Below are 230,686 nucleotides of genomic sequence, written 5' to 3'. Positions count from 1 at the left end.
GGCCTGATCGACCTGCCGGCCGTGCCCGACGACGCCGTGCGCCGCCGCCTCGCCGCGGTGCTCGCCGGTGGCAGTGACGAGGACCAGGTCGCGGTCCGCGCCGGCGGCGTCTGGGGTCGCCGGCTCGTCCCCGCCCCCGCGCCGGAGCGGCCGGCCGGCGACCGGTGGGCCGACGCCACCGTCCTGGTCACCGGCGGCACCGGTGCGCTCGGCGGACACGTCACCCGCTGGCTGCTGGACCGGGGCGCCCGGCGGGTCGTCCTGGCCGGCCGGCGCGGCGCCGACACCCCCGGCCTGGCCCCCCTGCTCGCCGAGCACGGCGCCGACGGGCGGGTCACCGCCGCCGCCTGCGACATGACCGACCGTACGGCGGTCGCCGCGCTGCTCGACTCGCTGCCGGACCTGACCGCGGTGGTGCACGCCGCCGGCACCGACCAGCTCACCCCGCTGACCGGCACCACACTCGACGAGTTCGCGCACGTCGTCGCCGGCAAGGTGCTCGGCGCGCTGCACCTCGACGAGTGCCTCGCCGACCGGCCGTTGGCCGCGTTCCTGCTCTTCTCCTCCGTCTCCGGCACCTGGGGCAGCGCCGGACAGTGCGCGTACGGCGCGGGCAACTCGCTGCTCGACGCGCTCGCCGTGCACCGCCGCGACCGGGGGCTCACCGCCACCGCCGTGGCCTGGACCGCGTGGGGCGGCGCCGACGGCATGGCCGCGAAGAACGCCGCCACCGAGCAGCTGCACCGGATGGGTCTGCCCACCATCGACCCGGCGCGGGCCCTGGTGGCCTTGGACCGGGCGCTGGACCGCCCCACCGCCGGCGTCACGGTCGCCGACGTCGACTGGAGCCGCTTCCACCCGGCGTTCACGCTCACCCGGCCCAGCCCGCTGCTGTCCGAACTGCCGCAGGTCCGCGCGCTGGCCGATGCCGAGGCGGCGCGGGACGCCGCCGCGCCGGCCGGCGTCACCGAGGCGCTGCGCCACCTGGCCGGCCGGCCCGAGGCCGACCAGGAGCGGGAGCTGCTGCGGCTGGTCGACGAGCAGACCGCCCGGGTCCTCGGCCACGCCACCGCCGACGACCTGCGCGGCCGGCCGTTCAAGGATCTCGGCTTCGACTCGCTGACCGCGGTGGACCTGCGGACCCGGCTGAACGAGGCCACCGGCCTGCGGCTGCCGTCCACCCTGGTCTTCGACCACCCCACCCCGGCCGAGCTGGCCCGGCACCTGCGGGTCACCGCGTTCGGCGCGGACGCCGCCGCGCCGGCCGCGCCGGCCGTCACCGCCGGCGCGGACGAGCCGATCGCGGTGGTCGGCATGGCGTGCCGGTACCCGGGCGGCGTGGACGGCCCGGAGACGCTGTGGCGCCTCGTCGCCGACGGCGTCGACGCGATCGGCGGCTTCCCCACCGACCGGGGCTGGGCCGTGCCGGCGCCGGACAGCGGCTACACGCCGGCCGGCGGGTTCCTGCCCGAGGCAACCGGCTTCGACCCGGCGTTCTTCGGCATCTCGCCCCGCGAGGCGCTCGCCATGGACCCGCAGCAGCGGCTCACCCTGGAGGCCGCCTGGGAGGTGCTGGAACGGGCCGGCGTGGACCCGACCGGCCTGGCCGGCAGCCGTACCGGGGTGTTCGTCGGCGCGTCCACCTCCGGCTACGGCACCGGGCTGACCGAGGTCCCCGAGGGCACCGAGGGCTACCTGATGACCGGTGGGGCGCACAGCGTCATCTCCGGGCGGGTCGCGTACACGCTCGGGCTCGAAGGGCCGGCCGTCACCGTGGACACCGCCTGCTCGTCGTCGCTGGTCGCGCTGCACCTGGCCGGGGAGTCACTGCGCCGGGGCGAGTGCGACCTGGCGCTGGCCGGCGGCGTCGCCGTGATGGCCACCCCGGACACGTTCGCCGAGTTCTCCCGGCAGGGTGGGCTGGCCGCCGACGGCCGGTGCAAGTCGTTCGCCGCCGCCGCCGACGGCACCGGCTGGTCCGAGGGCGTCGGCATGCTGCTGGTGGAACGGCTCTCCGACGCCCGCCGGCACGGCCACCGGGTGCTCGCGCTGGTCCGCGGCTCGGCCGTCAACTCCGACGGCGCGTCGAACGGCCTGACCGCGCCGAACGGGCCGTCGCAGCAGCGGGTGATCCGGGCCGCCCTGGCGGACGCCGGGTTGTCCACGTCGGACGTGGACGTGGTGGAGGCGCACGGCACCGGCACCACGTTGGGTGACCCGATCGAGGCGCAGGCGCTGCTCGCCACGTACGGGCAGGACCGCGAGACGCCGCTGCTGCTGGGGTCCGTCAAGTCGAACATGGGTCACGCGCAGGCCGCTGCCGGCGTGGCCGGCGTGATCAAGATGATCCTCGCGATGCGGCACGCGACCGTGCCGGCCACGCTGCACGTGGACGCGCCGTCGCCGCACATCGACTGGTCGGCCGGCGCGGTGGAGCTGGTGACCGAGGCGTGTGCGTGGCCGGCGGTGGACCGGCCGCGTCGGGCGGCGGTGTCGTCGTTCGGCATCTCCGGCACCAACGCCCACGTGGTCATCGAGCAGGCCGACACGCACGTGGGCACCGAGCAGCCCGACGCGCCCGCGTCGGAGTTGCCGGCACCGGCCGGGCTGGTCCGGACCGACGCGGTGCTCTGGCCGCTGTCCGCCCGCTCGACCGCGGCACTGACCAGCCAGGCGGAACGGCTCGCCCGGCACGTCCGCACGCACCCGGACCAGCCGCCCGCGGCGGTGGCCTGGTCCCTCGCCTCCACCCGCGCCGCGCTCGACCAGCGCGCCGCGATCGTGGGCACCGACCGCGACGAGCTGCTGGCCGGGTTGGACGCGCTGGCGTCCGGGGCACCGGCGGCGAGTGTCGTGACCGGTACGAGCATCGAGCACGGTGCGGGTCCGGTGTTCGTGTTTCCGGGTCAGGGTGGTCAGTCGGTGCGGATGGCGGCCGGTCTGGTGGGTCGGTGCGCGCCGTTCGACGGTCGGCTTGCCGAGTGTCAGCGGGCGTTCGCGCCGTTCCTGGACGTGGATCTCGTGTCGGTGTTGACCGGTGCCGATGACGCCTGGTTGGACCGGGTGGAGGTGTTGCAGCCGGTCCTGTTCGCGGTCGGGGTGTCTCTGGCGGAGGTGTGGCGGGCTGCCGGGATCAGTCCGGCGTTGGTGATCGGGCATTCGCAGGGGGAGATGGCCGCCGCGTGTGTGGCGGGGGTGCTGTCCCTCGATGACGCGGCGAAGGCGGTGATTCTGCGGGCCCGAGCGCTGTCCACTCTTGCGGGTTCCGGCGGAATGCTCGCGGTGGATCTGCCCGAGCACGAGGTCGCCGCGCGGATTGAGGGGCTGGCGGGCACGGTGGTGGCGGTGCTCAACGGTCCCGGTCATGTGGTGGTGTCGGGGCCGCCTGGGACGCTGGCCGACCTGCGTCAGCGGTGGGTGGGTGAGGGGGTGCGGGCCAGGCCGGTGCCGTTCGACTACGCCTCGCACAATCCGGCGGTGGAGCGGATCCGGGATCGGATGCTCGCCGATCTGGTCGGGCTGGCCCCGCAGGCGGGGCAGGTCCGGATGGTGTCGACGGTGACCGGGGACTGGGCCGATCCGGAGAGCATGGACGGGGAGTACTGGTACACGAACCTGCGGCAGCCGGTGCGGTTCGAGCAGGCGGTGCGCACCGCCATCGAGGCGGGGCATACGACGTTCGTGGAGGTGTCCGCGCATCCGGTGTTGACCATGCCGGTCACCGCGATCCTCGACGACACCGACACGGCGGGGCACACGTTGTCGACGCTGCGCCGGGGTGACGACGACCCGACCCGACTGCTGACCAGCCTGGCCACCGCGCACACCATCGGCCTGCCCGTCGACCTGAGCGTCGTGCTCACCCCGACCGACACGATCGACCTGCCCACGTACCCGTTCGCGCGGGACCGGTACTGGCTGGCGCGCGGCGGCACCGGCCCGGCCGGGCTGCCCGCCGCCGGCCTCGACGCGGTCGACCACCCCTTGCTGCACGCCGTGGCCGACCTGCCCGGCGACGAGGGCCTGCTCTTCACCGGCCGGCTCACCCTGGCCACCCACCCCTGGCTGGCCGACCACGCCGTGCTCGGCACCGTCCTGCTCCCCGGCACCGCCCTGGTCGAGCTGGCGTCCTGGAGCGGACGCGCCGTCGACACCGCCCACGTCACCGAACTGGTCCTGGAAGCGCCGCTCGTCGTCCCGCCCACCGGCGGCGTCGACCTGCGGGTCCGCGTCGGGGCCGCCGACGGCGACGGCTGCCGGCCGGTCACCATCCACTCCCACCTCGACGACGGCGGCGACACGCCGGGCGCCGGGCGCACCTGGCAGCGGCACGCCACCGGGGTGCTCGCCCCCACCCGCCCGGTCACCGTGGCCGCCGGCGGGGCCTGGCCGCCCGCCGACGCCGAACCGATCCCGCTGGACGCGCTCTACCCGCACCTCACTGAGCAGGGATACGGCTACGGCCCGACGTTCCGGGCGCTGCGTGCCGCCTGGCGCAGCGGCGACGATCTCCTCGCCGAGGTGTCGCTCGACACCGACGCCCCCGCCGACCCGTTCACGTTGCATCCGGCGCTGCTCGACGCCGCGCTGCACACCATCGGCGCCGACGCGCTGCATCGCGCCACCACGGCCCCGACCGCCGCCGACGGACCGGCGAGCGGTGCAGCGGCGACGGGCGCGCACCCGGCCGCCGGGCCCGGGTTGCCGTTCTCCTGGACCGGGCTCGCGATCCAACCCACCCGGGCCCGGGAACTGCGGGTCCGGCTCACCGCCACCGAGGGCGCGGTCGCCGCCACCGTCACCGACACCGGCGGGGTGCCGGTCGCCTCCCTCGACGCGCTCGTCCTGCGCCCGATCAGCGCCGACCAGCTCGACACCGCCCGCCGGACGGCCGCCCGGTCGCTGCACCGACTCGACTGGATCACCCCCGAGCCGGGCGACCGCCGCCCGTCCCGCCTCGCCGTGCTCGGCGACGCCGACGAGTGGCCCGGCGTCGAGGCGTACCGGGATCTCGACGACCTGGTGACGGCCGTGACCGGCGGCGCGGCCCGGCCCGACGCGGTCATCGCCACCGTCATCGGGCAGCGCGCCGACGAACCCGACCCGGCCCGCGCCGCGCACCTGCTCACCCACGAGACGCTGGCGCTGGCACAGGACTGGCTCACCCGCGAGACACTCGCCGGGACGCCGCTGGTCGTGATCACCCGGGGCGCGGTCCGCGCCGAACCCGGCGACCGGCCGGCCGACCTGCCGGCCGCCGCCGCGTGGGGGCTGATCCGATCCGCCCAGTCCGAGAACCCGGGCCGCTTCGTGCTGCTCGACCTCGACGACGACCCCCGCTCGTCGGTGGCGCTGCCGGCCGCGCTCGGCACCGGCGAACCGCAGCTCGCGCTGCGCGCCGGCCAGATCCGCGTACCCCGGCTGGTCCGCCTCGGCCCGCCGCCGGAGCGGCCCGAACCGGACCTGTCCGCCGGCACCGTGCTGGTCACCGGCGCCACCGGCGCGCTCGGCCGCCTCGTCGCCCGGCACCTGGTCACCCGGCACGGCGTGCCGCGCCTGCTGCTGGCCAGCCGCAGCGGCCCGGACGCGCCCGGCGCGGCCGACCTGGTCGCCGAGCTGACCGCGCTCGGCGCCGCCGCGCAGGTCGTCGCCGTCGACGTCAGCGACCGGGACGCGCTCGCCGTGCTGCTCGACGAGATCCCCGCCGACCGGCCGCTGGTCGGCGTGGTGCACGCCGCTGGCATCCTCGACGACGGCGTGCTGCCGGCGCTCACCCCGGCCCGGTTCGACACCGTCCTCGCGCCCAAGGTGGACGCCGCCTGGCACCTGCACGAGCTGACCGAGAAGCTGGACCTCGCCGCGTTCGTGCTGTTCTCCTCCGCCGCCGGCTTGTTCGGCGGGCCCGGCCAGGCCAACCACGCCGCCGCGAACGCGTTCCTCGACGGGCTCGCCCACCACCGCCGGGCGCGCGGCCTCGCCGTCACGTCCATGGCGTGGGGGCCGTGGGCCAACCCGGACGAGCCCGGCGGGCCGCAGGGCCACGTCGACGAGCGGCGGATGAGCCGGGCCGGCTTCCGGCCGCTCGGCCCGGACGAGGGCATGGCGCTGTTCACCGAGGGACTGCGCCACGACGAGCCGGCGATCGCGCCGGTCAGCCTGGACCACGCGGTGCTCGGCCGGCTCGGCCCGGCGCTGCCCCGGCTGCTGCACGGCCTGGTCCGTACCGCCGACGCCGGACCGGCCGCGAACCCGGCCGGCGACGCGGCGGCGGCGCTGCGCGACACGCTCGCCGCCACCGCCGAGGCGGACCGCGACCGGGTGCTCTCCGACCTGGTCCGCACGCACGCGGCGGCGGTGCTCGGCTACGCCTCGATCCGCGACGTGGACGAGGAGAAGGGCTTCGTCGAGCTGGGCTTCGACTCGCTGACCGCGGTGGAGTTCCGCAACCGGCTCAGCGCCGCCACCGGGCTGCGCCTGCCGTCCACGCTGATCTACGACCGGCCCACCACCGCCGCGATGGTCACCCACCTGCGCGGCGCGCTGCTCGCCGAGCGGAGCACGTCCGCGCTGTCCGTGCTCGGCGAGCTGAACAAGCTGGAGAGCGCGATGCGCGCCATCGCCGACGACGACACCGACCGCGCCGCCGTCGCCGTCCGGCTGCGCGAGCTGCTCTCGCTCTGGACGTACGCCGACGGCGGCGCCGACGACCCCGCCGCGGGTGACGGCAACCTCAGCTCCGCCAGCGCCGAGGAACTGTTCCACCTCCTCGACGACGAACTCGGAACCGCCTGAGATGCCCCGGACCTCTGATCCCGATACGGAGCGCCCCGATGCCCACTGAGGCAGAGTTCCTCGACTACCTCCGCCGCGCCACGACCGACCTGCGCGAGGCGCGGCGGCGCGTCCGCGAGGTGGAGGCCAAGGACCGCGAGCCGATGGCCATCGTGGGCATGGCCTGCCGCTACCCGGGCGGCGTGCACGGCCCGGACGAGCTGTGGCAGCTCGTCGCCGACGGCCGCGACGGGGTGGGTGACTTCCCGACCGACCGGGGCTGGGACCTGGAGCGGCTGTTCTCCGTCGACCCGGACAACCCGGGCACGTCCTACACCGACAAGGGCGGCTTCCTCTACGAGGCCACCGAGTTCGACCCGGCCTTCTTCGGCATCTCGCCGCGCGAGGCGCTCGCCATGGACCCGCAGCAGCGGCTGCTGCTGGAGAGCACCTGGGAGGCGTTCGAATCCGCCGGGCTGGACGCGCAGCGGCTGCGCGGCAGCCGGACCGGCGTGTTCGCCGGCGTGATGTACCACGACTACGCCTCCCGGGTGCTGGACCTGCCGGAGGGGGTGGAGGGCTACCTCGGCACCGGCAACTCCGGCAGCGTGGTGTCCGGACGCGTCGCGTACACGTTCGGGCTGGAGGGCCCGGCCGTCACCATCGACACCGCGTGCTCGTCGTCGCTGGTCGCGGTGCACCTCGCCGTGCAGGCGCTGCGTCAGCGCGACTGCGACCTGGCGCTCGCCGGCGGCGTCACCGTGCTCTCCACGCCCGGCGTCTTCGCCGAGTTCTCCCGCCAGCGCGGCCTGGCCGCCGACGGGCGGTGCAAGTCGTTCGCCGCGTCCGCCGACGGCACCGGCTGGGCCGAGGGCGTCGGCATGCTGCTGCTGCAACGTCTCTCCGACGCGCAACGCGACGGCCGCCGCATCCACGGGATCATCCGGGGCAGCGCGGTCAACCAGGACGGCGCCAGCAGCGGCCTGACCACCCCGAACGGCCCCAGCCAGGAACGCGTCATCCGGCAGGCCCTCGCGAACGCGCGGCTGTCCCCGGCCGACGTGGACGTGGTCGAGGCGCACGGCACCGGCACCACGCTGGGTGACCCGATCGAGGCGCAGGCGCTGCTTGCCACGTACGGGCAGGACCGCGACGGGCGCGACCCGCTGTGGCTCGGCTCGGTCAAGTCGAACCTGGGCCACACCCAGGCGGCGGCCGGCGCCGCCGGCATCATCAAGATGGTCCAGGCGATGCGGCACGGCGTGCTGCCCCGCACGCTGCACGTGGACGAGCCGTCCCCGCACATCGACTGGTCGGCCGGCGCGGTCACCCTGCTCACCGAGGCGCGGCCCTGGCCGGAGTCGGACCGGCCCCGCCGGGCGGCGGTGTCGTCGTTCGGCATCAGCGGCACCAACGCGCACGTCATCGTCGAGCAGCCGCCGGCCGTCGACGAGCCCGAGCCCACGCCCGGCACGCCGCCGCCGCTGGCGCCGGTGCTGCTCTCCGCCCGCGACCCCGAGGCGCTCGCCGCGCAGGCCCGCCGCTGGGCCGACCACGTGACCGCCGACACCCGGCCGGTCGACTGGGCCGCCGCCGCCCGCCGCCGCACCAACCTGGACGCGCGGGCCGTGGTGCTCGCCGCCGACCGCGACGAACTGCTCGCCGGGTTGCGCGCGCTCGCCGATGGTGAACCCACCCCGACCGTGGTCACCGGCGCGGCCGCGCCGCGCGGCCGGGTCGCGTTCCTCTTCTCCGGGCAGGGCGCGCAGCGCGCCGGCATGGGCCGCGACCTGTACGCCGCGTTCCCCGTCTTCGCCGCCGCGCTGGACGAGGTCTGCGCGCACCTGGATCCGCTGCTGCCGCAGCCGCTGAAGCCGGTGCTGTTCGGCGACGGCGACCTGCTGGACCAGACGCAGTTCACCCAGGCCGGCCTGTTCGCCGTCGAGGTGGCGCTGCACCGCCTGGCCCGCTCGTTCGGACTGACCCCGGACTACCTCGTCGGCCACTCGATCGGCGAGCTGGCCGCCGCGCACGTCGCCGGCGTGCTGTCGCTGGCGCACGCCGCGCGGCTGGTCGCCGCGCGCGGCCGGCTCATGCAGGCGCTGCCCGCCGGCGGCGGCATGCTCGCCGTGGCCGCCGCCGAGGCGGACGTGACCGCGTCGCTGGCCGGTGTCGCCGGGCAGGCCGGCATCGCCGCCGTCAACGGGCCCGCCGCCGTGGTGGTCTCCGGCGAGGCCGAGGCGATCGACGCGCTCGCCGCGTACTGGGCCGACCGGGGCACGCCCACCCACCGGCTGCGGGTCAGCCACGCGTTCCACAGCGCGCTGATGGAACCGATGCTCGCCGAGTTCGCCGCGGTCGCCGCCGGACTCGACTACGCCCCGCCCACCGTGCCGATCGTGTCGAACCTGACCGGCCGGATCGCCGGGCCCGACGAGATCACCACCGCCGACTACTGGGTGCGGCACGTCCGCGAGGCGGTGCGCTTCGCCGACGCGGTGGACCGGCTCGCCGAGGCCGGCGTCGGCACGTACGTCGAACTCGGGCCCAGCGGCGTGCTCACCGCGATGGCCGAGGGCGCGCTCGCCGACCCGGCGGCCGTGCTGGTGCCGCTGGTGCGCAAGGACCGCCCCGAACCCCGCGCCGTGCTGGAGGCGCTGGCCCGGTTGCACACCGCCGGCCTGACCGTCGACTGGGACGCGCTGCTCGCCGACGCCGGCGCCCGCCCGGTCGACCTGCCCACGTACGCGTTCCAGCACGAGCGGTACTGGCTGGAGCCGGTCGGCCGGCTCGCCGACGTCTCCGGCGCCGGCCTCGGCGCGGCCGGGCATCCGCTGCTCGGCGCCGCCGTCTCCGTGGCCGGCGAGGACATGGTGCTGCTCACCGGCCGGCTGTCCACCGGCACCCACCCCTGGCTGGCCGACCACACGGTCGGCGACGTGGTGGTGCTGCCCGGCGCGGCGCTCGTCGAGCTGGTGGTCCGGGCCGGCGACGAGGTCGGCGTGTCCCGGCTGCGGGAGCTGGCTATCGCCGCACCGCTGGTGCTGCCCGCCGCCGGTGGCGTCCGGGTGCAGGTGCGGGTCGGCCCGGCCGACGAGGCGGGCACCCGGGTGGTGACCGTGCACGCCCAGGCCGAGGACGACCCGGAGGCCGGCTGGGTGCGGCACGCCGAGGGCGTGCTGGAACCGGCCGTCGCCGACGAGCCCGGCCTGCCGGCCTGGCCGCCGACCACCGCCACCGAGGTCGACCTGGACGGCTGGTACGACACGTTGGCCGAGCACGGCCTGGCGTACGGGCCGGCGTTCCGGGGCCTGCGTCGCGCCTGGACCGGTGCCGGCGAGGTGTACGCCGAGATCGCGCTCCCCGAGGAGGTCGCCGGCGGCGGGACCGGCTTCGCGGTGCACCCGGCGTTGCTGGACGCCGCCCTGCACCCGATCGGGCTGCTGCTCGCCGCCGAGGGCGGCGGCCCCCGGGTGCCGTTCGCGTTCGAGGGCGTGCAGGTGCACGCCGTCGGCGCCACCGCGCTGCGGGTCCGGCTGTCCCGTGACGGCGGCGCGGTGCGCCTGGTCGCCGCCGACGACGCCGGAGCGCCGGTCGTGTCGGTGGACACGGTGGTCCTGCGGGAGATGACCGGCCTGACCGCGCCGGGTGCGGCGGCCCGGTCCCTGTTCGAGGTGTCGTGGCAGCCGGAGCCGGTGCCACCCGTGGACGACCTCGCCGGCTGGGCGGTGCTCGGCGCGTCGATCGACGGGCTGCCCGGGTACCCGGACGTGCCGGCCGCCGCCGACGCGGGGGAGGACGTGCCGCACACGCTGGTGCTGCCGGTGACCGGGGCGTCCGGGGCGGACGTGCCCGACGCGGTGCGGGTGACCGCGTCGGACGTGCTGGCCGCCGTGCAGGCGTGGCTGGCGGCCGAGCCCCTCGCCGACTCGCGGTTGGTGGTGACCACCTGCGGTGCGGTGGCCGCCGCAGACGGGGACCGGGTCACCGATCTGGCGGGCGCGGCGGTGTGGGGTCTGCTGCGGTCGGCGCAGTCGGAGCATCCGGAGCGGATCGTGCTGGCCGACCTGGACCGGGACGCGGACGCCGGGGTCGTGTCGGTGCTGGCCGGGGTGCTCGGTGACCTGCCGGGCACCGGCGGGCAGGTGGCGCTGCGCGGTGACGCGGTGCTGACGCCGCGCCTGGTCCGCGCCGCGCTCGTGCCGGCGACCGGCGGCAGCGCCGGCGGTGACGCGGCGGCGCGGGACGGTGTCGGTGCCGGCACGGTGCTGGTCACCGGCGGTACCGGTTCGCTCGGTGCGCTGGTCGCGGAGCACCTGGTCACCGGGCACGGGGTGCGGTCGCTGGTGTTGGTGTCGCGGCAGGGGCCGGCCGCGCCGGGTGCGGACGCGCTGGTCGGGCGGTTGACCGGGTTGGGTGTGTCGGTGTCGGTGGTGGCGTGTGACGTGACCGACCGGGACCAGGTGGTCCGGCTGGTGGCGGGCGTCGAAGGTCGGCTCGCCGGGGTGGTGCACACCGCCGGTGTGCTGGACGACGGGGTGGTGTCGTCGATCAGCGCGGAGCGGTTGGCGAACGTGCTCGCGCCGAAGGCGACGGCCGCGTGGTGGCTGCACGAGGCCACCCGGCATCTCGACCTGGACCTGTTCGTGTTGTTCTCGTCGGTCGCCGGGGTGCTCGGCTCACCCGGCCAGGCCGCGTACGCCGCCGCGAACGGCGTGCTCGACGCGCTCGCCGCGTACCGGCGGCAGGGCGGACTGCCGGCGGTCAGCCTGGCCTGGGGCATGTGGGACACCGAAGGCATGGCCGCGTCCCAGTCCGACGTCGACCGGGCCCGCTCCACGCGCGCCGGCCTCGGCGCCATGAGCCCTGCAGTCGGCCTGGAACTGTTCGACACCGCGCTGACCGCCGGACGGGCCACGCTCGTGCCGGCCGTCATCGACGTACCCGCCATGCGGGCCCAGATCGTCGGCGGCCGGGTGCCGTCCCTGCTGCGGGCGCTGCTCGGCCCGGTCACCACCCGGCGCCAGGCCGGCCGGGGCAACTGGGCCGACCGACTCGCCGGCCTCGACCCGCAGGAGGCCCGCGACCAGCTCGACGCGCTGGTCCGCGGCCTGGTGGCCCAGGTGCTCGGACACGGTGGCGCGGACGCCGTGCCGGCCGACCGGGCGTTCCGGGAACTCGGCTTCGACTCGTTGACGGCGGTGGACCTGCGCAACCGGGTCAACGCGGCCACCGGGCTGCGACTGCCGTCCACACTGGTCTTCGACTACCCGACGCCGCAGATCCTCGCCGGCCAGGTGTACGCCGAACTGGCCGGCGCCCGCACCGACACCACCGGCACCCCGGAGGCGGCCACCACGACCGGCCTGGACGAGCCGGTCGCGATCGTCGGCATGGCGTGCCGCTACCCCGGCGGGGTGGAGAACCCGGAGCAGCTCTGGGAGTTGCTGGCCAGCGGCGGCGACGGCATCTCCGAGTTCCCGGCCGACCGCGGCTGGGACCTGGAGTCGCTGTTCGACCCCGACCCGGACCGCAGCGGCACCTCCTACACCCGACACGGCGGCTTCCTCTACGGCGCACCCGAGTTCGACCCCGGCTTCTTCGGCATCTCGCCGCGTGAGGCCCTGGCCATGGACCCGCAGCAGCGGCTGCTGCTGGAGACGTCGTGGGAGGCGTTCGAATCCGCCGGCCTCGACCCGGCCACGCTGCGCGGCTCCCGCACCGGCGTGTTCGCCGGCGTCATGTACCACGACTACGCGTCCCGCCTGATGGAGATGCCCGCCGAGGTCGAGGGCTACATCGGCACCGGCACCTCGGCCAGCGTGCTCTCCGGCCGCGTCGCCTACTCGTTCGGCCTGGAAGGCCCCGCCGTCACGGTCGACACCGCCTGCTCTTCGTCGCTCGTCGCGTTGCACCTGGCGGTGCAGGCGCTGCGCTCCGGGGAGTGCGACCTGGCGCTCGCCGGCGGCGTGACGGTGATGGCGACGCCGGGCACGTTCATCGAGTTCTCCCGCCAGCGGGGTCTGTCCCCGGACGGCCGCTGCAAGTCGTTCGCCGCCGCCGCCGACGGCACCGGCTGGGGCGAGGGCACCGGCGTGCTGCTGGTGCAGCGACTCGCCGACGCGCAACGCGAGGGCCGCCGCGTCCTGGCCGTCGTGCGGGGCAGCGCGGTCAACCAGGACGGCGCGTCCAACGGCCTGACCGCCCCGAACGGCCCGTCGCAGCAGCGCGTCATCCGGCAGGCCCTCGCGAACGCGCGGTTGACCACGTCGGACGTGGACGCCGTCGAGGCACACGGCACCGGCACCACGCTCGGCGACCCGATCGAGGCGCAGGCGCTGCTCGCCACGTACGGGCAGGACCGCGAGACGCCGCTGCTGCTCGGCTCGGTGAAGTCGAACATCGGCCACACCCAGGCCGCCGCCGGGGTCGCCGGGATCATCAAGATGGTCCTCGCCATGCGGCACGGCATCGTCCCGCCGACGCTGCACGTGGACGAACCCTCCCCGCACGTCGACTGGACCGCCGGCGCGATCACCCTCGCGACCGCCCCGACGCCCTGGCCCGACCGGGACCGCCCCCGCCGCGCGGCCGTGTCGTCGTTCGGCATCTCCGGCACCAACGCCCACGTCATCCTGGAACACGCCCCCGCGCCGGCCGCCCCGGCCGAGTTCCGGCCCGGCGCCGCCGTCGACGCCGGCGTGATCCCGTTCGCGCTCTCCGCCGCCGACCGGGCCGCGCTGCCCGACCAGGCGGTCCGGCTGCGCGCCCACCTCGCCGCGTACCCCGAGTTCGCCCCCGCGGAGGTGGCCCACGCGCTGACCAGCAGCCGGGCGGCCTTCCCACACCGCGCCGTCGTGCTCGGCCGGGACGCCGACGAACTGACCCGCGGCCTCACCGCGCTGGTCGACGGCGAGACCGTGCCCACCGTGGTCACCGGCACCGCGCTGCGCAACCCGGCGCCCGTCTTCGTCTTCTCCGGCCACGGCGGCCACTGGCCCGGCATGGCCGTCGACCTGCTGGACTCCTCACCCGTCTTCGCCGCGTCCATCGCCGAGTGCGAGGCCGTCCTCACGCCCTGGGTCGACTGGTCGCTGACCGACGTGCTGCGCGGCGCCGACGGCGCGCCCCCGCTGATCGCCTCCGGTGTCGTGCAGCCCGCGCTCTGGGCCGTCATGGTCTCCCTGGCCCGGCTCTGGCGCTCCCTCGGCGTCCGGCCCGGGGCCGTGGTCGGGCACTCCCAGGGCGAGATCGCCGCCGCCTGCGTGGCCGGCGCGCTCTCCCTCGAGGACGCCGCCCGGATCGTCGCGCTCCGCAGCCAGGTGCTCGCCGACATCGCCGGCCGGGGCGGCATGGCCTCTGTCGGCCTGCCCGCCGAGCGGGTCGAACGGATGCTCGACCGCTGGCCCGGCCGGCTCTGCCTGGCGGTGGTCAACGGACCCGGGTCGGTGGTGGTCGCCGGCGACCCGGACGCGCTCGCCGAACTGGTCGCCGCCTGCGCCGCCGACGACGTGCGGGTCCGCCCGCTCGACGTCGACTACGCCTCCCACTCGCCTCACGTCGAGCCGGTCGCCGACCGTCTGCTGGCCAGCCTGGCCGGGATCACCGCCCGCCCGGCCGAGGTGCCGTTCTACTCCGCGCTCACCGGCCGGCCCACCGACACCACCACGCTCGACGCCGACTACTGGTACCGCAACCTGCGCCAGACGGTGAACTTCGAGCAGGCCGTGCGGACCCTGCTCGCCGACGGCCACCAGGTGTTCCTGGAGGTCGGCCCGCACCCGGTGCTCAGCTTCGGCATGCAGGAGACCATCGACGACGCCGAACACGACGCCGCCGTGGTGAACACGCTGCGCCGTGACGCCGGCGGGTGGCCACGCGTCCTGACCGCGCTCGCCGAGCTGCACACCCGCGGCGTCGCCGTGGACTGGGCCGCGGTCTGCGGCGTCAGCGCCGGCGCGCCCGTGCCGCTGCCCACGTACGCGTTCCACCGGCAGCGTTACTGGCCCGAGTCGCCGGTCCGCACCGGCCCGGTCGCGGCCGTCGAGGACCAGGCCGACCGGCAGTTCTGGGACGCCGTCGAGCGCGCCGACGCCGACGCGCTCGCCGCCACCCTCGACGTCGACGGCAGCGACGCCCGGACGCTCGGCGAGGCGCTGCCGCTGCTCACCGAGTGGCGGCAACGCCGCCGCGACGAGTCCACCGTGGACGCCTGGCGGTACCGGGTGCGCTGGACGCCGCTCACCACCGCGACCGCCGCCCGGCTGACCGGCACCTGGCTGCTCGTCGCCCCCGCCGCGTACGCCGGTGACCCGCTGGTCGGGCAGGTCGTGGCCGCCCTCGGCGAGGCCGGCGCCGGCGTGGTGCCGGTCACCGTCGGCGACCCGGACCGGGCGGCCCTCGCCGGGCAGCTCGCCGACCTCGACACCGACGCGCTCACCGGCGTGCTCTCCCTGCTCGCGCTGGACGAGACCGGCCACCCGGACCGTCCGGTCGTGCCCGCCGGGCTCGCCGGCACCCTCGCGCTCGTGCAGGCGCTCGGCGACGTCGGCTGCGCCGCGCCGCTGTGGTGCGCCACCCGGGGCGCGGTCACCACCGGCCGGGCCGACCCGCTCGACCACCCCGGGCAGGCCCTGGTCTGGGGCCTCGGTCGGGTCGCCGCGCTGGAACACCCGGACCGCTGGGGCGGCCTGGTCGACCTGCCCGCCGTGCTGGACCGCCGCGCCCGGGGCCGGCTCGCCGTCGTGCTGGCCGGTGTGGGACACGAGGACCAGCTCGCGGTCCGCCCCTCCGGGCTGTTCGGCCGGCGGCTCGCCCGCGCCGGCGGCGACACCCCGCCCGACGGCACCGGCTGGCGGCCCGCCGGCACGGTCCTGGTCACCGGCGGCCTCGGCTCGCTCGGTGCCCACGTGGCCCGCTGGCTGGCCACCGACGGCGCGGACCATCTCGTGCTCACCGGACGGCAGGGCCCCGCCACGCCCGGCGCGGCCGAACTGGAGGCGGAGCTGACCGCGCTCGGCGCCCGCGTCACGGTGGCCGCCTGCGACGTCGCCGACCCCGACTCGCTGCGCGGCCTGGTCGACCGGCTCGCCGGGCAGGACGTCCGCGTCGACGCGGTCTTCCACGCCGCCGGCGTCGCGCACGCCGGCCCGCTCGACGGCACCGACCTGGCCGCGCTCGCCGACGGCCTGCACGCCAAGGTGGCCGGCGCGGTCAACCTCGACCGGACGTTCGGCGACGACGTCGCCGCGTTCGTGCTGCTCTCCTCCGGCGCGGGCGTCTGGGGCGGCGGCCTCCAGGGCGGCTACGCCGCCGGCAACGCGTTCCTCGACGCGCTCGCCGAGGACCGCCGCCGACGCGGCCGGCCCGCCACGGCGGTGGCCTGGGGCGCCTGGGACGGCGGCGGCATGATGGACACCGAGGGCGCCGCCGACCAGATGTTCCGCTCCGGCGTCCGGCCGATGCGCCCCGACCTGGCCGTCGCCGTGCTCGCCCGGGCGCTCGCCACCGACGAGGTCACGCTCGCCGTCGCGGACATCGCCTGGGACCGGTTCCACCAGACGTACGCGCTGGCCCGCCCGCGCCCGCTGATCGAGGACCTGCCCGAGGTGGCCCGCCTGCTCGCCGCCACCCGCGGCGACGACGAGCCGGCCGAGGCGTCCCCGCTGCGCGGCCGGCTCGCCGGACTGGCCGAACCGGACCGCCGCCGCGCCCTGCTGGAACTGGTCCGGAGCAACGCCGCAGCGGTGCTCGGCCACGCCTCCGCCGAGGCGGTCGGCGCGGACCGGCCGTTCCGCGACATCGGCTTCGACTCGCTGAGCGCGGTGGAGATGCGCAACCGGATCGCCGAGGCGGTCGGGCTGCGGCTGCCCGCGACGCTGGTCTTCGACCGGCCCACCCCGGCGCTGCTGGCCGGCTGGCTCGCCGACCGGATCCTCGGCGTCACCGACGCCGCGCCCGCGCCCACCCGGGCCGTCGCCGCACTCGACGAACCGATCGCCGTGGTGGCGATGAGCTGCCGCTACCCGGGCGGCGTGGACAGCCCGGAGGAGTTCTGGCGGCTGGTCGCCGAGGGCCGCGACGCGATCGGGCCGTTCCCCGCCGACCGGGGCTGGGACCTCGACGCCATCTACGACCCCGACCCGGACACGCCCGGCACCTCGTACGCCCGGGAGGGCGGCTTCGTCACCGACGTCGGCGGCTTCGACGCCGGCCTGTTCGGCATCTCGCCCCGCGAGGCGCTGGTGATGGACCCGCAGCAGCGGCTGCTGCTGGAGACCGGATGGGAGCTGTTCGAACGCGCCGGCCTGGCCCCGGCCGACATGCGGGAGAGCAGCACCGGCGTGTTCGTCGGCACCAACGGGCAGGACTACGCCACGCTGCTGATGGCTGCCCGCGCCGACACCGAGGGCTACCAGGCCACCGGCAACGCCGCCGCCGTGGTCTCCGGTCGGCTGTCCTACACGTTCGGCTTGCAGGGCCCCGCCGTCACCGTGGACACCGCCTGCTCGTCGTCACTGGTGGCGCTGCACCTCGCGGTGCAGGCGCTGCGGGCCGGCGAGTGCGACCTCGCGATGGCCGGCGGCGTCACCGTGATGGCCACCCCCGGGCCGTTCCTGGAGTTCGCCCGGCAGCGCGGCCTCGCCGCCGACGGCCGGTGCAAGTCGTTCGCCGGCTCGGCCGACGGCACCGGCTGGGGCGAGGGGGCCGGCCTGGTGCTGCTGCAACGGCTCTCCGACGCCCGCCGCGACGGCCGCCGGGTGCTGGCCGTGGTGCGCGGCTCCGCCGTCAACCAGGACGGCGCGAGCAACGGCCTGACCGCCCCGAACGGCCCCGCCCAGCAGCGGGTCATCCGGCAGGCCCTGGCCAACGCCGGGCTCACCCCGGCCGACGTGGACGCGGTCGACGGGCACGGCACCGGCACCCGCCTCGGCGACCCGATCGAGGCGCAGGCGCTGCTCGCCACGTACGGGCAGGACCGCCCCGCCGACCGTCCGCTGCTGCTCGGCTCCGTCAAGTCGAACATCGGCCACACCCAGGCCGCGGCCGGCGTCTCCGGCGTGATCAAGATGGTGCTGGCGCTCCAGCACGGCCAGCTCCCGCCCACGCTGCACGTGGACGAGCCCACCCCGCACGTCGACTGGTCCGACGGCGGCGTGGCCCTGCTCACCGAGGCCCGGCCCTGGCCGGAGACGGACCGGCCGCGCCGCGCGGCGGTGTCCGCGTTCGGGGTCAGCGGCACCAACGCCCACGTCGTCCTGGAAGCGGCCCCACCCGCCGACGACGCCCCGGCGGAGCCGGACCACGCCGAGCCCCGGCCGCTGCTGCCGCTGCTGCCGTGGCCGCTCTCCGCCGCCGACGACGAGAGCCTGCGCGCGCAGGCCGCCCGGCTAACCGCGACGGACCTCGACGACGAGGCCGCCGCGGTGGCGCGGACGCTCGCCACCGCCCGTTCCCACCTGCGGCACCGCGCGGTGGTGCTGGCCGCCGACCCGGACACCCGGCGGGCCGCGCTGCGCGCCCTGGCGGCGGGCGAGAGCCACCCCGCCGTGCAGCGGGACGTCGCCGCACCCGGCGGCACCCTGGCGATGGTCTTCTCCGGTCAGGGCGCCCAGCACGCCGGCATGGGCCGCGAGCTGTACCAGGCGTTGCCCGCGTTCGCCGAGACGCTCGACGAGGTCTGCCAACACCTCGACGCGCACCTGCCCCACCCGCTGAAGAGCGTGCTCTTCGCGCCCGACGGCAGCGCCGAGGCCGCGCTGCTCGACCAGACCGTGTTCACCCAGGCCGGACTGTTCGCCGTCGAGGTCGCGCTGCACCGGCAGCTCGCCGACTGGGGCGTCCGCCCCGATTTGGTGGCCGGGCACTCCGTCGGCGAGATCACCGCCGCGCACGTCGCCGGCGTGCTGTCGCTGCCGGACGCCTGCACGCTGGTCGGCCAGCGGGGCCGGCTCATGCAGGCGCTGCCGGCCGGCGGCGGGATGCTCGCCGTCGCCGCGGGGGAGACCGAGGTGACCGAGGCGCTCGCCGGGCACACCGACCGGGCCGCGGTCGCCGCCGTGAACGGGCCGACCGCCGTCGTGGTCGCCGGCGCCGACGACGCGCTGTCCGCGCTCGCCGACCACTTCACCACCCTCGGCGTACGCACCAAGCGGCTCACCGTCAGCCACGCGTTCCACAGCCCGCTGATGGAGCCGATGCTGGCCGAGTTCGCCACCGTCGCCGCCGGTCTGGACTACGCCGCGCCGGTCGTGCCGCTGGTGTCCAACCTGACCGGCCGCGTCGCCGACGCCGACCTGATCCGCACCCCCGACTACTGGGTGCGGCACGTCCGGGAGGCGGTGCGCTTCGGCGACACCGTCACCCACCTGCGCGACCTCGGCGTCGGCACGCTGCTGGAGGTGGGCCCGGACACGGTGCTCACCGCGCTCGCCGGCGACCTGCTGCCGGACGGCGGACCGCTGGTCACCGGCGTGCAACGCCCCGGCCGGGACGAGGTCGCCACGCTGCTCGGCGCGCTGGCCCGGCTGCACTGCCACGGCACGCCGGTGGACTGGGCGGCGCTGCTGCCCGACGCCGACCCCGCCGCGCTGCCCACGTACCCGTTCCGCCACCAGCGCTTCTGGCCGGTCGCCGACGGCGAGCTGGTCGGCGTCGCCGCGCCGGCCGCCGCCGACCCGGTCGACGACGCGTTCTGGCAGGTCGTCACCGCCGGTGACGGCGACGCCCTGGCGACCCGGTTCGGCGTCGACCCGGACCGGCCGCTGCGCGACCAGCTCCCCACGCTCGCCGACTGGCACCAGCGGCGTCGCGCCGACGCGGTCGCCGACGGCTGGCGCTACCGGATCACCTGGCCCCGCCGGCAGCTCACCGCCGGCCCCGCCACCGGGGACTGGCTGCTCGTCGTGCCCGCCGACGCGGCGGCCGACCCGGCGGAGCGGATCGCCGCGCTGATCGGCGCGCACGGCGGGACGGCGCGCACGCTCACCGTCGACCCGGCCACCGTGACCCGCGCCGACCTGGCCGGTGACCTGCCGGACGGGCCCGGCCGGATCGTCTCCCTGCTGGCGCTGGACGAGCGACCCCATCCGGCGTACCCGGGCGTGCCGGCCGGTCTCACCGGCAACCTCGCGCTGGTCCAGGCCGTCACCGACGTCGCGCCGACCGGGCCGCTGTGGCTGCTCACCCGGCAGGCCGTCAGCACCGGCCCCGGCGACCCGCTCACCCGACCGGACGCGGCCACCACCTGGGGGCTCGGCCTGGTCACCGCGCTGGAACACCCGGCGCACGCCGGTGGCCTGCTCGACCTGCCGGCCGACCTGGACGCCGCGACCGGGGAGCACCTGCTGCGGGCGCTGACGAACACCGACGGCGAGGACCAGCTCGCGGTCCGCCCGGCCGGCGTGCACCTGCGCCGGCTGGCCCGGGCGCCCCGCCCGGCCCGCCCGGACGCCCCGACCTGGACCTGCCCGGACACCGTGCTCATCACCGGCGGCACCGGCGCGATCGGCCGGTACGCCGCCGGCTGGTTCGCCCGGCACGGCGCCCGCAAGGTGATCCTGGTCAGCCGGCGCGGCCCGGACGCGCCCGGCGTCGCCGAGACGGTGGCCGAGCTGGCCGACCTCGGCGCGCAGGCCCGGGTGCTCGCCTGCGACCTGGCCGACCGCGCCGCCGTCGCCGCGCTCCTCGACCGGCTGCGCGCCGACGGCGAGACGGTCCGCGCGGTGGTGCACGCCGCCGGCGTCGGCCGCCTCAACCCGCTGCGCGCGGTCACCACCGACGAACTGGCCGACGTGGTCTCCGGCAAGACCGCCGGCGCCCGCCACCTCGACGAGCTGCTCGACCCGGCGGCGCTGGAACTGGTCGTCTACTTCTCCTCCATCGCCGCCGCGTGGGGCGTCGGCGACCACGGCGCGTACGCCGCCGCCAACGCGTTCCTGGACGCCTGGGCGCAGTCCCGTCCGGCCGGACCGGCGCGGGTGGTGTCGGTGAACTGGGGGCCGTGGGCCGGCGGTGGCATGGTCGACGCCGACCACGCCGCCGCGATGAGCCGCCGCGGCGTCACGCTGCTCGACCGGGAACCGGCGATGGCCGCGCTGCGCGCCGCGATCTCCGGCGACGACCCGGTGCTCACCGTCGCCGACGTGGACTGGGCGCGCTTCGCCCCGGTCTTCGCCGCCGCCCGGCCCCGGCCGCTGATCGGCGACCTGCCCGAGGTGGCGGCCCCGCCCGCCGGCACCGACCCGGCCGACACCGGCGGCACGGAGACGCTCGCGGAACTGCGCAAGCGCCTCGCCGACCTGACCGTCGCCGAGCAGAACCGGCTGCTTGTCGACCTGATCCGCGCCGCCGCCGCCGAGGTGATCGGCCACGACAGCCCGTACGCGCTGGAGGCCGACCGGCCGTTCCGGGACCTCGGGTTCGACTCGCTGACCGCGGTGGAGCTGCGCGGCCGGCTGGCCCGGCTCACCGGCCTCGCGCCGGCCAGCTCGGTGGTGTTCGACTACCCCACCCCGCAGGCCCTCGCCGAGCACCTGCGCGCCCAGCTCGTCGACGAGTCCTCGGAGCGGGAACTGCCCACCGTGGAGGAGCTGGACCGGCTGGAGGAGGCGCTCACGCTGCGGGAGCGCGACGACCTCGGCCGGGTGCGGATCACCATGCGGCTGCACCGGCTGCTGGAACGGCTCGGCGCCGACGAGCCGGCGGAACCGGGCGGTGAGGTGGCCGACCGGCTGCGGACGGCCAGCAACCAGGAGCTCTTCGACCTTCTCGACCGCGATCTCGGGTTGTCCTGAGGCACGCGTGGCACACCAGGGAGCGGAATCGACCATGGCGGACACGGCAGTGGGCACCACCGGACCGGCCGGGGACGAGGCACGGCTCCGGGAGTATCTGACCCGGGTCGTCACCGAGCTGCACCAGACCCGCCAGCGGCTGCGCGAGGTCACCGCCGAGGAGTCCGAGCCGGTGGCGGTGGTGGCGATGAGCTGCCGGTACCCCGGCGGGATCAGCTCGCCGGAGGAGCTGTGGCGGTTCGTCGCGGACGGCGGCGACGCCATCGGCGACTTCCCCGCCGACCGGGGCTGGAACCTCGACCTGCTGCACCACCCCGACCCGGAGAACGCCGGCACGTCCTACACCGCGGCCGGCGGGTTCCTGGCCGACGCCGGGCAGTTCGACGCCGCGCTGTTCGGCGTCTCGCCCCGCGAGGCGGTCGCCATGGACCCGCAGCAGCGGCTGCTGCTGGAGGTCACCTGGGAGCTGTTCGAACGCGCCGGCCTGGCCCCGCTGTCGCTGCGCGGCAGCCGCACCGGTGTCTTCGTCGGCACGTCCGGCCAGGACTACGCCGCCGTGCTGCACCGCGCGCCGAACGCCGAGGGGTACGTGCTCACCGGCACCGCCGCCAGCGTGGTCTCCGGCCGGCTCGCTTACACGTTCGGGCTGGAGGGCCCGGCGATCACCGTGGACACCGCCTGCTCGTCCTCGTCGGTCGCGGTCCACCTCGCCTGCCAGGCACTGCGGGAACGCGAGTGCGGGCTGGCGGTGGCCGGCGGCGCCACCGTGATGGCCACGCCCGGACCGTTCGTGGAGTTCTCCCGGCAGCGCGGGCTCGCCGCCGACGGGCGGTGCAAGTCGTTCGCCGCCGCCGCCGACGGCACCGGCTGGTCCGAGGGGGTCGGCGTGCTGCTGCTGGAGCGGCTCAGCGACGCCCGCCGCAACGGCCACCCGGTGCTGGCCGTCATCCGCAGCTCGGCGGTCAACCAGGACGGCGCGTCGAACGGCCTCACCGCCCCGAACGGCCCGTCCCAGCAGCGCGTCATCCGGGCCGCGCTGGCCGGCGCGAAGCTCACCCCCGACCTGGTCGACGTGGTGGAGGCGCACGGCACCGGCACCACGCTGGGCGACCCGATCGAGGCACAGGCGCTGCTGGCCACCTACGGGCAGGACCGGCCCGCCGACCGGCCGCTGCTGCTCGGCTCCGTCAAGTCGAACCTCGGGCACGCCCAGGCCGCCGCCGGCATCGCCGGGATCATCAAGATGATCTACGCCATGCGGCACGGGACCGTCCCGGCCACGCTGCACGTCGACGAGCCCACCCCGCACGTCGACTGGACCGCCGGCGCGGTCCGGCTGGTCACCGAGCCGACGCCGTGGCCGGCGGTGGACCGGCCCCGCCGGGCCGCCGTCTCCTCGTTCGGCATGAGCGGCACCAACACCCACATCGTCCTCGAACAACCCGCCGAGGAACCGGCGGCCCCGGCCATGCCGGCCGACCGGACCGGACCGGTGCTGCTCACCGGCCGCACCCGTACCGCGCTGCGCCAGCAGGCCGAACGCTGGTCCCGACGCCTCGCCACCGATCCCGACCTCGCGCCCGCCGACGTGGCCTGGACGTCGGTGGTCTCCCGCTCGCCGCTGGAGCACCGCGCCGTGGTGCTCGCCGCCGACCGGGACGAGCTGACCGCCGCGCTGGACGCGCTCGCCGACGACCGGTCCGCCCCGCCGCTGGTCACCGGCGCCGCCGGACAGCCCGGCGAGGTCGCGTTCGTCTTTCCCGGCCAGGGCTCGCAGTGGGTCGGCATGGCCGCCGGGCTGCTCGACACCGCCCCGGTGTTCGCGGCGAAACTGACCGCCTGCGCCGAGGCGCTGCGCCCGTACGTCGACTGGTCACTGCTCGACGTGCTGCGCGGCGCGCCGGACGCGCCGTCGCTGGACCGGGTGGACGTGGTGCAGCCGGCGCTGTTCGCGGTCGGCGTGTCCCTCGCCGCGCTGTGGCAGTCCTACGGCGTGCAGCCGTCCGCGGTGCTCGGCCACTCGCAGGGCGAGATCGCCGCCGCCCACGTCGCGGGCGGGTTGACCCTGGAGGACGCTGCCGCCGTGGTGGCGCTGCGCAGCCGGGTCATCGCGGAGCTGGCCGGCGACGGCGGCATGGTGTCCGTGGCGACCACCGCCGAGGAGGCGGGCGAGACGATCGCCCGCTGGGACGGGCGGATCTCCCTCGCCGCGGTCAACGGCCCGACCGCGGTGGTGGTCTCCGGCGACGTCGCCGCGCTGGACGAGCTGGTCGCCCACTACGAGTCCCGGGACGTCCGGGTGCGCCGGGTGCCGGTGGACTACGCCTCCCACTCGGCGCACGTCGAGCCGCTGCGCGAGCAGCTCCTGGCCCGGCTCGCCGACGTGACGCCCCGCAGCGGCACGGTCCGGTTCCGCTCCACCGTGACCGGCGACTGGCTCGACACCGCGGAACTCGACGCCGACTACTGGTACCGCAACCTGCGCCGGACGGTTCACTTCGACGACGCGGTCCGCCGTCTCGTCGAGGCCGGCTACCGCACGTTCGTCGAGGTCAGCGCGCACCCGGTGCTCACCATGGCGGTGCAGGACAGCGCCGAGGCCGCCGCCGGACCGGGCGCGGCCACCGTGACCGGCAGCCTGCGCCGGGACGAGGGCGGCCTGGACCGGTTCCACCGGTCCGTCGCGGCGCTGCACATCGCCGGCACGCCGGTGGACTGGCGGCCCGCGTTCGCCGGCCGGCCGGGCCGCCTGGTCGACCTGCCCACCTACCCGTTCCAGCGGCAGCACTACTGGGTGCCCGCCGGCGAGCCGGCCGCCCCGGCCACCGGCGTCGGCCTGCTCGACCACCGGTTCTGGGACGCCGTCGACCGCGCCGACCTGGACGCGCTGCGCGACACCCTGGCCGTCGACGACGCCGAGGCGGCCGGGTCGCTGCGGACGCTGCTGCCCGTGCTCGCCGGCTGGCGACGCCGGCAGCAGCAGCACGACCAACTCGACGGCTGGCGCTACCGGGTCGAGTGGCAGGCCGCCCCCGAACCTGCCACCGCCGCGCTCGGCGGCACCTGGCTGCTGGCGGTGCCGACCGGCCTCGACGACGACCCGGCGGTGGCCGCCGTCCGCGCCGCGCTCACCGCCGCCGGCGCCGACGTGCGCCCGTTGGCCGTGGCACCCGACGCCGACCGGGCCGCGCTCGCCGCCGCCCTCACCGACGCCACGGATGCCGACCTCACCGAGGCCGGCACCGGCCGCGTCGACGTCGGCGGGGTGGTCTCGCTGCTCTCCTGGGCGCCCGCCACCGACCCGGACCCGCTCCTGCCCGGCCTGGCCGCCACGCTCGCGCTCACCCAGGCGCTCGGCGACACCGGCCTGGCCGCGCCGCTGTGGCTGGTGACCCGCAACGCGGTGGCCGCCGCCGCGTACGACCGGGGGACCGACCCGGCCCAGGGCGCGGTCTGGGGGCTGGGCCGGGTGGTCGGCGTGGAGGCCCCGCACCGCTGGGGCGGCCTCGTCGACCTGCCCGCCGAACCCGACGCGCGGGCCGCCGGCCGGCTCGCCGCGCTGCTCGCCGCGCCGGACGGCGAGGACCAGCTCGCCGTGCGCGGCCCCGGCGTCCTGCGCCGCCGCCTGGTCCGCGCGCCGATCGGCGACCGCCCCCCGGCACGCCGCTTCACGCCCACCGGAACCGTGCTGGTCACCGGCGGCACCGGCGGGCTCGGCGCGCGCGCCGCCCGCTGGCTCGCCGACGCCGGCGCCGCACACGTGGCGCTGGTCAGCCGGCGCGGCCCGGACGCCCCCGGGGCCACCGAGCTGGCCGCCGAGCTGCGTGAGCGGGGCGCCCGCGTCACGGTCGCCGCCTGCGACCTCGCCGACCGGGCCGCCGTCGCCGCGCTGCTCGACCGGCTCCGCGCGGACGGCCCGCCGATCCGCGCCGTCCTGCACACCGCCGGCCTGCCGCAGACCACCCCGCTGGACGCCGTCACCGCCGCCGAACTGGCCGAGGTGACCGCCGGCAAGGTGGCCGGCGCGGCCCACCTGCACGACCTGCTCGCCGGCGACGACCTGGACGCGTTCGTCGTCTACTCGTCCATCGCCGCGACCTGGGGCAGCGCCGGGCAGGCCGGGTACGCGGCCGGCAACGCCTACCTGGACACGCTGGCGCAGCGGCGACGCGCCGACGGGCTGGCCGGCACCGCCATCGCCTGGGGCTCATGGGGCGAGGGCGGCATGCACGTGGCCGACTCCGACCGGGCGCTGCGCCGCCGAGGCGTGCCGCCGATGGACGCCGACGTCGCGATGAGCGCGCTGCGGCAGGCCCTCGACCACGACGACGTGACGCTCACGGTCGCCGACGTGGACTGGTCCCGGTTCGCCCCCGCGTACGCCTCGGCCCGACGTCGGCCGCTGCTGGAGGGCGTACCGGAGGCGAAGGCCGCGCTCGACGGCGGCGCGCCGGCCGACGGCGACGCCGACGACGGACCGGCGGCGACGCTGCGGGCCCGGCTCGCCGGCCTGGACCCGGCCCGCCGCGAGGAGACGCTCGCCGACCTGGTCCGGGAACTCGCCGCCGACGTGCTCGGCCACGCCGACGCCGCCGCGATCCCGGCCACCACCGCGTTCCGGGACCTCGGCTTCGACTCGCTGACCGCGGTGGAACTGCGCAACCGGCTGGTCGCCGCCACCGGCCAGCCGCTGCCCACCACGCTGGTCTTCGACCACCCGACGCCGGTGGCGCTGGCCCGGCTGCTGCTGACCACGCTGCTCGGCGTCGACCCGGCGCCCGTCGGGACCACCGTCGCCACCGTCGCCCCCGGTGAGGAGCCGGTGGCCGTGGTGGCGATGGCGTGCCGCTTCCCCGGCGGCGTCAGCGACCCGGACGCGTTGTGGCGGATCGTCGCCGACGGCGTGGACACGGTCGGCGACTTCCCCACCGACCGGGGCTGGGACCCGGACACGCTGGTCGACCCGGCGGCGGCGTCGGCCGGCACCACCTACACCGACCAGGGCGCGTTCGTGGCCGACGCCGGCCACTTCGACCCGGTGTTCTTCGGCATCTCGCCGCGCGAGGCCGCCGCCATGGACCCGCAGCAGCGGCTGCTGCTGGAGGCGTCCTGGGAGGCGATCGAGCGGGCCGGCGTGGTGCCGGAATCGCTGCGCGGCTCCCGGACCGGCGTGTTCGCCGGCACCAACGGGCAGGACTACCGCGCGTTGGTGCTGGTCGCCCCGGACGAGAGCTTCGGCGGCACCGACAACGCGGCAAGCGTGGTGTCCGGCCGGGTGTCGTACGCGCTGGGGCTGGAAGGGCCGGCGGTGTCCGTGGACACCGGCTGCTCGTCGTCGCTCGTCGCGTTCCACCTGGCCGTGCAGGCGCTGCGACGCGGCGAGTGCGACCTCGCACTCACCGGCGGCGTGACCGTGATGGCGACACCCGGGCTGTTCGTGGAGTTCTCCCGCCAACGTGGACTGGCCGCCGACGGCCGGGTAAAGGCGTTCGCCGCCGCCGCCGACGGCACCGGCTGGGGCGAGGGCGTCGGCGTGCTGCTGCTGGAACGGCTCTCCGAGGCCCGCCGCAACGGTCATCCGGTGCTCGCCGTGGTGCGCGGCAGCGCGATCAACCAGGACGGCGCGTCGAACGGCCTGACCGCGCCGAACGGGCCGTCGCAGCAGCGGGTGATCCGGGCCGCCCTGGCGGACGCCGGGTTGTCCACGTCGGACGTGGACGTGGTGGAGGCGCACGGCACGGGCACCACGTTGGGTGACCCGATCGAGGCGCAGGCGCTGCTCGCCACGTACGGGCAGGACCGCGAGACGCCGCTGCTGCTGGGGTCGATCAAGTCGAACATCGGCCACACCCAGGCCGCCGCCGGCGTCGCCGGGATCATCAAGATGGTCCTCGCGATGCGGCACGGCGTGGTGCCGCCGACGCTGCACGTGGACGCGCCGTCGCCGCACATCGACTGGTCGGCAGGCGCGGTGGAGCTGGTGACCGAGGCGTGTGCGTGGCCGGCGGTGGACCGGCCGCGTCGGGCGGCGGTGTCGTCGTTCGGCATCTCCGGCACCAACGCCCACGTCGTCATCGAACAGGCCGACGAGCCCGACGCGCGTCCGGCGCCCGCCGCCCCGGGCCTGGTGGACGCCGACGTCCGGCTGTGGCCGGTGTCGGCCCGTACCCGGGCCGGCGTCGCCGCGCAGGCCGCCCGGCTCGCCGCCCACCTGCGCGCTGGCGGGCAGCTCGACCCGGCTGCGGTGGCCTGGTCCCTCGCCACCACCCGCTCGACGTTCGAGCACCGCGCCGCAGTGGTCGGCACCACCGGCGACGAGCTGCTGACGGCGCTGGACGCGCTCGCGTCGGGCACCCCGACGGGAAACGTGGTGTCGGGTGCGGTCGTCGAGCACGGTGCGGGTCCGGTGTTCGTGTTTCCGGGTCAGGGTGGTCAGTCGGTGCGGATGGCGGCCGGTCTGGTGGGTCGGTGCGCGCCGTTCGATGGTCGGCTTGCCGAGTGTCAGCGGGCGTTCGCGCCGTTCCTGGACGTGGATCTCGTGTCGGTGTTGACCGGTGACGACGACGCCTGGCTCGATCGGGTGGAGGTGTTGCAGCCGGTCCTGTTCGCGGTCGGTGTGTGTTTGGCGGAGGTGTGGCGGGCTGCCGGGGTTGAGCCGTCGTTGGTGATCGGTCATTCGCAGGGTGAGATGGCCGCGGCGTGTGTGGCCGGGGTGCTGTCACTCGATGACGCGGCGAAGGCCGTCATCCTGCGGGCGCGGTCGCTGGCCACCCTGGCGGGTTCCGGCGGGATGTTGGCGGTGGATCTGCCGGCCGATGAGGTGCAGGCGCGGATCGAGGGTGTGCCCGGCACGGTGGTGGCGGTGCTCAATGGTCCGGGGCATGTGGTGGTGTCCGGTCCGCCGGACACGCTGGCGGAGTTGCGCGAGCGGTGGGCGGTCGAGGGGGTGCGGGCGAAGCCGGTGCCGTTCAACTACGCCTCCCACAACCCGGCCGTGGAGCGGATCCGCGATCGGATGCTCACCGACCTGGCGGGGTTGTCGCCGCAGGCGGGTCGGGTTCGGATGGTGTCGACGGTGACCGGGGACTGGGCTGACCCGGAGAGCATGGACGGGGGGTACTGGTTCACGAACCTGCGGCAGCCGGTGCGGTTCGAGCAGGCGGTGCGGACCGCGCTCGGGGCTGGGCATCGCACCTTCGTGGACGTGTCGGCGCATCCGGTGCTCACGATGCCGGTGACCGCGATCCTCGACGACGCCGACACGGCGGGGCACACCCTGTCCACGCTGCGCCGCGGTGACGACGATCCGACCCGACTCCTGACCAGCCTGGCCACCGCGCACACCATCGGCCTGCCCGTCGACCTGACCGCCGTACTCACCCCCGCGACCACCGTCGACCTGCCCACGTACGCGTTCGACCGGAAGCGGTACTGGCTCACCACCACCGTCCGACCCGCGCACGACGTCGCCTCCGCCGGCCTCCAGGACACCGCGCACCCACTGCTCAGCGCCGCGCTGCCGGTCGCCGACGACCGGACCGTGGTGCTCACCGGGCGGCTGTCCACGCGTACCCACCCGTGGCTCGCCGACCACGTCGTCGGCCGGACCGTCGTCGTCCCCGGCACCGCGCTCGCCGACATGGTGATCCGGGCCGGCGACGAGGTCGACGCCGGCCAGGTCGGCGACCTCACGCTGATCAGCCCACTCGTGCTGCCCGCCACCGGCGCGGTCCAGGTGCAGGTGCGCGTCGGCGCGCCCGGCGACACCGGCGAACGGGCCGTCACGCTGCACTCCCGGCCCGCCGACGACGGCGACGCCGACTGGACCCGGCACGCCGAGGGTCTGCTGCTGCCGCAGCTCTCCGAGCCGGTACCCGGGCCGGGGGAGTGGCCGCCGGCCGGCGCCGTCGAGGTCGACGCGGACCTGGACGCCTGGTACGCCCGCACCGCCGAGGCCGGCCTCACCTACGGCCCCGCGTTCCGCTGCCTGCACCGGATCTGGCGCCACGGCGACGAGGTGTACGCCGAGGTGGCGCTGCCCGAGGCGCAGGCCGCCGACGCGTCCCGCTTCGGCCTGCACCCGGCGCTGTTCGACGCCGCCCTGCACGCCACCGGCCCCACCGCGCTGCTCGGCACGCCGGCCGAGGCCGGCAGCGGCTGGCTGCCGTTCACGCTCCGCGCGGTCACCCTGCACGCCCACGGCGCCACCCGGCTGCGGGTGACGATCCGCTCGCTCGGCCCGGACACGGTCGCCGTCACGCTCGCCGACCCGGCCGGCCGCCCGGTCGCCACGGTCGAGTCGCTGACGTTCCGCCCGGTCGCCGCCGGTCAGGACGACGGCACCGCCGCGCTGCGCCGTACCGCCGTGTTCCACCTGGACTGGACGCCGCTGCCGGCCACCGAGCCCCCGGCCCCGACCCGCTGGGCGCTGCTCACCGGCGACCGCACCGACCCGACCGGCGCCGGCCTCGCCGACCCGGTCGGCGGCGATCAGGTCGGCACGCCCGGCGGCGACCCTGCCGGGCTGGCCGGAGCGCTGACCGCCGCCGGTCACCGGGTGACCGTCCACCCCGACCCGGCCGCGCTGCTCGCCGCCGTGGACGGCGACGACGACGTACCGGAGATCGTGGTCGACCTGCGCGGCGGCCCCGACCCGGACCCGGAGCGGGTGGACGCGGACGCCCACTCCGCCGCCCGCGACGCGCTTGCGCTGGTGCGGCAGTGGCTGGCCGAACCGCGACTGGAGGCCACCCGTCTGGTGCTGGCCACCCGGGGCGCGGTCGCCGCCGCGCCCGGCGAGGCCCCCCGCGACCCGGCCCGCGCCGCGGTGTGGGGGCTGGTCCGTTCCGCCCAGTCCGAACACCCCGGCCGGTTCACGCTGCTCGACCTGGACGACGCCGCCGCGTCGCTCGGCGCGGTGCCCGCCGCGCTCGCGTCCGGCGAACCGCAGCTCGCGCTCCGCGACGGGGCCGCGTGGACGCCCCGACTGGTCCGCGCCCGCGACACCGGCGTGCTGACGCCGCCCGACGACCGGCAGCCGTGGCGGCTCGACGTCACCGAGAAGGGCACGCTGGAGAACCTGGCACTGCTGCCGGTGCCGGTCGAGGCCGGCGCGGTGCCGGCCGGACACGTCGCGGTCGAGATGCGCGCCTCCGGCCTCAACTTCCGGGACGTGGTGCTGGCGCTCGGCATGGTGCCCGGCCAGGAGGTGCTCGGCAGCGAGGGCGCCGGCGTGGTGCGCGAGGTCGGCCCCGGCGTCACCGACCTGAAACCCGGCGACCGGGTGATGGGCATCTTCGCCGGCTCGTTCGCCACCGTCGCGGTCACCGACCACCGCATGGTCACCCGCATCCCGGACGGCTGGTCGTACGCCGAGGCGGCCGGCGTGCCGGTGGTCTTCCTGACCGCCTGGTACGGGCTGGTCGAGCTGGGCCGGCTCACCGCCGGGGAGTCGGTGCTGGTGCACGCCGCCACCGGCGGTGTCGGGATGGCCGCCGTGCAGATCGCCCGGCACCTCGGCGCCGAGGTCTACGGCACGGCCAGCCCCGGCAAGTGGCCGGTGCTGCGCGCCACCGGCCTCGACGACGCGCACATCGCCTCCTCCCGCTCCCTGGACTTCGTCGACGAGTTCCGGGCCCGCCGCGCCGGGCGGGGCGTCGACGTGGTGCTCAACTCGCTCGCCGGCGCGTACGTGGACGCGTCGCTGCGGATGCTCGACAGCGGCGGCCGGTTCGTCGAGATGGGCAAGACCGACCCGCGTGATCCGGCCCGGGTCGCCGCCGACCATCCCGGCGTCAGCTACCAGGGCTTCGACCTGATGGCGGCCGGCCCGGCCGTCGTCGGGCGGATGCTGGCGGAGCTGATGGCGTTGTTCGCCGCCGGCACGCTGCGCCCGCTGCCGCGCCGCACCTGGGACGTTCGGCGCGCGCCCGAGGCGTTCCGCTTCCTCAGCCAGGCCCGGCACGTCGGCAAGCTCACGCTGACCATCCCGCCGACGCCCCGGCTCGACGGCACCGTCCTGGTCTCCGGCGCCACCGGCACGCTCGGCGCGCTGCTCTGCCGGCACCTGGTCGCCGCACACGGGGCCCGGCACCTGCTGCTGGTCAGCCGGCGCGGCCCGGACGCCGAGGGCGCCGACGAACTGCTCGCCGACCTCAAGGCGTCGGGCGCGGAGGTGCAGCTCGTCGCCGCCGACCTGGCCGACCCGGACGCCGTCGCCGACGTGCTGTCCCTGGTGGACGCGCGGCACCCGCTGCGCGCCGTGGTGCACACCGCCGGCGTCGTCGACGACGCCACCGTCGAGAAGCTCACCCCGGAGCGGCTCGCCGCGGTGCTACGCCCCAAGGTCGACGCGGCCTGGAACCTGCACCGCGCCACCCGCCACCACGAGCTGACCGCGTTCGTGCTCTACTCCGCCGCGGCCGGCCTGATGGGCGGGCCGGGCCAGGGCAACTACGCGGCCGGCAACGCCTTCCTCGACGCCCTCGCCGAGCACCGTCGCGCGTCCGGCCTGCCGGCGGTTTCCCTGGTCTGGGGCCTGTGGGCCACCGCCAGCGGCATCACCGGTCACCTCGACGCGGTCGACCGGCGACGGCTGGAACGCAGCGGCCTGGTGGCGCTCACCGACCACGAGGCGCTCGCGCTGTTCGACGCCACCTGGCGCTCCGAACGGCCCACGCTGATGCCCGCGAAGATCAGCACGCAGGGCACCGGCGGTCCGGTCCATCCGCTGCTCACCGCGCTGGTCCGCGCCGGCACGCGACGCGGCGCGGTCACCGAGGCGGCCGGCGGCCCGGCGTACGCGGAGACGCTGCGTGGCCTGTCCGGCGAGAAACGCGAACGGGCGCTGCGGGACCTGGTGCTGGCGCACGTCGCCGTGGTGCTCGGCGTCGGCGACCCGGCCGGGGTGGAGCCGGACCGCGCGTTCCGGGAACTCGGCTTCGACTCGCTCACCGCGGTCGAGCTGCGCAACCGGCTCGGCTCGGCCACCGGGCTGCGGCTGCCGGCCACGCTGGTCTTCGACAACCCGACCCCCGCCGCGCTCGCCGCCCACCTGGCCACGCGGATCGCCGTGCCCGACGGCGCGGCCGACGCCTCCGGTGGCGTCGGCCGGGACCTCGACCGGTTGGAGGCGGCGCTGGCCGGGCTCGACCCGGACGACGAGGCGTTCCGCGGCATCACCGAGCGGCTGCACGGCCTGCTGGACCGGCTGACCGCGCGGGAGACGACCGCCGACGACGGCGACCTGGAGTCGGCCACCACCGAGAACATCTTCGACCTGATCGACCGCGAGCTGGAGACGTCTTGACCGCCGGCCGCGACGACATCGGTACGCCGAGTGAGGGTAGGACCACGGTGAACAGCGAGGACGAGAAGTACGTCGAGTACCTGAAGCGTACGACCTCGGAGCTGCGGCGCACCCGGCGGCGGCTGCGGGCGCTGGAGGCCCGCGACACCGAGCCCGTTGCGGTGGTGGCGATGACCTGCCGCTACCCGGGCGGCGTCGGCTCGCCCGAGCAGCTCTGGGAGTTGGTGCGCGACGGCCGCGACGGAATCGGCCCGTTCCCCGCCGACCGGGGCTGGGACCTCGACCGGCTGTTCCACCCCGACCCGGACCACCCGGGCACCAGCTACGTGCGGGAGGGCGGTTTCGTCTACGACGCCGGGGACTTCGACGCCGACCTGTTCGGCATCAGCCCCCGCGAGGCGGTCGCCATGGACCCGCAGCAGCGGCTGCTGCTGGAGGCGAGCTGGGAGGCGTTCGAACGCGCCGGGCTGCCACTGCCGGCCGTGCGGGGCAGCCGCACCGGCGTGTTCGTCGGCGCCGCCGCGCACGGCTACGACGCGATCCTCGCCCAGTCCGGGCAGGACGGCGAGGGCCACTCGCTCACCGGCAACTCCACCAGCATCGTCTCCGGCCGGATCGCGTACACGCTCGGCCTGGAAGGGCCGGCGGTCACCATCGACACCGCCTGCTCCTCCTCCTCGGTGGCGATCCACCTGGCCGTGCAGGCGCTGCGCAACGCCGACTGCGAACTGGCGCTGGCCGGCGGCGTCACCGTGATGCCCACCCCGGCGGTGTTCGTCGGTTTCAGCCGCCAGCGCGGCCTGGCCGCCGACGGCCGGTGCAAGCCGTTCGCCGCCGCCGCCGACGGCACCGGCTGGTCCGAGGGCGTCGGCATGTTGCTGCTGGCCCGCCTCTCCGACGCCCAGAAGCACGGCTACCCGGTGCTCGCGGTGATCCGGGGCAGCGCGGTCAACCAGGACGGCGCGTCCAACGGGCTGAGCGCCCCGCACGGCCCGTCCCAGGTGCGGGTGATCCGGCAGGCGCTGGCCAACGCCCGGCTCACCCCCGAGCAGGTCGACGTGGTGGAGGCGCACGGCACCGGCACCACGCTGGGTGACCCGATCGAGGCGCAGGCGCTGCTCGCCACGTACGGGCAGGAGCGGGAGACGCCGCTGCTGCTCGGCTCCGTGAAGTCGAACCTGGGCCACACCCAGGCCGCCGCCGGGGTGGCCGGCGTGATCAAGATGGTGCTGGCCGTCCGGCACGGCGTCGTCCCGCCCACGCTGCACGTCGACGCGCCCTCGCCGCACATCGACTGGACCGCCGGCGCGGTCACGCTCGCCACCGAGGCGACGCCGTGGCCGGCCACCGACCGGCCGCGCCGCGCCGCGGTGTCCTCGTTCGGCGTGTCCGGCACCAACGCGCACACCATCATCGAGCAGGCGCCCGAGCCGGAACCGGCCGAGGACGAGCCCACCCCGACCGCCCGGCCGGTGGTGCCGGTGCTGCTCTCCGCCCGGTCCGCCGACGCGCTCGCCGCCCAGGCCGGTCGCTGGGCGGCCTGGCTCGCCGCCGCGCCCGACACCCGCCCGCTCGACGTCGCGTACTCCTCGGTGGTGTCCCGGTCCGTGCTCGACCACCGGGCGGTGGTCGCCGCCGCCGGCCCGGACGACCTGGTCGCCGCGTTGCGCGCGCTCGCCGCCGGTGAGCCGGCCGGCACCGTGCTCACCGGCGCCGGCACGCCCCGGGGCCAGCTCGCGGTGCTCTTCTCCGGGCAGGGCGCGCAACGCGCCGGCATGGGCCGCGAGCTGTACGCGCAGTTCCCGGTCTTCGCCGCCGCGCTCGACGAGGTCTGCGCCTACCTGGACCGGGCGCTGCCCCGGCCGCTGAAGGAGGTGCTGTTCGACGACGGTGACCTGCTGGACCAGACCCAGTTCACCCAGGCCGGCCTGTTCGCGGTCGAGGTGGCGCTGTTCCGACTCGTCGAGTCGTTCGGCCTGACCCCCGACCTGGTCGGCGGCCACTCCATCGGCGAGGTCACCGCCGCGCACGTGGCCGGCGTGCTGACGCTGGAGCACGCCGCCGCGCTGGTCGCCGCGCGCGGCCGGCTCATGCAGGCGCTGCCGGCCGGCGGCGCGATGCTCGCCGTGGCCGCGCCCGAGGCCGACGTGCGCGCCACGCTGACCGACCCGGACGAGCCGGTCGACGTCGCCGCCGTCAACGGCCCGGCCGCCGTGGTGCTCTCCGGCACGGCGGACGCCGTGGACCGGCTGGAGCAGCTCTGGCGGGACCGGGGCGTCCGCACCCGCCGGCTGACCGTCAGCCACGCGTTCCACAGCCCGCTGATGGAGCCGGTGCTGGCGCGTTTCCGGGCGGTGCTGGAGCGGCTGACGTTCGCCGCGCCGACGCTGCCGGTGGTGTCCAACGTGACCGGCGAGCTGGCCGACCCGGACGAGATCCGCACCGCCGACTACTGGGTGCGGCACGTCCGGGAGGCGGTCCGCCACGCCGACGGCGTGCACGCGCTGCGCGCCGCCGGCGCCGACACGTTCCTGGAGCTCGGCCCCCGCGCCGTGCTCACCCCGCTGACCGCCGACATCCTGCCCGGCGAGCCGGTCCGTGCCGTCGCCGCGCAACGCGGCGACCGTCCCGAGGTCGAGGCGCTGCTGGCCGCGCTGGCCGAGCTGCACGTGCACGGCCACCCGGTCACCTGGACCGGGTGGTTCGCCGGCACCGGCGCGCGCCGGACCGACCTGCCCACCTACGCGTTCCAGCGCGAGCGCTACTGGGCCGGCGACGGCGTGGCCCGGCCGGAGAGCCGCGCCGACGGCGCGGACGGCGACTTCTGGGCCGCCGTGGAACGCGGCGACCTGCCGGCCGTGGCGTCCGAACTGGCCGTGCAGGACGACCCGGACGCGGTGGCCGCGCTCGGCCCGGCCGTGCCGGTGCTGTCGTCGTGGCGGCGCGCCCGGCAGCGCGACGCGGTGCTCGACGGCTGGTCGTACCGGGTCGAGTGGGAGGCGGTCCGTCCCGCGCCCGCCCCGACGCTGACCGGCCGCTGGCTGGTGGTCGCCGTCGACGACCCGGCGCCCTGGGCCGCCCCGCTCGCGGTGGCCGGCGCCGACGTCGACGTGCTCACCGTGCCCGCCGACACCGATCGCGCCGACCTGGCCGCACTGCTGCGCGACCACGACGAGGCGGGCTGGCGGGGCGTGCTCTGTGTGCTGCCCGGCCCGGACGCGCCGCGACCCGACGCGCCCGCCGTACCGGCCGGGACCGCGCTGCTGCTCACGCTGGTGCAGGCGCTCGCCGACACCGGCCGGGCCGGCCGGCTCTGGTGCGTCACCCGGGGCGCGGTCTCGGTGGGCGGCGGCGAACCGCTCACCGACCCGTACACGGCGGCTGCCTGGGGGCTCGGCCGGACGGTCGCGCTGGAACAACCCGACCGTTGGGGCGGCCTCGTCGACCTGCCCGCCGACGCCACGCCGGAGCGGATCGACGCCGACGCGCTGCGTGCGGTGCTCGCCGACGGCGGCCACGACGAGGTGGCCGTCCGGCCGCACGGCACGTTCGGCCGTCGGCTCGTCCCCGCCGCCGTCCCCGCCGGCCCCGGCTGGCGGCCGGCCGGCACGGTGCTGGTCACCGGCGGCACCGGCGCGCTCGGCCGGCAGGTCACGCGGTGGCTGCTCGCCGCCGGTGCGACCGAGGTGGTGCTCGCCTCCCGGCGCGGCCCCGACGCGCCCGGCACCGCCGAGCTGGTCGCCGAGCTGCCCGGCGCCCGGGTGGTGCGCTGCGACGTCACCGACCCCGCCGCCGTCACCGCGCTGGTCGCCGGCCTGCCCGCGCTGACCGCCGTGGTGCACGCCGCCGGCATCGTCGACGACGGCATCATCGACGGCCTCGACCTGGCGCGGCTGGATGCCGTGCTGGACGGCAAGGTCCGCGCCGCCCGGGTGCTGCACGACGCCACCGCCGACCGCCGACTCGACGCGTTCGTGCTCTTCTCCTCGCTCGCCGGCGTGATCGGCAGCGCCGGGCAGGGCAACTACGCGGCGGCCAACGCCTTCCTGGACGCGTTCGCCGCGTGGCGCCGCGACCTCGGGCTGCCGGCCACCGCGATCGCCTGGGGCGCCTGGGCCGCCGACGGCATGGCCGCCGCCAGCGTCGAGCTGACCGCGCGGCTGACCCGGGGCGGCGTCAACCCGCTCCCCGCCGAGCAGGCCGCCGCCGCGCTCGGCCGGATCGTCGGCGCCGGACAACCGACGCTCACCGTCGCCGACGTCGACTGGGCGCGCCTCGCCGCCGCGCGCGGCCGGCCCACGCCGCTGTTCGCCGGCCTGCCCGGTGTGCCCACCGGACCCGCCCGGGTGGCCCCGGCGTTGGTGGTCGGCCGGTCCCTGCCGCAGCTCACCGAGCTGGTCCGCACCCAGGCCGCCCTGGTGCTCGGCCACCCGGCCGGCCGGCCGCTGCCCGACCGCACGTTCCGCGACCTGGGCTTCGACTCGCTCACCGCGGTCGAGCTGCGCAACCGGCTCGCCGCCGAGACCGGCATGACGCTGCCCGCCACGCTCGTCTTCGACCACCCCACGGTCGCCGAACTCGCCGCGCACCTGCACGGCCGCGGCGACGACCACACCGGCGGCGCGGTCGTCGCCGCCGACGTCGACAGGCACCGCGAACCCGTCGCCATCGTGGCGATGAGCTGCCGGTTCCCCGGCGGCGTGGCCTCCCCGGAACAGCTCTGGGAGCTGGTCGCCGGCGGGACCGACGCGTTGTCGCCGATGCCCGAGGAACGCGGCTGGAACGTCGCCGAGCTGTACCACCCCGACCCCGAGCACCTCGGCACCAGCTACGTGCGGGAGGGCGGCTTCGTCGACTCCGCCGGCGAGTTCGACCCGGCGTTCTTCGGCATCAGCCCGCGTGAGGCGCTGGCGATGGACCCGCAGCAGCGGCTGCTGCTGGAGGCGAGCTGGGAGGCGTTCGAACGGGCCCGGCTCGACCCGGCCGCGCTGCGCGGCAGCCGCACCGGCGTGTACGTCGGCACCAACGGGCAGGACTACGGCTCGCTGCTGCTGGCCTCCGGGGACGGCGACGAGAACTACCTCGCCACCGGCGTCTCCGCCAGCGTCATCTCCGGCCGGCTCGCGTACACCTTCGGGTTGCACGGCCCGGCCGTCACGGTCGACACCGCCTGCTCCGCGTCGCTGGTCGCGTTGCACCTCGCCGCGCAGGCGTTGCAGGCGGGGGAGTGCGACCTCGCGCTCGCCGGCGGCGCCACGGTGATGGCCACGCCCGGCATCTTCGTCGGTTTCTCCCGGCAGCGCGGCCTGGCCGCCGACGGGCGCTGCAAGCCGTTCGCCGGGGCCGCCGACGGCACCGGCTGGGGTGAGGGTGTCGGCCTGCTGGTGCTCCAGCGGCTCTCCGACGCCCGCCGGGACGGCAACCCGGTCCTGGCCGTGGTGCGCGGCAGCGCGGTCAACTCCGACGGCGCGTCCAACGGGCTCACCGCCCCCAACGGGCCGGCCCAGCAGCGCGTCATCCGGCAGGCCCTCGCGAACGCCGGGCTCGCCCCCGACCAGGTCGACGCCGTCGAGGCGCACGGCACCGGCACCACGCTCGGCGACCCGATCGAGGCGCAGGCGCTGATCGCCACATACGGGCAGGCCCGGGACGCCGACCGGCCGCTCTGGCTCGGCTCCGTCAAGTCGAACCTGGGCCACACCCAGGCCGCGGCCGGCGTCGCCGGCGTGATCAAGATGGTGCTCGCGTTGCGGCACGGCGTGCTGCCGCCCACCCTGCACGTCGACGAGCCCACCCCGCACGTCGACTGGTCCGCCGGCACGGTCGCGCTGCTCACCGAGGCCCGCCCCTGGCCGGCCGGCGACCGGCCCCGCCGGGCCGGCGTCTCCTCGTTCGGCATCAGCGGCACCAACGTGCACACCATCCTGGAGCAGGCGCCGCCGCCGGAACCGACGCCGGACGACGACGCCGGGCCGGCCGGGGAGCTGCCCTGGGCGCTGTCCGGGCGGAGCGCCGCCGCGCTCGCCGCCCGCGCCCGCGACCTGCGGGCGCACCTCGACGCCGTGCCGGACGCCGCGCTGCCCGACCTGGCCTGGTCGCTGGCCACCACCCGCAGCGCCCACGAGCACCGCGCGGTGGTGCTCGCCGCCGACCGCGACGGCCTGACCGCCGCGCTGGGCGCGCTCGCCGACGGCCGTCCCGCGCCGGACACCGTCACCCGCGCCCCCGGTACGCCGGGCGACGTGGTCTTCGTCTTCCCCGGCCAGGGGTCGCAGTGGACCGGCATGGCCGCCGAGCTGCTCGACACCGCCCCGGTGTTCGCGGAGACGTTCGCCGCCTGCGCGGCGGCGCTGCGCCCGCACGTCGACTGGTCACTGACCGACGTGGTGCGTGGCGTGCCCGGCGCGCCGTCGCTGGACCGGGTCGACGTGGTGCAGCCGGCGCTGTTCGCGGTCGGCGTGTCCCTGGCCGCGCTGTGGCGCTCCTACGGCGTGCACCCCTCGGCCGTGGTCGGCCACTCCCAGGGCGAGATCGCCGCCGCGTACGTCGCCGGTGGGCTCAGCCTGGAGGACGCCGCCGCCGTGGTGGCCCTGCGCAGCCGGATCATCGTCGGCATCGCCGGCGACGGCGGCATGGTCTCCGTCGCCACCACCGCCGACGAGGTGACCGCGACGATCAGCCGCTGGGACGGCCGCGTCTCGCTCGCCGCGATCAACGGTCCGACCGCCGTGGTGGTCTCCGGCGACTCCGCCGCGCTGGACGAGCTGGTCGCGCACTACCAGGGGCGGGACGTGCGGGTGCGCCGGGTGCCGGTGGACTACGCGTCGCACTCCGCGCACGTCGAACCGCTGCGGGAGCGGCTGCGCGAGTTGCTCGCCGGCCTGCGCCCGCGTACCGGCGGCATCCGTTTCCGGTCCACCGTGACCGGCGACTGGACCGACACCGCCGGCCTGGACGCCGACTACTGGTACCGCAACCTGCGGCAGACGGTCGGCTTCGACGCCGCCGTCCGGGATCTCGCCGCCACCGGCCACCAGACGTTCGTGGAGGTCAGCGCGCACCCCGTGCTCACCATGGCGATGCAGGAGAGCGTCGAGTCGGCCGCCGCCGACCAGGCCTCGGTCACCGTGACCGGCACGCTGCGCCGCGACGAGGGCGGCCTGGCCCGGTTCCACCGCGCGGTCGCCGAGGTGTACGCCGGTGGCGCCGCCGTCGACTGGCGGCCCGCGTTCGCCGGCCGCCCCACCCGCCGGCTCGACCTGCCCACGTACCCGTTCCAGCGGCAGCTCTACTGGCCGCGCCCGGCCGCCGCCGCGACCGCCCCGGCCGCGACCGGCACGGTCGAGGTGGACGAGGTCGACGCCCGGTTCTGGGCGGCCGTCGAGGCCGAGGACCCGGCCGCGGTCGGCGCCGAGCTGGCCAACGTCGCCGAGGTGTCCGAGGACGCCCTCACCGCGCTGCTGCCGGCGCTCGCCGCCTGGCGTCGCCGCCACCGCGACCAGGCCACCATCGACTCGTGGCGCTACCGCGACGGGTGGCTTCCGGTCGCCCCCGACGGCTCCGCCGCGCCGGCCCTCACCGGCGCCTGGTGGCTGGTCACCGACGCCGACGGCGCGGACGCCGCGACCGGCTTCGTGGCGGACGCGTTGCGTCGGCACGGCGCCACCGTCGTCGAGATCGCGCTGACCGGCGCGCCCGACCGGGCCGCGCTCACCGACCGGCTGCGTGACACGCACCGGGACACGCCACCCACCGGCGTGGTCACGCTCCTGCCGTACGACGAGACGCCGCTGCCCGGCCACCCGCACGTGCCGGCCGGGTTCGCCGGCACCGTCACGCTCACCCAGGCGCTCGGCGACGCCGGCGTCCGCGCGCCGCTGTGGACGCTCACCCGGGACGCGGTCTCCACCGGTCCCGGCGACCCGCTGACCCACCCGACGCAGCAGCTCGCCTGGGGCTTCGGCCGAATCGCCGCGCTGGAACACCCGGACCGCTGGGGTGGCCTGATCGACCTGCCGGACACCCCGGACGACCGCACCGCCGGCCGGCTCGCCCGCGTCCTCGCCGGCGCCGACGGGGAGGACCAGGTCGCGCTGCGCCCCACCGGCGCGTACGGGCGGCGGCTGCTGCGCGCCCCACTCGGTGACACCCCCGCGCCGCGCGACTGGCGGCCCACCGGCACCGCGCTGGTCACCGGCGGCACCGGCGCGCTCGGCGGGCACGTGGCCCGCTGGCTCGCCGCCAACGGCGCCGACCACCTGGTGCTGCTGAGCCGGCGCGGCCGGTCCGGCGACGGCGTCGCCGAGCTGGAGGCCGAGCTCACCGCGCTGGGCGCGCGGGTCACGGTGGCGGCCTGCGACGCCGCCGACCGGGACGCGCTCGCCGCCGTGCTGGCCGACGTGCCCGCCGAGCATCCCCTCACCACCGTCGTGCACACCGCCGCCGTGCTGGACGACGCGGTGATCGGCGCGCTCACCCTCGACCAGCTCGACCACGCGCTCGGCGCCAAGGTCACCGCCGCGGTCAACCTGCACGAGCTGACCCGCGACCTCGACCTCGACGCGTTCGTGCTGTTCTCCGCGATGGCCGGCACCGTGGGCAGTTCCGGCGTCGGCAACTACGCGCCCGGCAACGCCTACCTCAACGCGCTGGCCGAACACCGGCGCGGCCTCGGCCTGCCGGCCACCTCGATCGCCTGGGGCGCCTGGGGCGGCGGCGGCATGGCCGACGGCGAGTTCGGCCGGATGCTGCACCGGCACGGCGCGCCCGAGATGCCGCCCCGGCTCGCGATCGCCGCGCTGCACCAGGCGCTCGCCCACGACGAGTCGTTCCTGACCATCTCCAACATCGCCTGGGACCGGTTCCGGATCGCGCTCACCGCCACCCGCCCGGCCCCGCTGATCGCCGAGATCCCCGAGGTGCGGCGGCTCGCCGCCGAACGGGAACCGGAGGAGACCGCCGAGGTCGAGCCGACCGGCGCGTTCGCCCGGATGGCGTCCGCGCAGCGCCGGCAGGCGCTGCTCGACCTGGTCCGCGACCAGGCGGCCACGGTCCTGAAGTACGACGGCGGCCAGGCCGTCGACCCGCACCACGCGTTCCGGGACCTCGGCTTCGACTCGGTCACCGCGGTCGAGCTGCGCAACCGGCTCGGTACCGCCACCGGGCTGCGGCTGCCCGTCACGCTGGTCTTCGACTACCCGACCGCCACCGTGCTGGCCCGGCACCTCGACGAGGAGCTGGGCGGCGGCGCCGGGACCGAGGCGGTCGCCGGCCCCGCGCCGCTCGCCGACGACGAGCCGGTCGCGGTCGTCGCCATGTCCTGCCGGTTCCCGGGCGGCGTCACCGACCCCGAGCGGTTCTGGCAGTTGCTGCACGCCGGTCGGGACGCCGTCTCGGACCTGCCCGGCGACCGCGGCTGGGACGTCGACCGGCTCTACGACCCCGACCCCTACTCCGCCGGCACCTCCTACGTCCGCACCGGCGCGTTCCTCTACGACGTGGCCGACTTCGACGCCGGCTTCTTCGGCATCTCACCGCGCGAGGCCGTGGCCATGGACCCGCAGCAGCGCCTGTTGCTGGAGACGTCGTGGGAGGCGATCGAGCGGGCAGGGGTTGACCCGGGTGGCTTGCGGGGTTCACGAACAGGGGTGTTCGTCGGCACGAACGGACAGGACTATGGGGCCCTGTTGATGGTGTCCGCGGACGAGGTCGAAGGGTTCGCGAGCACCGGGAACGCGGCGAGCGTGGTCTCGGGGCGGGTGGCGTACGTGTTGGGGTTGGAAGGACCTGCGGTCTCGGTGGACACGGCGTGTTCGTCGTCCCTGGTCGCGCTGCACCTGGCGGCTGCCGCGCTGCAACGCGGCGAGTGCGACCTGGCGCTCGCGGGCGGCGTGACCGTCATGTCGACGCCCGGGCTGTTCGTCGAGTTCTCCCGCCAGCGTGGCCTCGCCCCGGACGGGCGGTGCAAGGCGTTCGCCGCCGCCGCAGACGGCACCGGATGGGGGGAGGGCGTCGGGATGCTCCTGGTCGAACGGCTCTCCGACGCCCGCCGCAACGGGCACCCGGTGCTCGCCGTGCTGCGCGGCAGCGCGGTCAACCAGGACGGCGCGTCCAACGGGCTGACCGCCCCGAACGGCCCCTCCCAGCAGCGGGTCATCCGGGCGGCGCTGGCCGCCGCGCGGTTGTCCCCGGCCGACGTGGACGTGGTGGAGGCGCACGGCACCGGCACCACCCTCGGTGACCCGATCGAGGCGCAGGCGCTCATCGCCACGTACGGGCAGGGCCGCGCCGACGTCGAACCGCTGCTGCTCGGCTCCGTGAAGTCGAACATCGGCCACACCCAGGCCGCGGCCGGCGTCGCCGGCGTGATCAAGATGATCCTCGCCATGCGGGCCGGGGTCGTCCCGATGACGCTGCACGTGGACGCGCCCTCGCCGCACATCGACTGGTCGGCCGGCGCGGTGGAGTTGGTCACCGAGAACCGGCCCTGGCCGGGCAGCGGGTCCGGCCGCCGGGCGGCGGTGTCGTCGTTCGGCATCTCCGGCACCAACGCGCACGTCATCCTCGAACTGCCCGACGAGGCGTCCACCGAGGCGGACACCGCGCGGCCCGGCCTGCTCGACGCCGCCGTCACCGCCTGGCCGGTGTCGGCGCGGACCCGCGACGGGCTCGCCCGGCAGGCCGCGCGGCTGTCCCGGCACCTGCGCGACGATCCGGCCGACCCCGCCGTGGTGGCCTGGTCGCTGGCCACCACCCGGTCCGCGTTCGACAAGCGGGCGGTGGTGCTCGGCTCCTCGGCCGATGAACTGCTGTCCGGTCTGGACGCGCTCGCGTCCGGCGCGCCCGCCGGCAACCTGGTGACCGGTGCGGTGGCCGCGCACGGCGCCGGTCCGGTGTTCGTGTTCCCGGGTCAGGGTGCGCAGTCGGCGCGGATGGCGGCGGGTCTGGTGGGCCGGATGCCGGTGTTCGACGCGGCGCTGGCCGAGTGTCAGGCGGCGCTCTCTCCCCACCTCGACGTGGCCATCGTGGACGTGCTGACCGGCGACGACGAGTCCTGGTTGGAGCGCGTCGAGGTGGTGCAGTCGGTCCTGTGGGCCGTCGGCGTCGCCCTCGCCGCCGTGTGGCGGCACGTCGGGGTCACGCCGCAGGCGGTGGTCGGGCACTCGCAGGGTGAGATCGGCGCGGCGTGCGTGGCGGGGATTCTGTCCCTCGACGACGCGGCGCGGACGGTGGCGTTGCGGTCGCGGGCGCTGTCCGCGTTGCGGGGTACCGGCACGATGGCGTCGGTCGACCTGTCGGCCGACGAGGTGACCGCCCGGCTGGACGCCGACGCCGGGCCGGCCGGATCACGGTTCGCGGGTGTCGGGGTGGCGGCGGTCAACGGCCCGGCGACGGTGGTTGTCTCCGGTCCGCCGCAGGCGGTCGCGGACCTGGTGGAGTCCTGTCAGGCCGACGGCATCCGGGCCCGGTTGATCCCGGTGGACTACGCCTCGCACTCGCCGTCGGTGGAGGAGGTGGCGCAGCGACTGCGTACCGACCTGGCCGGCGTGACGCCGCGGGCCGGGCACACCCGGCTGGTGTCGACGTTGACCGGGGACTGGGTGGACCCGGCGACGATGACGGCCGACTACTGGTACGACAACCTGCGCCGCACGGTCCGCTTCGACACCGCTGTCCGGACCGCCATCGAGGCGGGGCACAGCACGTTCGTGGAGATCTCGCCGCATCCGGTGTTGACGATGCCGGTCACGGCGATCCTGGACGACACCGGTACCGCCGGGCACACGTTGTCGACGTTGCGTCGGGGTGAGGACGACCCGACCCGCCTGTTGACCAACCTGGCCACGGCGTACAGCATCGGCCTGCCGGTCGACCTGACCGCCGTCCTCGCCGAGACGGACACGGTCGCGCTGCCCACCTACGCGTTCGACCGGGCCCGCTACTGGCCACGCACCACCGCCGACGCGCCCGCCGCCGGGGAGACCCCGACCGGCGTCGACGCCGCCTTCTGGGCCGCCGTCGACAACGAGGACCTCGCGGCGCTCGCCGACCTCACCGCCGCCGACGCCGCCGAATCCCTCGACCGGCTCGGCGCGGCGCTGCCGCTGCTCGCCGACTGGCGTCGCCGGCAACGCGACCGGTCCACGCTCGACGACCTGCGCTACCGCGCCGTCTGGCAGCCGTACGGCGGAATTCCGGCCGGGTACCTCACCGGCGTCTGGTGGGTCGTCGCCGACGAGGCCGGCACCGCCGAGGCGGCGACGGCGGTGGCCGAACTGACCCGGCGCGGCGCGGACGCCCGGCTGGTGCTGCTGCCCGCCGACGCCACCGACCGCGCCGCCGTCGCCGCCCGGCTCACCGCAGCCGGCCCCGACCCGGCCGACCGGGTGCTCTCCCTGCTCGCGCTCGCCGACGGCCCGGTCGACGCCACCGAGCCGGTGCCGCCGTTCCTGGCCCGCTCGCTCGCCCTGATCCAGGCGCTCGGCGACCTCGACGTGGCCGCGCCGCTGTGGTGCCTCACCCGGGGCGCCGCCGGCACCACCCGCGACGGCGGCGTCGGCCGGCCCGAACAGGCCCTGCTCTGGGGCCTCGGCCGCGTCGTCGCGCTGGAACACCCGGAACGCTGGGGCGGCCTGGTCGACGTGCCGGCCACGCTCGACGACCACGGCTGGGACCTGCTCTGCGCCGCCCTCACCGGCCCCGACGGGGAGGACCAGCTCGCCGTCGACGGCGTCACGCTGCTGGTCCGCCGGCTCGTCCGGGCACCCGGCGGCGGCGTCGACCCCGCACCCGACCACTCCGGCACCACGCTGGTCACCGGCGGCACCGGCGCGCTCGGCGGGCAGGTGGCCCGCTGGCTCGCCGACCGGGGCGCGGCGCACCTGCTGCTGGTCAGCCGGCGCGGCGCCGACGCGCCCGGCGCCGCCGACCTGGTCCGGGACCTCACCGACCGGGGTGCCCGGGTCACGGTCGCCGCCTGCGACGTGGCCGACCGGGCCGCGCTCGCCAAGCTGCTCGACGAGGTGCCCGCCGACGCGCCGCTGACCGGCGTCGTGCACACCGCCGGCATCCTCGACGACGGGGTGCTCGACGGTCTCACCGCCGACCGGATCGCCGACGTGCTGCGACCCAAGGTGCTCGGCGCGCTGCACCTGCACGAGCTGACCGCCGAGCAGGACCTGCGCGCCTTCGTGCTCTTCTCCGCGCTGCCCGGCCAGCTCGGCGCCGCCGGGCAGGGCAGCTACGCCGCCGCGAACGCCTACCTGGACGCGTTGGCCGAGCAGCGGCACCGGCGGGGCCTGCCGGCCACCTCCGTCGCCTGGGGACCCTGGGCCACCGGCGGCATGGCCGACGCCGACCCCGCCGTCGCGGAACGCCGCCGGCGCAGCGGCGTCGCCCGGCTCGACAGCGAACTCGCACTCGCCGCGCTCGCCGGCTGCCTCGCCCGCCGCGAACCGGTCACCCTGGTCGCCGGCATCGACTGGGCCCGGTACGTGCCCGGCTTCACCGCGGTCCGGCCCAGCCCGCTGCTCACCGGCATCCCGGAGGCCCGCCGCGCCACCGCCGAACGCGCCGACGACGCCGGCCCCACCGCCGAGTCGCTCGCCACCCTGCTCGCCGGGCAGAGCGAGGCGGAACGGCGCAAGACGCTGCTGGACCTGGTCCGGAGCCAGGCCGCGGCGGTGCTCGGACACGCCTCGGACGCCGCCGTCGAACCCGACCGGGCGTTCCGGGACCTCGGCTTCGACTCGCTGACCGCGGTGGAGCTGCGCAACCGGCTCACCGCCGCCACCGGCGTCCGGCTGCCCGCCACCGTGGTGTTCGACTACCCGACCGCCGCGCTGCTCGCCGAGTACGTCCGCGCCGCCGTCGTGGACGGGGGAGTGACCACCGCCGCGCCGGTCTTCGGCGAGCTGGAGCGGCTGGAGGCGGCACTGTCCGGCGCCGCCCCCGACCGTGGCGCGCGGCTGCGGATCACCGAACGGCTCCGGACGCTGCTGGCCTCGCTCAACGAGGTGGACGCCCCGGCGGACGGCGACGGCGTCGCCGGGAAGCTCCAGGACGCCACCCCGGACGAGGTCTTCGACTTCATCGACCGCGAGCTGGGGGTGTCCTGACGTGACGACTGCCGGCTCGGGGCAACACAGGGAATGGGCGGACCATGGCTGACGAGGCGAAGCTTCTCGACTACCTCAAGCGGGTCACCGCCGACCTGCACCAGGTGCGGCAGCGGCTGCGCGAGGTGGAGGCCGGCGAGCAGGAGCCGGTCGCGATCGTCGGCATGAGCTGCCGCTTCCCCGGCGGCATCCGCACCCCGGAACAGCTCTGGGAGGTGGTGGCGTCCGGCCGGGACGTGATGACCGAGTTCCCCACCGACCGGGGCTGGGACCTCGACGCGCTGCACGCCGGCGACCCCGAGGACGCCGGCACCTCGTACGCGCGCCACGGCGGCTTCGTCACCGACCTCGCCGACTTCGACCCCGGCTTCTTCGCCATCTCGCCGCGCGAGGCGCTCGCCATGGACCCGCAGCAGCGGTGGCTGCTGGAGACCACCTGGGAGGTTTTCGAGCGGGCCGGGATCGACCCGCACACGCTGCGCGGCAGCCGTACCGGCGTGTTCGCCGGCAGCACCGGCCAGGACTACGGCACCGTGCTGATGACCGCCGCCGCGCAGGGCCTGGAAGGTCACCTGATGACCGGCAACGCCGGCAGCGTGGTGTCCGGCCGGATCGCCTACACGTTCGGTCTGGAAGGGCCCGCGGTCACCGTCGACACCGCCTGCTCGTCGTCGCTGGTGGCGATGCACCTGGCCGGGCAGGCGCTGCGGCAGCGGGAGTGCACGCTCGCCGTCGTCGCCGGCGTCACCGCCATGTGTACGCCGGGCGCGTTCGTGGAGTTCTCCCGCCAGCGCGGGCTGGCCGCCGACGGCCGGTGCAAGGCGTTCGCCGCCGCCGCGGACGGCACCGGCTGGTCCGAGGGCGTCGGCGTGCTGCTGCTGGAACGCGTCTCCGACGCCCGCCGCAACGGCCACCCGATCCTCGCCGTGCTGCGCGGCAGCGCGGTCAACCAGGACGGGGCCTCGAACGGGCTCAGCGCTCCGAACGGCCCGTCCCAGCAGCGGGTGATCCAGCAGGCCCTGGCCAACGCCGGGCTCGCCGCCGGCGGCGTGGACGTGGTGGAGGCGCACGGCACCGGCACCCGGCTCGGCGACCCGATCGAGGCGCAGGCGCTGCTGGCCACGTACGGGCAGGACCGGGGCGACGCCGCGCCACTGCTGCTCGGCTCCGTCAAGTCGAACCTCGGGCACACGCAGGCCGCGGCCGGCGTCGCCGGGGTGATCAAGATGGTGCAGGCGATGCGCCACGGGCTCGTCCCGCCCACGCTGCACGTGGACGCGCCGACGCCACAGGTCGACTGGGACACCGGCGCGGTCGAGCTGGTCACCGAGGCGACCCCGTGGCCGGCGGTGGACCGGCCCCGCCGCTCGGCGATCTCCTCGTTCGGCGTCTCCGGCACCAACGCGCACACCATCCTCGAGCAGGCGCCGCCGGAGGAGCCCGCCCCGGCCGACGCCGCGCCGGCGCGCACCCGTGCGGTCGTACCGGTGCTGGTGTCCGCCCGCGACGACGCCGCGCTCGCCGACCAGGCCGGCCGCTGGGCCGCGCGGCTGGCCGCCGACCCGGCCTCGACCGCGCTCGACGTGGCGTTCTCGTCGGCCACCGCGCGGGCGGCCCTGGACCGGCGGGCCGTGCTGGCCGCCACCGACCGCGACGACCTGCTCGCCGGCCTGCGGGCGCTCGCGGCGGGAACGCCGACGGCCACCACGTCGACAGGCGTGGCCGGCGACCGGCAGGGCCTGGCGGTGCTGTTCTCCGGGCAGGGCGCGCAGCGCGCCGGCATGGGCGCGGAGCTGTACGACGTGTTCCCGGTGTTCGCGTCCGCGTTGGACGAGGTGTGCGCGCACCTGGACCCGCTGCTGCCGCAGCCGCTGAGGCCGGTGTTGTTCGGCGACGGTGACCTGCTGGACCGCACCGAGTTCACGCAGCCCGGCCTGTTCGCGGTCGAGGTGGCGCTGTTCCGCCTCGTGGAGTCGTTCGGGGTCAGCCCGAACTTCGTGGGTGGACATTCGGTCGGTGAGATCACCGCCGCGTACGTGGCCGGCGTGCTGTCGCTGGCCGACGCGTGCGCCCTCGTCGCGGCGCGGGGCCGGTTGATGCAGGCGTTGCCGGCCGGGGGCGGGATGCTTGCGGTCGCCGCGCCGGAGGCCGAGGTGGCCGCGGCGGTCGCGGACCACGCGGACGTGGGGATCGCGGCGGTCAACGGCCCGTCCTCGGTGGTGGTGTCCGGGCCGGTCGACGCGCTGGACGACATCGAGCGCGCCTGGCGGAACCGGGGTGTCCGGGTACGCCGCCTGACGGTGTCGCACGCGTTCCACAGTCCGCTGATGGAACCGATGCTGGCCGGGTTCCGGGCCGTCCTCGACGGGTTGACGTTCGCCGCACCGCTGCTGCCGGTGGTGTCGAACGTGACCGGCGCGCTCGCCGGAGATGAGATCACCACCGTCGACTACTGGGTGCGGCACGTGCGGGAGGCGGTGCGGTTCGCCGACGGCGTGAGCGCGTTGCGGGCGGCCGGGGCGGACACGTTCCTGGAGATCGGTCCGCAGAGCGTGTTGACCGCGCTGGCCGCGGAGATCCTGCCCGACGACGACACGGTGGTGGCGACCGCCGTGCAGCGCCGGGACCGGGACGAGAGCGACGCGTTGTTGGCCGGGCTGGCGGAGTTGCACGTGCACGGCGTCCGCGTCGACTGGACGCCCTGGTTCGCCGGCACCGGCGCCGCCCGCGTCGACCTGCCCACGTACGCGTTCCAGCGCCAGCGCTACTGGCCGGAGGCCGGCGGCGGCTGGACCGGCGACGTCACCGCGGTCGGCCTGCGCCCCGCCCGGCACCCGCTGCTCGGCGCCGCGGTCGGCGTGGCCCACGCCGAGGGCTTCCTGTTCACCGGCCGGCTGTCCCGGCGTACCCACCCGTGGATCGCCGACCACGTCGTCTTCGACACCGTGCTGCTGCCCGGCACCGGCTTCGTGGAACTCGCGCTCCAGGCCGGCGCGCACGTCGGCGCCGACCACGTCCGCGAACTGACCCTCGAAGCGCCGCTGATCCTGCCCGAGAGCGGCGGCGTCGACATCCAGCTCTGGATCGGCCCGGCCGACGAGACCGGCTGCCGGTCCGTGTCGCTGCACTCCGCGCCCGACCACGACCGGCCCGGCGACGAGCAGAGCGACCGCGAGCCCGCCGACGGGGACCACCGCGCCTGGACCCGCAACGCCAGCGGCGTCCTCGCCGACCGGCCGGCGCAACCCGGCGTACCCGGCTGGTCCGACCTGGCCGCCTGGCCGCCGCCGGACGCCACCGAGGTGCCCACCGGCGACCTGTACCCGCACCTCGCCGCGCAGGGCTACGACTACGGCCCGTCGTTCATCGCGCTGCGGGCCGCCTGGCGGCGCGGCGACGACCTCTTCGCGGACCTGACGCTGCCCGAGACACCGGCCGCCGAGGCCGGCGGCTACGGCGTGCACCCGGCGCTGCTCGACGCCGCGCTGCACACGCTCGGCCTCACCAGCGCCGCCGGTGAGTCGACCGGCCCCGGCCTGCCCCCCGGCCACGGCCGGCTGCCGTTCTCCTGGAACGACATCGCGCTGCACGCTGCCGGCGCCGCCGCCGCCCGGGTCCGGGTCCGGCACACCGGCCCGGACAGCGTCTCGCTGCTCCTCGCCGGCGTCGACGGCGCCCCGATCGCCTCGGTCGGCTCGCTGGTCCTGCGGCCGGTCACCGCCGACCAGCTCCGCACCGCAGGCGGCGGCGGACCCGAGTCGCTGTACCGGATCGACTGGACCCCGCTCCCGCTGCCCAGCGGACCGGCCGCCGGCACGTGGGCGGTGCTCGACACCGACCCCGCGCTCGCCGACGCGGTGGCCGCCACCGGGACGGCCGTCACCGCGTACCCCGATCTCGCGGCGCTGACCGGCGCGCTGGACGACGGCGCCGACGCGCCCGGCGTGCTGGTCGCGTCGTTCCTCGACCCGCGCGGTGAGCACGACGTGCCCCGCCGGGTGGCCGAGGTGACCCACCGGGCGCTCGACGTGCTCCAGCGGTTCCTCGCCGACGACCGTTACGAGGCCACCCGGCTGGTCGTGCTCACCCGCGGCGCGGTCGCCACCGGCCCGGACGCCGACCTCACCGACCTGACCGGCGCCGCCGTCATCGGCCTGGTGCGCTCCGCCCAGTCCGAGAACCCGGGCCGGTTCGTGCTCGTCGACGTGGACGACCCGGCGAGCGCCGCCGCCGCGCTGGTGCCGGCGCTGGACACCGACGAACCGCAGCTCGCCATCCGCGCCGGTGTCGCGGCCGGCGCCCGGCTCGCCCGGGTGCCCGCGCCCGCCGGGCCGGCCGACGCGGCGTTCGACGCCGACGGCACCGTGCTGATCACCGGCGCCACCGGCACGCTCGGCCAGCTCATGAGCCGGCACCTGGTGACCCGGCACGGCGTGCGGCACCTGGTGCTCACCAGCCGGCGCGGCCGGGACGCCGCCGGCATCCCGGAACTCTGCGACGAGCTGACCGCGCTCGGCGCCACCGTCACGGTCGCCGCCTGCGACGTCGCCGACCGCGACGCGGTCGCCGCGCTGCTCGCCGGCCTCCCCGCCGACCACCCGCTCACCGCCGTGATCCACGCCGCCGGGGTACGCGACGACGGCGTCATCTCCTCGCTCACCCCGGAGCGGGTCGACGGCGTGCTGCGTCCCAAGGTCGACGCCGCCTGGCACCTGCACGAGCTGACCGCCGACCTCGGCCTCACCGCGTTCGTCTCGTACTCCTCGCTCGCGGCCACCGCCGGTGGCCCGGGCCAGGGCAACTACGCCGCCGCCAACGCGTTCCTCGACGGGCTGGCCCACCACCGCCGCGCCCGCGGTCTCGCCGCGCTCACCCTGGCCTGGGGCCTCTGGGCCGACCGCAGCGGCATGACCACCGAACTGGACGACGTCCACCTCAACCGCATCTCCCGCTCCGGCGTGTCCGCCATGGAGGCGGAGGAGGGGCTGGCGCTCTTCGACGCCGCCTGCCGCGTCCCGGCCGCCGCGCTGGTGCCGGCCCGACTCGACCTGGCCGCCATGCGGGCCCAGTTCGCCGGCGTCGTCCCGCCGCTGTACCGGGCGCTGATCCGCGCCGGCCGGGGCACCGCCGCCGCGCCGGCCACCGGGGCGTCGCTGGTGCAGCAGCTCGCCGCGCTCGACGACACCGACCGGCGGGCCGCGCTGCTGGAGATCGTCCGGGGGCAGGCCGCCGCCGTGCTCGGCTACCCCGACCCGGCCGCCGTCGACCCGCGCCGCGCGTTCAGCGACCTCGGCTTCGACTCGCTCACCGCCGTCGAGATGCGCAACCGGCTCGGCAACGCGTTCGGCCTGCGGCTGCCCGCCACGCTGGTCTTCGACTACCCGAGCCCGCAGGAACTCGCCGCCCACCTGGACACCGGCATCGCCGGCACCCCGGTCCCGGCCCGCCCGTCGACTGCTCCGGTCACCATCGGCGACGACGAGCCGCTGGCCATCATCGGCATGGCCTGCCGGCTGCCCGGCGGCGTGTCCAGCCCGGACGACCTGTGGCGGCTCGTCGCCGACGGCGTCGACGCGATCACCGACCTGCCCGGCGACCGGGGCTGGGACCTGGACACGCTCTACAGCCCGGACCCGGACGCCGCCGGCACGTTCTACGCCCGCGGCGGCGGCTTCCTCGCCGACGTCGACCGCTTCGACCCCGGCTTCTTCGGCATCAGCCCGCGCGAGGCGCTCGCCATGGACCCGCAGCAGCGGCTGCTGCTGGAGACCACCTGGGAGACGTTCGAGTCCGCCGGCATCGACCCGACCGGGGTACGCGGCAGCAGCACCGGCGTGTTCGTCGGCACCAGCGGCCAGGACTACGGCTCGCTGCTCGCGTTCGCGCCGGAGGAAACCTCCGGGTACGCGCTCACCGGCATGACCAGCAGCGTCATCTCCGGCCGGGTCGCCTACACGTACGGGCTGGAGGGGCCGGCCGTCTCGCTCGACACCGCCTGCTCGTCCTCGCTGGTCGCGCTGCACTGGGCCGGGCAGGCGCTGCGCCGCGGCGAGTGCGACATGGCGCTCGCCGGCGGCGTCATCGTGATGGCCACCCCGACCGCGTTCGTCGAGTTCTCCCGGCAGCGCGGCCTGGCCGCCGACGGCCGGTGCAAGTCGTTCGCCGCCGCCGCCGACGGCACCGGCTGGTCCGAGGGCGTCGGCCTGCTGCTGGTGCAGCGCCTCTCCGACGCCCGGCGGCAGGGCCGGCACGTGCTCGCGATCGTGCGGGGCAGCGCGGTCAACTCCGACGGCGCGTCCAACGGGCTCACCGCCCCGAACGGCCCGTCGCAGCAGCGGGTCATCCGGGCGGCGTTGGCCGCCGCGCGGCTCGGCCCGGCCGACGTGGACGTGGTGGAGGCGCACGGCACCGGCACCACGCTCGGTGACCCGATCGAGGCGCAGGCGCTGCTGGCCACGTACGGCCAGGACCGGCCCGCGGGCCGGCCGCTGCTGCTCGGCTCGATCAAGTCGAACATCGGCCACGCCCAGGCCGCCGCCGGCGTCGCCGGCGTGATCAAGATGGTGCAGGCCATGCGGCACGGCACCGTGCCCCGCACGCTGCACGTGGACGAACCGTCCCCGCACATCGACTGGGACGCCGGCGCGGTGGAGCTGGCCACCGAGGCGCGGCCCTGGCCGGCGGGCGACCGCCCGCGCCGGGCGGCGGTGTCGTCGTTCGGCATCTCCGGCACCAACGCGCACGTCATCGTGGAACAGGGCGACGAACCGGCCGCCCCGGCCGCGACCGGCGCCGGGCTGCTGGACGCCGCCGCGACGGTGTGGGCGGTGTCCGCCCGGTCCCGCGCCGCGCTGGCCGGGCAGGCCACCCGCCTGGCCGACCACGTCCGCTCGCTCGGCGACGTGGACGCCGCCACGGTCGCCTGGTCGCTGATCTCCACCCGGTCGGCGTTCGACCAGCGGGCCGCCGTGGTCGGCTCGTCGGTCGAGGAGCTGCTGTCCGGCCTGGACGCGCTCGCCGCCGGGTCGCCGTCGCCGCACCTGGTCACCGGCACGGCCGCCGCCACCGCCGGTCCGGTGTTCGTGTTTCCCGGTCAGGGCGCGCAGTCGGCGCGGATGGCGGCGGGTCTGGTGGGCCGGACGCCGGTGTTCGACGCGGCGCTGGCCGAGTGTCAGGCGGCGCTCTCTCCCCACCTCGACGTGGCCATCGTGGACGTGCTGACCGGCGACGACGAGTCCTGGTTGGAGCGCGTCGAGGTGGTGCAGCCGGTCCTGTGGGCCGTCGGCGTCGCCCTCGCCGCCGTGTGGCGGCACGTCGGGGTCACGCCGCAGGCGGTGGTCGGGCACTCGCAGGGTGAGATCGGCGCGGCGTGTGTGGCGGGGATTCTGTCCCTGGACGACGCGGCGCGGACGGTGGCGTTGCGGTCGCGGGCGCTGTCCGCGTTGCGGGGCACGGGCACGATGGCGTCGGTCGACCTGTCGGCCGACGAGGTGACGGCCCGGTTGGGCGGCTTCGAGGGTGTCGGGGTGGCGGCGGTGAACGGCCCGGCGACGGTGGTTGTCTCCGGTCCGCCGCAGGCGGTCGCGGATCTGGTGGAGTCCTGTCAGGCCGAGGGTGTGCGTGCCCGGTTGATCCCGGTGGACTACGCGTCGCACTCGCCGTCGGTGGAGGAGGTGGCGCAGCGACTGCGTACCGACCTGGCCGGCGTGACGCCGAAGGCGGGTCACACCCGGCTGGTGTCGACGTTGACCGGTGACTGGGTGGACCCGGCGACGATGACGGCGGACTACTGGTACGACAACCTGCGTCGCACGGTCCGCTTCGACACCGCTGTCCGGACCGCCATCGAGGCGGGGCACAGCACGTTCGTGGAGATCTCGCCGCATCCGGTGTTGACGATGCCGGTCACGGCGGTCCTGGACGACACCGGTACCGCCGGGCACACGCTGTCGACGTTGCGTCGGGGTGAGGACGACCCGACCCGCCTGTTGACCAACCTGGCCACCGCGCACAGCATCGGCCTGCCGGTCGACCTCACCCGCGTGCTGGCCGGGACGGACACCGTCGCGCTGCCCACCTACGCGTTCGAGCAGCAGCGGTTCTGGCTCGACCCGCCCGTCCACCGGGCCCAGGACGTCGCCTCCGCCGGCCTCCAGGACGCCGGCCACCCGCTGCTCAGCGCCGCCGTCACGTTCCCCGACAGCGAACGGCTGGTCTTCACCGGGCGGCTCTCCGTGCGCACCCACCCGTGGCTCGGCGAGCACCGCGTGATGAACGCGATCCTGCTGCCCGGCACCGCCTTCGTCGAACTGGCCGCGCACGCCGGCGAGCAGGCCGGCGCGCCGGTGGTCGAGGAACTCACCCTGCTCGCCCCGCTCGTGCTGCCCGAACTCGGGTCGCTCCAGATCCAGCTCACCGTCGGCGAGCGCGACGACACCGGCCGCCGCCCGGTGCAACTGCACTCCCGCCCGTACCGGGACGGCTCCGACGAGATCCTCGCGGACGTGGCCTGGACCTGCCACGCCACCGGCCTGCTCGCCCCGCGCGGCGCCGAACCGCCCGCGTTCGACCTCGGCGTGTGGCCGCCGCCCGGCGCCACCCCGGTCGCCTCCGACTCCTTCTACGCCGGCATCGAGTCCACCGTCTTCGGCTACGGCCCGGTCTTCCGGGGCCTGCGCGCCGCCTGGACCCGGGGCGACGAGGTCTTCGCCGAGGTGGCGCTCCCCGCCGACCACCACGCCGAGGCCGGCCGGTTCGGGCTCCACCCGGCGCTGCTCGACGGCGCGCTCCAGGCCATGTCCATCGGCGGTTTCCTCGGCCGGATGGGCGACGGCGCCGACGCCAGCGCGCCCCGGCTGCCGTTCGCCTGGACCGGCGTCACGCTGCTCGCCGCCGGAGCCACCGCGCTACGGGTCCGCGTCGCCGCGGCCGGCGACGTCGGCGTCTCGTTCCAGGTCGCCGACGCCACCGGCGCCCCGGTCCTGCACGCCGACTCGCTGATCATGCGCCGGGTCACCGGCGACGCGCTCGGCGCGGCCCGCTCCGGCCGGCACGAGTCGCTGTTCCAGGTGGACTGGCCGGTGCTGCCGGTGACCGCCGGACCGTCGCCGGCCGCCACCGGATGGGTGGTGCTCGGCGACGACCTCGCGCTCAACGCCGCCGCCGAGGCCGCCGGCGCCCGGGTCCGCCCCGACCTCGCCCCGGAATCCTTCGCCGAGTTGCTCGCCGGCGGGGAACCCGCACCCGGGGCGCTGATCGTGCCGGTCGGCGGCACCGGGGACGGCGCCGGCCCCGAGCTGGCCGCGCAGGCCCGCGCCACCACCCACCGCCTGCTCGGCACGCTCCAGGCCTGGCTCGCCGACGACCGGTTCGCCGACACCCGGCTGGTGCTGGTCACCCGCGGTGCCGTCGCCACCGGCGACCCGGCCACGGTCGACCTGCGGTCCGCGCCCACCTGGGGACTCGTCCGCACCGCGCAGCTCGAACACCCCGACCGGATCCAGCTCGTCGACCTGGACGCCGACCCGGCCGGCGCCGCGCTGCTCGCCGCCGCGATCGGCACCGGCGAACCGCAGCTCGCCGTGCACGCCGGCCAGGTACGCGCCCCGCGCCTGGCCCGCGTACCGGCCGGGCTGGAGCCCCGGCCCGGCGGCGTCGACCCGGACGGCACCGTGCTGATCACCGGCGGCACCGGCGTGCTGGGTCGACTGCTGGCCCGCCACCTCGCCACCACCCACGGCATGCGGCACCTGCTGCTCGCCGGGCGGCGCGGCGCGACCGCCGACGGCATCGACGACCTGGTCACCGAGCTGGCCGGCGTCGGCACCGAGGTCACGGTCGCCGCCTGCGACGCCGCCGACCCGGATGCGCTCGCCGCGCTGCTCGACGGCATCCCCGCCGCCCATCCGCTCACCGCCGTGGTGCACGCCGCCGGTGTGCTCGACGACGGCGTGCTGGAGTCGCTCACCCCGGACCGCATCGACGCGGTCAGCATCCCCAAGATCGACGCGGCGTGGCACCTGCACCGGCTCGCCGCCGGGCGCGACCTCGGCGCGTTCGTGCTGTTCTCCTCCGCCGCCGCCACGCTCGGCAGCGCCGGCCAGGCCAACTACGGCGCGGCCAACGCGTTCCTCGACGCGCTCGCCGCGCACCGGCGGGCCCAGGGCCTGCCCGGCATCTCGCTGGCCTGGGGCCTCTGGGAGCAGGCCAGCGGCATGACCGGCCACCTGGCCGACGCCGACGTGCGGCGGATGGCCGAGCAGGGCGCCGCAGGGCTGGCCACCGAGCAGGCGCTGCACCTGTTCGACGCCGCCTGGCGGCTGGACACCGCCGCCGTCGTACCGATGCGGTTGGACGTGGCGGCGCTGCGCGGCCAGGCCGAGGCCGGCGTGCTCGCGCCGCTGCTGCGCGGCCTGGTCCGGGTGCCGCTGCGGCGCTCGGTCGACGCCGGGGGCGCCGGCACCGGCGGCGTGCCGCTCGCCCAGCGGCTCGCCGGCCTGGCCGACCCGGAGCGACGCAAGGTGCTGCTCGACGTGGTCCGGGCGAACGTGGCCGCCGTGCTCGGCCACGCCGGGCCGGAAGCCGTCGACCCCGGCCGCCTCTTCACCGACCTGGGCTTCGACTCACTGACCGCGGTCGACCTGCGCAACCGGCTCAACACGCTGTCCGGACTGCGGTTGCCCGCCACGCTGGTCTTCGACTACCCGACGCCGCACGCCCTCGCCGAGAAGCTCGCCGGTGAGATCGCCGCCGACGCGGCGCCCTCCACCCAGCCGCTGTTCCAGGGCATCGACGCGGTCGAGTCGCTGCTCACCACGCTGGCGCTCGACCCGGCGACCCGGGACCGGTTCGCCACCCGGATGCGTGACCTGCTCGCCAAGGCCACCGACCTCGCCGGCCCGGCCGACGAGCCGGAGCGGCCCGACCTCGACGCGGCCAGCGACGACGAGATCTTCGACTTCATCAGCAAAGAGTTTGGAATCTCCTGACATGACCGAACCGCGGATCGAGGCAGGGACGCGATGAGCGACGACGACAAGCTGCGGTACTTCCTCAAGCGGGTGACCGCCGACCTGCACGACACGAAGCGCAAGCTGCAGACCGTCGAGGCGCGGGACACCGAACCGCTCGCCATCGTGTCGATGAGCTGCCGGTTCCCCGGCGGCGTCCGGTCCCCGGAGGAGCTGTGGGACCTGGTCGCCGACGGGCGCGACGCGCTCACCGAGTTCCCCGCCGACCGGGGTTGGGACCTCGACGGGCTGTACGACCCCGACCCGGACAAGCCCGGCAAGAGCTACACCCGCGTCGGTGGCTTCCTCGACCGCGCCGGCGACTTCGACCCGGCCCTGTTCGGCATCTCGCCCCGCGAGGCGCTCGCCATGGACCCGCAGCAGCGGCTGCTGCTGGAGACGTCGTGGGAGGCGATCGAGCGGGCCGGCATCGACCCGCTGTCGCTGCGCGGCAGCGCCACCGGCGTCTTCGTCGGGCTGAGCACGTCCAACTACGGCATGGGCCTGCCGTACGTGCCGGACGGCGTCGACATGTACCTCGGCACCGGCAACACCACGAGCGTCGCCTCCGGCCGGATCTCGTTCACGCTCGGCCTCAACGGCCCCGCCGTCACCGTCGACACCGCCTGCTCGTCGTCGCTTGTCGCGCTGCACCTGGCCGGGCAGGCGCTGCGCCGCGGCGAGTGCGATCTGGCGGTCGCCGGCGGCGTCACCGTGATGGCCACCCCGGGCGTGTTCATCGTCTTCTCCCGCCAGCGCGGCATGTCCGTCGACGGGCGGTGCCGCGCGTTCGCGGCCGGCGCCGACGGCACCGGCTGGGGCGAGGGCGGCGGCGTGGTCGTGGTCGAGCGGCTCGCCGACGCCGAACGCAACGGCCACCCGATCCTCGCCGTGATCCGCGGCAGCGCGCTCAACCAGGACGGCGCGTCCAACGGCCTGACCGCCCCGAACGGCCCCTCCCAGCAGCGGGTCATCCGGGCCGCGTTGGCCGACGCCCGGCTCGGCGCGGCCGACGTCGACCTGGTGGAGGCCCACGGCACCGGCACCACGCTCGGTGACCCGATCGAGGCGCAGGCGCTGCTCGCCACGTACGGGCAGGACCGGCCCGCGGACCGCCCGCTCTGGCTGGGCTCGGTGAAGTCGAACATCGGCCACACGCAGAGCGCCGCAGGCGTGGCCGGGCTGGTCAAGATGGTGATGGCGCTGCGGCACGGCACGCTGCCGGCGACGCTGCACGTGGACGCGCCGTCCCCGCACGTCGACTGGGACGCCGGCGCGGTGGAGCTGATCACCGAGAACCGGCCCTGGCCGGACCTGGGCCGGCCCCGCCGCGGTGGCGTCTCCTCGTTCGGGGTCAGCGGCACCAACGCCCACGTCATCGTCGAGGAGTACCGCCCCTCCGCCACCGAGGCGGCCGAGACGCCCGCCGACGACGCCCCCGCGCCGCGCCGCGGCGGCCTGCTCGCCGCCGGCCCCACCGCCTGGCCGGTCTCGGCCCGGACCCGGGGCGCGCTCGCCGGGCAGGCCGCCCGGGTGGCCGCGCACCTGCGCGCGCAGCCGGCCGACCCGGCCGCGGTGGCGTGGTCCCTCGCGACCACCCGGTCCACGCTCGACCAGCGCGCCGTCGTCGTCGGCGCGGACCCCGCCGAGCTGCTCGCCGGCCTGGACGCGCTTGCCGCCGGCCTGCCGGCCGGCAACCTGGTCACCGGCACGGCGTCCGCCGCCGGCGCCGGCCCGGTCTTCGTCTTCCCCGGCCAGGGCGCCCAGTCCGCCCGGATGGCCGCCGGCCTGGTCGGCCGGTGCGCGCCGTTCGACACCGCGCTGGCCGAGTGCCAGACGGCGCTGGCCCCCCACCTGGACGTCGACCTCGTGTCGGTGCTGACCGGCGACGACGAGTCCTGGCTGGACCGCGTCGAGGTGGTGCAGCCGGTGCTGTGGGCCGTCGGTGTGGCGCTCGCCGCCGTCTGGCGCGCGGCCGGCGTGACACCCGACGCGGTGGTCGGCCACTCGCAGGGTGAGATCGGCGCGGCGTGCGTCGCGGGGATTCTGTCCCTGGAGGACGCCGCGAAGACGGTGGCGTTGCGGTCGCGGGCGCTGTCCGCGTTGCGGGGTACCGGCACGATGGCGTCGGTCGACCTGTCGGCCGACGAGGTGACGGCCCGATTGGGCGGCTTCGAGGGTGTCGGTGTGGCGGCGGTCAACGGCCCGGCGACCGTGGTGGTGTCCGGTCCGCCGCAGGCGGTCGCCGATCTGGTGGATGCCTGTCAGGCCGACGGCATCCGGGCCCGGCTGATCCCGGTCGACTACGCCTCGCACTCCGCCGCCGTGGAGGAGGTGGCCCAGCAGTTGCGTACCGACCTGGCCGGCGTGACGCCGCGGGCCGGGCACACCCGTCTGGTGTCCACGCTCACCGGTGACTGGGTGGACCCGGCGACGATGACGGCGGACTACTGGTACGACAACCTGCGTCGCACGGTCCGCTTCGACACCGCTGTCCGGACCGCGATCGAGGCGGGGCACACGACGTTCGTGGAGATCTCGCCGCATCCGGTGTTGACGATGCCGGTGACGGCGGTCCTGGACGACACCGGTACCGCCGGGCACACGTTGTCGACGTTGCGTCGGGGTGAGGACGACCCGACCCGCCTGTTGACCAACCTGGCCACCGCGCACAGCATCGGCCTGCCGGTCGACCTGACCGCCGTCCTCGCCGAGACGGACACCGTCGCGCTGCCCACCTACGCGTTCGACCACCAGCGGCTCTGGCTCGACGGCAGCGGCGGCCCCGAGCGGGAGGACCAGGCGGCCGACCACGGCAGCCCGGACGACAGCGGCTTCTGGGCCGCCGTCGAACGCGACGACCTGTCCGGCCTCGCCGAGGTGCTCGCCGGCGACGACCTCCCCGCCGGGCAGGCGCTCGACGCGCTCGCCCCGGCGCTGCCGGTGCTGCACCGCTGGCGGCGGCAGCAGCGTCGCCAGTCCGACATCGACAGCTGGCGCTACCAGGACACCTGGAAGCCGCTCACCGGCATCACCAACCGCGGCATGGCCGGCACCTGGCTGGTCGTGATGCCCACCGGCGACATCGTCGAGCCCTGGCAGGAGGCGTGCGTCGACGCGTTCGCCGCCGCCGGCGCCACCGTCGTCCCGCTGCCGGTCAGCACCACCGACGCCGACCGGGACGTGCTCGGCAAGCTGCTGCGCGAGGCGCTCACCGCCGGCGCGGACGGCACGCTCACCGAGGTGACCGGCGTGGTGTCGCTGCTCGCGTTCGACGAGCTGGTCCACCCGATGCACCCGTCCGTGCCCGGCGGCTTCGCCGCCACCGTCGCGCTGGTCCAGGCGCTCGGCGACATCGGCCTGGCCGCCCCGATGTGGGCGGTCACCTCCGGCGCCGTCTCGGTCGGCCGGGCCGAACTGCTCCGCTCGCCCGGCCAGGCGATGATCTGGGGCTTCGGCCGCGTCGCCGCGCTGGAACACCCGCAGCGTTGGGGCGGACTCGTCGACCTGCCGGAGGCGGTCGACGAGCGCAGCGCCGGCCTGCTGGTCGCGGCGCTCACCGCCGCCGGCGAGGAGGACCAGATCGCGGTACGCCCCGGCGGACTGCTCGGCCGCCGGCTCACCCGCGTCCCGCTCGGCGACAGCCGGCCCGCGCACCCGTGGCAGCCCTCCGGCACCGCGCTGGTCACCGGCGGCACCGGCGCGCTCGGCGGGCACGCCGCCCGCTGGCTCGCCCGCAGCGGGGTGGAGAACATCGTGGTGGCCAGCCGGCGCGGCATGGACGCCCCCGGCGCCGCCGAACTCGTCGCCGACCTCACCGCGCTCGGCGTCACCGCCAGCGTGGTCACCTGCGACGCCGCCGACCGGGACGCGCTGGCCGCGCTGATCGACGCCATCCCCGCCGACCGGCCGCTGAGGGCCGTGGTGCACGCCAGCGCGGTGCTCGACGACGCCCTGATCAACGACCTGCGCATCGACCAGATCGAGCGGGTCCTCGCGGCCAAGGTCGACGTCGCGTACCACCTGCACGAGCTGACGCTCGACATGGACCTCGGCGCGTTCGTGCTGTTCTCCTCGTTCGCCGGCTCGGTGGGCAGCTCCGGCGTCGGCAACTACGCCCCGAGCAACGCGTTCCTCGACGCGCTCGCCCAGCACCGGCGCGGCCTCGGACTGCCCGGCACGTCCATCGCCTGGGGCGCCTGGGCCGGCGGCGGCATGGCCGACGGCCCGTTCGGCGAGCTGCTGCACCGGCACGGCGTACCCGAGATGCCGCCGGAGGCCGCGATCGCCGCGCTGCACCAGGCCGTCGACCACGGCGAGGCGTTCCTCACCGTCGCCGACATCGCCTGGGAACGGTTCTCCGTCGCGTTCACCGCCACCCGGCCCGGCCCGCTGATCAGCGACCTGCCGGACGTACGCCGGCTGCGCACGGTCGAGCGGACCACCGGCGGCGAGGTGCCCGACGGCCCGGAGTCGCTGCGCGACCGGCTCGCCGGACTGCCCGCCGGCGACCGGATGGCGGTGCTGCTCGCACTGGTCCGCGGCCAGGTCGCGGCCGTGCTCAACTACCCGTCCGGGGAGTCGGTGGACGAGCACCGGGCGTTCCGCGAGCTGGGCTTCGACTCGGTCACCGCGGTCGAGCTGCGCAACCGGCTCGGCCTGGCGACCGGGGTGGCGCTGCCGGTCACCCTGGTCTTCGACTACCCGACGCCGACCACGCTGGCCGAGTACCTCTACGCCGAGGTGGCCCAGGACGACGTGGTCACCCCGACCGCGCTGCTGGACGACCTCGACCGGATCGCCGACGGGCTCGACGTGGTGGCCCGCGACGAGGCCGCCCGGGTCCGGGCCACGGTCCGCCTCCAGGCCATGCTCACCCGGCTCGGCCAGGGCGGAGGCGGCGACGACCTGGGCCGTCATCTCGGCGACGCCAGCGACGACGAGCTGTTCGCCATGGTGGACCGCGACCTCGGTCTGTCCTGACCCGCACCGGCTCACTCCCGTCCCCTGCGAGGAAGCGGCACCCGATGGCCAATGAAGACAAGCTCCGCGACTACCTCAAGCGGGTCATGGCGGACCTGCACGACACCCGCCGCCGGCTCAGCGAGGCCCAGTCCCAGGAACTGGAGCCGGTGGCGATCGTCGCGATGAGCTGCCGGCTGCCCGGCGGCGTACGCGACCCGCAGGACCTGTGGGAGTTGCTGACCGAGGGCCGGGACGCGGTCGCCCCGTTCCCCGACGACCGGGGCTGGGACCTCGACCGGCTCTACCATCCCGACCCCGACCACCCCGGCACCTCGTACGCCCGCGAGGGCGGCTTCCTCGACGGGGCCGGGGACTTCGACGCCGCGTTCTTCGGCATCTCGCCCCGCGAGGCGCTCACCATGGACCCCCAGCAGCGGCTGCTGCTGGAGACCGCCTGGGAGACCGTCGAGTCCGCCGGCATCGACCCCGCCGCGCTGCGCGGCAGCCGCACCGGGGTGTTCGTCGGCACCAACGGGCAGGACTACGGCACGCTGCTGATGATGTCGCCCGACGGCGACGAGGGCCACTCGATGACCGGTGGGGCGGCGGCGGTCGCCTCCGGTCGGGTGTCGTACACGCTCGGCCTGGAAGGCCCGGCCGTCTCCATCGACACCGCCTGCTCCTCGTCGCTGGTCGCGCTGCACCTGGCCGCCCAGGCGCTGCGGGCGGGGGAGTGCGAACTGGCGCTCGCCGGCGGCGTCACCGTGATGGCCACCCCCGGCCTCTACATCGGGTCGAGCCGGCAGCGCGCGCTCTCCCCGGACGGGCGGTGCCGCTCCTTCGCCGCCGCCGCCGACGGCGCCGGGTTCTCCGAGGGCGTCGGCTGGCTGCTGGTGGAGCGCCTCTCCGACGCGCGCCGCAACGGGCACCCGGTGCTCGCCTTGCTGCGCGGCAGCGCGGTCAACCAGGACGGCGCGTCGAACGGGCTCACCGCCCCGAACGGGCCCGCCCAGCAGCGGGTGATCAGCCAGGCGCTCACCGCGGCCCGACTGGCCACCGCCGACGTGGACCTCATCGAGGCGCACGGCACCGGCACCAACCTGGGCGACCCGATCGAGGCGCAGGCGCTGCTGGCCACGTACGGGCAGGACCGTGGCGACGCCGGGCCGGCGCTGCTCGGCTCGGTGAAGTCGAACATCGGGCACGCCCAGGCCGCCGCCGGGGTGGCCGGGGTGATCAAGGTGGTGCTGGCCATCCGGCACGGACTGGTGCCGGCGACGCTGCACGTCGACGAGCCGTCCCCGCACATCGACTGGTCGTCCGGCGCGCTGGAACTGGTGACGTCGGCGCGGCCGTGGCCGGAGCGCGGCCGTCCCCGCCGGGCGGCGGTCTCCTCGTTCGGCATCTCCGGCACCAACGCGCACGTCATCGTGGAACAGGCGCCGGAGGCACCCGCGCCGACCGGCGCCGTCCCCGCCCCGGGGCTGCTCGCCGCCGCCGTCACCGCCTGGCCGGTGTCCGCCCGTACCCGGGGCGGGCTCGCCGGGCAGGCCACGCGGCTGGCCGCGCACCTGCGCGCGCACCCGGCCGACCCGGCCACGGTGGCCTGGTCGCTGGCCACCACCCGGTCCGCGTTCGACAAGCGGGCGGTGGTGCTCGGGTCGTCGGCCGAGGAACTGCTGTCCGGTCTGGACGCGGTCGCGGCCGGCACGCCGTCGGCGGCGGTCGTGACCGGCACGGCGGAGCGGCCCGCCGGTCCGGTGTTCGTGTTCCCGGGTCAGGGCGCGCAGTCGGCGCGGATGGCGGCGGGTCTGGTGGGCCGGTGCGCGCCGTTCGACGCCGCGCTGGCCGAGTGCCAGACGGCGTTGACGCCGTATCTGGACGTGGACCTGGTGTCGGTGCTGACCGGGGACGACGAGTCGTGGCTGGACCGCGTCGAGGTGGTGCAGCCGGTCCTGTGGGCCGTCGGCGTCGCGCTGGCCGCGGTGTGGCGGCACGTGGGGGTGAGCCCGCAGGCGGTGGTCGGTCACTCGCAGGGGGAGATCGGCGCGGCCTGCGTGGCGGGGATCCTGTCCCTGGACGACGCCGCGAAGACGGTGGCCCTGCGGTCGCGGGCGCTGTCGGTGCTGCGCGGCACCGGCACGATGGCGTCGGTCGACCTGTCGGCCGACGACGTCACCGCACGGCTGGCGGGAAGCGCGACGGCGTCCGTCGGCGCGGGGTCGACCGCGAACGGATCACGCTTCGCGGGGGTGGGAATCGCGGCGGTCAACGGCCCGTCGACAGTGGTGGTTTCCGGCCCGCCGCAGGCGGTCGCGGACCTGGTGGACGCCTGTCAGGCCGAGGGTGTGCGTGCCCGGCTGATCCCGGTGGACTACGCCTCCCACTCGGCGGCCGTGGAGGAGGTGGCGCAGCAACTGCGTACCGACCTGGCCGGCGTGACGCCGCAGGCGGGTCACACCCGGCTGGTGTCGACGTTGACCGGGGACTGGGTGGACCCGGCGACGATGACGGCCGACTACTGGTACGACAACCTGCGGCAGACCGTCCGGTTCGACACGGCGGTGCGCGCCGCCGTCGAGGCGGGACACACGACGTTCGTGGAGATCTCGCCGCACCCGGTGCTGACCATGCCGGTGACGGCGATCCTGGACGACCTCGGCACGGCCGGGCACACGCTGTCCACGCTGCGGCGGGGCGAGGACGACCCGACCCGGCTGCTGACCAACCTGGCCACCGCGTACAGCATCGGCCTGCCGGTCGACCTCACCCGCGTGCTGGCCGGGACGGACACCGTCGCGCTGCCCACCTACGCGTTCGACCACCAGCGGTACTGGCCCGCCCCGCCGCGCTTCGTCACCGAGCGCGACGGCGAACCCGACCCCGACCGCTGGCACTACCGGGTCACCTGGACCCCGCTGCCCGACCTGCCGCTGACCCGGCTCACCGGCGCCTGGCTGGTCCCCGTGCCCGCCGACCTGGCCGACGATCCGCTCGTCACCGGCGTGCTCGGCGCGCTCGGCAACGTCGGCGCCGACGCCGTACCCGTGCCGGTCGACCCGGCCGACGACCCGGCCGCGCTCGCCGACCGGCTGCGCGCCGCGCTGCCCGCCGACGGACCCGCCGCCGTGCTCTCCCTGCTCGGGCTCGACGGGCGAGCCCACCCCGAGCACCCGGCCACCACGCTCGGTGTCGCCGGCACCGCCCACCTGGTCCAGGCGCTCGGCGCGCTCGGCGTCGAGGCGCCGCTCTGGTGCGCCACCCGCCGCGCCGTCACCACCGGCGACACCGATCCCGCCCCCGAGCCGGCCGCCGCCGCCGTCTGGGGCCTCGGCCGGGCCGTCGCGCTGGAACACCCGGCCCGCTGGCGCGGCCTGGTCGACCTGCCCGACCGGCTCGACGCCACCACCGCCGCGCTCCTCGGCGCGGTGCTCGGCGCCGACGGCGTCGAGGACCAGATCGCCGTCCGGGACACCGGCGCCCACGCCCGCCGACTCACCCGGACCACCGACCTCGCCGACGACACGATCCGACTGCGCGACACCGTGCTGATCACCGGCGGCACCGGCGGCCTCGGCGGGCACCTGGCCCGCTGGGCCGCCCGCGCCGGCGCCGCGCACGTGCTACTGGCCAGCCGTCGCGGCCCCGACGCCCCCGGCGCCGGCGACCTCGCCGCCGAGCTGACCGACCTCGGGGTACGCGTCACCGTGGCCCGCTGCGACGTCACCGACCGCGACCAGCTCGCCGCGCTGCTCGCCGACCTGCCCGACGACGCGCCGCTGCGGGCCGTGCTGCACACCGCCGCCGTGCTCGACGACGGCATCGTGGACACCGTCACCCCCGCCCGCCTGCACACCGTCGCCGCGCCCAAGAGCGCCGCCGCCGACCACCTCGACGCGCTCACCCGCGACCACGAGTTGGACGCGTTCGTGCTCTTCTCCTCCGTCGCCGGCACCACCGGCAACGCCGGCCAGGGCGCGTACGGCGCGGCGAACGCCCACCTCGACGCGCTCGCCCACCGACGTCGCGCCGACGGGCTGCCGGCGCTCTCCGTGGCCTGGGGCGCCTGGGCCGGCGCCGGCCTGCCCGCCGACAACGAACGCGCCCAGCAGCGGCTGCGCCGCGGCGGCATGGTCGCCATGGACCCGGACCTCGCCGTCGCGGCCCTGGCAAGGGCGCTGGGCCGCGACGAACCCACAGTGGTCGTCGCCGACGTCGACTGGGGCCGCTTCGCGCCCGCGTTCGCGCTGGTCCGGCCCAGCCCGCTGCTCGGCGACCTGCCCGAGGTCCGGGACGCGCTGCGCCCCCCGGAGACGCCGACCGCGCCCGAACCGGCCGACCAGCCCGGCTCGGCGCTGGCCCGGCAGCTCGCCGGCCGCACCGCCGCCGAACGCACCGAGACGCTGCGCGACCTGGTCCGCCAGTGCGCCGCCACCGCGCTCGGCTACGGCGCCGCCGCCGACGTGCCCGTCACCCGCCCGTTCCGCGACCTCGGCCTCGACTCGCTGACCGCGGTGGACCTGCGCAACCTGCTCGCCACCGCCACCGAGCTGCGGCTGCCCGCCACGCTCGCGTTCGACTACCCGAACCCGGCGGTGCTCGCCGGGCACCTCGACGAGCTGCTCACCGGCGCCGGCACGCCGGTCGACGGGCCGGCCGCCGTGGCCACCCCCGACGAGCCGCTGGCCGTGGTGGCGATGAGCTGCCGCTTCCCCGGCGGCGCGGACGACCCGGAACGGCTGTGGCAACTGCTCGCCGCCGGCGGCGACGCCATCGGTGACTTCCCCACCGACCGGGGCTGGGACCTCGACCGGCTCTTCGACACCGACCCCGCCGTCGAGGGCACCAGCTACGCCCGCCAGGGCGGCTTCCTGCCCGACGTCGCCGACTTCGACCCCGGCTTCTTCGGCATCAGCCCCCGCGAGGCGCTCGCCATGGACCCGCAGCAGCGGCTGCTGCTGGAGACCTCGTGGGAGGCGATCGAACGCGCCGGCATCGACCCGCGGACGCTGCGCGGCACCCCCACCGGCGTCTTCGTCGGCACCAACTACCAGGACTACCGCAACCTCATGCTCACCGCCGAGGGCGCCGAGGGGCACCTGATGACCGGCAACGCCGGCAGCGTGCTCTCCGGGCGGGTGTCGTACACGCTCGGACTGGAAGGGCCGGCCGTGTCCGTCGACACCGCCTGCTCCTCGTCGCTGGTCGCGCTGCACTGGGCCGGCCAGGCGCTGCGCGCCGCCGAGTGTTCCCTGGCGCTGGTCGCCGGCGTCACCGTGATGTCCACCCCCGGCGTGTTCGTCGGCTTCAGCCGGCAACGCGGACTGTCCCCGGACAGCCGGGTCAAGGCGTTCGCGGCCGGCGCCGACGGCACGAGCTGGGGGGAGGGCGTCGGCGTGCTGCTCGTCGAGCGGCTCTCCGACGCCCGCCGCAACGGCCACCCGGTGCTCGCCGTGGTCCGGGGCAGCGCGGTCAACCAGGACGGCGCGTCCAACGGGCTCACCGCCCCGAACGGGCCGGCCCAGCAGCGGGTCATCCGCGCGGCGCTGGCCAACGCCCGGCTCGACGCCGGCGACGTGGACGCGGTCGAGGCGCACGGCACCGGCACCCGGCTCGGCGACCCGATCGAGGCGCAGGCGCTGCTCGCCACGTACGGGCAGGGCCGGCCGGCGGACCGGCCGCTGCTGCTCGGCTCGATCAAGTCGAACATCGGCCACACCCAGGCCGCCGCCGGCGTCGCCGGCGTGATCAAGATGATCCTCGCGCTGCGCCACGGCTACCTGCCGCCGACCCTGCACGTCGACGCGCCCAGCGACCAGGTGGACTGGACGACCGGCTCGGTGGACCTGCTGACCGAGGGGCGGCCCTGGCCGCTGACCGGCCGGCCGCGCCGCGCCGCCGTCTCCTCGTTCGGGATCAGCGGCACCAACGCCCACACCATCCTGGAGCAGGCCCCCGAGCCGCCGGTGCCGACCGGGGAACCGGCGGAGCCGCCGGTGGTGCCGGTGCTGCTGTCCGCCCGTACCGCCGGATCGCTGGCCGCCCAGGCCACGCCGTGGGCCGACCGGCTCGCCGGTCCGACCGCGCCCCCGCTTGTCGACGTCGGCTGGTCCTCGGCGGTGTCCCGGGCCGCGCTGGACCACCGCGCGGTCGTGCTCGCCACCGACCGGCGGGCGCTGCGCGCCGGGCTCCGCGCGCTCGCCACCGGCGACGACTCGCCCGCGCTGGTCACCGGCGCGGTGACCGGCCGGCCCCGGGTGGCCTACCTGTTCTCCGGGCAGGGCGCGCAACGCCCCGGCATGGGCCGCGAGCTGGCCGCCGCGTACCCGGTGTTCGCCGCCGCGCTGACCGAGGCGTGCGCCGCGCTCGACCCGCACCTGTCCCGGCCGTTGCGCCCGCTGCTCGACGCCGACCCCGGCACCGACACCGCGGCGCTGCTGGACCGCACCGAGTTCACCCAGCCGGCGCTGTTCGCCGTCGAGGTGGCGCTGTTCCGGCTGCTCACCGCGTGGGGCCTGCGCCCGGACGCGGTGGCCGGGCACTCCATCGGCGAGTTCGCCGCCGCCCACGCCGCCGGCGTGCTCACCCTGGCCGACGCCGCCGAACTGGTCGCCACCCGGGGCCGGCTCATGCAGGCGCTGCCCACCGGCGGCGCCATGCTCGCGGTCGCCGCGAGCGAGGACGACGTCCGCGCCACGCTTACCGACGGGCTCGCCGTCGCCGCGGTCAACGGCCCCGCCGCCGTCGTGGTCGCCGGCCCCGCCGACGCCGTCGACCGGGCCGCCGCCGACTGGACCGCCCGGGGAGTACGCACCCGACGGCTCACCGTCAGCCACGCGTTCCACAGCCCGCTGATGGAACCGGTGCTCGACGAGTTGGCCGCGCTCGCCGCCCGGCTGCCGCACCACCCGCCGACCGTGCCGCTGATCTCCACCGTCACCGGCGCGCCGGTCGACGCGGCGACCATCGGCGCGCCCGGCTACTGGGCCCGGCACGCCCGCGACACCGTCCGCTTCGCCGACGCGCTCACCGCGCTGCGCGAGCACGGCTGCACCGCGTACCTCGAGGTCGGCCCGGACGCGGTGCTCACCGCGCCGGCCCAGGGCGTGCTGGCCGCCCACGGGCCGGTCCCGCCGGTGCTGCCCACGCTGCGCCGGGACCGGCCGGAACCGCTCACCCTGCTGCGCGCGGTCGCCGCGCTGCACGTGCACGGCGTGGGCGTGGACTGGCCCGCGCTCTACGCCGACGCCGACCCGCAACCGGCCGACCTGCCCACCCACGTGTTCGACAGGCAGCGCTACTGGCCGCAGCCGCCGGCCTGGCTGACCGCGCCGCCCGCCGAGGACACCGCCGTGGAACGCCGCTTCTGGGCGGCCGTCGAGGCGGAGGACCTGGACGGCCTGCTCACCGAGCTGGACGTGGCCCCGGACCAGCCGTTCGACGCGGTGCTGCCGGCCCTGTCGGCGTGGCGGCGACGCGGCCGGGAACGGTCAGTGGTGGACGGCAGCCGCTACCGGGTGCACTGGGAACCGGTCGACGCCACCACCGCGCCCGCGCCGGACGGTCCGGGCCGCTGGCTGGTGCTGCTGCCCGCCGACCGGGCCGCCGAACCGGGCCTGGTCGCGCTGGCCGGCGCGCTCGGCCCGGCGGCCACCACCGCGCCGGTGGACACCACCGCCGACGCCGACGAACTGGCCACCCGGCTGACCGACCTGGTCGCCGCCGCCACCGCCGACGGGCCGGCCCGCATCCTGTCCCTGCTCGGACTGGACGAGACGCCGCACGCCGAGCACCCGACCCTGCCGCGCGGCCTGGCCGCCACCGTCGGACTGCTCCAGACACTCACCGACCTGGACGCGCCGGCCCGGCTCTGGTGCGCCACCCGCGGCGCGGTCGGCGTCGGCGACGCCCCGCCCAGTCCCCGGCAGGCGGCGCTGTGGGGCCTCGGCCGCGTCGCCGCGCTGGAACAGCCCGCCCGCTGGGCCGGCCTGGTCGACCTGCCCGCCACCGTGGACGACGACACCGTCCGCCGACTCGCCGCGCTGCTGACCACCACCACGGAGGACCAGCTCGCGGTACGCGGCGACGGGACGTACGCCCGGCGGCTCGCCCCCGCCGCCACCGACGGTGAACGCCCGCCGTGGCAGCCGCGCGGCACGGTCCTGATCACCGGCGGCACCGGCGCGCTCGGCGGGCACGTGGCCCGCTGGGCGGCCGACGCCGGCGCCGAACGGATCGTGCTGACCAGCCGGCGTGGCGTCGACACGCCGGGTGCGACGGACCTGCTGGCCGAGCTGACCGCGTCCGGCGTCGACTGCCGCGTCGCCCGCGCCGACGCCGCCGACCGGACCGCCATGGCCGCGCTGCTCGCCGACCTGCGCTCCGACGGGCCACCGCTGCGCGCGGTGGTGCACGCCGCCGGCGTCAGCGAGGTGGTGCCGCTGGCCGAGACCACGCTGGAGGACCTGGCGTACGTCATCGGGCCGAAACTGGCCGGCGCGGAGCTGCTCGACGAGCTGCTCGACGGCGTCGAGCTGGACGCGTTCGTGCTCTTCTCCTCCATCGCCGCCACCTGGGGCAGCGGCGGGCAGGGCGGGTACGCGGCCGGCAACGCCGCACTGGACGCGCTCGCCGAGCGGCGACGGGACCGCGGGCTGCCGGCCACGTCGGTGGCCTGGGGGCCGTGGACCGAGTCCGGCATGTTCGACGACGACGCGCCGGAGCAGTTGCGCCGACGCGGCCTGCGGGTGCTGCCGCCCGAACCGGCGATGGCCGGGCTGCGGCACGCGCTCGCCGCCGGCGACACCTGCGTCACCGTCGCCGACGTCGACTGGGCCACGTTCCACCCGCTGTTCACCGCGCTGCGGCCCAGCCCGCTGCTGGCCGACCTGCCGGCCGTGCGGGCGCTCGCCGCCGCTGCCGCCGAGCCGGTCGCAGCGGCCGGGCCGGACGGCCGGGACCGGCTCGCCGAGCTGCGCGCGCTGACCGCCGACGACCGCCGGGACGCGCTGCTGGACCTGGTACGCACCGACGCGGCGAAGGTGCTCGGCCACCCCTCGGTCGACGCGGTCGAGCCGGAACGGGGCTTCCTCGACCTCGGGTTCGACTCGCTGACCGCGGTGGAGCTGCGCAACCTGCTCACCGCCGCGACCGGGCGCGAACTGCCCACCACCGTGGTGTTCGACTACCCGACCCCGGCCGGGCTGGCCGCGTACCTCGACGACGAGCTGTTCCCCGGCGGCGACGAGCCGGCCGGCGGCGCCGACGAGGAGACGGTGCGGCGGGTGCTCGCGGCGATCCCGCTGGACCGGCTGCGCCAGGCCGGACTGCTCGACGAGCTGCTGCGCCTCGGCCGCGACACCGCCGCGCCGGCCGCCGACCCGGCCCCGGACGTGCCGGCGGCCGAGATCCACGACCTCGACGTCGCCGGACTGGTCCGGATGGCGCTCGAAGGATCCGACTCGTGACCCGGCCGGCCGCAGGGAGGGCCCGATGAGCGTCTCGCTGGACGAGGTGGTGGGCGCGCTGCGCGCGTCGCTGCTGGACAACCAGAAACTCAAGCAGCAGAACCAGCAGCTCGCCGACCGGCTCACCGAACCGGTGGCGATCATCGGGATGAGCTGCCGCTTCCCCGGCGGGGTGCGCTCGCCCGAGCAGCTCTGGGAGCTGGTCGACGCCGGCCGCGACGCGATGGCGCCGTTCCCCGCCGACCGGGGCTGGGACCTCGACGCGCTCTACGACACCGACCCGGCCAGCCGGGGCACGTCCTACGTCCGCGACGGCGGTTTCCTGCCCGACGCCGGCGACTTCGACCCGGCGTTCTTCGGCATCAGCCCGCGTGAGGCCCTGGCCATGGACCCGCAGCAGCGGCTGCTGCTGGAGACCGCGTGGGAGGCGTTCGAGTCCGCCGGCGTCGACCCCACCGCGCTGCGCGGCGCGCCCACCGGCGTGTACGCGGCCACCAGCAGCCAGGGCGACTACGCGGCGCTGCTCACCGGCGTCGGCGGCGGCGTCGAGGGCTACCTCGGCACCGGCAGCGCGGCGGCGGTGGCCAGCGGCCGGATCGCGTACGCGCTGGGCCTGGAGGGCCCGGCGGTCACCGTGGACACCGCCTGCTCGTCGTCGCTCGTCGCGCTGCACCTGGCCTGCCAGGCGCTGCGGCTGGGGGAGTGCACGCTGGCGCTGGCCGGCGGCGTGTCCGTGATGGCCACCCCCACCGTCTTCGTGGAGTTCTCCCGGCAGCGCGGCCTGTCCACCGACGGCCGGTGCAAGTCGTTCGCCGCCGCCGCCGACGGCACCGGCTGGTCCGAGGGCGTCGGCATGCTGCTCGTCGAACGGCTCTCCGACGCCCGCCGCCACGGCCACCCGGTGCTCGCCGTGGTACGCGGCACCGCGGTCAACCAGGACGGCGCCAGCAGCGGCCTCACCGCGCCCAACGGCCCCGCCCAGCGGAAGGTCATCCGGGCCGCGCTGGCCAACGCCGGGCTCACCGCCGCCGAGGTGGACGTGGTGGAGGCGCACGGCACCGGCACCACGCTGGGTGACCCGATCGAGGCGCAGGCGCTGCTCGCCACGTACGGCCAGGACCGGGCCGAACCGCTGCTGCTCGGCTCCGTGAAGTCGAACATCGGCCACACCCAGGCCGCCGCCGGCGTCGCCGGGATCATCAAGATGGTGCTCGCCATGCGGCACGGCCGGCTCCCGGCCACGCTGCACGTCGACCGGCCCACGCCGCACGTCGACTGGTCGGCCGGCGCGGTGGAGCTGCTGACCGACGCCCGGCCCTGGCCGGCGACCGGCCGCCCACGCCGGGCCGGCGTCTCCGCGTTCGGCGTCAGCGGCACCAACGCCCACGCCGTCATCGAACAGGTCGAGGAGCTACCCGGCCCGCCGGCCGGACACCCCGCCCCGCCGGTGCCGTGGGTGGTCTCCGCGCGTTCCGGGCCGGCGCTCGCCGGGCAGGCCCGCCGGCTGTTGGACCACCTCGCCGCCCACCCCGACCTGCGCCCGGCCGACGTGGCGTACGCGCTGCTCACCACGCGGGCGGCGCTGCCGCACCGGGCCGCGGTCACCGGCGACGACCCGGCGGCGCTGCGCGCCGGGCTGCGCGCGGTCGCCGAGGAGCGGCCCGCCCCCGGCGTGGTCCGCGGCGTGGCCCGGCCGGCCGGCAAGCTCGCCGTCCTCTTCCCCGGGCAGGGCGGCCAGCGCCCCGGCATGGGCGCCGACCTGCACCGCCGCTTCCCGGTCTTCGCCGCCGCGTTCGACGAGGTGGCCGCCGAACTCGACAGGCACCTGAGCCGCCCGCTGCGCGAGGTGGCGTTCGCCGCGCCGGACACCCCGGAGGCGGCGCTGCTGGACCGCACCGAGTGGACCCAGCCCGCGCTCTTCGCCTACCAGGTCGCCGCGTACCGGCTGGTCACCAGCGTCGGCCTGCGCCCGGCGCACCTGCTCGGCCACTCCGTCGGCGAGTTGGCCGCCGCGCACGTCGCCGGCGTGCTGTCGCTGCCGGACGCGGCCACGCTGGTGGCCGCCCGGGCCCGGCTCATGCAGGCGCTGCCGGCCGGCGGCGCGATGCTCGCGGTCCGCGCGTCCGCCGCCGAGGTGACGCCGCTGCTCGACGCGCGGGTGGCGTTGGCCGCGGTGAACGGCCCCGAAGCGGTGGTGCTCTCCGGTGACGAGGACGCGGTGCTCGCCGCCGGCGAGCGGCTCGCCGCCCAGGGCCGCCGGACCCGCCGGCTGCGGGTCGGCCACGCGTTCCACTCGGCCCGGATGGACGACATGCTGGCCGAGTTCCGGGTGGTCGCCGAGAAACTCACCTGGCAGCCGCCGAGTGTGCCGCTGGTCTCCGACCGCACCGGGGAGCCGCTCACCGACGCGCAGGCCACCGACCCCGGCTACTGGGTCGAGCACGTCCGGGACACGGTGCGGTTCTCGTCGGCGGTGGCCACGCTCGCCGCCGCCGGGACCGGCACCTTCCTGGACCTCGGCCCGGACGCCGCGCTGACCGCGCTGGCCCGCGAGTGCCTGCCCGACGCCGAGCCGGCCGCGTTCGTCCCGGCCGCCCGGCGTGAGCTGTCCGAACCGGCCGGCCTGCTCGCCGCGCTCGCCGCCGTGGACCTGCGCGGTGCCGGCGTACGCTGGCCCGCGCTGTTCGCCGGCACCGACGCCACCCGGGTCGACCTGCCCACGTACGCGTTCCAGCACGAGCGGTTCTGGCCCGACCCGATCCGGCTCGACCTGGCCCCGCGCCCCGCCGACCCGGCCGACGGCGAGTTCTGGTCCACCGCCGAGGGCGGCGACCCGGCCGCGCTCGCCGACCTGCTCGGCCTCGACGACGACGCGGCCGGCCCGCTCGGTGACCTGCTGCCGGCGCTGACCGGCTACCGGGACCGCCGCCGCCGGGCGGCCACCCTGGACGGACTGCGCTACCGGACCGGCTGGACCCCGGTCGACCCGCCCACCGGCGCCGCGCCCACCGGCCCGTGCCTGGTCGTCGGCCTACCCGGCGGCCTGCTCGACGCCGTGACCGACGCGGTACGCGCCGAGGGCCTGGACCCGGTGCCCGTACCGGCGCCGCCCGGCGTCGACCCGGTCGCCACGCTGCGCGACCGCCTCGACACGGTCACCCCGGTCCGGGTGATCTCGCTGCTGCCCGCCGTCGCCGCCGTCCACGCGTCGGCGGACAGCGGAGCGCCGGCGGCCGGACCGGGGCGGGGAACGGGCGCGGCCGGAGCGACGGCCACCGGCGGCGCGCACGTCCTCGCCGGCACCGTCGCGCTGGTGCGGGCGCTTACCGACGCCGGGGTCACCGCGCCGCTGTGGTGCGTCACCCGGGGCGCGGTCGCCGTCGACGCCGACGACCCGGCGCCCGACCCGGCGGTCGCCAGCCTCTGGGGCCTGGGCCGGGTGCTGGCGTTGGAACACCCCCGGCTCTGGGGCGGCCTGCTGGACCTGCCCGCCGAACCGGCCGGCCCGGACGCCGCCCGGCTCGCCCGCGTGGTGGCCGGGAACGGCGTCGAGGACCAGCTCGCGATCCGCGCCGGTGGCCTGCGCGCCCGCCGGTTGGAACGCGCGCCGGCCGGCGTCGACCGGCCGTGGCGGCCGGACGGCGCGGTGCTGGTGCACGGCGACGCCCCGGTCCGCCGCCCGCACCTGCTGCGCCGGCTCGCCGAGGCGGGCGCGACCCACCTGCTCCTGGCCGGCCCGCCGGCCTTCACCGACGACGACCCGACCGGCGACGACACCGGGCGGACGACGGTGGACGGGGGCGGGCAGACCGTGGGCGACGTCGACCTGACCACGGCGCACGGCCTCGAGGTGACCACCGTGGCCGGTCCGGACGCGCTGTCCGCCGCGTTGGCGCGACTGGCCGCGGCCGGCACGCCGGTGCGTACCGTGCTGCACGTGGCCGACGCCGGCGGGGCCGGCGAGCCGGTCGCGGCGGCCGACCCGGACCGGTTGGCCGACACGGTCGGCGCGCACCTGGCCGCGGTGGCCCGGCTCGACGCCGTCTGCGCCGACCACCCGGTCGACCAGTTCCTGATCTTCGTCTCCACGGCCGCCACCTGGGGCAGCGGCGGCGCCGCGGTCACCGCCGCGACCGGCGCCGGCCTGGCCGCCCTCGCCGCCCGCCGCCGCGCCGCCGGCCGACCGGCCACCGTGCTGGCGTGGGCGCCGTGGCACGGCGAGGCCACCGACCCGGAGCAGTTGCGCCGCCGGGGCATCCGCCCGCTGGACCCCGGCGTGGCCCTCGACGCGCTGGACCGGGCCGTCGCCGGTGGCGGCGACGAGGTCGCCGTCGCGGATGTCGACTGGCCGGCGTTCGTGCCCGCGTTCACCGCGGTCCGCCCGGCCCCGCTGCTGCGCGGCGTGCCCGACGCGGCCCTGCCCGACGCGGCCGGCCCGGCCACCGGGGGCGGCTCCGACCCGGCGACCGCGCTGCGGGACCGGCTGGCCGCCGTGCCCACCGGGGACCGGCAGCGGATCCTGCTGGACCTGGTCCGGGCACAGGCCGCCACCGTTCTCGGGCACGCCGGTCCGGGCGCGGTCGAGGAGGACCGGGACTTCCTGGAGCTGGGCTTCGACTCGCTCACCGCGCTGGAGCTGCGTGACGCGCTGCGCCAGGAGACCGGGGCCGAGCTGTCCGCCACCCTGCTCTTCGACCACCCCACCCCGGTCGCGCTGGCCGGGCACCTGCTCGGCGCGATCCTCGGCGGGCAGGCCGCCGACGCGCCCGCCGACGCGGCGACGCCGGACGGCGCGGGCGGCCTGCTCGGCGGGCTGTTCCGGCAGCCCAAGGCGCGCGCCGACGCGGCCGGCTACGCCGAGCTGCTGGTGAAGCTGGCCCAGTTCCGGCCCAGCTTCACCGGCCCGGAGGACCTCACCCGGCCGGCCGGCGTCATGCGGCTGGCCGACGGGCCGGCCACGCCGGTGGTCTGCTGCTGCACCATGTCGCTGCTCTCCGGCGCGCACGAGTACGCCCGCGTCGCCGCCGGGCTGCGCGGCCGGCGTGACGTGTGGGCGCTGCCCAACCCCGGGTTCGGCGTCGGCGAGGAGTTGCCCGCCGACCTCGACGCGCTGCTGCGGGTGCACGTGGACACCGTGCTGCGGACGGTCGGACCCGGCGGCTTCGTGCTGGCCGGCCACTCCGGCGGCGCCATGGTGGCCAACCTGCTCGCCGCCGAGCTGGAGCGGCAGGGCCGCGCCCCGGCCGCGGTGGTGCTGATGGACACCTACCCGCCCGGCAGCGAGGTGCTCGGCGGCTGGACCTCGCAGCTGCTCGACGGGATGGTCGAGCGGGACAGCGCGTACACCCCGATGGACGACCACCGGGCCACCGCGTGGGCCGGCTACCTGCCGCTGTTCCTCGACTGGAACCCCGCGCCGATGGCCGCGCCGACGCTGCTCGTACGCGCCGGCGAGCCGTTGGGGGAGTGGACCGGGGAACCCGGCGGGTGGCGGTCGGTGTGGCCGTACCCGCACGAGACGCGGGACGCGGCCGGCGACCACTTCACCATGGTCGGCGAACGTGGCCCGGAACTCGGCGCCACCGTCGACGGATGGCTCGCGGAGCGGGGGCTGTGAGGCCGCCCCTTGGCTGCCCCTAACGCCCCCTATCGCGGTGGCGGACAACTGTCTTACCAGGAACCAGGACGGGAGCATGACGACGTGGACGAGGCAGTGGTGGTCGACGGGCTGGTCAAGAGATACCGGCCCGACATGCCGCCGGCGGTGGACGGACTGAGTTTCTCGGTCGCCGCGGGCGAGGTCTTCGGTCTGCTCGGGCCGAACGGCGCGGGCAAGACCACGACGATCGGGGTGCTGACGACCCGGGTGCGGGCCACCGCCGGCCGTGCCCTGGTCTGCGGCGCGGACGTGTCCCGCGCGCCGGCCGTGGCCCGGCAACTGCTCGCGGTGGTGCCGCAGCGGGTCAACCTGGACCGGTCGCTCACCGTCCGGCAGAACCTGTTGTTCCACTCCGCGTACCACCGGGTGTCCCGGTCCCGCCGCGCCCGGCGCGCCGACGAGCTGCTGGAGCAGATGGGTCTGAAGGACTTCGCGAAGGCCCGCACCGACTTCCTCTCCGGCGGCCTGGCCCAGCGCACCATGATCGCCCGGGCGTTGATGCACGCCCCCCGGGTGCTCTTCCTCGACGAGCCGTCCGCCGGTCTCGACCCGCAGTCCCGGCTGTTCGTGCACGAGCGGATCGCCGACCTGAAGCGGTCCGGGGTCACCGTCGTGGTGACCACGCACGACATGGAGGAGGCGGAGAAGCTCTGCGACCGGGTCGGCATCGTCGACCACGGCAAGCTGCTCACCCTGGACACGCCGGCGGCGCTGACCCGGACGCTGCCCGGCAGCAGCACGCTGACCCTGGTGGTCGCGCCCGGCGCCCCGGTCGAGGCGGTACAGACCGCGCTGGCCGACGTGCCGGACGTGGAGCGCGTCGAGCGGCTGCGCGCGGGCGGCGCGGCGGAGCTGCCGATGTTCCCCGGCATGCCGCCGATGCCGACGCCGGAGGACCCGGACGCGCCGCTGTCGTTCCGGGTCTACACCGCCGGCGCGCCGGCCAACGCCGTGCCGATGGCGTTGAAGGTCCTCACCGACCTCGGCTGCGAGGTCCGCGACCTCAGCGTCGGCCAGCCCAGCCTGGAGGACGTGTTCATCCACCTGACCGGAAGGGAACTTCGGTGACCGTCACCGCCCCCGCCGCGCCGGCGCCGCCGGCCGTCACCGCACCCCCGCCGGTACGCCTGCGCGACCAGCTCACCACGTTCCGGGCGGTGCTGTGGCGCGACATGTTCGTCACCAGCCGCGAGGTGGGCGCGTTCCTGGCCCAGGTGTTCCTCCAGCCGCTGTTCATGCTGCTGATCTTCGGCAAGGTGCTCAAGGACCTCGGGTACGCCTCCGACGACTTCGCCAACGTGCTGCTGCCCGGCGTCATCGCGCTCAACGCGTTCCTGATCGGGCTGGAGAACACCGCGCTGCCGATGGTGATGGACTTCTCCTTCACCCGGGAGATCGAGGACCGGCTGCTGTCGCCGATGGCGATCCCGCTGGTCGCGTTCGAGAAGATCGTCTTCGGGGCGATCCGGGGGCTGGTCGCCGGGCTGGTGCTCATCCCGGTCGGCATGCTGATCCTCGGCGTCACCTGGCCGCTGTCCACGTTGCTGCCGGTGATCGGCGTGTTGGCCGCCGGCGCGCTGGTCGGCGCCGCCATGGGCCTGACGTTCGGCACGCTGGTCCCGCCGCAGCGCATCCAGATCATGTTCACGGTCACGCTGACGCCGCTGATGTTCACCGGCGCCACCCAGTTCCCGCTGCGCGCGCTGGACTCGCTGCCCTGGTTCCAGGTGGTCTGCGCGATCAACCCGCTCACCTACGTCAGCGAGGGGACCCGGTCGCTCGTCGCCCCGCCCGGTGTCGAGTCGGTGCCGCTCTGGCTGGACCTGGTCGTGCTCGCCGGGGTGTTCGTGGTCTTCACCGCCGTCGGCATCCGTGGCTTCATGCGCCGGGCGATGGACTAGGGGCCGGCCGCGATGACCCCCGACGACGGACCGCTGCTGCTGGTCAGCTCCGGCAGCGCGGGGCTGTTCAACCCGCTGCTCACGCTGGCCGGTGAGCTGAAGCGCCGGGCCGCCCGACCGGTCCGCTTCGCCTGCACCGATGAGCGGCGGGCCGAGATCGAGGCGCTGCCCGGCGACGGTGACCTGCGGTTCGTCTCGCTCGGCCCGCCCCGGGTGGAGGTCCGCCCGGAGCACTGGGACGACGAGACACACCGCCGGATGTCCACCGGCTCCCGGGTGGTGAACTTCGCCAGCTACGTCGACGCCTCCACCGACTTCGACCACCTGCACGAGCTGTACGAGCGCTGCCTGGCCGTCATCGACGAGGTGCGACCGGTGCGGGCGGTGGTGGACTCGTTCGCCTCGTTCGGCCTCGACGCGGCCACCACCCGTGGGGTGCCGTTCGTCATCAGCGTCACGGTGCCGCCGTCGAACTTCCTCCAGGACAGTCTGCCGCCGGCGTACCCGATGTCGTTGTCGGGGCTCCCGCTGGCGATGAACCCCAGCCAGCGGGCGGCGAACGACCGCTACCGGGCCGCGCTGGTGGCCACGCTCACCGAGCCGGAGCGGCTCGCCCGCAGCACCGCCGCCGCCGCGCGGCGCGCGGACGCCGGCATCAGCAACGTCGAGCTACGTCCCTCGCAGTACGCCGAGGCGGCGGAGGCGCTGCTCGCCTACACGGTGTTCGGGCTGGAGTACCCGTTCGACACCGCGCCGGCGAAGCTGCGCATGGTGGGCTCGATGGTGCCCCGGGAGATCGTGCCGAGCCCGGACGGCGCCGAGCTGCGGGCCTGGCTCGACGCTCACGAGTCGGTGGTCTACGTCGGCTTCGGCACCATCATGCGCCCGACCGCCGCGCAGGTTGCCGCGCTGGTGGAGGTGGCCGCCCGGCTCGGGCCGGAGCACCAGGTGCTGTGGAAGCTGCCCGCCGCCCGACACGGGTTGCTCCCGCCGGCCGACGAGCTGCCGGCGAACCTGCGCGTCGAGTCGTGGCTGCCGTCGCAGGTGGAGGTGCTGGCGCACCCGCACGTCCGGGTGTTCTTCAACCACGCCGCCGCGAACGCGATCCACGAGGCGGCCTGGTTCGGGGTGCCGCAGCTGGTGATGCCGTTCTGGTTCGACTGCTACGACGGGGCGGTGCGGGTGGTCGACGCCGGCGTGGCGCTGGCGGTCGAGCACGAGGACCCGCTCGACGTCGACGACGTGGTCGGCAAGCTGCGCCGGCTGCTGGCCGAGCCGTCGTTCCGCGACCGGGCCGCCCGCTGGCGCGACTGCCTGCGCCGCGCCGGCGGGGTCACCGCCGCCGCCGACCTGGTGCTGAGCGGGTAAGGCGGGGTCCCTTCCTGACGCAGTCGGCTAAGGCGGGGCCCCTTGTTAACACCCGGTGTTAACAAGGGGCCCCGCCTTACCCGGGTCGGGTCAGGACGCGGCAGGCTGGATCTCCTCGCCCAGCGGCTCGGCGAAGGCCACCAGCCGGGCCGGCAGGTCCGAGCGGCGCTTGACGTCGAGCTTGCGGTAGACCCGGGTGAGGTGCTGCTCCACGGTGCTCACCGTGATGAACAGCTTGCTGGAGATCTGCCGGTTGGTGTGGCCCTGCGCGGCGAGCGCCGCCACCCGGCGTTCGGCCTCGCTGAGCCCGTCCTCCGGCTCCGCTGTCTCGGCCGGCGGACCCGCCGGCACGCTGCCCGGCTCGCGCCGGACCAGCCGCTGGGCCAGCACCGAGGCCCCGCAGTCCTGCGCCAGCTGGTACGCCCGGCGGACCAGCAGCCGCGCCTGCGCCGAATCGCCCGCCCGTTGCAGCGTCTGCCCGGTGTCACCGAGCGCCCGGACCAGCTCCAGCCGGTCGCCGCAGCCCTGCAACAGGTTCACCGCCTCGGAGAGCAGCTTGCGCCGGTGGTCCGGCGCGGTGGTGCCGGCGAGCAGTCGCAGCGCCCGGCCCCGGGTGCGGTCGTCCACCCCGTGCGGTGCCCGTAGCTGCTCCTGAAGCAGTTGGGTGGCGTGTGCCTTGTTGCCCACCGCGAACTGCACCCGGGCCAGCTCCAGCCGCCAGGGCACCAGCCCGGCCACGTCCACGCCCCAGGCGCGCATGAGTTCGCCGCACCGGCGCAGGTCGGTGGTGGCCGCGTGGGCCCGGCCGAGCGCCAGGTGGTGACGTGCCCGGGCGGCCAGGTAGTGCAGCCCGAGCGGCGTGCGGAAGGCACCGGCGGGCACGCTCTGCGCCAGCCAGCGGTCCGCCTCGGCGTGCCGCCCGGACTCGGTGGCGCAGGCGATCAGCGTGGCCAGCGGGCCCGCCGCGGCGACGCCCCAGGCGGCCACCGGCAGGTCGTCGAGCGCGGCCCGGGCCTGCTGGTCGGCCACGGTCAGGTCGCCCAGCCGCAGCGCCGCCTCGGCGCGCAGCGCCCGCAGCACGGCCCGCCAGAGCGGGGCGTGCCGCACGGCCGGCCGCTCCAGCAGCGCCGCCGTCCAGGCGGCCACCCGGTCGGCGCGGCCGGCCCAGAGCAGCGCCAGCAGCGGCGCGGCCAACAGCGGGAGCATGCCGTCGTCGGAGTGGTGGCGGTGCAGCAGTTGTTCGGCGCCGGCCACCGCGTCGTGGTCGCCGGTCGGGGACAGCGCCGCGCCGACGAGGCCCAGCGCCTGCGCCGGTGAGGAACCGCCGGCCAGCAGCGCGGCGCGTGGCGTGCCCGCCGTCTCCCGTACGGCGGCCAGGTGGTCCGGGTGGGAGAGTCCCAGCAGCAGGTGCATCGTCCGCCGGCGCCCGGCGGCGTGGGCGTGGGCCTGCTCGTCGTCCCCGGCGCAGCCGGTGATCGCCTCGTCGGCCTCCTCGGCCCGCCCCTGCCACAGCAGGTACGGCACGGCGGACAGGGCGGCGTCGGTCGGCCAGCCGCCCGCCCGCGCGGTGGCGACCAGTTGGTCGAGCTGACCGTTGACGGAAAGGGGGTTGATCTGCCAGCGGGCGCTGACCTGCATGGCGGTGATGGCGACGCGCTGGTCGTCGTCCACCTCGGCGCGACCGACGAGGCGCAGGCAGCCGGCGGCGACGTCGGGCCGGCCGGCGGCGAGCGCCTGGGCGGCGGCGTCGTGCAGCACCGGCACCGTCCACCCGGCCTCCGCCCAGCCGGCGGCGACCAGGTGCTCGGCCACGTCGCCCGGCTCGACGCCGTGCTCGTGCAGCACCTCGGCGGCCCGTTGGTGCAGGCCCCGTCGTTCGTCGACGGACATGTCGGCCAGGATGGACCGCCGGATCCGGGGGTGTCGCAGCCGGTCCTGGTCCAGCAGGCCGGTGGTGCGCAGCATGCTGACCATCGGGGTGACCGACTCCGGCACCACGTCGAGCAGGTGGCCGAGCAGGTCGGCCCGGCCGCCGGGCCGGTCCAGCACCGCCATCGCCTGCGCCACCCGGCGCACGCCCGGCTCGTGCCGGTACAGGCAGCCGAGCACCGCCTGGTCGAACGCGTCGCCGAGGGCGGCGTCCGCGGTCGGTTCCTCGTCCGTCGCCGGCCGGGGCCGTTCCTCGATGAGCGCCCGCGTGAGCAGCGGGTTGCCGCCGGTCATCCGCAGGCACCGCTCGGCGGCCTCGCGGGCCGCCGGCTCGACGTCGTCGTCGACCAGCCGGGCGATCGCCTCGACGGTCAGCGGCGGCAGGGTGATCCGGGTGAAGTAGGGCTGGCTGAACAGTTCGGCCCGGAAGTGCGGGTGCGCCGGGCGCAGCGTGCGGGCCTCGGCCAGCACCACCATGATCGGAATGTGTCGCAGCCGGCGGGCGACGTAGAGCAAGCAGTGCAGCGACGCCGGGTCGGCGTGGTGCACGTCGTCGACGGTCAGGACGAGCGGCGCCGACTCGGCCAGGTCGAGCAGCGTGCTGAACAGGCCGTGCAGCACCGGCGCCCACACCTGGTCGGCGGGGTCGTCGCTGCCGTCGTGTCCGGGTTCCGGCGGGGCGGTCGGGGAGTGGCGCAGCAGGTTCTCCACCCGGATGCCGGTCTCGGGGTCGAGCCGCGCCCCCTGGAGAAGTTGGCCCAGCACCCCCAGGTGCAGTCCCCGTTCGGCGCGCGACGCGGTCGCGCTGAGCACCCGGCCGCCGGCCCCGGCCGCCCAGTCGCCGAACGATTCCAGCACGCTCGTCTTGCCGCTGCCCACCGCGCCGGTGACGAGTGAGACGTGTCCCTTCCGCTGCCGCTCGCAGTTCTGGAAGGTCTCGCGCAGCAGGGTGAGCTGTTCCTCTCGCTGTACCAGCACGTGTGTCGTCAGCCCTTCTCGTCGGCGGCGCCGCGACGGGGTCACCGCCGCCGGCACGCCGCTCCGCCCGGTGTCGTCGGCGACCCCTTCACCACACCCGTCGCAGACGCGAAAACAGGGGTGAAGCGCACCGGGTCGTCGGCCGGGTGGACCCTGGAATCCTCCCCACCGGAGCGCGTCGTCGGACGACCGTTCCGGCTCCAGGCGAGTCTGGCATCGGCCCTGGCGTGCGACAACGGTCCCGGGACCCCACCGTTTCGGCGGTAAACCTGCGGTGCGGACGGGGCGTTAGGGGTTGCGTGGTCGCCCGGAAGGGGGGTGTCGTCCGAACCGGATGACGGGCGTGTTTCGCCACGATGGACAGCAGGTGACAGCCGATCGAGGAGATGAGACCACACTCCGGCAGGTGACCGCAGGCCGAGTGGCCGGCCGCGGTTGACCGCCAGGGGGGTACGGGCCGGCCGGCCGGCGGGGCTCAGCGGTCGAGCCGCAGCCGGGCGGCCAGTTCGCTGCGGGAGTTGACGTCGAGCTTGCGGTAGATCCGGGTCAGGCGCTGTTCGATGGCGCTGACGGTGAGGAACATCCGCTCGGCGATCTCCCGGTTGGTGTGCCCCTGCGCGGCCAGCGCGGCGACCCGTGACTCGGCGTCGCTGAGGCCGGTGAGCAGGATCCCGGCGTCGGAACCCGGGTCGGGCGCGGCGGTCCGGCCGACCGTGGTGGTCCGGCCGGCCGGCGTCGGCCGCAGCACCGGGATGCCGCACTCCTCGGCGAGGTCGCGCGCGGCCCGGGCCGTGCTGCGCGCCTGGCGCAGGTCGCCGGCCTCCTGCTGGGCCTGGCCGAGGTCGCCGAGGGCGCGCGCCAGCTCGACCCGGTCCCCGCACTGGCGCAGCAGCCGTACCGCGCACCGCAGGTCCCGGATCCGCTCGGCTCCCTCGCGGACGGTGCCGAGCACCCGCAGCGCGGCGCCCCGGTAGCGCAGGTCGGTCGGGCGGAGCCGGTCCAGTTCCTCGCGAACCACCTTCTCGGCCTGCTGCCGGCGGCCCATCCGCAGCAGCGCCCGCGCCGATTCGGTACGCCAGGGGACCAGCGGCGCCTGGTCGAGCCGCCACGAGGTCATCAGCTGCCCGCACAGTTGGAAGTCGGCCAGCGCCGCCTCCGGACTGCCCGCGGCGAGGGCGTGCACGCCCCGGGCGTGCAGGTAGTGCAGGCCGAACGGGGTCTCGAACAGCGCCGGCGGCACCGGCGTACGCAGGCAGGCCGCCGCCTCGTCCCACTCCTCGAGGCAGGTCAGCGTCCACAGTCGGATGGCCAGCGGCGCGCCGATGACGACGCCCCACCCCTTCGGGGACAACCGGTTGAGCGCGGACTCGGCGAGCTCGCGCGCCCGGCGCAGGTCACCGCGTCGGCCCGCCACGGTGGCGGCGACCGCGGTGAGCAGCGCGCGCGGCGTGCGGTGCCGGCGGGCGGAGGCGATCCGGTCCAGCCGGTCGCACCACTCGCCGGCCAGGTCGAGCCGGTCGGCGTAGATCATCGCGATCACCGCGCAGACCGCGTTCCACATGCTCGGCTCGTCGTCCAGCCCGAGCGTCCCGAGGGTGCGCTCGGCGTTCTCCAGCGCGCCGAGGTCGCCCCGACCCAACACGGTGTCGAGCAGGAGGACGCCGCGCAGCCGGTGCCTGACCCGGGCCAGGGCGAGCGGGTCCCGGGTGGTGCCGGTCGGTGCGGCGCCGTCGAGCGGAACCCCGGGATAGAGCGTGGTCATCCACCCCTTGATGATCATCAGGTCGGCGGCCGAGCGCGCGTCGACGCCGTCGGCACGCTCGCCGAGATGGTGGATGAGTTCCACGGCCCGGCCGATCTGGCCGTGCCAGAGCAGGTACTGGATCGGCCCGGAGGCCTGCCGGGTGCCCAGGTGGCCGGCGCGTACGGCGGTGGCGACGCCGAGCAGGTGGGGGACCGCGCCCTGCGGGTCGAGCCGCCACTCGGCGCGGGCCAGGGCGGACCGGATCCGGGCCCGCAGGCACTCGTCGGGGCAGTCCCGGTTGGCGCGGCGCAGGTAGCGACGGCCGGTGTCCACGTCGCCGTCGGCGAGCGCCTGCTCGCCGGCGTCGAGCAGGGTCTGCGCCATCCACGGCTCGGTCAGCTCGTCGGAGGTCAGCAGGTGCGGAGCGATCCGCGGTGGCGGGGCGCCGTCGTCGTGCAGCAGTTGGGCGGCGGCGCGGTGCAACCGGGCGCGTTCCTCCACCGTCATGCCGTCGAGCACCGCCCGGCGTACCGCCGGGTGTCGGAGGCCGTCGGCGACGACGAGACCGGCGCTGGTGGCCGCGTCGACGGCGTGCAGGTTCAGCTCGGAGGGGAGGTCGACCAGGTGGGGCAGGAGCGGGCCGTGCAGCGGCTCCTCGGTCACCGCCAGCACGCGAGCGGTCTTGAGCACCAGGTGCTCGCACCGGTAGAGGCAGCTCAGCACCGCCTCCCGGAACGCCTCACCGGGCGTCGGGGTGTCGGCGCCGGCCGGGTGGTCGTCGGCCAGCGCGTGCACCAGCAGCGGATTGCCGCCGCTGATCCGGTGCGCCTCGTCGGCGACCCGCCGTGCCACCGGGGCGCCCAGCCGGTCGGCCAGGATCCGGTACGTCCCGTCGGCGGAGAGCAGCGGCAGCCGGACCCGGTGCAGCCGGGCCGGCTGGAGCAGTTCGGCGTACGCGGTGGGGTGCCAGGGCCGGGTGCGCGGCGCCTCGGTCAGCACGATCAGCACCGGCAGGCCGGTGACCCGACGGGCCAGGTGGTCGAGGCACCGCAGCGACGGCGCGTCGGCGTGCTGGACGTCGTCGACCGCGACCACGGCGGGCGCCCGCGCCGCGAGTTCCAGCAGTTCGCCACCGATCGCGGCGGTGAGCGGGGCGAGCGCCTCCTCGTCGGCCGTCTCGCCCCAGCGCAGCACGGCCCGGTCCAGGAGCCGCCCGACGCGGTCGCGGTCGGCGTCGTCCACGGTGGCCCGCCGGAGGAGTTGCCGGACCACCTCCAGCGGCACGGTGCGTTCGCTGCGCGACGCGCTGGCGCCGAGGAACGTGACGCCGGCCTCGGCGCACCGCCGGGCGAAGGACTGGAGGAGTGTGGTCTTGCCGGCACCGACCGGTCCGGTGATCAGCGTGATCGGGCCGGGGGCGGTGGCGGGTTCGCCCGGGTGGAGCAGATCGGTGAGCCGACCGGTCAGGACGTCGAGGTGCCGGTCCCGTTCGGCCATCGTCATGGGGCGGGCCTCCGCCCGGCTGTGGCCCCTCGGGCCGCGCGCCGTGGTCTCCGGTGACACTCGTTGCAGTCAGAGACCCACAAATCCTTGACCCATTCCAATTGGCGAATACCGACAACGATGGTACGACGTGGGCGTTTCATCGAACGTCGCGCCTGGTCTCGTGCGTCGAAAATCCGCCACCACCTGCGGTCCCGCAATTCGGGGCGGATCGACGCGGTCCGCCTCTATCGATCCCGATTCATGGGGTGGAGTATGTCAGCCCGGCAATTGGGCGGCAAGTCGAAGGATGTAAAGGATGAGCAAACATGGCATCGCCTCGCCGGCGGTCGACGACGGTGGCCGGGGTGGTCCGACAGCGGAAAGTCATCCGCCTCTTCCGGAACGTGACGCAGGCGGCCCGGTAGGTCGGTTGGTAACGTTTTCCACCCTTGCCGCTAATGCGCGGGAAGAACGGACGCCCGACCCTCGGGGGGTCGGGCCCGGCCGCCGACGGTCCGCCCCGGTCCGCCGGCGCGGCGACCCGGCGTCGCCGCGGCTCACGCCGCTCGCCGTGAGAGCGTTCTCGCTGTTCACCGGTGGCCGGGCGACGACCGCGCCGGCGGGGTGCCGCCCCGTCGGTCGGGCGGTGACGACGAGCCGGCCGGCGGGTCGCGGGCGCCCGGCGTCGCCGGCCGCTCCGACCGGTGTGCCCGGCGCGTGGTACCCGGCGCTTTCGGCCGATTGTCGGCCCGGCGGCACCGGTCGATTCCGGCAGCCGTCACCGCGCTTTCGTCGCTCGCCCAACTTGCCCGTTTCAGTCCGTCTGGAAGCCCTTTGCCGCAACTTGTTGTTAAAGAAGAAATTCGCGTCGAGCCGGTGCGCGGAACGGTGAGGGGAAAGAAAGTTGACCCGCCGGTAACTGCGGAAGAATGAAATTGGAATCGTTATTCCCGGGACCGACGGATGGCGCGCCGGTGGACCGGGCGCGATTCGACGGCCCGATTCCGTCATCCCCGTGGACGCTTCCCGTCACCCGGCGATCAACGCGAACGAGTTTCATCACGGACTCGTCGTCCACCCCCCACCTGCCGCTCCGGGCCGGTGACGCGGCGTCCGGACGCGCCGTCGGGCCCGCCGGGTAGGGGTTGTCTGCCGCCGCTCAGCCGCCTAATTTCGGACTGTCCGCCGTGGTCGGCGGATGACAATCCGCCGCACGACGGGGGGATCGGCCACGGGCCGCGCGCCCGGGACGTGAAGGGTTCGCGCGTGATCTGCCAACCACCGCCGAGACACCGGGCCCCGGTTCGATGACGCTTCTGCCCGGGCTGCGGGGGTCCGGGGCGGACCGTTCCGACGCGCTCCGGGTCGCCGGCCGGACACTCTCCGCCGAGGCGCTCCTGGGCTGCGCGAACGCGGTCGCCGATCGGATCCGGGGCGCCCGGGCGGTCGCGGTCGAGGCCGGGCCGAGCCTGGAGACCATGGTCGGGATCGTCGGCGCCGTCCAGGCCGGCGTGCCGGTGGTGCCGTTGCCGCCCGGCGCCGAGGCGGGCGAGCGGCACCGCATCCTGCGCGAGTCGCGCGCCGACGTGCTGCTCGGTCCTACCACCGCCGGGGCCACCCTGCCGATCGTCCCGGTGGACCTGCGAAAACGGTCCTGGGCCACGCACCCGGACCCGCTGCCGGCCAGCGACGCGGTGATCCTCTACACCGGCGGCGCCGGCGGGCCCTCCCGCGGCGTCCGCATCTCGCACCGGGCCATCGCCGCCGACCTGGACCTGCTCGCCGCCGCCTGGCGGTGGAGCGCCGACGACGTCCTCGTCCAGGGCGCGCCACTGTTCCGGGCGTTCGGGCTGGTGGTCGGCCTGCTCGGCGCGCTCCGGGTGGGCAGCCGCTTCGTCCACCTCGACCGGCACGCCACCGCCGGCCCGGCCGGCACCATCTACCTGGCGTTGCCCCGGCAGTGGGCGCGCATCGCCCGGGACGCGCCCCGGGCCCGGACGCTGTCCCGGGCGCGCATGCTGGTCTCCGGCGACGCCCCACTGGCGCCCGCCGTGGGGGAACGGCTGCGGTTGCTGACCTCGCACCACCCGGTGGAGGGGTACGGCACCACGGAGACACTGATCGTGCTCACCGGGCCGGCCGGCACGCCGGGCACCGCGCTGCCCGGCGTGCAGACCCGGGTGCTGGACCAGGCCGGCCGGCCGGTGACCGCCGACGGCGACGCGGTCGGTGAACTGAGCGTCCGGAGCCCGACGCTGTTCAGCGGGTACACCGACCGGCCCGGGTCGGCGCCGCCGGCCGACGGCTGGCACCCCACCGGCGATCTGGCCACCGTGGACCCGGCCGGACGCCACCGGATCCTCGGCCCGGACGGCACCGGCGTGGTGCGCTGCGGCGGTCGACCGGTGCCGACCCGGCAGGTCGAGGAGGTGCTGCTCACCCACCCCGGGGTGCACGAGGCGGCGGTGGTCGGCGCGCCGCACCGCACACTCGGCGAGCAGGTCGTCGCGTACGTCGTCGCGGCGGCCGGGCTCACCGCCCAGGCGCTCATCGACCACGTCGGCCGACTGCTCTCGGCGGCGGCCCGGCCCCGCCGGGTGCACTTCGTCGACGAGCTGCCGTGCAGCGCGCAGGGCCGGGTCCGCAAGTCGCTGCTGATCCGGCGGAGCGGGCCTCCCCCCGTACGCGACCCCTGACCACCGGCCACGGGCCGGACACACCGGCGGGCACGCCCTACCATCCGGGGCGTGATCGAGCGGATCCTGCCGCCGGCCGTGGTGGTGGAGGAGTGCTTCACCGACCCGGTCGGGCTACGCCTGCACCCGGCCGAGGAGCACGTCGTCGCGAACTCGGTGGCGAAGCGCCGCCAGGAGTTCACCACCGTGCGGCACTGCGCCCGCCGGGCGCTGGCCCGGCTGGGGCTGCCGCCGGCGGCGATCCTGCCCGGCGTCCGGGGCGCGCCCGGCTGGCCGGCCGGCGTGGTCGGCAGCATGACCCACTGCGACGGCTACCGTGGCGCCGCCCTCGCCCGGTCCGGGACGGTCGGCAGCGTCGGCGTGGACGCCGAGCCGCACGCGCCGCTGCCCGACGGGGTGCTGGACGCGGTCGCGCTGCCGGCCGAGCGCACCCGGACCGCCGCGTTGCGCACCACCCACCCGGCTGTCTGCTGGGACCGGCTGCTGTTCAGCGCGAAGGAGGCGGTCTACAAGGCCTGGTTCCCGCTGACCGGGCGCTGGCTGGACTTCGCCGAGGCGGACATCGTGGTCGACCCGGCCGGCACGTTCACCGCCCGGCTGCTGGTGCCCGGCCCGCGGCTGGGCGGCGTGGAACTGACCGCGTTCGACGGCCGGTTCCTGGTGGAGCGGGGTCTGGTGCTCACCGCCGTCACCGTCCCCGCCCCCTAGGTCAGCCGGCTCTTCTGCACCTTGCCCATGGCGTTGCGGGGCAGCGCGTCGACCAGCCGCACCTGCCGGGGCCGCTTGTGCACGGAGAGCTGCCGGGCCACGAAGTCGATCAGCTCGGCCTCGCCCAGCCCGTCCCCGACCACGTACGCGGTGACCTGCTGGCCCAGATCCGGGTGGGGGGTGCCGACCACCGCCGCCTCCCGGACCCCGGGGTGGGCCAGCAGCGCGTCCTCCACCTCGCCCGCGCCGATCCGGTACCCACCGCTCTTGATCAGGTCGGTGGCGGCCCGGCCGACGATCCGGTGGGCGCCGTCCGGTCCGACCGTCGCCACGTCACCGGTGCGGAACCAGCCGTCCGCGGTCCGGGCCGCCGCGTCGGCGTCCGGCCGGTTCAGGTAGCCGTCGAAGAGCGTGTCGCCGCGGACCTGGAGTTCGCCCATCGTCTCCCCGTCGGCGGGCAGCGGCGTGCCCCGCTCGTCGACCACCCGGGTGCGCACGCCGGGCAGCGGCACGCCGACCGTGCCCGGTCGCCGGGGCCCGTCCGCCCGGGCGCTCACCGTGATCAGGGTTTCGGTCATCCCGTACCGTTCGACCGGGCGGTGGCCGGTCAGTTCGGTGAGCGCGGTGAAGACCGGCTCGGGGAGCGCGGCGCTGCCGGACACCAGCAGCCGGGCGCCGCGCAGCGCCCGCGCCGCCGCCGGCTCCGCCGCGATCCGCGACCAGATCGTGGGTACGCCGAAGTAGAGCGAGCCGGCGGCGGCGGCGTACCGGTCGGGGCGGGGCCGGCCGACGTGGTGCAGCCGGCCGCCGACCCGCAGCGGGCCGAGCACGCCGAGCACCAGCCCGTGCACGTGGAACAGCGGCAGGCCGTGCGCCAGCACGTCGTCCGGCGTCCAGGCCCAGGCGTCGGCCAGCCCGTCCAGGCAGGCGGCGACCGCGCGGCGGGACAGCACCGCGCCCTTCGGCGCGCCCGTGGTGCCGCTGGTGTAGAGGATCAGCGCGGTGGTCGCCGCGTCCGGCTCGGGACGCCGGGTGTCCGAGCGGCGGGTCAGGTCCACCGGCAGGGCCGGCGGCGCGGCGGGACCGTCGACGGTCGGCGTCCCGGGCGTCGCCAGCAACACCTCGGCGGCGGAGTCGCGCAGCACGTGGTCGCGTTCCACCGGCCCGGCGTCCGGCGGCACCGGCACCACCGCCGCGCCGGCCAGCAGCCCGCCGACCACGCCGACCACGGTCTCCAGGCTCGACGTGGCGGGCACCGCGACCCGGCGGACCCCGTGCAGGTCGTCGGCGACCGCGGCGGCGGCCCGGCGCAGCTCCACCCAGGACAGTGACCGGTCGTCGACCCGGATCGCGTCCGGTCGCTCGTCGGTGGACCGGTCGAGCCAGCTCAGCAGCGGCACGGGCGCCCCTCTCGCGATTCGCCGCCGGCGGCGGCGCACCGACCGTAGCCGGGCCGCCCGGGGGCCGGCCACCCCCACCGGGCCCGGCGACACGCCGGGTGACCGGCCGACACCCCTGGCGACCGGCCCACACCCCCGATTCGTCGACCGATGGGTTGAACCGTGCCTCGGTTGCCCGGATGATGGGCGGCGTCGGCCCGCCGGGCGGGTCGATCATGCCGACACCCGACGCCGCGACTCCCCGGCGGCACCCGTACGCGACGGAGGATCCCGCCAGATGCCGGTCATCGAAGTCGAGCACCTGCACAAGAGGTACGGCGACAAGGTGGCGGTCGACGACGTCTCGTTCACGGTGGAGCAGGGCGAGATCTTCGGGGTGCTCGGCCGCAACGGCGCCGGCAAGACCACCACCGTGGAGTGCGTGCAGGGCCTGCGTCGCGCCGACGGCGGCACGGTCCGGGTGCTCGGGCTCGACCCGATCCGCGACCGCACCGAGGTGCGCCAGCGGGTCGGCGCCCAGCTCCAGGAGAGCCAGCTCCCCGACAAGCTGCGGGTGCGTGAGGCGCTGGACCTCTACCGGTCCTTCTACCGCAACCGCGCCGACATCGACGAGCTGCTGGCCGACCTCGGGCTGGCCGAGCAGCGCGACACCGCGTTCCACAAGCTCTCCGGCGGCCAGAAGCAGCGCCTCTCGGTGGCGCTGGCGCTGGTCGGCCGCCCCGAGATCGCCATCCTCGACGAGCTGACCACCGGGCTGGACCCGAAGGGCCGGCGCGACACCTGGGACCTGGTCGAGCGCATCCGCGACCGTGGCGTGACGGTCGTGCTGGTCACCCACTTCATGGCCGAGGCCGAGCGGCTCTGCGACCGACTCGCGCTCATCGACGCCGGTCGGGTGGTCGCCATCGACACACCGGCCGGGCTGATGTCCCGGGTGGACGCCGAGCACCGGGTGCACTTCCGCCCGGTCGACCACCTCGACGACGCCCTGCTGTCCGCGCTGCCCGAGGTCAGCTCCGTGCGCCGGGACGGCGACGAGGTCACCGTCACCGGGCCCGAGGAGGTGCTCCAGGCGGTGCTGTCGGCGCTGACCGAGCGCAAGATCCGCTACGCCGGCCTCCGGGTCGAGCAGCCCACCCTGGACGACGCGTTCGTCTCTCTCACCGGCCACCCGGCCACCCCGCCGGCGCTCGACGGAAGGTCATCGTGAACGCCCTGTCCAAGCTCGTCGCCGTCGAGGCCAAGCTGTTCCTGCGGGAGCCGGTCTCGCTGTTCTTCGTCTTCGCGCTGCCGCTCGGCCTGATGCTGGTGTTCGGCCTGCCGCAGCGCGGGGCCCCCCAGGAGGCGACCCCCGGGCAGCACGGTGAGCAGACGTTCCTGCCGTCCATCGCGCTCTCCCTGACGATCGGGATGTTGGCGCTGTTCACGCTGCCGATGGCGCTGGGCATCTACCGGGAACGCAAGGTGCTGCGCCGGCTGGCCACCACCCCGGTCAGCCCGGCGTTGCTGCTCATCGCCCAGGTGGTGGTCAACCTGGCGATGGGCGTGGCCGGCGCGGTGGTCACCGCGGTCGGCGTACGTTTCCTGCTGGACCAGCCCGCGCCGGCCAACGTGCCCGGTTTCGTGCTGGCCTTCCTGCTCGGCGTGGCCTGCCTGTTCGCGATCGGCCTGCTCATCGCCGCGCTCGCCCCGTCGGCGCGGTCGGCGCAGTCCATCGGGCCGACGCTGTTCTTCCCGCTGCTGTTCCTGGCCGGGGCCTGGCTGCCCCGCGACCAGATGCCCACCGTGCTGGCCCGCATCGGGGAATACTCGCCGCTGGGCGCCACCGTGGACACCCTCTCCGCCGCCTGGGCCGGGCAGAGCCCGTCCGTGTCGCAGCTGCTCGTGCTGGCCGGCACCGCCATCCTGGGCTGCCTGCTCGCCACCCGCCTGTTCCGCTGGGAGTAGGGCCCGCCGGCCCCCGGTAGGGGGCGGCTAAGGGTACTTCGGCAGTGTGAGCTGGATTACGTTCGAGTCGCACCGGAGATCGCCGCACGTTCCGCCCCGGCGGAACCGGCGGTGATCCGCCCGGCGCTCGCGCGCGGCACCTGCGGTGCGCGCACGGCGAGGCGGAACGACGAGCGACGGAGGTCGTGCCATGACAGCTTCTTCCGATCCCGCCCCGGCCATCCGGACGGCGACGTCCTTCGTCAACGGTGACGACCGGACCGCCTGGCCGCCGACGGCCCAGCAGATAGGCGCGGACGCCACCGGCATCGTCGAGGCGGTGCTGGAGGGCGGGCCGGCGACGTTGCCGGTCGAGCTGCGCAACCACCGGGTGTCCCCGGTGGAATCCAAGATCAAGGTACGGCACTACGGGGGCTACGAGCACTTCGAGCGGGATCCGGCCGGCGTCGTCGACGGCACGCCGGCGGTCTTCCGCTGGACCGGCCGTACCCGTATCGCGGAGTGAACGAGAGGCGGTAACGCGATGGGCGTCGGGGAACCGCGCAACGGTGCGCACCTGACGGTGACCGACGTGGCCACGGTGACCGCGTTCTACGCGGCGGTCTTCGAGGCGGTGCCGGTGCAGCGGGAGTGTCTGCTGGACGGCCGCGTCCTGCACGCCGAACTGGTGGTCGACGGCCACCGGCTGACGGTGAGCGAGTGGTCCGACTGCCCGGGTGAGCCGGGCGGTCCGGATGGTCCGCTGCCGCTCGCCCCGGCCGACCCGCACCTGCTCGTGCAGCGGGCGTTGGCGGCCGGCGCGACGCTCGAAACCACCCCCGGCGGCCCGCCGGTGGGGGTGGTGTTCCGGGACCCGGCCGGCCTGCGCTGGGCGGTGCCCGGCCCCTAGGTCCCCCACGACGACGAACGGCCCCGCCACCGATCCCCCGGTGGTGGGGCCGTTCGTCGTGCCCGCGAGGATCAACGGCGCAGCGTCGAACCGAGGCCGCCACCGCTGCGCCGCCGGTGCTGCCAGTAGAAGTCACGCCGGGCGCCCTGCGGGAAGCCGGGCTGCCAGGGCTTGACCGGGCCGGCGGTGTGGATGATCGCCGAGTCGGTGAGCTTGCCGCCGAACGCCGGCTCCCGCCGCCAGGCCATCAGGTCGTTCCACCGGTGCGGCAGCCGCAGCCAGTTGGCGTGCACCGCGAAGTTGAGCGCGTCCTGGTCCGGGTAGCGGGACTCGTGCGCGTGCCGGCGCAGGTAGTCCAGCGACACCTCGGTCACCTCGCACTCCTTCCAGCGCGGCACGTCGATCAGCAGCACGCCGGAGTTGAAGTAGAGCGCGTGCGGGTCGAGGTGGTCGTAGTCGGCCAGGCCGGGAATGCCGCCCATGTCCAGCAGGCGGCGGTTGAACGGGTCCCGCACCCCGCCGAGCGGCACCCCGCCCATGTCCACCTCGAACAGCGGCTTCAGGCTGTTCAGGCACATCGTGTCGCAGTCCAGGTAGAGCAGCCGGCGCACGTCGGCCGGCAGCGCCGCCGGGACCAGCAGCCGCAGGTACATCGCCGGTGACAGGTACGCCATCAGCGGGTCGCTGCCCTTCGACAGGTTCACCTGCGCGGCGTCCACCCGGAGGAACTCCACCGTGGCGTTCGGCCCGGCGATGCGGGTGAGCGTGGTCCGGGCGCTCGCCGGCACGTCGTCGGCGGCGACCAGCCAGTACCGGAGCTTCTCGCCCGGGTTCGACTCGGCGACGGTCGACATGACGACCGCGGCGTGTGCCGCGTACGCGTTGTCAAAGGTCAGGGTGAGGTCCACGGGTGCTCTCCTTCGCGGCGTTGCGTCAGCGCAACGTCGAGAAAAGTAGCCGCGGAATTGTCGGCCCGGCAAGGAACGGGCATTCGCTCAGGGGGTTCGGCAAAACAACCCCTGAATTCGCCCCTCAATTCCACCCGGTCCGGGTCAGCGGGTGAGACCGATCATGGCCGCGATCCGGGCGACGTCGGCCGCCGCCGGGTCGCACCGGGCTATCTCGGCGACGAGGGTACGCGCGACCGGTCGGCAACGGACCTCGGCGGGAGCGATCCGATCGGCTTCGACCAGCGCCCGGGCGGCAGCGGTGAGATCGCCGGTGCCGAGGTGGGCGCGCGCGGCGTCGACGAGGTGGGCGGCGCGATGCTCGACCGGCAGCCGAGACCATCCGCCGGCACGGATCGCGCTCTCGTGCCGAGCCACCGCTTCGGTGCTATCGCCGATTTCGAGGGCGGTCAGGAAGCGGGCCAGCAGCACGGTGGTGGGATTGAACGCGGTGTGGTGCGGGTCGTCGGTGGCGCCGCGGTCGGCGAGTGCGGCGGCGCGGTCGGTCAGGTCGTCGGCGTGCCGGCGGTCGCCGCAGCCGGCGGCGGCGAGGCCGGCCTGAAGCAGCAGCGTTCCGCGTACCGCATCGTGGGTCGTGGTGTCGGCGGCGGCACGGGCGGCGGTGAGCGCGAGGCGGTGGCGACCCAGCGCGCGCAGTGCCTGGGTGACGGCGATGGTGGCGGTGGCGGCGTGGGTGGGGTTGCCGGCGGCGGTGACGGCGCGGTCCGCGGCGAGCCAGGCGAGGTCCGGTTCGCCGAGCTTGACCAGCACTGAAGCGGTGATCCGGTAGGCGGGTACCAGCAGGTCGCGGTGGCCGTGGGCGGCGTCGAGCAGGGAGGGTAGGACGCGCAGAAGTTGGGCGTAGTGGGCATGCTGGTAGGTGAGCCAGGCATGGGCGACGTGTGGTTCGACCTGGTCCGCCGGCACCGGCGTGGGGGGACGGCGGTGATAGCGGGCGAGGGCGGCGCGCACCGCCTCGACCCCGTCCAGCCGGGTTTCCGCTGCCGACGGTGGCCGGTGAGGGCCGAGCAGGACCGCCGGGTCCAGGCGGAGCACCTCGGCGATCTCCTGGATCACCGAGTAGCGGTCCAGCGCGCGTACGCCGCGTTCGACCTTGTCGACCCAGCTCTTCGACTTGCCGAGCCGGTCGGCGAGCATCTGTTGGGTCATCCGGCGGCGGACTCGCCAGCGGGCCACGCGGCGTCCGATCGGCATCTCGTCGGTGTCGAGCAGCCGCCGGCCCGTCACCGGTCGCGCTCCGCCGGTGGGTAACTGGCCAGCGTGGACGCTCCGCAGCGCGGGCACCACCGAGACTTCACCCGGAAGGCGAGCAGCCCGAGCAGGAACCCGGGCACCAGCCCACCGAACACCATCGACACGACTGTGGAGAGCAACAGCGTCACCTCCTGACGAGATTACGGCCGGAAGCTCATCCTGTCGTGACGCAGCTTCCCATCGTGCACGACCGATAACCGTCCGTAGTGCACCCCGTCAGGATTGCGCATCAAGTGATGCTATGCAAGTACCGCGCATGGCCAAGGTTCAGAGACATGTGCGTGCCGACAAGTGATTGGGCTGATCTGGATGCATCATCGACGCATGCCTCGATTCACGCCCGCGACACCGCGCTCCCGGAGACTTGGCCGTGAGCTGCGCAAGCTTCGCGAAGCGAAGGGCATGACCGGTGAGGCGGCGGCGGAGATCGTTCGTTGCTCGTCCTCGCGTATCAGCCGAATCGAGTCCGGCGACATCAGGCCCCGGGTCGGTGACGTCATGGAGCTGTTGGTCGCTTACGGCGTCAAGATCGACGAAGAGCCGGGTGCCTCGCTACTCGAACAGGCGAGAGGGCTGCGCGAAGACGGGTGGTGGCAACGCCTCGGCGGCAAGTACGCGACGTACATCGCGTACGAGACCGAGGCCGTCGAACTGAAGAACTTCGAGCCGATGCTGGTGCCTGGCCTCCTTCAGACCGAGCGTTATGCCCGCGAGGTCAACGTCATCGGTCGAGAAGCCGATCCGGAAACCGTCGACGAGCGGGTAACGGCCCGGCTGACTCGTCAGGAGGTACTGCACCGGCAACCGAAACCGCTGCGGATGCACGCCATCCTCTCCGAGGCGTCCCTGCGGACCGAGGTCGGTGGCCCAGAGGTGCTTCGCGAGCAACTCGACCGCCTGGTCACGTTGAGTCGGTTGCCCAACGTCACGATCCAGGTGTTGCGTTTCGAAGCTGGTGCCCACCTGGCCGACAGCAGTGGCTTCGCACTACTCACCTTCGACCAGGACGACCCGCCGTTGGGCTATATCGAGACCTTGGCAGGCGAGTTGTTCCTCGAGTCGCCACGCGACCTGGCGCGACTCGCTGCGGCGTACGACAATCTGAGGACGCTGGCCATGTCGCCGGCCGAATCGGTGACGTTCGTCAAGGGGTTGAGTGAGCATGGAACGTGACGCCTGGCGCAAGTCGAGCCGGTCCGGGAGCAACGGCCAGTGCGTCGAGGTGCGCAATCGGGGCGGTCACATCGATGTCCGCGACTCGAAGGCGCCGACTGTCGGCATGCTGAGCTTCGATGCTGCCGCCTGGTGTGCCTTTGTGGACGACCTCAGGAGCGATCGAACGCGCCGATAAGAATCCGGTGCCATGGATCTCTGAGAATCACGGATTAGGCTCCCTTCATGTCCGTCGATTCCCTGCCCTACCGTCCTCCGCTGGCGCGCACCGTCGCGGTGGCGCAGGTGGCGCTGGTGGTCGCGTTCCTCACCGTCGCCACGCTCTGGCTGGGCCGGATGGTGTCGGCCGACGCGGGTCCGGCCGAGCTGCGCACCGGTGCGTACGACCCGAAGGATCTGGTGCCGTTCGGCATGCACGGTTGGAATCCGTTCATGTGGCTCTACGGCCTCACCGCGCTGCTCTATCTCGCCGGGTTGGCCAGCCCGCTGTTGGCCGGCTACGGCGTGGTGCTCCTGGCCCGGGACCGGCGGTCGCTGCCGCGCGGGCTGCGGGTGCTGCTGTTGGCCGGCGTGGTGGCCGGTGCCGTGGTGACCGTGCTGCGCTTCACGCCGGTCGGGGCGGACATGCAGGCCTGGTGGCTCGACTGAGTGGCGCCGGCGCGACGACAACCGCACCCGGAGCGGGCTCAGCGCGACGACGACCGCACCCGGAGCGAATCGCGCGCGTCGTCACAGCGTCTCGACGAGGCGGAAGCGCTCCAGCACGGCGGGCGTGTCGTCGTCGATCGTGAACGCCGGGTCGCCGAGCCACCCCCGGTAGTCGTCGCCGTGCCAGTAGTCCTCGTGGCCGGCGCGCCAGGCGGCGACCGACGTGTAGCCCTCGCCCTCGTCCCGGGCGTGGTCGAGGTCCACGTCACCGATCCGGGCGACCTTGACCTCGACCAGCTCGATCACGGCCACCGGCCGGCCGGCGGAGTCGATCACCGCGAACCGGCTGCCGACGGCCGGCAGCGGCTCGCCCTCGATCTCGTTGTCCTGGAGCAGCCCGGTGGTGCTGGTCTTGGTGCCGTCCAGCACGGCGGCGACCAGTTGGTCACGCAGCGGGCCGGGGAAGGCGAACTCGTACGGGGGCAGCTCGGCGGTCATGGCCCGCAGCGTAGCCGCGAGGTGGGTCGGCGGCGACGCGGTTTCGGCGCACGCCCGACGGGGTCAGGCCGGGTCGGCCGGGAGCCGCCGGTCGAGCCAGTCGAGCAGCACGGCCTCGTAACGCGGGCTGACGGCGGCCAGCTCGTCCCGCCCGTCGAGGGTGGGCGCGTGGTCGCAACCGGGCAGCCGGGTCACGGTCAGGTCGGCGTCGTGGGCCGCCCGTCGCCACACCGCGATGCTCTCCTCGATCGGCACCCACTCGTCGGTCTCGCCGTAGCAGAGCAGCACCGGGCCGGTCAGTCGGGCGAACACCGGCGCCGGGTCGAAATCCATGTCGGCCCAGGTGCCCGGCCGCTCGGACAGCTCGCGGGGGAGGAACGCCAGCGGGAACCAGGGCCGCGACAGCGCGGCCGTCAGCGCCGCCTGCGCGGTCGGGCGCGGCACGTCGCCGCGTTGGAACCCCTCGGCGACCTCGCGCAACCGGGTCAGCTCGGCCACGTCGGCCGGCCCGTAGCCGTGCCGGCGTAGCTGCTCGGCGGTGCCGTAGCGCATCTGCACGGCCGGGCTGACCCCGCTGCACGAGACCAGGATCAGGAAGTCGACGGGGTGCGCGGCGGCGGTGACCCCCGCCGCCCAGGCCCCCTGGCTGAAGCCCCACAGCCCGACCGGCGCCGGGCCGACGTGCCGGCGCAGCACGGTCACCGCGGCGGCGGCGTCCTCGGCCTGGTCGGCGAGCGGCACGTCGCGGCCGTCGACGCGGGGGCGGCGGTCGTAGCGCAGCACCGCGACGCCGGCCGGCGGCAGCAGCCGGGCGAGGTGCCGGTAGAGGAAGTGGGACCGCTTGTCGGCGTGCGAACCGTGCAGGACCACCAACCCGCCCCGGACCGGCCCGGCCGGCAGGTCGAGCGTCGCCGGCCGGCCCGACGCGCCGATGGTCGTCTCCACGCCGGCAGTCAACCACGCCGCGCCGGTCCCGGCCGTCCCGTGCCGCCGGGTGCGTCGCGCATCCGCCTGCGTACGCTGGCGGGGTACGCCGCGCCGACCGTGGAGAGCACGATGACCAGCACCACGACCCGTACCGCAGGACCCGCCGACGTGCCCGCCCTGGTCGACCTGATCGAGTCGGCCTACCGGGGGGCCCGGGCCCGGTCCGGTTGGACCCACGAGGCGGACCTGCTCGACGGGCAGCGCACCGACCCGGAGATGGTGGCGGCGGCGGTGACCGGCCCGGCCGGCGTGGTGCTGGTGGCGGAGCGGGACGGCGAGCCGGTCGCCTGCTGCCAGTTGGAGCGCCGCGACGACCACGCGTACTTCGGCATGTTCGCGGTCGCGCCCGGCCACCAGGGCGGCGGGTTGGGCCGGGAGCTGCTGGCCGAGGCCGAGCGGTACGCCCGCGAGCGTTGGCACGCCGGCGAGCTGCGGATGACCGTGATCGTCCAGCGCGACGACCTGATCGCCTGGTACGAGCGGCGCGGCTACGTCCGTACCGGCGAGTTGAGCCCGTTCCCGTACGGCGACGAGCGCTTCGGCGTGCCGCGTCGCCCGGACCTGGCGTTCGAGACGCTGCGCAAGAAGCTCGGCTGACTCAGCCCGGCGGCCGGTCGACCCGGGCGGCCAGCTTCCTCGGCGCCCGCAGGCAGTAGCTCTCGGTGAGCAGCTCGGCGACCTCGGTCCAGTCCGTCGCGTCGTCGAGCGCCATCCCGACCACGTCGGCGCCCCAGCCCGGCGAAAAGAACGGCGGACCGGCGGCGAGCAGCCCGGCGATCTCGTCGCCGGGCGCGCGGAACGTCAGCACGCAGAGCGGCTCGTCGGTCGCCGTGGCCCGCGCGACGGCGGCCGGGTGGTCCGGGCCGACGGTGTACGCGTGGGCGAACGTGCGGGTGCGGATCCGCCAGCGCACGCCCACCCAGGCCGGCTCCTCGTGGGTTTCCGGCAGGCCGAGGCAGACCGGCCGCAGGCGGTCGAGGCAGGCGGGTGGGACGTCTCCGGGGCCGGTCATGCGCGCAGGTTAACCACCCCCACCGACAACCCGGTCGGCCGGCGCGGCGTCCTTGCCGCCGCCGGTACGGGCGTCGATTGTCGTAGGCGGGGAGTAGAACACCGATGAGTCTCGACGCGATCCGTGGTCATACCTGCTGCACCAGCGGACAAAGGATGAGGATATGAGCATAGTTCGAGTGCTTGTCGGCACCCGCAAGGGCGCGTTCCTGCTGACGTCGGACGAGCGGCGCCGCGACTGGACCGTCGACGGCCCCCACTTCGGCGGCTGGGAGATCTACCACCTGACCGGCTCCCCGGTCGATCCGGACCGGCTCTACGCGTCCCAGTCCGGCGGCTGGTTCGGCCAGCTCATCCAGCGCTCGGACGACGGCGGCCGGAGCTGGAACCCGGTCGGCAACGACTTCGCCTACGCCGGGGACGTCGGCGAGCACCTGTGGTTCGACGGCACGCCCCGGCCGTGGGAGTTCAAGCGGATCTGGCATCTCGAACCGTCCCGTCACGACCCCGACACGGTGTACGCGGGCGCGGAGGACGCCGCGCTCTACGTCTCCACCGACGGTGGCGAGAAGTGGACCGAGCTGCCCGCGCTGCGCCAGCACCCGAGCGGTCCCGGCTGGCAGCCCGGCGCGGGCGGGATGTGCCTGCACACGATCATCCTGGACCCGGTCCACCGGGACCGGATCTACGTCGCGATCTCGGCGGCGGGGGCGTTCCGCAGCGACGACGGCGGCGCGAGCTGGCTGCCGATCAACAAGGGGCTGCGGTCAGGGGAGATCCCCGACCAGGATTCGGAGACCGGCCACTGCGTGCACCGGCTGGCCCAGCATCCGTCCCGGCCCGACACGCTGTTCATGCAGAAGCACTGGGACGTGATGCGCACCGACGACGCCGGCGGGAGCTGGCGGGAGGTCAGCGGCGACCTGCCGTCGGATTTCGGTTTTCCCATCGCGGTGCACGCGCACGAGCCCGAGACGGTCTACGTGGTGCCGATCACCAGCGACTCGCTGCACTACCCGCCGGAGGGCCGGCTGCGCGTCTACCGCAGCCGCACCGGCGGCGAGCACTGGGAGCCGCTGACCGAAGGGCTGCCGCAGTCGCACTGCTACGTCAACGTGCTGCGGGACGCGATGGCGGTCGACACGCTCGACGAGTGCGGGATCTACTTCGGCACCACCGGCGGGCAGGTCTACCACTCGGCGGACGCCGGCGACAGTTGGGCGCCGATCGTGCGCGACCTGCCGCCGGTGCTCTCCGTCGAGGTGCAGGTGCTGCCGTGATCCGGGTCGTGCTGCCGGCCCACCTGAAGAACCTGGCGCACGTCACCGGCGAGGTGCGCGTCGAGGTGGCCGGGCCGCCCACGCAGCGCGAGGTGCTCGACGCGCTGGAGACCGCGTACCCGATGCTGCGGGGCACCATCCGTGACCGGCACAGCGGCGCGCGCCGCCCGTTCGTCCGCTTCTACGCCTGCGAGCGGGACCTGTCCCACGAGCCGCCGGACGCGCCGCTGCCCGAGGAGGTGGTCGCCGGCCAGGAGCCGTTCATCGTGCTCGGCGCGATGGCCGGGGGCTGAGCCGCCGCCCTGCGGGAACCGCGTCCGGGGCGGGCACGTCTGAGGGCCCATGACTGGTGGCAGATCCCGAACCGTCGGATGGGCGACGGTCGTCGCGCTGACCCTCGCCGGCTGCACCGCCGCACCGTCGGCCGCGCCGCCGCCCCGGGACCGGGGCGGCCCGGCCGGCGGGCTGCGGTTGGTCGCGTTCGACTCCTGCACGGAGGCGTTGCGGCAGCTCCGGGCCGCCGCGCGGGCGGCGGTCGGCCCGTGGGGCATCGGCCCGGACGGCGACGCCGTGCCGCTTGCCGCCGCCGAACGGGGCGGCGGGCCGGCCGCCGCGAAGGACGCGGCGAGCGCCCCCACGGCCGGTTTCTCCGGCACCACCGTGCACGAGGCCGGCGTGGACGAACCGGATCTGGTCAAGACCGACGGGCGGCGGATCGTCACGGTGACCCGGGGCGTGCTGTCCGTGGTGGATCCGGCGAGCCGCCGGCTGACCGGCCGGCTGGCGATCGACCCGACGCTCGGGGAGCGGTTCGCCGGGGGCGACATCAGCCTGCTGCTGCACGGTGACCGGGCGCTCGTGCTGCTCCCGGCCCGCCGGGTGGCCACGCCCGCCGCGGCGAAGGGACGGCCGGCCCCGGACGCGCCCCAGGCCCGGCTGATCCTGGTCGACCTCGCCGGGGCGCCGCGGATCCTCGGCGACTACCGGATCGACGGCGGCATGGTCGACGCGCGGCAGGTCGGCGCGACCGCCCGGGTGGTGGTTCGCTCCACGCCCCGGCTGGTCTTCCCCGCGCCGGGTCGGGGCACCGACGCGCAGCGGACCGCCGCCAACCGCGCGGTCGTCGACCGTGCCACGATCGACGACTGGCTGCCCCGGTACGAGGTCCGCGCGGGTGGACGCACCGTTTCCGGGCGGGTGGACTGCGACCGGGTGAGCCGGCCGGCCGGCTTCTCCGGCGCCGCGATGGTGACCGTGCTCAGCTTCGATCTCGGCGCGACCACGCTCGGCACCGGCGACCCGGTGACCGTCGCGGCCGACGGCGACACGGTCTACAGCAGCGGCCCTCGGCTCTATCTCACCAACGACCAGCGCCGGCGGGTGCCGGCGGGCGGGGCGGACGGCGGCACCGAGATCTACCAGTTCGACCTGACGGCGGGCACCCCGCGTCACGTCGCGTCCGGCTCGGTGCCGGGCTGGTTGATCAACCAGTACGCGTTGTCCGAGTGGAACGGTCACCTGCGGGTGGCCACCACCACCGGCGACCGGTGGGGCCGCGGGGATCGCTCCACCTCCGGCGTCTACGTGCTGCGGCCCGACGGCCCGACGCTCACCCGAGTCGGCCAGGTCACCGGGCTGGGCCGGGGCGAGCGGATCTTCGCGGTGCGGTTCCTCGGCCCCACCGGCTACGCGGTGACGTTCCGGCAGACCGACCCGCTGTACGCGGTGGACCTGCGGAACCCGGCCGCGCCCCGGGTGACCGGCGAGCTGAAGATCAACGGGTACTCGTCGTACCTGCATCCGGCCGGGGACGGCCGGCTGCTCGGGGTCGGGCAGGAGGCGACCGACCGGGGGCAGGTCCTGGGCACCCAGGTGTCGCTGTTCGACGTCGCCGACCCGGCCCGGCCGACCCGGATCGCCCGGCACCACGTCGCGCAGGGCTGGTCCGACGCGGAGGCCGACCCGCACGCGTTCCTCTACTGGGCGCCGGAGCGCCTGGTGGTGCTGCCGGTGAGCCGGCCGGGCGTGGTCACCGACCGGGCCGACGGGGCGGCCCGCCGGGCCGCGCCGGCCACCGGGATGCTGGCGCTGCGGGTCGGCGACGACGGGTTCACGGTGGCCGGCACGATCGACCATCCGCCGTCGCTGGGCGACGGTGCGGAGTGGACGCCGGTCCGCCGGTCGCTGGTGGTCGACGGGGTGCTCTGGACCGTCTCCGACACCGGCCTGAAGGCGACCGCCCCGACCACCATGCGGACGGTGGCCTGGGTGCCGACGACCTGACCCCGGCCGGCGGACCGGCGGCCCACCGCGACCATGGATGTCTGTTAATGTCCTGATGATGAGGATCGTCGATGCTCGGGTCATCCTGACCTGCCCCGGCCGCAACTTCGTCACCCTCAAGGTGGTGACCGACGAGGGCGTCACCGGGGTCGGCGACGCCACCCTCAACGGTCGGGAGCTGGCCGTCGCGTCCTACCTGCGCGACCACGTCGTGCCGCTGCTGATCGGCCGCGACCCGGCCCGCATCGAGGACACCTGGCAGTACCTCTACCAGGGCTCCTACTGGCGACGCGGGCCGGTCACGATGAGCGCGATCGCCGCCGTGGACACCGCGCTCTGGGACATCAAGGGCAAGGTCGCCGGGCTGCCGGTCTACCAGTTGCTCGGCGGCCGGTCCCGCGACGGCGTGACCGTCTACGGCCACGCCAACGGCGAGACCGTCGACGAGGTGCTGGCCGAGGTCGCCCGCTACGTCGACCTCGGCTACCGCGCGGTACGCGTGCAGTGCGGCGTGCCCGGCCTGCCCCGCACCTACGGCGTCAGCGCCGACAAGATGTTCTACGAGCCCGCCGACGCCGCGCTGCCCAGCGAGACCACCTGGTCCACCGAGGCGTACCTGGCCCACGCGCCGGGCGTGTTCGCCCGGGTCCGCGACGAGTTCGGCCCCACCCTGCGGCTGCTGCACGACGTGCACCACCGGCTCACCCCGATCGAGGCGGCGCGGCTCGGCCGCAGCCTGGAGCCGTACGCGCTGACCTGGATGGAGGATCCGGTCCCGGCCGATCTGCCGGAGGGCTTCCGGCTCATCCGCCAGCACACCACCACCCCGATCGCCGTCGGTGAGGTCTTCACCAGCATCTGGGACGCCGCCCAGCTCATCCGGGAACAGCTCATCGACTACGTCCGCGCCACGGTGGTGCACGCCGGCGGGCTCACCCACCTGCGGCGCATCTTCGACCTCGCGGCGCTGCACCACGTGCGCAGCGGCTCGCACGGGGCCACCGACCTGTCGCCCGTCTGCATGGCCGCCGCGCTCCACCTCGACCTCGCCATCCCGAACTTCGGCCTCCAGGAGTACATGCGGCACACCGAGGCGACCGACGAGGTCTTCCCGCACGGCTACCACTTCGCCGACGGCTACCTGCACCCCGCCGAGACACCCGGGCTCGGGGTGGACGTCGACGAGGCGGCGGCGGCCCGCTTCCCGTACGCGCCGGCCTACCTGCCGGTGAACCGGCTGACCGACGGCACTGTGCACCCGTGGTGACCGCGCCGGGTCACCAGATGCGGCGGCCGTGCGCGTCCGGCACCCCGGACTTGCGGAAGAAGTAGGTGTTGACCTGGTCCCGCCATTCCGTGGCGCTGCGGACCTGCTCGTCGAGGCGCTCGGCCACCCGTTCGTGGACGCCCGGCTCGATCAGGCCGGCGAGCCGACGCCACCGCTCACGCATCGCCACCACCTGCTCGACGCCGGCGAAGTGCGTGTCGTAGATGTGCTGGATCACGGTACGGCCGCTGTGCAGCACGTGGTCGTAGGGGACGTGGTGGAAGAAGAGCAGCAGCTCGTCCGGGCACCGCTCGCGTGACTCGTACACCTCCGACCACGGCGCCGGGTACTGGCCGGTGAACCCGGTTCCGGTCGCCCGGGTGCGGTCCACCCCGACGCCGTCCCGGTCGGCGAAGTGGTAGGTGCCCCAGGCGGTGTACTCGTAGCCGTCCACGTCGGGCCCGTAGTGGTGCCCGGGTCGCACCATGAAACCGACGCCCAGCGGCGCGGTGTACCGCTCGTAGCCGCGCCAGGAGTCGTCCATGACCTCGTGCAGCGTGCGCCGCAGCAGGTCCGGGTCGGGCGTCGTGGCCGGCGGCCACGTCAACCCGATCCACTCGTCGAGCACCGCGTCGGGCGCCAGGTGGGGGTCCCAGGCGAGCCGGCCGACGGCGTACAGGTTGGCCTGGGCCAGCGGATGCCCGGTCCAGAACGGGTCGTCACCGGTGTTGGCCACCGCGGCCAGGCCGCCACCGCGCGCGCCGGCCACCACGTCGGCGACCGTGCCGGCGTCGCCCCGGGGCGCGAACCGCAACACCTCGCTCCACCAGGGGCCGAGCCAGCAGACGTGCCGTTGCTGGCCGGTGTACTCCTGCGTCACCTGCACCTCGACCGCCATCCGGGTGGCCGGCATGGCCAGCAGCAGCGGCGACACCGGCTCGCGGACCTGGAAGTCCACCGGGCCGAACTTCACCTGGACGATCACGTTGTCGGCGAAGCGCCCGTCCAGCGGGGTGAAGTGGTCGTACGCGGCCCGGGCCCGGTCCGTCGACCGGTCCCGCCAGTCCTGGTGGTGGTCGTAGACGAACGCCCGCCAGTGCACCACGCCGCCGTGCGGCGCGAGCGCCCCGGCCAGCAGGTTCGCCCCGTCGGCGTGGTCACGCCCGTAGGTGAACGGGCCGGGCCGGCCCTCCGAGTCGGCCTTCACCAGGAAGCCGCCGAAGTCCGGGATGCGCGCGTACACCCGCCCGGTGGCGGCGGCCCACCAGGCCCGTACCCGGTCGTCGTGGGGGTCGGCGGTGGGCAGGCCGCCGAGCACCACCGGGGCGGCGAACGTGACCGCCAGGTGCACCCGCACGCCGTACGGGCGCAGCACGTCCGCGATCTCCGCCACGTCGCCCAGCCGGTCGGTCAACAGCCGCGCCTCGGTGTCGTGCACGTTGACGTTGTTCACCGCGATCGCGTTGATCCCGCAGGCGGCCAGCAGCCGTCCGTAGTCCCGGACCCGGGCCGCGTCCCGCCGTGCCACGCCGTCGCGCCAGAAGATCGAGCCGCCGGCGTAGCCGCGCTCGACCTGACCCGACACCGGGTGCACGGCCACGTTGTCCCAGTGGTCGAGCATCCGGCGGGACAGGGCCGGCTGGTGCCGTCGCGCCGGCCGGTCCGCGTCGAACGCCGCCGCGCCCAGCCGGACCACGTGGAACAGCCCGTACAGCAGGCCGGCCGGCGCGTCGGCCAGCACCACCGTCACCCCGGCCGACCGGGCGGTCAGGAACCCCTCGTCGCCGAGCGCGCCGTCGCCCCGACCGTTGACCCCCGGCGTGGCGGCGAGGCGGACCGCCTCCGCTGTCGCGTTCGCCAGCGGACCGGCGTCGCGCAGCGCGAGCACCAGATCGGCGTCGACGTCCCAGGACGGGGAGCGCCACACCCGCCCGCCGTACCGGGCGCAGGCGCGCGTCACCTCGGCCAGCACGGTGTCCACCAGCGGGCCGTGACCGTGCACCAGGACGCCCCGGGCGCCGAGTGCCCGGAACGCCTCCGGTGGCAGCCAGGCGGCGTGCCAGATGGTGGTGTCCAATGGCAGCGGCTCCGCGCCGCTCGCCGGCCCGTCCGTGGCAGCGGTACTCACGCGGTGAACTCCCTCCGGATCACGTCGATCATCGGCTCGCCGATCCGCAGCAGCGCCAGCACACCGACCGCGCCCAGGAGCGCGAGCACCGCCTCGGAGAAGACGGCGGTGACGCCGGCGGCGGCGGCCAGCAGGACGGCGTTGCCGACCGTGACACCCGGCGTCCGGACCAGGAAGTAGCCGGCCAGCCGGACCACGTCGCGGGTGCGGAACGTGAACAGCGAGACGATCACCAGGGCGTTCGCCCCGACCAGGACCACGCCGGCGCCGACCAGCGCCAGCGGCACCGCCCACCAGGCCGGTACGGCGGCGGCGGGCAGGTGGGCCAGGTTCACCGCGATGAGCGTCAACCACACCAGCGTCGGCACCCACACCCGCAGCACGCCCGGCAGGTTGGCCCGGTAGGCCCGCCGGAACGCGGCGGCGGGCCGCAGGTCGGTCAGGTCCCGGCGTTGGTGGCGCAGGGCGTGCAGCGCGGCGGAGACGGCCGGTCCGACCGGCAGCAGACAGACCGCGACCAGCGGCAGGTTGCTGGCGTCCCGGTCGAGCAGCACCAGCGCGACCAGCCCCGGCACGGTGGTGAGCAGGAGCAGCAGCTCGACGACGAGCAGGATGTGCACGGCTGCGGCGGCCCGCGACAGCGGTCCGTCGCCGAACTCCCGCCGGCCGGACGCGCTCACGGCTCCCGCCCCGCCGGTGCCGGCCCGGTGGGCGGGTCGACCAGCCGGTCGTCGTCCCACCACGGCGGCGTCTCGTCCACCACCGCCGTCAGTTCGACAAGCGTCACCTCGTGCCGGGCGAGCGTGAGGTCGACGTCGACCCGCCCGGCGGTGACCGGCAGCGCCCGGTGGCTGCGGGCCGGCTCGGCGGCCTCCCGCAACGCGTCGAGTTGCCGGGGGTGGGGCGAGCGCGGGCTGCCCATCTCCCGCCAGGCCGCCCAGGTGTTGCCGGCCTCCTCGCTCACCGACGAGCGGAGCTGGAACGCGGACGGGGTGCCCGGCGGGCCGAGCGGGACCGACAGCGCCAGGGTGTGCCGCGCCGGCGCCGGCGCCCGGCCGGTGACGTCGACCGGCGCCCAGGCCAGCACCGCGACCCGACCGTCCGGGTGCCGGGTGACCAGGTGGTCCGGTCCGCGGGCGAGCACCTCGTCGCCGAGCCGCGCCATGAACGCGTACAGGTGGTAGGTGGGTTTCTTGAGCTGCCGGTGGGCGAGCAGGCCGAAGCCGCCGTGCAACGGCGCGGTCGGCACGCCCACCTCCTCGAACACGTCGCTGAACGTCCAGTACGAGAACGAGTCGACCAGGTCCCCGCCGCCGGCCAGCACCGGCGCGAGGTAGGCGGCGTGGAACGCGGTGTCGTGGACCGGGTTGTCCGGCCGGTAGGAGGAGTTGAACTCGGTGATGTGCACCGGCCGGTCCGCCAGCGCGGTCCCGGCGAGGAGACGGCGGGGCGCGGCGAACTGTTCCAGCAGCTCCGCCGCCGGGGCCAGCGTCTGGTGGGTGCCGAACGGCACGTGCCGGGCCGGGCCGGAGGTGTACGCGTGGCGGCTGACGAAGTCGACGGGCACGTCGCGGGCGGCGACGAACTCGGCGAACGGCGCCAGCCACTCGTCCGCGCCGGGGGAGAGGGCCGGGCCGCCGACCTGGAGCGAGGCGTCGACGTCCTTGACCGCGTGCGCCGACACCTCGTACAGGCGGTGGTAGGCGGCCTGGTCGGCGTCGCGCCAGAAGTCGGGCAGGTTGGGTTCGTTCCACACCTCGATGGGCCAGCCGCGCACCTCGGCCAGGCCGTACCGGTCGACCAGGTGGGCCACCGTGGCGCGGACCAGGTCGCCCCACTCCGGATAGGAGCGTGGTGGCGTGACGTTGCCCCGCCACCAGAACACGGTCTGCTCCCCGGAGGCGAGCGCCGACGGCATGAAACCCAGCTCCACGAAGGGCCGCACGCCCCGTTCCAGGTAGGCGTCGACGACCTGGTCGACGTACGTGAACGCGTGGCGTACCCGGCGCTCGCCCCGGTACTCGTACGGCTGGTGCACGCCGGCGCCGTCGCTGAGCAGCCCGTGCCCGCGGATGTGCCGGAACCCGATGTCGCGCTGCACGAGCGCCAGCGAGTCCTGGTAGTCCCGGCGCAGCGCCAGGTCGAAGCGCCCGGTGCCCACGCAGGTGCGCCAGGCGTCGGTCAGCCGGCCGACGGGCCGGTCGGGAACGGTGTGGCGCATCGCCGGTCACCCGTGGTTCTTGCGGTACCGCTCGTACGCCTTGTTGACCAGATCGGTGTACGCCTGCGCGTTCTTGCCCTTCAGTTCGGTGACGTAGGCGTCCCACTCGCTCAGCGGGCGCTGGCCCAGCGCGAACTTGAGCGTGTTCTGGGTGACGTAGTCCTTCAGCGCCGTCGCCCAGAGCGTGGTCTGCTCGCGCTCGGAGTCGGTCAGCGGCGCGGGTGGCGGCGTCACCCATGGCGCCGGCTTGCGGCCGTTCATCTCCCGCTGGAACTCCATCTCCTCGGGGGAGAAGAACGACTGCACCAGGTCCAGCTTGCCGCCGTAGGCGAAGACGCCGTTGGCGAAGCCGAAGTCCTTCTGGAGGTGCTTGGTGCCCTTGGGGTTGAGCCCGACGATGTCGACGTCCGCGGTGGGCGCGCGCCGGCCCGAGGCGTCCCGGGTGTAGGTGGTGCCCTCGACGCCCCACTTGGCGAACTCCTGGCCGGCGTCGGAGTACCAGAGCCAGTCGATGAACTGCATCATGGCCACGAAGTGCTTGCCGTCGCGGGCCTTGCTGGAGATCATCACGCCGTTCTCCAGCCGGCTCGCCGGGTTGACCGGGCCGGCCGGGCCGATCGGGAACATGATCTTCTTCAGTCGGGCGTTCGGGTTGATCTTCGCGATGTCGGGGCGGTAGTCGTTCACCAGCGTCTGCGCGTTCGTGCTGATCACGAACGACTTCCCGCTGGCGAGCTTCTGGCGGGCCTGGTCGTCGGTCTGGGTGAACGTCTCCGGGTCGAGCAGCCCCTCGGCCACCAGCTTGTGCAGGAACGTCACCACCTGCCGGTACTGCTCCGACGCGCCGGTGAAGACGTACTTCCCGGCGCCGGCGTCCCAGGCGGTCGCCTGGTAGTTCCAGCCGGCGCCCGGCAGCCCGTGCGACAGGGCGAGCATGTTCAACAGGTTGCCGGCCGGGTTGGGCTTGCCGAACCGGTCGGAGAACGGATGGACGTCCGGGTGGGCCGCCCGCATCGCCTTGAGCATGGCGTACACCTCGTCCCAGGTGGTCGGCGACGGGATGCCCAGTTGCTCCAGGACGTCGGTGCGGACCGCGAGCGTGTACTCCTGCCAGGGCTTCTCGTGCAGGCCGGGCAGCAGGTAGAACTTGCCGTCCTCCTGCCGGAGCGTGTCCATCTCCGGCTTGAGGTTCCACTTCTCCAGCTTCTCCTTGAAGTGCGGCATCAGGTCCAGGTAGTCGCTGACCGGCAGGATGGCGCCGGAGGAGACGTACGAGTTCTCCTGCGGGTGGTAGGTCTTCGGGATGATCAGCGGGGCGTCCCCGGAGGAGACGAGCACGCTGCGTTTCTGTTCGTAGTCGCTGAGCGGCACGGCGACCGGGTCGAGCTTGACGTTGGTCCGCTTCGCCAGTTCCGACCAGAACAGCCACTCCGGCTTGAGCGGGTAGTTCGGGTGGTTGTTGTAGAGGATCGAGAACGTGACCGGCTCCGCGGCCCGGAACTGGTCGCCGACGCCGTACTTCTCCATCGCGCCGGCCCGGTTGCGGTCGAGGTCCTTCTTGTCGGGGCCGTCGTCGTCACCGCAGCCGGTCAGCGAGACGACGGTGGCCGCACCGGCGGCGTACAGCACCTGGCGTCGGGACAGCTGGACCATGGGGTTCCCTTCGGTTGGCGGCGCCGCTATCCCTTGACGGCGCCGAGCATGATTCCGGAGACGAAGTAGCGCTGGATGAACGGGTAGACCGCGAGGATCGGCAGGACCGTGAGCACGATGGTCACGGACTGGATGGTCGCGGCGGCCTGCACGATGTCGTCGCCGCTGCCGAGCCCGCCGCCGGTCTGCGTGGCGTCGGTCGCGCCGACGATGAGGTTGCGCAGGTAGACCGTCACCGGGAGTAGGTCCTGGCGGTCCATGTAGAGGAACGCGGCGAACCACGAGTTCCAGAACGACACGGCGTAGAACAGCACCATCGTGGCCACCATCGCCTTGGACAGCGGCAGGACGATCCGCAGCAGCGTTCCGTACGTGCCCAGCCCGTCGACCGCGGCGGCCTCCTCCAGCTCGACCGGCAGGCTCTCGAAGAACGCCTTCATCACCAGCAGGTTGAACACGTTGATGGCGTTGGGCAGCGCGACGGCCCACACGGTGTTCTTCAGGCCCAGGCTGGTGACCAGCACGTAGTTGGGGATCAGGCCGCCGGTGAAGAACATGGTGAACACGGCGATCCCGACCAGCGCGGTCCGGCCCCGCAGGTGCCTCTTCGACAGCACGTACGCGTAGCAGGTGGTCAGCACGACGGAGATGAGCGTGGCGACCACCGTGTAGAAGACGGTGTTGCGGTAGCTGATCCAGAACGCCGGGTCGGACGTCACCACCCGGTACGCGGTGAGGTTGAACCCGCGCGGGACGAGGTTGACCTGCCCGCTGATGATGGCGGCGTTGTCGCTGAGCGAGCGCGCCACGATGGTGAGGAACGGGTACACCGTCACCACCACCACGGCGGTGAGGACGAGGGCGTTGACCGCCTGGAAGACGCGGTAGCCCCGGCTGGGCCGGGGACCGCGCGACCGGGACGCCCGGCCCCGGGCCCGGGTCCCGGCGGTCACCACAGGCTCGTCCCCACCGCGCGCCGGGAGATCCCGTTCGCGGACAGCACCAGCGTCAAGCCGATCACGGCCTCGAACAGGCCGATCGCGGCGGCGTAACTGAGGTTCCCGGAGACGATGCCCACCCGGTACAGGTAGGTGGAGATGACGTCCGCGGTCGGATAGGTGAGCGGGTTGTAGAGCAGCAGGATCTTCTCGAAGCCGACCGCCATGAACGTGCCGATGTTCAGGATCAGCAACGTCATCATGGTCGGTCGGATGCCGGGCAGCGTGACGTGCCAGGTCTGTCGCCACCGGTTGGCGCCGTCGATCCGGGCCGCCTCGTAGAGGTCGCCGTCGATCGTGGTGAGCGCTGCGAGGTAGAGGATGGTGCCCCAGCCGACGGTCTGCCAGACCTCGGAGGAGACGTAGATCGACCGGAACCAGCCGGGCTCCTGGATGAACGGGACCGGCCGCCCACCGAACGCGCCGACCACCTGGTTCACCGTGCCGTCCACGGACAGCAACTGCATGACCATCGCGGCCACGATCACGATCGACAGGAAGTGGGGCAGGTAGGACACCGACTGCACGAAGCGCCTGAGGACCCGGCTGCGCACCTCGTTGAGCAGCAGCGCGAGCACGATCGGCAGCGGGAAGCAGAACAGCAGCGTCAACGCGCCGAGCACCAGCGTGTTGGTGAAGACGTCCCAGAACGTGGGGTCGGTGAAGAACAGCCGGAAGTAGCGCAGGCCGGTCCAGTACTCGCCGAACACGCTGCCGCCGGGCCGGAAGCGCCGGAACGCGATCACGTTGCCCAGCATCGGCAGGTAGCGGAAGACCAGGAAGAACAGCAGCGGCAGGACGGCCAGCGAGTAGAGCTGCCAGTCCCGCCGTATCGCCCGCCGCCAGGACCGGCGTCCGCCGGCGCGACGCCGGCGGTCCGGTCGCGGCGCCGCCGTCGTCGGGGCGGCCCGCGCATCCGACCGTACGGATGTCATCCGCCCTCCCAGCCTGGCCGAAAAATTCCGGTAATGACCCGTAAGCTTTCCGGAAATTTATGGTCATCAGTTGATGGATGTCAAGGCAATCGATATCTCGACCGCCGTGGAGGATCCGTGCCCTTTTCCGACCTGCCGCTCGACCAGCTCCGGCGCTACCGGCCGGCCGTCGCCGAGCCGGCCGACTTCGACCGGTTCTGGCGTGTCACGCTCGCCCGGGCCGCCGCCGCTCCGGTGCTCCTCGACGTCCGGCCCGAACCCACCGGCCTGCGGCTGGTCGACACCTGGGACGTGACGTACGCCGGCTTCGACGGCGAGCCGGTGCGGGCCTGGTACACCCGCCCGGCGGGCGTCGACGCGCCGCTGCCCGCCGTGGTGGAGTACCCCGGCTACGGCCGCGGGCGGGGCCTGCCGGGGGAGCGGCTGACCTGGCCGGTGGCCGGGTACGCCCACCTGCTGATGGACAACCGCGGCCAGGCCGGCCGGTACGCCCGCGGCGACACCCCGGACCCGCACGGCGCCCCGGGCGGCCCGACCGTCGCCACCCGGGGCATCCTGAGCCCGGAGGACTACTACTACCGCCGCCTGATCACCGACGCGGTCCGTGCCGTCGACGCCGTCCGCGCGCTGCCGGGCGTCGACGCGACGCGCGTCGTCGCGGCCGGGAACAGCCAGGGCGGCGGGCTCGCCCTGGCGGTCGCCGGCCTGGTCGGTGACCTCGCCGCGCTGCTGGTCACCGCGCCGTTCCTGTGCCACATCGAGCGGGCCGTCCAGCTCACCGACGCCTCGCCGTACGGCGAGATCGCCCAGTACCTGGCGGTCGACCGCGAGGTGGAGGCGGCGGTCCGGCACACGCTGTCCCACGTCGACGGCGTGGCCTTCGCCCGCCGGGCGACCGCCCCGGCGCACTTCGGGATCGGCCTGCGCGACGACGTCTGCCCGCCGAGCACCGGTTTCGCCGCGTACAACCAGTACGGCGCCGCCAGCGGCCGGCCGGTGACGCCGCTGCGGGAGATGCACACCTACCCGTACAACGGCCACGAGGGCGGGGAGGCCGTCCACGTGCGACGGCAGCGGAGCTGGCTCGACGCGGTGCTCCGGCGCGTCGACGCGCCGGAGCGGACCTGACCGCCCGGCCGGTCCCGGTGCGCCCGGCCGGTGGGGCCGGGCGCACCGGCAGAGCGGGTACGGCGCCGGTCGGCGGGGATCAGCCGACCGAGCAGGAGACGCCGTTCAGGGTGACGGCCGCCGGCCTGCCGGTGTTGCCGGAGTGGGTGGCCTGGAAGCCGATGTCGACGTCCGGCCCCGAACGACGGCCGCTGCGTGGCGCGGCGAGCGGGAGCGTGGTACGCAGGGTCGAGGACCGCAACCGCGACGGAGGGGCCCGGAGCATGCCGACGTTCATCACCATCGGGTACGGCGACCAGGACGGCTACGACCGCACCGACCCCGCGGTACGCGACGCGGCCCACGCGCACGACGAGCGGCTGCGGGCGGCCGGGGTCCGGATGGGCGTGGCCGGCCCACCGGTGCAGGTACGCAACCCCGACGGCACGGGCACCGAGGTGCGGGACGGGGCGTTCCTGACCTCGGCGCTGCCGATCGCCGGGTTCGCCGTGATCGAGGCGGAGTCGATGGCGGAGGCGATCGAGATCGTCTCCGGAACGCCGTGTGCCGTCGCCAACGGGGTCGTCGAGGTGTGGCCGCTGCGGGACACGCCCTAACCGAGCCGACGCAGCGCGGCGTCCAGGGTGTCCTCCGGTGTGCTGTTGAACGCGATCGCCGCGCCGGGCGCGTGCCGGTGCACCAGGTTGACAATCTGCTCGAAGAGTTCGAGCAGCGGCTCGTGCTTGCGGAGGCCGCCGCCGACCACCACGCAGGCGTACGCCCGGCGGGTCAGCGCCGCCGCGATCTCTCGCTCGGCGTCCGGGTCCGGCGCGACCAGGCACAGCTCGGCCTCGATCCCGTGCTCGGCGAAGCGGGCGTGACCGCGCGCGATCGCGGCGACCACCGGCGCCGGATCCCAGCCCGGGATCCGGGCCGGGTCGAGTCCGATCACCAGCACCGGGCCGTGTGCCATGCGTCCTCCTCGGGTGCGCCGGTCCGTCCGCTCCATCCCACCCCACCGGTGGCGGTCCGGTCAGCCCGCCACCCGGTTTCAATTTCCGTTGCCCGGGGCAATGGACCGGTCGACTCACATCCCTGAGGAAGGGCGGCCATCATGCACGTCGGCGGCATCATCTCCGGCATCATCATCGGTCTGATCATCGGCGCGCTGGGCCGCCTGGTCGTACCGGGCAAGCAGAACATCCCGATCTGGCTCACCCTGGTCATCGGCGTGGTCGCCGCGCTCCTGGGCACCGCCGTCGCCGGCGCGCTGGACGTGTCCGACACCAACGGCGTCGACTGGATCGAGCTGCTCATCCAGGTCGTCTTCGCCGCGATCGGCGTGGCGATCGTCGCCGGCACCTACGGCCGACGACGGATCTGACCCGACCGCACCGCCGTCACCCGGGCCGGTCGGGACGCCGCGGGCGTCCCGACCGGCCGGCGTGTCAGGAGCCCGCGGCGGCGAACGGGCCGCCCGCGCCGAACGCCAGCGCGGCGAACCGCTCGCCGATGCGGCGGTCCGCGACCGGGTCGGGGTGCAGCTCGTCGGGCAGCGGCAGCTCGGCGTAGTCCGCCTCGCCGTAGAGCTCCAGCCCGTCCAGGTAGTGCAGGTTCGGGTCCTCGGCGGCCCGGGCGGCCACGATCCGGGCCAGCTCGGCGCGGATCACCCGCAGCGTGAGCTTGCCGGCGGCCCGCTCGGCCGGGTCGCCGGTGGCGACGAACCGCAACGTGCCGGTGCTGAGGTCCGCCGCGCCGGGGCCGGGCGTGTCCTCCTGGATCGGGCACAGGATGGACGACACGACCAGCAACGGCGTGTCCGGGTGCCCGTCACGCAGCGTGTCGAGGAAACCGTGCACCGCCGGGGTGAACGCGCGCAGCCGCATCACGTCGCTGTTCACCAGGTTGATGCCGATCTTCACGCTGATCAGGTCCGCCGGGGTGTCCCGCATCGCCCGCGCGGTGAACGGGTCGAGCAGCGCGCTGCCGCTGAACCCGAGGTTGACCAGCTCCACGCCGGCGAGCCCGGCGGCGATCGCCGGCCAGGTGCCGGTGGGGCTCTCGGCGTCCGAGCCGTGGCTGATCGAGCTGCCGTGGTGCAGCCAGACCCGTCGGCCCCGGTCGCCGACGGTCTCGACCGGCGCGTCGGTGCGCAGCGCCACCAGCTCGGTGATCTCCCGCTGCGGCAGCCAGATCTCCACCTCCTTGTCCGTGTCCGGCAGGTCGGCGAACCGGACCGTGCCGACCGGGCCGAGATCGGTGGTCACCGCGCCGGTGGTCAGGTCGATGGTGAGCACCTTGCCGCCGCCGGCCGTGCCCTGCCCGGCGAGGCGTCCGTCGACCAGCAGGTCGTAGCGGCCGTCGGGGCGCGGCGGGGTGCCCCGGTAGACCATCTTGGTGGCGAGCACGTCCAGCTCGACCACGGTGGCCCGGGTGCGGAACACCAGCCGGACGCCGGACGGCATCGCCTCCGCCATCGTCACCTGCGGGTCGGTGTTCCGCGCCCGGGCGGGCGCGGGCAGCCGGTGCGGTAACACCCCCTGCGGGGTGCGTTCCAGGTCCAGCGCGCCGCGCAGCAGGTCGGGGGTGATGGGCGTGGTGATCGAGGGGCGCGGAAAGGTCATGATCCGATCTTGGCCCACCTACCCGCCGGGCGGCCACCTGTTCGGTCCGACCGGCCGGACCCGCGCGGCCAGCCGACCGCCGGCCGCGCGCAGCCAGCGGCCCGGGTCGGCCATCGCCGCCGCCACGGAACCGGCCAGCTCGACCAGCGACACCGCCGCCGTGACCGGACCCGGCGGCGTCGTGCCGAGCTGACCGGCGACCACCCCCACCGGTACGCCGGCGGCGGCAGCGCGGTCCAGCAGCGCGCCCACCACCTTGCCGCGCAGCGACGTCTCGTCGAACCGCCCCTCGCCGGTGAGCACCAGATCCGCCCCGGCCAGCGCACCGGCCAGCCCGGCCAGCTCGGCGACCGCCGCCGCCCCGGGCACGATCTCCGCGCCCCAGAGCGCCGCCAGTCCGTACCCGGTCCCACCGGCCGCTCCGGCGCCCGGCCGGTCCGGGTCGCCGCCGGCCAGCGTGGCGACGTGGTGCAGCGCGGCGTCCAGCGCCGCGACGTCCTCCGGGTCGGCGCCCTTCTGCGGCCCGAACACGACGGCGGCGCCGGCCGGCCCGGTCAGCGGCGCGGTCACGTCGACAAGCAGCCGTACCCCGCCGGGCGGGGCGGGCCGCAGCCCGCTGCGGTCGAGGTGGGTCAGCTCGGCGAGCGCGACGCCGCCGAGCGGCAGGTCCCGGCCCCGGCCGTCGCGCAGCCGCAGCCCGAGGGCGCGCAGCGCGCCGGTGCCGGCGTCGGTGCCGGCCGACCCGCCGAGGCCGATGACCAGCGCGGTCGCCCCGGCGTCGAGCGCGGCGGCGGCGACCGCGCCGAGGCCGTAGGTGTGGGCGTGCCGCGGGTCCGGACGACGCAGCAGCGGAAGCCCGCTGGCGCGGGCCAGTTCCAGCACGGCGGTACGCCGCCCGGCCGGGCCGGGACCCGGGTCCGCTCCGGGCACCTCGGGCAGCAGCAGCCAGCCGGCGTCGACCGGCCGGCCGTCCGGGCCGGGCACGGTGGTGGTGTGCCACTCCGCGTCGGGCCGGGCGGCGGCGAACGCGTCGAGCGTGCCCTCGCCGCCGTCGGCCAGCGGCAGCAGCCGGACGTCGTCGCCGGGCCGGCGGGCCGACCAGCCGGCCGCGAGGGCGCGGGCGGCGTCGGCGGCGGCCAGCGAGCCCTTGAACGAGTCCGGCGCGACGACGACGCGCATCAGTCGGCCAGCACCAGCTCGACGTAGCGCTCGGCCATGGTGGCCAGGACCCGGTCCGGGTCGGTCGCCCACACCTCGGCGTTGAAGATCTCCACCTCGGTGTCCCCGGTGTAGCCGGCCGCCTGCACGGCGCGGCGCAGCGGCGGGAAGTCGATGTGCCCGTCGCCCATCATCCCGCGGCCGAGCAGCACGTCGGCCGGCAGCGGGGTGAGGAAGTCGCACACCTGGAAGCTGGCGATCCGCGCCCCGGCGCGGGCGATCTGCCGCCACACGTCCGGGTCCCACCAGACGTGGAACGTGTCCACCACGACGCCGACCTGGTCGACCGGGAACGCCTCGGCCAGGTCGAGCGCCTGCCCGAGCGTGGACAGCACCGCCCGGTCGGCGCAGTACATCGGGTGCAGCGGCTCCAGCGCCAGGCGCACGCCGCGCTCGCCCGCGTACGGGGCCAGCTCGGCGAGCGCGTCGGCGACCCGCTGCCGCGCGCCGGCCAGGTCGCGGGAGCCGGGCGGCAGGCCGCCGACGACCAGCACCAGACAGTCGGTGCCGAGGCCGGCCGCCTCGTCGACGGCACGCCGGTTGTCGGCCAGCGCCTCGGCCCGCGCGGCCTCCCCGTCGGCGGTGAGGAACCCGCCCCGACACAGCGAGGAGACCCGCAGCCCGGCGTCCGCGACCAGCTTCGCGGCGGCCGGTACGCCGATCTCGGCGACCGGCTCGCGCCACAGCCCGATCGCCGGGATGCCGGCGCGGACACAGCCGTCGACCGCCTCCCGGACCGACCAGCGTTCGGTGGTGCGCTGGTTGAGCGACAGCTTGGCCAGCCGCGGATCGGCGGTCATCCGGTCACCCCCGCCACGGCGAGGTACCCGCGCATCCGGTGTGCCGCCAGCTCCGGATCGAGCAGCAGCCCGGCGGCGTCAGCCAGCCGGAACGTCTCCACCAGGTGCGGGACGCCGCGCCCGCCGTGCAGCCCGCCGACCATGGTGAAGCCGGGTTGCCGGCCGTTCAGCCAGGCGAGGAACGCGATGCCGGTCTTGTAGTACCGCGTGGGCGGGGCGAACACGTGCCGGGACAGCGGCACGGTCGGGTCCAGGACCGCCCGGAAGCCGGCCTGGTCGCCGGCGTCGAGGCGTTGCAGCGCGGCCGACGCGGCCGGGGCGATGGCCGCGAACGCGCCGAGCAGCGCGTGGCTGGACCGTTCGCCGTCGCCGGCGATCAGCTCCGGGTAGTGGTAGTCGTCGCCGGTGTAGACCTTCACGGTGGGTGGCAGCAGTTCCCGCAGCCGCACCTCCCGGCCGGCGTCGAGCAGCGACACCTTCACGCCGTCGATCACGTCGGCGTGCGCGTGCACCAGCGCGACGAACGTCGTGGTGGCGTCGTCCAGGTCGGTCGAGCCCCAGTAGCCGGCGAGCGCCGGGTCGAACATGTCGCCGAGCCAGTGCAGCACCACCGGCGCGCCGGTGGCGCCCAGCACCTGCTGGTAGACGCGCAGGTAGTCGTCGGGGCCGGTGGCGAGCGCGGCGAGCTGCCGGCTGGCCATCACCACCGCGACCGCGCCGCACTCCTGCACGAACGCGACCTGCTCGGCGTACGCGGCGACCACCTCGTCGAGCGTGTCGGGCACGCCGGTGAGCTGGTCGGTGGCCGCCCCGGCGACGATGCGCCCGCCGCAGGCGGCGGCCTCGGCGGCGCTGCGCCGGATCAGCTCGCGGGTGGCCGCCCAGTCCAGCCCCATGCCGCGCTGCGCGGTGTCCATCGCCTCGGCCACGCCGAGCCCCCACGACCACAGGTCGCGCCGCACCGCGAGGGTGGCGTCCCAGTCCAGCCGCGCGGGCGCGTCGGGGGCGTTGTCGGCGTACGGGTCGGCGACCACGTGTGCCGCCGCGTACGCGATCCGGCTGGCCGGCGGCGCGGCCGGCCGCCGCCACCCCGCCGGTTCCCGCAGCGTCATCGTCTCGGTGCCGCCGCCCGGGGTGGGCAGCGTGATCCGTGCGGTCACCTGTCGATCTCCTCGATCTCGACCCGCCGCCCCTCCCGGGCGGACCGCAGCCCGGCCTCGGCGAGCTGCACGCCGCGCGCGCCGGCCAGGAAGTCCCACGGGAACGGCTCGCCGTCGACGACGTGTCGCAGGAACGCCTCCCACTGCACCTTGAACCCGTTGTCGTAGTCGGCGTTGTCCGGCACGGTCTGCCACTGCGCGCGGAACGGCTCGGTGACCGGCAGGTCCGGGTTCCACACCGGCATCGGGGTGGTGCCCCGGTGCTGGATGCGGCAGTCCCGCAGCCCGGCGACCGCGCTGCCGTGCGTGCCGTCGACCTGGAACTCGACCAGCTCGTCCCGGTACACCCGGACCGCCCAGGAGGAGTTGATCTGCGCGATGACGCCGCCGGCCAGCTCGAAGATCCCGTACGCGGCGTCGTCGGCGGTGGCCGGGTAGGTGACGCCGTTCTCGTCGACCCGCTCCGGGATGTGCGTGGCGGTGACCGCGGTGACGGCGGTGACCGGGCCGAGGATCTGCTCCAGCACGTAGTGCCAGTGCGGGAACATGTCGACGGTGATGCCGCCGCCGTCCTCGGCGCGGTAGTTCCAGCTCGGCCGCTGCGCGTCCTGCCAGTCGCCCTCGAACACCCAGTAGCCGAACTCGCCGCGCACCGACAGGATCCGGCCGAAGAACCCGCCGTCGACCAGCCGCTTGAGCTTGCGCAGGCCGGGCAGGAACAGCTTGTCCTGCACCACGCCGTTCCGGACGCCCCTGGCGGCGGCGAGCCGGGCCAGCTCCAGCGACGCGTCCAGCCCTTCGGCGAGCGGCTTCTCGGTGTAGATGTGCTTGCCGGCCTCGATCGCCGCCCGGATCGCCTTCTCCCGCTGGGCGGTCACCTGCGCGTCGAAGTAGATCTGGTGGCTGTCGTCGGCGAGCGCCGCGGCCAGATCGGTGGTGTACGAGGTGAGCCCGTGCCGGGCGGCGATCTCGGCGAGCCGGGCCTCGTTGCGGCCGACCAGGGTCAGCTCCGGCCAGATCCGGCTGCCGTCGCGGGCGGGCAGCCCACCCTGCTCCCGGATCGCGAGCAGGGACCGGACGAGGTGTTGCCGGTAGCCCATCCGCCCGGTCACGCCGTTGAGGATGATCCCGATAGACGTGCGCTCCACGTGTGTGTCCTTCCGGCGGGGTGGGTCGGTCGCGCTCCTGAATGCGCTTTCAGTAAGCGCTTTCAGAATGTTACGGTAACCACGCCCAAACAGGCCGGTCAAGACGTTCCGCAGGGGGAAGATCGATGCAGCCACGGACGCACGTGACCCTGGAGGACGTGGCCCGGGCCGCCGACGTCTCACTGGCCACGGCCTCCCGCGCGCTCAACGGCATGCGGGTCACCCCCCACCTGCGCGATCGCGTCCTGGCCGCCGCCGCGCAACTCGCGTACACCCCGAACGCGCACGCCCGCGCGCTGGCCGGCGCCTCGCACCGCACCGTCGGCGTCATCTGCCACGACGTCACCGACCCCTACTTCGCCGCCATCGCCGGCGGGGTCATGCGGATCGCCGGCGCCAACGACCTGCTGGTCATGCTCGCCAGCACGCTCGGCGACCCGGAGCGCGAGATCGCGTACGTCTCGATGCTGCGCGCCGAGCGCGCCCCGGCCATCCTGCTCATCGGCTCCGGCTTCGAGGACACCCACTGGGAGCGGGCCATGGAGGCCGAGCTGAAGCCCTACCTCGACGGCGGCGGCCGGGTCGCCGTGGTCAGCCGGCACCGCAGCCTCAAGGTCGACAGCGTGCTGCCGGAGAACCGGGCCGGCGCCGCCGCCATGGCCCGCGCCCTGCTGGAGCTGGGCCACCGCCGCTTCGCGGTGCTCTCCGGCCCCCGGGCGCTCACCACCGTCATCGACCGGCTCGGCGGCTTCGGCGACGAACTGGCCGCCGCCGGCGTCACACTCGACCCGGCCGACGTGGTCGAGGGGCCGTTCACCCGCGACGGCGGCTACCAGGCGATGACCGAGCTGCTCACCCGCGGCCTGGCCGCCACCTGCGTGTTCGCGCTGACCGACGTGATGGCCATCGGCGCGTACGCGGCGCTGCGCGACCACGGGCTCTCGGTGCCCGGTGACGTCTCCGTCGCCGGGTTCGACGACATCCCGATCGTCCGTGACCTCACCCCGCCGCTGACCACCGTGGCGTTGCCGCTGCGCGAGATCGGCGAGAAGGTGATGGAGCTGGCGATCACCGAGAACACCACCCGCCGCCGGCGGATGCTGCGCATGACCGGCGAGGTGGTCCTGCGCGCCAGCACCGCCAAGGTGGGCGCGTGACCACCAACACGTGGGCCTGTCCGCGGGTACCCGCTGGGCTTCACACTGATGTTCACCGCCGCTCCGCGCCGCGCTCGCCGACGATGCGCCAGATCGCCGCCCCGGACCACGCGCACCACCGGTCGCCGTTCGACGGCGGCACCTACGGCTCGGCCACCCGGGGGTGCGCTGCGGCGAGCCGTAGGTGCCGTCGCGTCAGTAGGTCAGGCGACGCAGGTAGCGGTAGCCGACCTCGGCGGTCCGCTGCGGCGTCACGTCCGGGGTGTCGTTCTCCACGATGTACTCCAGCACCTGGTGCCGGCGGAAGATCCGGGCGAAGTCGATCATCCCGGTGCCCAGATCGGCCATGTCGCCGGTGACCGGGTCGCGGTCCTTGACGTGGTACTGCAGCACCCGCTGCGGCGCGCACCGGATGACGTCGAGCGCGAAGCCCTCCGGGTCGTCGACGCCCTCACCCGAGTTGATGCCACCGGTCACCGCCCAGTACAGGTCGATCTCCAGGTGCACCAGGCGCGGGTCCAACTCCTCGGTCAGTACGTCCCACGGGCGTCGGCCGTTGCCGAAGTCGATGGTGAACTCGTGCGCGTGGTTGTGGTAGCCGTACCGCAGGCCGGCCTTGCGCGCGGCGGCGGCCTCCACGTTCATCTGCTCCGCCCAACGCTTCCAGTCGTCCTCGCGGTCGGAGTTCAGGTACGGCACCACCATGAACCGCTGGCCCAGCGTACGGGCGTTAGCGATCTTCTGCTCCAACGCGGCGGCGTCGGCGGCGATCCCGTCGTGGCTGGAGGTGGCCCGGATGCCGATGCCGTCGAGGAACCGGCGCAGCTCCTTCGCGGTGCGGCCGAAGTAGCCGAGCGCCAGCTCCACCCGCGGGTAGCCGATGCGGGCCAGCTGGGCCAGCGTCGCGTCGTAGCCGGGTGCGCCGTTCAGCGCGTCGCGGACCGTCCAGAGCTGAAGGCTGATCAGCTCCTTCGGCACGTGCCGCCGGCCGTGCTGGTGCCCACCCCCGGCCTGGGCCGCGGTCGCGCCGAGCCCGATGGCCAGGCCGACGCCGGCCAGCGCCGCCAGCGAGCCGCGCAGCAGGTTGCGCCGGTCGAGGGACTGCCGCAGCGCGCCCTCCCCGTCGAATCCGTAACACATGACGTTCTCCTTTTCGCCGGTCTTACGCGGAGGGGACCAGGACGACCTGGTCGGTGCCGGTCAGCGCCGGCAGCCCGTCGCTTCCGGTGTCGGTGTAGCTGGCGACGAACACGCCGGTGAGATTGTCGGTCCCGGGGTCGTGGCCCTCCGGGACGGTGGTGGTGATCGAGCCGGTGCAGCCGCTGGCCGTGGTCTGCGGGTGCCCGTGGCTGTCGTGGCCGAGGATGTAGGTGACGGTGACCCGGGCGCAGTCCACCGGCTGGTCGTCGGTCACGCGGACCTCGAACGCGACCGTGTCGCCGAACGAGAACGACTGACCCTCGACCGGGTTGACCAGCTCCACCACCGGGGCGGCGTTGCCGACCGCGATCCGTACCTCGGTGGAGGCGGACCGGCCGGCGCGGTCGGTGACCTTCAGCGTGGCGCGGTAGAGGCCGTTCTCCCGGTAGGTGAACGTCGGGTTCGGCGCCCGGGAGTCGACCCGGTTGTCGTCGTCGAGGTACCACTCGTAGCGCAGCCGGTCACCGTCCGCGTCGATGGTGCCGGCGCTGGAGAAAGCGACCGTCAGCGGGGTGGCGCCGGCGGTGGGCGTCGCCGAGGCCCGCGGCACCGGCGTGTGGTTGCCGGTCCAGCCGATGTGGTCGATGCGGGCGAGCTGCGCGTCCGGGTTCTCGCTGAAGTAGCCGTCGCCGTACTCCAGCACGTAGAGCGCGCCGTCCGGGCCGAACTCCAGGTCCATCGGGTTGTCGAAGACCACCGAGGGCAGCACCGGCTCGATCCCGGTCACCGCGCCGCGCCGGTCCTGCCGGAACGCCTTGACGTAGTCGCGGGTCCACTCGTAGAACAGCGGCAGCCCGGCGTAGTAGGACGGCCAGCCGACCGCGGTGCGCCCCCGGGTGGTGCGCCTGTCGAAGTCGTACGCCGGGCCGGCCATCGGGCCGATGCCGCCGTCGCCCAGCTCCGGGAACCGCGGCGAGTCGCCGTACGTGTAGGCCACCTGCGGCTGCTGCACCGGTGGCAGCGCGCGCAGCCCGGTGTTGTGCGGTGAGTCGTTGACCGGGGCGGCGCAGTCGAACGGGGCCCCGGACGCGCCGGTGGCGAAGTCGTGGTCCACGTAGGGCAGGTCGGCGGTGGCGCAGTACGGCCAGCCGAAGTTGCCGGCCCGGCGGGTGGACAGCCACTTGCCGTGCCCGGCCGGCCCGCGCGTCGGGTCCGCCTCCCGCGCGTCCGGCGAGTAGTCCGCGACGTACAGCTCACCGGTGCCCCGGTTCACCTCGATGCGGAACGGGTTGCGCACGCCCATCAGGTAGATCTCCGGGCGGGTGCGGGGCGTCCCCTCACGGAACAGGTTGCCCGCCGGGATCGAGTACGACCCGTCGGCCGCGACCCTGATCCGCAGGATCTTGCCGCGCAGGTCGTTGGTGTTGGCGGCGGTGCGCTGCGCGTCGTACGCCGGGTTGCGGCCCGGCCGCTCGTCGATGGGCGCGTAGCCGCCGGACTCGAACGGGTTGGTGTCGTCGCCGGTGGACAGGTAGAGGTTGCCCTCGGCGTCGAAGACGATGTCGCCGCCGACGTGGCAGCAGATGCCCCGGTCGACCGGCACGTCCAGGATCTGCTGCTCGGTGCGCAGGTCCAGCCGGTCCTTGACCAGGCGGAACCGGGACAGGCGCAGCACGCCCCGGAACGGCGCGAAGTCCTCGGCGGTGCCCCAGCCGGGCGCGTCGCCCTCGTTGACGCCCGGGGTGGCGGGATCGTCGACGGGCGTGTTCATCGGCGGCGAGTAGTAGAGGTACACCCAGTTGTTGCCGCCCCGCCCGAAGTTCGGGTCGACGGCGACGTTCTGCAGGCCCTCCTCGTCGTGCCGGTAGACGTCCAACGTGGCGGCGATCGTGTTGCGGCCGGTGGCGGGGTTGTGCAACCAGACCTCGCCGGCGCGGGTCACGTGCAGCACCCGGCGGTCGGGCAGCACGGCCAGGTCCATCGGCTCGCCGGGACTGTCGTTGAGGGTGACCTTCTGGAAGGCGCTGTCCGGCGGCGGGGCGGCGGTGCCCGGTGCGGCGGTGGCGGCGACGGTGGGGGTGGCGACGAGGGCGGTGGCGGTAACGGTGGCCACCGCGAGTGCGAGTCGTCCAGTCAACTGCCTCTCCTTCTCGGGACGGTCGGGCAGGTCATGGGATGCGGCCGACGCTACAAAAGCAATGTCTATATGTCCATAGCTTTCTGTGTTTCCGGCTCAACTTTTGCCCGCGTTGAACAAAAGTGGTAGCGGGGTTGGCACGCTCCGTACCGGTGGAGCTTCCCCGGCGGCAGCATCGAGCCTGGTGAGACACCCGAGCGGGCCGCCCGGCGCGAGCCCGCGAAACCGCCTGCGCCTGCTGTGAAGGGGCCCGGACCGTAGAAGAAGGATTCTCCGCACGCCGTCACCGGGTACGTGTTCCGTGGCACGACGGACGCCCGGCAGGAGGCCATGGTGCTCGGCGAGGGGGCTGGCCATGGTGTTCGTGCCGAGTGACCAGGCGCTCGACCGGGAGTTCGGCACCCGGCACCCGGCACCCGGCACCCGGCACCCGGCACCCGGCACCCGGCACCGCGAAGGTCCTGCTACCGCACCTCGCCGACACCGAGGTCGGCTAGCGTGTCGGCTCCTTCTCCGCAAGGCGTTCCGCGCCGACCCGGGTCCGGAGGTCGGACCGGCCGGACGGCCACCGTCGAGCTGGAGTGGCACCGCTCAGGCGGCGGTGGTCAGCGCACGACCAGCAGGTCCAACGCGTCGATCACCGGCCCGGTGCCGGCCCGGGCGGCCTCGCACAGTCGCGCCACGCCCGCCGCGTACTCGTCGTCGGTGATCAACTGAAGCGGCGTGTGCGCCTCCCGGCGCAGCGTGACCGCCGCCTCCCGCAGTGACGTCGCGGTGACCTGCGGGACCGGCTCGACGGACGCGGCGGGAAAGCCGGCACCGGCGAAGGCCGACCCGACCTCGGTGACGCCGGGGTACGTGTCGAGCACGCGCACGGCCTCCGGGAAGTAGCGGAACAGCGTGATCGCCCGGTGCCGGCCGGCGAACGCCGAGCGGATGAGCACCGGGCCGCCGGGCCGCACGACCCGGCGCAGCTCACGCGCCGCGGCGACGAGGTCGGGCACGTGGTGGATCACGGTGGAGAGCCACGCGCCGTCGACGCTGCCGTCGCCGAGCGGGATGCCCGCCGCGTCGCCGCCCAGGAGCGGCCGGAACGCGGCGCGGGCGCGCATCGCCGGCGACGGCTCGACCGCGACGACATGCAGGCCCGGGAACCACGTGGTGAACGCGTCGGCCCAGCTCCCGGTGCCGGCGCCCAGGTCGAGCAGGCGCATGCCGGGCCGCGGGGCGAGGTGCCGGGCGACCGCCTCCCGCCACGCGGTGAGTCCGTCGTCGGCGAGGTGCCGGGTCGCCGCGAACGCCGCCGCGTCGGTGTCGTCGTACGCGATGCGGGCCATGCCGTCGAGCCAACTATCCGGTGGGGTCCGGGGCAAGCATGGTGACGAACCTCGCGCGGTGACGCGGCTACCCGATGGAGTCGACGCCGCCTCGTAGATCGTCTTCGGGCCGCGTTCCACCCCGAACCAGAGAGGCAAGCAAGTAGCGCGTCTCCGCCTCCATCGAGTAGGCCGGTGTCGATCAGATCCTGGCCGAGTGTGGGTAGGCTGCGCTCCCAGGACCGACTTTCGGCGGTGCTCACGCTGCGCCCGATGCGCTCCGCGATCCGATCGGCCAGGATGCCGCCGGCCCAGTGTTGGAGCCGGCCACGGCCGGAAGCCCGTCGTTACGCGCCTGTACGCGTGAACTGTAGCGAAGAGGTGATCTTCTCGCACGCTCCGCTACCGCTTGGTCGCGGATCCCCTGACATCTTCGGCGGGATAGCGGACGGCGACCTCGGTCAACTTGGCGGTGGCGGCCTCCAGCAGATCTATGCCGAGGACGTCCGCCAACCGGGTCAGATAGATCATGACGTCGCCGATCTCCGCCTGGACCCGGGCGCCCGCGTCGACGTCCTCCATGACTGCGATTGCCTGCTCAGGTGTCAGCCACTGAAACTCGGCGACCAACTCACCGACCTCGCCGGCAAGCGCCATGGCGAGGTTCTTCGGTGTGTGGAACTGCTGCCAGTCACGTTCCTCGGCGAAAGCCCGTAGGCGAGCCGTCAGGTCGTTCACCTCAGTAGTCTGGCAGGGCCAAGACGAACGACCTCATCGGCGGCTGCTGTCAGAGCGTTACCACGGCGTCCTTGGCGAGAGTGAGGAGGCCGGCGTCGAACGTGATCGTCTTCAGCTTGGTCCCCTTCGGCACGTCGAAGAAGACGTTGGCGCTCACGGAGTTTCCGGGGTTGATCTCGTCCAGGAAGCCTCTGCCATCTCTGTTTCCGTAGATGCCGGCCTCACCGTCGGCGTCGTACTCGCGGCCACTGGCGTCCTGTGCGGTAACCGTCCCGTCGGCGTGGAAGAGGTGCGCGGACTTCGTCACGTTCTTCACCGTGATGGTGACGCGGCAGAAACTACCCTGCGCCTTCTGGTTGAGGAACGAGTCACCGACCTGGCTGATCCCGCACTTCAGACCCTTTACCGTGAACTCGAAGTCGCCGCCACGCACCTTGTCACCAATCTGGTAAACCTTGGGCCCGGTCGCAGGGGGCTCTGAAGGCGCTGCCTTAACGGGAGAGGGCGCCTTGGTTGCCGGCGCGACCGTGGAGGACGATTGCGTCGGACCGGGTGAGCTCGCCGCCACCTCCGCCGCCCGGCTGGGCGTTCCGTCGGCCGATGGTGAATCTCCCATGACGGCGCCGACGACGCCGAGTCCACAGCAGAGAGCGACCATGGCTCCCACGCCGACAAGGGTCGGGATCAGCCAGACCGGCCGCCGTCGAGCCGTCGGTGCGGCAGGGAACGGGACCATCGGAGGCGTTCCGGCAAGTGGCGGTGGTCCCACCGGTGGCGGGCCGTACGGCTGGTTCTGGCTCGGCTGGCCAGGAAAGGTCATGATGGTATCCCCACAATTTGCCTGCGACGCCGTGCCGCGAGTCCCGTCGACGGTACTGGCGCACGGGGCCTCGTCCACGGCCCTGTCAGCTTGGAGACAGGGCTCAGTGCGGGAACTGCCTTCACGGCTAGCCCGCCTTCCTGCGGAAGCTCCGGCGTGGCCGCCGATCGGCCGCCCGGGTTGTCCGTTCGACCCGTTGCCGTGCTGATCACCCGATACAGGTCGCAAGGGGGACGTTGCCTGCCGACCCGCGTACCGCGGCCAACGGCACGTGGCCACGTCGTAGGTGCCTCGCCGATATCGCCAGGTTGTTCATCGACCACGGCGGGCGATCCAGCCGTTCAGGTCTTTCCGCCGTGGCGGCTGGGAGAGGGGTGGCATGGGTAGAGGATGGAGATGGTTCTGGGCGAGGAGGAGTCCCGGCGGATCATCGTCAAGATCGGCGCGGAGGCGCACCATCAAAGCTGAGTGCACCGGTGCCCGCTGGCGTGCCCGCCACCGTCAGGGCGCCCGTTGCGCCGCGCGCCCGTTCCACCCGTTCCAGGTCGGCTGCGAAGTCACGTCGCCACGCGGGCGCGTTCCAGGCATAGCTGAACGCCCACGGGGCTACTCCGTGCAGTTCGACTCCGGCCGGCGGGTGGGCGACCATCGGCGCGCCGCGAACCATCTCCAGCATGTTCAGCGAGCAGTCCACCCGGCCGGGCGACGCCGCCGCCTGTAGGCGCAGGAACCACGCCAATTGTGCCTGCGCCTCCTCCTCCCGCTCACCGGGGAAGCCGAAGATCAGGTTGGTGACCACGGTGATGCCCGCCTCCGCCAGGGCCAGGATCAACTCCTGGAGCATCGTGGGGTCGGCGCGTTTGTCGAAGAGGCGTTGACCGGTCGAGCTGATCGTCTCCACCCCGATCTCCAGCGTGGCGAGCCCCGAGCCGGCCAACAGCGGTGCGATCGGAACCAGTGCTCGGCTGGCCTTCGTGGTGGCGCTCCATCGCACGTCGGTGGCCGGGGTTTGCCGCAGCGCGTGCGCGAGGGCGCGCAGCATCGGCGCGGTGAACAGCGAGTCCTTCACGGAGAAGCGACGGATCCCGTACGTCTGCGCGAGCACGCCCATCGTCCGGCTCGCGGCCGCCACGTCGAGGGCGGTCAGTTGCGGTTCGACCACCGGGTAGGTGCAGAACGTGCACCGACCGTAGGAACATCCGCGGGTGAACTGCACCGGCAGGGTGACCTGCCGCCGGTCGTAGTGCGTGAGTTGCCGCTCGCCGAATGTGGGAAGGTATTCGAATGGGGCGCGGGCCGGCGGCTTCGCCGGTGTCAGTGGCCGTCGGATGGGGCGTGCGCTGAGGCGCGCCACCATCGCGACGAACTCGTCCTCGCAGTGACCGGTGAGCACCAGGTCGACACCGTCCCGCAGGCCGGCGTCACGCTGGAGGGACTCTCGCAGCAATGTGACGTGACTGCCCCCGAGCACGGTCGTCGTGCCGGGCCAGATCTCCTTGACCACGCGTAGCACGAGCAGACCGACGAAGACCTGCGAGGGACCCATCAGGGACACTCCGACCACGGTCGGAGGCCGGTCGCAGGTAGCGAGAAGGTGCTCTTCGAGCCAGGCCCGCCAGGGCTCGGGGTCGGCGGCGGCTGCGGTCACGGCAGCGGTGACGGCGCTCAGTGGGTAGTGCATTCCAGCGACCGGATCGGCGGTGTCGGGCAGGTGCAGCGGGGGAGTGCCGCGCAGGCCGGTGTGGGCGAACAGCCACTGCGCGGCGGCGGCCACGCCCGAACGATCCTTGCCGTGGTCGCCGAGGGTGTGGCCGAGGCCGCCCGCCCGTTTGCCGAACTGCCTGAGCAAGAGGATGTTGAGGTCCAGCACCTCGACGTGAAACCCGCTGCGTGCCGCCACTGTCGCGAGGATCGCCGGCCCCAGCGGCGGGTTGGTGTCCGACGGGGACGGCGGCGGTACGACGATCAACGCATCGCAGCGCGACAGCGGCGCGTGGCGGGATTCGGATGATGCCATCGCGTCCTCACACCAAGCTAGGCATTGATTGCTCTCAGTGTATGGCCCGTGCTGTGACAGGGTCTATACGCGCTGGAGAACCTTGCGGAGATCCCGAATCTTGAAGTCCGCAGCGCAATTGCGTAATGCAAAGCCGGGGTGGGCGAAGAGGTAGGTGGTTCCACCGGCGACATCCGCCATTCGCATGTCACTGGCTGAATCTCCGACGATCACGACCTCATCGAAGCCCGGCTGTCCGGCGAGATAGCCGGCAAGGACGTCCATCTTGGTGGTTTTAACGTCCAGGACGTGCTGGTCGACCGCGAACGCGCGCCCAGGTATGAAGTAGTCGGTCAGATCCAACAGTTTGAGAAACATGTCGAGGGTGCCGGGACGGGTGTTGGAGATGACGATCTGCTGGTGACGGGCGGCGATGGCGTCCAGCACGGTCGTCACATGCGGCGTCGGTGTCATCCAGCGATATTGCAGCTCGGGCCGCTCCTCCGACAGGATGAAGCAGGCATCCTGAAGCTCCAGGTGGAGCTGGTGCGTCTCGTTGGGGAGGAGGAAGGCAAAATACTCGTACCACTTCTTACCGTAGAGCAGTCGGCCGTCCTCGTAGGTGAATCGGGGCTCGAATCCGAAGGTCGAGAGCACCTCGTTGGAGATGTCGACCACGGCTCGATCGTTGCCCTGCTCGAGCACGCCGTGCAGGTCCCAGACGAAGAGTTTCATAAGCTGGCCTTTCCCATGGTCGCGTAGTGCCATCCACTCACCCGGCAAACGACGTCGGATTCGCGTCCGGTATGGGCCGGCGGGAGATCGTCTGCAGCATGTCGGACAGCTTCTCTTCCATCGCCTGCGTCAGCCCCTGCCCGGACAGCGCGTCCACGGCCGCACCAAGCGTGGACAGGGAGCGGCCACCGATGGTCTCATGACGCACAAGATAGATGTCCATGAAGGTGTAGAGGTCGACGTAGCGGCGTTGTGCGGGAATTGCCTGGAAGGTCGGGCTCTCGAACATCGCCAACACCCGAGTCGTGGTGCGTTCATGCGGCAGGTATGGCGGCCGGTCCAGGAACGGTGGACGGCCCGTCCTGACATCCCCGTAGTAGTAGAGGACGTAGCCGCGGCTGCACGCCCGGAACTCCGGGTCGTACTGCAGCAGGGAGAAGAAGCGCGACAGCGCGAAGTCCGACCGATGGTGGCACAGCGCCCACAGAATCGCACTCAGCAGGAACTCGTCCCGCTCCCGGTGCAGCAGGGTGCTCAACTGCTCGGGCGCCGCCGGGCTGGTCCGCGAGATCAGGTAGACCAGCAGGTTGCACACGATGAGCCGGTCGGCCGGGTCGAGGCCCGGTTCGTCCCGCAACTTCCGGTACAGCTCGGAGAGCCGCTCGCCGAGCCCGCGATCGGCCAGTTCCTGCAACTGGCCGATCAGATGGTGCCGGACCTCCCTGGTCAGGTCATGCCGTAGCGCCACGACCGCCTGCTCGGTGGAGAGGTCGGACAACAGCCGGTTCCTGATGTGCCGGGCCAGCAGATTCTCGTAGAACGAGTAGTGGAGGAACTCGCCGACCTCGGTGCCGTGCAGGGTGCGTCGATCGATTACCTGGTCGAGCGCCCGGATCTCCGCACCGCGTCCACTGTCCGGAGTGAGCGCGGCGAACAGTTCGGCCATCGGGATAGCGTCCGCGGGCAGATCCTGGGCGTGCACGAGCCAGGCCGCGGCCTGCCAGACCGACAGGGATTGACCACCCCACCCGGGATGACTGCCGCGTACCGCGAAGTCCGTGGTACGGCCGAGTCGGTTCAGGTACTCGCCGTAAAGGTTGCTCGCACTGCTGACCCGCGTCGCGGCGTCGGGACCGATGAAGGTGAGCATCCGGGCGTAAAGCGGCCGTTTCACGAGCCGGGTCAAACGCTCCGACGTGACCACCGTCCGATAGAGACCCGGATCGGTGATCAGCCCGTGTCGTTGCAGCCGACTCAGATAGTCGGCGAACTCGATCTCCACCGACCAACCACGGAGCACGAACACCTCGTCGAAGCTGATGCCGGTGGTCTCGAAGGCGATCCACTCCTCATATTCCCTCGTGCGGGAGGTGACGAGCGCTGGACCATGGCCGAGCAGGTCCAGCAGCGCAGCGGTGAGCGGTCCACCGTCGGCCAGTTCGCTTGCCTCGTCCAAGCCGTCCACCAACACCACCGCGTCCGCCGCCTCCATCGGGTCGAGCCCCGCCGTCCGCAGGTCGCCGACGACCTCCAAGGCGTCCAGCGCACGTAACGGGATCGGCCGCAATCCAGCCCGCCGCAGCGCCAGCGCGACACCGTAGAGCGAGAGGCTCTTGCCGGAACCCGGTTCACCCAGCAGAAGCACGGACTCACCGCCGCACAAGCGCGCCACCAGCGCCGCCACCACCGGCTCGCCCGTCTCCGGGGCCCGCTCGTGATAGCGGGCCAGCCGCCCCGGCACGAACAGGTCCATCCGATGCAACTCGGCCAGGCTGAGATCGAGGGGGTACGCGGTGCGCCGCCGACCCAGCCGACTGACCAGTCCCGTGGAGAGCCGGGTCAGCCGTTCCTGTTGCGCCTTCCGACCCTCCTCGACCGGTGCAGTCTCTTCGCCCACCGGTGGCGTCGGCGGCTCCGCGTCGTCGCCCGAAGGTTCTTCCGGACCGGCCGGTGTCGTCGCTCCGCCCTCCGGCAGCACCACCAGGGCGACGGTCAGCCCGACCAACAGCATTGCCAGGACGCCGAGCGACTGCCACGCATGGGTGCGAATCACCTCCAGCGAACCGGGCCACCGCTGCTGGGCCGACGCCTCATTGGTGATCAGCCCCGTCAGCACGGTGGCGACGGACAGGACACCGGTGACCGCGATCGCCACCACCATTCGCGGTGTCCTCATCATGTACATCCCCGTCGCGACGGTTGGCTGCGGGTGACCGGACGCTGACTCCAGGCTATCGCTGCCGGCGGGCGTACGCCGGGTCAGAGGCATCCACAAGGGAGTACAGCCGGGTCGCATTCGCGACTCCTCCCCACTGATGCGGACCATCCGGCTCGCCGACTGCTGGCACGGCCGGCCGGACAGTCGCGTTCCTGACGGAGGCGTTGATCCACTCCGGACGTCTGGTTGGCTGGCCCGACCACATCCCCCGGGACGACGTGAAAGGCGACGCGGCCCGGACCTCGAAGGAGAGCCATGCGCCAACCCCTCACCCTCGCCGAAATCCTGACCGTTCTGGCCGCCCCGAAATCGGTCGGTGACCTCCGGAGCTACTTCCACGGTGTCGCCGACGCGGCCTACACGGGCGGACAGTTCGACGTGCTGGGCGGCGGCGGATCCCGCCCGGAGGTCGCGGACACCGTCACCGCCGAGGATCTGATCGGGGTGGAACTGCTCAGCGTGACCATCCGTTCCGGACGGCGGCTCGACCTGCTCGAGGGCGAGCTCGGCCGGGAGGTGTCCGCGGCACTCGCCAATATCCCGACCGACGTGGCGCTGGGTGAGGACGACGCGTTCGCGTACATCGTCGACGGCGGTGCTGCCGACATCGCGTGGCGCCTGCTCCGCGACACGCCCGGCATTGGCTGGGTCACCGCCGGCAAGCTGCTCGCCCGTAAACGCCCGAAGCTCGTGCCGGTGTACGACCACGTGGTGTCCTGCGCCTACGGCACGCGGAGCGGCTTCTGGGCCTGGCTGCACGGCACGCTCCGCGAGGACGGCGGAGCCCTGACTCGGCGGCTCGACGCCTTGCACCGGGAGGCCGAGTTGCCGGCCGCCGTCAGCCGGTTGCGGGTGCTCGACGTCGTGTTCTGGATGCGGCATCGGCACGCTCACCTTCCGAGCGGCTGTCCCGGCATGCGACTGCCCGCTTCCGTGGAGGGATGAGAGAGCCGTGGCGCGTTGCGTCAACTGCGGCGAGCTCGTCCACGGCCGGGCGAATTCGCGCGGTCGCGGCGTTGACATCGCCTGGCACGCCCACTGCCAGCCGTGCGCGGCTCTGGTGGCGGAACGGATGGAACGGCTCGCTCTGCTGCCGAACGACAGCGGCGTGGACCTCTAGCCCGCAGTAGGCGCCGGAGCCTGGTGACAGGTCGTTCGCGGCGCTGCGGGACACCCCCTATCTGCTCTACCTGGTCCGGCACCGCGGACTGCTCAAATTCGGGGTCGGTCGCCCGGGTCGGGTACGAAAGCATCTGCGCGCCGGTGCGGAACTGGTGGAGGTGGTCGAGGGGCGCCACTCCGTGTTGCCCGACGGTCGTGACGTCACCGACCGCTTCGTGGATACGGCGCGACACCCGGGGTACGGCAGCGCGCCCCGGCAACCGGAGGAGAAGCTGACCACTCCACCGATCCTCCGCGACGGGCTCCCCGCTCGGGAAACCGAGAACCTTCCGCATGCCGTGAGCAGAATGGCTGGCTTCATCACCGGGGCTGCGGGCAGGCTGCGGGCATGGCGAAGGGATTCGGCGGTGAGGTGGCCAGCTGCTACGCACGGCACCGGCGCGGTTATCCGCCTGAGGTGCTCGACGCACTCACCGCGGCGTTGACCCTCGAGGCCGACGACACGGTGATCGACCTCGGTTGCGGCACCGGCCAGTTGACCCTTCCGTTGGCAGCCCGGGTGGCCGCGGTCGTCGGCGTGGACCCGGAGCCGGACATGCTGGCCATCGCCCGTGCGACCGCCGCCAACGACGGGCCGACCAACGTGACATGGCTGCTCGGGGCGGACGACGACCTGGCCACGGTGGGCCGGCTGCTCGGACCGGGAACGGTCGGCGCGCTGACCATCGCTGTCGCGATCCATTTCATGGACCGGAAGGCCGTGTTCACCGCCGCCCGGTCGATGCTGCGAACCGGCGGCGGCGTCGCGGTGGTCACCAACGGCACGCCCCTGTGGTTGCAGGACACCGAGTGGTCCAGAGCGCTGCGGGGATGTCTGGGACGGCTGTTCGGGCATCCCGTGACCGACAGTTGCCAGACCGACGAGGCCGGTCGCCGACTCAACCGGGAGGCGCTGCTCGCTGCCGGTTACCGGTACGCGGAGACATGTGTGGCGTACGACGCCGCGCTCACCGTCGAGGACATGGTCGGTGGAGTCTTCTCGGCGATGTCGGCCGACCGGTTGCCCACCGTGGAGCGCCGTGCCGCGTTCACCGCCGAGGTCCGCGACGCCCTCGGCGGAAGGAGCGAGGTCACCGAGCGGGTCCACGTGTGGTTGCAGTACGGCGTTCACGGCTCCTGAGCAGTGGCTTCCCGCGTGTGCCCCGGTGCCGGGCGGTCCGTCGACTCAGCGGGCGAGCCGGGTGATCGCGGCCACCGACCGGTCCACGTCCGCCGCCGTGGTGGTCGCGTTCGACACCGAGATCCGCATCAATCGTCGGCCCCGCCATGTCGTCCCGCCCACCCAGCAGGTGCCGTCGGCCTGCACCGCGGCCACCACCCGGTCGGTGCGCGCGTCGTCGCCGAAGCCGACCAGCACCTGGTTGAGGACCACGTCGTTGACCACCTCGAACCCGGCCGCGATCAGCCCGTCGGCGAACCGGCGGGCCAGCGCGCAGCACCTGTCCACGAGCGCGGTGACGCCGTCGCGGCCCAGCTCCCGCAGGCCGGCCCAGACCGCGAAGCCACGGGCCCGGCGGGAGGACTCCGCGGTCAGGTCCGCGCCCGCGGGCACCCCGCCGGAGCCCACGAGGTACGCGGCCGAATACGACAGGGCCGCCGCGTGCGCGTCGGGTCGGGCGCAGAACGCGAACGCGGTGTCGTACGGCAGGTTGAGCCACTTGTGGCCGTCGCAGGCCCACGAGTCGGCCGCCTCGATGCCGTCCACCAGGTGCCGGGTGGTGGGGCTGGCGGCGGCCCACAGCCCGAACGCGCCGTCCACGTGCACCCAGCCGCCGTGCCGGTGGACCAGGTCGCAGGCCCGGCGCAGTTCGTCGCAGGCGCCGGTGTTGACGTTGCCGGCCTGGAGGCAGACGACGGTGGGGCCGGGGCCGGCGTCGCGCAGCGCCACGGCCAGCGCGTCCGGGTCGATCGCGCCCTGCGGGCCGGCCGGCACCTCGCGCAGCGCGTCCGTGCCGAGGCCGAGCAGGCGCAGCGACCGGTCGATGGTGGCGTGCCGTTCGGTGCCGGCGAGCACCCGCACCGGCGGCGCACCGGGCAGGCCACGCCGTGCCACGTCCCAGCCGGCGTCGGCGAGCACCTGGTGCCGGGCCGCGGCGAGCCCGGCGGTGTTGGCGGCCTGGCCACCGGTGACGAAGCCGAGCGACGCCGACGCCGGCAGGCCCAGCAGCTCCTTGAGCCAGCCGCCGGCGGCCGTCTCGGCGGCCACCGCGGCCGGCGACGTGACCGCGTTGAACGCGATCTGGTCCCAGCCGGCGGCGAGCATGTCGGCGGCGGTGGCCGCCGGGGACGCGCCGCCGACCACGAAGCCGAAGTAGCGCGGCCCGGCGGTGGCGACCAGTCCCGGGTCGGCGGCGGCCACCAGTTCGGTCAGCACCTGCTCCGGGGGCGTGGGCGCGGCCGGCAGCGGGGTGGCGAACGCGCGGGTCAGCGCGGCCTGGTCGACCGGCACACCGACCGGCCGCTCCGGCAGCGACCGCCGGTAGTCGGTGGCGTGGTCGGCGGCCCGCCGGAGCAGGCGCCTCAGCTCGTCCATCGCCGCACCCTAGCCCGGCCCCGTCCCGGCCGCCGGCCGTCCGGGCCCCGGGCCGGGGCCCGGCGGCCTGCCGGGTCGACGGTCCGCCGCGGCCAAGTGTCCGGGTCCGCCCGCGGCTAAGTGTCCGGGTCCATCCCCGGCCAAGTGCCCGGGTCCGCCCTCGGCTGTGCTCATCCGGACCGGAGCGCGGCGTCGAGCCGGTCGAGGTGCGCGGCGACCGGCCCGGCGGTGAGCATGCCGCTGCCCGCGCCGGCCACCTCGTGCGCCGCCGGGGCGAGCGCGGCCCGGGCCTGCCGCATCGCGGCCCGGTCGTCGAGCGCCGTCGCGGCCCGGCCGGTGAGGCACCACAGCGCCTCGCACAGCAGGTCGGGCGGGGGCGCGGGGGTCCGGCGCAACGCGTCGGCGGCGTCGGCGGGGCGGTCGGTGGCGAGCAGGACCAGGGGGCGGGCCCAGGGCGCGTACGGCCCCCAGTCGGTGTCGTCGGGGAAGTCGGCGGGCCGGTCGTGCCACACCCGCAGGCACAGCAGCGCCAGCGGGAGCAGACCGCGCTCCACGCCCGGCATGCCGCAGTCGGTCAGCCGGGGCGCGGCCGACCGGTAGGCGGCCTCGGCCCGCGGGTACGACGCGCCGGTCGCCGCGGTCCGCATGGCCCGGTACCAGGTGGTGAACACGCCGGTGAGCGGGGACTCGTGCCGGTCGGCGAGCCGGTCCGCGGCGTCCGCGTGCGTGTCGGCGCCGGCGAAGTCGGCGAGCGCGCCCCGGGCCTGCATCCGGATCAGGTGTCCGAGGATCTCGACCGGGGCCAGGCCGTGCCGGGCGGCCAGCGCGACCAGTTCCGCGCCGACGGCGTCCCGTTCGGCGGCCAGGCCGGTGCGGTGGAACGTCTGCAGGAACACGCCGTTGAGCGCCTGGGCCAGCAGCGCCGGGTCGGCCAGTCGCCGGGCGATCGCCTCGGCCCGCCGGGCCGCCTCGGGGCCCCGCGTCGACGGCAGGCCGCGCGACTCGACCGCGACGGTGGCGAGCAGCCGCGCCCGGGTCGTCTCCGGCGCGTCCGGGCCGAGGCCGGCGAGCGCCCGCTCCGCCGCGGTCACCACCCGGGCCGCCTGTTCCGGGTCGTCCGACCGGGTCCAGAGCGCCGGCACGTCGTACCCACCGATCACCCGCGCGGTGAGGTCCGGGTCGCCGAGCTGCTCGGCCGCGTCGATGGCCGCCAGCCGCTGGTCACGGGCGGCGGCCAAGCCGCCCGCCCCGGTCACCGCGAGGCTGCGCAGCAGGCCGACGGTGGACTCCAGCCGGGCCCGCGCGCCCGGCACCACGCTGCGCTGGTACGCCGCGGCGGCCTCCGCCCAGACGTGTGCGGGACCGGCCGGCTCGGGGTCGGCTTGGCGTCTCAGGTCGGTTTCCAGCCGGCGCAGTCGCGGGCCGGGGTCCAGGCCGAGCTGGTCGCGCAGCAGCTCGCGGGCCCGGCGTAGCACCGCCAGCGCGTCGGCCTGCCGCCCGGCCCGGTAGAGCGCCAGCGCCAGCAGTCGCCAGCCGTCCTCCCGCCACGGGTGGTCCGCCACGTGGGCGTCCAGGTCGGGTACGGCGTCGGCGGCCCGGTCGAGCGTGAGCAGCGCCTCGGCCCGGCGTTCGACAGCGGTCAGCCGCACCTGGTCGAGCCGGGCGCGTTCGGCGTGCGCCCACGGCCGGTCGACGTCGGCGTACCCGGGTCCGCGCCACAGGCCCAGCGTCGCGTCGAGCCGGTCGAGTGTCGGCCGGGGCAGCGCGTCGGCGGCGTCGGCGACCGCGGTCTCGAAGCGCCAGGCGTCGACCGCGTCCGGGGCGGCGCGCAGCGCGTACCCGGGTCCGTCGGTGACCAGCAGCCGGGCCGGCCCGCGCGGCGGACGGTGCGGTTCCAGGCCGCGGCGCAGCGCCGCCACGAACGTGCGGACCGCGCCGACCGCGCCGGCCGGCGGGTCGTCCCAGAGGTCCTCGACGAGGTGCCCGACCGGCACCACCCGACCCCGGGCCACGATCAGCCGGGCCAGCACCGCGCGGTGCCGGGGACCCCGCAGGTCGACAGGCGTGCCGGTGTCGTCCCAGGCCGTCACCGGACCGAGCACACCGAAGCTGACCCGCACCGACCGTCCCCTCCTCGACCGGGCCACCGTACCGCGCTCATCGGTTGCTCATCCGACGCGGCGACGCTGGTCGGGCACCAGTTGAACCGAGAGAGGGACGACCGATGACTTCCACCATCGCCGGATTCGACACGCGACGGGTCACCGTCGCCGAGGGCGTGGCGCTGCATGTGGCGGTGGGCGGCGCAGGCCGCCCGATCGTGCTGCTGCACGGCTTCCCGCAGACCCACCTGATGTGGCGGCACGTCGCCGCCGACCTGGCCGCCGACCACACCGTCATCTGCCCGGACCTGCGCGGGTACGGGGCCAGCGACAAGCCGGCCGCGCGCGACGAGGACACGTACGCGAAGCGGACCATGGCCGCCGACGTGGTGGCCCTGGCCCGGGCGCTCGGCCACGAGCGGTTCGCGCTCGCCGGCCACGACCGGGGCGCCCTGGTCGCGGTCCGGGCCGGCCTCGACCACCCGGACGCGGTCACCCACCTGGCGTCGCTGGACGTCCTGCCCACCCTCGACATGTGGGAGGTGCTGCACGGCGCGTCCGCGTCGGTCGCGTTCCACCTCTACCTGATGGCCCAGCCGCCCGGCCTGCCGGAGCGGATGATCTCGGCCAGCGCGGACGACTTCTTCGGGTACTTCCTCGACGCCTGGGCCGGCGATCCGGCGGCGATCCCGGCCGACGTGCGCGCCGAGTACCTGCGGGCCTCCCGGGAGGCGGTCGACTCGATCGTCGCGGACTACCGCGCCTCGGCCGGGATCGACGTCGTGCACGACCGGGCGGACCGGGCCGCCGGGCGGCGGCTGACCATGCCGGTGACGGTGGTCCAGCAGGACTGGGGCGCGGCGCTCGGCTACGACGCGGCGGCGCTGTGGCGGGCCTGGGCCCCGGACCTGGAGCATCGCACCACCTCCGCCGGGCACTTCCTGGCCGAGTCGGCGCCGGCCGAGGTCAGCGCCGCGCTGCGCGCACTGCTGGCCCGGTGACGGCGGACGGTCGCCGGCGGCGGGACGGCACGTCGCCGCCCCGGCCGCCGGCCGCCGGTTGCACTGCCACGCGCCGCGGCGGTCAGCCGAGCACCACGAGCTGCCGGGTGGCCCGGGTCATCGCGACGTAGCGGTCCACCGCGCCCTCGACGCCGTCGCCGAACGCCGCCGCGTCGACGAGCACGACCAGGTCGAACTCCAGCCCCTTGGCCAGCTCCGGGGTCAGCGACCGGACCCGGGCCGTGGCCGGGAACGTGGGGTCGCCGATGACGCAGGCGGTCCCCTCGGGGTGGGCGCCGAGCCACCCGTGCACCACCGCGCCCAGCTCCGACCGGTCGCCGTACCGCACCGGCAGGTCACCGGTGCGGATGGACGTCGGCACGTTGGCGTCGGGGAGGACGGCCCGGATGACCGGTTCGGCCGCGGCTATCACCTGCGCCGGGGTGCGGTAGTTGACGGTCAGCGGGGCCACGTCGATCCGGTCGAGACCGACCCGCTCCAGCCGCTCCCGCCAGGACCCGGCGAACCCGTGCCGGGCCTGGGCCCGGTCGCCGACCACGGTGAAGCTGCGCGACGGGCAGCGCGACAGCAGCATCTGCCACTGCGCGTCGGTCAGCTCCTGCGCCTCGTCCACCACCACGTGCGCGAACGGGCCGGCCAGCAGGTCCGGGTCGGCGACGGCCAGCCCGCTGGTGTCGATCAGGCTGGTCCGCATGTCCGCGCCGCTGAGCATGGTCATCAGGCCCTCGCCGTCGTCGTAGGCGTGCGTGGCGATCAGGGCGTCGACGACCGTGTCCATCCGCTCCCGCTGCGCGGCCAGGGCCGCGGCGTTGCGGCGCCGCCGCCGGGACGCCTCCGGGTCGCCGACCCGCTGCCGCGCCGCGTCCAGCAGCGGCAGGTCGGCGACCGTCCAGGCGCGGGCGTCGTCCCGGCGCAGCGTACGGATCTCGTCTACGCTCAGCCACGGGGCGCACCGGCGCAGGTAGGCCGGCACCGACCAGAGGTCCGCCACCACGTCGGTCGGGTCGAGCAGCGGCCACGCCCGGCCGAACGCGACGGCCAGGTCCCGGTTGCCGGCCAGTGACCGCCGGACCGCGTGTTCCGGCTCGTCGCCGTGGTACCGCTCCAGCAGGATGGTGAGCAGTTCCTCCCACACGTCGTCCCGGGCCTCGTTGTGCGGGACGCCCGGCCCGGCCGCCGCGAACGCGTCCGCCCAGTCGCTGGCGGTCAGTCGCAGCTCGGCGTCCGCGACGCCGACCGTCATCCCGGACGTGGGTGGTTCCTCGTAGAAGCGCACCGCCGCGTCGACCGCCCGGACCAGGTCCGCGGACGACTTCAGCCGGGCCGCCGCCGGGTCCGTCTCGGCTGTCGCCGCCGCGCCCTCGGGCACCAGGTCGCGCAGTGTGCAGATCTGCACGTCCTCCTCGCCGAGGCTGGGCAGCACGTCGGCGACGTAGCTCAGGTAGGGCTGGTGCGGGCCGACGAACAGCACGCCGCCCCGGCGCTCGCCCAACCGTGGGTCGGCGTGCAGCAGGTACGCGGTGCGGTGCAGCGCGACCACCGTCTTGCCGGTGCCCGGCCCGCCGTCGACCACCAGCGTGCCGCGCGACCCGGCCCGGATGATGGCGTCCTGGTCGGCCTGGATGGTGCCGAGCACGTCCCGCATCCGGGCCGACCGGGTGTCGCCCAGGCTGGCGATGAACGCGGACTGGTCGTCGAGCGCGGCGTGCCCGGCCAGCCGGTCCGCGGTGAACACCTCGTCCCAGTAGTCGGTGATCCGACCCCGCGTCCAGCGGTACCGGCGGCGGCTGGCCAGGCCCATCGGGTTGGCGTGGGTCGCGCCGAAGAACGGCTCGGCGGCCGGGGAGCGCCAGTCCAGCAGCAGCCGGCCGCCCGCGCCGTCGGTGAGGCCGAGCCGGCCCACGTACACCGGGTCGGCGCCGTCCGCGCCGACCATCCGGCCCAGGCACAGGTCGAGGCCGTACCGGCGCAGGGTACGCAGCCGCGCGGTCAGTCGGCGGATCTCCTGGTCCCGGTCGACGGCCTGGCGGCCCTTGCCGCCGGCGGCCCGGCGCTCGGCGTCCAGCCGGTCGGACAGTTCGGCGATCGACCGTCGCAGGCTCTCCCCGATGGTCGTGAAGTGCCGTTCGTCGTCGGCGATCAGTTCGGGATCGGCCTTCGCCCGGAGGTGCTCGGGAAGGTCGAAGACGCTGGTGGCGGATTGATTCACGAAATCAGCTCCGATCTGCGGCCGGCGGCCGGCCGGTGTGCCGCGAGGCTTGTGGTGGGCCGGTCCGGGCGGACGCGGACACGAGCCACCCGCCGCTCCTGGCGGCCTTGTCCTTGTCGGGGGAATCGCTTCGGCCGGCCATTCTGCGCCCCTACCGGGGTCTTGCCGCAAGACCCGGGGTCTGCTATATGGTGGTGGTGGCGGAGGACGCGTTTGCCTCCGCTCTTTCCCGGGCCGATTCGCCGTCGCGAGGCCCGCTCCGCGCCGTCCCGGCCGTCGCCGGACCGCACCCCGCCGAATCCGGATCGCGCCCCGCCGCATGTCGTGACCCCGCCGTCCAGCCGGCGTCCCCGCGTCGTGTCCGGTCTCGCCGTACTGTTTACCGTATGATGTACGCTAGCGGCGTCGAAGGCCGGCACTGCGGAGGAGGAGGCCACGTGACAGCGGGCGAGCACGCGATCATCGCGGAGGGGCTGCGCAAGCGGTACGGGGACAGCTACGCCCTGGACGGGTTCGACCTGCGGGTCCCGCCGGGCACCGTGTGCGGACTGCTCGGCCCGAACGGCGCCGGCAAGACCACCTCGGTGCGCATCCTGTCCACCCTGCTCCGGTTCGACGAGGGCCGGGCCGAGGTCGCCGGCTTCGACATCGCCCGGCAGGCCGACCGGGTGCGCCACCGCATCGGTCTGGTCGGGGAGCACGCCGCGGTGGACGAGGTGCTCAGCGGCTACCAGAACCTCGTCATCTTCGGCCGGCTCTGCCACCTCGGCACGAAGCGGGCCCGGCGGCGTGCCACCGAGCTGCTGGAGCGCTTCGGCCTCGCCGAGGCCGGCGACAAGCCGGTCAAGGCGTACTCGGGCGGCATGCGACGCCGGCTCGACCTCGCCGCCGGCATGATCCTCACCCCGTCGGTGCTCTTCCTCGACGAGCCGACCACCGGTCTGGACCCGCGCAGCCGCAACGAGGTCTGGGAGGCCGTCCGTGAGCTGGTCCGCGCCGGCACCACCGTGCTGCTCACCACGCAGTACCTGGACGAGGCCGACCAGCTCGCCGACCAGATCTCGGTGATCGACACCGGACGGGTCATCGCCGAGGGCACCCCCGACGAGTTGAAGGCGCGGCTCGGCGGCGACCGGATCGACCTCGTGGTGCACGACGCCGGTGACCTGACCGTGGCCGCCGCGCGGCTCCGTCTGGTCGCCCGTGCGGAGCCGGAGGTCGACCCCGACCGCCGCCTCGTCAGCGCCCGGGTCGGCAACCGCGCGGGCGCGCTCACCGAGCTGCTGCGGGCGCTCGACGCCGGCGGCGTCACCGTGGCGGACGTGGCGCTGCGCCGTCCGACGCTCGACGAGGTGTTCCTGCACCTGACCGGCCACCGCCCGGGGACCGCCGGGGAGGTGCCCGCGTGACCAGCGCGACGCTGCCCACCGCGGTCGGCCCGGACGTCGTGCCCGGCCGGCCGTGCCTGCTCGCCGACAGCGTCACCCTGACGATGCGCAGCCTGGCGCGCTGGCGTCGCGACCCGGGGCCGCTGATCGCGTCGCTGGGCTTCGACATCGTCATGGTGCTGATGTTCGCCTACCTGTTCGGCGGCGCCCTGCGGGTGCCGGGCGGCGGCAGCTACCGCGAGTTCCTGATGCCCGGCATGTTCGCCATGACCATGGTGTTCGGCATCAGCCTCACCACGTTGGCCGTCTCCGCCGACATGGACCGCGGCGTCACCGACCGGCTCCGGTCGATGCCGGTGTCGCCGCTGGCCCCGCTGCTCGGCCGCGCCGTGGCCGACCTGCTGTTCGCGGTGGTCACCCTCGCGGTGATGGTGCTCGCCGGCCTCGCCGTCGGGTGGCGGGCGCACGGCGGCGCCGGCGACACGCTCGCCGCGTTCGGGCTGATCCTGCTGCTGCGCTTCGCCCTGGTCTGGGTCGGCATCTTCCTGGGCCTGGTGATGAAGGGGCCCGCGGCGGTCGCCGGCGTGCAGACGGTGGAGTTCCCGCTCGGTTTCCTGTCCAACGCGTTCGTGGCGCCGTCCACCATGCCCGCGTGGCTCGGGGCGGTGGCGGAGTGGAACCCGCTGTCGGCCACCGTCGGCGCCGTCCGGGAGCTGTGCGGCAACCCCGGCTGGGGCGGCGACTCCTGGGTGGCCTCCCACTATCCGGTGATGGCCGTGGTGTGGCCACTGCTCCTGGCCGCGATCTTCCTGCCGCTGTCGGTCGTCAGGTACCGATCCCTGAGCGCCTGACGCGTCGTCCGCCCCGGACGGGACGGCTCCGCCGGGCGATCTACGGTACGTTGTACGCCAGGGTTGTGGGGCATCGGCAGACGGCTGCGCCGCATCGACGATCGGGAGGTTTCGAGGGTGCTGCTCGGGCGGTTCGCGGTCGTCTTCGCGCCGGGCGACCCGCCCCGGGCCGGCACGGTGAGCTTCTACGATCCGACCGGCGACGCCGTGCCGGACGAGTGCGACGACCTCGGCGAGGTCCGCGAGGGGGAGCTGGCACTGCCCCTCGACGGTCCGGTCGCCGCGTGGCGGGTGCGGGTCTGCGCCGTACCGGTCGCCGACGCGGTCCGGCAGCTCGTCGCGCTGCGCGACGAGGCGGACGTGACGCCCGCCGCCGCGTTCTGGTCGGCGGTGGCGGTCACCGGCCTGCACCTGGTGGCGCGCGGCCGGCTGCTGCCCGGCGTCACGCCGGCCGGGCACGACGCCTGGCGGGTCGGCCCGTTCGACGTCGCGGACGTGGAACGCGTCCGCGCGCTCGCCGCGGCGATGCCGGCCGAGGCCCGCGCCACGCCTGTCGACCCGTTCGCCGAGACGCTCCTGCTGCCCGACGCCGAGAACCTGGTCCGGGCGTTCCTGGACGCGGTGGCCGACACGCTGCCGCGCATCCCGGCAGCGCCGTGGCTGACCGGCGACGACCGGTTCGCGGGCCTGGCCCCGCAGCCGGCGGAGGAGCTGCGCGAGTGGGCGCGGGAGGTCTCCGCCGGCGTGGACACCGGGCTGCGGGTGGCATTGCGGCTGGAAGAGCGCGGCGACCTCGGGGCCATCGGTCTCACCGCCGTGGTCCGCCTGCGCAGCCTCGCCGACCCGACAGTGGTCAGCGACGCGGCGGCGCTGTGGACGGGCGACGGGCACGGGCTCGGCGAGCAGGCCACGTTCGAGGCCATGCGCGCGGTGCGCCGGGCCGCCACGGTGTGGCAGCCGCTGGCCCGGCTGCTCGACGAGGCCGCCCCGGTCGAGCTGGAGCTGCTCGATGAGGACCTGGTCGACCTGCTCGGCGGCGCCGAACGGCGACTCGCCTCGGCCGGCATCGACGTCGAGTGGCCGCCGCGGTTGTCCCGCGAGCTCGACGCCCGCGTCCTGATCTCCTCGCCGCCGGAACAGCCGGCCGATCCGGCCGGCTTCTTCCGCTCGGCCGCGCCGATGCCGCGAAGCTGGCAGCTCACCCTCGGCGGCGCGGCGCTCACCGACGCGGAGATGGACCTGGTCGCCACGTCCCGGCCGGTGGTCCGGCTGCGCGGGCGGTGGGTGGCGGTCGAGCCGGAGCTGGCGCGCAAGGCCCGGGAGCGCCGGCTCCGCCCGCTCACGGCGTACGACGCGCTGGCCGCCACGCTGATCGCCAGCGCCGAGGTGGACGACGAGCGCGTCGAGGTGGTGGCCGACGGCTGGCTCGGCGCGCTGCGCGAGCGGATCGCCGACCCGGACGGCGGCCCGGAGCGCCCGGCCCCGCCGGCCGGGCTGGACGGCACGCTTCGCGGGTACCAGCTACGCGGGCTGCGCTGGCTGGACCGGATGACCTCGCTCGGCTTCGGCGGCTGCCTCGCCGACGACATGGGTCTGGGCAAGACGATCACGGTCATCGCGCTGCACCTGCGCCGCCGGGCCGACCCGACCCTCGCCGGGCCGACGCTTGTGGTCTGCCCCGCCTCGGTGCTCGGCAACTGGGAACGCGAGATCCGGCGGTTCGCGCCGGGCGTGCCGGTCCGCCGGTTCCACGGCACCGCCCGCTCACTCGACCACCTCACCGAGGGATTCGTGCTGACCAGCTACGGCACCATGCGGCTGGACGCCGCGGTGCTCGGCGGGCGGCGGTGGGGGATGGTGGTCGCGGACGAGGCGCAGTACGTGAAGAACCGGCTCAGCGGCACCGCGAAGGCGCTGCGCGAGATCCCGGCCGACGCCCGCCTGGCGCTGACCGGCACGCCGGTGGAGAACAACCTTTCCGAGCTGTGGGCCATTCTCGACTGGACCACGCCCGGCCTGCTGGACCGGGTCGACACGTTCCGGGCCCGCTGGGCCCGGCCGATCGAGGTGGACCGCGACGCGTCCGGCGTGGACCGGTTGTCCCGCCTGGTCCGTCCGTTCCTGCTGCGGCGCCGCAAGTCCGACCCGGGCATCGCGCCGGAGCTGCCGCCGAAGACGGTCACCGACCATCTGGTCTCGCTCACCGGCGAGCAGACGACGCTCTACCGCCGGGTCGTCGACGAGGTGATGGGCGAGATCCGCACCAGTACGACCGGCATCGCCCGCCGCGGGCTGGTGCTGAAGCTGCTCGTCGGCCTGAAACAGGTGTGCAACCACCCGGCGCACTACCTGAAGGAGCCGCACGGCGAGCTGTCCGGCCGCTCGGAGAAGTTGCAGCTCCTCGACGACCTGCTGGAAACCATCCTCGCCGAGGACGGCGGCGCCCTGGTCTTCACCCAGTACGTGCAGATGGCCCGGCTGCTGGAGCGGCACCTGGCCGACCGGGGCGTGCCGGCGCAACTGCTGCACGGCGGCACACCGGTGCCGCAGCGCGAGCAGATGGTCCAGCGGTTCCAGGCCGGCGCGGTGCCGGTGTTCCTGCTCTCCCTCAGGGCGGCCGGCACCGGTCTCAACCTGACCCGCGCCGACCACGTCATCCACTACGACAGGTGGTGGAACCCGGCCGTGGAGGAGCAGGCCACCGACCGGGCGTACCGGATCGGGCAGACCAAGCCGGTGCAGGTGCACCGGCTGATCGCCCAGGGCACCCTGGAGGACCGGATCGCGGCGCTGCTGGAGTCCAAGCGGGAGCTGGCCGACGCGGTGCTCACCGGCGGCGAGACCGCGCTGACCGAACTCTCCGACGCCGAGCTGTTCCGGCTCGTGCGGCTGCGCGACGACGAGGGATGACGGACGTGGACTGCGACTTCGGGTTCGACGACGAGCTGGACGACGACGAGGCGGCCGAGCCGGCCGGGGACGACGGGCGGGCCCGCAGCTTCGCGGCGTTCGGGCCGGTCCGGCGGATCGGCCGGACGTTCGCCGACACCTGGTGGGGCAACGCCTGGATCGAGTCGATGGAGCACACCGCGCTCGACGCGGACCAGCTCAGGAAGGGCCGGCGGTACGCGTTCGCCGGTCAGGTCGGGCCGATCACGGTGAGCCCCGGGCGGATCTCCGCGCCGGTGCACGACGGCGACCAGTACACCCCGCACGACACCGTGGTCCGGATCGGAACGCTCTCCGACGCGCAGTGGGACCGCCTGCTGGACCGGGTCGCCGCCAGGGCCGGACACATCGCCGCGCTGCTCGACCGGGACATGCCGCGCGAACTGGTGGCCACCGCCGACGACGCCGGGGTGCGGCTGCTGCCCGGCTACGGCGACCTGGAGCCGGCGTGCGACTGCCCGTCCTGGGACCACCCCTGCCGGCACGCCGCCGCGCTGTCCTACCAGGCGTCCTGGCTGCTGGACCGGGATCCGTTCGTGCTGCTGCTGATGCGTGGGCGGGCGGAGCCGGAGCTGATCGAGGAGCTGCGCGCGCGCAACACCGGCCGCCCGGCCGCCGCCGAGGAGGTGGCCGTCGTCGGCGTCCGGGCCGAGGAGGCGTACGCGACCGCCCCGGCCGCGCTGCCCGCGCCGCCGCCGGCGGTCCACGGTGAGCCGATGGCGCTCGCGCCGCTGCTGGACCCGCACGACGCGCCCGGCCTGGACGCCGAGGCGCTGGGCGTGCTCGCCGCGGACGCCGCGTCCCGGGCCCGGCACCTGCTCTCCGCCACCGCGGCTGAGGTGCTCGCGCCCGAGCCCGACGCCTGGCAGGACGCCGTGCGGCTGGCGGCGCGGATGCCGCGCTCGCGGGCCGCGCGCCGCCTCGGCGAGGCCAGCGGCCGGGCCGACGATCTGCCCCGGGCGATCAGGGCCTGGGAGTACGCCGGCGTCGCCGGCCTGGACGCGGTCGACGCGGTGTTCAGCCCGCCGAAGGAGCTGGTGTCCCGGGCCACCGACGCGCTGCGCGCGGCCGGGGTCACCGGCGACGGCGCACCGCAGGTGAAGAACTGGCGCAACCGCTGGACCGTGGGCCGGGACGTGCAGGTGCGCTACGGCCGGGACGGCCACTGGTACCCGTTCCGCAGGCGCTCCGGCCAGTGGTGGCCGGCGGGTCCGCCCGGCCCGGACCCGGCCGACGCGCTGCTGGACCTGTCGCGGGACTGATCCGCGGACCGGCGGCCGGTCGGAGGGTCCCGCTCCGGCCGGCCGCCCCAGCGGACGGCCCGTACGCGATACGGTATGTGCCCGTTAGGATGGGCCCACTATGACGAAGGAGCGCAGGGGCAAGGCCGACCCCGCCCGCAGCCTGGCCATCCTCTGGCGCACCCGGGAGCCCACCAGCCGTGGGACGGGTCCGGGCCTCAGCGTCGACCGGATCGTGCGGGCGGCCGTCGAGATCGCCGACGCCGAGGGCATCGACGCGCTCACCATGCGGCGGGTCAGCGAGGCGCTGGGTGCCGGCACCATGTCGGTCTACACCTACGTGCCCGGCAAGTCGGAGCTGCTCGACGTCATGGTCGACACGGTCTACGGCGACATGCCGCGCCCGGCCGACGTGCCGGGCGGCTGGCGGGGCCGGCTGGACCGGATCGCCCGGGACAACCTGGCGCTCTACCGTGCCCATCCGTGGCTGCTGCGCGCCGAGACCAGCCGGCCGGTGCTCGGCCCCCACACGCTCGCCAAGTACGACTACGAGCTGACCGCCGTGGCCGACATCGGGCTGGACGACGTGGAGATGGACGCCGTGCTCACCCTGGTCCTGGGGCACGTCAAGAGCATCGCCCGCGCCGACTACGACGGCGCGCAGCTGGAACGCGAGACCGGGATGACCGACGGGCAGTGGTGGCAGATCCACGGCCCGTGGCTGGAGAAGTTCATGACCTCCGGCAGCTACCCGACCGCGGCCCGGGTCGGCTCGGCGGCCGGGGCGGCGCACGGCGCGGCCTACGGCCCGGAGCACGCCTTCGAGTTCGGGCTGCGGCGGGTGCTGGACGGCATCGCGGTGGTGGTCGCCGAGCGGACGGGCGGGGCCGGCCCGCTCGGCTCGCCCCCGACCGACGCCGGGCGGTGACCGCGCCCCGCTAGGGTGGCCGCATGATCACGTGCGTCGTGCACTACACCATCGACCCCGCGCGGATCGAGGCGTTCGAACGGTTCGCCCGCGCCTGGATGACGCTGGTGGCCCGGCACGGCGGCGTGCACCACGGCTATTTCCTGCCCGCCGAGGGCGCCAGCGACCGGGCCGAGGCGCTGTTCAGCTTCGAGAGCCTGGCGGCGTACGAGCGGTACCGCACCCGGTTCGGCGTGGACCCGGAGTTCGTCGCGGCCGACCGGATCCGCGACGAGTCGGGGTGCGTGCTGCGGTACGAGCGCACGTTCATGCGCCCGCTCCTGCCGACCGACTGACGCCGCCGGGGTCTCCCCGCCGAGCGTCCGGGGCCTCGGCCGCGGCGGCGTAACGCCGGGCCAGGCGCGCGAACGCGTCCCGCAGCTCGGGCGGCCCGACCACCTCGATGTCGGCGTCGTACCGGCCGAGCAGGGCGGCCAGTCCGGGCCAGGACCAGGCGCCCAGCACCAGCCGGCAGCGGTCCGGGCCGAGCTCCTCGACCAGGCCGTCGCGGGTCCACGTGGAGACCGTCCGGGCGGGCAGGTCGAGGATCACCTCCCCCTGGCACGGCCAGTCACCCGGACCGCCGGCACCGCGGAACCGGCCGGCGACGAACGCCGCCACGTCCCCGCCGGGCAGCTCCCGGGGTGTGAACCGGGGGCCGGTGGGGGTACGCGGACTGATCCGGTCCACCCGGAACGTGCGCCAGTCGTCCCGGTCCAGGTCCCAGGCGACGAGGTACCAGCGCCCGCCCCAGGTGACGAGGTGGTGCGGCTGGACCCGGCGGGGTGGCGGCACGCCGTCCGCCGGGTCGGCCGCCGGCCCGGCCGGGTAGTCGAAACGCAGCACCTCGCGGGCGTGCACGGCGGCGCTGAGCGTCACCAGCAGGCCCGGCTCGACCCGGGGCCGGGCCGGGCCGCCGGCCCGCTCCACCGCGACCACCCGCAGGGCGTCGACGCGGTGGCGCAGCCGCGCCGGCATGACCTGCCGGACCGTGGTCAGCGCCCGCGCGGCGGCGTCCTCGATGCCGGTCACGGTGGTCGCCGCGGTCTGCAACGCCACCGTGAGCGCCACGGCTTGCTCGTCGTCGAAGAGCAGCGGCGGCAGCGCCGACCCGGCACCCAGCCGGTAGCCCCCGTCCGGGCCCTTGGCGGCGGCGATCGGGTAGCCCAGCTCGCGTAGCCGGTCCACGTCGCGGCGCACGGTGCGTGCGCTCACCCCGAGCCGTTCGGCCAGCACCGCGCCCGGCCAGTCGCGGCGGGCCTGCAAGAGCGACAGCAGGGCGAGCAGGCGGGCGGACGTCGTCGGCATGTGCCGCATTCTGCCCCCGGTAGCGGACAGAAACTGACCGCTATGCCTGCGAGCGTGGACCCGTACCGATCAGAACCGGAAGGAACCGATGACCATGACCGTCCCCACCACGACCCCCACCACGCTCGACGCCGAACGGACCGACCTGCTCCGGGCGCTGGCCGACGCCCGGGCCGCGCTGACCGCCACGGTGCGCGACCTGACCGACGTCCAGGCGGGGGAGCGCCCCACCGCCAGCGCGCTCTGCCTGGGCGGCGTGCTCAAGCACGTCGCGTCCGGCGAGGAGGCCTGGCTGCGGTTCGTGGTCGAGGGCCCGACGGTGATGACCTTCGCCCTGCCCGACGGCGTGACCTGGGCGGAGTTCATGGCCGGCACGGCGCGCGAGCTGCCGCAGTGGGCGATCGAGCGGGAGCGGACGTTCCAGATGCTGCCCGAGGACACCCTGCCGGCGATTCTCGACCGGTACGCGCGGGTCGCCGCCCGCACCGAGGAGATCGTCTCCACAGTGGCCGACCTGTCGGCGGCCCAGCCGGTGCCGGAGGCCCCCTGGAACGAGCCCGGCACGGTGCTGAGCGTGCGCGCGGTGCTGATGCACGTCATCGCCGAGACCCGGCAGCACACCGGGCACGCGGAGATCCTGCGCGAGACGCTCGACCGGCGCACCACCACCTGACCCGGGGCCGGTGCTCGCCCGCCGTCATCCATCCGCCAGCGCGGCGGCGGCCCGGCCCATCCGGGTCACCGCCTCGGTCAGCACGGCGGGCGAGGTGGCGAAGTTGAGCCGGACGAAGCCGGAGCCGCCGGTGCCGAAGACGTGCCCGGAGCTGAGCGCCACCCGGGCGTCGTCGAGGAACATCCGCGCCGGACCGGACAGGTCGGTGACCACGCCCGGTCCGTCGCCCGTCGCCTGGGTGGCCACGCCGAGCCGGGTGCAGTCCAGCCAGGCCAGGTAGGTGCCCTCGGGCGGGCGCCAGGAGACGGCGGGCAGGTGCTCGGCGAGCAGCGTCCCGAGCAACGTGCGGTTGGCGTCGAGGCCGTCGAGGAGCTGGTCCAGCCACGGCCCGCCGGCGGAGAACGCGGCGGTGTGCGCGAGCACCCCGAGGTGGCTGGGCCCGTGGCTGACCTCCTCCGGCATCCGGGCCAGGTCGTCGGCGGCGCCCGGCCCGGCGACCGCCACCGCCGCCTTGAGGCCGGCGAGGTTCCACGCCTTGGACGCCGACAGCAGGGCGAACGCGTCCCCCGACCCGGGGACCGTCAGGTACGGGGTGAACCGCGCGCCGGCCAGCGCCAGCGGGGCGTGGATCTCGTCGGAGACGACCCGTACGCCGTGCCGTGCGGCCAGCTCGGCGACGGCGGCCAGCTCGTCGCGCCGGTGCACCACGCCGGTCGGGTTGTGCGGGTTGCAGAGCAGGAACGCGGGCCGGCCGCCGGCCGCCCGGGCCCGGTGGAACGCCTCGTCCAGCGCGGCGTGGTCGAGCCGCCCGTCGGGCCCGAGCGGGGCCTCCAGCACCCGCCGGTCGGCGTGCGTGACGAACGCGTAGAACGGCGGGTAGACGGGGGAGCAGACCACCACCGCGTCGCCCGGCCCGGTGACCAGCCGCAGCACCTCCACCACGCCCGTCATCACGTCGGGCACCAGCGTGCTGCGTCCGACCGGGAAGTCCGGCCAGTTCCAGCGCTGCGCGGCGAACCCGCCGAGCGCCTCCGCGTAGCCGGTCCCGTACGCGTAACCGGTGTCGCCCAGCTCGACCGCGCGGCGCAGCGCGTCGGCCACCGGCGGCGCCAGCGGCACGTCCTGCTCGGCCACCCACAGCGGAAGCACGTCCGGCGGGTGCAGCCGCCACTTGATGCTGGTGCGCTGCCGGAGCTGGTCCAGCGTGAGCCGGGTGAGCGGGTTGCGGTCGTCGGCGGGAACGCGCATGCCGCCCACCCTAGGGGGCTCTACCATCGCCCGGTGGCCCACCCGACGTACCCCCTGCGGACGCCGCGGCTGCTGCTGCGCCCGGTCACGCCCGACGACCTGGACGACGTGCACGCCTGGCAGCGCCGTGCCGACGTGTTCCGCTGGACGCTCGGCGCGCAGCCGCGTACCCGGGAGGAGTCCGTGGCGTCGGTGGCCGCGATGGTGGGCGAGGACGCGCTGCGCGCGGAGGGTGACTGCCTGACGCTGGCCGCGGTCACCGCCGACCGGGTGATCGGCACGGTGGAGCTGGTCTGGCGCAGCCGGGTCGACCGCACCGCCGAGCTGGGCTACGTCTTCCATCCCGACCACGGCGGCCGGGGCCTGGCCACCGAGGCGGCCGGGGCGCTGCTGGACTGGGGGTTCGGCACGTTCGGGCTGCACCGGGTGATGGCCCGGTGCCACGCCGGCAACGAGCCCTCGGCCCGCCTGCTCACCCGGTTGGGCCTGCGGAGGGAGGCCCGGCACGTGCGCAGCTACCGGTTCCGGGGTGAGTGGGCCGACCAGCTCGTCTTCGCCGTCCTCGCCGACGAGTGGCGGTCCCGCGCCGGTTGAGCGGCGGGGTCAGCCGGGGCCGGAGCCGGCGGTCAGCCCGCGGTGACCGGGTCGCCGACCCGGATCTCGCCGGTGGTGACCGGGATCAACCGGATGCCGAACCACGTCTTCCCGTCCTGCCGCCGGTACCGCGACAGCGTGCGGATCGGCTCCTTGCCGCTGGTGAGCGTCACCGGGTCGATCAGCGTGAGCGAGCAGCGGTCGCAGCGTTCGGCGACCCGGAAGTCGACCGCGCCGATCCGCACCCGGGTCCAGCCGTCCTCGGCGAACGGCTCGACCGGGCCGTCGAGCACCACGGTGGGCCGGAACCGGGCCATCGGCAGCGGATCGGGTGGCGGCTCGCCCCGCTCCAGCGCGCCCTCGACGATCCAGTCCCGCAGCCGGCGCAGCGACGGCAGCGTGGCGGCCAGCAACGGGCCGGCGTCGGCGAGGTTCAGCGGGTCGCCGGGGCGACCACCGTGGTCGGTCGACACCGGGCGGCGGCGCGGGTCGTCCAGCCAGCCCAGCCGCACCGGGCGACCCAGGCGCTCGGAGAGCCAGTCGTGCGCCTCGGCGGCGGCGAGGCGCACCGAGTCCAGCCGGGACAGTGTGGTGGCGGCCGGCGGCCCGGCCACCGGTTCGGCGACGGCCAACGAACCGCCGGTCCGGTCGGTGAGCGTGAGCGAGCCGACGCCGGGCACGGCGGTCAGGCCGAGCATCCGGGGCGCGGTGCGGGCGGTGAGCACCGCGCCGTCGGGTTGCAGCAGCACCCAGCGCCGGTCGTGACGCAACCCCCACGGCTCGACCGTGGCCCGGTCGACGTCCACACCGGCCAGCGACTTCACCGGGTGGACGTGCGTCGAGACGAGTCGCACCGGTCAGCCGAGCTTCGGGGTGGCCCGGTCGATGATCGCGGCGAGGTCGAGCCCGCCGGGCAGCGTCCCGTACGCCTGACCGTGGTCGCCGCCGAGCCGGGACGCGCAGAACGCGTCCGCGACCGCCGGATGGCCGTGGCGCACCAGCAGCGCGCCCTGGAGCACCAGCGCGAGCCGCTCCACCACCCGGCGGGCGCGCAGCTCCAGGTCGGTGGGGTCGGCCAGCTCGTCGCGCACCGCGCGGACCGCCGCGTCGAGGCGCGGGTCCGCGCCGGCCGCGGCGGCCACCTCCGCCTCGTACGCGGCCAGCACCTGCGGCTCCCGGGTGAGCGCGCGCAGCACGTCCAGCGCGGCGACGTTGCCGGAGCCCTCCCAGATGGAGTTCAACGGCGACTCGCGGAACAGCCGCGGCATGCCGGACTCCTCGACGTAGCCGTTGCCGCCCAGGCACTCCAGCGCCTCGGCGGCGTGCCCCGGCCAGCGCTTGCACACCCAGTACTTCCCGACGGCCAGCGCCAGGCGCTTGAACGCGGTTTCGCCGGCGTCGCCGCGCGCCGACCGGTCGGTCGCGCCGGCCAGCCGCGTCATCAGCACGGTGGCCGCCTCGGACTCCACCGCCAGGTCGGCCAGCACGTTGCGCATCAGTGGCTGGTCGGCCAGGTAGCGGCCGAACGCCGTCCGGTGGGTGGCGTGGTGCACGGCGGTGGTCACGCCCTGGCGCATCCCGGCCGCGGCGCCGATCACGCAGTCCAGGCGGGTCAGGTTGACCATGTCGATGATGGTGCGTACGCCGCGGCCCTCGTCGCCGACGCGCCACGCCACCGCGTGCTCGTACTCGACCTCGGCGGAGGCGTTGGAGCGGTTGCCGAGCTTGTCCTTCAAACGCATCAGCCGCATCGGGTTGCGACCGCCGTCGGGCAGCACCCGGGGGACCAGGAAACAGGTGAGGCCGTCCGGCGCCTGGGCGAGCGTGAGGAACAGGTCGCACATCGGCGCCGAGGTGAACCACTTGTGCCCGACCAGCCGGTAGCTGCCGTCCGGCTCGGGCCGGGCGGTGGTGGTGTTGGCGCGCACGTCCGAGCCGCCCTGCTTCTCCGTCATCGACATGCCGGCCAGCAGGCCACGCTTGCCCTCCGGCGGGCGCAGCCCGAAGTCGTACTCGGTGCTGGCGAGCAGCGGCTCGTAGCGCGCGGCCAGGTCGGGGCTGTGCCGCAGCGCCGGCACCGCCGCGTAGGTCATCGAGATCGGGCAGCCGTGCCCGGCGTCGGGCCGCCAGACGTAGAAGCCGGCGGCGCGGGCCACGTGCGCGCCGGGTCGGTCGTCGGCCCACGGCGCGGCGTGCAGGCCGTGCCCGACCGCGGTGCGCATCAGCTCGTGCCAGGAGGGGTGGAACTCCACCTCGTCGACGCGGTGGCCGTAGCGGTCGTGGGTGCGCAGCACCGGCGGGTGCTCGTTGGCCAGCCGGCCGTGCTCGGTGGCCGCCTCGCTGCCGGACAGCCGGCCCAGGTCGTGCAGCCCGGCGACCGCCCAGCCGGCGCCCTCCCGGGCCAGGCCGTCGAGCAGCGCCGGGTCGTCGGCGGTGTCGTGGCCGACCAGCGGCGGAACCTGGTTGACGACCTCGTGTGTGGTCACGGCGGCACTCCCAGCACGCGGCGGCGGAAGGTGGATTGAACCACCGTTCAGTCCCGGCCGGCAACCGCCCGGCGACCAGTCAATTTGGCTCGATTCGTTTGACATCATCCCGCTCGGCGAGAAGACTCGCCGAAACTTTCTTTTGTTCGGAATGCGGCAGGGGGGCCAATGTCCAGGAACAAGCTCGGCGTGATCGGCGCGGCGCTCACGCTCGCGGCCGGCGTCCTGTCCGGATGCACCGGCGGTGAGAGCGTCGACGTCGGCGACGGCGGCGGGAACGCCGGGGGCGCGGGGGGCGTCCTCAATGCCGCGATCGGCGGCGAACCGGACCAGCTCGACCCGCACAAGACGTCCGCCTACTACAGCTTCCAGGTGCTGGAGAACGTCTACGACACGCTCGTCGAGCCGGACGCCGACCTGAAGATGGTGCCGTCGCTGGCCACCAAGTGGACCACCAGCTCCGACCAGCTCACCTGGACGTTCACGCTGCGCGACGGCGCGACGTTCTCCGACGGGTCGCCACTGACCTCGGAGGACGTGGTCTACTCCTACGAGCGGATCATCAAGCAGAAGCTGAACACCGCCTACAAGTTCGCCACCGTCAAGTCGGTGACCGGCCCCGACCCGGCCACCGTCGTGGTGACGCTGAGCGCGCCCACCCCCAACCTGCTGGCCAACCTGGGCGGCTTCAAGGGCGTGGCGATCGTCGAGAAGTCCAACGTGGAGTCCGGCAAGGTGAAGACCGCGCCGGTCGGCAGCGGCCCGTTCAAGGTCGCCGGCTACACCTCGGGCGACAGCATCAAGCTGGTCCGCAACGACGCCTACTGGGGCGACAAGCCGAAGCTCGACGGCGTCACCTTCACGTTCGTCAAGGACCCGACCGTCGCGTTGCAGAACCTGCGCAGCGGCCAGGTGCAGTGGACCGACAACCTGCCGCCGCAGCAGGTGAAGTCGTTGCGCGACGGCGACGACCCGGTGGTGAGGACGGCCCCCTCCACCGACTACTGGTACGTGGCGCTCAACGAGGCCCGCAAGCCGTTCGACAACCCCGAGGTCCGCCGCGCGATCGGCTACGCGCTCGACCGGGAGGCGATCACCAAGGCGGCCAAGTTCGGCCTCGCCACGGTCAACCAGGCCGCCATCCCGCGCGACAGCGCGTTCTTCTACGACTACGCGCCCTTCTCGCACGACCCGGCCAAGGCGAAGCAGATGCTCGGCCAGGCCGGCGTCGCCAACCTCAGCATGGACCTGATGGTCACGAGTGAATACCCGGAGACGGTCACCGCCGCCCAGGTCATCGCCGCGCAGCTCAAGGACGTCGGGATCACCGTGAAGATCCGTACGCTGGACTTCGCCCAGTGGCTCGACGAGCAGGCCAAGGGGAACTTCGACGGGTTCATGCTCGGTTGGCTGGGCAACGTCGACCCGGACGAGTTCTACTACGCCCAGCACCACAGCGGCGGCACGTTCAACTTCCACAAGTACGCCAACCCGGCCGTCGACAAGCTGCTCGACACCGCCCGAACCGAGACCGACCAGGCCGCCCGCAAGCAGGCGTACGACCAGGCGGCGAAGCAGATCGTCGACGACGCCAGCTACCTCTACCTCTACAACCCGGACGTGGTGCAGGGCTGGTCGAAGAAGGTCTCCGGCTACGACGTCCGCAGCGACCGGGCGATCCGGTTCCGCGCGGTCGCCCTCGGCAAGTGAGATGACCCGCTTCGTCCTGCGGCGGGTCCTCCAGTCCGCGGTCGTGCTGCTCGGGGTGACCCTGGTGGTCTTCCTGCTGCTGCAACTGGTGCCCGGCGACCCGGTCCGGGTGGCGCTCGGCACCCGCTTCGACCCGCAGACGTACGAGGCGCTGCGGGAACGCGCCGGCCTGGACCAGCCGCTGCCCGTGCAGTACGCCAGCTACCTCGGCCACGCGCTCACCGGCGACCTCGGAGTCAGCTTCCGCACCGGCCAGCCGGTCAGCCGGATCGTGCTGGAACGGCTGCCGGCGACGCTGTCGCTGGCGCTGACCGCGGTGGTGTTCGCGCTGCTGGTGGCGTTCCCGCTGGGCATCGTCGCGGCGGTGCGCAGCGGCTCGGCGGTCGACCACGCGGCGCGCGTGTTCAGCCAGTTCGGCGTCTCGGTGCCCGACTTCTGGATGGGCATCATGGGGATCATCCTCTTCGCCGGTGTGCTGGGCTGGCTGCCGCCGTCGGGCTACGTGGCGCTCACCGAGGACCCGGGCCGGTGGGCGTCGCACGTGGCGCTGCCGGCGGTCACCGTCGGCCTGGTCACCGCGTCGATCCTCACCCGGTTCATCCGCTCCTCGGTGCTGGAGGTCCTCTCCGCCGACTACGTGCGCACCGCCGAGGCGAAGGGGCTGCGCAACCGGGTGGTGATCCTGCGGCACGTGCTGCGCAACGCGCTGATCCCGGTCGTCACCGTGGTCGCGGTGCAACTGGCCAGCCTGCTCGGCGGCGTGATCGTCATCGAGGTGCTGTTCGCCTGGCCCGGCATCGGCCGGCTCACGTTCGACGCGGTCCAGGCCCGCGACTATCCGGTCCTCCAGGGTGCCGTGCTGCTCGTCGCCGCGCTGTTCCTGCTGGTCAACCTACTGGTGGACATTCTCTACGCCCGCCTCGACCCGAGGATCACGGTCAAGTGAGCGGCGCATCGGAGAGCACCCGGCGTCGCGTGCTGGACGCGCTGCGCCGCGACCCGCTCGCCGTCGGCGGCACGCTGGTCCTGCTGCTGCTGGTCGTGGTGGGCGTCGCCGGTCCCTGGCTGGCCCCGTCGGGCGTCAACGACGTCGACGTCGACGCGATGCTGCGACCGCCCAGCGGGGCACACCCGTTCGGCACCGACGAGCTGGGCCGGGACGTGCTCAGCCGGGTGCTCGTCGCGGCGCGCGTCTCGCTCCAGGTCGGCGTGGTCAGCGTCGGCATCGCGCTGGTCGCCGGCGTGACGCTGGGGCTGTTCGCCGGCTACTACCGGGGCTGGCTGGACAGCGTGCTGATGCGCTGCATGGACGTGCTGTTCGCGTTCCCGGTGCTGCTGCTGGCGGTGGCCATCGTGGCGGTGCTCGGCCCCGGCCTGCTCACCGCCATGGTCGCCATCGGCGTGGTCTACACGCCCATCTTCGCCCGGATCACCCGCGCCGGCGTCCTGGCCGTCCGCGAGCAGGTCTTCGTCCGGGCCGCCGTCTCCATCGGCGCGTCCGACCTGCGCATCATGCGCCGGCACGTGCTGCCCAACATCGCCGCGCCGCTGATCGTGCAGACGTCGCTGTCGCTGGCGTTCGCGATCCTCTCCGAGGCGGCGCTGTCCTTCCTCGGCCTGGGCATCCAGCCGCCGGCGCCGGCCTGGGGGCGGATGCTCTTCGACGGGCGCGGCTTCGTCACCGACGCCTGGTGGCTGGGCGTGTTCCCGGGCGCGGCGATCTTCCTGACCGTGCTCGCGTTCAACCTGGTCGGCGACGCGCTGCGCGACGTGCTCGACCCGCGCCAGCTCACCGTCAGCGAGGCCCGCAGGGGCGGCACCGCATGAGCGAGCGCACCGAGCGAAGCGAGGGCCACGAGCGCATGCCCAGCCAGCACCGCACCAGCGACAGGACCGTGTTCTCGGTCGAGGACCTCACCGTCACCGTCGGCACCCGCCGCGGCCCGGCCCGCGCCGTGGCCGGCGTGTCCTGGCAGGTCCGCGCCGGCGAGACGTTCGCGCTGGTGGGCGAGTCCGGCAGCGGCAAGAGTATGACGCTGCTCGCGGCCACCGGCCTGGCGCCGCGCGCCGCCACGGTCACCGGCCGGGTCCGGTTGCTCGACACCGAGCTGAGTGCGTTGCCCGACGACCGCCGGCGCAGGCTGCGCGGCCGGCACGTCGGGTTCGTGTTCCAGGATCCGATGACCTCGCTCAACCCGGTGCTGCCGGTCGGCCGGCAGGTCACCGAGGCGGCCGAGGCGCACCTCGGGCTGACCCGCCGCGCCGCCCGGGCCCGGGCGGTGGAGCTGCTCGACCTGGTCGGCATCCCGTCCGCCGCGCAACGGGTCGACGCGTTCCCGCACCAGTTCTCCGGCGGCATGCGTCAACGCGTCGTCATCGCCATGGCGTTGGCCTGCGAGCCGGACCTGCTGATCGCCGACGAGCCCACCACCGCGCTGGACGTCACCACCCAGGCGCAGATCGTCGAGCTGGTCGCCGACCTTCAGCACCGGCTCGGCACCGCGGTCGTCTGGGTCACCCACGACCTGGGCGTGGTCGCCGGCATCGCGGACACCGTCGCGGTGATGTACGGCGGACGGATCGTCGAGCAGGGCCCGGTCGACGCGGTGTTCGACGCGCCGACGCACCCGTACACCCGGGCGCTGCTCGCGGCGCGGCCGGACCCGGCCCGCCGGGGCGAGGACCTGGTGGCGATCCCGGGCGCCCCGCCGAGCCCGCTCGACCTGCCGCCGGGCTGCGCGTTCTGGCCGCGCTGCCCGGTGCGCGCCGACGCCCGGTGCGAGCACGAGCTGCCGCCGCTGACGCCGGTCGGCGACGGGCACACCGTCCGTACCTTCTACCCGGGAGGAACGCCATGACAGCGGCGGACGTGGTCGCCGAACTGGACGACCTGGTGGTGCACTTCCCGACCCCGGCCGGTGTGGTCCGCGCCGTGGACGGCGTCACGCTGGCCGTACGCCGGGGCGAGACGCTCGGCCTGGTCGGCGAGTCCGGCAGCGGCAAGTCCACCGCCGGCCTGGCGCTGATGCGGCTGGTCGACCCGACCGCCGGCCGGGTCCGGGTGGCCGGCGCGGACGTGACGGGGCTGTCCCGGCGTCGCCTGCGCGGGATGCGCCGGCATGTGGCCATGGTGTTCCAGGACCCGCAGGCGTCGCTCGACCCGCGCCGTACGGTCGGGGACAGCGTCGCCGAGCCGCTGGTGGTGCACCGGCTGGCCACCTCCGCCGCCGCCCGCCGGTCCCGGGTGGCGGAGCTGCTGGAGCTGGTCGGCCTGCGGCCGGAGACCGCCGACCGGCACCCGCACGAGCTGTCCGGCGGCCAGCGCCAGCGGGTGGGGGTGGCCCGCGCGCTGGCCGGCGAACCGGACCTGATCGTGCTGGACGAGCCGATCGCCTCGCTGGACCTGAGCGTGCAGGCGCAGATCATGAACCTGCTCCGACGCCTGCAACGCGACCTCGGGCTGACCTACCTGTTCATCGCGCACGACCTGGCGGCCGTCGAGCACATGAGCGACCGGATCGCGGTGATGTACCTGGGCCGCATCGTGGAGACCGGTCCGCCGGAGCGGATCTACCAGCGGCCGGCCCATCCGTACACGGCGGCGCTGCTGTCGGCGGTGCCGGTGGCCGATCCCCGCGTCGAGCGGGCACGCCGGCGCATCGTGCTCTCCGGCGACATCCCCAGCCCGGTGGACCCGCCCAGCGGCTGCCGCTTCCGTACCCGCTGCCCGCAGGCCCGCGACGCGTGCGCCGGGACCGATCCGGCGCTGGCCGAGGTCGGTCCCGGCCAGCACGCCGCCTGCCTGTTCCCGCTGGACGGCGCGCGGCCTCCCGCCGCCGGCGGGCCGGAGCGAGACGGCGGAGCGGCGCGCGCCGACGCTGGCGCGGCGTAGGCTCACCGGGCCGACGTCGCCCGCAGGAGTCGCCGATGACGTTCACCACCCGGCCGACGCTGCGCGGCACGTTCGGCATGGTCTCCTCGACGCACTGGCTGGCCAGCCAGTCCGCGATGGGCGTGCTGGAGCGCGGCGGCAACGCGTTCGACGCCGCGGTCGCCGCCGGTTTCGTGCTGCACGTGGTGGAGCCGCACCTCAACGGTCCCGGCGGCGAGGTGCCGGCGATCCTGGCCACGGCCGGCGATCCCACCCCGCGGGTGCTCTGCGGCCAGGGCCCGGCTCCGGCCGGCGCGACCGTCGCGCACTTCCGCGCGCTGGGTCTGGACCTGGTGCCCGGCGCCGGCCCGCTCGCCGCCGTGGTGCCCGGCGCGGTGGACGCCTGGCTGCTCCTGCTGCGCGACCACGGCACCCGCACGCTCGACGAGGTGCTGGATCCGGCGATCGGCTACGCCGCCGCCGGTCATCCGCTGGTCGGCGCGGCCGGGCAGACCGTGGCCCGGGTCCGGTCGCTGTTCACCGAGCACTGGCCGACCTCCGCGCGACTGTGGCTGCGCGACGGCCGTCCGCCCGCGCCGGGGGAGATGGTCACCAACCCGGCGTACGCGCGGACGCTGCGCCGGCTCGTCGAGGCCGGCCGGGCGGCCGGGGCGGACCGGGTGGCGCAGATCGAGGCGGCCCGGCGGGCCTGGCGGGAGGGTTTCGTCGCCGAGGCGGTCGAGGAGTTCAGCCGCCGCCCGTTCCGCGACTCCAGCGGTCACCCCCACGCCGGCCTGGTCACCGGCGACGACCTGGCCGGCTGGTCCGCCACCTGGGAGGAGCCGGTCACGCGCGACTGGCGTGGGCACACCGTGGCGAAGACCGGTTTCTGGGGCCAGGGTCCGGTGTTGTTGCAGACGCTGGCGACGCTCGACGCGCTCGACGACCCGCGGGCCCTCGATCCGTCCACCGTGGACGGCATCCACGCCCAGGCCGAGGCGCTGAAGCTCGCCTTCGCCGACCGGGAGGCGTGGTACGGCGACACCGACGTGCCGGGCGCGGCGCTGCTCTCGTCGGCGTACGCCCGCGAGCGGGCCGCGCTGATCGACGACCGCGCCGCGACCGAGCTGCGCCCGGGCCGCCCGGCGGGCGCGTCGCCGCGGCTGGCGGCGCACCTGCGCGCGCACGCCGCCCGGCGGGCCGGCCCGCCGGACCCGAGCACCGGCGAACCGACGGTACGCGCGGACGGGGTGACCCGCGGCGACACCTGCCACGTCGACGTGGTCGACCGGTGGGGCAACATCATCTCGGCCACCCCGAGCGGCGGCTGGCTACAGAGTTCGCCCACCATCGAAGAGCTGGGCTTCCCGCTGGGCAGCCGGTTGCAGATGTGCTGGCTGGAGGAGGGGCTCGCGTCGTCGCTGCGGCCGGGCCGGCGTCCGCGTACCACGTTGAGCCCGACGCTGGTGCTGCGTGACGGCGAGCCGGTGCTGGCCTGCGGCACGCCCGGCGGCGACCAGCAGGACCAGTGGCAGTTGCTGTTCCTGCTGCGTCATCTCGTCGGCGGGCAGGAGTTGCAGGAGGCGATCGACGCGCCGGCCTGGCACACCACCAGCCTGCCGGCGTCGTTCTACCCGCGCGAGGTCGAGCCGGGCGTGCTGGTGGTGGAGGACCGCGTCGACCCGGACGTGCGGGAAGCGTTGCGCGCTAAGGGTCACATCGTCCGTCGCGCCGACCCGTGGAGCCTGGGCCGCCTGTGTGCCGTCGCCCGCGACCCGGCCACCGGAGTCCTGTCGGCCGCCGCCAACCCCCGGGGCGCCCAGAACTACGCCACCGGCCGCTGACCCACCCACCCGTTCCCTCCCCTCGCTGCGTCGATCTTGCAGATTCGGCCCCGGCATCGCGGACAAACCGGGCTTCCACCGGGCCGCAACTGCAAGATCGCGGGGGAGAGAGGGGGCGGGAGGGGGGCGGGGGCGGGGGTCAGGGGTGGTCGGCGGTGGTGACGTGGCTGTGGCGGAGGGAGCGGGGGTGGTGGGTGGGGGTGCCCAGGCGGCGGGCGGTGTCGAGCAGGTGCCCGGTCCGGGTGACGGTGAAGCCGTTGCGGGTGAGCAGGGCGGCCATCGCGGCCGGGGTCCACGTGGAGCGCCACGGCTCGTCCGCCCAGACACTCGACCGGCCGGTGGTGGCGGCCAGCAGCCGGGCCAGCAGCCGGCCGAGCGTGGTGGTCACCGCCGGCGTCTGGTAGTTGACCACGAGCCGGCTGCCCGGCGCGGAACGGGCGGCCACCGCCTCGACGGTGGCCGCCACCTGCGCCCGGGTCAGGTACGGCACCACGCCCTCCCAGACCCAGGTCGTCGGCGTGTCGGCACGGTGCCCGGCGGCGGCCAGCGCCTCGGCCAGCCGGTCCCGGCCGAAGTCCACCGGAACGAACCGGGGCGGGGCGCCGGGCAGCGCGCCGGCCCGGTCGCGTTTGTCCCGCTGGCTGGCCGGCTGGTCGACCTCGAAGACGGCCGCCCCGGCGAGTTCCGGCATCCGCCACGCGCGCCCGTCCAGCCCCGCGCCGAGGATCACCACCTGCGCGCCGGGCCGCTCCCGGACGGCGTCGTCGACGGCGACCGTGCGGGGCGCCATCACCTCGGCGCAGGCGCGGACGCTCTCGTAGTCGACCCGGGGCCGCCAGCCGGGCGGCGCCGCGCCGGCGCGGACCCGGTCGACGGCGACGCGCTCGTCCGGGCGCAGCATCGGCGACGCGGTCGGGTCGGCGAAGCGCCCCGGGGCGAGCCGCCCGTCGGCGGCGGCCCGGCCCTGGCACACCAGCACCGCGGTCCGGCTCGCCCGCATGTCGCTCAGCCGTCGATCCGGGTGATGTTGCGGATCTTGTTGGCGGCGTCCAGCGCCGCCACCTTGTACGCCTCGGCCAGCGTCGGATAGTTGAACACCGCGTCGAGCAGGTAGTCGACCGTCCCGCCGCAGCCCATCACCGCCTGCCCGATGTGGACGATCTCGGTGGCGCCGGTGCCGAACACGTGCACGCCGAGCAGCCGCCCGTCCGCCGGCGAGACGAGCAGCTTCAACATGCCGTACGGGTCGCCGACGATCTGCCCCCGGGCGAGTTCCCGGTAACGGGCGATGCCCACCTCGAACGGGGTGGACGCCTCGGTCAGCTCCTCCTCGGTCTTCCCGACGAAGCTGATCTCCGGGATGGTGTAGATGCCGATCGGCTGTAGTTCCGGCATCGCGCGGGCCGGTTCCCCGCAGGCGTGCTGCGCGGCCAGGCGGCCCTGTTCCATCGAGGTGGAGGCGAGCGCCGGGAAGCCGATGACGTCGCCGACGGCGTAGATGTTCTCGACCGCGGTGCGGTAGTCGGCGTCGACCTGGATCCGGCCGCGGTGGTCGGCGGTGAGCCCGGCCGCCTCCAGCGCGAGTTCGTCGGTCTGCCCCTGGCGGCCGGCGGAGTACATCACCGTGTCGGCGACGATCTTCTTGCCGCTGCGCAGCACGCAGAGCGCGGCGGTGCGGTGCTTCTCCACCGAGGCCACCTCCTCGCCGAAGCGGAACGTCACGGACAGGTCCCGCAGGTGGTACTTGAGCGACTCGACGATCTCCTCGTCGCAGAAGCCGAGCATCCGTTCGCGGCGCTCCACCACCGTCACCTTGGTGCCGAGCGCGGCGAACATCGAGGCGTACTCCATCCCGATCACGCCGGCGCCGACCACGACCATGCTGCGCGGCACGGCCTGGAGGTTGATGACGCCGTCGGAGTCGACGATCGTCCGGTCGTCGAAGTCGACGCTGTCCGGGCGTGCCGGGCGGGTGCCGGCGGCGATGACCGCCTTGTCGAAGCTGACCCGGGTCTCCCGGCCGGAGCCGGCGTCCACCCAGACCGAGTGCGCGTCGGCGAACCGGCCGGTGCCGGTGATCATCGTGACCCGGTTGCGGGCCAGCTGGTCGCGGATCACGTCGGTCTGCCGGCCGATCACGTGCTGGGTCCGGGCGGCCAGGTCGGCGACCGTGATGTCCTCCTTGACCCGGTAGCTGCTTCCGTAGAGGTCACGCTGGCTCAGCCCGGTCAGGTAGAGGACCGCCTCGCGCAACGTCTTGGACGGCACGGTGCCGGTGTTGATGCACACCCCGCCGAGCATGTCGCGACGGTCCACGACGGCGACGCGGCGGCCCAGCTTGGCCGCGGCGATCGCCGCCTTCTGTCCACTCGGTCCGGAGCCCAGCACCAGCAGGTCGTAGTCATACACGCCCGACAGCCTGGCAGCATGTCCCGGCGGACGCCAGCGGAGGGACACCTGGTACCCGGCGAACGACCAGCCCGCCGACGAGGCGCTCTACGACATCCGGGTGACCGTGCCGGCGGGATGGACCGCGATCGCCGGCGGCACCCCGGCCGGGCAGTCCGGCACGAGTCGATCAAGGTCGGTTGACCGGGTCCGGGGCCCCGCGGGTCGGCGGGGCCCCGGACCGGCTCAGCGGCCCTGGAGCGCCCGGACGTTGTCGCCGAACGTCCAGCTCTTCGACCCGTCCCAGTTGATCGACCAGGTCATCAACCCCTTCAGTCCCGGCACGGAGTTCCAGGCCTGGCTGACCAGCGACGGGCCCATGTACCCGCCGCCCGCGCCGGGCTGCGCCGGCAGGCCGGGGACCTGCTTGTCGTAGGGGACGCGGATGGTGACGCCCTGGACGGTGAGCCCGTTGTTCAGGCACTGCGTCTGCACCGTGAAGCCCTGCACGGTGCCGGCCGGGTACGAGTCACCGGCGCAGCCGTACATGGAGCCGTTGTAGTACTGCATGTTCAGCCACCAGAGCCGCCCGTTGTCGGCGTACTTCTTGACGATCGGCAGGTACGCGCCCCAGATCGAGCCGTAGGTGACGCTGCCGCCGGTGACGTACGCGGTCTCCGGCGCCATGGTGAGCCCGAAGCCGGCCGGCATCTGGGCCAGCACGCCGTCGATGATCCGGGTCAGGTTGGCCTGCGAGGGCGAGAGCTGGTTGATGTTCCCGCTGCCGGTCAGCCCGGTCTCGATGTCGATGTCGATGCCGTCGAAGTTGTGCCGCTTGAGGATCGGCACGACGGTGGCGACGAACCGGTCGGCGACGGCGGCGGAGTTGAGGTCGATGCCGGCGGCGGCGCCGCCGATGGAGAGCAGCACGGTCAGGCCGGCGGCCTTGGCCTGGCACACCTGTGCCGGGGTGGGCACCTTCACGCCGGCGTCCATGCCGTCCTCCCAGAGCACGGTGCCGTCGGCGCGGATGACCGGGAACGCGGCGGTGACGACGTTGTAGCCGTGGCCGGTGATCCGGGTGTCGGTGATCGGGATCCAGCCGAGCCCGGGGTGCACGCCGTTGGCCGCGCCGTCCCAGTTCTCCCAGTAGCCCTGGAGCACCTTGCCGGCCGGCCGGGGCTTCGGCGCGCAGGTGTCACCGCCCGGCGTGGTCGGACTGGGCGTCGCGGTCGGCGTCGGGGTGGGCGTCGGCGTGCGGGTGGGGGAGGGCGTGGGCGTGGGTGACGGCGGCCGGGTGGTGGGGCTCGGCGACGGTGTGCCGCCGGTGCAGGCGCCGAGGTCGGTCCAGAGCGCCGGTACGGCGGCCGGCGTCCAGCCCGCCCCGACCGGCGGGGTGTGCGTGACCAACGCCTGGTAGAGCCGGCCGGCGTAGCTGGCCCGGCTGCCGGCGGTCCAGGTGACGCCCTCGGCCCAGGCCGGCGCGTCGCAGGCCACCAGCGCGGTCGGGTTCGCGGCGGCGGCGAAGCCGCCGGCGGCGGGCAGGGCCACGGTGGCGGCGAGCAGCGCGACGCCACCGAGCAGAGCGGTCGTCCCACGTCCGATTCGCATGACATACCTCCTCATCGATGCGGCGGACGTTATCAGTTAACTTTGTTAAGTGTAAATGCGCAGTAGTCTGTCACCACTTGATTCAGGGTCTGAATGCGCGCCGCCGACGGGCGGCCCGTGGGGAAGGACGGCGGCGGACGTGGACGCCAGACGCACCACGGTGCGCGACATGCGCCGGGCCAACCGGTCGGTCCTGCTCACCCGGATCTGGCTGGACGGCCCGCTCAGCCGGCACGAGCTGGGCCAGTCCACCGCGCTGAGCCTGGCCAGCGTGAGCAACCTGGTCGGCGAGATGATCGCCGAGGGGTTGGTCGAGGAGGCCGGCTCGGTGGAGTCCGACGGCGGGCGTCCCCGGGTGCTGCTGCGTGTCGCCCCCGGCTACGGCTACCTGGTCGGCGCCGACGTGGGCGAGACCCGGGTGCAGGTCGAGCTGTTCGACCTGTCCATGACCGCGCTGGCCAAGGCGGAGTACCCGATCGCCGCGGCCGAGCCCGACCCGCGACAGGTCGCCTCGCACCTGCTGCACGGCCTCGCCGCGGTGACCGAGCAGGCGGGCGTCGACCCGGCCGCGGTGCTCGGCTTCGGCGTCGCCGTCTCCGGCACGGTCGAGCGCGCCGCCGACGCCGTGGTGCACGCGCAGACGCTCGGCTGGGACGGCGTCCCGCTCGGCGCGATGCTGCGTGCCGGCACCGACGTGCCGGTGCACATCGACAACGGCGCCAAGACGCTCGGCCAGGCCGAGATGTGGTTCGGCGCCGGTCGCGGCGTCCGGCACGCGGTGGTCGTCCTGGTCGGGTCCGGCGTGGGCGCCTGCGTGGTCGCCGACGGCGTCGGCTACCGCGGCGCGCACAGCAGCGCCGGCGAGTGGGGCCACACCACCATCGTGTACGGGGGCCGGCGCTGCCGCTGCGGCAACCTCGGCTGCCTCGAGGCGTACGTCGGGGCGGAGGGGGTGCTCGACCGGTTCCGGCGGGCCAACCGGGGCCGCCCGGCGCCCGGCGGGGACGAGGAGAGCGCGTTCGGTGAGCTGCTGCGCGCCGGCAGCCGCACCGCCGCCTCGGTGATCGACGAGACGGTCGGCTACCTCGGCGCCGGCCTGGCCAACCTGGTGAACCTGTTCAACCCGGAGCGGGTGGTGCTGGGTGGCTGGGCGGGGCTGGCGCTGGGCGAGCGCCATCTGCCGGCGATCCGCGAGGCCACCGCGCGGCACGCGCTGCGCCAGCCGTACGCGCAGACCTCGGTCGAGCTGTGCCGGCTCGGGCCGGACGCGGTCGCGATGGGCGCGGCCACCCTGCCGATGACCCGGCTGCTGCGCGACGGCGGTGTGCCCCGCGACCCGGCGGCCCGCCCCGCCCCGGCGCGGCGGTCGCGGGGCCGTTGACCGGCCGGGCCGGCACCGCCGTGGCGGGTGGCCCGACCGGCGTCGCCGCGCGGTGGCCGGGGAGTCAGGACGGCAGGGTCCACTTCTGGTTGGCGCCGCCGGTGCAGCTCCACAGTTGCGTCTTCGTCCCGTTGGCGGACGTGTTGCCGGTGACGTCGAGGCACTTGTCCGCCTGTGGATTCACCAGGTCCCGCCCGGTGGTCGCGGTCCACTGCTGGGCGGCGCTGCCGTTGCACGTCCACAGCTGCACCTTCGTGCCGTCGGCGGTGCCGCCGCCGGCCACGTCCAGGCACTTGCCGAGTGCGCGCAGCGTCCCGTCGGCGGCCCGGGTCCAGCGCTGGTTGGCCGCCCCGGTGCAGCTCCAGATCTGCACCGGCGTGCCGTCGGCGCTGGCGTTGTCGGTGACGTCCAGGCAGGTGCCGCCGATACCGGTGACCGGTCCGGTCGGTGTCGCGCCGCCACCGGACTGGGTGCCGGACCAGGTGAACGTGGCGGTGGTGCGGGCCGGCAGCGTGTAGCTGAAGGACTGCCCGCCCCACACCACCCGGACCGACTGCGCGGACGCGCCGCCGTTGTGCGCCAGCAGCGCCTTGGAGCCGTCCGGGTTGCGGTAGGCGACGTTCGGCACGGTGCCGTTGGCGGTGGAGTCGACCCGGGTGGCCCCGGGCCGGACGAACTTGGTCAGGTGACCGGTGGTGTAGTACTCGATGGTGTAGTCGACCTGACCGGCCCGGGCGCCGCCCTCCTGCACGGTGATCAGGCCGGTGCAGGTGCCGCAGCCGCCGTTGTGCGGGCCCATGTTCTGGTTGACCGCGAGGCTCCACTTCACCACGCTGCGGCTCCAGTTCCGGGCGTAGTTCACGATGTCGGCCATGTCCTCGTTGTGCTGGTTGGTGATCCAGGTGCCGCCGGAGTGCTCGGTGCTGAACTGCGGCACCGCCGGGTACTGCGCGCGCACCTGGCTGCCGACCGCCGGGTCACCGAAGTAGCCGTGCCAGGCGATGCCGCCGAAGAGCGGGTCGGTGCGGACCGCGCTGTCGGCGAGCAGCCCGGACCCGATGGTGCCGTAGTCGCCGTAGTTCCAGTCGTGCACCAGCACCTTCGTGCTGATCCCGGCGGCACGGAACGCCGGGTAGACGAAGTTCTTGGTCAGCTCCGTCAGGCCGGAGGCGTTCCAGCTCATGCCGGGGTAGTCCATCGCGGTGGGGTTGCCGGCCTGGCAGCAGTTCGGCTCGTTCTGCACCGACAGGTAGTCGACCGTGACGCCGCGCGCCGCGTACGCCTGAATGGTCTTGACCAGGTACTGCGCGTAGGTGGCGTAGTGCTCCCACTTCAGCCAGCCCATCTGGTCCATCCGGCCGTTGTCCTTCATCCAGCCGGGCGCGCTCCACGGCACCACCATCACCCGCAGCGCCGGGTTGAGCTGGCGGGCCTGCGCGGTGAGCACCTCGACGTTCGTGTCGTAGCCGTTCGCGCCGAAGTCGTTGAGGTCGCAGCAGGTGTCGTCGAGGGACACGTTGCCGGGTCGGGACAGGTCGGACGCGCCGACCGGGTTGCGCACGAACGACAGTCCGATCCCGTCGGTGGGGCTGAACAGCTTGCGCATCACCGCGTCCCGGGTGGCCGCGCTGACCGGTCCGCCGCGCAGCAGGTACGCGGTGGTGTCGGTGATGGACGCGCCGGCGCCCTCGAACGGCTGGTACCGGGTGTTCTCGTCGACGGTGATCGTGTGGGTGGCGCCGGGGCTGGTGGCGGCGAAGGCGAGCGGGCTCTGCTGCTGCAACCCGCGGGTGACGGTCCGGCCGCCGCTGTCGGAGGTGGTGGTGAGCCAGACGTCGACGCGTTCGCCGGCGGCGTGGGCTGCGGTGGTGGGGGCGAGGGCGCCGGCGGTGAGGCAGAGCGTCAGGGCGACGCGGCCGGCGAGGCGGGCAACGGTGGTGGGGGACACGGAGGCTCCTTCCGGATGAATTGACATCCGTGAATGAGCGAACCGTTGTTCCGGTCTTATGTCAAGACATGAAAGAAAGGGGCGACCGCCCGGGAAGCTCCCGTGCGGTCGCCCCGGACGTCGGGTCAGCGCTTCCCGCGCGCCCGCCGGACGGTGTCGCGGTACCACATTGCGCTGCGCTTCGGGGTGCGGCGCTGGGTGTCGTAGTCCACCCGGACGATGCCGAACCGCTTGTCGTAGCCGTACGCCCACTCGAAGTTGTCCAGCAGCGACCAGGCGAAGTAGCCCCGCACGTCCGCGCCCGCCTGCCGGGCCCGGGCCACCGCCCGCAGATGCTCGGTCAGGTAGGCGACCCGGTCGTCGTCGGCCACGAACCCCTCCGCGTCCGGCTCGTCGTCGAACGCCGCGCCGTTCTCGGTGATCACCATCGGCACGCCCGGGTAGTCGCGGTGCAGGCGCACCAGCAGGTCGGTGAAGGACTCCGGGACGATCTCCCAGTCCATCGCGGTACGCGGCAGGTCCCGGCGGAGGACCCGGCGCACCGGCCGGCCGTCGTCGTCGCGGTCCCGGCCCTGCTCGTCCACGCCGGAGTGCAGTTGCCCGAAGTAGTAGTTCACGCCCAGCACGTCGATCGGGGTGGCGATGACGTCCAGATCGCCGTCCTCGACCGGGATCCGCACCCCCTCGGCCGCCAGGTCGTCGATCACGTCCTGCGGGTACGACCCGCGCAGCACCGGGTCCAGGTAGAGCCGGTTGCCCAGCCCGTCCGCGGCCCGCGCCGCGTCCCGGTCCGCCGCGCTGTCGGTCGCCGGGTCGGCGGTCGACAGGTTCACGGTCAGCCCCAGCTCGATCGGCGTCTGCGCCGCCGCGCGCAGCCGCTGGGTGGCCAGCCCGTGCCCGAGCAGCAGGTGGTGCGCGGCGGCGATGCCGTCGCCCAGGTTCCGCCGGCCGGGGGCGTGGTCGCCGTAGGCGTACCCCAGCATCGCCGAGCACCACGGCTCGTTGAGCGTGGTCCAGGTGCGGACCCGGTCGCCGAGCGCGGCGAAGACCAGCTCCGCGTAGTCCGCGAACCGGTACGCGGTGTCCCGGTTCGGCCAGCCGCCGGCGTCCTCCAGCTCCTGCGGCAGGTCCCAGTGGTAGAGCGTCACCCACGGGTCCACGCCGCGGCCGAGCAGCTCGTCCACCAGCCGGTCGTAGAAGCCCAGCCCGGCCGCGTTGGCCGGCCCGCGCCCGCCCGGCTGCACCCGCGGCCAGGCCACCGAGAACCGGTAGGTGTCCAGCCCCAGGTCGGCGATGAGCGCCACGTCCTGCGGCATCCGGTGGTAGTGGTCGCAGGCCACGTCGCCGTGGTCGCCGTTGGCCACCGCCCCGGGGACCCGGCAGAAGGTGTCCCAGATCGACGGCGTGCGGCCGTCCTCGGCCACCGCGCCCTCGATCTGGTACGACGACGTCGCCACCCCCCACCGGAAGGTCGGCGGCAGCGTGTCGATCGGGTCGGCCTGCTCGACGCTCGGGCGGTTGAGGTCGGTGTCCATAATTCTCCTCGCGGTAGCGGTGGGCTCGGACTTCTCAGCGGGGCAGGGGTGCGACGGCCGGGTGCAGCCAGCACGCGACGGCCCGCGTCGGGTCGTCGACACCGGGCGGGCCCAGCACCGGCACCCGCTCGTCGCACGGCTCGAACGCCTTCGGGCAGCGCGGGTGGAACGCGCAGCCGGCCGGCATGGCGCGCAGGTCCGGCGGGGACCCGGGGATGCCGGTCAGCTCCCGGCGCGGCCCGTGCAACGCCGGGAACGAGTGCAGCAACCCCTCCGTGTACGGGTGCAGCGGCTCGGCGTACAGCCGGGCGGCGGGCGCCTCCTCGACGATCCGGCCGCCGTACATGATGGCGATCCGGTCGGAGAACTCCACCAGCAGCGACAGGTCGTGGGTGATGAACAGCACCGCGAAGCCGAGCCGGTCACGCAGCTCGGTGAGCTGGCCGAGGATCTGCCGCTGCATCACCACGTCCAGCGCGGTGGTCGGCTCGTCCATGATGACCAGTTGCGGCTCCAGCGCCAGCGCCATGGCGATCATGACGCGTTGGCGCATGCCGCCGGAGAGCTGGTGCGGGTAGCTGTCCAGCCGGTCGGCGGCGATGCCGACCAGGCGCAGCAGGTCCTTGGCACGGGCCCGCCGGCCCGCCGGGGTGCTCCTCGGCTCGTGCGCCTTGATCACGTCGAGCAGTTGGGTGGAGACCCGGTGCACCGGGTTGAGCGAGTTCATCGCGCCCTGGAACACGATCGACGTCTCCGCCCAGCGGAACTCGCGCAGCCGGGCCGGGCCGAGCGTCAGCACGTCCACCGGCGGGCCGTCGGTCGGGTGGTAGATCACCTGGCCGCCGCTGACCACCCCGGGCGGCGGCAGCAGCCGGGTCAGCCCGTACGCCAGGGTGGACTTGCCGCTGCCGCTCTCCCCGGCCAGGCCGAGCACCTCGCCGCGGTGCAACGTCAGGTCCACGTCGCGGACCGCCCGCACCGCGTCCGGGCCGACGCCGTAGTCGACGCACAGTCCCCGGATCTCCAGCACCTGGTCACTCATGAGTTGGCGTCCTCTCGGATGTCCTCGGCCGGCCGTCGCATCGGGACGGGGGCCGCCGCCGGGGCCAGCACGGGGGTGAACCCCACGCGCATCCGGACCGTGCGGCCGTCCGCGGTGCGGATCCGGGTCCGGCCGCCGGTGCGCAGCCGGGGGCTGACGAACTCGTCGATGCCGAAGTTGATCAGCGCGAGGGCGGTGCCGAGCAGCGCGATGGCCAGCCCGGCCGGCACGAACCACCACCACGCGCCCTGCGCGAGCGCCTGCTGGCCCTGCGCCCAGAACAGGATGGTGCCCCAGTTCCAGGAGCTGACCGACGAGATGCCGATGAACGCCAGGGTGATCTCCGACATGACCGCGAAGATCACGGTGCCGACGAAGCCGGAGGCGATGATCGCGGTCAGGTTCGGCAGCACCTCGAAGCCGATGATCCGCCAGGTCCGCTCGCCGTTGGCCCGGGCCGCCTCGACGTAGTCGCGGCGACGCAACGACAGCGTCTGGGCGCGCAGCACCCGGGCGCCCCACGCCCACGACGTGAGCCCGATGATGAGCGCGACCAGCAGGTCACCGGCCTGGTCGACGAGCGACGCCACGATGATGATCAGCGGCAGCGCCGGGATCACCAGGAACACGTTGGACAGCGCGGACAGCCCCTCGTCGGCCGCGCCGCCCAGGTAGCCGGCGGTCACCCCGATCAGGACGGACAGGATCGTGGCCAGCACGCCGGCGATCAGGCCCACCACCATCACGCTGCGCGCGCCCACCAGGATCTGGCTGAAGATGTCCTGCCCGAGGTGGGTGGTGCCGAACCAGTGCCGGGTCGACGGCGCCTGGAGCACGTCGGCGCCGCGCGCGTCCGGGTCGTACGGCGCGATCCACGGCCCGATGACCGCCAGCAGCACGTACACGCCGAGGAGGCCGAGGCCGGTGGCGGCCTTGGCGTTGGCCACGAAACGGAACCGGCGGCGCCGCGCCCGGGCCGACGGCTGCGCCATCGCCCCCTGACCGGGGATCACCTGCTCGATGCTGGACGGGGAGATTGTCATCGCTCAGCTCTTTCGGGTCCGCGGGTCGAGGAGCAGGTAGGCGACGTCGGCGAGCAGGTTCGCCACCAGCACCGAGATCGTGATGATCAGGAAGATGCCCTGCATGAGCGGGTAGTCCTTGGCGCCGACCGCCTGGAAGAGCTGGAACCCCAGGCCCGGGTAGGAGAAGACGATCTCCACCAGCAGCGTGCCGCCGACGATGAAGCCCAGCGACAGCGCGAAGCCGGAGACGTTGGGCAGCAACGCGTTGCGCGCGGCGTAACTGAGCGCCACCCGACGCTCGGAGAGCCCCTTGGCGTGCGCGACCGTGATGTAGTCCTCGCTGGCGACGGTGACCATCATGTTGCGCATGCTGAGGATCCAGCCGCTCATCGACGAGACCAGGATGGTCGCCGCGGGCAGGATGCTGTGCTGGAGCGCGCTCGGGATGAAGTACGCGTCGAACGCCGGCACCAGCCCCGGCTCGTAGCCGCCGGAGGAGGGGAAGAAGCTGCCCGGGCCGGCGAACAACGCGATCGCCACCAGACCCAGCCAGAAGTAGGGGATCGAGGAGAGGAACGTGGTGGCCGGCAGCAGCCCGTCGACCCACGAGCCGCGCCGCCAGCCGGCGCCCACGCCGAGCGCGGTGCCGAGCAGGAAGCTGACCACCGTGGTGACACCGACCAGGCCGACCGTCCACGGCAGGCTGTCGCCGATCACCTGCGACACCGGCGCCGGGAAGAACGTGAACGACAGGCCCAGGTCGCCGTGCAGGAGCTGCCCCCAGTAGGCGACGTACTGCTCCCACAGGCTGCGGTCGGAGTCCAGCCCGAACAGCACCCGCAGCGACGCGATCGCGTCGGCGCTGATCCGACCCTGGTTGCGGGAGACCAGCGACTGCACCGGGTCACCCGGCACGATCCGCGGGATGAAGAAGTTGAGCGTGATCGCCGCCCACGCGGTGAACAGGTAGAAAGCCACCCGTTGCAGCAGGAACCTCATCGGGCTGCCTCCTCGGGCACGGTTGCCTCCGCCGCCGCGATGGTTGCCCTGTCGAACAGCCAGCACGCCGCCCAGTGCCCGGGCCGGTCGTCGATCGTCATCGGCGGCGGCAGCTCGGTGGCGCACCGGGGCATGACGTGCGGGCAGCGCGGGTGGAACCGGCAGCCGGCCGGCGGGTGGATCAGGCTCGGCGGCTCGCCGTGGTCCCGCTCGGCCGCCGCGGCGTCGCCGGCGCCCGCGCCGGTGATCCGCTGCGGGTCCGGCGCCGAATCGATCAACAACCGGGTGTACGGGTGCGCCGGCCGCTGGGTGACCGTCTCGCTGTCGCCGCCCTCGACCATCCGCCCGGCGTACATGACGATCGTCTCGTCGGCGAAGTAGCGGGCCGAGGCGATGTCGTGGGTGATGTAGAGGATGGCCAGGTTCAGCCGGTCCTTGAGGTCCTGGAGCAGGTTGAGCACGCCGAGGCGGATCGAGACGTCCAGCATGGAGACCGGCTCGTCGGCGAGCAGCACCTCCGGGTCCGCGCCGAGCGCCCGCGCGATGGCGACGCGCTGGCGCTGGCCGCCGGACAGCTCGTGCGGGAACGCGTCGAGGTAGCGCTCGGGCGGGGTGAGGCTGACCCGGGTGAGCAGGTCGGCCAGCGCCTTCTCCAGCCCGTCCGCGCCGTCGCCGGCGTTGCCGTGGATGCGCAGCGACCGGGTGAGGTGGTAGCGCACGGTGTGCACCGGGTTCAACGAGGCGAACGGGTCCTGGAGGATCAACTGCACCCGGCGCACGTACGCCCGGAAGCGCCGGCCGCCGCGGACCCGGGTCGAGACGCCGTGCAGCCGGATGTCGCCGGCGGTGCGCGGATAGAGCTGGGCAAGCAGCCGGGCCACCGTGGACTTGCCGGAGCCGGACTCACCGACCAGCGCGGTCACCCGGCCGCGGCGCAGCGCGATCGAGACGTCGTCGACGGCGTGCACCACCGCCGAGGTCCGGGAGAGGAGGTCGCGCAGCCGCCGGCGGACCGGGAAGTGCTTGGTCAGGCCGACGGCCTCCAGCACCACCTCGTCGGCCGGCGCCGGGGCGCTCTCGGTCGTCGTCATGCCGAATTCCTGTCTGGGTTGCCGGGGTGAGGGCGGGCACCGTCTCCCCGGCCGGCGGACGAGCCGGCCGGGGAGACGACGCCGGGTCAGCCGGCGGTCGGCTTGAGGTGCAGCACCACGTCCACCGCGTTGGGCTGGGTGGGCTGGAGCGCGCCGTACGGGTTCGAGTCGTCCGGCCAGCCGGTCCAGTTCTTCGTGCTGTACGCGCCGCCGATGTTGTCCGCGCCGACCGGGATCATCGGCACCTGCTCGACGAAGATCTTCTGGAGCGTGGCGAGCGCGGTGGTACGGGCGGCGTCGTCGGTGGCGTTGGCGTACGCGACCAGCGCGTCGGTCGCCGTCTTGTCGTCGAAGCGGCCGAAGTTGCCGGCGGGCGAGGCGGTGCCGATCGGCTTGAGCACCCGGCCGTCCATGATCGTGCGGTAGATGTCGTACGGCGTCGCGCCGCTCTCGGTCCACCGGAACGTGGCGTCGAAGTTGCCCTGCTCCACGTTGCGGAACCAGGCGTCCTGGTTGGCCTTGTCGATGGTCGCCGCGATGCCGATCTTCGACAGGTTGTCCTTCACGATCTCCAGGCTGGTCTGGTAGTCGGACCAGCCGGCCGGGTCGGTCAGCTTGATCGTCACCGGCTTGCCGGTCCGGTCCTTCAGCGTGGTGCCGTCGAGCTTGTAGCCCGCGCCGGTGAGCAGCGCCTTGGCGCCCTCGACGTCGACCTTGTGCTCCTGGCCCTTGTACTCCGCCGCGATGAACGGGTCACCGGCCGGGCTGGGCAGCCCGGTCACGCTCTTGACCTCGGGGTGGAAGTACGCGGCCTCGGCGGTGGTGAAGATGTCCGCGCGGTCGACGACCATGTTCATCGCCTTGCGCAGCGTCGGGTCGTCGAACGGCTTCTTCGTGGTGTTGAGGTAGAGGCCGTGGATGCCGAGCACCGGCGGCGCCCACACCTTGTGGTTCTTCTGGTCCTTGGCCACGAAGACGGCCTGGTAGTTGGGGATGAAGACGAAGCTCCACTCCGACTCGCCGTTGGCCAGCGCGGTGGTCTGCGCGCTGTTGTCGGTGTACGAGGTGAAGCGCAGTTCCTTCACCTTCGGCGCGTCCTGCCAGTAGCCCTTGTCCCGCACGGTCAGCGTGGTGGTGGCCGGCGTGAACGACTTGAGCGTGTAGGGGCCGCTGCCGACCGGCTGCTTCACCGGGTCGGTGGTCGGGTCGGCGATCTTCTCCCAGATGTGCTTGGGCACGATCGGCACCCGCCACAGCACCTTCTGCTGGTTGACGAACTGCGGGCTGGACATCGAGATCGTGACCTCGTTGCCGTTCGCGGTGGCGTCCGTGTACGGCACACCCTGGTCGTTGAGCGCCGGGAACTTCTTGACCAGGTTGTAGGTGAACGCGACGTCCTCGGCGGTGACCTTCTGCCCGTCGGACCAGGTGGCGTTGTCGCGGACGGTCACCTTCACGGACTTGTAGTCCGCCGACCACTCGGCCTTGCTGGCCAGCCACGGCTTGAACGGGTCCGCCGGCTTGACCGGGTTCCACATCATCAGCGGCTCGTAGATCTGCCAGCGGTAGCCCAGCGACGCCGCGGCCGAGGTGGTGAGGAACGGGTTGTTGTTCTCGGCCTGCGGGCCGTTGGGCATGCCGACGTTCAGCACGGTCGCGGCCTGGCCGCTCTTCTTGTTCGCGTTCGGGCTGTCGCCGCAGGCGGCGACCGTGGTGGTGACCATCGCGCCGGCCAGCGCGACGGCGAGGAGGTGCCTTCTTCTCATGGAGGTCTCCCTCGGTGGTCCCGCATGTCATCGGGCGGGATGTGGTGGATGGAGGGTGTGCGGTGGTGCCACCGGCGGGCGGCTGCCCGCCGGCGTGGTCGCCGGCTTCGGCGGGGTGACTGCTCAGGTGGTGCGGGTGGAGGCGCGGGCGGCGAAACCGGTGGGGATGACGGTCGGGGTGTCCGGCAGCGGCGTGCCGGTGAGGTGGGCGATGAGGAGCCGGGCGGCTGCCGCGCCCATCTCCCGCAGGGGCTGGTGCACCGAGCTGAGCGGCGGGTGGGTGTGCCCGGCCAGCGGCAGGTCGTCGAAGCCGACCACCGCCACGTCCTGGGGGACCCGGCGGCCGGCGTCGCGCAGCGCCTGGAGCGCGCCGGCGGCGGAGAGGTCGTTGTGCGCGAAGACCGCGTCGAACGGCACGCCGTCGGCGAGCAGCCGGCGCACCGCCGCGCGCCCGCACTCGAACGTGAAGTCGCCCTCCACCACCCGCGCCGGCTCGATGGGTACGCCGGCGTCCGCGTAGCCGCCGGCGAAGCCGGCGAGCCGTTCCCGGGTGCAGCCGAACCGGCGCAGGCCGGTGATGACGAGCGGTCGTCGGCGTCCGAGTGCCAGCAGATGCGTGGCGGCGGCCCGCGCGCCGGCCTCGTTGGTGGTCCGCACCGACGGGAAGCCGGGCTGGTGACCGCGGTCGTCGATGAGGATGACCGGCAGGCCGCGTCGGTGCAGCCCGGTGATGTAGTCCAGGGTGCCCTCGGGTTCGACCACGAGCAGGCCGTCGAAGGACTTGGCGGACACCTGGGAGGCGAACCGCCGCATCGACTCGTCGCCGTGGGTGCAGGTGAACAGCAGCATGCCGTAGCCCTCGGCCTCGACCGCGTCGGCCGCGCCCTGGAGCACCTCGCCCATCCAGGGCCAGGTCAGCGCCGGCACCAGCATGCCGACCACCCGGGTGCGCCCGCGGGCCAGGCCGACCGCGCGGGCGCTGGGCACGTAGCCGAGGTCGCTGATCACGGCGCGGACCCGGTCGGCGGTGCGGATGTGCACCTCGCCCTTGCCGTTGAGCACGCGCGAGACGGTCGTCTTGCTCACCCCGGCCCGGGTGGCGACGTCGGCGATGGTGATCGGCACGTGACGCTCCCGGGTCGCAGGGGTGAGGGGGATGTTTCGGAACCGGTTGCGGTAGCGGTTCCGTGGCAGTCAACCGAAGTGGCGCCGGTCACGTCAATAACGGGTAGGTAACGAATCACGCCTAATTTCGACACCTGAAAAAAGCGGCCGGGCAGCGGATGCGTGGATCAAGCCGGTGAGCAGCGTCGATGCGGCCTCGGGCCGGTCGTCCGATGTGGAGCGGCGTCAGCTCCGCGCGTACACGTCGCCGGCGTTCGCCTCGTGCGGCACCGCGGACAGGTACGCCGCGACCTCGGTGGCCGGTCGCCACCCGGGCAGTGCGAATCCCATCTCGTCGCCGAGCGCCACGGTGAACCCGGTGAAGCCGAGCGTGGTCAGTCGGTCCAGGCAGCGTTCGGCCAGGTCCCGCGCGATGGTGGTGAACTCGAACGACAGCACCGGCACCGGCCGGCTCAGCCCGGCCAGCACGGCGTCCTCGAAGCCCTCCACGTCGATCTTGATGAACGCCGGCACGCCGTGGTCCGCGGTGAGCGCGTCCAGGGTGGTGCCGGCCACTTCGATCTCGGCGTCCCAGGTCTCGCCCTCCCAGCCGGCGGCGTGCCCCGCGGCCCGCACGAAGCCGGGGGAGGCGGTGGAGACGGTCGGGTTGGCGGAGTTCACGTGCAGCCGCACCGGTCCGGCGGTCCGCCCGCAGGCCGCCTCCACCACCGTGACCGCCTCGTCGCCCGCGTGCAGGGCGCGCAGCACCCGCGCGCAGAGCGGTTGCGGCTCCACGGCCACCACCCGGGCGCCGAGCCGGCGGAAGCTGGCCAGCCGGTCACCGACGTGCGCGCCGATGTCGAAGACCAGGTCGCCGGCGCGGACCAGGGCCGCGTAGAACGCGTCCAGCGCCGCCTCGCGGGCCCGGTCGCCGTGGTAGAACTCCAGCGAACGGCGCAGTCCGGACAGCGCCGGATCGGCCTTCAGTGCCTCGATCACCTCGTTCCGACCGCCCACCTCACCGACCGTAACCACCCGTTGTCGGACGCGAGCGGCATTCCGTCTTTCCGCCACCACGCTATCCTCCTAGGACGCTTTAGGGGGTGCGAGTTGCGGCACGCACGAACGCGGCACCCGCTGCGGCGACGAATCACGACCCGGGGTCACTGCCGCCGTGGACCGGGACCGCTGCCCGGCGGGCCACCGGGCAGCGGTCCCGTCAGGGCGTCTCGACGACCTCCTGGCCGAGCGGCCAGAGCGCGGCCGGAACCAGCTTGAAGTTGGCCACCCCGAACGGGATGCCGATGATCGTCACACAGAGCGCGACCCCGGCGAGGATGTGCGACAGGGCGAGCCACCAGCCGGCCAGCAGCACCCAGAGCACGTTCGCCAGGCCGGACGGGACGCCGGCGCCGGGCTTCGGCACGAGCGTGCGCCCGAACGGCCACAGCGCGTACGAGGCCAGGCGCAGCGAGGCGACGCCGAACGGGATGGTGACGACCAGGACGAAGCAGATCAGGGCGGCCACGCCGTAGCCCAGGGCCAGGACGATGCCGCCGCCGAAGACGAGCCACAGCAGGTTCAGCAGGAAGCGGATCACCACCCAATGGTGCCCGCCGCCGGCAAGCAGCCAGAAGGCCCGGGCGTTCCCGGCTACCGTCGAAGCGGCGTCCCGGCCAGCCGCACGGAGAGGAGCACGCCGCCATGGGACCTTCGACCGAAGGCGTCACCCGCGCCGAGTTGCAGCGCGCCCACTCCGAGGTGCCGGGCCGGCTGATCGTGCAGACCCTGTTCCAGATCCCGGTCGGCCGGGAGTCGGGGCGGCACAGCCATCCCGGCGAGGAGGTCGGCTACCTGATCCAGGGCGACATCGTCATGGAGTTCGACGACCGCCCCGCTCTCCGCGTCGGTGCCGGCCAACCCTTCCTGATTCCGCCGGGTGTGGTGCACAACGCCCGCAACGTCGGGAGCGTCGAGACGCGGATGCTCTCCTCGTACTTCGTCGACGACCGCCGGCCCCTGGTCACCCCGCACTGAGCCCGGCCCGATCCGGTCGCGCCAGCAGGGACGCCACCGCGCGGGCGCTCGCCGGATGGGCGGCCACCAGCGTGCCGGCCGCCCCGCACGTCGGTGGGGCGTCGTCGACGGGCGGGCGCCACGACCCGTCGCAGCCGAGCAGCGCCGCCACCGCGTCGACGGCCACCGGATACGCGGTCAGTAGGCCGTGCACCGGCCCGGTGGGCGTCACCGCCGGCCCGGACGTCGACGGCGCTGGCGCGGCGGCCCACGGCGGCGTCCAGGCGTCCAGCTCGGGCAGGGTGCCGGGGAAGGTGCGTTCCGCCTCCCGGACCAGCAGCGGCACCAGTTCCGGGCCGTGCTCCCGCAGCGTGGTGATCAGGGTGGGCAGCCACGGCAACAGCACCGGGTCCGGCAGCCCGGCGAACGCGGCCGACATGGTCTCCACCACGAACGGCGCCAGCCGCGGCACCGGGTCGAGCGCGTGCACGAACCCGGACAGGTACTGCGGGAACGCCGGCACCACCAGCGGGTTGCCCAGCAACTCGGCGCAGTGCTCACGGAGCCGGGCCAGCGGCAGCAGGCCGAGCTGGTGACGGGCGGCCCAGAGCAGCGCCAGCTTGGCCGGCGCCTCGGGGTGGGCCTGGGCGACGGCCAGTTCGAGCTGCGACCGGTCGCAGCCCAGCGACAGCGCGAGGCTCTCCATGTGGAACAGGAAGCCGAGCATGGCGCCGACCTGACGGACGCCGGTGGCCTCGTCGACGAACGCGGTGGGCAGCAGCGTGCAGTAGTGGGCGTACCCGGTGGTGACGAACGCCTGACACCAGGCCGGCAGCGTCGGCGCGGTGGTGCGGTGGTGGGCGAGCAGCCGCCGGATGCGGCGCAGCACCTCCGGCGCGTCGTCGACGGTGCGTTCGGCCGCGAGCAGCTCGACGGCCCGCGTGCCGAGCTCGTCGACCAGCCGGGGACTGTCGAGCAGGCGGATGGCGTCCTCGACCGCGGCGAGCGCGCGGGCGGCGGTGGCGTCCGGGCCGCGGACCGCGCGCCGCAGCCGTTGCTCCAGCACCTGCTCGACCGTGACGCCCTCGTAGCCCAGCTCGATGAGGGCGCGTTGGTTGCGGCCGAGGGCGAGGTCCCAGCTCTCCTGAGTGGAGCGGTGCCCGAGGCGGCGCTCGCCCATGATCGGGCGGACCGCGTCGGCGGGCAGCAGGTGGCGCAGCATCCAGAGCAGGTCGGAGCAGGGCTCCAGCGCCGGGTCGGCGCGCAGGTCGAGCAGTGCCCGCTGCACGGTGCGCCGCTCCAGGTCGAGCCCGAGCGGGCGGAGCCGGTCGAGCACGTCGCGGGCCAGCGGCGGCAGCGAGTCGTATCCGACCTGGCCGACGCGGTCGCCGCCGAGCAGGATCTCGCAGAGCCGGCGGACGTCGCGTCGGCCCGGCACCACGTCCTTCTCGATGCAGGTGACCGCGGCGTCGGCGAAGTCGTAGGGGGTCGGCTTGGCCCGGTTGCGCAGGTTGGCCAGCAGGATCGAGGTCTCGAACACGGCGATCGCGTCGGCGGTGCTGGCGAGGTAGCCGTTGCGGCGGGCGAGTCGGACGATGTCGACGCACCAGCCGCGCAGTTCCGCCTCGTCCAGCCCGTCGAGCGCCGGTGGCGCGGCCAGGAAGCCGCTGAGCCGGTCGGCGACCACCTCGGGCGGGGCGGCGGTCGGGGTCGCCCGGGTGCGGCGGCCCTTCTTCCCGGTCTGCTGCCCGGCCAGCCGGTACGGCGTGAGCCGGCTGCGGCCGATCGCGGCGGCCCAGTTCGCCGCCGCGATGGAGACGGTGCCGGGGGCGAGGCCGAACTGGGCCTCGATGGCGGAGTGGCTGGACGGGATGAGACCGTAGCGCCAGCGGGTGCCGGTGCGGGGGCTGATCGGGAAGTCCGGGGCGGTGGAGTCGAGGCCGAACTGTTCGACGCGGCTGGCGGCGTGGAACGCGCCGCAGACGTAGAGGCAGTCGGCCGGGTCGGCGCCGGACGCGGCGAGGTGTTGGCGCATCCGCGTCCACATGTGGCGTTCCCGGTCCTCGTCGCGGTCGTCGCGGGCCGACCGGGTGGGGCGCAGCCGCCGGAACAGGCTGCCGATCAGCACCATGACCTGCCGGTAGGTGTCGTGGTCGGCGTCGGCGAGGGGACGTTCGACGTACTGGTCCCACCACTCCGACCAGTGCCGGACCTTGCCGTGGTGCAGCAGGTGGGCTTCCAGTTCGGCGAAGCGGGGACGCAGGTCGCCGATCTCCACGCCGACCGCGTCGCCGTGCAGCGCCGCGTCCTCGTCGGCGGTCGGGGCCGGGTCGGGGCCGGCCGGCTGGTCGTCGCGCGGCGTCCACTGGAAGACGTGGTCGGTGGAGCGGTCCACCAGCACCAGCTCCACGCCCGGCGTGTCCAGCGCGTACGCGATGGCCTGGTATTCCGCGGAGGCCTCGGTGATCGGGGCGATGACGCTCAGCGGGCTCCACTCGGCGGGGAAGCCGTCGAGTTCGGTGGCGAACGCCTGCACGGCCACGGGGAGGCGGCAGTTGCGCAGCTCGTCGAGGAGGGGGCGCAGGTCCTCGCAGAGTTCGAGGTAGATGACCTTGGGTGGGTGGGCGCGTAGTCGCCGGGCCATGGCCAGCGCGGACGCGGGGGAGTGGTGGCAGACCGGAAAGATCTCCAGCCGTTCGCCGAGTGCGCGGTCGACGTCGTCGACCATGCCGGCGAGGATCCCGGCGAGCGCGTCGGGGGAGTCGGCGAACGCGGCGGCGGCGTCGGTGAGCTGCTCGCGCAGCGCGCCGAAGAGGCCGGTCGGGGCGGGTGCGGTCATGACAGCGACGCGATCGCCTGGCGACCGCCGTCGAGGAAGTCGTCCCAGCCGCCGCCGTCGGCCTTGGCCCGGGGCTCGACGACGCCGTGCAGGTACTTGTTGAGGATGGCCAGGTCCTCCGGGCTGCGTCGGGCCAGCGAGCCGACCAGCGACCCGGCGAGCGTCCCGGCGCGCAGGGTGCGGTCGCCGAAGAACTGGCTGTGCAGGACGGCGTCCTCCAGCACGCCGATCTGCTCGGCGGTGGACAGCGCCGACTCCAGCTTCTCGTCGTCGCTGGTGGCGGCGGACGCGGCGGCGCGCAGGTCGGCGAAGCTCTGCAGCAGGATGTCGAGCAGGGTGGGCGGGACCTCCAGCTCGATGCGGTGCCGGCGCAGTAGCTCCTCGGTGCGGAAGCGGACGATCTCGGCCTCGCTGCGCTTGTTGGTGACCACCGGGATGCGGACGAAGTTGAACCGGCGCTTGAGCGCGGAGGAGAGGTCGTTGACGCCCCGGTCGCGGCTGTTCGCGGTGGCGATGATCGAGAAGCCGGGCTGGGCGAAGACGATGTTGTCCTGGTCCAGCTCGGGGATGGCGACGTACTTCTCGGACAGGATCGAGATGAGCGCGTCCTGCACGTCGCTGGTGGAGCGGGTCAGCTCCTCGAAGCGGCCGATGACGCCGCGTTCCATCGCGGTCATGATCGGCGAGGGGATCATCGACTCGCGGGACTGGCCACGCGCGATGACCATGGAGACGTTCCACGAGTACTTGATGTGGTCCTCGGTGGTGCCGGCGGTGCCCTGCACGACGAGCGTGGAGTTGCCGCAGATCGCGGCCGAGAGCAGCTCGGCGAGCCAGCTCTTGCCGGTGCCGGGGTCGCCGATGAGCAGCAGGCCCCGGTCGGAGGCGAGCGTGACGATGCTGCGTTCGACGAAGCTGCGGTCGCCGAACCATTTCTGCGGGATCTCCCGGTCGAGGCCGTCGGCGCGTTCGGAGCCGAGCACGAACAGCCGGACCATGCGGGGGCTCAGGCGCCAGGAGAACGGCTTCGGCCCGGTGTCGACCGACTCGAGGTAGGCCAGCTCGTCGGCGTAGGTGACCTCGGCGGGGGCGCGGAGCATGTCGGACATCAGGGGTGCTCTCCTAGGTGAGGAAGTTCTTCAGCTCGACGACGAGCTTGCGGATGTGGCCGGAGATGACGGGGGTGCCCAGGTCCTTGAGGCGCTGCCGGAACCAGGGGTTGACGCTCTGGTGGCCGGAGCTGTTGACGGAGCCGACCGGGATGAACTTCACCCCGGAGCGGTGCACGGCCTCGATGCCGTCGAACAGCGGCTGGGAGCGGTCGAACTCGTAGAAGTCGGAGATCCAGACCATTACCGTGTTGCGCGGCTCGACGATCTTGGGGCGGGCCAGCGCCATGGCGACCGGGCCGTCGTTGCCGCCGCCGAGGTTGGTGCGCAGCAGCACCTCGAACGGGTCGTGCACCCACGGGGTGAGGTCCAGCGCCCGGGTGTCGTACGCGATGAGGTGCACGTCGACCTTGGGCAGCCCGGCGAAGATGGAGGCGAGGATGGTGCAGTTGACCATCGAGTCGACCATCGAGCCGGACTGGTCGACGACCACGATGAGCCGCGACGGCGTGGTGCGCCGCGCGGTCTGCCGGTAGTAGAGCCGGTCGACGTAGAGGCGTTCGTCGTCGGGGCTCCAGTTGGTGAGGTTCTGCCAGATCGTGCGGTCGAGGTCGAGGTTGCGGAAGACCCGCTTGGGCGGCACCGACCGGTCGACCGCGCCGACGGTGGCCTGCGCGACCTGGGTGCGCAGCACCTCGGCGACCTGGTCGACGTAGCGGCGGATCAGTGACTTGGCGTTGGCCAGCGCCACCCCGGACAGGTTCGACTTGTCGCGCAGGAGCTGCTCGATCAGGGACATGCTCGGGGTGAGCCGGGCGGCCAGCACCGGGTCGGCGAGCACCTCCCGCAGGCGCATCCGGCGGACCAGGTCGCCCTCCAGGCCGGCGAGTGTGGCGCCGAGACCGGTCCCGTCCCGGCGCAGCTCGCCGGGGGCGGCGCCGCACGCCTGCTCGAACCAGCCGGCATCGGCCTGCCAGCGGGCCAGTTGCCCGGCGCTGACCTCGCCGGCGCCGGTGGCGAACACGTTGAGCAGCAGCTTCGACGCCAGCGCGGCCCGGCGTACCTCGATCTCGGTGGGGTGGAACGGGCCGGCCGGGGCGTCGGGGTCGGGGGTGAGCAGACCGCGCAGCTCGTCGGCGAGTGCCGGGAAGCGCTGGACGACGGTGTCGACGGAGACGGCCGGGTCCAGCAGCGCGGTGGGCAGGCCGAGGTCGTCGACGACGGCGACGCTGGCGGATTCCAGCGCCGGCTGCTCGTCGGGGTGGAACAGGCGGGCGAGCAGCCGCCAGTAGAGCACCTGGCGGCGGTTGGCGTGGTCGCGGTCGGCGGTCATCGGCGCAGCAACCTTCCGGCGCGTTCGCGCAGCACGGCCACCGCGTCGCCGGCGCGCGCCTCGGCCTTGGCCGCCTTCGGGTCGGTGATGCCGCACGCCCAGTCGCCGTTGTGCGCCTCGACGGTCTGCCGTTTGACGGTGGCCCGCACGGCGAGCGGTTGCAGCAGCCAGCGGCCGTCGTCCCAGCGGAGCAGGCCGAGGCACGCGGTGGCGGCGCCGACCAGTGCCGGGGTGAGCGGCCCGGCGGCGGGCAGCCGGTCGACGGCCAGCGGGATCGTCCGGCCGTCGAGCGCGACCACCGGCTCACCGTCGTCGTCGCGGACGACGCGGCCCTCGACCAGGACCGGTTCGGCGAGCGCGGCGGGATGGCGTTGCAGCGGCGGGGTGGCCGACGCGGTCGCGCCGGCGAGCAGCACCCGGGCGGTGGCGAACGGGTCGGCGGGGTCGCCGAGCACGGCGCGCTCCTCGACCCAGTGCAGGTCGGCGCCGTGCGCGGGCAGGTCGGTGACGGTCACGGCCCGCCGCTCGGCGAGGGCCTTGAGCAGCACCGGGTACGCCTCCAGCAGCCGCCAGCCGGCCGGGCCGACGATGGTGGCGACCTTGGCCGCGACGACGGTGACCCGGACCAGCCGGCCCGGACCGCCGCCGGCCGGTTCGAGCAGGGCGTGCAGCTGCGCCTGGAACGCGGTGTCGTGCTCGTGCACGTCGACGCCGAGCGGCAGCAGCCGGCCGGACACCGTCTCCGCCGGGGCGGTCTCGGTGGTGGCGCCGGCGGCGAGCAGCACGGCCCGGGCCCACAGGTCGGCCCACCGGCGGGCGGGTGCCGGCGTCGCGGCGGTCACCGGCAGGCCGGCGCGCAGCTCGGCGGCGAGCCCGTCGAGCAGCACCGCGAGGCGGCGCTGGGCCGGCTCGGCGAGCGCGGCCTCGACCGGCCCGGCGGCGCCGGAGAGCAGTTCGTGGTCGGCGCCCTGCCAGCCGGCGAGCGTCAGCTCGTGCAGCCAGGCGCGGGCCCCGGCCAGGGCGGGGGTGACGCCCGGCGCGGGCGCGGCGTCCGACGGCGCGGCGAGCCACGGGCCGCGGGACCGGTGCAGCGCCGTGTCGAGCCGGTCCAGCAGCGCGTCGTGGACGGCGCCGAGCAGCGCGGCGCGGGCGCCGACGAGGACGGCCAGGTGCTCCTCGGTGAGCGCGCCGGTTGTCGCGGCGCGCACCGCCTCGGCGGTGCGCTCGGCCAGCGGGGTGCCGTCGACAGCGGTGGCCAGCGCCGTCCAGGCGGCGGCGTCCGGCTCGCTCAGCCGGGCCAGGCCGCGGGTGAGCGAGTCGTCGACGGCGTCGACGACGGCGAGCGCCTCGGCCAGCCCGGCGGGTGCGTCGTCGTCGAGCTGGGTGAGCTGCGCGGCGAGCATCAGCGCACCGCCGCGGTGGCCGGGAACCAGTGCAGCTCGGGCACCGGCGCGGTGCTCGGCGGGACCTCCAGGTAGGCCAGGTGGCGCAGGAAGCGGCTGAACACCACCGCCGCCGGCCCGGGCTCGTGCCGCGCGTCGGTGCGGGCCAGCAGCGCGGCACCGCTGTCGACGCCGTCGCCGGGGTCGATACGCAGGTAACGGGCGACCTGTTCGACGCCGTACTGGAGCACGGCCTCGTCGGCCAGCGCGTGCAGGTGCTTGCAGAGCAGGCTGCCGCGCAGGCCGCCGCAGGGGCGGTTGTTGTTGGTGCTGCAGTTGACCGCGTGGCTGCCGGCGGTCACCGAGGAGACGTAGACCCGCTCCACGTCGGACCCGCTGGACACCACTCCCTGCAACCGGCCGTCGGCCAGCTCCACGAAGGGCACCTTGGCCAGCTTGCGGGCCCGCGCCGGGGGTGCGACCCGCAGCACGCTCCGTCGTCGCCGTGTGGCGTCCGTCGGCTCCGTCATCTTTCGACCTCCCCGCCGGCGTGCCCGGCGCCGGGCACGCCGGAACGCCGTCGCCGGCCCGTGCTCCGTGCCGCTGTGACGACAAGGATCATGGACCATCGGTACGACAGGAACGCGCCCTCCCGCCACTGCCCAAACGACCGTTAAGCTGGCAGGGTCCGCACCCGGACGCCGCACCGGCTCACCCACCCCACGGAGCTCATCGCGCTATGAACGTCGACCGGATCCTGCCCACCGACGAGGCCCACGACCTGCTGGAGCTCGCCACCGAGCTCGCCGACCGGGAGTTGGCGCCGAAGGCCGCCGGCTTCGAGGAGCGCGCCGAGTTCCCCCGCGACGTGCTGCGCACACTGGGCCGCGCCGGCCTGCTCGGTCTGCCGTACGCCGAGGAGCACGGCGGCGCCGCCCAGCCGTACGAGGTCTACCTCCAGGTGCTGGAGATCCTCGCCAGCCGGTGGCTGGCCGTGGCCGAGGCGGTCAGCGTGCACACGCTGTCCTGCTACCCGTTGGCCCAGTTCGGCACCGACGAGCAGCGCAAGCTGCTGCCCGACATGATCGGCGGGGAGCTGCTCGGGGCGTACTGCCTCTCCGAGCCGCAGGGCGGGTCGGACGCGGCGGCGCTGACCACCCGGGCGGTCCGCGACGGCGACGCGTACGTGGTGACCGGCACCAAGGCGTGGATCACCCATGCCCGCGTCGCCGACTTCTACAACGTCTTCTGTCGCACCGGCGGGCCCGGCCCGAAGGGCATCTCCTGCCTGCTGGCCGACCGGGCCACGCCCGGCATCGCACCGCAGGCCGCCGAGCGCACCATGGGCCTGCACGCCTCCCCGGTCGCGCAGATCGCGTTCGACGACGCCCGGGTGCCGGCCGAGCGGCTGATCGGCGGCGAGGGCGCCGGTTTCACCATCGCCATGTCGGCGCTGGACTCCGGCCGTCTCGGCATCGCCGCCTGCGCGGTCGGCCTGGCACAGGCCGCGCTGGACTACGCGGTCGACTACGCGCGCCAGCGGCAGCAGTTCGGCCGCGCCATCGTCGACTTCCAGGGGCTCGGCTTCATGCTCGCCGACCACGCCACCGGCATCTCCGCGGCCCGCGCGCTGCTGCTGGCCGCCGCGCGGCTGCGCGACGCGGGCCGGCCGTACTCGATCGAGGCGGCGAAGGCGAAGCTGTTCGCCACCGACCTGGCGATGCGGGTGACCACCGACGCGGTGCAGGTGCTCGGCGGCGCCGGCTACGTCGCCGACCACCCGGTCGAGCGGTACATGCGCGAGGCGAAGGTGCTCCAGATCGTCGAGGGCACCAACCAGATCCAGCGGCTGGTCATCTCGCGTGCCCTCGCCAGGGGCTAACCTGTCGCGGTGACCTTCCCCCGGATCACCGCCGACCCCGACGTGATGGGCGGGGCGCCCTGCGTGCGGCAGTCCCGCGTCCCGGTGGCCACGCTGCTGGCCATGATGGCCGACGGCATGTCCGTGACGGACATCCTCACCGATCTGCCGTTCCTCGACGAGGAGGACATGGCGGAGGTGTTGAGCTACGCCGCCGACGCGGTCCGCGACCGGACCGCCCGCTGAGCGTCGCCACGGCGGGGCGGGTACGGCGTGGGAGCGTTATCTCCGGTAGGTTGCAGCGCGTGGAGGAGATCGACCGCGCGATCGTGGCCGCACTGACCGGAGACGGTCGCCTGTCGTACACGGATCTGGCCGAGCGGGTGGGCCTGTCGGTGTCCGCCGTGCACCAGCGGGTCCGCCGGCTGGAGCAGCGCGGCGTGATCAAGGGGTACGCCGCACGCGTGTCGTTCGAGGCGCTGGAGCTGCCGTTGACCGCGTTCGTGGCGATCCGGCCGTTCGACCCGTCGCAGCCCGACGACGCGCCGGAGCGGCTGGCCCACCTGCCCGAGATCGACTCCTGCTACTCGGTCGCGGGGGAGGATTTCTATCTCCTGCTGGTGCGGGTGGCCGGCCCGGCCGACCTGGAGCGGCTGTTGCAGGAGATCCGCATCGCCGCGAACGTCACCACCCGCACCACGGTGGTGCTCTCCACGCCCTACGAGAACCGGCCGCCGAAGATCAGTGCCGAGCTGCCTGGTCGGGGTCGTCCCCGGTCGTCGTCGGAGCCGGCAGGTTCCACCGCTGGATGACCCGCCGGCCGTGCTCGTGGCCGAGCACGCTGAGCGTGGCGGTGTCCAGCCGCAGCAGCCCGCCGGCCGACGGCGGCAGCCCGATCCAGCGTGCCCCGAGCACCCGCAGGCTGTGGCCGTGCCCGACCAGCGCGACGCTGCCCCGCTCCAGCAGCGGGGTGATCCGGGCGAGGACCCGGTCGAGACGGGCGCCGATGTCGTCCGGTGACTCCCCGCCGGGGCCGCCGTCGGTCCAGATGCTCCAGTCCGGCCGCTCCTCCTGGATGGCCGCGGTGGTGCGGCCCTCGTACTCGCCGTAGTTCCACTCGGCCAGCTCGGGGTCGGTGGCGTCGACGGTGAGCCCGGCCAGCAGCGCGGTGCGGGTGGCGCGCTGCCGGGGGCTGGACAGCACCCGCACGAAGCGCCGGCCGGCGAGCAGGGGAGCGAGCGCGCGGGCCTGCCGTTCGCCGTCGGCGGTCAGCTCCAGATCGGTGTACGAGGTGTGCCGGTGGCTGGCGCTCCAGGTGGTTTCGCCGTGCCGGACCAGCAGGATCTCGTTCATCGACCCAGTCAACCACGCCGTCGGCGGGGCCGCCGGGATCACTCAGCGGTCCGCCCCTGCCCTACAACCTATTATCCTAGGATGCCTTACGGGATGTGCGCAGCCGCGCACCGTTTGCGGAGCAGCACACCGGGGACGCGACGAGCGCAACGCGCAGTCCAGACGAGGAGGGCGACATGAGCTTCACCGACAAGGCGAAGAACAAGGCCCAGGAGATGAACGGCGCGGCCAAGGAGCGCATCGGTGACGTCACCGACAACGAGCGGTTGCGGGCCGAGGGCGCCAACGAGCAGAGCACGGCGCGGGCCCGGCAGGCGGGTCAGAACGTCAAGCAGGCCGGTCGGGACGTCAAGGACGCGTTCGAGAAGTGACCGTGCGGCCGGCGGGCCACCGGAACCCCGGGGGCCCGCCGGCGTGTGCCGAGGTGGGAACGGCGTCGTCCCCGCGGCCGGGAGCGGCGGCGGGGGCGACGGGTGGGGCGGGGGGTCAGTCGTCGCGGTGGGCGTGCCACCAGGACTGGCCGGCCTCGGGCAGCGTGTCGATCGGGTCGTAGTACGCGTAGCGCTTGTTGAGCGCCTCCAGGTCGGCGGACTCGATCGAGGTGCGGTAGTTCTTCGTCCAGTAGGAGATGCCGCGCTCGCGGTCGTAGTCGGTGAGCATGTGCACCCAGCGCTTGCCGACGAACGGCACGTCGCAGACGATGCGCGGGGTGGCGTAGCCGGGCAGGTAACCCATGATGTCGTGCTGGAGCTGCTGGGCGTGCCAGACCGGGACCCGCCAGTGCTCGGCGTTGGGGATCATGTCGCACATGTAGAAGTAGTACGGCAGGATGCCCGTCTCGCCTTGAAGCGCGAAGCAGAGGTCGAGCAGGTCGGCGCTGGTGGCGTTGACGCCGCGCATGAGCACGCCCTGGTTGCGGACGTCGCGGACGCCGACATCGAGGGCGGTCTGGGCGGCCCTGGCGACCAGCGGGGTCAGCGACTGGGCGTGGTTGACGTGGGTGTGGATGGCGAGGTTGACGCCGCGCCGGGCGGCGGTGCGGGCGACGCGTTCGAGACCCTCGACGACGTCGGGCTGGAGCCAGTGCTGGGGCAGGCCCATGAGGGCCTTGGTGGCGAGCCGGATGTCGCGGATGGTTTCGATCTCCAGCAGGCGCATCAGGTAGGACTCGAGGTTGCGCCAGGGCACGTTGGCCACGTCGCCGCCGGAGACGACCACGTCGCGGACGCCGGGGTGGGCCTTGAGGTAGGTGATGTGGGCGTCGTAGCGGTCGACCGGCTTGAGGGTGAGCTTGAGCTTGTCGACGGCGGGGGTGGAGTTGCCGACGAGGTCCATGCGGGTGCAGTGCCCGCAGTACTGCGGGCAGGTGGAGAGCAGCTCGGCGAGGACCTTGGTGGGGTAGCGGTGGGTGAGGCCCTCGGCGACCCACATGTCGTGTTCGTGGAGGCTGTCGCGGCTGGCGTAGGGGTGTGAGGGCCAGTCGGTGCGCCGGTCGGAGGCGACGGGGATCATGTAGCGGCGGACCGGGTCGGCGAGCAGTGCCTCGGTGGTCATGGGTGCGAACGGCACCATCGTGTTGATCATTTGTGGTGGCACCAGCATGGACATGGTGGCCAGGGCCTTCTGGTCGGCCTCCAGGTCGGCGTAGAACGTCTCGTCGACGGTGTCGCCGAGGACGACGCGGAGCTGCTTGATGTTCTTGACGCAGTTGACGCGCTGCCACTGGGCGTTCTCCCACTGTTCGCGGGTGACGTGGCGCCAGCCGGGGAAGCGGGTCCAGTCCGGTTCGACCAGGGGGGTCCGCCGGTATTCGTAGGGTTGTCCGGCGGCGGGGACGGCGACCGGCGTGGAGCGGGGCGTCGGGATGGTCTCCACCGGTTGGGTCTGGGTCACGGCCCCTCCTCGTCTGCGCTGCGGGTTGATCAACCTTGCGAAGGCTACTGGAAAATCTGCGGTGAAGAAATTAGTCTGCCGTAAGTTTTCCCGCGACGCGAACCTCGCCCAGGGGTTCGGGCGGCTGAACGTAGGGGGTCGGCGTGACGTCACCGGTGGGTCTGCACCGAGTCGTGGAACCTGCGGGGGTGCTGCCGCAGGCGGCCTGGCGGCTGGACGCCGACCCGCGGATCGCGGCGAACGAGGTGCGGATCCGGGTGGAGCGACTGAACCTGGACGCGGCGAGTTTCCGCCAGCTGGCGGAGAAGCACGGCGGGGACGGGGAGAAGGTCCGCGCCGAGGTGCTGGAGATCATCTCGACCCGGGGGAAGATGCAGAACCCGGTGACCGGGTCGGGCGGGATGCTGATCGGCACCGTGGAGGAGGCGGGGCGCCGGTCCCCGCTGGGGCTGCGCGCGGGCGACCGGGTGGCCACGCTGGTGTCGTTGACGCTGACGCCGTTGACGATCTCCGACGGGCTGGCCCGCTGGGACGGGCGCAGCGAGCAGGTGCCGTGCGACGGGTACGCGATCCTGTTCGCGCGGTCGATCGCCGCGGTGCTGCCGGCGGACCTGCATCCGGAGTTGTCTCTGGCGGTGCTGGACGTGTGCGGGGCGCCGGCGTTGACGGCGCGGGTGGTGGCCGAGCAGGTGGCGCGGCGGGCCCGGGAGGGTGATCCGCGTGCGGTGTCGGTGGCGGTGATCGGCGGGGCCGGTAAGAGCGGTTCGTTGTCGCTGGCGGCGGCGCGGCGGGCGGGCGCGGGTCGTACGGTCGGGGTGGTGCCGGTGGCGGCGGAGCGGGACGCGCTGACGGCGGCCGGGTTGGCCGACTCGGTGGCGCTGGCCGACGCGCGGGATCCGGTGGGCCTGTCGACGGCGGTGACCACGGCGTTGGGGGTGCCGGCGGACGTGACGGTGGTGTGCGTGGACGTGCCGGGCTGTGAGCACGGCGCGGTGCTGGCCACGGCGGACGGCGGCACGGTGATCTTCTTCTCGATGGCGACGAGTTTCGCGGCGGCGGCGTTGGGCGCGGAGGGTCTGGCGGCGGACGTGACGATGCTGGTGGGGAACGGGTTCGTGCCGGGGCACGCGGAGCTGGCGTTGGAGTTGTTGCGGGCCGAGCCGGGGGTCCGTGGTCTGTTCGAGGCGCGGCTGGCGGCAGACTGAGGCCATGACGAACCCCTCGACGCTGTACCGCGGTGGAGTGTTGCACTGTCCGGCCGAGCCGAGCGCGACGGCGCTGCTGGTGCGGGACGGGCGGATCGCCTGGTTGGGTGTGGACGCCGACGCGCCGGCTGCCGACCGGGTGGTGGAGTTGGACGGCGCGTTGGTGACGCCGGCGTTCGTGGACGCGCACGTGCACGCGACGGACACCGGGCTGGCGTTGTCGGGGCTGGATCTGTCGGGGGTGCGGTCGGCGGGTGAGTTGTTGGACGCCGTGTCGGCGTTCGCGGCGGGGTTGCCGGGTGACGCGGTGGTGCTGGGGCACGGTTGGGACGAGTCGTGCTGGGCGGAGCCGGTGTTGCCGGACGCGGCGGCGGTGGATCGGGCGGCGGGGGGCCGGAGGGTGTACCTGTCGCAGGCGTCGATCCATTCGGCGTTGGTGTCGGCGGCGTTGCTGGGGGCGTGTCCGGAGGCGGCGTCGGCGGCGGGGTTCGACCGGTCGGGTTGGTTGCGTCGGGACGCTCATCATGTGGTGCGGGCGGCGGCGTTCGGGTCGGTGACGCGGGCGCAGCGGGTGGCGGCGCAGCGGCGGGCGTTGGCGCACGCGGCGTCGTTGGGGATCGCGGCGGTGCACGAGTGCGGTGGTCCGGACATCTCGGACGAGGAGGACTTCACCGGGCTGTTGGCCCTGTCGGGGGCCGGGGTGCCGGAGGTGTACGGGTACTGGGGTGAGCTGCTGGGCGCCGCGAAGGCCCGGGACCTGGGTGCGGTGGGTGCGGGTGGGGATCTGTTCGCGGACGGGGCGTTGGGGTCGCGGACGGCGCACGTGTCGGCGGCGTACCTGGACGGGGAGCCGGGGGCGTGTGGGCACGGGTACGTGTCGGCGGAGCAGGTTCGTGATCATTTGTTGGACTGTGCGGCGCACGGGGTGCAGGGCGGGTTCCACGCGATCGGGGATGCGGCGATCGGCACGGTGTTGGCGGGGTTCGCGGCGGCGGCGCAGAAGGTGGGCACGGAGCGGTTGCGGGCGGCGCGGCACCGGGTGGAGCACGCGGAGATCATGAGCAAGCGGTTGATCGCCGGGTTCGTGGAGTTCGGGATCGTGGCGTCGATGCAGCCGGCGTTCGACCGGTTGTGGGGTGGCTCGGGTCGGATGTACGAGTCGCGGTTGGGGTTGGCGCGGTCGTGGGAGTCGAATCCGATGGGTGCGATGCACGGGGTGGGGGTGGCGTTGGCGTTCGGGTCGGATTCGCCGGTGACGCCGTTGGACCCGTGGGGGTCGGTGCGGGCGGCGGCGGCGCATCACAATCCGTCGCAGCGGATGAGTGTGCGGGCGGCGTTCGCGGCGCACACGCGCGGCGGGTGGCGGGCGGTGCATCTGGACAACGAGGGGGTGTTGGCGTTGGGTGCGCCGGCGACGTTCGCGGTGTGGGACGCCCCGGCGGGGGTGGAGCGGGGTTTGCCGGTGGTGCTGGCGGCGGATCCGGAGTTGCGGGGGCCGGATGATCCGACGCCGCTGCCGGTGTGTCGGGCGACGGTGTTGCGCGGTGACGTCATCTATCAGGAAGGCAGTTCGTGAGTGAGCTTGCGGGTGGACCATCGGCGCGGGGTGACGGCGTGAGCGGGAAGCTCGGGTTGGATCCGGTGTTGGTGGCGCGGGCGCGGGAGTTGGCGCGTCGGGCGGGGCAGCCGGTGGTGGATCTGGCGCGTAGCCACACCACGGTGTCGGTGGAGCGGGCGGTGTTGCGGCTGGCCGGGGTGTCGGGCGCGGATCCGGACGGTATTCCGTGGGTGAACCGTCTGGTGGACGCCGTGGTGGCCGATGTGGGCCTGGGGCACGGGGTGGCGTTGCCGGTGTTCGACGCGTTGGCGCGGGAGGGCATCGCGGATGTGACGTTGCTGGCGCAGAAGGCGGCGGCGGGGTCGGTGCGGTTCGGGGTGCCGTCGGGGAAGGCGGCGACGGCGGCGCGGCGGTCGTCGCGGCGGGCGGCGGCGGCGGGGGTGCGGCAGATCGACCGGCGGCGCGCGGAGCGGGACCGTCTGGTGAGGCGGCACGGGGATCCGAAGCAGCGGCCGTGGATCTATCTGATCGTGGCGACGGGGGACATCTACGAGGACATTCCGCAGGCGCAGGCGGCGGCGCGGGCGGGCGCGGATGTGATCGCGGTGATCCGGTCGACGGGGCAGTCGTTGTTGGACTACGTGCCGGAGGGGGCGACCCGGGAGGGTTTCGCGGGCACGTACGCGACGCAGGAGAATTTCCGGTTGATGCGGGCGGCGTTGGACTCCTCGTCGCGGGAGTTGGGCCGGTACGTGCGGTTGACGAACTACGCGTCGGGGCTGTGCATGCCGGAGATGGCGACGTTGGCCGGCCTGGAGCGGCTGGACATGATGCTCAACGACTCGATGTACGGGATCCTGTTCCGGGACATCAACCCGATCCGGACGTTCGTGGATCAGCGGTTCTCCCGGCAGGTGCACGCGCGGGCGGGGATCATCATCAACACCGGTGAGGACAACTACCTGACCACCGCGGACGCGGTGGACGAGGCGCACACGGTGACGGTGTCGCAGTTGCTCAACGAGTTCTTCGCGCACGAGGCGGGGTTGTCGGACGGGCTGTTGGGTCTGGGGCACGCGTTCGAGATCAACCCGGATCTGCCGGAGTCGTTCCGGTTGGAGTTGGCGCACGCGTTGCTGGCGCGGGAGTTGTTCCCGGACGCGCCGTTGAAGTGGATGCCGCCGACGAAGCACATGACCGGGGACGTGTTCCGGGGCAACCTGCTGGACGGTTTCTTCAACCTGGTGGGCGCCATGACGGGGCAGGGCATCCTGCTGGTGGGGATGATGACGGAGGCGGTGGTGACGCCGTGGCTGTCGGACCGGGACGTGGCGTTGCAGAACGTGCGGTACGTGTTGGGTGCGGCGGGCGGGTTGCACGAGGATTTCGTGCCGGCGCCGGGCGGGTTCATCCAGCAGCGGGCGCACCGGGTGCTCGGTGAGGCGGTGGAGTTGCTGGAGCGCATCGGGGAGCAGTCGTTGTTGACGGCGATCGCCGAGGGCACGTTCGGGATCATGAAGCGGCCGGCGGACCGGGGTAAGGGTCTGGACGGGGTGGCGAGGCACGAGGGCGACTACTACAACCCGGCCACGGAGATTCTGGAGCAGTCGGCGTCGAGCGGGAGTGGGGTGGCGCCGTGAGCGGGAAGACGGTGGTGCGGCCGTACGGGGACACCACGGGTGACGGCATGGTGCAGGTGTCGTTCACGTTGCCGGTGCCGCACGACAAGCGGGCCGAGGGCGCGGCGGTGCAGTTGGCGAACAAGATGGGCATGGATCCGGCGATGCTGGTGCACGCCAAGCCCATCGGTGACGGGTTCACGTTCTTCGTGGTGTACGGGCGGGTGAACCACCTCGTCGACCTGGATCGGGTGCAGGTGGTGGAGCGGGACTTCCCGCTGCTGTCGGCCAAGGAGGTCAACGCGGTGGTGAAGCAGCGGATGCGCCGCAAGTTGTCGGTGGTGGGGGCGTGTATCGGCACGGACGCGCACACGGTGGGCATCGACGCGATCCTGAACGTGAAGGGCATCGCCGGGGAGAAGGGCCTGGAGTACTACCGGGAGTTGAAGGTCAGCAATCTGGGTGCGCAGGTGAGCGTGCCGGAGCTGGTCGAGGCGGCCCGGCGGGAGAGGGCCGACGCGGTGCTGGTGTCGCAGGTGGTGACGCAGCGCGACGCGCATCTGCACAACACGCGGGAGATGTCGGCGGCGTTCCGGGAGGCGATGCCGGCGGGGAAGCGGCCGTTGTTGATCGTGGGTGGGCCGCGGTTCGACGAGACGATGACCGCCGAGTTGGGTGTGGATCGGATCTTCGGTCGCGGTACGACTCCGGGTGAGGTCGCCAGTTACCTCGTGCACGCGTTGATCACGTCCAGGAAGGCGAGTCGTTGAGCGAGCAGGATCCGCGGTTGGGGTTGACCGTCACCCACCGCCGGTATGTGCCGTACTCCCATGCCCACTATGCGGGGAATCTGGTCGACGGGGCGTACGCGTTGGGGTTGTTCGGGGATGTGGCCACGGAGGTGTGTATCCGCACCGACGGGGACGAGGGGCTGTTCGCGTCCTACTCGGATGTGCAGTTCCGGGCGCCGATGAAGGCCGGTGACGTGCTGGAGGTGGTGGCGACGGTGACGCGGGTGGGTACCCGCAGCCGCACGATCGACTTCGAGGCGCGGGTGGTGTGTCGGGGTCGCCCGGACCGGGGGGAGTCGGCCGCGGAGGTGCTGGCCGTGCCGGTGGTGGCGGTCACCGCGACCGGCACGGTGGTCGTGCCGCCGTCGGCGTGAGCGCGAGGAGCGGGCCGGTTCTGCGTGTTCCGTGGTCGGGAACGAAGGGCGAGGCGGCGTGAGCGCCGTCGTCTGCGCCGATGTCGGGTCGACGTACACGAAGGCGGCGGTGGTCGACCTCGACGGCGGTCGGCTGGTCGGTGCGGCGTCGGCGCCGACGACTGTCGGGTCGGACGTGCTGCACGGCCTGGACGCCGCGGTCGGCGCGGCCACCGCGTCGGCGGGCGTCCGCGAGGTGCCCTGGTACGTGTGTTCGTCGGCCGGTGGTGGGCTGCGCCTGGCGGTGATCGGCTACGAGCCGCTGGTGACGGCGCAGGCGGGCCGGCGGGTGGGCCTGTCGGCGGGCGCGAACGTGGTGCACGTGGCGGCGGGCCGGTTGGGCGCGGCGGAACTGTCGGCGTTGCGGGCGGCGCGCCCGGACGTGGTGCTGCTGGTCGGCGGCACCGACGGTGGGGACGCGGACACGTTGACGCACAACGCGACGCGGTTGGCGAAGGCGCGGTGGCGGGTGCCGGTGGTGCTGGCCGGCAACGTCGACGCCCGGGACGGGCTGCGCGCGGTGCTGGCCGGCGCGGGGGTGCCGGTGACGGTGGCGGGCAACGTGTTGCCGCGCATCGGGGTCCTGGAGCCGGGGCCGGCGCGCGCGGCGATCCGGGAGGTGTTCCTGCGGCACGTCATCGGCGGCAAGAAGCTGTCGCGGGGGTCCCGGTTCGCGCGGCTGGTCCGGGCGGCGACCCCGGACGCGGTGCTCACCGGTGTGGAGGTGCTCGCCGACACGCTCGGTGGTGACCTGGCGGTGGTGGACGTCGGCGGCGCGACCACGGACGTGTACTCGGTGCTCACTCCGGACGAGCGGGAGGTGGGCCCGGGTCGGGAGGTCACCGGCACGTTGTGGCGGGCCCGCACCGTCGAGGGGGACCTGGGTGTGCGCTGGTCGGCGCCGGGTGTGGTGCGGGCCGCCGCGGAGGAGCGGCTGCTGGCCCCGGGTGAGCAGGAGACGCTGGTGGCCGCGGCGGCGGCGCGGGCCGCCGATCCGGGGTTCCTGCCGGTGGGGGACGTCGACCGGGCGGCGGACCGGCGGATCGCGGCGCTGGCCGCGACCGTGGCGGTGCGTCGGCACGCCCGTGGTGTGGCCACCGGGGAACGGGCCGGCCGGGACCTGCGGGAGGTGCGGCTGCTGGTCGGCTCCGGTGGGGTGTTGCGGCACGCCGAGCGGGCGGACGCGGCGGTGGTGTTGGACGCGGTGCTCGGCGACCATGCCGGCGGGTGGGCGGTGCCGCGGGCGGCCCGTCCGGTCGTCGACGTCGACTACGTTCTGGCGGCGGCCGGGCTGCTCGCCGCCGAGCATCCGGGTGCGGCGGCGGAGGTGCTGCGGCGGCATCTCGGCGCGTGACCGGTCGTCCACCCATCGAGACGCGCCGACGCGACACGCCGTGGCGCAACACACGACAGGCCGGGGTGGGTTGACAGCGGCGGGGGTGCACGCCGTACCGTCTTTGAGTCCTACCACGGGAAGCGGCTGTTGTTCGTTTCGTCCTCCCGTCCGCTGGCCGAGCGACCGGAAGGTTGCGGCGGCCAGGTCCAGCGGGCGGGGGTCGGCGGGGCGGCGCGAACCGGTCGCGGTTACCGGTGTACGGGCAGGGTGAGAGGAACGGCCAGTAGACAACGGCCAGGCGGGGGCAGCCAGTCCACGTCCGGTCGGTCCGAAGGTCGGCGCCGATCGTCCTCGCCCCACCGGCCGGGGAGGGCCTGGGAGCATCGGGGCGCGGCTTGGGCCGCGCCCCGATTTCCGTCAGTGGGCCACCTACGGGCAGGTCGGCGCGGCGGGCGGGTAGCCTTCGGCCCGTGATCGTGGTGAGGTGCCGGTGACGACGCTCGACCGGGAACAGCCGCGTGCCACCGACGGGGCACGCCGCCCGGACGCCGCCGCGCGTCCGCTGCCGTTGAAGCTGGCCGTGCCGGCCGCCGTGTCGGCCGGGCTGGCGTTGCTGCTGGCGTTCCCGCCGTACGGGCTGTGGCCCCTGGCGCCGGTCGGGGTGGCGTTGCTGGCCGCCGCGGCGCACCGGCGGCGGCTGCGCGCCGGCGCCGGGTTGGGTTTCCTGGCCGGGGTGGCGCTGTTCGCGCCGTTGCTGGAGTGGACGAACCTGCACACCGGCTGGCTGCCGTGGGCGCTGCTGTCGCTGTTGCAGGCCGGTTACCTGGCGCTGCTGGGCGCCGCCACGGCGTGGGTGTCGCCGCTGGCGGACCGGTGGCGGGTGGGGTGGCCGCTGGTGACCGGTGTGCTGTGGGTGGGGCAGGAGGCGCTGCGTGACCGCACCCCGTTCGGCGGGTTCCCGTGGGGGCGGCTGGCGTTCAGTCAGGACGCCTCGCCGTTGCTGCGGCTGGCCGCGCTCGGCGGCGCCCCGCTGGTCACGTTCGCCGTCGCGTTCGCCGGGGGGCTGCTGCTCGCTCTCGCCTGGCGGGACTGGCGTCGCCCGGTGGGGCGGTGGCGGCCGGTCGCCGGGCTGACCGCCGCGCTGGTGGCGCTGCTGGCCGCGGCGGCGGCCGTCCCGACGGGGGTACGTGGCGGCGGTGACACCGTCACCGTGGCGATCGTGCAGGGCAACGTGCCGCGGCTCGGGTTGGACTTCAACGCCCAACGGCAGGCCGTGCTCAACAACCACGTCGACGCCACCGTGAAGCTGGCCGAGCGGGTCGCCCGCGGCGAGGAGGAGCGCCCCGACCTGGTGGTGTGGCCGGAGAACTCCAGCGACATCGACCCGCTGCGCAACCCCGGCGCCGGGTACCGCATCTCCCAGGCCGCCGACGCGATCGGCGCGCCGATCCTGGTCGGCGCCGTGCTGCTGGGCCCCGGCCCGGGGCAGGTCCGCAACGCCGGCCTGCTGTGGCGGCCCGGCGACGGCCCCGACCTGGCCCAGGTGTACACCAAGCGGCATCCGGTGCCGTTCGCCGAGTACGTGCCGCTGCGCGCGATCGCCCGCAAGGTCAGCGCCGAGGTCGACCGGGTGCGTTCCGACTTCGTCCCCGGTGACCGGCCGGGCGTGCTGGACGCCGGCGTGGCCACGCTCGGTGATGTGATCTGCTTCGAGGTCGCCTACGACGGCATCGTGCGGGACACCGTCACCGGCGGCGCGCAACTGCTGGTGGTGCAGACCAACAACGCCACGTTCGACGCGGCGGAGGCCCGCCAGCAGTTGGCCATGGTGCGGCTGCGTGCCGTCGAGCACGGCCGTGCCGCGTTGATGGCCTCCACGGTCGGGGTGTCCGGGTTCGTTTCCCCGCACGGGCGGGTAGACGGTGCCACCGGGTTCAACACCGCCGAGGTGGTGGTGCGGCAGATGCGGCTCGGGGACGGGCGTACCCCGGCCACCGTGGTCGGGGTGTGGCCGGAGGTGGCGCTCGCGGCGCTGGCGGTCGCGGCCCTGGTCGGCGCGGCCGTGGCGCGTCGCCGCCGGGAGGTCGTCCCCGGCTGAGCCGAGGAGAGGCGGTACGACTGTGGGTGTGCAAGCCGGTCATCCCGGGGTGGGGCGGGTCCTGGTGGTCATCCCCACCTACAACGAGGCGGACAACGTGCGTCGGATCGTCGCCCGGGTCCGCGCGGCGGCGCCCGCGGTGGACGTGCTCGTCGCCGACGACAACAGCCCCGACGGCACCGGCGGCATCGCCGACGCGATCTCCGGCGTCGACCCGCAGGTGCACGTGCTGCACCGGCCCGGCAAGGACGGCCTCGGCGCGGCCTACCTGGCCGGGTTCGGGTGGGCGCGGGAGCGCGGCTACGACGCGGTGGTGGAGATGGACGCGGACGGCTCGCACGCCCCGGAGGACCTGCCGGCGTTGCTGGACGCCGCCCGCGACGCCGACGTGGTGATCGGCTCCCGGTGGACGCGCGGCGCGCGGGTGCTGAACTGGCCGTGGCGGCGGCTGCTGTTGTCGCGGGTCGGCAACCTGTACGCGCGGGTGGCGCTGGGCATGCCGGTCAGCGACGCCACCGGCGGCTACCGGGTGTACCGGTCGGTCGCGTTGGACGCCATCGACCTGGGCTCGGTGCGGTCCCAGGGGTACGCGTTCCAGGTGGAGCTGTCCCGGCTGGCGCACCGTGCCGGGGTGCGCATCGTGGAGGTGCCGATCACGTTCGCCGAGCGGGAGCACGGCGACAGCAAGATGAGCCCGCTGATCGTGGCGGAGGCGTTGTGGCGGGTCACCCGGTGGGGGGTGCGGGACCGGCGGGCGGCGGTGCGGGGCCGCCCGGACGCGTTGGCCCGGTGGCCGTGAGCGGGGGCGTGTCATGCTGGAGGGGCGTGACGACACATGCGGGCCGATGAGGTGAGATGCGCCGAGGACTGAGATTCGTACCGTTGGCTCTGCTGCTGCTGACGCTGCTGGAGCTGGCCGTTTTCGTCCTGGTGGGCCGCGCTGTCGGGTTCGGCGCGGCGCTGCTGCTGGTGTTCGCGGCGTCGCTGCTGGGTCTGGTGCTGCTGCGCCGGGAGGGCATGCGGGCGTGGCGGCGGTTCCGGGCCGCCGCGCAGGCCGGCCAGCCGCCGGGGCCGCAGGTGACCGACGGGCTGGTGGGGCTGGCCGGCGCGTTGCTGTTGGCGTTGCCGGGGCTGGTCAGCGGCGCGGTGGGGTTGCTGCTGCTGGTGCCGCCGCTGCGCCGGCTCGCCGGCGGCGGGGTGCGCCGCACCGCGGAGCGACGGGTGTCGTCGATGGTCGCCGGTGACCTGTTCGGCCCGCGTCGGGTGCGGGTGTACCCGGGTGCGCCGCAGCCCGCGCCCTCGCCGGCGCCGCAGTCGCCGACGGCGGGGCAGTCGCCGCAGCAGCCGGGACCGGCCATCGAGGGTGAGATCGTGGACCGCTGAATCGTCGCGGACGTGACGAAGCGCCCTCGGGGAGATCATCCCCGGGGGCGCTTCGACGGGTGCTCAGGCGCGTCCGCGGCGGGTGCGGACCTCCTGGAGCCGCTCGGCGAGGATGTCCTCCAGCTCGGCGATGGACCGCCGCTCCAGCAGCATGTCCCAGTGGGTGCGCGGCGGCTTGGCCTTCTTCTGCTCCGGCTCGTTGCCGTCGACCAGCCGGGCGACGCTGCCGTCGAACTTGCATTCCCAGGTCGTGGGGACCTCGGCGTCGACGGCGAACGGCACCTCGAACTGGTGGCCCTTGGCGCACAGGTACTCGCGGGTCTGACGCGGCGCGAGCTCCGTGTTGCGGTCGGATTCGTAGCTGACCGCGCCCAGCCGGCTACCGCGCAGCATACGCTCGCCCATGATCGACTTCCCCTCGTTCGTGGTGCTGGTCCTCAGGTGTAACGGCCGGTCACCGCCCGCCCATTCCCCACCCACGCCGGTCGGACCGTACGCGGGTCGGGAGCGTCAAGGGTAACCGGCCGGGGCAGCCGCCCGAATCGGCTGGAGTGTTTCGCCCGTCACCGGGGATGTTACCCACCATGCGTGCCGGAGGTGACGATGAGCAGTGACGCGCCGGTCGGGGCCCGACCGCCCGCGGGACCGACCTTCTTCGGGCACCCGCGGGCGTTGTCCACGCTCTTCCTCACCGAGATGTGGGAGCGGTTCAGCTTCTACGGCATGCGCGCCATCCTGGTGCTGTACCTGACCGCGGCGGTCACCGACGGCGGTCTCGGCATCGACGGGTCCACCGCCAACGCCGTGTACGGCGCCTACAACGCGATGGTCTACCTGATGGCGCTGCCCGGCGGCTGGGTCGCCGACCGACTGATCGGGGCCCGGCGCAGCGTGCTGTGGGGCGGCGTGGTGATCGCCGTCGGCCACTACGTGATGGCGGTGCCCACCGGGTGGAGCGTGTTCGCCGGCATGACGTTGATCGTGCTCGGCACCGGCCTGCTCAAACCCAACATCTCCACCATGGTCGGTGACCTGTACGAGCGGGACTCGCCGCGTCGCGACGCCGGGTTCTCCCTGTTCTACATGGGCATCAACCTGGGCGCGTTCATCGCGCCGCTGGTCACCGGGTTCCTCGGCGAGAAGGTCAACTGGCATCTGGGGTTCGGCGCCGCCGCGGTCGGCATGACCTTCGGCGTGGTGCAGTACGTGCTCGGCCGGCGCAACCTGGGCGAGGCCGGCGCCCGCCCCGCCGACCCGCTGCTCGGCGCCGACCGGCGGCGGGCGTTGACCCGCGCCGGCGCGGTGACCGTCGCGCTGCTGGTGGTCCTGCTGGTGTTGCTGCTGGCCGGCTGGTTCACCGTGAACACGGTGGTCAACCTGCTCACCACGGTGACCGTGGTGGTGACCGTCGGCTACTTCGCGCGGATCCTCACCGACCGGGAGATCAGCGGCACCGAACGTCGCCGGATGAAGGCGTACGTGTGGCTGTTCGTGTTCGCCACCGCGTTCTGGCTGATCTACGACCAGGCCGGGTCGGTGCTGAACATCTTCGCCGCCGAGCGCACCGACCGGAACGTGGCCGGGTTCACGTTCCCGGCGTCCTGGCTCCAGTCGGTCAACCCGATCCTGATCATCATCGGCGCGCCGCTGGCCGCCTGGCTGTGGCTGCGTCTCGGCCACCGGGTGTCCACGCCGACGAAGTTCGCCGTCGGTCTGGTCCTCAACGGCCTGTCGTTCGTGCTGATGGCCGCCGCCGCGCGGGCCGCCGTGGACGGCAACCTGGTCTCACCGTGGTGGCTGGTCGCGGTGTACGCGATCCAGGTCGCCGGCGAGCTGTCGCTGAGCCCGGTCGGCTTGTCGGCCACCACGAAGCTGGCCCCGGTGAAGTACGCGAGCCAGATGCTGGGCCTGTGGTTCCTCGCCACCGCCGTCGGCGACGCGATCGGCGGTCAGGTCGCCCGGCTGGCGCAGAACTGGTCGCAGTCGACGTACTTCCTGACGTTCGGGCTGGCCTCGGTGCTGCTGGGGGTGGCCGCGGTGATGTTCACCCGGCAGATCCGTGGCCTGATGGCCGGCATCCACTGACCGGGGCTCACCCCGCCGGTGTGGGCGGCAGCGGCAGCGGCAGGCCGGGCAGCCCGTCGATGCTGGTCGCGACGTGCTCCTTGCCGGCGAAGTACGCCGACAGCGACGCGTCGTCCTCCCGGGCGAAGCGCCGCCCGTGCAGGTCCCGGTCGGTGTCGTAGCTCATCAGCGGCACCGCGTAGCCGCAGGTGTCGCGGATCAGCTCGGCGCGCACCACGATCACCGCCCGCAGGCCGTGCGGGCCCGGGTCGATGTCGGGGAAGTGCCGCAGCAGGTCCGGCCAGCGCGGGTCGTCGCGGAACACCGGCTCGCCGCGCCCGTGCACCCGCACGATGTTCGGCGGGCCGGCGAACGCGCACCACATCAGCGTGACCCGGCCGTTCTCCCGCAGGTGCGCGATGGTCTCGGCGTTGCTGCCGGCGAAGTCCAGATAGGCCACGGTGTGGGCGTCGAGCACCGCCAGACAGCCGCGCAGCCCCTTCGGGGACAGGTTGACGGTGCCGTCGCCGGACAGCGGGGCGGTGGCGACGAAGAACATCGGCTGCGCCTCGATGAACTCCCGTAACCGGCCGTCGATGCGTTCGTGCGTCTTTCCCATGCCGTGATCCTCGCCCGGCCGGCCGCTCCCGCGCTGCCCCGTCCCGCTGCGTGGCCGGTCAGCCGGCGCGGGTGCCGAGCCGCGCGAGCGCCCCCGCCAGGTCGCTGACCTGGTCGGCGAGCTGGCCGGCGCGGCGTTCGGCGGCGTCCCGGTCGGTTTCCGCCGCGGCCAGCCGCGCCGCCACCTCGGCGGCCCGTGACTGCGCGACGCCCACCGCCCGACGGGCCTGCGCCAGCTCCGCGGCCAGCGCCTCCCGCTCGGCGGTCCGCGCCGCCGCCTCGGCGCGGGCCGCGTCGGCCGCCGCCACCGCCTCGGCGCGGGCCGCGTCGGCCCGTTCCCGGTCGGCGCGCGCGGCCCGCGCGTCGGTGGCCTGCGCGTCGGCCCGCTCGGCGGCGGCCCGCGCCGCCCGGCGGTCCTCGACGGCCTGCGCCCGGGCGGCCTGCGCGTCGGCGCGGGCCGCGTCCGCGTCGGCGCGGGCCCGCTGCGCCCGGTCCAACGCCTCGGCCGCGGCGTGGGTGGCGCGTTCGGCGTCGGCGCGGGCGGTGTCCCGGTCGGCGGTCAGCTCGGCGACCCGCTGCCGTTCGGCGTCGCGTTCGGCCCGCACGGTCCGCAGCTCGGCGCGCGCGGCGTCGCGGTCCCGTTCGGCCTGTACCCGCAGCGCCTGCGCGGCGCCGGCCTCGGCGCGGGCGGCGTCGCGGGCGGTCTCGGCGGCGTCGGCCCGCTCGACGGCCGCGCGGGCCGTCGCCTCGGCGGTGTCGGCCCGCTGTCGGGCCGCGTCGCGGTCGGCGCGCGCGGCCCGGGTCTCCTGCCGCTCGCGGGTGGCCGCCGCGGCGGCGTCCTCGGCGTCGCGGCGGGCGTCGTCGCGTTCGGCGTGCGCGGCGGCGACCTGCGCCGCCGTCTCGGCGCGCAGCTCGGCGAGCTGCCGTTCCACGCCCGCCGGGGACAGCTCGGCGTGCAGCGCCTCGGTGAGCGTCTCCACGATCTGGTCGAGCCGGTCCACCGCCTCCCAGGTGCGCGCCACCTGTCCGGGCAGACCGGGGGCGTTGCGGTGCCGCATCCGCGAGTTGCGGGCGGCCCGCTGGCAGGCGCCGTCGTTGTCCCGGCAGTAGCGGAACGGGCGGCCGGCGCCGACGCGCTGCGGCACCTCCCGGGCGCAGTGGGCGCAGGGGCGGGTCTCGGTGGGGGGCTCGGCGTCCATCGGGGGCGAAGTCTAGTGGCCGGCGTCGGCGCGGGCCGCGCCGTCGAGCGTGTAGCGGCGTTGCAGCAGCACCGCCACCACCATCACGGCGGCGGGCAGCAGCCCGAAGCCGTACCGCAGCGCCGCGAGGGCGCTCTCCGGCTGGGTGACGGTCTCACCGGCGGCAGACGCGACGAACCCGCCGGCGGCCAGGCACAACGCGTACGCGTAGGGGCCGAGCGCCGCGCCGGTGGCCTCGGTGGCGGTCCACACGCCGGTGTAGGTGCCGGCGCGTGGCGCGCCGGCGGCGCGGATCACGTCGGGCAGCATCGAGAACGGCAGCAGTTGCATGCCGGCGAACGCCACCCCGAGCACCGCCACGGCGGCGACCAGCACCGGCAGGCCGGCGGCGCGGCCGACCGCCAGCACCAGCGACCCGGCCGCGAACGCGGTCTGCGCGGCCAGCAGGGCGCGCTGCTTGCCGACCCGCCGGGCCAGCGCCGACCAGGCCGGCGTGACCAGCAGCGCCGGCGCGACGAACGCCGCCACCAGCACCGTGGTGAGCCCGGCACGGCCCAGCTCGTACCGCGCGTAGTAGGGCACCGCGGCCAGCACCAGGTGGGTGGTGGTCGACATGGCCAGGTACGCGCCGGCCAGCCGGCGGAACTGCCGGTCGCGCAGGCTCGCCACCAACGCCGGCCAGCCGCCGGTGGTGTGCCGCGGCGACGGGTCGCCCGCCGCGTGGCGCAGCCGGCCGATGCCCGCCACGCCGACCAGCATCGCGGCGAGCATCCCGGCCGCCAGCGCCCCGGCCATCCGCAGGTACCCGGCGCGGGTGGCGTCGTCGCCGCCGGCCAGCAGCGGCGCCAGCAGCCCGGAGAGCAGGATGCCGAGCGTCAGCACCACCATCCGGAACGCCATCAGCCGGGTCCGCTCGTGGTAGCCGATCCGCAGGTCCGCCGGGGTGGCCAGGTAGGGCACCTGGTAGGCGGCGAACAGCAGGTTGCCGGCCACGAAGCACACCGCCACCCAGGCCGCGGCGGGCGCGCCGGTGAGATCGTCGGGCACCGCGAACAGCGCGACGAACGCCACCGGCAGCGTGCAGCCGGCCAGCAGCAGCCGCCGACGGTGGCCCCGGCGGGCCTGCTCCACGTCGCAGCGGTGCCCGATCCACGGGTGCAGCAGCACGTCGGCGACCTTCGGCAGCAGCAGGGTCAGCCCGGCCAGCCACGGCGCGACCGCCAGCACGTCGGTGAGGAAGTAGAGCAGCAGCAAACCGGGCACGGTGATCCACACGCCCATGCCCAGCGAGCCGGCGGCGAACCCGGCCAGCGGGCCGCGTGGCAGCGCGACGGTGTCGCGTCGCCGGTCCACCCCGGTCATCGTCGCCTCCTGCCCCGGGGCACGCCCACCCCAATCCAACGGATGCTGGATTGTAGGGGGAACAATGGCCGGATGACCATGCCCCGCCGCCGGCCGGGCCGGCCCCGCCGCGACGACCAGCGACCGACCCGCGACCTGGTGCTCGCCGCCGCCACCGCGCTGTTCGCCGAGCGCGGCTTCGACGCGGTCAGCGTGCGCGACGTGGCTGCCGCGGCCGGCGTCGACGTGGCCACCGTCGCCCACCACACCGGCACCAAGGCGCAGCTCTACGACGCCTGCTTCGCGCGGGTGTTCAGCGCCGAGCGGGAGGCCGTGGAGGCGGCCGGGGAACGCGCCCGCGTGGCGCTGGCCGCCGGACCGGCCGACGCGGTACGCGCGCTGCACGACCTGGTCGACGTGTTCGTCGATTTCCTGGAGGACCGGCCGGAGACCACCGCGCTGTGGTTGCGCCGCTGGTTGGAGCCGCGGCGGCACACCGAGCTGGACCGGCGTTACGCCGCGCCGTTGTACGCGCAGGTGGAGGCGTTGCTCGCCACGGCGGCGGCGGCCGGGGCGCTGGTCGAGCCGGCGCCGCACGTGACGGTGCGCAGCCTGGTCTGGGCGGTGCACGGGCACGTGGTGGCGCTGGCCGCGGGCGCCGGCTCCGCCGCTCGGGAGCGGCGGGAGTTCCGCGCGTTCGTGCACCGCTTCCTCGACGGGCTCTACCCGCCGGCCACCCCTTGACCGCGGCACCAGCGCCGGGGATTATCCATCAGTCGTTGGATAAAGGGGTGAGGATGGCGCAACGATTCAGGGTGGCGGTCGTCGGCGCCGGCGCGGCCGGACTGGCCACGCTCAAGGCACTGGCCGACGCCGGCGTGCCGGCGGTCGCGTTCGAGGCCGCCGACACCGTCGGCGGCCTCTGGGTCTACGGCGCGCCCGGCTCACCGGCCTACCGGACACTGCACCTCAACACCAGCAAGGGGCGCACCGAGTTCGCCGACCACCCGATGCCGGCCGACTGGCCCGACTACCCCGACCACACCCGCGTCGCCGGCTACCTCGGCGACTACGCCGACCGGTTCGGTCTGCGCGCGGCGGTGCGGCTGCGGCACACCGTCGACCGGGTCACCCGCACCGCCGACGGCTGGCGGGTGCACGCCACCGGCCCGGACGGGCCGAGCGCGCTCGACGTCGAGGCCGTGGTGGTCGCCAACGGGCACAACCGGACGCCACACCGGCCCGACCCCTATCCCGGCGAGTGCGCCGCCGAACAGCTGCACAGCCACGACTACCGCGGCCCGGAACAGCTCGCCGGCCGGCGGGTCCTCGTGGTCGGCGGCGGCAACTCGGCCATGGACATCGCCGTCGACGCCTCGTACGCCGCCACCCGGACGCTGCTGTCGTTGCGCCGCGGCGTCTGGGTGGTGCCCAAGTACCTGCTCGGCCGCCCCGCCGACACGCTCAACGGGGCGCTGGCCCGCCGGCTGCCCTGGCGGCTGCGGCAACGGATCAGCCAGCGCATGCTCACCACCGTCGTCGGCCCGCCCACCCGCTACGGACTGCCCGCCCCGACACACGGCTTCCTCCAGGACCACCCGACGCTCTCCGACGCGCTGCTGTCCCGCCTCACCCACGGCGACATCCACGCCCGGCCCGGCATCGCCCGCTTCGCCGGCGACCGCGTCGAGTTCACCGACGGCCGCGTCGACGCCGTCGACCTGGTGGTGTGGTGCACCGGTTACCGGGTGACGGTGCCGTTCCTCGACGCCGGCCTGCTCGGCGACGGCGCCGACCGGCTGCCGCTGTACCGGCACGTGTTCCACCTCGACGCCCCCGGGCTGGCGTTCGTCGGGCTCATGCAGTCCACCGGCGCGGCGTTCCCGCTGCTGGAGGCGCAGGCCCGGCTGGTCGCCGCCCGCCTGGCCGGCACCTGGACGCCACCGGAACCGGCCCGCCAGGCCGCCGCCTGCCGCACCGAACTGCGCGCCGCCACCGCCCGGTGGGGACACCGCCGACCGCACATGCGGGTCGACTTCGACGCCTACCTGGCCGAACTGCGCCGGGAACTGGCCGCCGGGCGGCGCCGGGCCGGAGCGGCCCGGTGAACGCGCTGGCCGGCCGGCGGGTGCTGGTCACCGGCGCACGCGGCACGTTCGGCCGGCGCCTCGGCGCCGCGCTGACCGCCGCCGGCGCGCACGTGATCGGGCTGGACCTGCACGCCGACGCCGACGCCACGCCACCGGTGCTCGGCGTCGACCTGACCGACCCGGCGGCCACACCCGACGCGGTGGCCGCCGCCGTCACGCGGCTCGGCGGGCTGGACCTGCTGATCAACAACGCCGGCGTCGGTGGGCCCGCCCCCGCCGAACTGCCCCCGGACGAGGTGGTACGCCGGCAGATCGAGGTGAACCTGCTCGCCGCCTGGCGGACCACCGCCGCGGCGCTGCCCGCCCTGGAGGCCGCCCACGGCCGGGTGGTCTTCGTGGCCAGCCGGATGGCCGTGCTGCCGCTGCCCCTCGCCGCCGCGTACGGGGTGAGCAAACGCGCGCTGGTCGCGTACGCCGACGCGCTGCGCCACGAGGTCGGCACCCACGTCGGGGTCACCGTCGTCTACCCCAGCATGGTCGCCTCCCCGATCCACGACAGCACCGTCGCGGCCGGGCTGTCGCTGAGCGGCGTGTCCCGCCCGGAGCCGGTCGAGGGCGTGGTCGCGGCGATCCTGCGCGCCGCCGCCGCCCGCCGCGCGCCCCGGGACGTGGCCACCACCCGGCGCGGCCGGCTGGAGCTGGCGGTGGCCCGGCACGCGCCGGCGCTGGCCGACCGGCTGGTGCGGCGGACCGTCGCCGGGCGCGTCGCCGCCGGGGACCTGGACGGCGCGACGCTGGCCGCCGGGATGCTCCGCCGGCACCGGCAGGGCGGCCGGTAGCCTGCCCACCATGCCCGGCTGCGCCAGCACGTCGGCCACGACCTGCTCGTGCTCCCCGGGATCAGCGCCGTGGTGACCGACGACGCCGGGCCCTGGTCCGCGGCGCCGGGCGACCGGCACCCGGCGCTGTCCCGCCCGGACAGCCTCTGAGCTGGCGCGACACGTAGTGCTAGGTCTACCCCGAGGGTCGTCCCAGCGTGCTGTCACGGCCGAAGACGGCCCCCTAACCTGGGCACATGACAGACACGCTGCTCAGGGCGGTGACCGGGCGACGGTTCCTGCTCTCGGCCTGGTCGTGGCGTGGCTTCGCCTACTCCTCCACGACGGCGGTGGCCGCCGGCCTGCTGTGGCTCGTGCTGGCGGTGCCGCTGACACCGCTGATCTCGGCCGCCGTGATCCTGACCGCCGGGCGCACCGGTGACTACCTGATCGTGGCGGCCTGCCTCGGGCTGATCGGGGTGGGCCTGCTCGCGCTGCTGGGGCCGCGGTTGGCGCTCTCCATGGCCCGGGCCGAGCGGTGGCGGCTGCGGCTCGCCGGTGACACCCCACCGCCGCCCGGGCGTCGCGGCGCGCTCTACACCGACCCGGCCACCTGGCGGGCCGTGGCCTACATGGTCCTGCTCGGCGTCGTCGGACCGATCTGGCTCGGCGTGCTCGGGATCGTCGGGCTGCTCGTCGTGTCGACGCCGCTGTCGGTGGAGCACCGGATCTCGGTCGCCGACTCGCTGCCCGGCATCGTCGCACGCGCCGGCGGCGGGCTGCTGCTGATCCCGGCCCTGCTCTACCTGAGCGCGTTGTTCGGCGGCGCGCACGCCGCGCTGGCCCGGATGCTGCTGTACCCGGAGCGGTCCGAGGAACTGGTCGAGGTGGCCCGGTCCCGGACCCGGCTGGTGCACGCGTTCGACGTCGAACGGCTGCGCATCGAGCGTGACCTGCACGACATCGCCCAGCAGCGCCTGGTGGCCCTGACCATGCAGATCGGGATGGCCCGGCTCGACCTGCCGCCGTCCTCACCGGCCGCTGCCGCGATGGCCTCCGCGCACGAGCAGGCCAAGACGCTGATGGCCGAGCTGCGGAACCTGATTCGCGGCATCAGCCCGCGTACCCTGCGGGAACTGGGCCTTCGCGCCGCGGTGGAGGAACTGGCCGCGGCGAGCTGCCTGGAGGTGCGCGTCGACGTCGCCCCGTCACGTCTGCCGGCGGAGGTGGAGGCGGTCGCGTACGCGGCGATCTCCGAGGCCCTGGCCAACGCGGTGAAGCACGCCGCGGCCAGCGAGGTCACCGTCACCGCCCGGCGGGCGGCCGAGCGGCTGGTGGTCGAGGTGCGCGACGAGGGCGGCGGCGGAGCCGACCCCGGACGCGGATCCGGGCTGACCGGGCTCGCCGACCGGGCCGCGGCGGCCGGCGGCCGGCTGCTGATGTCGAGCCCGCCCGGCGGCCCGACGATCCTGCGGGTGGAGCTGCCGTGCGCGTCGTGATCGCGGAAGACTCGGTGCTGCTGCGGGAGGGGCTGACCGCGATGCTGCCCCGGTTCGGCATCGAGGTCGCCGCCGCGGTCGGGGACGCCCCCGCGCTGCTGGCCGCCGTCCGCGAGGACCGTCCGGACCTCGTGGTCACCGACGTCCGGATGCCGCCGAACCACACCGACGAGGGGTTACGGGCCGCCGTCTCGCTGCGTGCCGAGGACCCCCGGCTCCCGGTGGTCGCCCTCAGCCAGTACGTGCAGCACAGCTACGCCGGGGAACTGCTCGCCTCGGGTTCCGGCCGGTCCATCGGCTACCTGCTCAAGGACCGCATCGGCGACGTGGCCGAGTTCGCCGGGCAACTCCGCCGGGTGGCCGACGGCGCCACCGTGGTCGACCCCGAGGTCGTCCGGCAACTGATGCAACGCCGCCGCGACCCGCTCCGACAGCTCTCGGCCCGCGAACGCGAGGTCCTCAGCCTGGTCGCGCAGGGGCACTCGAACGCGGCCACCGCCCGGATCCTGTCCCTGACCGAGGCCGGTGTCGCCAAGCACATCGGCAACGTCCTCACCAAGCTGAACCTGCCGCTCAGCGACGACACCAACCGGCGGGTCCTCGCCGTGCTCGCCTACCTGCGCAGCCGATCCGACTAGGAGTCCCCTTGGTCACCACCACCGCCCGGCGTCCCGACGCCGGGCTCCTCACCATGGCCGTCGTCCTGGCCGCCGCGTTCTTCCTCGGCCCGCTCGCGCTGGGCCCCGACCGGCTCGACGACTTCCCGCGCCTGTTCCTCGCCTACTGGTCCGCGGGCGGTCCGGACTTTCCGCCCGACCTCCAGCACGCCGTCGACCACCAGTTCCGCTACCACCTGGTACGGGTGCTGATCGCGGTGCCGCTGCTCGCGGTGCTGGTGACGCTGGCCCACCGGCGCCGCCGGTTGCGGCTGCCGGTCGGGGCGCTCGCGCTCGCCGCGGCGGTGCTGCTGATCGCCAACGTCCAGGGGGCCGTGTCGCCGTTCGGCACGCTCCTGCCGCATCTGGCGTCCAGCACGGGCGACACCCGGCTGGCCGTGCTGGCCCAGGTGCGGGACCAGCTCGACCACGGCCCGGTGTCGCCCGCGCTGGAGGTGATGCTCGACGAGTATGTGCGCTGGCATGTGGTGAAGGCCGTGCTGGTCGGCCTGCTGGCCGCCGCCCTGGCCGGCCTCGCGGTGCGGTCGTGGCGTCCACGCCGGTGGCTCAGCCTGCTGCTGGCCCTGCTGGCCGTGGCCGCGCTGGTGGTCGTGGCGGCCAACGTGACCACCGTGGTCAACCCCGGCCCGCCGTTCCTGCTTCTCCTCCAGGGCGGTTGACAGGTGGGGTCACCGGCTGGTGTCGCGTACGGTCAGCGTCGGTTCCAGCAGTGTCACCTCCGGCACCGGCTCGTCACCCAGCCGCCGCATCAGCAACGTCACCGCCTGCCGGCCCACCTCCTCGGCCGGCACCGGCACGCAGGTCAACCCGGACGGTTCGGCCAGCTCGTCGGGGCAGATCGCGACCACCGAGACGTCGCGCGGCACCCGCCGGCCCAGCGTCGGCAGCGCGGCCAGCACCGGCCCGACCGCCGACTCGTTCTGCACCACCAGCCCGGTGACGTCGGGGTGGTCGGCGAGCAACGCCGCCAGGTCCCGGCGCACCGCGGCCGGGCCCTCCTCGCAGGGCCGGGTCACCGCGTCGACGCCGAGCCGGTCGGCCGCGGCCACCACGCCGGCCCGGGTCCGGTGGGCGAAGCCGGTGCCCCGGTCGTAGACGGCGGCCGGGGCGCCCAGCAGCGCGATCCGCCGGTGCCCCGCGCCGGCCAGGTGCTCCACGCACAGCTCCCCGGCCCGCCGGAAGTCCAGGTCCACGCAGGCCAGGCCGGTGCTGTCGGCCGGGTGCCCGATCAGCACGCCGGGCAGCGCCAGCTCCCGCAGCAGCGGCACCCGGGAGTCCTCCAGCTCCACGTCCATCAGCAGCACGCCGTCGACGAGCGCGCTGCCGGCGATGCGGTGCAGCCCGGCCGGTCCCTCGTCGGCGGTGACCAGCAGCACGTCGTGGTCGTAGCGGCGGGCGGTGGTGACCACCGCGGTGGCGAAGCGCATCACCACCGGCACCTGCATGCCGGTGCGCAGCGGCAGCACCAGCGCGATCACGTTGGCCTTGCGGCTGGCCAGGGCACGCGCGCCGGCGTTCGGGTGGTAGCCCAGCGCGCGGACGCTGGCCAGCACCCGCCCCCGGGTGGCCGCCGAGATGGTGCGTTTGCCGCTGAGCACGTACGACACGGTGCTCGCCGCCACCCCGGCGTGGCGGGCCACGTCGGCGATGGTGACCTGCTCGCCGGCCCGGCCGCTCACCGGGCCGTCCCGGTGCGCCCGGCCGCCGGCGTGGCCGTCCCGGCGCCGCCGCGCACGGCGAGCGCGCCGACCAGCCGGATGTCCCGGGCGGAGCGGCCCACCAGCACCGAGTGGGTGGCGTCCTCCACCACCATCGCCGCGCGGGTTTCGTCCCACCAGGCCAGGTCGGCGGTGCGCAACCGCAGCGTCACCCGGGCCGTGCACCCCGGCTCCAGAGTGACCCGGGCGAAGTCGCGCAACTGCCGCAGCGGCTGCTTGACCCGGGAGCGTCGCTGCCGGGTGTAGAGCTGCACCACCTCGGTGCCCGGGCGGCGGCCCGTGTTGGTGACCTCGACGCTCACCTCGACCTCCTCGCCGGTGTGCGCCGTGGCGGTGCTCAACCGGAGGCCAGCGTAGTCGAACTCGGCGTAGCTGAGCCCGTGGCCGAACGGGTACAGCGGCTCGCCCCGGTGGTAGAGGTAGGTGGCGTCGGCGCCGATCACGTCGTAGTCGAGCAGGTCGGGCAGCTCGGCGGTGTCGGCGTACCAGGTCTGGGTCAGTCGGCCGCCCGGGTCCTCCGCGCCGAGCAGCACGTCGGCCAGCCCGTTGCCGTGCTCCTGCCCGCCGTGGGCGCTCCACAGCACCGCCGGCAGGTGCTCCCGCGCCCAGCCGACCGCGTACGGGTAGCTGCTGGTGAGCACCAGCACGGTGCGCGGGTTCGCGGCGTGCACGGCCCGCAGCAGTTCGAGCTGTCCGGTGGGCAGGTCCAGGTCGACCCGGTCCTCGGTCTCCCGGCCGTTGACCATCGGGTGGTTGCCGAGCACGACCACTGCCACGTCGGCGGCGGCGGCCAGCGCGGCGGCCTCGGCCGCGCCGTCGACGCGCAGCTCCACCGTGAACGCGGCGGGCTCGGCGACCGCGACGCTCAACCGGCCGTCCGGGGCGGCACCGACGTGCCGGCCGGTGGCGAGGTGGTGCAGCAGCACGGTGCCGTCGGCCCGGTGCCGCAGGCGGAACGTCTCGCGGACCACCCAACCGCCCGGGCCGGGACGGTCGTCGACGAGCGCCCCGGCGTCGTCCGCGCCCACGTACCGGCCGTGGTGGGCCGCGCGCAGCGCCACCACGCCCTGCCCCCAGTCGACCACGTCGAACTCGCTGGGTGCCGCGTCGGCGAGCGTCAGCGGTCCGCCGTCGACGCACCGGACGACCCGGTCGCCGACCCGCAGCGTGATCCGGTCGACGCCCGGGTGGGTGGTGACCTCGGGCAGCCGTCCCAGCAGCCCGTCGTACGCGCTGACCGTGTACGGCGGGGTGCCGCTGTACCAGTCGGTGAGCACGGTGTCGGCGAGCGGGCCGAGCACCGCGACCCGCCGGTCGGGGGCGAGCGGGAGCAGCCCGTCGTTGGACAGCAGCACGACCGACTGGCGGGCCGACTCGCGGGCCAGTTCCCGGTGGGCGGGGCAGTTCACCACGTCGGCCGGCACGTCGGCGTACGGGTCGTGGCCGGGCGGGTCCAGGTCGCCCAGGCGCAGCCGCACCGACAGGATCCGCCGGACCGCCCGGTCCACGTCGGACTCGACGACCAGCCCGCGGGCCAACGCCTCGGTGAGCCGGTCGACGGTGGGGCCGGGGTCCTCGTCGTCCTCGGTGAAGCTGTCCACGCCGGCGCGCAGCGCGGCGGCGAAGCCGGCCACGTGGTCGGGCAGGTACTCCTGCACGCCGGCGATGTTGCCGACCGCACCGGCGTCGCCGACGACCATCACCTCGTCGTCGGCCCAGCCGCGCAGCTCGCCGTCGATGAGCGGGCTCAGGTGCGCGGGCACGCCGTCGACCAGGTTGTACGACGCCATCACGGCGACCGCCGCGCCGGCGGCCAGCGGTGCGCGGAAGGCCGGCAGCTCGTACTCGTGCAGCACGCGCGGCGGCAGGTCGCTGGAGGTGGTCGCCCGGTCGGTTTCGTTGTTGTAGCCGAGGAAGTGCTTGAGCGTCGGCGCGGTCCGCAGCCGGGTGGGGTGCGCGCCGCGCAGCCCGGACGCGTAGGCGGTGGCGAGCCGGCCGGTCAGCCACGGGTCCTCGGACCAGCCTTCCTCGTTGCGTCCCCAGCGGGGGTCGCGCAGCGGGTTGACCACCGGCGCCCACACGTTGAGACCGACCCGCTGCGGGTCGGCCCGGTGCTTGGCCCGCACCTCGTCGCCGACGGCGGCGCCGACGGCCCGGATCAGGTCCGGGTTCCAGCTCGCGGCCAGGCCGAGCGCCTGCGGGAAGACGGTGGCCGTGCCGAGCCAGGCGACGCCGTGCAGCGCCTCCGTGCCGGTGCGGAACGCCGGCAGGCCGAGCCGGGGGACCGGCGCCTGCCACTGGTGCAGCAGGCCGAGTTTCTCTCCGACGGTGAGGCGGGCGAGCAGGTCGTCGACGCGGTGGGGGGTGTGGTCGGTCATGGCGGGCGCCTCCGGTGGGCGTGCGGGTCACGCAACCGGCCGTCGAAGCGCTTCGACGGCCGGCCGGTGGAGGGCCGCACGCACGCGAAAAAGGGGGTGGGGTGGTCGGCGGGTCGGCCCGGTGCGGTGGTGAAGCGCTTCGACAGCCGCCGGAAAACATGCCGCCCGCGGATTGCCCGGTCCGGAAGCGGCGCTACCGAGGTTGGCACCCGGGGCCGGTGCGGTCAAGGGTCAGGCGGCGGGGAGTTGCCCGGCCTCCACGGCGGCCAGTGCGGCGGTGGCGCCGCCCAGCGCGCTGGCGGCGGGCCCGAGCGTGCTGGCCTCGATCCGGACCCCGGCCGGCGGCGCGAGGGTGCGGGCGGCCAGTTCGGCGCGGGCGGCCGGCAGCAGCCACGGCGCGAGCGTCGCCAGGTGCCCGCCCACCAGGACCACCTCCGGGTCGAGCAGGTCGACCAGGACGGACACCGCGTGGCCGAGCTGCCGGCCGATCTCGGCGAGCCCGGCGCGCACCGGCTCGTCCCCGGCGCGGGCGAGCGCCTGGATCCGTTCGATCTCCGGCAGGTAGTCGGTGACCGGACCGTCGTGCGTGGCGTCGGGCAGTAGGCGCCGCACCACGGCGTCCACACCGGCCACCGTCGTGAGGCAGCCGCGGCGCCCGCACCGGCACGCCGGGTCCGCGAGCCCCACGGTCGCGGACGGAGGGTTGTCGGCCAGGACCGGCAGGTGGCCGATCTCGCCGGCGAAGCCCCGGCCGCCGCGCAGCAGCCGGCCGCCGCTGACCAGGCCGGCGCCGACCGTCAGCCCGCCGGTCAGGTGCACCAGGTCGGCGGTGCCGGCGTACGGGCCGTGCCGCAGCTCCGCCGAGACGGCGAGGTTGGCGTCGGTGTCCACGCCGACCGGGAAACCCGGGTCGCGCAGCGCGCGGCGCAGCTCGGCGGCGAGCGGCACGCCGCGCCAGCCCAGCGCGGGCGCCCACGGGACGGCGCCGTCGGCGTCCACCAGGCCGGGCACGCCCACGGTGAGGCCGAGCACCGTGCGGTCCGCGCCGGTGACCCGGGTGACCGCCCGTCGGGTGAGCGCGGCGAGCGCACGTACCGTCTCCTCGGGGCCGGCGGTCGCGGCGGCGAACGCGCGTCGCCAGGTGAGCAGCCGCTCGCCGGCCAGGTCGGCGGCGACCACGACCAGCTCGTCGGCGCCGATCTGGAGGCCGAGCCCGACGTAGCGGGCGCCGTCGAGCACGAGCATGGTGGCCGGGCGGCCCACCCGGTTCTCGGTCAGCCCGGTCTCGCGCAGCAGCCCGCGCTCGATCAGCTCGCTGACCAGGCTGGAGACGGTCGCCTTGTTGAGGCCGGTACGGGCGGCGACGTCGGCGCGCGAACAGGGCGCGTGCCGCCGGACGTGCCGCAGCACCACGGCCCGGTTGGCGACCCGCACGTCGCCGAGGTCGGCCGTCTGGACCGACCGGTCGATGCTGATCACGTGCTGCCCGCCTCCTGCGCCACGTCCGTCGGGTTCGGCTACACCTTAAACTAAATCGGCACGGTTCCCGCTCCGGCGGTTCAGCCGCCGAACCACGGTGCGAACGGGGTCACCGGGACCGCCTCGCCGTCGAGCACGATCCGGCGCGGCGGGTCCGCCCCGACCACGCTGACCCGGCGCACGTCCAGCGGCCCGTCCACGCGTACCCGCAGCGTGTCGCCGTCGCGCGCGGCGGTGACCGTGGTGTCGCCGTCGTCGTCGCGCACCACCGTCACGCCGTCGGTCCCGCCCCACGCCACCAGCGTGACGTCGCGGAACGGGCCCTCGGCCACGGTGGGCGCGGGCGCCACCACCGGGACCAGCGCGCCGCGCCGCACGTACAGCGGGAGCCGGTCGATCGGCACCCGCACCCGCAGGTGCCGGCCGCCGGCGTGGCGCTGCCCGGTCGCCGCGTCCAGCCAGTCGTCGCCTGAGGGCAGGTAGACGGCGCGTTCCCCGGACGGGTCGAACACCGGCGCCACCAGCAGGTCGGTGCCGAGGCGGTACTCCAGGTCGGTGGCCCAGGCGGCCGGGTCGTCCGGGGTGTCGACCAGCAGCGCCCGCAGCATCGGGCTGCCGGTGCGGGCCGCGTCCACGGCCGCCGACCACAGGTACGGCAGCAGCCGGTACCGCAGCCGCAGCGCCGCCACCGCGTGCCGTTCCGCCTCCGGCGGGAAGTCCCACGGCAGCCGGCTGGTGGTGCCGTGCAGCCGGACCAGCGGCGACAGCGCGCCGAACTGTGTCCAGCGCACGTACAGGTCGGGCTCGGGCGTGCCGTGGAAGCCGCCGGTGTCGTGGCTCCAGAACGGCACCCCGGACAGGCCGTGGGACAGCCCGCCGCGCAGCGTGCTGGCCATCCCCGGCCAGGTGGCGTTGACGTCGCCGCTCCACTGCGCGCTGTGCCGCTGCCCGCCCAGGTACGACGAGCGCGCCCACACCGTGCGGTGCCCGGCCACCTCCCCGGTGACGTCGGCGACCACGTCGTTGAACAGCAGCGCGTACACGTTGTGCAGCTCGACGCCGGTCATGCCGTTGTGCGCCACCGCGTCGGCGGGCACCCCCTCGGCGAAGTCGGTCTTGAACACCGCGACGCCCTGGGCCAGCAGCGGTCGCAGCAGGCCCTGGAACCAGCGCACCGCCGCCGGGTTGGTCAGGTCCACGATCGCGCAGACCGGGTAGCTGCCGTGCCAGGTGTCCGCGACGTACGTGCCGCCGTCCGGGCGGCGCAGGAAGTAGCCGGCGGCCTCGGCGTCGGCGTACAACGGGCTGTCGGTCATCAGGTAGGGGTTCATCCACAGGCACACCCGGAAGCCCTGCTCGGCGAGGTCCTTGAGCAGGCCGGCCGGGTCGGGGAACGCCTGCTCGTCCCAGCGCAGCTCGGACCAGCGGCCGGCGACCTGCCAGTAGCAGTCCAGGTGCAGCACGTCGCACGGGACGTCCCGTGCGCGGATGAGCCGGGCCCGCTCCCGCACCCGCTGCTCGCTGTCGGGGAAGAACCCGGAGGAGATCCAGGCCCCGAACGCCCAGCGGGGCGGCAGGTACGGCCGGCCGGTCAGCGCGTCGAGCCGGTCCAGGATCTCCGCCGGCGTCGGGCCGGCCAGCACGTAGTAGTCGAGCAGGTCGTCCGGGACGAGGATCTGCACGCTGCTGTGGGTGCTGGCGCAGACGTCGAACTGCACCGGCAGGCCGCTGTCGACCAGCACGCCGTAGCCGCGGTCGGACAGGTAGAACGGCACGTTCTTGTGCGACCGGTCGGACTCGCCGCCGAACGCGTCGAAGTTCCACATCAGCGGTCGCTGGCCGCGCTTGTCCAGCGGGGTGAACTTCTCGCCGAAGCCGACGAACCGCTCGTCGCCGGGCGCGACGAAGCTCTCGTGCCAGGCGACCGGGTCGCCGTCGAAGGTGGACCGTCCGAGCGGCAGCGTGCGCCGCCGGCCGCTGATGTCCCGGGTGCCGCCGTCGGCGGCCACCAGCACCCGACCGTCGGCGTCGAGGAAGCGCAGGCCCCACGGGTCGAGGCGGACCTCGGCGCGGACACCGCCGGCGTCCACCCGCGCGTACGCGTCGTCGACGCTCACCCCGGCCGGGTGCGGCACCGGCCGGGTCAGCGTCAACGCCCGGGCGCAGCGGCTGCGGACCGAGAGGTCGTCGGTGAGGCGTACCCGCAGGATCCCGTCCCCGGCGGCCTCGACCCGGGCGACGAGCGTGCGGCCGGAGGCGCAGGTGGCGGTGAGCGTGACACCGTGCGGATCGGTCGCGGCCACCTCGGCCCGCAGCACGTCGTCGGCGCCCTCCTCGCCGGGGGCGCGCACCGGCAGGTCGGGCGGGTCGGCCACGAAATTCTCGTACGGGACCAGGGGTGGGCGGTACGGCATGGGCGTCTCCTCGCGGCGACACGGGCGGTCCCGCAAGTTTCTTGGGAACCACAACTAACTGTCAATGATCAGCCGCATTGACTTTCGTCCTCACCTGTTCTTACTTTGACGGGGATGACAACTAAAGCGTTGTGGAGCGACGACCGGCTGAGCTACGGCGGGGACTGGAACCCGGAGCAGTGGCCACCGCGGGTGTGGCGGGAGGACGTCGCCCTGATGCGCGCGGCCGGGGTCAACCTGGTCACGGTCGGCGTGTTCGCCTGGTCCCGCCTGGAGTCCGCCCCCGGCCGGTACACCCTCGACTGGCTCGACGAGGTGCTGGACCTGCTGCACGCCGCCGGCATCCGGGCCGCCCTGGCCACCCCCACCGCGTCCCCGCCACCCTGGTTCACGCTGCGTCACCCGGACGCCCTGCCGGTGACCGCCGACGGCGTACGCCTGCACCACGGCAGCCGGGACACCTACTGCGCCGCCGCGCCCGCCTACCGCGCCGCGGCCCGCCGCGTCGCCGGGACCCTCGCCGCCCGGTACGCCCACCACCCGGCGCTGGCGTTGTGGCGCGTGCACAACGAGTACGGCACCACCTGCCACTGCGCACACGCCGAGACGGCGTTCCGCCGCTGGCTCACCAGCCGGTACGCCGACCTCGACGCGCTCAACGACGCCTGGGTGACCAGCTTCTGGGGCCAGCACTACTCCGACTGGGCGCAGGTCGGCGTGCCCCGCGCCACCCAGTACCTGGCCAACCCCGGCCAACTGCTCGACTTCCGTCGCTTCTGGTCGGACACGCTGCTGTCCGCGTACACCGAGCAGCGGGACCTGCTGCGGACGGCGAACCCGGCGGTGCCGGTCACCACCAACTACGTGCTCGGCGACTGGGTGCCGGTCGACCACGCCCGCTGGGCGCGCGAGGTGGACCTGGTGGCCGTCGACCACTACCCGACCCGCATCGACGGCGGCGCGGAGGAGCAGACCGCGCTCGCCGCCGACCTGGCCCGCGGCTGGGCCCGCCACGGCGCCGGCCGCCCCACGCCGTGGCTGCTGATGGAGAGCGCGCCCAACCAGATCCACACCACCGGGCGGATGCACACCAAGGAGCCGGGCCGGATGACCCGGCACAGCCTCGCGCACGTCGCCCGCGGCTCCACCGGGGCGATGTTCTTCCAGTGGCGCGCGCCGGCCGGCGGCGCCGAACGGTTCCACTCCGCCGTGGTGTCGCACGCCGGCGCGGACACCCGCGTGTTCCGGGAGGCCACCGACCTCGGCGCCACGCTCGGCCGGCTCGCCGGCACCGTGGCGGGGCAGGTGGAGGCGCGCGTGGCGATCGCCCACGACGCGGCCAGCGGCTGGGCGCTGCGCCACCCGGGGATGCCCCGCGACGGCCTCGACCACCCGGCCGAGGTGGCCGCCGCGCACCGGGTGCTGTGGCACGCCGGCGTCACCGCCGACCTGGTGGTGCCCGGTGACCCGCTCGACGGTCACCGGCTGCTCGTGCTGCCCGCGCTCTACCTGGCCTCCGACGCCACCGCCGACTGGGTACACCGGCACGTCCACGCCGGCGGGCACCTGCTGGTCACCTGGCTCAGCGGCGTCGCCGACGAACACGCCCGCGTCCGCCTCGGCGGCTACCCGGGGGCGTACCGGGACCTGCTCGGCGTGCGGGTGGAGGAGTTCCACCCGCTCGCCGACGACGAACGGGTGCCGCTGACCAGCGGCGGGTACGGCCGGATCTGGTCGGAGAGCGTGCACCTGGCCGGGGCGGAGCAGGTCGCCGCGTACATCGGTGGGGTGCTGGACGGTCGCCCGGCGGTCACCCGGCACCGGGTCGGCGCCGCCCGCACCTGGTACGTCTCCACCCGGCCCGACGACGACACGTACCGCCGGCTGCTCGTCGAGGCGGCCCGGCTCGCCGGCGTCACCCCGACCTGCCCGGCCGCGCCGCCCGGCGTCGAGGCGGTACGCCGCCGCGACGGCGACCGACGCTGGCTGTTCCTGCTCAACCACACCGACCGCCCGCAGCGGGTGCCGGCGGCCGGGCACGAGTTGCTCACCGACGAGCCGGTCGACGAGCAGGTGACCGTCGGGCCCGGCGGCGTGGCGGTGCTGCGCGAACCGCAGCCCTGACCGGCGGTCAGGGCGTGGCGACGGCGGCGCGGGGAGCGGTCGTCCGCCCCCGGCGCCGCCAGAGCGATCCCTGCCACCGCACCGAGCGTGACCGCGTCGCCCCTGCCCGGCCCGACGCCGACGGCCGGGCTCGCGGCCGGGCCCCGTGACGCGCGACACTGACCGGATGTCCGTCGTACTGTCCGCCGCCGCCACCCCGACCGCGCCCGGCCTGCTGCTGCGACCGTGGCGCGACGGTGACGCCGGCGCGCTGCTGGAGGCGTACCGGGACCCGGTGCTGCGCGCCTGGACCCGCCTGCCGGTGACCACCCGGTCCGAGGCGCGTGCGTTCCTGCGCCGCAGCCGGCAGGGCTGGGCCGCCGACCGCCGGTTCAGCTTCGCGGTGCTGGAGGACACGCCGGCGGGGGAGCGGCTGGTGGCCTGCGTGGTGCTCAAGGAGGTCCGGCCCGGTCGGCCGGCCGCCGAGGTCGGCTACTGGACCGCGGCCCCGGCCCGCGGCCGGGGCGTCGCGCCCCGGGCCGTCGACGCGGTCACCGGCTGGGCGTTCGCCCGCTTCGCCGCCGCCGGGCTGACCCGCATGGAACTGTTCCACCAGGTCGACAACCCGGCCTCCTGCCGGGTGGCGGAGAAGAGCGGGTACGCGTTCGCCGAGGTGATGCCGGCCCGCCCGCCGTTCCCCCGCGACGGCCACCGGCACGTCCGTCTGCTGCCCTGACCGGTCAACGGCCGCCGAGCAGGCGCAGCAGCAGCCGCGGCTCGCCGGGCCACGCGTCGAGCAGCACCTGCCGGGGCACCTGCCGCCCCGCGTAGCGCAACGCGAGCGCCACCACGACGATGTCGTCAAGCGGACCGATCACCGGCAGGAACTCCGGGATCAGGTCGATCGGGCTGGCCAGCCACACCCCGGCGACGACGATCGCGATCCGGGCCCGGCGCGGCACCCGCGGGTCCCGGCGCAGCCGCCGCACCGTGGTCAGACAGTCGGGCACGAACGCGGCCAGGTCACGCAGCAGGCCGGGCGGCAGCCGCCGGGCCGCCAGCACCAGCACCGCCCAGCTCGCGACCATGCACCCCACCGCCACGACGAGGCCGATCAGCCAGTCCCGCACGCCGCCGCTCCCTTCCGTCGCCGGAACACTACGCGCGCCGGGAACACCTGCGCGCGGTCCGACGCTGACCATGGTCGGGAACCGACGGATACGGTGGCAGCGGGAGGTGACGGCGGTGACGACAGGCTGGGAGGGCGCGGTCGAGGCGCAGATCCGCTCGGCGCAGGAGCGCGGCGAGTTCGACAACCTGCCGGGCGCCGGCAAACCGATCCCGGGTCGCGACCAGCCCTACGACGAGGGCTGGTGGATCCGCAGCTTCATGGAGCGGGAGCAGATCCCGTCCGACCTGATGCTGCCCACCCCGCTGCAACTGCGCCGCCGCGTCGAACAGCTCCCCGCCGAGCTGCGCGACCTGCCCACCGAGGAGGCGGTCCGGTCGTACGTGGCCGCGCTCAACGCCGAGGTGGTGGCCTGGCTGCGCGCCCCGACCGGCCCTCGGGTGGCGGTCCGCCCGGTCAACGTCGACGAGGCGGTACGGCGGTGGCGGGCCGACCGGCAGCGACGTGTCGTGACCGCGACGCCGGTCGAGCCGGCGCCGCCCGCCCCGCCCGCGGCCCGCCGCCGGTGGCGTTGGTGGCGTCGCTGAGGCCGACCGCGGGTCGCCGGAGAGCGGGCTAGGAGTCGCCCGCCGCCCGGCTCAGTTGGGCGAAGGCGCGGTCCGCGTCGACGACCGCCTCGGGGCGGACCTCGCGGGCGGGCCGCCCGTCGGCGATCTTCTGCCAGTTGTTCCGCGCCAGCACGCGCTGCACGGCGATCACCTGGGCGGCCTGCAGCCGGGCCCCGATGCCCGGGCCGAGGGCCGCCGCCAGTGCTTCCTCGTCGTCGAGCAGGTACTGCGTGAGCCGTCCCGCCAGGCTCGGCGTGTTGAACACCAGCCGATGGAATTCCACCACCTGGGGGTGATCGTTGAGGCCGGTCACCGGCTCGAAGCGGTCGAGGCCGGCCCGAAAATGCCGGTGCAGCGCCGTCATCGGCGGGACGTCGGGCCGGCGAGCGCGTACCACGCGTGCGGCCTCACCGTTGTGGTCGGCGAACCGGTGCAGGACCAGGTCCTCCTTGGTCGCGAAGTAGCGGAACAGGGTCGGTTTCGACACCTCGGCCGTCGCCGCGATGTCGGACACCGACACCTGCTCGAACCCGCGCGCCAGGAACAGCGTGATCGCGGCATCGGCGATCGCGCCCCGGGTCTGCGCCTTCTTGCGGGCCCGCAGCCCGTCCGGCTCGCTCACCGCGCCAGGGTAACAAGAGTTACCGGGTTGCGTTTTTAACCGGGTAACGGTTTGATGGTTCCCATGGAACATACCGACGTGGTTCTCGTCACCGGGGCGACCGGCCGGGTCGGGCGCGCCGTGATCGATCAGCTGATCGACGCGGGCGTCCCGGTCCGCGCCCTCGTACGCCGCCCCGAGTCGGCGGCGACGCTGCCCACCACCGTCGAGGTCGTCACCGGTGACCTCACCGTCCCCGAATCGCTCGACACCGCGCTGACCGCCGTCAGCGCCGTCTTCCTGGTCTGGACCGCCCCACCGCGCACCGCGTCCGCTGTCGTCGACCGGCTGGCCGCCCACACGCGACGGGTCGTCTACCTGTCCGCACCACACCGGACCCCGCACCCGTTCTTCCAGCAGCCGAATCCGATGGCGACGCTGCACGCCCGGGTCGAGCAGCTCATCGCGGCGACCGGTGTCGACGCGACGATCGTCCGGCCGGGGATGTTCGCATCGAACGCCCTGCACTGGTGGGCCCCGGCGATCCGTCGCGACGCTGTGGTCCGGTGGCCGTACGGGGCGGCCGAGACGGCCCCCGTCGACGATCGGGACGTCGCCGCGGTCGTCGCGCGGACCCTGTCCGAGAACGGGCACGCCGGCGGTGACTACGTCCTGACCGGCCCCGAGTCGCTCAGTCAGGCCGAGCAGGTCAGCCTCATCGGCGCCGCCCTGGGTCGGCCGATCGCGTTCGAGGACCTGTCGCCCGACGAGTTCCGGCGCGAGGCCCCGGAGGCGGCACGTCCCGCCGTGGACATGCTGCTGGCCGCGTGGCGCGCCACGTCGGGGCGTCCGGCACACGTCACCTCCACGGTGTCACACCTGCTCGGCACGCCGGCGCGGACGTTCCGCCAGTGGGCCGCCGACCACGTCTCCGCGTTCACCGGAGCGCCCGACCCGACGAACTGACCCGCGCCGGCGGCCCTGCTCAGTCGAAAGATCATCTCTGGCGGGGTGCGACGCCGGTTCCTACCGGCATTCCTGGATCTTGTTCACGGGGGCAGCTGGTGCCGCGCGGCGGCACGGTTCGCGAGATGAGGTAGTCGTCGGTGAGCCGTTGGACGCAGGTGCTGAGGCTGTAGGCGCCGTGCCCGGCGCCCTCGTAGGTCACCAGCACGCCGTGCCGGCTCAGCTGGTGCTCGACCGAGCGGGCCCAGCTCCACCCGGTGGCCGGATCATGCCGGGAGTTGAGCAGCAACAGCGGGGTGGCGGTCCGCACCCGCAGGACGTGTTGCGGATTCGTCACCCGCTCCCAGCCGAGGCACATGCTCAGCGCGAATACCTGCGCCGGGTAGTGGGTGTCCGGCGCCGCAACTGCCGCCCGGCGCATCAGGTTCGCATACTGGGCGTAGTCGCGCACCGGGATGGACCAGTCCGCGCAGAACGCCGGGACGACCACGCCGAGACTCGGCACCCGCTGCCCGGGACCACCCGCGTGGACCGCGGCCAGGTAGCTGGCCAGCCTGGGGTACGCGGCGTCCCTCAGCAGCTTGAGGGTGACTGCGACCAGGTCGAACGGGGTGAAGTCCCGCTGCCCGGCGCCGGCCGCGGCGAACAGGCCGTTCCACACGGTCGGTACGTCCTCGTCGTGCAGCGCGCACGTGACGTCGCCGCGGCACCAGGCGGCGAAGTCGTCGAATGCGTCTTCGTACGCCGACGCCTGAGTGGTCAGGAACGCGCCGGTCGTTGCCACGCTGTGGTCGACCACGCTCTCCAGCACCATGGCGCGCACCCGGGCGGGGTAGCGCTCAGCGTACTGCTCACCGAGCAGGGTGCCGTACGAGCTGCCGTGGAAGGTCAGCTGCCGCTCGCCGAGCGCAGCCCGTAGCGCGTCCAGGTCGCGGATGTTGCTCAGCATGTCGGCGTGATCCCAGAGGTCGCCGGTGCGTTGCCGGCAGTCCGCCCACAGCCTGCGGTTGTACGCGAGCATGGCGTCGAAGTCGGCCTGGCTCTTGAGCACCGGGTTGGGTGCCGCCGCGACCAGTGCGTCGTCGCACTGGACCGGATGACTGTCGTGCGAGCCGCGCGGGTCGAAGCTCACGATGTCGAACCGGCTCTGCAGGGTGCTGAACCGGCCGTTGTTGTCGCGGACCCGCTCGACGCCGGAGTCCCACGGGCCACCTGGGCCGAAGACCAACGTTCCGACTCGGCGCACCGGGTCGGTCGCCGGTCGGCGGGCCACCGACAGGCCGATTGTCGGACCGTCCGGATGGGACCAGTCGACCGGGACGGTCAGGGTGGCGCACTCGGCGCCCGGCGTGGTGCCGCAGGCACGCCAGTCGAGGGCTGCGGCGGGCGCCGCAGACACTGGGACGGGCACCATGGCCGCGGCCAGCAACACGGTGAGCAGAGATTCCATGGAATCGATCTTTCAACGCTCGGTTGGCCCGGGTAAATCCGGATAGACCCCGATCGAACCCTGAACTGCGCCCATGAGGGAATTTGCGGTATTCGTCAGCGGGAGGACGGTGTCTCGGTGGGCAGGCTGACGAGGTGCCGGTAGGTGGTGGGCCGGGTGACCCGCGCGTACCGGCCGGCGGCCGGCGGCAGCACGGCGCTCCTCGCGGCGGCGGCCCGGACGTCCGCGCCGGTCATCCCGGACTCGGGGGAGGGCGTCACCGTCGCCGTACCCGCAGCACGCAGGTGCGCATCGGGAGCGTGAGCTCGCCGTGCGCGGTCTCCGGCCGGCTGGCCAGGAACGCCCGGATGCGGTCGAGCGTGGCGTGCCGCTCCGACGCCGGCATCACCAGCAGGCCCGCCCGGGTGGCGAGCGTCGCCGCCAGGGAGTCGGCGGTGCGGCGCTGCCCGTGCGGGAACGCGGCCTGCTCGGGCACGTCGAACCGGGCCGGCGCGCCGTTGCCGGGCAGGTGCATCCGCGCCGT

143 protein-coding genes (2 of these 143 cut by a window edge) are annotated in these 230,686 nt (G+C 74.7%); 73 read left to right on the top strand and 70 right to left on the bottom strand.

Going from position 1 to position 230,686, the window contains the following annotated elements; translation table 11 throughout:
* The 11 genes from VKK44_RS14120 to VKK44_RS14070 form a co-directional block, all read left to right on the top strand.
* Positions 1 to 6,792, top strand: the 3' portion of a protein-coding gene (locus tag VKK44_RS14120) for a type I polyketide synthase (protein ID WP_343447420.1). It extends 3,534 nt beyond the left edge of the window; the window shows 6,792 of its 10,326 coding nt (coding positions 3,535-10,326); its start codon lies off the left edge, out of view; it ends in the stop codon at positions 6,790 to 6,792.
* A complete protein-coding gene (locus VKK44_RS14115) occupies positions 6,789 to 21,566 on the top strand; it encodes a type I polyketide synthase (protein ID WP_458351665.1) in 14,778 nt (4,925 codons plus the stop codon). The genes VKK44_RS14120 and VKK44_RS14115 overlap by 4 nt, the downstream gene beginning before the upstream one ends.
* A gap of 49 nt (positions 21,567 to 21,615) precedes the next feature.
* The gene (locus VKK44_RS14110) at positions 21,616 to 32,874 is read left to right on the top strand and encodes a type I polyketide synthase (protein ID WP_458351664.1); all 11,259 of its coding nucleotides are present in this window, start codon (positions 21,616 to 21,618) and stop codon (positions 32,872 to 32,874) included.
* Positions 32,875 to 32,921: 47 nt separating this feature from the next.
* Entirely contained in the window at positions 32,922 to 46,991 is a 14,070-nt protein-coding gene (locus VKK44_RS14105; RefSeq protein WP_343447417.1) for a type I polyketide synthase, read from the top strand.
* A 44-nt stretch (positions 46,992 to 47,035) separates the two neighbouring features.
* Entirely contained in the window at positions 47,036 to 57,979 is a 10,944-nt protein-coding gene (locus VKK44_RS14100) for a type I polyketide synthase (RefSeq protein ID WP_343447416.1), read from the top strand.
* A gap of 33 nt (positions 57,980 to 58,012) precedes the next feature.
* Entirely contained in the window at positions 58,013 to 62,983 is a 4,971-nt protein-coding gene (locus VKK44_RS14095) for a type I polyketide synthase (protein WP_343447415.1), read from the top strand.
* A 44-nt stretch (positions 62,984 to 63,027) separates the two neighbouring features.
* Positions 63,028 to 72,432 carry a type I polyketide synthase gene (locus VKK44_RS14090; protein ID WP_343447414.1) on the top strand — a complete coding sequence of 3,135 codons (9,405 nt, stop codon included), beginning with the start codon at positions 63,028 to 63,030 and terminating at the stop codon, positions 72,430 to 72,432.
* Positions 72,433 to 72,457: 25 nt separating this feature from the next.
* Positions 72,458 to 78,049, top strand: a complete 5,592-nt coding sequence (locus VKK44_RS14085) for a type I polyketide synthase (RefSeq protein WP_343447413.1) — start codon at positions 72,458 to 72,460, stop codon at positions 78,047 to 78,049.
* 84 nt (positions 78,050 to 78,133) lie between these two features.
* Entirely contained in the window at positions 78,134 to 79,159 is a 1,026-nt protein-coding gene (locus VKK44_RS14080; RefSeq protein ID WP_343447412.1) for an ABC transporter ATP-binding protein, read from the top strand.
* Positions 79,156 to 79,992: an ABC transporter permease gene (locus tag VKK44_RS14075; RefSeq protein ID WP_343447410.1), complete on the top strand. Its 837-nt coding sequence runs from the start codon at positions 79,156 to 79,158 to the stop codon at positions 79,990 to 79,992. The genes VKK44_RS14080 and VKK44_RS14075 overlap by 4 nt, the downstream gene beginning before the upstream one ends.
* 12 nt (positions 79,993 to 80,004) lie before the next feature.
* Positions 80,005 to 81,360: a glycosyltransferase gene (locus VKK44_RS14070; protein WP_343447409.1), complete on the top strand. Its 1,356-nt coding sequence runs from the start codon at positions 80,005 to 80,007 to the stop codon at positions 81,358 to 81,360.
* Between the two features lie 90 nt (positions 81,361 to 81,450).
* Here VKK44_RS14070 and VKK44_RS14065 read toward each other — a convergent pair whose 3' ends face one another.
* Positions 81,451 to 84,267, bottom strand: a complete 2,817-nt coding sequence (locus VKK44_RS14065) for a helix-turn-helix transcriptional regulator (RefSeq protein ID WP_343447407.1) — start codon at positions 84,265 to 84,267, stop codon at positions 81,451 to 81,453.
* Between the two features lie 475 nt (positions 84,268 to 84,742).
* Positions 84,743 to 87,514: a helix-turn-helix transcriptional regulator gene (locus VKK44_RS14060; protein WP_343447406.1), complete on the bottom strand. Its 2,772-nt coding sequence runs from the start codon at positions 87,512 to 87,514 to the stop codon at positions 84,743 to 84,745.
* Positions 87,515 to 88,803: 1,289 nt separating this feature from the next.
* Here VKK44_RS14060 and VKK44_RS14055 point away from each other — a divergent pair.
* Entirely contained in the window at positions 88,804 to 90,192 is a 1,389-nt protein-coding gene (locus tag VKK44_RS14055) for an AMP-binding protein (protein ID WP_343447405.1), read from the top strand.
* Between the two features lie 51 nt (positions 90,193 to 90,243).
* Positions 90,244 to 90,900 (top strand): 4'-phosphopantetheinyl transferase family protein, encoded by a 657-nt coding sequence (locus VKK44_RS14050; RefSeq protein ID WP_343447404.1) that lies wholly within the window; start codon positions 90,244 to 90,246, stop codon positions 90,898 to 90,900.
* On the opposite strand, the gene VKK44_RS14045 is transcribed toward VKK44_RS14050, so the two are convergent.
* Positions 90,897 to 92,300, bottom strand: coding sequence for an acyl-CoA synthetase (locus VKK44_RS14045; protein WP_343447403.1), 1,404 nt, complete (start codon positions 92,298 to 92,300; stop codon positions 90,897 to 90,899). The two genes, VKK44_RS14050 and VKK44_RS14045, sit on opposite strands and share 4 nt — an antisense overlap.
* Before the next feature lie 277 nt (positions 92,301 to 92,577).
* On the opposite strand from VKK44_RS14045, the gene VKK44_RS14040 reads away from it, so the two are divergent.
* The 4 genes from VKK44_RS14040 (at position 92,578) to VKK44_RS14025 (ending at position 95,136) form a co-directional block, all read left to right on the top strand.
* Positions 92,578 to 93,510: an ABC transporter ATP-binding protein gene (locus VKK44_RS14040; protein ID WP_343447402.1), complete on the top strand. Its 933-nt coding sequence runs from the start codon at positions 92,578 to 92,580 to the stop codon at positions 93,508 to 93,510.
* Positions 93,507 to 94,247: an ABC transporter permease gene (locus VKK44_RS14035; RefSeq protein ID WP_343447401.1), complete on the top strand. Its 741-nt coding sequence runs from the start codon at positions 93,507 to 93,509 to the stop codon at positions 94,245 to 94,247. Before VKK44_RS14040 ends, VKK44_RS14035 begins: the two co-directional genes overlap by 4 nt.
* Before the next feature lie 190 nt (positions 94,248 to 94,437).
* The gene (locus tag VKK44_RS14030; protein ID WP_343447400.1) at positions 94,438 to 94,752 is read left to right on the top strand and encodes a DUF5988 family protein; all 315 of its coding nucleotides are present in this window, start codon (positions 94,438 to 94,440) and stop codon (positions 94,750 to 94,752) included.
* 18 nt (positions 94,753 to 94,770) lie between these two features.
* Positions 94,771 to 95,136, top strand: a complete 366-nt coding sequence (locus VKK44_RS14025) for a VOC family protein (protein WP_343447399.1) — start codon at positions 94,771 to 94,773, stop codon at positions 95,134 to 95,136.
* A gap of 71 nt (positions 95,137 to 95,207) precedes the next feature.
* On the opposite strand, the gene VKK44_RS14020 is transcribed toward VKK44_RS14025, so the two are convergent.
* The 3 genes from VKK44_RS14020 to VKK44_RS14010 form a co-directional block, all read right to left on the bottom strand.
* A complete protein-coding gene (locus VKK44_RS14020; RefSeq protein ID WP_343447398.1) occupies positions 95,208 to 96,044 on the bottom strand; it encodes a glycosyltransferase family 8 protein in 837 nt (278 codons plus the stop codon).
* A 144-nt stretch (positions 96,045 to 96,188) separates the two neighbouring features.
* Complete coding sequence (locus VKK44_RS14015; protein ID WP_343447396.1) at positions 96,189 to 97,331, bottom strand: helix-turn-helix domain-containing protein; 1,143 nt, start codon at positions 97,329 to 97,331, stop codon at positions 96,189 to 96,191.
* Positions 97,328 to 97,486 (bottom strand): hypothetical protein, encoded by a 159-nt coding sequence (locus VKK44_RS14010; RefSeq protein WP_343447394.1) that lies wholly within the window; start codon positions 97,484 to 97,486, stop codon positions 97,328 to 97,330. Before VKK44_RS14010 ends, VKK44_RS14015 begins: the two co-directional genes overlap by 4 nt.
* A 196-nt stretch (positions 97,487 to 97,682) precedes the next feature.
* Here VKK44_RS14010 and VKK44_RS14005 point away from each other — a divergent pair, with 196 nt between their 5' ends.
* From VKK44_RS14005 to VKK44_RS13995, 3 genes are read left to right on the top strand one after another with little or no spacing between them, the layout of a single operon-like run.
* Positions 97,683 to 98,531: a helix-turn-helix domain-containing protein gene (locus VKK44_RS14005; protein ID WP_343447393.1), complete on the top strand. Its 849-nt coding sequence runs from the start codon at positions 97,683 to 97,685 to the stop codon at positions 98,529 to 98,531.
* Positions 98,521 to 98,709, top strand: a complete 189-nt coding sequence (locus VKK44_RS14000) for a DUF397 domain-containing protein (RefSeq protein ID WP_343447392.1) — start codon at positions 98,521 to 98,523, stop codon at positions 98,707 to 98,709. The genes VKK44_RS14005 and VKK44_RS14000 overlap by 11 nt, the downstream gene beginning before the upstream one ends.
* 47 nt (positions 98,710 to 98,756) lie before the next feature.
* Positions 98,757 to 99,179 carry a hypothetical protein gene (locus VKK44_RS13995; protein WP_343447391.1) on the top strand — a complete coding sequence of 141 codons (423 nt, stop codon included), beginning with the start codon at positions 98,757 to 98,759 and terminating at the stop codon, positions 99,177 to 99,179.
* A gap of 81 nt (positions 99,180 to 99,260) precedes the next feature.
* On the opposite strand, the gene VKK44_RS13990 is transcribed toward VKK44_RS13995, so the two are convergent.
* Together VKK44_RS13990 and VKK44_RS13985 are read right to left on the bottom strand one after the other, a co-directional pair.
* Positions 99,261 to 99,677, bottom strand: coding sequence for an ASCH domain-containing protein (locus VKK44_RS13990; RefSeq protein ID WP_343447390.1), 417 nt, complete (start codon positions 99,675 to 99,677; stop codon positions 99,261 to 99,263).
* A gap of 63 nt (positions 99,678 to 99,740) precedes the next feature.
* Positions 99,741 to 100,622, bottom strand: a complete 882-nt coding sequence (locus VKK44_RS13985; protein WP_343447389.1) for an alpha/beta hydrolase family protein — start codon at positions 100,620 to 100,622, stop codon at positions 99,741 to 99,743.
* A 111-nt stretch (positions 100,623 to 100,733) separates the two neighbouring features.
* On the opposite strand from VKK44_RS13985, the gene VKK44_RS13980 reads away from it, so the two are divergent.
* Entirely contained in the window at positions 100,734 to 101,261 is a 528-nt protein-coding gene (locus VKK44_RS13980) for a GNAT family N-acetyltransferase (RefSeq protein WP_343447388.1), read from the top strand.
* 1 nt (position 101,262) lies between these two features.
* Here VKK44_RS13980 and VKK44_RS13975 read toward each other — a convergent pair whose 3' ends face one another.
* Entirely contained in the window at positions 101,263 to 101,676 is a 414-nt protein-coding gene (locus VKK44_RS13975) for an MmcQ/YjbR family DNA-binding protein (protein ID WP_343447387.1), read from the bottom strand.
* A gap of 163 nt (positions 101,677 to 101,839) precedes the next feature.
* On the opposite strand from VKK44_RS13975, the gene VKK44_RS13970 reads away from it, so the two are divergent.
* The 4 genes from VKK44_RS13970 to manD are packed head-to-tail and all read left to right on the top strand — an operon-like array spanning position 101,840 to position 106,505.
* Positions 101,840 to 102,955 (top strand): WD40/YVTN/BNR-like repeat-containing protein, encoded by a 1,116-nt coding sequence (locus VKK44_RS13970; protein ID WP_343447386.1) that lies wholly within the window; start codon positions 101,840 to 101,842, stop codon positions 102,953 to 102,955.
* A complete protein-coding gene (locus VKK44_RS13965) occupies positions 102,952 to 103,248 on the top strand; it encodes a MoaD/ThiS family protein (protein WP_343447385.1) in 297 nt (98 codons plus the stop codon). Before VKK44_RS13970 ends, VKK44_RS13965 begins: the two co-directional genes overlap by 4 nt.
* 49 nt (positions 103,249 to 103,297) lie before the next feature.
* Positions 103,298 to 105,238, top strand: a complete 1,941-nt coding sequence (locus tag VKK44_RS13960) for a beta-propeller domain-containing protein (RefSeq protein ID WP_343447384.1) — start codon at positions 103,298 to 103,300, stop codon at positions 105,236 to 105,238.
* Positions 105,239 to 105,296: 58 nt separating this feature from the next.
* Positions 105,297 to 106,505, top strand: coding sequence for a D-mannonate dehydratase ManD (manD, locus tag VKK44_RS13955; RefSeq protein ID WP_343447383.1), 1,209 nt, complete (start codon positions 105,297 to 105,299; stop codon positions 106,503 to 106,505).
* 10 nt (positions 106,506 to 106,515) lie between these two features.
* Here manD and VKK44_RS13950 read toward each other — a convergent pair whose 3' ends face one another.
* From VKK44_RS13950 to VKK44_RS13925, 6 genes are read right to left on the bottom strand one after another with little or no spacing between them, the layout of a single operon-like run.
* Positions 106,516 to 108,633, bottom strand: a complete 2,118-nt coding sequence (locus tag VKK44_RS13950) for an alpha-glucuronidase (protein WP_343447382.1) — start codon at positions 108,631 to 108,633, stop codon at positions 106,516 to 106,518.
* Positions 108,630 to 109,313 (bottom strand): hypothetical protein, encoded by a 684-nt coding sequence (locus VKK44_RS13945; protein WP_343447381.1) that lies wholly within the window; start codon positions 109,311 to 109,313, stop codon positions 108,630 to 108,632. The genes VKK44_RS13950 and VKK44_RS13945 overlap by 4 nt, the downstream gene beginning before the upstream one ends.
* A complete protein-coding gene (locus VKK44_RS13940) occupies positions 109,310 to 110,854 on the bottom strand; it encodes a GH39 family glycosyl hydrolase (RefSeq protein ID WP_343447380.1) in 1,545 nt (514 codons plus the stop codon). The genes VKK44_RS13945 and VKK44_RS13940 overlap by 4 nt, the downstream gene beginning before the upstream one ends.
* A gap of 6 nt (positions 110,855 to 110,860) precedes the next feature.
* The gene (locus tag VKK44_RS13935; RefSeq protein WP_343447378.1) at positions 110,861 to 112,507 is read right to left on the bottom strand and encodes an ABC transporter substrate-binding protein; all 1,647 of its coding nucleotides are present in this window, start codon (positions 112,505 to 112,507) and stop codon (positions 110,861 to 110,863) included.
* Between the two features lie 26 nt (positions 112,508 to 112,533).
* Positions 112,534 to 113,460: a carbohydrate ABC transporter permease gene (locus tag VKK44_RS13930; RefSeq protein WP_343447376.1), complete on the bottom strand. Its 927-nt coding sequence runs from the start codon at positions 113,458 to 113,460 to the stop codon at positions 112,534 to 112,536.
* Positions 113,457 to 114,440 (bottom strand): ABC transporter permease, encoded by a 984-nt coding sequence (locus tag VKK44_RS13925; RefSeq protein WP_343447374.1) that lies wholly within the window; start codon positions 114,438 to 114,440, stop codon positions 113,457 to 113,459. Before VKK44_RS13925 ends, VKK44_RS13930 begins: the two co-directional genes overlap by 4 nt.
* 117 nt (positions 114,441 to 114,557) lie before the next feature.
* On the opposite strand from VKK44_RS13925, the gene VKK44_RS13920 reads away from it, so the two are divergent.
* Positions 114,558 to 115,568, top strand: a complete 1,011-nt coding sequence (locus VKK44_RS13920; protein WP_343447373.1) for an acetylxylan esterase — start codon at positions 114,558 to 114,560, stop codon at positions 115,566 to 115,568.
* A gap of 79 nt (positions 115,569 to 115,647) precedes the next feature.
* On the opposite strand, the gene VKK44_RS13915 is transcribed toward VKK44_RS13920, so the two are convergent.
* Positions 115,648 to 115,833 carry a hypothetical protein gene (locus VKK44_RS13915; protein ID WP_343447372.1) on the bottom strand — a complete coding sequence of 62 codons (186 nt, stop codon included), beginning with the start codon at positions 115,831 to 115,833 and terminating at the stop codon, positions 115,648 to 115,650.
* On the opposite strand from VKK44_RS13915, the gene VKK44_RS13910 reads away from it, so the two are divergent.
* Entirely contained in the window at positions 115,832 to 116,164 is a 333-nt protein-coding gene (locus VKK44_RS13910; protein WP_343447371.1) for a YciI family protein, read from the top strand. The genes VKK44_RS13915 and VKK44_RS13910 overlap by 2 nt on opposite strands.
* Here VKK44_RS13910 and VKK44_RS13905 read toward each other — a convergent pair.
* Positions 116,161 to 116,520: a hypothetical protein gene (locus VKK44_RS13905; RefSeq protein WP_343447370.1), complete on the bottom strand. Its 360-nt coding sequence runs from the start codon at positions 116,518 to 116,520 to the stop codon at positions 116,161 to 116,163. The genes VKK44_RS13910 and VKK44_RS13905 overlap by 4 nt on opposite strands.
* 141 nt (positions 116,521 to 116,661) lie before the next feature.
* Here VKK44_RS13905 and VKK44_RS13900 point away from each other — a divergent pair, with 141 nt between their 5' ends.
* Entirely contained in the window at positions 116,662 to 116,931 is a 270-nt protein-coding gene (locus VKK44_RS13900; RefSeq protein WP_343447369.1) for a GlsB/YeaQ/YmgE family stress response membrane protein, read from the top strand.
* 64 nt (positions 116,932 to 116,995) lie between these two features.
* Here the strand turns inward: VKK44_RS13900 and VKK44_RS13895 are convergent, their stop codons facing one another.
* The 5 genes from VKK44_RS13895 to VKK44_RS13875 are packed head-to-tail and all read right to left on the bottom strand — an operon-like array spanning position 116,996 to position 122,497.
* Positions 116,996 to 118,171 carry an SGNH/GDSL hydrolase family protein gene (locus VKK44_RS13895; RefSeq protein ID WP_343447368.1) on the bottom strand — a complete coding sequence of 392 codons (1,176 nt, stop codon included), beginning with the start codon at positions 118,169 to 118,171 and terminating at the stop codon, positions 116,996 to 116,998.
* An 18-nt stretch (positions 118,172 to 118,189) separates the two neighbouring features.
* Complete coding sequence (locus tag VKK44_RS13890; protein ID WP_343447367.1) at positions 118,190 to 119,350, bottom strand: glycerate kinase; 1,161 nt, start codon at positions 119,348 to 119,350, stop codon at positions 118,190 to 118,192.
* Positions 119,350 to 120,189: a sugar phosphate isomerase/epimerase family protein gene (locus VKK44_RS13885; protein WP_343447366.1), complete on the bottom strand. Its 840-nt coding sequence runs from the start codon at positions 120,187 to 120,189 to the stop codon at positions 119,350 to 119,352. The genes VKK44_RS13890 and VKK44_RS13885 overlap by 1 nt, the downstream gene beginning before the upstream one ends.
* Positions 120,186 to 121,349, bottom strand: a complete 1,164-nt coding sequence (locus tag VKK44_RS13880; protein ID WP_343447365.1) for a dihydrodipicolinate synthase family protein — start codon at positions 121,347 to 121,349, stop codon at positions 120,186 to 120,188. The genes VKK44_RS13885 and VKK44_RS13880 overlap by 4 nt, the downstream gene beginning before the upstream one ends.
* On the bottom strand, positions 121,346 to 122,497 hold the full coding sequence (locus VKK44_RS13875; RefSeq protein WP_343447364.1) for a Gfo/Idh/MocA family protein: 1,152 nt from the start codon (positions 122,495 to 122,497) through the stop codon (positions 121,346 to 121,348). Before VKK44_RS13875 ends, VKK44_RS13880 begins: the two co-directional genes overlap by 4 nt.
* A 125-nt stretch (positions 122,498 to 122,622) precedes the next feature.
* On the opposite strand from VKK44_RS13875, the gene VKK44_RS13870 reads away from it, so the two are divergent.
* Positions 122,623 to 123,654 (top strand): LacI family DNA-binding transcriptional regulator, encoded by a 1,032-nt coding sequence (locus VKK44_RS13870; protein WP_343447363.1) that lies wholly within the window; start codon positions 122,623 to 122,625, stop codon positions 123,652 to 123,654.
* Between the two features lie 195 nt (positions 123,655 to 123,849).
* Here the strand turns inward: VKK44_RS13870 and VKK44_RS13865 are convergent, their stop codons facing one another.
* The gene (locus VKK44_RS13865; RefSeq protein ID WP_343447362.1) at positions 123,850 to 124,794 is read right to left on the bottom strand and encodes a sugar phosphate isomerase/epimerase family protein; all 945 of its coding nucleotides are present in this window, start codon (positions 124,792 to 124,794) and stop codon (positions 123,850 to 123,852) included.
* A 22-nt stretch (positions 124,795 to 124,816) separates the two neighbouring features.
* On the bottom strand, positions 124,817 to 126,931 hold the full coding sequence (locus tag VKK44_RS13860) for a PQQ-dependent sugar dehydrogenase (RefSeq protein WP_343447361.1): 2,115 nt from the start codon (positions 126,929 to 126,931) through the stop codon (positions 124,817 to 124,819).
* A 174-nt stretch (positions 126,932 to 127,105) separates the two neighbouring features.
* Here VKK44_RS13860 and VKK44_RS13855 point away from each other — a divergent pair, with 174 nt between their 5' ends.
* A complete protein-coding gene (locus VKK44_RS13855) occupies positions 127,106 to 127,192 on the top strand; it encodes a hypothetical protein (RefSeq protein WP_343447773.1) in 87 nt (28 codons plus the stop codon).
* A gap of 344 nt (positions 127,193 to 127,536) precedes the next feature.
* Here VKK44_RS13855 and VKK44_RS13850 read toward each other — a convergent pair whose 3' ends face one another.
* From VKK44_RS13850 to VKK44_RS13825, 6 genes are all read right to left on the bottom strand, one after another.
* Entirely contained in the window at positions 127,537 to 128,268 is a 732-nt protein-coding gene (locus VKK44_RS13850) for a class I SAM-dependent methyltransferase (RefSeq protein ID WP_343447360.1), read from the bottom strand.
* A 381-nt stretch (positions 128,269 to 128,649) separates the two neighbouring features.
* Positions 128,650 to 128,985, bottom strand: coding sequence for a nucleotide pyrophosphohydrolase (locus VKK44_RS13845; RefSeq protein WP_343447359.1), 336 nt, complete (start codon positions 128,983 to 128,985; stop codon positions 128,650 to 128,652).
* A 49-nt stretch (positions 128,986 to 129,034) separates the two neighbouring features.
* Positions 129,035 to 129,643, bottom strand: a complete 609-nt coding sequence (locus VKK44_RS13840; RefSeq protein ID WP_343447772.1) for a DUF4352 domain-containing protein — start codon at positions 129,641 to 129,643, stop codon at positions 129,035 to 129,037.
* A 595-nt stretch (positions 129,644 to 130,238) separates the two neighbouring features.
* Positions 130,239 to 131,822, bottom strand: coding sequence for a B12-binding domain-containing radical SAM protein (locus VKK44_RS13835; protein WP_343447358.1), 1,584 nt, complete (start codon positions 131,820 to 131,822; stop codon positions 130,239 to 130,241).
* Positions 131,823 to 131,885: 63 nt separating this feature from the next.
* Positions 131,886 to 132,569: an HAD family hydrolase gene (locus VKK44_RS13830; RefSeq protein ID WP_343447357.1), complete on the bottom strand. Its 684-nt coding sequence runs from the start codon at positions 132,567 to 132,569 to the stop codon at positions 131,886 to 131,888.
* Positions 132,570 to 132,573: 4 nt separating this feature from the next.
* The gene (locus VKK44_RS13825) at positions 132,574 to 134,697 is read right to left on the bottom strand and encodes an NACHT domain-containing protein (RefSeq protein WP_343447356.1); all 2,124 of its coding nucleotides are present in this window, start codon (positions 134,695 to 134,697) and stop codon (positions 132,574 to 132,576) included.
* A 312-nt stretch (positions 134,698 to 135,009) separates the two neighbouring features.
* Here VKK44_RS13825 and VKK44_RS13820 point away from each other — a divergent pair, with 312 nt between their 5' ends.
* Complete coding sequence (locus VKK44_RS13820) at positions 135,010 to 135,699, top strand: DUF6308 family protein (protein WP_343447355.1); 690 nt, start codon at positions 135,010 to 135,012, stop codon at positions 135,697 to 135,699.
* Between the two features lie 565 nt (positions 135,700 to 136,264).
* Positions 136,265 to 137,056, top strand: coding sequence for a class I SAM-dependent methyltransferase (locus VKK44_RS13815; protein ID WP_343447354.1), 792 nt, complete (start codon positions 136,265 to 136,267; stop codon positions 137,054 to 137,056).
* 45 nt (positions 137,057 to 137,101) lie between these two features.
* Here the strand turns inward: VKK44_RS13815 and VKK44_RS13810 are convergent, their stop codons facing one another.
* Together VKK44_RS13810 and VKK44_RS13805 are read right to left on the bottom strand one after the other, a co-directional pair.
* Positions 137,102 to 138,469, bottom strand: a complete 1,368-nt coding sequence (locus VKK44_RS13810; protein ID WP_343447352.1) for a pyridoxal phosphate-dependent decarboxylase family protein — start codon at positions 138,467 to 138,469, stop codon at positions 137,102 to 137,104.
* 170 nt (positions 138,470 to 138,639) lie between these two features.
* The gene (locus VKK44_RS13805; RefSeq protein WP_343447351.1) at positions 138,640 to 140,589 is read right to left on the bottom strand and encodes an AfsR/SARP family transcriptional regulator; all 1,950 of its coding nucleotides are present in this window, start codon (positions 140,587 to 140,589) and stop codon (positions 138,640 to 138,642) included.
* A 104-nt stretch (positions 140,590 to 140,693) separates the two neighbouring features.
* Between VKK44_RS13805 and VKK44_RS13800 the strand changes: the two genes are divergently transcribed.
* The gene (locus VKK44_RS13800) at positions 140,694 to 141,572 is read left to right on the top strand and encodes an alpha/beta fold hydrolase (RefSeq protein ID WP_343447350.1); all 879 of its coding nucleotides are present in this window, start codon (positions 140,694 to 140,696) and stop codon (positions 141,570 to 141,572) included.
* Between the two features lie 82 nt (positions 141,573 to 141,654).
* Here VKK44_RS13800 and helR read toward each other — a convergent pair whose 3' ends face one another.
* Positions 141,655 to 143,802 (bottom strand): RNA polymerase recycling motor ATPase HelR, encoded by a 2,148-nt coding sequence (gene helR / locus VKK44_RS13795; protein ID WP_343447349.1) that lies wholly within the window; start codon positions 143,800 to 143,802, stop codon positions 141,655 to 141,657.
* Positions 143,803 to 144,239: 437 nt separating this feature from the next.
* Between helR and VKK44_RS13790 the strand changes: the two genes are divergently transcribed.
* From VKK44_RS13790 to VKK44_RS13765, 6 genes are all read left to right on the top strand, one after another.
* On the top strand, positions 144,240 to 145,211 hold the full coding sequence (locus tag VKK44_RS13790) for an ATP-binding cassette domain-containing protein (protein ID WP_343447348.1): 972 nt from the start codon (positions 144,240 to 144,242) through the stop codon (positions 145,209 to 145,211).
* Complete coding sequence (locus VKK44_RS13785) at positions 145,208 to 146,041, top strand: ABC transporter permease (RefSeq protein WP_343447347.1); 834 nt, start codon at positions 145,208 to 145,210, stop codon at positions 146,039 to 146,041. Before VKK44_RS13790 ends, VKK44_RS13785 begins: the two co-directional genes overlap by 4 nt.
* Positions 146,042 to 146,158: 117 nt before the next feature.
* Positions 146,159 to 148,951, top strand: coding sequence for a DEAD/DEAH box helicase (locus VKK44_RS13780; RefSeq protein WP_343447346.1), 2,793 nt, complete (start codon positions 146,159 to 146,161; stop codon positions 148,949 to 148,951).
* Positions 148,948 to 150,252, top strand: a complete 1,305-nt coding sequence (locus VKK44_RS13775; RefSeq protein WP_343447345.1) for an SWIM zinc finger family protein — start codon at positions 148,948 to 148,950, stop codon at positions 150,250 to 150,252. Before VKK44_RS13780 ends, VKK44_RS13775 begins: the two co-directional genes overlap by 4 nt.
* 100 nt (positions 150,253 to 150,352) lie before the next feature.
* On the top strand, positions 150,353 to 151,159 hold the full coding sequence (locus tag VKK44_RS13770; RefSeq protein ID WP_343447344.1) for a TetR/AcrR family transcriptional regulator: 807 nt from the start codon (positions 150,353 to 150,355) through the stop codon (positions 151,157 to 151,159).
* Positions 151,160 to 151,182: 23 nt separating this feature from the next.
* Entirely contained in the window at positions 151,183 to 151,494 is a 312-nt protein-coding gene (locus tag VKK44_RS13765; protein ID WP_343447343.1) for an NIPSNAP family protein, read from the top strand.
* On the opposite strand, the gene VKK44_RS13760 is transcribed toward VKK44_RS13765, so the two are convergent.
* Positions 151,466 to 152,506, bottom strand: a complete 1,041-nt coding sequence (locus VKK44_RS13760) for a helix-turn-helix transcriptional regulator (protein WP_343447342.1) — start codon at positions 152,504 to 152,506, stop codon at positions 151,466 to 151,468. The two genes, VKK44_RS13765 and VKK44_RS13760, sit on opposite strands and share 29 nt — an antisense overlap.
* Before the next feature lie 88 nt (positions 152,507 to 152,594).
* Between VKK44_RS13760 and VKK44_RS13755 the strand changes: the two genes are divergently transcribed.
* Positions 152,595 to 153,179: a DinB family protein gene (locus VKK44_RS13755; protein ID WP_343447341.1), complete on the top strand. Its 585-nt coding sequence runs from the start codon at positions 152,595 to 152,597 to the stop codon at positions 153,177 to 153,179.
* 24 nt (positions 153,180 to 153,203) lie between these two features.
* On the opposite strand, the gene VKK44_RS13750 is transcribed toward VKK44_RS13755, so the two are convergent.
* Positions 153,204 to 154,427, bottom strand: a complete 1,224-nt coding sequence (locus VKK44_RS13750) for a MalY/PatB family protein (protein WP_343447340.1) — start codon at positions 154,425 to 154,427, stop codon at positions 153,204 to 153,206.
* Between the two features lie 33 nt (positions 154,428 to 154,460).
* Between VKK44_RS13750 and VKK44_RS13745 the strand changes: the two genes are divergently transcribed.
* On the top strand, positions 154,461 to 155,021 hold the full coding sequence (locus VKK44_RS13745) for a GNAT family N-acetyltransferase (protein WP_343447338.1): 561 nt from the start codon (positions 154,461 to 154,463) through the stop codon (positions 155,019 to 155,021).
* 32 nt (positions 155,022 to 155,053) lie between these two features.
* On the opposite strand, the gene VKK44_RS13740 is transcribed toward VKK44_RS13745, so the two are convergent.
* Complete coding sequence (locus VKK44_RS13740; protein ID WP_343447337.1) at positions 155,054 to 155,875, bottom strand: MOSC domain-containing protein; 822 nt, start codon at positions 155,873 to 155,875, stop codon at positions 155,054 to 155,056.
* A 3-nt stretch (positions 155,876 to 155,878) separates the two neighbouring features.
* On the bottom strand, positions 155,879 to 157,507 hold the full coding sequence (locus VKK44_RS13735; protein ID WP_343447335.1) for an acyl-CoA dehydrogenase family protein: 1,629 nt from the start codon (positions 157,505 to 157,507) through the stop codon (positions 155,879 to 155,881).
* A gap of 168 nt (positions 157,508 to 157,675) precedes the next feature.
* Here VKK44_RS13735 and VKK44_RS13730 point away from each other — a divergent pair, with 168 nt between their 5' ends.
* The 6 genes from VKK44_RS13730 to VKK44_RS13705 are packed head-to-tail and all read left to right on the top strand — an operon-like array spanning position 157,676 to position 164,932.
* The gene (locus VKK44_RS13730; protein ID WP_343447334.1) at positions 157,676 to 159,217 is read left to right on the top strand and encodes an ABC transporter substrate-binding protein; all 1,542 of its coding nucleotides are present in this window, start codon (positions 157,676 to 157,678) and stop codon (positions 159,215 to 159,217) included.
* A 1-nt stretch (position 159,218) separates the two neighbouring features.
* The gene (locus VKK44_RS13725; RefSeq protein ID WP_343447333.1) at positions 159,219 to 160,163 is read left to right on the top strand and encodes an ABC transporter permease; all 945 of its coding nucleotides are present in this window, start codon (positions 159,219 to 159,221) and stop codon (positions 160,161 to 160,163) included.
* The gene (locus tag VKK44_RS13720) at positions 160,160 to 161,044 is read left to right on the top strand and encodes an ABC transporter permease (RefSeq protein WP_343447332.1); all 885 of its coding nucleotides are present in this window, start codon (positions 160,160 to 160,162) and stop codon (positions 161,042 to 161,044) included. Before VKK44_RS13725 ends, VKK44_RS13720 begins: the two co-directional genes overlap by 4 nt.
* A complete protein-coding gene (locus VKK44_RS13715; protein ID WP_343447331.1) occupies positions 161,041 to 162,075 on the top strand; it encodes an ABC transporter ATP-binding protein in 1,035 nt (344 codons plus the stop codon). Before VKK44_RS13720 ends, VKK44_RS13715 begins: the two co-directional genes overlap by 4 nt.
* Positions 162,072 to 163,109, top strand: coding sequence for an ABC transporter ATP-binding protein (locus VKK44_RS13710; protein ID WP_343447330.1), 1,038 nt, complete (start codon positions 162,072 to 162,074; stop codon positions 163,107 to 163,109). Before VKK44_RS13715 ends, VKK44_RS13710 begins: the two co-directional genes overlap by 4 nt.
* A gap of 35 nt (positions 163,110 to 163,144) precedes the next feature.
* Complete coding sequence (locus tag VKK44_RS13705; RefSeq protein ID WP_343447329.1) at positions 163,145 to 164,932, top strand: gamma-glutamyltransferase family protein; 1,788 nt, start codon at positions 163,145 to 163,147, stop codon at positions 164,930 to 164,932.
* Between the two features lie 139 nt (positions 164,933 to 165,071).
* On the opposite strand, the gene VKK44_RS13700 is transcribed toward VKK44_RS13705, so the two are convergent.
* From VKK44_RS13700 to VKK44_RS13690, 3 genes are all read right to left on the bottom strand, one after another.
* Positions 165,072 to 165,932, bottom strand: coding sequence for a class I SAM-dependent methyltransferase (locus VKK44_RS13700; protein ID WP_343447328.1), 861 nt, complete (start codon positions 165,930 to 165,932; stop codon positions 165,072 to 165,074).
* Positions 165,933 to 165,937: 5 nt separating this feature from the next.
* Positions 165,938 to 167,341, bottom strand: a complete 1,404-nt coding sequence (sthA, locus tag VKK44_RS13695; RefSeq protein ID WP_343447327.1) for a Si-specific NAD(P)(+) transhydrogenase — start codon at positions 167,339 to 167,341, stop codon at positions 165,938 to 165,940.
* Between the two features lie 225 nt (positions 167,342 to 167,566).
* The gene (locus VKK44_RS13690) at positions 167,567 to 168,931 is read right to left on the bottom strand and encodes a glycosyl hydrolase family 18 protein (protein ID WP_343447326.1); all 1,365 of its coding nucleotides are present in this window, start codon (positions 168,929 to 168,931) and stop codon (positions 167,567 to 167,569) included.
* A gap of 139 nt (positions 168,932 to 169,070) precedes the next feature.
* On the opposite strand from VKK44_RS13690, the gene VKK44_RS13685 reads away from it, so the two are divergent.
* Positions 169,071 to 170,312, top strand: coding sequence for an ROK family transcriptional regulator (locus tag VKK44_RS13685; RefSeq protein ID WP_343447325.1), 1,242 nt, complete (start codon positions 169,071 to 169,073; stop codon positions 170,310 to 170,312).
* 64 nt (positions 170,313 to 170,376) lie between these two features.
* Here the strand turns inward: VKK44_RS13685 and VKK44_RS13680 are convergent, their stop codons facing one another.
* The 10 genes from VKK44_RS13680 to VKK44_RS13635 all read right to left on the bottom strand — a co-directional run bounded on the left by VKK44_RS13680 (position 170,377) and on the right by VKK44_RS13635 (position 182,422).
* Positions 170,377 to 172,260, bottom strand: coding sequence for a ricin-type beta-trefoil lectin domain protein (locus VKK44_RS13680; protein ID WP_343447324.1), 1,884 nt, complete (start codon positions 172,258 to 172,260; stop codon positions 170,377 to 170,379).
* Positions 172,261 to 172,385: 125 nt separating this feature from the next.
* Entirely contained in the window at positions 172,386 to 173,795 is a 1,410-nt protein-coding gene (locus VKK44_RS13675) for a GH1 family beta-glucosidase (RefSeq protein WP_343447323.1), read from the bottom strand.
* 34 nt (positions 173,796 to 173,829) lie between these two features.
* Complete coding sequence (locus tag VKK44_RS13670) at positions 173,830 to 174,837, bottom strand: ABC transporter ATP-binding protein (RefSeq protein WP_343447322.1); 1,008 nt, start codon at positions 174,835 to 174,837, stop codon at positions 173,830 to 173,832.
* Positions 174,834 to 175,880, bottom strand: a complete 1,047-nt coding sequence (locus VKK44_RS13665; RefSeq protein ID WP_343447321.1) for an ABC transporter permease — start codon at positions 175,878 to 175,880, stop codon at positions 174,834 to 174,836. The genes VKK44_RS13670 and VKK44_RS13665 overlap by 4 nt, the downstream gene beginning before the upstream one ends.
* 3 nt (positions 175,881 to 175,883) lie before the next feature.
* On the bottom strand, positions 175,884 to 176,861 hold the full coding sequence (locus tag VKK44_RS13660) for an ABC transporter permease (RefSeq protein WP_343447320.1): 978 nt from the start codon (positions 176,859 to 176,861) through the stop codon (positions 175,884 to 175,886).
* Positions 176,858 to 177,952, bottom strand: coding sequence for an ABC transporter ATP-binding protein (locus VKK44_RS13655; protein WP_343447319.1), 1,095 nt, complete (start codon positions 177,950 to 177,952; stop codon positions 176,858 to 176,860). The genes VKK44_RS13660 and VKK44_RS13655 overlap by 4 nt, the downstream gene beginning before the upstream one ends.
* A gap of 86 nt (positions 177,953 to 178,038) precedes the next feature.
* On the bottom strand, positions 178,039 to 179,718 hold the full coding sequence (locus VKK44_RS13650) for an ABC transporter substrate-binding protein (protein ID WP_343447318.1): 1,680 nt from the start codon (positions 179,716 to 179,718) through the stop codon (positions 178,039 to 178,041).
* Between the two features lie 123 nt (positions 179,719 to 179,841).
* Positions 179,842 to 180,843 (bottom strand): LacI family DNA-binding transcriptional regulator, encoded by a 1,002-nt coding sequence (locus tag VKK44_RS13645; RefSeq protein ID WP_343447317.1) that lies wholly within the window; start codon positions 180,841 to 180,843, stop codon positions 179,842 to 179,844.
* A 225-nt stretch (positions 180,844 to 181,068) separates the two neighbouring features.
* Positions 181,069 to 181,839, bottom strand: coding sequence for an FkbM family methyltransferase (locus VKK44_RS13640; protein ID WP_343447316.1), 771 nt, complete (start codon positions 181,837 to 181,839; stop codon positions 181,069 to 181,071).
* 202 nt (positions 181,840 to 182,041) lie between these two features.
* Positions 182,042 to 182,422: a YccF domain-containing protein gene (locus VKK44_RS13635; RefSeq protein ID WP_199199704.1), complete on the bottom strand. Its 381-nt coding sequence runs from the start codon at positions 182,420 to 182,422 to the stop codon at positions 182,042 to 182,044.
* 104 nt (positions 182,423 to 182,526) lie between these two features.
* On the opposite strand from VKK44_RS13635, the gene VKK44_RS13630 reads away from it, so the two are divergent.
* Positions 182,527 to 182,859 (top strand): cupin domain-containing protein, encoded by a 333-nt coding sequence (locus VKK44_RS13630; RefSeq protein WP_343447315.1) that lies wholly within the window; start codon positions 182,527 to 182,529, stop codon positions 182,857 to 182,859.
* Here VKK44_RS13630 and VKK44_RS13625 read toward each other — a convergent pair.
* Genes VKK44_RS13625 through VKK44_RS13605 form a run of 5 tightly spaced genes read right to left on the bottom strand, consistent with a single transcriptional unit; the run spans position 182,846 to position 189,992 of the window.
* On the bottom strand, positions 182,846 to 185,677 hold the full coding sequence (locus VKK44_RS13625) for a DUF5682 family protein (RefSeq protein ID WP_343447314.1): 2,832 nt from the start codon (positions 185,675 to 185,677) through the stop codon (positions 182,846 to 182,848). The genes VKK44_RS13630 and VKK44_RS13625 overlap by 14 nt on opposite strands.
* Positions 185,674 to 186,786, bottom strand: a complete 1,113-nt coding sequence (locus tag VKK44_RS13620) for an ATP-binding protein (protein WP_343447312.1) — start codon at positions 186,784 to 186,786, stop codon at positions 185,674 to 185,676. Before VKK44_RS13620 ends, VKK44_RS13625 begins: the two co-directional genes overlap by 4 nt.
* A 13-nt stretch (positions 186,787 to 186,799) precedes the next feature.
* A complete protein-coding gene (locus tag VKK44_RS13615; protein WP_343447311.1) occupies positions 186,800 to 188,119 on the bottom strand; it encodes a VWA domain-containing protein in 1,320 nt (439 codons plus the stop codon).
* Complete coding sequence (locus VKK44_RS13610; protein ID WP_343447310.1) at positions 188,116 to 189,522, bottom strand: hypothetical protein; 1,407 nt, start codon at positions 189,520 to 189,522, stop codon at positions 188,116 to 188,118. The genes VKK44_RS13615 and VKK44_RS13610 overlap by 4 nt, the downstream gene beginning before the upstream one ends.
* The gene (locus VKK44_RS13605) at positions 189,522 to 189,992 is read right to left on the bottom strand and encodes a hypothetical protein (RefSeq protein ID WP_343447771.1); all 471 of its coding nucleotides are present in this window, start codon (positions 189,990 to 189,992) and stop codon (positions 189,522 to 189,524) included. The genes VKK44_RS13610 and VKK44_RS13605 overlap by 1 nt, the downstream gene beginning before the upstream one ends.
* A 248-nt stretch (positions 189,993 to 190,240) precedes the next feature.
* Here VKK44_RS13605 and VKK44_RS13600 point away from each other — a divergent pair, with 248 nt between their 5' ends.
* Genes VKK44_RS13600 through VKK44_RS13590 form a run of 3 tightly spaced genes read left to right on the top strand, consistent with a single transcriptional unit; the run spans position 190,241 to position 192,174 of the window.
* On the top strand, positions 190,241 to 191,383 hold the full coding sequence (locus tag VKK44_RS13600) for an acyl-CoA dehydrogenase family protein (protein WP_343447309.1): 1,143 nt from the start codon (positions 190,241 to 190,243) through the stop codon (positions 191,381 to 191,383).
* A 9-nt stretch (positions 191,384 to 191,392) separates the two neighbouring features.
* A complete protein-coding gene (locus VKK44_RS13595) occupies positions 191,393 to 191,608 on the top strand; it encodes a DUF433 domain-containing protein (protein ID WP_343447308.1) in 216 nt (71 codons plus the stop codon).
* A 59-nt stretch (positions 191,609 to 191,667) separates the two neighbouring features.
* Complete coding sequence (locus tag VKK44_RS13590) at positions 191,668 to 192,174, top strand: Lrp/AsnC family transcriptional regulator (RefSeq protein WP_343447307.1); 507 nt, start codon at positions 191,668 to 191,670, stop codon at positions 192,172 to 192,174.
* Here the strand turns inward: VKK44_RS13590 and VKK44_RS13585 are convergent.
* A complete protein-coding gene (locus VKK44_RS13585) occupies positions 192,104 to 192,715 on the bottom strand; it encodes a histidine phosphatase family protein (protein WP_343447306.1) in 612 nt (203 codons plus the stop codon). The genes VKK44_RS13590 and VKK44_RS13585 overlap by 71 nt on opposite strands.
* Before the next feature lie 176 nt (positions 192,716 to 192,891).
* Between VKK44_RS13585 and VKK44_RS13580 the strand changes: the two genes are divergently transcribed.
* Complete coding sequence (locus tag VKK44_RS13580; RefSeq protein WP_343447305.1) at positions 192,892 to 193,086, top strand: CsbD family protein; 195 nt, start codon at positions 192,892 to 192,894, stop codon at positions 193,084 to 193,086.
* Between the two features lie 115 nt (positions 193,087 to 193,201).
* Here VKK44_RS13580 and VKK44_RS13575 read toward each other — a convergent pair whose 3' ends face one another.
* Positions 193,202 to 194,608, bottom strand: a complete 1,407-nt coding sequence (locus tag VKK44_RS13575; protein ID WP_458351642.1) for a KamA family radical SAM protein — start codon at positions 194,606 to 194,608, stop codon at positions 193,202 to 193,204.
* Between the two features lie 143 nt (positions 194,609 to 194,751).
* On the opposite strand from VKK44_RS13575, the gene kdd reads away from it, so the two are divergent.
* The 9 genes from kdd to VKK44_RS13530 all read left to right on the top strand — a co-directional run bounded on the left by kdd (position 194,752) and on the right by VKK44_RS13530 (position 205,011).
* Positions 194,752 to 195,813 carry an L-erythro-3,5-diaminohexanoate dehydrogenase gene (gene kdd, locus VKK44_RS13570; protein WP_458351641.1) on the top strand — a complete coding sequence of 354 codons (1,062 nt, stop codon included), beginning with the start codon at positions 194,752 to 194,754 and terminating at the stop codon, positions 195,811 to 195,813.
* A 4-nt stretch (positions 195,814 to 195,817) separates the two neighbouring features.
* Entirely contained in the window at positions 195,818 to 197,389 is a 1,572-nt protein-coding gene (locus VKK44_RS13565; protein ID WP_343447304.1) for an amidohydrolase, read from the top strand.
* Positions 197,390 to 197,427: 38 nt separating this feature from the next.
* Complete coding sequence (gene kamD, locus VKK44_RS13560; protein WP_343447303.1) at positions 197,428 to 199,011, top strand: lysine 5,6-aminomutase subunit alpha; 1,584 nt, start codon at positions 197,428 to 197,430, stop codon at positions 199,009 to 199,011.
* A 47-nt stretch (positions 199,012 to 199,058) separates the two neighbouring features.
* Positions 199,059 to 199,760 (top strand): lysine 5,6-aminomutase subunit beta, encoded by a 702-nt coding sequence (gene kamE, locus VKK44_RS13555; RefSeq protein WP_343447768.1) that lies wholly within the window; start codon positions 199,059 to 199,061, stop codon positions 199,758 to 199,760.
* Positions 199,757 to 200,155 (top strand): 3-aminobutyryl-CoA ammonia lyase, encoded by a 399-nt coding sequence (kal, locus tag VKK44_RS13550; protein ID WP_343447302.1) that lies wholly within the window; start codon positions 199,757 to 199,759, stop codon positions 200,153 to 200,155. The genes kamE and kal overlap by 4 nt, the downstream gene beginning before the upstream one ends.
* A 58-nt stretch (positions 200,156 to 200,213) precedes the next feature.
* Positions 200,214 to 201,548, top strand: coding sequence for a glutamate mutase L (locus VKK44_RS13545; protein ID WP_343447301.1), 1,335 nt, complete (start codon positions 200,214 to 200,216; stop codon positions 201,546 to 201,548).
* 544 nt (positions 201,549 to 202,092) lie between these two features.
* Complete coding sequence (lnt, locus tag VKK44_RS13540) at positions 202,093 to 203,628, top strand: apolipoprotein N-acyltransferase (RefSeq protein ID WP_343447767.1); 1,536 nt, start codon at positions 202,093 to 202,095, stop codon at positions 203,626 to 203,628.
* A 22-nt stretch (positions 203,629 to 203,650) separates the two neighbouring features.
* On the top strand, positions 203,651 to 204,427 hold the full coding sequence (locus VKK44_RS13535) for a polyprenol monophosphomannose synthase (protein ID WP_343447300.1): 777 nt from the start codon (positions 203,651 to 203,653) through the stop codon (positions 204,425 to 204,427).
* A 56-nt stretch (positions 204,428 to 204,483) separates the two neighbouring features.
* Entirely contained in the window at positions 204,484 to 205,011 is a 528-nt protein-coding gene (locus VKK44_RS13530; RefSeq protein ID WP_343447299.1) for an FxsA family protein, read from the top strand.
* A gap of 63 nt (positions 205,012 to 205,074) precedes the next feature.
* On the opposite strand, the gene VKK44_RS13525 is transcribed toward VKK44_RS13530, so the two are convergent.
* Positions 205,075 to 205,416, bottom strand: coding sequence for an RNA polymerase-binding protein RbpA (locus VKK44_RS13525; protein ID WP_007460094.1), 342 nt, complete (start codon positions 205,414 to 205,416; stop codon positions 205,075 to 205,077).
* 198 nt (positions 205,417 to 205,614) lie between these two features.
* On the opposite strand from VKK44_RS13525, the gene VKK44_RS13520 reads away from it, so the two are divergent.
* Positions 205,615 to 207,096 carry a peptide MFS transporter gene (locus VKK44_RS13520; protein ID WP_343447298.1) on the top strand — a complete coding sequence of 494 codons (1,482 nt, stop codon included), beginning with the start codon at positions 205,615 to 205,617 and terminating at the stop codon, positions 207,094 to 207,096.
* Positions 207,097 to 207,103: 7 nt separating this feature from the next.
* Here the strand turns inward: VKK44_RS13520 and VKK44_RS13515 are convergent, their stop codons facing one another.
* From VKK44_RS13515 to VKK44_RS13505, 3 genes are read right to left on the bottom strand one after another with little or no spacing between them, the layout of a single operon-like run.
* Positions 207,104 to 207,694: a pyridoxamine 5'-phosphate oxidase family protein gene (locus tag VKK44_RS13515; RefSeq protein ID WP_343447297.1), complete on the bottom strand. Its 591-nt coding sequence runs from the start codon at positions 207,692 to 207,694 to the stop codon at positions 207,104 to 207,106.
* A 58-nt stretch (positions 207,695 to 207,752) separates the two neighbouring features.
* Positions 207,753 to 208,892 carry a hypothetical protein gene (locus VKK44_RS13510; protein WP_343447296.1) on the bottom strand — a complete coding sequence of 380 codons (1,140 nt, stop codon included), beginning with the start codon at positions 208,890 to 208,892 and terminating at the stop codon, positions 207,753 to 207,755.
* A gap of 12 nt (positions 208,893 to 208,904) precedes the next feature.
* Positions 208,905 to 210,254: an MFS transporter gene (locus VKK44_RS13505; RefSeq protein WP_343447295.1), complete on the bottom strand. Its 1,350-nt coding sequence runs from the start codon at positions 210,252 to 210,254 to the stop codon at positions 208,905 to 208,907.
* 72 nt (positions 210,255 to 210,326) lie between these two features.
* Here VKK44_RS13505 and VKK44_RS13500 point away from each other — a divergent pair, with 72 nt between their 5' ends.
* The 6 genes from VKK44_RS13500 to VKK44_RS13475 all read left to right on the top strand — a co-directional run bounded on the left by VKK44_RS13500 (position 210,327) and on the right by VKK44_RS13475 (position 215,976).
* Entirely contained in the window at positions 210,327 to 210,977 is a 651-nt protein-coding gene (locus tag VKK44_RS13500) for a TetR/AcrR family transcriptional regulator (RefSeq protein ID WP_343447294.1), read from the top strand.
* Positions 210,978 to 211,030: 53 nt separating this feature from the next.
* Positions 211,031 to 212,341 (top strand): flavin-containing monooxygenase, encoded by a 1,311-nt coding sequence (locus VKK44_RS13495; RefSeq protein WP_343447293.1) that lies wholly within the window; start codon positions 211,031 to 211,033, stop codon positions 212,339 to 212,341.
* Entirely contained in the window at positions 212,338 to 213,162 is an 825-nt protein-coding gene (locus tag VKK44_RS13490; protein ID WP_343447292.1) for an SDR family NAD(P)-dependent oxidoreductase, read from the top strand. The genes VKK44_RS13495 and VKK44_RS13490 overlap by 4 nt, the downstream gene beginning before the upstream one ends.
* Positions 213,163 to 213,398: 236 nt before the next feature.
* Positions 213,399 to 214,640, top strand: coding sequence for a sensor histidine kinase (locus VKK44_RS13485; RefSeq protein WP_343447291.1), 1,242 nt, complete (start codon positions 213,399 to 213,401; stop codon positions 214,638 to 214,640).
* Between the two features lie 41 nt (positions 214,641 to 214,681).
* A complete protein-coding gene (locus tag VKK44_RS13480; RefSeq protein ID WP_343447765.1) occupies positions 214,682 to 215,278 on the top strand; it encodes a response regulator transcription factor in 597 nt (198 codons plus the stop codon).
* A gap of 8 nt (positions 215,279 to 215,286) precedes the next feature.
* Complete coding sequence (locus tag VKK44_RS13475) at positions 215,287 to 215,976, top strand: hypothetical protein (protein WP_343447290.1); 690 nt, start codon at positions 215,287 to 215,289, stop codon at positions 215,974 to 215,976.
* Between the two features lie 9 nt (positions 215,977 to 215,985).
* Here VKK44_RS13475 and VKK44_RS13470 read toward each other — a convergent pair whose 3' ends face one another.
* The 4 genes from VKK44_RS13470 to VKK44_RS13455 form a co-directional block, all read right to left on the bottom strand.
* The gene (locus tag VKK44_RS13470) at positions 215,986 to 216,996 is read right to left on the bottom strand and encodes a LacI family DNA-binding transcriptional regulator (protein WP_343447289.1); all 1,011 of its coding nucleotides are present in this window, start codon (positions 216,994 to 216,996) and stop codon (positions 215,986 to 215,988) included.
* Positions 216,993 to 219,413: a glycoside hydrolase family 3 C-terminal domain-containing protein gene (locus tag VKK44_RS13465; protein WP_343447288.1), complete on the bottom strand. Its 2,421-nt coding sequence runs from the start codon at positions 219,411 to 219,413 to the stop codon at positions 216,993 to 216,995. Before VKK44_RS13465 ends, VKK44_RS13470 begins: the two co-directional genes overlap by 4 nt.
* 231 nt (positions 219,414 to 219,644) lie before the next feature.
* Positions 219,645 to 220,892: an ROK family transcriptional regulator gene (locus VKK44_RS13460; RefSeq protein WP_343447287.1), complete on the bottom strand. Its 1,248-nt coding sequence runs from the start codon at positions 220,890 to 220,892 to the stop codon at positions 219,645 to 219,647.
* A gap of 80 nt (positions 220,893 to 220,972) precedes the next feature.
* The gene (locus VKK44_RS13455) at positions 220,973 to 223,306 is read right to left on the bottom strand and encodes a TIM-barrel domain-containing protein (protein ID WP_343447286.1); all 2,334 of its coding nucleotides are present in this window, start codon (positions 223,304 to 223,306) and stop codon (positions 220,973 to 220,975) included.
* A gap of 114 nt (positions 223,307 to 223,420) precedes the next feature.
* Here VKK44_RS13455 and VKK44_RS13450 point away from each other — a divergent pair, with 114 nt between their 5' ends.
* Entirely contained in the window at positions 223,421 to 225,430 is a 2,010-nt protein-coding gene (locus VKK44_RS13450; protein ID WP_343447285.1) for a beta-galactosidase, read from the top strand.
* A 166-nt stretch (positions 225,431 to 225,596) separates the two neighbouring features.
* Positions 225,597 to 226,145, top strand: a complete 549-nt coding sequence (locus VKK44_RS13445) for a GNAT family N-acetyltransferase (RefSeq protein ID WP_343447283.1) — start codon at positions 225,597 to 225,599, stop codon at positions 226,143 to 226,145.
* 4 nt (positions 226,146 to 226,149) lie between these two features.
* On the opposite strand, the gene VKK44_RS13440 is transcribed toward VKK44_RS13445, so the two are convergent.
* Positions 226,150 to 226,539: a YkvA family protein gene (locus VKK44_RS13440; RefSeq protein WP_343447282.1), complete on the bottom strand. Its 390-nt coding sequence runs from the start codon at positions 226,537 to 226,539 to the stop codon at positions 226,150 to 226,152.
* A 115-nt stretch (positions 226,540 to 226,654) separates the two neighbouring features.
* Here VKK44_RS13440 and VKK44_RS13435 point away from each other — a divergent pair, with 115 nt between their 5' ends.
* Entirely contained in the window at positions 226,655 to 227,125 is a 471-nt protein-coding gene (locus VKK44_RS13435; RefSeq protein ID WP_343447281.1) for a DnaJ family domain-containing protein, read from the top strand.
* A 28-nt stretch (positions 227,126 to 227,153) separates the two neighbouring features.
* Here VKK44_RS13435 and VKK44_RS13430 read toward each other — a convergent pair whose 3' ends face one another.
* The gene (locus VKK44_RS13430; RefSeq protein ID WP_343447280.1) at positions 227,154 to 227,768 is read right to left on the bottom strand and encodes a TetR family transcriptional regulator; all 615 of its coding nucleotides are present in this window, start codon (positions 227,766 to 227,768) and stop codon (positions 227,154 to 227,156) included.
* 63 nt (positions 227,769 to 227,831) lie between these two features.
* On the opposite strand from VKK44_RS13430, the gene VKK44_RS13425 reads away from it, so the two are divergent.
* Positions 227,832 to 228,713 carry an NAD(P)H-binding protein gene (locus VKK44_RS13425; RefSeq protein WP_343447279.1) on the top strand — a complete coding sequence of 294 codons (882 nt, stop codon included), beginning with the start codon at positions 227,832 to 227,834 and terminating at the stop codon, positions 228,711 to 228,713.
* A 31-nt stretch (positions 228,714 to 228,744) separates the two neighbouring features.
* On the opposite strand, the gene VKK44_RS13420 is transcribed toward VKK44_RS13425, so the two are convergent.
* From VKK44_RS13420 to VKK44_RS13410, 3 genes are all read right to left on the bottom strand, one after another.
* The gene (locus VKK44_RS13420; protein ID WP_343447278.1) at positions 228,745 to 230,163 is read right to left on the bottom strand and encodes an alpha/beta hydrolase; all 1,419 of its coding nucleotides are present in this window, start codon (positions 230,161 to 230,163) and stop codon (positions 228,745 to 228,747) included.
* Between the two features lie 95 nt (positions 230,164 to 230,258).
* Positions 230,259 to 230,423 (bottom strand): hypothetical protein, encoded by a 165-nt coding sequence (locus VKK44_RS13415; protein WP_343447277.1) that lies wholly within the window; start codon positions 230,421 to 230,423, stop codon positions 230,259 to 230,261.
* Positions 230,420 to 230,686, bottom strand: partial view of a class I SAM-dependent methyltransferase gene (locus tag VKK44_RS13410; protein ID WP_343447276.1) — the 3' portion only. 513 nt of this gene lie beyond the right edge of the window; the window shows 267 of its 780 coding nt (coding positions 514-780); its start codon lies beyond the right edge, outside the window — the gene reads right to left on this strand; its stop codon occupies positions 230,420 to 230,422. Before VKK44_RS13410 ends, VKK44_RS13415 begins: the two co-directional genes overlap by 4 nt.

The sequence above is a fragment of the Micromonospora sp. DSM 45708 genome (assembly GCF_039566955.1).
In the GTDB taxonomy this organism is placed as follows: Bacteria; Actinomycetota; Actinomycetes; order Mycobacteriales; family Micromonosporaceae; genus Micromonospora.
This window is presented reverse-complemented; position numbering and strand designations above follow the sequence as displayed.

Excerpts from the sequence above, each read along its gene's own strand:
- VKK44_RS14070 (WP_343447409.1), top strand. The coding sequence starts at position 80,005 with ATGACCCCCGACGACGGACCGCTGCTGCTGGTCAGCTCCGGCAGCGCG.
- VKK44_RS13705 (WP_343447329.1), top strand. The coding sequence starts at position 163,145 with ATGACGTTCACCACCCGGCCGACGCTGCGCGGCACGTTCGGCATGGTC.
- VKK44_RS14100 (WP_343447416.1), top strand. The coding sequence starts at position 47,036 with ATGGCTGACGAGGCGAAGCTTCTCGACTACCTCAAGCGGGTCACCGCC.
- VKK44_RS13630 (WP_343447315.1), top strand. The coding sequence starts at position 182,527 with ATGGGACCTTCGACCGAAGGCGTCACCCGCGCCGAGTTGCAGCGCGCC.
- VKK44_RS13455 (WP_343447286.1), bottom strand. The coding sequence starts at position 223,306 with ATGCCGTACCGCCCACCCCTGGTCCCGTACGAGAATTTCGTGGCCGAC.
- VKK44_RS13970 (WP_343447386.1), top strand. The coding sequence starts at position 101,840 with ATGAGCATAGTTCGAGTGCTTGTCGGCACCCGCAAGGGCGCGTTCCTG.
- VKK44_RS13520 (WP_343447298.1), top strand. The coding sequence starts at position 205,615 with ATGAGCAGTGACGCGCCGGTCGGGGCCCGACCGCCCGCGGGACCGACC.
- VKK44_RS13750 (WP_343447340.1), bottom strand. The coding sequence starts at position 154,427 with ATGCGCGTTCCCGCCGACGACCGCAACCCGCTCACCCGGCTCACGCTG.
- kamE (WP_343447768.1), top strand. The coding sequence starts at position 199,059 with ATGGTGCAGGTGTCGTTCACGTTGCCGGTGCCGCACGACAAGCGGGCC.
- VKK44_RS13530 (WP_343447299.1), top strand. The coding sequence starts at position 204,484 with ATGCGCCGAGGACTGAGATTCGTACCGTTGGCTCTGCTGCTGCTGACG.
- VKK44_RS13450 (WP_343447285.1), top strand. The coding sequence starts at position 223,421 with ATGACAACTAAAGCGTTGTGGAGCGACGACCGGCTGAGCTACGGCGGG.
- manD (WP_343447383.1), top strand. The coding sequence starts at position 105,297 with ATGAGGATCGTCGATGCTCGGGTCATCCTGACCTGCCCCGGCCGCAAC.
- VKK44_RS13505 (WP_343447295.1), bottom strand. The coding sequence starts at position 210,254 with ATGACCGGGGTGGACCGGCGACGCGACACCGTCGCGCTGCCACGCGGC.
- VKK44_RS14095 (WP_343447415.1), top strand. The coding sequence starts at position 58,013 with ATGAGCGACGACGACAAGCTGCGGTACTTCCTCAAGCGGGTGACCGCC.
- VKK44_RS14090 (WP_343447414.1), top strand. The coding sequence starts at position 63,028 with ATGGCCAATGAAGACAAGCTCCGCGACTACCTCAAGCGGGTCATGGCG.
- VKK44_RS13810 (WP_343447352.1), bottom strand. The coding sequence starts at position 138,469 with ATGGACGAGCTGAGGCGCCTGCTCCGGCGGGCCGCCGACCACGCCACC.
- VKK44_RS13975 (WP_343447387.1), bottom strand. The coding sequence starts at position 101,676 with ATGACCGGCCCCGGAGACGTCCCACCCGCCTGCCTCGACCGCCTGCGG.
- VKK44_RS13510 (WP_343447296.1), bottom strand. The coding sequence starts at position 208,892 with ATGGACGCCGAGCCCCCCACCGAGACCCGCCCCTGCGCCCACTGCGCC.
- VKK44_RS14060 (WP_343447406.1), bottom strand. The coding sequence starts at position 87,514 with ATGACGATGGCCGAACGGGACCGGCACCTCGACGTCCTGACCGGTCGG.
- VKK44_RS13730 (WP_343447334.1), top strand. The coding sequence starts at position 157,676 with ATGTCCAGGAACAAGCTCGGCGTGATCGGCGCGGCGCTCACGCTCGCG.
- VKK44_RS13700 (WP_343447328.1), bottom strand. The coding sequence starts at position 165,932 with ATGCGGGCGAGCCGGACCGCGGTGCTGGTGTGCCAGGGCCGGGCCGCC.
- VKK44_RS13675 (WP_343447323.1), bottom strand. The coding sequence starts at position 173,795 with ATGGACACCGACCTCAACCGCCCGAGCGTCGAGCAGGCCGACCCGATC.
- VKK44_RS14005 (WP_343447393.1), top strand. The coding sequence starts at position 97,683 with ATGCCTCGATTCACGCCCGCGACACCGCGCTCCCGGAGACTTGGCCGT.
- VKK44_RS13815 (WP_343447354.1), top strand. The coding sequence starts at position 136,265 with ATGGCGAAGGGATTCGGCGGTGAGGTGGCCAGCTGCTACGCACGGCAC.
- VKK44_RS13760 (WP_343447342.1), bottom strand. The coding sequence starts at position 152,506 with ATGCCGACGACGTCCGCCCGCCTGCTCGCCCTGCTGTCGCTCTTGCAG.
- VKK44_RS13800 (WP_343447350.1), top strand. The coding sequence starts at position 140,694 with ATGACTTCCACCATCGCCGGATTCGACACGCGACGGGTCACCGTCGCC.
- VKK44_RS13585 (WP_343447306.1), bottom strand. The coding sequence starts at position 192,715 with ATGAACGAGATCCTGCTGGTCCGGCACGGCGAAACCACCTGGAGCGCC.
- VKK44_RS13925 (WP_343447374.1), bottom strand. The coding sequence starts at position 114,440 with ATGACATCCGTACGGTCGGATGCGCGGGCCGCCCCGACGACGGCGGCG.
- VKK44_RS14040 (WP_343447402.1), top strand. The coding sequence starts at position 92,578 with ATGCCGGTCATCGAAGTCGAGCACCTGCACAAGAGGTACGGCGACAAG.
- VKK44_RS13870 (WP_343447363.1), top strand. The coding sequence starts at position 122,623 with ATGCAGCCACGGACGCACGTGACCCTGGAGGACGTGGCCCGGGCCGCC.
- VKK44_RS14025 (WP_343447399.1), top strand. The coding sequence starts at position 94,771 with ATGGGCGTCGGGGAACCGCGCAACGGTGCGCACCTGACGGTGACCGAC.
- VKK44_RS13480 (WP_343447765.1), top strand. The coding sequence starts at position 214,682 with ATGCTGCCCCGGTTCGGCATCGAGGTCGCCGCCGCGGTCGGGGACGCC.
- VKK44_RS13830 (WP_343447357.1), bottom strand. The coding sequence starts at position 132,569 with ATGGCACTACGCGACCATGGGAAAGGCCAGCTTATGAAACTCTTCGTC.
- VKK44_RS13620 (WP_343447312.1), bottom strand. The coding sequence starts at position 186,786 with ATGTCCGACATGCTCCGCGCCCCCGCCGAGGTCACCTACGCCGACGAG.
- VKK44_RS13650 (WP_343447318.1), bottom strand. The coding sequence starts at position 179,718 with ATGAGAAGAAGGCACCTCCTCGCCGTCGCGCTGGCCGGCGCGATGGTC.
- VKK44_RS13420 (WP_343447278.1), bottom strand. The coding sequence starts at position 230,163 with ATGGAATCTCTGCTCACCGTGTTGCTGGCCGCGGCCATGGTGCCCGTC.
- VKK44_RS13960 (WP_343447384.1), top strand. The coding sequence starts at position 103,298 with ATGACTGGTGGCAGATCCCGAACCGTCGGATGGGCGACGGTCGTCGCG.
- VKK44_RS13465 (WP_343447288.1), bottom strand. The coding sequence starts at position 219,413 with ATGACCGACCACACCCCCCACCGCGTCGACGACCTGCTCGCCCGCCTC.
- VKK44_RS13485 (WP_343447291.1), top strand. The coding sequence starts at position 213,399 with ATGACAGACACGCTGCTCAGGGCGGTGACCGGGCGACGGTTCCTGCTC.
- VKK44_RS14055 (WP_343447405.1), top strand. The coding sequence starts at position 88,804 with ATGACGCTTCTGCCCGGGCTGCGGGGGTCCGGGGCGGACCGTTCCGAC.
- VKK44_RS13850 (WP_343447360.1), bottom strand. The coding sequence starts at position 128,268 with ATGGCCCGCATCGCGTACGACGACACCGACGCGGCGGCGTTCGCGGCG.
- VKK44_RS13990 (WP_343447390.1), bottom strand. The coding sequence starts at position 99,677 with ATGACCGCCGAGCTGCCCCCGTACGAGTTCGCCTTCCCCGGCCCGCTG.
- VKK44_RS13885 (WP_343447366.1), bottom strand. The coding sequence starts at position 120,189 with ATGACCGCCGATCCGCGGCTGGCCAAGCTGTCGCTCAACCAGCGCACC.
- VKK44_RS13940 (WP_343447380.1), bottom strand. The coding sequence starts at position 110,854 with ATGCGCCACACCGTTCCCGACCGGCCCGTCGGCCGGCTGACCGACGCC.
- VKK44_RS13580 (WP_343447305.1), top strand. The coding sequence starts at position 192,892 with ATGAGCTTCACCGACAAGGCGAAGAACAAGGCCCAGGAGATGAACGGC.
- VKK44_RS13820 (WP_343447355.1), top strand. The coding sequence starts at position 135,010 with ATGCGCCAACCCCTCACCCTCGCCGAAATCCTGACCGTTCTGGCCGCC.
- VKK44_RS13515 (WP_343447297.1), bottom strand. The coding sequence starts at position 207,694 with ATGGGAAAGACGCACGAACGCATCGACGGCCGGTTACGGGAGTTCATC.
- VKK44_RS13905 (WP_343447370.1), bottom strand. The coding sequence starts at position 116,520 with ATGGCACACGGCCCGGTGCTGGTGATCGGACTCGACCCGGCCCGGATC.
- VKK44_RS13610 (WP_343447310.1), bottom strand. The coding sequence starts at position 189,522 with ATGCTCGCCGCGCAGCTCACCCAGCTCGACGACGACGCACCCGCCGGG.
- VKK44_RS13715 (WP_343447331.1), top strand. The coding sequence starts at position 161,041 with ATGAGCGAGCGCACCGAGCGAAGCGAGGGCCACGAGCGCATGCCCAGC.
- VKK44_RS13995 (WP_343447391.1), top strand. The coding sequence starts at position 98,757 with ATGTCCGTCGATTCCCTGCCCTACCGTCCTCCGCTGGCGCGCACCGTC.
- VKK44_RS13765 (WP_343447343.1), top strand. The coding sequence starts at position 151,183 with ATGATCACGTGCGTCGTGCACTACACCATCGACCCCGCGCGGATCGAG.
- VKK44_RS14000 (WP_343447392.1), top strand. The coding sequence starts at position 98,521 with ATGGAACGTGACGCCTGGCGCAAGTCGAGCCGGTCCGGGAGCAACGGC.
- VKK44_RS13865 (WP_343447362.1), bottom strand. The coding sequence starts at position 124,794 with ATGTGTTACGGATTCGACGGGGAGGGCGCGCTGCGGCAGTCCCTCGAC.
- VKK44_RS13755 (WP_343447341.1), top strand. The coding sequence starts at position 152,595 with ATGACCATGACCGTCCCCACCACGACCCCCACCACGCTCGACGCCGAA.
- VKK44_RS13660 (WP_343447320.1), bottom strand. The coding sequence starts at position 176,861 with ATGAGGTTCCTGCTGCAACGGGTGGCTTTCTACCTGTTCACCGCGTGG.
- VKK44_RS13825 (WP_343447356.1), bottom strand. The coding sequence starts at position 134,697 with ATGGTGGTGGCGATCGCGGTCACCGGTGTCCTGTCCGTCGCCACCGTG.
- VKK44_RS13725 (WP_343447333.1), top strand. The coding sequence starts at position 159,219 with ATGACCCGCTTCGTCCTGCGGCGGGTCCTCCAGTCCGCGGTCGTGCTG.
- VKK44_RS13900 (WP_343447369.1), top strand. The coding sequence starts at position 116,662 with ATGCACGTCGGCGGCATCATCTCCGGCATCATCATCGGTCTGATCATC.
- VKK44_RS13835 (WP_343447358.1), bottom strand. The coding sequence starts at position 131,822 with ATGGCATCATCCGAATCCCGCCACGCGCCGCTGTCGCGCTGCGATGCG.
- VKK44_RS13625 (WP_343447314.1), bottom strand. The coding sequence starts at position 185,677 with ATGACCGCACCCGCCCCGACCGGCCTCTTCGGCGCGCTGCGCGAGCAG.
- VKK44_RS13495 (WP_343447293.1), top strand. The coding sequence starts at position 211,031 with ATGGCGCAACGATTCAGGGTGGCGGTCGTCGGCGCCGGCGCGGCCGGA.
- VKK44_RS13935 (WP_343447378.1), bottom strand. The coding sequence starts at position 112,507 with ATGGTCCAGCTGTCCCGACGCCAGGTGCTGTACGCCGCCGGTGCGGCC.
- VKK44_RS13710 (WP_343447330.1), top strand. The coding sequence starts at position 162,072 with ATGACAGCGGCGGACGTGGTCGCCGAACTGGACGACCTGGTGGTGCAC.
- VKK44_RS13655 (WP_343447319.1), bottom strand. The coding sequence starts at position 177,952 with ATGACGACGACCGAGAGCGCCCCGGCGCCGGCCGACGAGGTGGTGCTG.
- VKK44_RS13895 (WP_343447368.1), bottom strand. The coding sequence starts at position 118,171 with ATGACCTTTCCGCGCCCCTCGATCACCACGCCCATCACCCCCGACCTG.
- VKK44_RS13910 (WP_343447371.1), top strand. The coding sequence starts at position 115,832 with ATGCCGACGTTCATCACCATCGGGTACGGCGACCAGGACGGCTACGAC.
- VKK44_RS13915 (WP_343447372.1), bottom strand. The coding sequence starts at position 115,833 with ATGCTCCGGGCCCCTCCGTCGCGGTTGCGGTCCTCGACCCTGCGTACC.
- VKK44_RS14030 (WP_343447400.1), top strand. The coding sequence starts at position 94,438 with ATGACAGCTTCTTCCGATCCCGCCCCGGCCATCCGGACGGCGACGTCC.
- VKK44_RS13565 (WP_343447304.1), top strand. The coding sequence starts at position 195,818 with ATGACGAACCCCTCGACGCTGTACCGCGGTGGAGTGTTGCACTGTCCG.
- VKK44_RS13890 (WP_343447367.1), bottom strand. The coding sequence starts at position 119,350 with ATGCGCGTCGTCGTCGCGCCGGACTCGTTCAAGGGCTCGCTGGCCGCC.
- VKK44_RS13425 (WP_343447279.1), top strand. The coding sequence starts at position 227,832 with ATGGAACATACCGACGTGGTTCTCGTCACCGGGGCGACCGGCCGGGTC.
- VKK44_RS13775 (WP_343447345.1), top strand. The coding sequence starts at position 148,948 with ATGACGGACGTGGACTGCGACTTCGGGTTCGACGACGAGCTGGACGAC.
- VKK44_RS13770 (WP_343447344.1), top strand. The coding sequence starts at position 150,353 with ATGACGAAGGAGCGCAGGGGCAAGGCCGACCCCGCCCGCAGCCTGGCC.
- VKK44_RS13615 (WP_343447311.1), bottom strand. The coding sequence starts at position 188,119 with ATGACCGCCGACCGCGACCACGCCAACCGCCGCCAGGTGCTCTACTGG.
- VKK44_RS13690 (WP_343447326.1), bottom strand. The coding sequence starts at position 168,931 with ATGCGAATCGGACGTGGGACGACCGCTCTGCTCGGTGGCGTCGCGCTG.
- VKK44_RS13600 (WP_343447309.1), top strand. The coding sequence starts at position 190,241 with ATGAACGTCGACCGGATCCTGCCCACCGACGAGGCCCACGACCTGCTG.
- VKK44_RS13840 (WP_343447772.1), bottom strand. The coding sequence starts at position 129,643 with ATGGTCGCTCTCTGCTGTGGACTCGGCGTCGTCGGCGCCGTCATGGGA.
- VKK44_RS13665 (WP_343447321.1), bottom strand. The coding sequence starts at position 175,880 with ATGACAATCTCCCCGTCCAGCATCGAGCAGGTGATCCCCGGTCAGGGG.
- VKK44_RS13980 (WP_343447388.1), top strand. The coding sequence starts at position 100,734 with ATGACCAGCACCACGACCCGTACCGCAGGACCCGCCGACGTGCCCGCC.
- VKK44_RS13445 (WP_343447283.1), top strand. The coding sequence starts at position 225,597 with ATGTCCGTCGTACTGTCCGCCGCCGCCACCCCGACCGCGCCCGGCCTG.
- VKK44_RS13525 (WP_007460094.1), bottom strand. The coding sequence starts at position 205,416 with ATGGGCGAGCGTATGCTGCGCGGTAGCCGGCTGGGCGCGGTCAGCTAC.
- VKK44_RS13670 (WP_343447322.1), bottom strand. The coding sequence starts at position 174,837 with ATGAGTGACCAGGTGCTGGAGATCCGGGGACTGTGCGTCGACTACGGC.
- VKK44_RS14085 (WP_343447413.1), top strand. The coding sequence starts at position 72,458 with ATGAGCGTCTCGCTGGACGAGGTGGTGGGCGCGCTGCGCGCGTCGCTG.
- VKK44_RS13500 (WP_343447294.1), top strand. The coding sequence starts at position 210,327 with ATGACCATGCCCCGCCGCCGGCCGGGCCGGCCCCGCCGCGACGACCAG.